This window comes from Nitritalea sp., assembly GCF_054166705.1.
The window spans coordinates 1-230,686 of sequence record NZ_JBSZCV010000004.1 but is presented as its reverse complement, the minus strand read 5'-3'; the positions used below and the strand labels follow the sequence as shown (position 1 = coordinate 230,686).

Sequence of the window (230,686 nt, the reverse complement as noted above, 5' to 3'; positions counted from 1 at the left end):
TAGATGCTGTAACTGGCAAAAGCCGCCGATACCACGTTCACAATACTTTCCAGGGCATCCGTTAAAATGGCCGTGGACTTGGTGATGTAAAAGGCATAGAACTTAAAGATCAGCAAAATAATGCTAACAGCAAAAGACAGACGTATCCAAAGCGTTTTCGATTGAGGCACGGGGCAAGTAGAAGTTTTGGGAGGGTAAAAGTACGGCCAATTTTTCGGAATAGTGCATGGACGTTTATTTTCTTCCTTTCAGAATGGAAAAATCGCCTCCGGAAGCAAAAAGCGGGAGCCACACCGCGCGTGGAGCTCCCGCTTACTTGGGTATGGTTAAGCGTCTGCTTGCGTATCGCTCGTCTCCTCGTCCAGGAGCCCCGAACGTTTCAGCAGGGCGTTAAGCTCTGGACCTCGACCGCGAAATCTTTCGTAGAGCTTCGCCGGATGCGCGCTGCCACCCGCTGCCAAAATATGGCGCTGGAAGGCGCCGGCCACCTCTGCAGAGAAAATACCCTTCTCCTCGAAATACCCGAAGGCATCCGCATCCAGCACCTCTGCCCACTTATAACTATAATAGCCCGCCGCGTAGCCGCCCTGAAAGATATGCGAGAATGCTGTGGACATCAGCGTGCCGGGCGTCTCAGGAAGTAGCGCGGTCTGCTGCATAAGCTCCCGCTCGAAGGCTGCCACATCCCGGATACTGGCCGCATCTCGCTGATGATAGGCCATGTCTAATAAGCCGAAGCTAACCTGCCGAACAGTCTGGTAGCCCTGATGGAAATTCGCCGCCGCACGGATTTTGTCGATTAAGTCGGCCGGAATCGCTTCGCCCGTCTCATAATGGCGCGCGAAAAGATCCAAGCACTCCTTCTCATAACACCAGTTTTCAAGTAACTGCGAAGGAAGTTCCACGAAATCCCAGAACACACTGGTGCCCGAAAGGGAGCCGTAGCGCGTGTCCGCCAGCATACCATGCAGGGCATGGCCGAACTCATGGAAAAGCGTCGTCACTTCCTGAAAGGTGAGCAGGGAGGGCTTGCTCTTCGTCGGCTTGGTGAAGTTGCAGACAATCGAAATATGCGGACGGCTGTCCTGCCCGCCTTCCCGGTACTGCCCCTTGTACACGGTCATCCAAGCGCCATTTCGCTTGCCCGCACGGGGAAAAAAGTCCGCATAAAGCACCGCCATAAAGCGGCCGCTAGCATCGAACACCTCATAGGCCTTCACCTCAGGATGATACACCGGAATAGCCGGCTGCTCCTGAAAACGAAGACCGAACAACTTGCCCGCTGTCTCAAAAACTCCTTCCACGACGCGCTCGAGCGAAAAGTAAGGCTTCAGCAAAGCATCGTCGATGGCGTATTCTTTTTTCTTCAGCTTTTCAGCGAAAAAGGCAAAATCCCACTTCTCCAGCCGGTCGATGCCTGCTGTTGCCTTAGCGAAAGCTTCCAGCGTGGCCATTTCTTCTTTTGCCTTCGGCAAAGCACGCTCCAGTAACTCCTCCAAGAACTGAAGGACAGCATCGGGACTTTGCGCCATGCGCTCCTCTAACACGAAGTCGGCATAGGTGGCATAGCCTAAAAGCTGAGCGCGCTCCTGACGCAGGGCCAAGATCTCCTGAATGAGGGCCTTGTTATCCAGGGCATCGCCCTTCGCTGCTTTCGTATTATAGGCATAAAAAAGCTCCTTCCGCCGCTCCCGATTTTCGGAATAGGTCATAAAGGGCAGGTAGCTGGGCATGGCTAAGGTAATGGCATAGGCCTCGGGGCGGCCTCTCTCCTCGGCAGCCTGCGCGGCGGCCTCCACCATAAAGTCAGGAAGGCCATCCAGCTCATGGGCTTCCAGCCAAAGCACGTACGCATTCGTCTCCTTCAACACGTGCTCGCCGAAGCGGAGGCCTAAGGTGGAAAGGGCCCGGTCGATTTCGCGCAGACGCTCCTTCTGATCGTCGTTTAGGCGCGCACCGTTGCGAACGAAACTTTTATAGGTTTTTTCCAGCAGTGTCTGGCTCTCCTCATCCAGGTCGGCGGGAGGATTTTCATAGACCGCGGCTACCTGCGCGAAAAGTTCAGCATCCAGTAATATATCATTGCTGTAAGCACTCAGCAAGGGAGCGATTTCCTGCGCCAGCGCCTGCAGCTCCTCGTTCGTTTCGGCTGCATTCAGGTTGTGAAAAATCGCTGAAGTACGCTCCAGCCCGCGTCCAGCAGCATCCAAGGCCACGATCGTATGTTGGAAATCAGGCTTTTTAACGGCCTTAATCTGCTCGATTTCAGCTTTGGCAGTACGTATGCCCTCCTGGATTGCTTCCAGAAAATGCTCCGGTCGGATCTGATCGAAGGGCGCCGTTTCATGCGGTGCCGTGAAGGCTTGAAGTAAAGGGTTATGGGTGGAAATTGTCGTCATAGCATCCATTTGGTTCATATGTTGGAGCCGAAAGAGCTCCTGTACAAAGATAGAAATTTCTATCCTCCTTCTAAAAGCCAGAAAAAGCACACAAGGTTCTCCTCTTTAGCAAAGCTTTTTCCGTATACCGTAGGAAAACGGGAGCTCTCTTTGTATCTTTCCGTTAAGCTGCACAGCAGCAAAGACTTAGTGCAAAGCAAAAACAGAGGGAAAAAAAGGAAGTCTTTCCCTACACATGTAACAAAAATCACAAAAATTTTCATCTAGTTTATGGACATTTGTTGCACAATTTGTTACTCAAGAGTCACCCTAGGCGACTCCCCAATCCTTTGCACCTATTAAGATAAAAAATACCGATGAAATCTGGCTTTGCACAAAAACTCAACCGCTACCTCCCCATCACAGAGTGGCTTCCACGCTACAAGCGTGATGATCTCTCCGGAGATCTCAGTGCCGGTCTTACCGTAGGGATCATGCTGATTCCTCAGGGCATGGCCTACGCCATGCTCGCAGGCTTGGAACCCATCCACGGCCTTTATGCCGTTACCGTTCCACTTTTACTGTATGCGATTTTCGGTACCTCCCGGCAGTTAGCCGTCGGTCCGGTGGCGATGGTCTCACTTCTGACCGCAGCAGGTATCGGCGGGCTTAATGCCAGCTCACCAGCGGAATACCTCGGCTATGCCTTGACGCTCGCCTTCTTGGTTGGGCTCATTCAGTTCGGCATGGGTGCCCTTAAGCTGGGATTTGTGGTGAACTTCCTTTCCCACCCCGTCATTAATGGCTTTACCTCAGCAGCGGCTATCATCATTGGCCTCAGCCAAATCAAACACCTCTTCCGCATCCAGCTCCCCAACACGGAGCATGTGCAGGAGATTTTAGTGGCCCTGGTCCAAAACATCGGAGATATCCACTGGATTACTTTTGGAATAGGTGTTTTAGGAATTATCATCATTAAATATGGGAAAAAAATCCATAAGGCCTTTCCTGCACCCCTGGTCGCTGTAGTGGTAGGTATTCTCCTCGTATATGGCTTTAACCTGACCGAGCAGGGCGTACGCATCGTAGGCGATGTCCCTTCTGGCTTGCCCACCCTGTCCCTGCCGTATGTTGATGGCAACACCTGGAGCATGCTTTTTCCGATCGCCCTGACCATCTCCCTGGTAGGTTTTGCGGAGAGCTTTGCCGTAGCGAAAACCATTCAGGCGAAGCATAAGACGTATCGACTGGATGCGAACCAAGAATTAATCGCCTTAGGGATGGCCAACTTCGGTGCCGCTTTCTTTAAAGGGTATCCAGTAACGGGGGGCTTCTCTAGAACAGCGGTAAACAACGATGCTGGCGCGAAAACGACGATGGCCTCCATCATCTCAGCCGTGCTCATCGTGCTGACGCTACTCTTTTTCACTAGCTTATTTTATTACCTGCCCAGCTCCATCCTAGCAGCCGTGGTTTTGGTAGCCGTTTCAGGTCTGGTGGATTTTAAAGAACCACAGCACCTGTGGAAAAAGGATAAAGTAGACTTTTCTATGCTCGTACTCACCTTCGTGGTGACGCTGACCCTAGGGATCGAAGTGGGGATTATCTCCGGCATGGTGCTCTCCTTACTTGTAGTGATTTACCGCGCTACCCGTCCACACATGGCCCAGCTGGGACGCATTCCTGGGACCGCGATTTTCCGAAATATCAAGCGTTTTAAGAACTTAGAAGAGCGTGAAGATCTGCTCATCGTCCGTATCGATGGCCCGATTTACTTTGCGAATGTCACTTACATTCATGATACGATGGAGTCTTGGCTGGCCGCTAAGGGCGGCAAAGTGAAAGCCGTAGTTCTCAACATGGAGTCGGTCACCAGCATCGACAGCACGGGAGCCCATGAGCTCGACGAGTGGATTAAAACCTGGCGCGCTGCTGGCATAGAAGTCAGCATGACCGCCATCAAAGGCCCCGTCCGCGATGTGATGAACCGATGGGGTCTGCTAGATACGATCGGGGTCAACTATATCTTCCTTGATAATGCCAGCGCAGTAGATGCACTCGTTACACATAACCATGCCGATGCCGAAAACTGGAAAGTGTACGCCATGCAGACGAATGAGAATTAAGTTCGGGAGAAATCTTGTTACTGAAAACAGAAGACCGGTTGCCGCCAAGCGCCGGTTTTTTTTTGGCCACTGGCCTAACTTCAGGCTCCCTGCTGTGGTTATAGCTTCATGCATGCATCTCTTTTTTCTTCCGCCGCCGCTTCGAATCTACTTCCCGCCCACGGCCAGATGTACTACCAGCAGGATTTTCTCTCCCCACAGGAGACGCAGCACTATCAAGCCCTATTGGAATCAGAATTGCGTTGGGTGCAGGAGCCCATTATGCTCTTTGGTAAGCCGGTCATGCAGCCTCGCCTAACAGCCTTGCTTGGGGATCCACGTGTGCCGTATGGGTACTCCGGCATTCAGATGGAGGTCCAAAATTGGCCGGAAGGCCTTCTGCCGCTTTTACGTCGGGTGGAGCAAGCTGCCGGAGAAACGTTTACCCATTGCCTTTGCAACTGGTACCGGGATGGGGCAGACAGCATGGGCTGGCATCGGGATAACGAAAAAGTACTTGGCCCACGACCTACCATCGCCTCCCTAAGCTTTGGTGGACAGCGGGATTTTCAGGTGCGGCCGTACCGGCCAAAGGGTAAGGAGCTCCCCGCCGCCCTGATAGGAGAAAAAAAGCGGGTGCTGCCCCTGGTCGCTGGGAGCCTACTCTTGATGCAAGGGGAAATGCAGCAGTTCTGGGAGCATCAGGTGCCTAAAACCAAAAAGCCCGTGCAACCACGAATCAACCTCACCTTCCGGCACCTATACACCCCAAAGCCCTGAGCGCTCGAGCGGGCATTCAGGGCTTTGGGATAAATGAGGCCATGATTTCGGCTAGCAGTAACCTTTTTACTGTGCGATCAACTCCTCGAAATCATCCCGTACGTAGATGACGTTACGGCCCAGCTCGATCCATTTTTTCTTCTCTAGCTGTTTCAGCAGGCGCGAGATCACTTCGCGGGAAGTGCCGAGTTCATTGGCCACCTCTTGATGGGTGATGAGGAGCTCATTGGATTTAAGCTGCTTCATTTTCATCAAAATATACCGCATAAGGCGCTCGTCCATGCGCTTAAAGGCCACCGCATCGAGGGCCACCAGCACCTCTTGGAAGCGCTTTTGGTAGGTGTTGGACACGAAATCTTTCCACTGCTTGTACTGATCTGTCCAGCTCTCGTGTAAGGCCGTCGGAATCCCTAAAATTCGGGTTTCTTCCTCGGCCACGGCTCTAATTTCACTTGGCTTCGAAGCGGAGCAGCAGGTGAGAGAAAGGGCACAGGTCTCTCCAGGCTCCAGATAGTAGAGAAAAAGCTCTCGGCCATCCTCATCCATACGCATAATTTTGATGGCTCCACTCAGGACGATCGGTACCATCTTAACAAATTGGCCGGGCTCCATAATCGATTTGCCAGAGGCAAAGGTGTGCACCTTTCCCTGCTCCAGCATGGCCTGCAGGAGGTTAGGATCTGTAATTGCGGGTACCAGGCGCTTTAACTGCTCTATTTCCATGACGTAAGTTCATTTCTTAGGGTGAAAAAACGGAATTCACGGAGGTAAATTAGTGATTTCTGTCACAAGATAAAACCAAAAAATAAGGGAGACCCATAAAATAAAAAAAGCCGGATTATAAACCCGACTCTTTTCTGTATCCTAAACCAACCTATTAAAAGTCATTAAATTTCTGCTTATTTTTTGGAAGGAACTTAAACCGTCAAACCTCCATCGATTACGTATGCGGCACCTGTTATAAATTTACTGCGCGCAGAGAGCAGAAAGGTAGCCAGTTCCGCCATCTCTTCGTTTGTGCCGTAGCGGCCTAAAGGAATCGCCTGCTCAAAGCTTTTCTTGACTTCCGTGCCCGCTCCCGGGGCGAAGCCTTCTTCTAAGGAGCGCATCATCCGGTTGTCCACAGGGGAGGGGTGCATGCTATTCACGCGAATGCCGTGTGGAGCGCCCTCTAAGGCGGCTACGCGCATAGCCCCGATCGTAGCATGTTTACTGGTGGTGTAGGCGATCGTTTTGGCTGTGCCCTGCAGGCCTGCCACCGAGGAGGTAATTAAAATGGCGCCACCCCCTTGGCGCTCCATGAGCGGAAATGCTGCCCGAATACCTAAAAACACGCCTTTTACATTTACCGCCATCACCTGGTCGAAGATTTCCTCGGGGTAGTCCGCTAAAGGGGCTACGAGCCCTTCTATGCCAGCATTTAAAAACAAGAGGTCGACGCGCTCCATTTTCTCCTCCGCATAGGCCATATACGCTGCGACCTCTTCCGAGCGGCTGACATCCGCTTTGAAGGTAAATACGCGCTCATCCGCTAGGGTCTCTTTTGCCTCCGCTAAGGCTTCCGCACTGATATCCACGAGCAAAACTGCCCGAATGCCCTCCTGTAAAAATTGACGCGCTGTGGCAAGTCCGATACCGCCCGATCCTCCTGTAATGACTGCTGTCTTTTCTTGAAGTTCCATAAATAATGCTGTGGTTTGTGGCTTGTGAAAGTGATTATGCTATTTTTTCTTTGCACAAAGATAACAGAAGCACCTAGGGTTATACCTCGAAAGAATCAGGTAAAAAACTGATCTTCATCAGCTTTTCTGCCCGCAGATAGCGCGACCTTTGTCAGGTAATAAGGCCATAAACGCAAACCCTGAAAGCAACATGAAGAAAATCCTCGTTCCTATCGATTTTTCCCCTTATGCAGCTGCGGCTTTTGAAACCGCCATGCGTATCGCTGCGAAAGGAGAGAGTAGCATCATCGCCGTAAATGTCGTCGGTTCCACCTTAGACTGGGCTTCCATGCGGCCCGAAGCCAAAGAAAAAGAGACGAAAATACTCGATCAGCTCCAAGAAGCGAAAGCCAAATTAGGGGAGTTCCTAGCTCCTTACACCCAGCCTCATGTGCCAATAGATACCCAAGTGCTTGTAGGGATTCCCTATGACCAGGTGTGTAGATTAGCGGCAGCCGAAAATACCGACCTCATCGTCTTAGGGGCTTACGGTCAGGGCTATGCGCCCGAAAAACATATCGGCTCCCACGTGCAGCGCATCCTTCGGGAGGCCCACTGCCCGGTGCTGGCCGTAAAAAAAGCATTGAATGGAAATGCGCTGCGCAAAATGGTTTTTGCAGCCAAGTTCCACACCGATAGCAAGGAGGCCTTTTTGCGGCTTCGCCCGCTCATTCGCCAACTGCGCTGCTCGGTACACTTCTTGTTTATAAATACGCCCGAAGGATTTACGCGCTCAGCAGATGCAGACGCTGCCATGCAGCAGTACGCTCAGGGACTAGAAGACATCGTCATCCACAAGCATATCTATAACGACACTACTGCGGAGGCGGGGATCCTGAATTTCGCCGAGAAGCTGGACGCCGGCTTCATCGCGTTCGCGACGAACGAGCGCAAAAATAGCCGCACCTATCAGATCGGACATACGGAGACCGTGCTCTTTAAAGGAGACTATGCCGTTTTAAGCGTGAAATTCACCTGAAAAGCGTTAGAAGGAACCTCTTGGAAAAACTTTTGACATAAAATTAACCACATCCTAAACAGTGAAAAGGTGGGCCGCCGCGAAGCGCCCACTTTTTTTATGCCGGGATAGCCTGGGTTATTTGGCCTTCAGCTGCTTGATCCGCCTCGGGTTCCACCACAGATAAAAGCCCGAAACCGAAAGTAAAAGCAAGCCCAAGCCCATTAGCGTACTCAAACCCATTTTGGCGTAGCCGTCATCTGCAGCAAATAAAAAGTCTACAATACTTCCATCGTGCAGGCTTTCGATCAAGTCGGAATTACGCTGCTTGACAGAAAGGATCTGCCCGCTATACGCATCGAGCTGCACCTCTTTGAAATGTCGCTTAAACACAATTTTCGCAATGCCTTTCTCCGGTCGGATGTCCACCCGATCTAAAAGCGGGTTGAGCCCTACAGAATCCTGCACATACTGGACACCAATGCGCATCAACTCTTCCACGGGCAGCATCTGCTCCGGGCGCTCCACCTGCGTGCGCTGCGTCGGTGGCAGTAAGGCCAGAGGTTTTTTCCATGCCAAAAGGATGCCCGTCACCGAGACTAAGACCATAAAAAACAACAAAGGCAGACTGAGCCATTTGTGCAGTTTACGATAAAAACGGGTTTGGGCACTGAGTGAACTGGGCATGCGTACTGGCTTAGTGAAATAAAAAAGGTTACTGGCCTGCGAAGACCACTTTAGCTAGCTTCAGGGCCTCCCGAAGGGCCTCAGGATCGATCGAAGGGCTAAAGCCATGGCTTTCAAGTAAGCGGATCAGCGCTTCTGTGGCCACATTGCCGACCAGGCGATCTTCGGCCATGGGGCAACCTCCAAAGCCCTGTAGCGCGCCATCGAAGCGGCGGCAACCGGCCTTCAGGGCTGCATTGATTTTACTGTGCATCTGGTCGGAACGTGTATGCAGGTGTGCCCCGAATTCCACTTGCGGAAAGGCCTCGATGTTCACACGTAAAACCGATTCGATCAGCTCAGGGCTGGCCAGCCCCACGGTATCCGCAAAGGAGATGACCGAAATGTTCATGTCGACAAGCTCCTGACAAAACTCCGCTACCCGCTCCGGCGCATAGGGGTCTCCATAAGGATTGCCGAAACCCATGCTCAGGTACACCACCAGTCTACGGTCCTTTTCCATACAGCGGTTTTGGATTGCCCCTATCGTCAGGAGCGCCTCCGCGATACTTTTTCGTGTATTGCGCTGCTGAAAAGTCTCTGAAAGGGACAGCGGAAAGCCAAGATCATCGATCTCGGGGAACTGAAGGGCATCTTCCGCCCCCCGGGCATTCGCCACAATCGCCAGCAGCCGCGTGCTGCGCTGATGTAAATCCAGCATGCCCAGCACCTCCGCTGTGTCGCGCATCTGCGGAATCGCCTTCGGGCTCACGAAACTGCCGAAATCCAAAGTATGAAAGCCTACCGCCAAAAGCTGATCGAGGTAGGCCGCCTTAATACTGGTGTCGATAAAGTGCGGCAAGCCCTGCATCGCATCCCGCGGACATTCTACTAGTTGAATCATGAAAGAAAGATACGCAGGCAGCTGAATTTTCCCAATAGATTTTATCCCCATCGGAAAATTTAGCCGATAGGTGGTCCGGCCTCCGGCCAAAATCCCGCGCCAAAAGGCCCTTCCTTAGGTTTTTTACAGGGCATTTATGTACCTTTGCCCCCATATAAAAATTTGACTCCAGGACATGATACGCTTTTTCCAAACCGCCGGACCGCTCGTCTATGCGCTCGAAACAGAAACCGCCCTCACCCCCGAAACCCTGGCCAAGCTGGCCTGGCTTTTCGATGGAGCACAAGCGCTCGACCAGCAGCAGCTCCCCGGTCCCTTTATAGGCCCCCGAAAGGAAATGCTCACGCCCTGGTCTACGAATGCAGTGGAAATCTGCCTCAGCATGGGCATAAGTGGTATCAAGCGTATCGAATGCTTCGAAAAGGTGAGTGAAGAGAGTACACTCGATCCCATGCTCCAGCAGCGCTACCCGGAGCTCGACCAGTCTCTCTTCCACATCGCCTTGCAGCCAGAAGCCATCCGCCCCATCGAAGACATTGCGGCCTATAACCAAGCGGAAGGGCTGGCCCTCAGCCAAGAAGAAGTGGACTACCTCGAGCAAGTCAGCGCCAGCATCGGACGCCCACTCACCGACTCAGAAGTTTTTGGCTTTAGCCAGGTCAACTCCGAACACTGCCGCCACAAAATTTTTAACGGCACCTTCCGCATCGATGGACAAGAAAAGGAAAAAACACTCTTTCAACTGATTAAAGCCACCTCTCAAGCACACCCTAACCGCATCGTCTCTGCCTATAAAGATAATGTTGCCTTCGTAAAGGGGCCCGCCGCCGTGCAATTTGCGCCCCTGCGCCAAGACCAAGCCGACTTTTTCGCTGAAACATCCATCGAAACGGTCCTCTCCCTAAAGGCTGAAACCCATAATTTCCCCACCACCGTGGAACCCTTTAATGGGGCCGCTACCGGTTCAGGAGGAGAAATCCGCGACCGGATGGCGGGAGGAACGGCCTCCATTCCCCTGGCAGGCACGGCTGTCTACATGACGGCCTACCCACGCACTGAGGCAGGGCGCTCCTGGGAAGAGCAGCTGCCAGCACGCCCCTGGCGCTACCAAAGCCCACAGGATATCCTGATCAAAGCCTCCAATGGGGCCAGTGATTTCGGGAATAAATTTGGCCAGCCGCTGATTTCCGGCTCGCTCTTGACCTTCGAACATCAGGAAAAGGGACGCTGGCTGGGCTTCGATAAAGTCATCATGCAGGCAGGCGGCGTGGGCTTTACACGTGCCCCTTATAGCTTGAAAAAAACACCCGCCGCCGGGGATAAAATCATCCTCATGGGCGGCGATAATTACCGCATCGGAATGGGTGGGTCGGCCGTTTCCTCCGTGAATACCGGTGCCTTCAGCCATGCCCTCGAGCTAAATGCCATCCAGCGCTCCAATCCCGAGATGCAAAAACGCGTGGCAAACGTCATCCGCGCCATGGCCGAGTCGGAGGAGAACCCCATCATCTCCATCCATGACCACGGCGCCGGCGGGCACCTCAACTGCCTCTCCGAGCTGGTGGAGACCACAGGAGGGAAGATCGCGCTCGAGGCCCTTCCCGTCGGTGATCCAACCCTCTCCGCGAAAGAAATCATCGGAAATGAGTCGCAGGAACGCATGGGCCTGCTGGTGCGTCCCGAAGATACGGACCTTTTGCGCCGCGTGGCGCAAAGAGAACGTGCCCCTTTTTATGAAATCGGGGAAACCACCGGAGACATGCAGTTTACCTTCGAAGATGCTCGCACGGGAGAGAAGCCTGTGGACTGGAGCCTCCACCATATGTTCGGAAGCTCTCCGAAAACAATTCTCGAAGACAGCCGTGCCGAAAATGGTTTTGCGCCCCTGCGCTACGAGACGGAAAAACTGACGGCCTACCTCGAGCAGGTGCTACAACTCGAGGCGGTGGCCTGTAAGGACTGGTTGACCAATAAGGTGGACCGTTCGGTCACCGGTCGCGTGGCCAAGCAGCAGACGACGGGCGAGCTGCAGCTGCCACTAAACAATGTAGCCGTCATGGCCCTGGACTTTCAAGGCACCCAAGGGATCGCCACCTCCATCGGTCATGCCCCTGTGGCGGCATTGGCCTCACCCGAGGCAGGATCGCGCCTGGCCATCGCCGAAGCGCTCACCAATTTACTCTGGAGCCCCATCGAAGAGGGCCTCTCTGGGGTGTCTTTAAGTGCAAACTGGATGTGGCCAGCAAAAAATGCTGGAGAAAATGATCGCCTCTACCGCGCCGTGGAGGCCGTTTCGGATTTTGCGATCGCCCTAGGCATCAACATCCCGACGGGGAAAGATTCCCTTTCCATGACGCAGCAGTACCCGGATGGGCAGACCGTATATGCGCCGGGGACGGTGATCATTAGCGCCATCGGAACATGTACCGACATCCAGCGCGTGATTTCTCCAGATCTAGCCCCCGTGCCCGGATCTTCACTCTATTACATCGATTTTTCAGCAGCCCCGCTGCAACTCGGAGGGAGCGCCCTGGCGCAGGTCTTGAACCAAGTGGGAACAGAGACTCCCGATGTGTGCGATGCCGACTATTTCCGCACCTGCTTCGATGCGCTGCAGCAGCTCATTCAGCAGCAGCTGCTCTATGCTGGTCATGACATCTCTTCCGGTGGATTGGTGACGACGCTACTGGAGATGTGCTTCCCCTCCACACGCGTGGGCTTAGAGGTACAACTGGAAGGTCTCGGCGAAGCAGACCCGATCAAAATGCTTTTTGCCGAGAACCCCGGCGTGGTCATACAGGTGAAAAATGCCGAAAAGGTGCGCGCCCTGCTTGACAGCTACGGCGTCCGCTACGTGTCGCTTGGCAAGGTGACACTGGAAGGGGTGCTGAACATTCCAGCTCAGGGCCTTTCCTTCCCGATTGCCAGTTATCGCCAACAGTGGTTCCGCTCTTCCTACCTGCTGGACAAGCTGCAGTCCGGTGCCGAACATGCCGAGGCACGCTTCCAGAATTACAGCCAGCAACCGCTCTTTTACAGCGGCCTGAGCGCCTGGCAGCAGCGCATGGAACAGGGCCAAACGCTTCCGGCTCGTGGACAAGTGCGGGCAGCGATCATCCGCGAAAAGGGCGTAAACGGTGATCGAGAGATGGCCTATGCCCTGTATGCCGCAGGTTTTGAGGTGAAAGACATCCACATGACGGATCTAATCTCCGGTGCAGAAACCCTGGAGGATGTGCACATGATCGCCTTCGTGGGGGGCTTCTCCAACTCAGATGTTTTGGGCTCCGCCAAAGGCTGGGCAGGGGCCTTTCTCTATAACGAAAAAGCGAAAAAAGCGCTTGATGCCTTCTATGCACGACCCGATACCCTAAGTTTAGGGGTTTGCAACGGTTGCCAGCTGATGGTAGCCCTGGGTCTGCTGTATCCTGAGCTGGAGCAGGTGCCCAAGATGGAGCATAACCGCTCAGGGAAATTTGAGTCAGCCTTCTTAAATGTCACTATTCCGACGAATCAGTCGGTGATGCTAGGCTCCTTGTCGGGTATGCGTCTGGGCGTATGGATAGCCCATGGCGAAGGAAGGTTCCACCTGCCTGAGATAGAAGCCTATCGTGTGGCGATGACCTACAGTTATAGCGCCTACCCGGGGAATCCAAACGGTTCCGATGCAGATGTGGCGGCACTAGTGTCACAAGATGGACGCCACCTGGCGATGATGCCGCATATCGAGCGCTCCCTGAAGCCTTGGAACTGGCCTTACCTCAGCCCCGAGCTAGCAGATGATCCTGTCAGCCCCTGGATGGAGGCCTTCCAAAATGCTTACAAGTGGATCGCAGAAAGGGTCTAAGTCAACACCAAAAAAGGAAGAGATTTGAAAATCTCTTCCTTTTTTTTCAGCTTTCAGCATCTTAATTTTTATTTTTCCTCCTCATTGAACAGAGCCGAGTAAAAGATTTTTCTGCCATTTGCATTTGCATGAAGAGATACCAGCAATAGATCCATCTTGATCCAAAGCTATATGGCAGGGATTTACCACTATGTAAGCTATAACATATTAAATTAAATCGCGTAAAAACAATAAAATCCCTCTCTATAAAGGAAAAGCTCCCGAAGTCATTATAACATCAAGCATTAAAACCAAGATGGATGTCTGTAATTGGATGAACTGCAAACTCTGCCACCGTATCGGGTTGGTCATACTTTTCCTTTTTCAATTCCAACAGCAGCAGGCTTTTTCGCAAACCGCAGCGCCGGCACAGCGTGAAATGAAACCGCGCATCGGTGCTTTTTTCAGCCTGGTAACTAATCTTTACCAAACACCTTTTAGCCCCAGTACAGAAGCAGAGGCCAGCCTGTTACCTCTCCGCGCTATGGGCTTTCCTACAGGCGTAAACTTTTGGTTAAACGATCAGCTTGCATTTTCTATCGAAGTGGTTCCGACCCTAAGCTGGGAAGAAAGACTGCGTGTATCTCAATTTCTCTTTCATCCGGGTATCATCTGGAATCTAGGGAAAAACATGAGCGTGGCCACACGCATGGCCTTCGAAAGTAATGGACAGCTGGGAGTTACACCCGTGATCGGAAAAAAAATTAAAGACTTCGGACACTCGAACCTCTCCCTAGCTATTCCTTTTCCCCTGCGTTTCGGAAACGATCTGCCGAGCAACTGGGCGATCGGGCTGCAAGTGGGATGGGGCTTTTAATGTAAAGCCATACAGAATAAATCAGGGCTCGTCTGCCGTTAGCAAACGGCGGTATCGAATCTAAACCGAAACTTCAGCCTTAATATGTGGGTGGGGATCGTAATTTTCCAAGGTGAAGTCCGCGTAAGAAAATCCAAAGAGGTCCTTCACCTCCGGATTCAGCCGCATCTGCGGCAAAGGACGCGGTGTTCTACTCAGCTGCAGCTTGGCCTGCTCCAGGTGGTTCAGGTACAGGTGTGCATCGCCAAAGGTATGGATAAACTCACCCGGGGCCAGGTCGCAAACTTGCGCCACCATCAGCGTCAGCAGCGCATAGGAAGCGATATTAAAAGGAACACCTAAAAACACATCGGCAGAACGCTGATACAGCTGACAGGAAAGCTTTCCCTCCGCCACATAAAACTGAAACAAGGTATGGCAGGGGGGGAGGGCCATTTTATTTACCTCCGCCACATTCCAGGCGCAGACCAGGTGCCGCCGACTATCGGGATTGCGCTTTAGCCCATCGACGAGCAGCTTGATCTGATCGATTTCACCGCCTTTGCCGTCAGGCCAGTGCCGCCATTGATGCCCATATACCGGGCCCAGCTCCCCATTTTCATCGGCCCATTCATCCCAAATACGTACCCCGTTTTCCTTCAGGTACGCGATATTCGTCTCTCCTTTTAAGAACCAGAGCAGCTCATGAATGATCGAGCGCAGGTGCAGCTTTTTCGTGGTCACCAGTGGGAATCCCTTTTCCAGTTGAAAACGCATCTGATAGCCGAACACGGATAGCGTTCCAGTGCCGGTTCTGTCCTCTTTTTTCACTCCATGCGCTAAAATGTGCGCCATAAGCTCATGATATGCCTGCATACGGTATCGGAATAAATAATGGTTTTGGCCTCTGGCCAAAGGTACAGCATTCTCCCCATTTTCAAAAGCTCCGCCGGAACCCGGCTGCCAAAACCTTTCCCCGATGGCGGCGTTTTCTATAAAAACTACACCTGATGTCTGCCCACTTTTTACGCCCCCAAGCCTACCGCCTCGCCCTGCTGGCCCTTGGGATCAGCCTCCTTTTTGTTGCTCTCCGTCCGACGCCCGTCTTTAACTATGATTTCGAAGGTTTTTTTCCCCGTGGAGACGAAAGCCTGCGCTACTATCAGGACTTTCGCGAGCGCTTTCAAAACGACAACGATTACCTCCTGATCGCTGTCCAAGCGCCCGAAACCGTCTGGGATCGAGACTTTTTGGCTGAGGTAGAAGCGCTCCAAGAAGAACTTCGGGCCCTTCCTGCCGTGGAGGCGGTGCAGTCTGCACTCGATCTGGAAGAGCTCCGGGCGGGAAGCTTCGGGCTGAGCCGCAGAAAATACATTCAGTACGAGGATGAAGAGGCACTTGAAGCCAGCCAAAAGCGCTTGGAGGCCCTGCAGACTACGGGCGCTCAGTTTATAGCCGCAGAGGAAAGGTACCTACTGCTGCTTTTAGAAAACGAACAAGAAATCGCGAAGGAAAGAGGGGATACCCTATTTCAAGCCATCCAAGCCACCCTCAATGCACGGGCGGAGGCCTTTTCCGACATCAAAACTGCAGGGAAGATTAAGGCGCAGGGGGCTTTCGTGTCCCTTCTGCAGGCGGAGTTTGCCTTTTTTCTTGGTATGAGCTTCCTGCTCATCATCTGCTTGCTTGCCCTGCTCTTCCAAACCTGGTGGGGCGTGGTGCTCCCCCTTCTGGTGCTGGCCGTGGGCATCGCCTGGTCCCTGGCCTTTCGGCTGCTCAGCGGGCAGGCCCTTGACGTGCTAGCGGTGATGCAACCTACCCTGCTGCTGGTCATCGGGCTGAGTGCTTGTGTGCATTACTTGAGTTATTACCTGCTGCTGCTTCGACGCGGTTACAGCAAGTGGGAAGCCATCCCAGAAACTTTTCGCCATTTGTTTCTGGCTGTTTTTCTCACCGCCCTAACCACCAGTTTAGGCTTCTTCTCGCTCTATTTAGCCAGCGCCGACAGCATCCGCTACTTTGGGCTTTTCACCGGCGCAGGTGTCCTTTTTATGTTTATAGCGATTAATTTGTTGCTACCCGCTCTCCTGTATCGCTTCGCGCCGGAAGGGCAGGGGGGAAGCATACGGGGGCACCAGCGCTGGGAGAGGGGACTGCGGGGGCTTATGGGCGCGGTTCTCAGGAACCGCAAAACCGTCTTGGCGACCTTTATGTTCCTTGTGGCTGCATCCCTTGCCTTGTTGCCCCGCCTGCAAGTGGACGGCTACCTGCTGGACAATTTGCCGGAAGACCATCCCATCGTTCAAGAATTTCTCTTTTTCGACCGCACCTTCGGCGGTAGTAATCCCCTCGAAATCAGTATTACTGCCGGTAGCGAAGTGAAAAATCTCTGGGACTATCGGGCACTAAAGGCCTTGGATACCTTGGAGCAGTTTATCCAAAAAACCTATGCTACAGGGCCCTTGCTTTCACCACTCAGCTACGCGAAATTCGCCCATATGGCTTCGAATCAGGCCAGCCCTAAGGCCTTTGTCCTCCCCTCCGAGGCACGGTATGCCCGCTATGATGGGCTGATCGAAGGCTTGGTAGAAGCAGACTTTTTACCTCCACTACTAGATCCCTCAGAAACCGAAGCCCGAATCACAGGGCGCATGCAGGACTGGGGTTCCGCTCGGGCGAGTCAACGGGATGCCGAGCTTCGTGCCTTCACCGAAGCCCACATCCCGGAGGAAATCCTCCTCGTTCGCCGCACGGGAACTTCCTACCTGATCGACAAAAGCCATCGCCTGGTCTCCGAGCAGATGGCCAAAGGCCTGGGGCTGGCTTTCCTGCTGGTGGCCGCCGTGGCGGGAATCTTGTTCCGCTCCTGGCGCATGGCCTTCCTAGTCCTGATCCCGAATGTCATCCCCCTACTTTTTATGTGTAGCGTGATGGTGCTTTTAGGCATCGATCTGAAACTTACTACCGCCATTTTATTTGCGGTGGCTTTTGGGATCGCCGTAGACGATAGCATTCACTTTATGAGTAAGTTATACGGGGAGCTCCGAGATGGGAAAAGCATGGCCTATGCCGTGAAACGCACCTTTTTGGAAACAGGAAAAGCCATCAGCCTGAGTACCCTGATCCTATGCAGTGGCTTCGCCCTGCTGCTGTTTAGTGCATTCGGGGTCACCTTTTACACAGGCCTGCTGATTAGCCTTGCCCTTCTTTTTGCTTGGGCCGCAGACCTGCTGCTGCTTCCTGTGCTGCTGGGAAATCGGAGCTATGGGGTGTCGGAGCGCTTGCGCAAAAGAGCACCGATGGGATAATGATCCGAATAATCGACCGCCGAGTAAGTTTTAAAGTCCACCACATCGAAAAAATCTTCCAGGTAAAACAAGTGGTCGATCCGCAGAAAAAAGAGCACGCGGTTATAGGTGAAGCCAAAGCCGCTGCCCGCACTTTCGAAGGCATTTGCCAGGTTTTGACGAAGGTTAAAGTACAGGTAGCTGTACGGTGTATCGTTAAAATCTCCCATCAGCAAAACAGGGTAAGGACTGTCGGCGATATGCCGCTGCAGCTGCTCCAGCTGACTGGCACGGGTCACCTGCCCATTTCGAATCTTTCGCGCCACATCGTAGTAGTTTTCCTTAAAGCCTTCTACATCTTTTAAGGCCTCCGCCTGTATGCTCATGGATTCCAGATGAACATTATAGATGCGAATCGTATCATTTTTCCAGCGGACATCGGCGAAAATGACACCATTGTTGCGTGCATTATCGAAAACGCGCCCTTCATTGATGATGGGAAAACGGCTGATGATGGCCATGCCGATGCTTTGGCGCTCGCGCCGCCCCTGCACAGGCTGATAGGAAATATACATGTCCTGATCCTCCGCCAGCCGGCGAATCATATGCGTAGAGGCCGTCGTTTCATCTTGATAAAATTCTTGGATGCACTTGATATCTGCAGGGTGCTCACTGAGCCAGCGGACGATGCTCTCCCGAAACTCTGCAGGATCTCGCTTTTCCCTGTTGTAACGAAAAAGATGTACATTATAGGAGAGTACCTCTAAGGTTTCTTCTGAGCGTGTTTCCTGGTAGCGATCGGGGCTGGGCCAGCGAAAAGTGGCTTTCAGATAAGGGAAGCTGAGCACCAGAACCAGAAGCGGCACCCAAAACCAGCGGCTGCGGCTAAGGCTCAAGAGTAAAAGTAAAAGCCCATGCCCGATAAGTAGCAGGGGGATGCCCAAACTCAATAGGCCCGCTAAGGGAACGTGGAGGGGGCTGAGGTAAACGCTCAGTAGCACCGCCACGCTGCATATCAAAAGAAGTCCATAAAACCAGCGCGCCATATCGAATCCAAACTGCTTGCAAAACGCAAAACTAGGGAGAAAATTGAGTTTCCAAGGTAAAAAATCAAGTAAATCTCCCTAGTTTTAGCTTTTAGCGATCTGAGGAAATCAGCACCAGCTCCTCCTGAGGAGCCAAAATATAGCGGGCTCCGTCTTCGGTTACTACGGCGATTTCTTCTACAGACATGGTTTTCAGCCCTCCATCGGGCAACTTCCACGCATGAAAGCCATCGAAGGCGAAAAGTTGGCCAGGCTTCAGCGGGCGCATCACCGAAGGACGCGTGCTGGGATCCTCCAGCAGACCACCGCCTAAGCTGGGACCGATATCGTGGGCCACGTAGCCGACCGGATGTCCGGTGCTCCACATGACGGGCTCTGAGCCACGCTCAGCCATCCACTCACGCTGCGCACGATCCACCTCAAAGCCCCTCACGCCAGGAGCCATGGCTGCTAATGCCACTCGATTCCCGCCGATACTAGACTCGAAATAATACTGTACAGAATCAGGAGCGCTGCTTTCACCAGGACGTAGCACATAGGCAAAACGCTGGATATCACTTACCCACATATCCCAAACGCGCACACCAAAGTCAATCTGAATCACATCGCCGGGCTGGATGACCTTGTCGGTGGCATGGCTATGCCCGCGGTCAGCACCAGAGTTGACATTCGGATTTTGTTCTGGATTCCAAGCATCACTGAAGCCATAGGCCTCCATTTTATCCTTTAAAAAGCGGGCGATGTCGGCATCCGTACTTTTTCCGGGCACCACCTGCGCATAGGCCTCGATTTCCCACTGCGCCGTCAGCTCGGAGGCCTTCGCGATAATTTCTACCTCCTCGGGAAGCTTTACGGATAGCCACTCATAAATCAGCTCCTCCGCAGAAACTAACTTCACCGCATCGGGGCCCATCGCAGTACTGATGGCGGCATATTGGCTGCTGGACAGGCCGTCGGCCAAAGCATTTTCCGCTGAAGTATTGATGGCTATCGTGCGGAAGCCACCGCTTCGCAAATAATCCACAGCCTGAGAAAGCGCAGAGGCTCCCCGGTCTACAGGCCGCACTTCATCGTGGATGCCGGACTCCGCCAGGGCCGTAGCTTCCCCTACAGGTGAGAAGGCGATGCTGCTGACCTGCCCATCTTGATAGGCAAAGACTATAGCAAGCTGCCCGCCAGCATTTTCACCCCCCACATGATGAGCGATGGGGTCATTGTTGTTCTCACGGCAGAGAACCAGCCAGGCATCTACGCCGGCCGCCTCCATCGCTGGAGGCAATAGGCTGCGCATGCGCTCCTTTCGGATTTCTGGCCAAGGGCTCGGGCCAGCGAAGGGATTATCGATTTCCTGCTGGGGACTATTGTCTTCTTCAGAAGAACAGGCCAAGACACTTGCCGCGATGGCACAGAGGAAAAAACCCTTCCGAAGAAGGTCGGAAAGAGATCGTGTATAGGGCATTAGCTTTCGTTTTATGCGAATGAAAATAAAGGTAAAGTAAAGCCTTTTTCTGATGTACCACTATTTTTTTCCATAAATGGAAGCGTACGACTGCCTCGACACCTGATTTTCTCCCCAACCCTTACCCAGCCTATTAAAAGGTGGTTCCGAGGCGATCAGAAAAAATGCCTCGAAAGAAGAAAAACCTTTGCTTTATTTTTTTTACATTTGTTATTCTCTTCAGGCCGAACATTTTTAAATCCACTTTGCTGTAACGGATTGAAATTCAGGTCAAAACTGTGTCTACTAGGTCGCTAGGATAGTTAAAATGTCATTTCGCCCTACTTTCCATAAACTAAAGCGTCATCCGATTTATGAGTACCCTATACACCCCCTGTGATATTCCGGAGAAGGAACCGAAGCTTGACTTTTCTTCTTTTATCCTTGCTATGGGCTCATGTTTTTCCACGGTGATGGGAGGATTTTTACAGCAGCGGAAATTCGAGACGCTCATCAATCCCTTCGGAACGCTCTTTAACCCTATTTCTATTCTCCGAAATGCCCACATGGCCCTACACCAAGAACCCTATCGCATGGAGCTGCTGGCACATCGGGATGGGCTACTTGCGCATTATGAGGTACATGGCGACCTGATGGCTTACAGTGAACATGCACTGCAGCGGCTGCTGGCGAAGCGTCAAAACGCCTGCCGCCAAGGGCTTCTCGATGCGACACATGTCTTTTTCACCTTCGGAACCGCTTGGGTGCACGAACACCTGGAATCCGGTGCGCTGGTAGCGAACTGCCACAAGCAGCCCGCGGCTTTTTTTCGGAAACGCCTGCTCAGCGTAGAGGAAATCGTCCATGCCTTTGAACAGTTTTATCTCCGCCTCCAAGAAGAAAACCCGGAGGCTGCACTGCTGCTTACCGTAAGCCCTGTCCGCCATACCCGCGAAGGCCTTCCTGAGAATCAACTGAGCAAATCGGTGCTCCGCCTGGCCTGTCATGAAATCGAGCAGCGCTTCCCACAGGTGAATTATTTCCCTGCCTATGAGTTGATGCTCGATGAACTGCGCGACTACCGCTTCTATAAGGAGGATCTCATTCACCCGAATGCGCTCGCCGAGCAGCTCATCTGGGAGCGCTTTAAAGCCGCATGGATCCATCGCAGCACTTTTGGGCTCATTCATGAGTTCGAACAAATCCAGCGTGAACTGGCCCACCGCCCGCTAAATCCCGAGGGTGCCGCACATCAGCGTTTTGTCAGCAGCCTCCTGCGCAAGCTGGAACGATTCGATAAGGATTTTGATTTTAGTAAAGAAATTGAGCAGCTGCGTAAGCAGGCGATGCAGCAAAGCCGCTAAGCGCAAGCCTTTTTTTGGCCCGCGAGGGCCCCATGCCTAAACCCTTTCCGCCGGTGCAAGAAACTTTATTTACGGACTTTAAAGGCAGCGGAGAGCCAGATCAGTACGTCGACCTGGTGCTGCCCGTACCCATTCCTAATCTGTTCACCTACCTCGTGCCCCGAGAGCTGGGGGCCAGCATAGGCATCGGCTTCCGGGTGGTGGTGCAGTTCGGCCCGAAACGGGTACTCACCGGCATCGTGGCGCGCATCCATGAAAAGGCGCCAGAGACCTATGAGGTGAAGCCACTCCTGGATGTGCTAGACACGGAGCCGGTGGTGCATCCTATCCAGATCCGGTTTTGGTCCTGGATGGCCAGCTATTATGCCTGCTATCTGGGGGAAGTGATGGGAGCCGCCCTGCCCGCTGGGCTCAAATTAAACGCGGAGAGCCGCCTGCAGCTGCGGCCTGAATTTTCGCGCGAGGCCTGTGCCTTTCCGCTGGATCCCCGGGAGGAGCTCCTCATCCAAGCACTCGAGCAAAAAGACTCGCTCACCTATCTGGAGTGCGAGCAGGTACTGGGCAGCAAGCAGATTCATAAGCTCATCAAAAGCCTGATCGCCAAGGAAATCGTGTTGGTGTTCGAACAGCTAAAGGACAGATACACCCCACGAAAGGTGAGTAAGGTGCGGCTGGCGGCGGACTATCTGGAGGCGGGGGCGCTCGAAAAACTTTTCGAGACCTTGAGTAGCAAGCCCAAGCAGGAGGCCGTACTGCTGCGGCTGCTCCAACTCCTACCAGTGCATCAAAATCCTGGTTTAAATGCGCTGGGGGTGGAGAAAAAGCGCTTGCGTGAGGGAGTGGAACTCTCGGAGTCGTCCCTGAACACCTTACTAAAAAATGGAGTCCTAGAGGGTTTCGAAGAAATCGTCAGCCGCTTCCAGGAGCAAGAAGGGACGGAGCAGCGCCCGGAGCTCAGTAAGGCGCAGGCGCAGGCCTTGGCAGAAATCGGGGAGGCCTTTCAGGCCAAAGATACGGTACTGCTGCAGGGGGTGACGGGCAGTGGCAAAACAGAACTGTACCTACACCTGATTTTAGATGCACTGGAGGGTGGAGCCCAGGTCCTGCTGCTACTTCCGGAAATCGCGCTAACCACGCATCTGGTAGAGCGCCTGCGCGGTGCTCTGGGTGCTAAAATGGGGGTCTTCCACTCTAAATTTTCCGAAAATGAGCGGGTAGAGGTCTGGAATGGGCTGCTGCAAGGGCGCTACCAAGTGGTCGTAGGCGTACGCAGCGCGCTCTTCCTGCCCTTTGATAGCCTCGGCCTGGTCATCGTGGATGAAGAGCATGAGTCTTCTTTTAAGCAGTTCGACCCTGCCCCCCGCTTTCAGGCGCGGGATGCGGCACTCATGCTCGCACACATGCACCAAGCCAAAACCCTTTTGGGCTCGGCCACCCCTTCCTTCGAATCGTACTTTCATGCACGCAGAGAAAAATATGGCTATGTGTTTTTAGGAACCCGCTACGGGAATGCACAGCTGCCCCAGGTGGAGCTTAGCGATATCCTGAGGGATAAGAAGCGCAACTTGCTCAAACAGGGCTTCACCGCACGCCTGCGGGAGGCCATCCAACAGCGCCTCGCACGGCAGGAGCAGGTCTTGCTCTTCCAAAACCGCCGGGGCTATGCGCCCTACCTCTTCTGTGATGCCTGTGGCTGGGTGCCCGAATGCGTGCAGTGTGATGTGAACCTGACTTACCACCAAGCGATTGCCAGCCTAAACTGCCACTACTGTGGATTTAAAGATGGCTTGCCCGCACAGTGCCCTGCCTGTGGAAGTACTAAGTTGAGCCCCGTGGGGCTAGGTACAGAGCGCTTGGAAGAAGATGTCAGCCTGCTCTTTCCTGAGGCCCGTGTGGCGCGGATGGACCTGGATACGACGCGCTCTAAGTATGGGTTCCAACAGCTACTGGAGGAGTTTGCTGCAGGGCATATCGATATTCTTGTAGGTACTCAGATGATCACAAAAGGACTGGATTTTGAGCGCGTTACCCTAGTGGGGGTGATGGATGCCGATAGAATACTCAATTTCCCAGATTTTCGCTCCAGCGAACGGGCTTTCGCGCAGCTCTTGCAGGTGGGAGGACGCGCCGGAAGACGAGAAAAAGCCGGAGAGGTCATCATTCAGACGCGGCGCCCAGACCAGCCCCTCTTCCAATGGGTGATCGGATCCGATTACCATGCCCTCTATCTGGAGGATATGGCGGATCGCCAAAAGTACCTCTACCCGCCCTTTGTGAAACTTATCCGTGTTTCTGTGCGCCATAAAGAACAGCCGGTGGCAAAAAAAGGCGCCGAGCACCTCCGCAACCTCCTCCAAGAGGTGCCCGTCCAAAAGGTGGTGCTGGGCCCGGAAAAAGCCCTGGTAGGTAAAGTCCGCAACTACTACATTTTCGAATTGCTTCTCAAGTTGGAACGCCGCCAGGAGGCCAATCAAGAGATGAAGCAAGCCCTACAGCAGCTGGCCGAAGGCATGCAGCAGCAGCGTGAATTCCGTAATCTACGGATCTTAATCGATGTAGATCCCTATTAAGCGTTTACATGTCGGCGCTAAGCGAGGTCATCCGCTTTTTTTTGGGCCGCTAGGCCTTCACGGAGCCACACCGATACCTTGCGAGCTAGGGTCTCCCGGCTGTAAGCCTGCAGGCTTTCGGTAAGTGGACGGATGGCTTGAGGGTGAAAGGTTTGTAAAAATTCCTGAATATCAGCTTGTTGACTATGAAGAAAAACCTTGCCCGCTTTGGCTTTCTGGAGGAGATCGGCACTGTCGCCCTCCGGGTCGCCCAGCGCCAAAACAGGCCTGCCTGTTGCCATGTATTCAAAGAGCTTTCCCGGAATGTTTCCACGCGCATTCGCGCTCTGGGTAAGGATGAGCAAAAGTAAATCTGCTTGCGCATAATACTGAAAAACTTCCGCATGGGATACATAGCCCACCAGTGTCACTGTATCCGCTAGCGCGGGATGTGCGGCCAGAAAATCATGGAGAGCTGCTGAGACTTTGCCTACGAAATACACGTGGAAGCGTGGAGCTTCGGGAACGTGTAAGAGAGCAAGCAGGGCCTCTAAAAAAGGAAAAGGGTTCCGGATCGCGTCGATAATACCGGTGTAGACGATGCGGATAGGCCTTCCAAGTGCCCTTTCAGCGGGGTGGTACAGAGAGGAGGGAAAGTCTCGGGGGTCGAAACCATTGGTGAGCAGGGATACGGGTCGCTCGACAAGCGCCTGTAGCTCCTGCTGAAAGGTCGGGCTGATGGTACAGATTCGGTCTGCCTCGTGGCAAATGGCCCGCTCCAGCCGTGCATGCTTTCGGCGGACAAAGGGCAGCATGGGCAGCTGCTGCAGAAACTCCCACTGCGTCCAGGGATCACGAAAATCAGCCAGCCAATATACCGATGTCTGGGCTTTTATTCGGCGGGCAACCAAGTGCATGCTGTGGGGAGGGCCCGTGCTGATGAGAGCCTGCAGGCCTTCTGATTTCACCAGAGCGGCACCTTTGGCCGAGGCGGCCTCCACCCAGGCAACCCGTGGATCCGGAATAAAGCAGTTGGCACGAATAAAAAGGGCTGCCCGACCCAAGAGGCCAGGCTTTTTTTCTTCTAAAACGGCTGCTGCATCGCCTCCCTTTTGGCCACGTAGGCGGCGCCACACCTGATAGGGCTCCTGGATAGGGACAGGATGCACCTGAAGGTCAGGATGAATTTCAGCCAAAAGCTTGGGGTCCCTAAGGTGAAAGTCCGGATTTTCTGGTGTCAGGACGTGCACCTGCCAACCCATCTCTTGTAAAAAATAGCTCATTTTCAGCCAGCGCTGCACGCCAGAGCCTGCAGAAGGGGGCCAGTAGTAGCTGATGAGTAAAATTCCGGGTTTTTTCATCGAAAATAAGTGCGCCCACGCATGTTTGTGTGGGAATTTTTTATACATTCACTCCCAAAATTACATAAAAAGCCAGGCGGAAAAAACTTTTGTACAGCTGAGGTCGATTTCGCTCTCCATTTACTCTCCCTGAAAAGAATTCGGAGAGTTAACAATCTGAATGCAAGTTCGTTTCGTTAATGCTTTAAACTAGTACGTATGAAAAAAACCTTTTCCTGGTGGACGGCAGGGCTGATGGCCTTATGCGTGGGGATGGGAGCCTGTATGCCTCCCGAAGATGAGACAGATAATCCGGGATTAGCCATTCCGGGCATCAATCAAGAGATTTATCGCTTGATGCAGGAATTTTATTTTTGGGAGGACGAGCTTCCCGTGGTGACAGATTTCGGCCGCATCAACGATAACGACGCCTTTTTACGCAGCCTTCGCTTCGAGCCGCTCGACCGCTGGTCGTACGTCACCACCCGGGAGGCCTTCGAGGCAGCCTTCACCGGCCAAGCCAGTGGGGTACATGGCTTTGGTTTTCAGCTCCAAGAGCAGTCCTCCGGGGACTTCAAAATGTTTCTGGCCTTCGTTTTCGAAAATGGTCCTGCCGGACAAGATGGCTGGCAGCGCGGTTGGGAAGTAACGCACATCAACGGGCGTCCCATCATGAGCTACCGCACTGGGAATGGGTTTGACTTTCAACTGGGCCCAAATGTCATCGGCAGCACGAATACGTTTACCTTTCGCCTGCCAGACGGCACAGAAACCACCCGCACCATTCGGCGAGATGCCTTCCAGACCAACTCGGTGCTTCATCAAGAGGCCTTTCAGTTGGCCGGAAAAAAGGTGGGCTACTGGGTCTACCATTCTTTCCGCGCCACAGCAGGAGAAAATCCCGTCCGTAGCCTAGAAGTGGAAAATAGCTTTCAGTTTTTTAATCAAGAGCAAGTTCAGGAACTTATCATCGACCTGCGCTATAATGGGGGCGGTTCCGTAGCGGTTACCGAGCAGATTCTAAACTACCTTATTCCACAGGCGGCTAATAATCAGGTGATGTACACCATTCAGCATAACCGATTCCAACAAAATGCTCGGAATAGAACCGTCAACTTCCGGAGAACGGGCAATTTACAGCTGCAGCGGGTCATCTTCCTGACCAGCCGAAGCTCAGCCTCGGCCTCGGAGCTGCTCATTAATTGTCTCGAACCCTATATGGAGGTGGTTCTCATCGGAGATAATACCTTCGGTAAGCCCGTGGGCTCCTTTACGTTAAGTAATTTTAGCCGTCCGCTCCAGCAGCGTGGATTGGAGCTCGTGCCGATAACCTTTGCCACGACGAATGCCACAGGGGTGGCCGAATATTTCGATGGCCTGCCCGCAGACTTCTTCGTGGCCGATGATCCGACGCGCAACTGGGGAGATCGTCAGGAGGCACGTTTTCAGGCCGCCCTGCAGCTGATCAGCTCAGGCTCCATTCAGGCCGGAGCCCGAAGCAGCTATCGACCCCCCTTCTGGGAAATGATCGATCATTTTAGCGGGCTAGAACAAGAGTTTTTGCACTTCTAGTGTCCGAAAGATAAAAAAACGCATACCATGATTCTAATATCAGGGAGGCTAGCGCGAGCGGCTTCCCTTTTTTTACGCCTCGTCTAAAAAGCAAGGCAGGAACAGGTGGTTCTCGGCCATGGAAAGGTGGAATAACGGCAGGCATCTAACGCTGCTTGTAGGGAAGCAGCGGAGGGCGATAAGCATAGCGACAGGAATGGGGCTAGGTCAACTTAGCGCTCGTGTGCTCCTGTGACGTTTTTTAGATGCGCTGCATAATCCGGGATCAGAGTATTATGGCCGCTGGCCAAAGCCACATGCCTGGCCGCTGGTAGCGCTTCCAGGAAGTAGGCCAAATTTTCATAGGTCACCATGCGGTCATAGGTGCCCGTGACGAGGGTGACGGAAATCGGCTGCCGCTGAAGGTCTGCTAAGATCTTAGGAATATTGGGCTTTAGCTTGCGGAATACTGACCAGGTAAAATAAACCTGTGCACGCTTCGTGCGCGTCTCCATCTGGGTATCGATAAATTTAACGATGCTTTTATCCAGTAGGCCGATGCGCCGCAACCCATGCATCCACGCGAAAAACCGGCTGGGATTTAGTACCGTGCGCTTAAAAAGTCCTTCGAAAATACCAGGAAAATTACTGATGTTATACCAAAAGCCCGTTCTGATCCCATCAGGTGCTAAAAGCGTTAAGCTCAACACCCGAGTAGGAAGTTCCTGGTAGCTGATGAGACAAAATTTGCCTCCCATGCTGTAGCCGACCAGATGAAAGGCAGTAAATTTTTCCGTTTCCATTAACAGTTGGAGCACGGCTGCCCAGTCTTGGGGAAGGAGCCGCTTGGAGGCTTTACTCCAGCTGCTCAAGCCATGGAAAAAGAGATCTAGGGTGATGTAGCGCTCTTCTTTTTTGCGCAAAGCCAGAAAGGATTGAAAGGCCTGTTGGTTTTGGCCGAAACCGTGTAGCAGGAGGGTGACGGTTCCGCCTGCAGGCCCATAGACACGATAGGCCAGGCGCCCTAGGGAGCTATTTAAAAATTTTACCGGTACATCGGAAAAGGACTGCGCCATGCGATAGAAACTATTTTTTGTAATTTAGTTTCCTTTGCCCGAAGGGCAAAATCTTTTACAAAAAAAAAGCATCTACGCGTATACGTAGATGCCGGCATTTGACGGGGGGCAAGGAGCCGAAAATCAACTCCTACGCCCTCCTGCGCTATTAAGCATGCTCTTTTAAGAAGGAAGTAAACATCCAGTGCTTCAGCTCGATGCTCTTGATAAAGGCGACGAGCATATCTTCTGTGGCCTTATCTCCAAGCTCTGCCACATTTTCAGCGGCATCGTTCATATTTTCGGCGAGCACTTCGAAGTCGCGCAAGACTTCGCGCACCATATCGTGCGGATGTAGGTCTGTCCCCACCTCTTTGATGTCAGCAACTTCCAGATAATCACGCATCAGGCTCAGTGGCGTCATGCCGAATACCCGCACACGCTCTGCTACGAGGTCAATATTTTCCATGGCTTCGTCATAGAGCTCTTCGAATTTTTCGTGTAGCTCGAAGAAGTCTCCACCGGTAACATTCCAGTGGAAGTTACGCAATTTCTGATAGTGCACGTGATAGTTGGCGAGCAACTGATTCAGCGATGCGACGATTTTATCTGTTTCTTCTCGATTATAACCCAATTTTTTAAATACGCGTTTTTCAGCGGTTCCGTTCGTGTTCATGGTTGTGTTCGTTTAGTAGTTGTTATTTGGATTGATTTTAATCCCTTCCACTGCTAGGTCTAACTGATGGGTGTCGAAAGGGGAGTCCAAAAAGCGGGCTCCGAATTCGGCGATCAGAATAGGAGTTTTTAAGCGGGAAGGGTCGCGATGCAGGAGGTCGAGTAGGTCCTGCTCACTGTAAGAGGCGGGCGCTATCTCCTCTGCGTAGCGCTCATGTCGCTTATCGAATAAATCAATAATCGGCACGCCCAACTTGGTAGCCAACTCTGCAAAATGACGCTGAGTAAGCGGAGTTTTGGCCACATCTACCTCATTGATTTTATGCTGATCTAAGGCGGAAGCATATCCGAAAGCTTCTCGGTCCTTCAGATCGCGAGAATGGTATAAAAATTTAATTTCTTGATGACCTAAGTCAAACATGCTGTTTGTGGTTTAGTGAATACACTTTATAAACGGGCTTAGGACTCCTTTTGTTTCGAGGTTAAAGCGTATTCGGGTAATTTAGACTGCTATTTAGTTTCATTAAAAATAATTTTATTACTATATTTGAAACAAACGTATAGCTAAACCAATTTTACGCCTTAAAGTAATTCTGCATGAAATCTTTCTATTTCTTTTCTATTCCGTTTCGACGCCAAGTGTGGGGCATCTGTTGCTTTGCTCTCATAGGCGGATTAGTTGCCTGCCAGGAGTCTGAAGAAGTGTTGCCAGAGCAGGAGCAAGCCGCGCGCTTTACACGCTTACCGAATTTCAGTTGGGAGCGTGGCCATGTGGCCAATCTGACGCTACAGGGGGATCGTTTGTTTTATTCCAATGCCCTCACCCCAGGTTTTTTCTCGGCAGCTGGTACGCAAGAGCAGTTTTCTGCACGTTCTTTTGATATGAATTTTGGACAGGCGCATGGAGAAATTCTGTCGATAGGTGCTTTGGATACCCGAGCGAGTTTACTGGCCATGGCGAATACCGACTATAACAGTCTGGATGTTCTGCGTCTAAATGCCCTCACCATTCCCGATCACCCTGCTAATTATCAATTAAATCCAGGTTGGTTCGGCCTCCCTTCTTTTGGTGTGCAGGGCAATGTGATTCTCTCTAGCTGGGTGGATCCCCTCGGTGGATCGTCGCTGGAGGATCGTGTTTTTTTAGTGCAAGTGGATGCTCAGGCGGCCCGTCTGCCGGTGATAAATCAAGAGGCTCCAGTTATAGAAAAGATTCTGCTGGACTATCGTTTTGAGGATAGACCACTCACCGAGCTCTATTCGGTTTTTGCGATGGAGTCGGGCTGGCTCATTTCTGGGGGAATAGCTGGCCGTCAGAGCAGCTTTGTGCTTTCCGAGGCTGGTGCGGTCACGCCTCTGTTTGAGGACTTACGCCGCTTTGTCGTGCTGGGGACGGATACATTTGTGGATGGAAGCCGCCTGGTGCTCAGTGAGGAAGGTCTTTTCCGTTCTGCCTCCGGCAATGTCATGGACCTGGAACCTGTTTTTGCTTCTTCTACTTTACGGGGTGTTCGCGTGGTGGAGGAGCGCATCGTCGTTTGGACAGGTACAGATGAGCTGTTCGAACTGGAGGGCGAAGGAGATAGCGCCACACTGACACGTATTAATACCGAAGGGTTAGAGGATTTGCAATTTACCGATGTGGCCTTATTCGATGGTTTTGTGCACATCGCCACGCGTAATGGTCTCTTTAAAATCGCCCAAGATGACTTTTGGATGCCTGCTGAGTAAGCCCATAGCGCATCAATACCTAAAGGGGCCGCTTTTTTTCCGAAGAGCGGCCTTTTTTTGGGCTCAAAGTGAGTTGGGGTACCCCGGACAGCACATCGCAGCCGCCTTCAGACGCAGTAGCGCTGTCACTTATTTGGGAAGGGCACGGGCATAAGCACTTGGCGTCTGCCCTGTTTCACGGAGAAAAAGTCGGTTGAAGTTGCTCAAATTACTAAAGCCTGCACGTTCTGCCACTTGGGCGATAGTAAGCCCGGATAGTTCGCGGAGGCAGTTTTGAGCATAAGCAATGCGTACGGAGAGCAGCACCTTGCTGAGGCTTTGGCCGGAGGCCTGACTTACAAAACGACTGAAGGCCGCGTACTGCATACCGACTTCTGCTGCCAATTCACCCAGCTCTATGCCCGTATCGAAGTCCTGTAGCAGCCGTTCGTACACCCGTAACAGCCGGGGTTCTCGTTGAAAGGGGAGCAACCAGCTCCGCTCTTCCTGCAGGAGAGGATTTTGAAGAGGCTCTTGGAGGGCTTGCTGCCAGTCGTAGGCAGCCTGAAAAAATTGGAGTTGCGGAAAGGCTGCCGGTAGGGCTTCCTCCACCCATTCGGGAAGGTGTAGCAGGCGGGCAAAGCGCTCCCGCGCATAGGGGAGGCATCGAGCCCATAGGCTGGCATCTGCTGCCTGCTGTGCCAGGGGCTGGAGGCCGACACCCCACTGTGGGAGACTGAGCAGTGCCTCTTCGCTCACCTCGATGAGGTGAAACCCCTCCGGACTAGGCATGTTCGTTTGCTTTCCTTTTTGTTCGTTTGCTTTCTTTTTTAGGGGGAAATCACTTTCTTTTTCTTTCTTTTCCTTTCCTTTTAGTGGATTTTTGAGAAAAATAGAAAGATTTCGATCACAAACGAACAGGCTATCTTGCTGCAATACATGGAAGTGCCCGCCTACATAGAGCCAGTAGGGGCTGGCAGGACAGAACAAGAAGCGTAGGCCGGCACCGGGAAGGCTGGGAAAAAAAAGGTTGGCCTCCTCTGCTGCTTGCCACCTGTACTGGGCGGGAAAAAAGGGGCGAGAAGGACGGGGGGAAGCGTTCATGTGGGTACGATTTCTGACTGCGAAGATAGTATTTTTAGGACTGAACCGCTATGTCTTTCTTATAAAGCACCATCCCTTTAGTAGGGGAGAGGAAAGGAAGTCATTCAGCTATCCTTTTTTAGCAGAAAAAGAGGGGGCTTTCTGGAGCCCTTCGGGCGAAACAACGTACATTCGGTAGGAATAAAGGGATCAACAGACATGCACATGCAGGAGCAAGAGCAGGAAGCAGAGCGGCTTCGTTTACTTCGTTTAGGCCCTTTCGGACAAGAGCAGCCAGGGCTTCTTTTTCATGGGAAGGCCCATTATATAAAAGGGGAGGCCCTTCCGGGAGGGGATTATGGGGAGGTATTTTTTCAGGCAGGAGGTTTCCGCTGGTTGCGGGAGCGGCTCAAGAATGGCGCTATCTGGCTGGAAGAAGTGCCTGTGGGAGTGCGCATCGGCACTCCTGTGGCTCGTCCTTCTAAGCTCATCGCGGTAGGGCTTAATTATGCTGCCCATGCTGCCGAGGTAAAGATGAAGGCACCGGAAAGGCCGATCCTGTTTATGAAAGCGAGTACGTCTCTATCGGGTCCCTATGATGCGATTCCGATGCCGAGTGCTGCGGAGAAGTTGGATTATGAAGCGGAGCTGGCAGTGGTCATCGGCAGGGAGGGAATCGAAATTCATCCGGATGTGGCGGCGCAACACATCGCAGGATACAGTATTTTAAATGATGTAAGTGAGCGAGCCTGGCAGCTGGAGCATAAGGGACAGTGGGTGAAGGGCAAAAGTTATGATGGTTTTGCACCGATGGGCCCCTTTCTGCTAGAGCCAGCTGCCGAACAGCAAGTGGAGCTTTTTCGGGTGCGTACCTGGGTGAATGATGAGCTGCGCCAGGAGAGCAGTACAGCGCAGATGCTGCTGGATGTGCCGGCGCTAATCGCAGAAATATCTCGCTATATGCGTCTTTTGCCTGGCGACATTATCGCTACGGGAACACCTGCTGGTGTCGGGATGGGCCTACAGCCTCCCTCTTATTTGCGTCCGGGGGACCGCGTTCGTATCCAGCTGAGTGGACTGGGCGAGATGGAGCAAGAGGTGCGCGTGATCCCGCCAGTTGCTTAGGCGAAGCTCCCGCTAATGCATCAGCTCGGGATTTACTGTTGGGAGCTCTTTGGCGCTAGCCAAACGCTTACTCAGGCTATGGAAGCGGTAGAGGAGACCGCAAGCGGTTAAGCTGAGGCCGGTCAAAAGGCCATACCAAACTCCTTTTTCTTCCATGCCGAGAGGGAAGGCGAAGAAGTAACCCAGCGGGAGGCCGATTACCCAGTAGGCGATCAGGGTGACGATGGTAGGGATTTTTACGTCTGCCATACCGCGGAGGGCGCCCAGGCCAACCACCTGCACCCCATCGGAGAGCTGAAACATGCCCGCGATGATCAGTAGGCTGGCGCTCATCTGAATGACCTGTTGATCGTCGATGTAGAGGGCGGGCAGCACTTCTCGCAGCAGAATCAGGCAGACCGCCGAAAAGCTCATAAATGCGGCCGTCATCAGAAAGACGGTGAAGCCCGCATCGCGCAGCCCGGGAATGTCCCGCTGACCCAGTTGATTCCCTACGCGCACCATGGCGGCGGCAGAAAGCCCGGAGGCCATCATGTAGCTGATGGAGGCCAGGTTGATAGCGATCTGATGGCTGGCTAGGGCATTTACCCCGATCCATCCCATCATGATGGCGGCGGTGGAGAAGGCCCCCACTTCGAAGATAAATTGAAAGCCGGTAGGGATGCCGATTTGGAGCATTTTGCTGACCATCGGGAAGCTAAAGCGCTGGAAGCGAAAATTTATGTTATAGGTCTTATAGCGTGGCGACCACCACACATAGTAGGCGATCATCAGCGCCATCAGCACTCTGGAGATCAACGTTGCCCAGCCGGCGCCATTGAGTCCCATTTCAGGCGCTCCCCAGTTGCCATAGATCAGCAACCAGTTGAGGAAAACATTCAGGGCATTACAGGCCAGGGTGATGTACATGGCCTGCTTGGTTTGGGAGAGGCCCTCTGTAAACTGCTTGAAAGTCTGGAACACCATAAAGGGCAGCAGGGAAAAGGTAATGATGGCCAGATAAGGGATGGCCATTTCCACCACAGCTTCCGGTTGGTTTAGGTGGAGCAGGAGGGGGCTGGAGAGCAAAATAAACAGGAGTAGCACGATGCCGGCACCGAAATTTATCACAAAGCCATGGCGAAAGAGGCGTGCGATGCGGTTTTTACGTCCGCGCCCATCTGCCATAGCTACCAGTGGGGTGATGGCCATGGAGATCCCTATGCCGAACATAAGGACGACGAAGAAAATACTGTTCGCCAGGGAGGCGGCGGCGAGCGGTTCTGCTCCTAGTCGGCCTACCATCATGCTGTCGGCTACGCCCACGAGCACCTGTCCTAGCTGGCTAAGCATGACGGGGTAGGCGAGTAAAAAGGTTTTGGAGCTATGCTGCCGAAAATTCTGAATGCCAAGCATAAGTGTACTTAAATAGCGTAGTCACGGGCCACGCGCAGGAGGCCACATACGGAAATAGCGTCTGTAATTTTACATTCTAGGACCATTTGCACGGCCTCGTGTAGGGGCAGGCGACGGACCTGGAGGATTTCGGTTTCTTCTGCCTCGGGAGTGCCATTCTGCAGCCCTTCGGCCACATAGATCAGGCCCACTTCATCCGTGGCGGAGTTAGAGGTATGCACCTCCATGAGCAGGGTCCATTTTTCCGCGCTGAGGCCTGTTTCTTCTTTGAGCTCTCTTTTAGCGGCGGCGAGTGGGGCCTCTTCCAGTGGACCACCTCCCATGGGGATTTCCCAGGAGTAGCCGCCTGTCGTGTAGCGGTACTGCCCGACCAGGTAGGTAAACCCATCGGCATCTATTGGCAGGATGCCGATGGCGCGGTTTTTAAAGCATACCTTGCCGTATTCGGCAGGCTTTCCGGCAGGATTGAGCACCTGATGGTTCTCTACGCGGATCCAGGGGTTCTCAAAAACGGTTGTTTTCTCCTGGCAGATCCAGGGATTTTCTTCTTGTATCGTCGACATAAGGTCAGAGGTTGCACCACTGCGGAAGGGACGCAGGGCTTTCGCCCTGCAAAAGTACATAAAAAAAAGCATGATCGGGAGACCATGCTTCTTCGGGTGTGCGCTAAGCGACTTTATGCAGGTATTGGTAATACCTTGGAATCCTTAAAAGTGGAAAGAATCACCATGGACTGCATGGAATCTACCTCTTTAATTTCGGAAACCTGCTCGAGCATCAACTTCTGATAGGCGGTGATGTCTTTTGCAATAATTTTTAGGATAAAATCACCAGAACCGGTGATGTGGTGGCACTCGATCACCTCTTGGATCGTATTAATCTCCGTCATGAAGGCGTCGATATTCGCTTTATTATGTCCGATGAGGGTAACCAGTACAAAAGTGCTCACGCCAAGGCCGATCTTTTCTGGATCTAACTTTGCATGGTAGCTGCGAATGATACCGGATTGTTCTAATTTCTTGACGCGCTCTAGTGTAGGAGCCGGAGAAAGCCCAATATCTTTCGAAAGCTGCGCATTGGTTATTTTCGCATTGCCCTGTAAAATTTCTAGTATTTTACGGTCGATTTTGTCAAATTTTACTCTTACGCTGTTATCCATAGATGAAAGTATTTACAGAATAATATCTTGTGCAAAGTTAGGTATAATAAATATTATTTTAAAGCAATTGCTGAGAAAAAGGTGTGTAAACACGAAATATTCTTGTTCGTAGCTGTGCTCTAGCAAAAGCATTCGGGGTAAACTAGGCCAATAACCATGCCAATTCAAATATTCTCTTGCTGAACTTCTTTGGTAAACGGAAAAATGAATTCAAAGTTTATTCTTTTTAATAAAATTTCGTGCTTCCTTATGTGCAGGATGCTTTCTTTTGGCGAACTTTTTAACCTGATTGAAATAGGATTTGGCTTCGTTTTTTTTGCCTTCCTGGGTAGCCATTTTACCCAGTGCCAGTAAGCTATACAGGTAATAGCCACTTTCCTGTGCCTCAGACTCCTCTCCGAAGGCCAGTGTGCGCTTGTAATAGGCCTTCGCCTGCGGCAAATCGTTTCTACGCTCGTGGTACTGGGCGATATAAAATGCGGCATAGCGCCCACTGTTTGCCTCATAGCCGGTCTGTTTGGCATCTAGACGTCTTAAGATTTCCTCTGAAACCTCCTTGCACTCGTACCACTTGCCTACTGTGTATAGGTTGCGCGCATGCGACCGGTGGAAAAAGGCATTGTTCGGGTACTTGTCCATCAGATAGTCCGTAATGGCCAAAGATTTAAAGGGGCTACCTTCGGCATTGGCATACAGCATATATAAAAAATATTGCGCTTCCACGCGGGAATAAAAGGCATTATTGGCCACATATTCCAGCAGCTCGATGCCCTTTTCTTTGTTGCCCTTAGGAAAAAAGGCGACCACAGGCTTCAGTAGAGGGTAATTTTCTGGTATCCACACCGAGTAATAGTTGAACAGCGCATCCCCTAGTACCAGCTCAGGACTCATCTCCTCGTCCCCATCTTTACTTAAGTTAAGGTATTTCAGAGCATTTTTCCCGGCCAGCGTAGCCTTCGTCCAGGATCTTCGCTCCGAATACAGGCGCCCCTGAAAGCCATAGGCGGCTGCTAGGAAAAAAGTGGCCTCCTTATTTTCCGCATCCCGTTTGAGCAAGCTTTTGGCCTTGTCGATGACTACGTCCATCTGCCCGATGAAGCGCTCATCGTAGCGCTCGTTATCGAGGTCGGGTAAAATTTTCCACCAGCTGCTTAGCCCTTGTAAAAAGTAGGGAAGCGGATGCTCGGGATATTCGTATTCCAGCACTTTAAAGCCCCTGTCCGCCTCTCGGAAATCAAAATTATACAGGCTATTCACATAGCGCGTGATGCGAAACTGCAGTCCCTTATCTAAAAGCAGGTATTCGCTGCGATTGTCCACGCTGTCTGTAGCGAGAGGGGCAGGTTGCGCGAAAGCAAGGGCTCCCAAAAGGAGCCCCATAAATAAGAAAAAACCAAATCGTTTTTTTATCATAGTGCTTGTTCGATATCCGCTATGATATCGTCCACATGCTCCAAGCCGACCGACAGGCGTATCAGGCCTGGTGTGATCTGGACACGTTCCCGCTCTTCAGGGCTCAACTTACTATGCGTCGTAGAAGCGGGGTGTGTGACGATACTTCTGGCGTCTCCCAGGTTAGCGGTAAAACTGATCATGTTCAGTCGATCGATAAAGGCAGCGGCAGCGGCGGCACCTTCTTTCAGATCTAAAGTTACTATACCCCCTCCGTGGCGCATTTGTTTCACGGCCACGGCATATTGTGGATGACTTTCTAGAAACGGATAATTCACCCGCTTTATTTTGGCATGCCCCTCGAAATGTCGTGCTATTTTTAGCGCATTCTCACAGTGCCGGTCCATACGTACGGCTAAGGTCTCCATGCTCTTGTCCAGTATCCAGGCATTAAAGGGGGAGATGGAGGGGCCCGTGTGCCGGGCAAAGAAGCGCACCTGCTCGATGAGCGCTTTACTTCCTAAAATCAATCCTCCCAGCACGCGCCCCTGTCCATCGATGAACTTAGTGGCGCTATGGGTCACCAAGTGTGCTCCCCATCGCGCCGGCTGCTGCAGGTAAGGGGTAGCGAAACAGTTGTCCACCACCAAGATAAGCCCATGCTCCCGCGCAAAGTTCCCGGCCCATTCTAAGTCGATGAGTTCCAAGCCCGGATTAGAGGGGGTTTCCAAAAAGAGCATTTTAGTATTCGGCTGCAGTAATTTGTCCCACTGCTGGTAATCGGAGATATCTCCATAGGTAGAGGTGATGCCCCAGCGTGGGAAAACGCGTGTCAACAGTTGGTGCGTGGAGCCGAAAAGGGAGCGGGAGGCTAAAATATGGTCTCCCTGGCTGAGCAGGGCCGCGATACTGCCAAACATGGCGGCCATCCCGGAGGCGGTTACCATGCCGTCTTCGGTGCCTTCTGCCAGGCATACTTTTTCCAGCAGGGAGCTGGTATTTGGATTCGCGTAGCGGGAATAAATTTGCCCTTCCTGTTCTTCGGCGAACAGGGCTCTGGCTTGTTCGGCGGAATCAAAGGTAAAGCTAGAGGTAAGGTGAATGGGGCTGGAATGTCCGGCGGCGTTAGAAGGTTGCGCCCCGGCGCGGATCGCCTGTGTTTCGAAATGTGCCATGAATTCAGGGTTCTTTTTTAAGCTATAAAGACCATCGCCCCGTGCACATCTTGCTCATTGACCCGTTTATAGTTCCCGGATAGGGGCAGGATGTGGCACCATGGACACAAGTGGCCGGTTGCCAGAGGGTCATCGAGCCTGTTCTCTCGCCTCTTCTTTATAAAGGTGAATACTTCTTTTGTTACAAAGAAAGCAGGTGGCAGCCAGAAAACAAAATGCCAGCTGCTTTCTCTTTTTGGGCCGCAGCCCAAAAGCCGAGTGGGCTACTCATTAAACTGGGTCATGGTATGGGCGATCCCGATGCTGCCAAAGGCCTCAATCATGGCGATGGCCCGGTCCATATGTTCAGGCAGGGCATCGATTTCAGCCTGGGTCCAGCGTCCAAGCACATAATCCACTTGGCGGCCCTTCGGAAAGTCGTCCCCGATGCCGAACTTCAGACGCGGATAGTCTTGCCCACCGGTTAGGGCTTCGATGTTTTTTAGACCGTTATGTCCTGCTGCGGAGCCTTTGGCGCGCATGCGCAATTTACCGAAAGGCAAAGCAACATCATCGACAACCACCAGCACATGGGATTTTTCGATCTTCAGCTCTGCCATCCAGTGGCTTACCGCTTTCCCACTCAGGTTCATGTAGGTCGTCGGCTTGATGAGGTGAAACTGTCGAGACTTAAAGCTGAAGTGGCTGTAAAAGGCATGGCGGCCTGAACTCCAGCGGACTTGATGCTTGTCTGCTAAACGATCTAAGGTGAGAAAACCCACATTATGGCGGGTCAATTCATATTCGGGGCCGATATTTCCGAGGCCAACGATTAAGTATTTCATGGGCAGTGAGGCTTATGAGGGCGGCCGTAGGAAGCTATCGGCCAGAAACAAGACATCCTGCCACAGCGCAAAGGCTGGGCAGGATGTGGGTATGTCAGATAGAAAAAGCTTACTCAGCTGTTTTCTTACCGCGAAGTGCTCTTGGGATACCGATCGTAGCGATAGAAACGTTCGGGCTCGTTAGGATTTCGAAACCTTCTACACTTAGTTCAGAAACTTTCACAGACTTTCCTAAGTCTAGGTGAGAAATGTCTACGTTGATCTTATCAGGCAGTGCGCTCGCTAAACCTTTTACCTTTAGGGTACGGGCTTTGATTTCGAGTTTACCCCCTTTTTGGATACCTGGAGAGTTTCCTACGATATTAACAGGGATCTCCATCTTAACAGGACGGTCTTCGCTGAATGCTAAGAAATCTGCGTGCAAAAGAACCTCAGATACCGGATGGAACTGTGTGTCTTTTAAAAGCGCTTTGATTTTTTGACCTTCGATGTTTAACTCTACTAAGTGAACATCTGGCGTGTAAACGAGCGGGCGGAAAAGAATCGCAGGTGCATAGAAGTGAATCTGCTCTTCGATACCCGGTCCGTAAACCACAGAAGGAACTTGACCGTCTTCTCTAAGCTCTTTTAAAGTAGCACTGTCGAGATTTGCTCTTTTAAACCCTATAATCTCTAAAGATTTCATAGTAAATTAAGAATAAGTTATAAATAAATTAAATAAAGAGTGCACTGATGGAGGAATTTCCGGTCACGGCATGGATCGCTTTCGCGAAAAGATCGGACACGGATAAAACCCGAATTTTACTCGATTCCTGCGCTAGTGGAATCGTATCGGTGATGACCAATTCCTCTAAAACAGAGTTGTTAATGTTTTCGTAGGCTTTGCCAGAAAGTACCCCATGGGTGGCAATGGCTCGCACTGAGAGGGCTCCTTTTTCCAGGATGATTTGTGCCGCCCGGCACAAAGTACCTGCTGTGTCCACTAAATCATCGATAAGAACCACATCCTTGCCTTCCACATCTCCGATAACCTGCATGGAAGCCACCTCGTTGGCACGCTTTCGATGCTTGTCACAGACAACCATCTCCACCGCGAAATGCTTGGCATAGGCACGCGCACGCGCCACACCCCCCACATCCGGAGCAGCGAAAATCAAGTTGTCCCGATTCAGCCTTTCCAAATAGGGCACAAAGATAGCGGAAGCATTCAGATGATCCAAAGGAATGTCAAAAAATCCTTGGATTTGTCCGGCATGCAAGTCGCAGGTCATGATCCGATCCGCACCCGCTGAGGTCAAAATATTAGCTACAAGCTTGGCAGCGATGGAGACCCGTGGTCGGTCTTTCCGATCTTGGCGCGCATAGCCATAGTAGGGAATCACAGCGCAGACTTTATAGGCTGAGGCGCGCTTAGCCGCATCGATCATCAAGCAAAGCTCGAGCAAGTTGTCCGCACTGGGGTTGGTGGATTGAATAAGAAATACGGTGCAGCCACGAACAGATTCATTAAAGCTAGGTGACATTTCCCCATCACTGAACTTGGAAAGGGTCAAATCTCCTAATTTTTTCCCATAATGCTTGGCGATTTTTTCTGCTAAAGGAAGGCTATTCGAACCGGCAAATAATTTGACCTCGGTCATCATTTTGTAGGTATTAAGGTTGTAAAAGGCATCTGCTTATGGCATACAAAGGTAGCTAAAAAGCCTGCAAAAGGAAATGATTTTTTCGCTTACGCCTAATTATTACGCCAATACCAATTTTTCTTCTTTTAGCCGTACTAAGGCTGCGTAGCGGTCCAGCTCCAGGCAAAAGTCGATATCTCCTTCGATGCCGTGGTTTTGTAGGCGCTTGGCATGGGAGGCTTGCGCCAAAAACCCTTTCAAGTCGCCGTGAACGGCCCCATACAGGGTCTTCATGGCTAGGCTGCTATCACAGGCGGGGCTGTGGGTGGCCGACAGGGCTTCTACGAGCGCACCCGCATACAGCGCATCTTCGAGGTTATAGTTGCCTTTCCAGCCGGCACAAACGATGAGCACGTCTGCTTCTTGTTCGCGCAGGTAGGCGGCAGTACTGCTCAGGTTCATAAAGGCGCCGATGAGCAGCTCCCGCGCCCCTGCGCGAAATTTTTCGATCGCCAGCGTACCGTTGGTGGTAGTCATGCTGAGCTTTTGGCCTGCAAAGGCCCCCTGCTGAAACGCTAGCGGGCTATTTCCCAGGTCAAAGCCGGGAATGATATGGCCATTTCGCTCGCCGGCGGTCAGGTAGCCTTTGGCGCCCAGCGCCCGGCAGTCTTCCTGATCGGCTACAGGAATGATATGGTCTACCCCCTCACAGAGGGCCGCCACCATGGTGCTGCTGGCGCGGAAAATGTCCACCACCACCACGATGCGGCCACTTACCTCATAGAGCTCCCTCAGGGCGGGGGTGAGGCAAATGCTTACATTCTTCATGCGTCTTTTTTATAAAGCGGCAGTTTGGTGACGGTGACGGCCAGTTGCTTTTGGCGAATGCCCACACGTAGTGCAGTGCCGGCTTTGGCATAGGCGGTCTCCACGTAGCCGAGTCCGATCCCCTTCCCCAAGCTAGGCGACTGGCTGCCCGAGGTGACGCGCCCGATGGTTTCGCCCGCCTCATTCAGCAGGGGATAGCCGCCGCGCGGTATGCCTTTTTCTTCTAAAACAAATCCGATCAACTTTTTCGTGACGCCAGCTTCTTTCTGTGCTTGCAGCGCCTCGGAATTCATAAAGGGCTTGGTGAATTTAGTGATCCAGCCTAGGCCAGCCTCAAGTGGGGAGGTACTGTCGTCGATGTCGTTTCCATACAAGCAGTAGCCCATCTCCAGCCGTAGTGTGTCGCGCGCTCCGAGTCCGATCGGCTTGATGCCATGCTCCTCACCGGCTGCGAAAACGGCCTTCCAGAGCGCTTCTGCCTGTTCATTTTTAACATAAAGCTCGAAGCCACCTGCACCCGTGTAGCCAGTAGCGGAGATGATGATATCAGAAATTCCAGCCATGCTGCCAACTGTAAAATGGTAGAACTTGATGGCGCTCAGATCAGTATCGGTAAGTTTTTGGAGGGTGGCGGTGGCCAAAGGTCCCTGGACCGCGAAGAGGGAATAGGCGTCGGAGGCATTTTCTAAGGTGGCCCCCATGGTATTGTGGCGGTTTATCCAAGCCCAATCTTTATCGATATTAGAAGCGTTTACGACGAGCATGTAGCGCTCCTCTTCCATGCGGTAGACGATGAGGTCATCTACGATGCCGCCCGTTTCATTCGGGAAGCAGCTGTACTGTGCCTGTCCGATGCTTAGCGTGGAGGCATCGTTCGAGCATACCTTTTGGATGAGGGCTAGGGCTTCGGGTCCGCTGACGAAAAATTCACCCATGTGGGACACGTCGAATACGCCTACGCCGCGGCGTACGGTATGGTGTTCCTCGAGGTCTGAGCTGTAGCGGACGGGCATGTTAAAGCCCGCGAAGGGCACCATTTTGGCGCCGAGCGCCTGGTGCAAAGCATCTAACGCGACGGTTTTTATCGCTGTTTCCATATTTGGGTCTGTTTAGGTTTTCAGGATTTTTCCGAAAGTTTCTCAAAGAGCCAAAGGTACATAATCGCAAGCAGAAAATGACTTTGCAAGCGGCAGAATTCGCCGCACATAAAAAGGTGCAATTTGCGGGAGACTGCGCATGATGCGCACCATGCCATTAAAGAGGCAGGATTGAAGCCATTAATTTATCGGCTGATATTTGTAAACAAGGGTTAAGCGTTAGTATATTAGACGCTGCATTATCAAACTAACACAAGAAAAAAGATGGGATTGATTCCTTATTTCTTCGAAAGCATTAATCGTAATGCGATCGTGGTAAAACCGAAAAAGCCACTACTGGATTGGGTAAATTCCATTTATCCCGAGAGTCCTATTTCCGGAAAAGAGGAAGCGAATATCTACCTTATCCGCGAGATGGATAGTAACGAAGCGATAGAAAAATGGATAAAGAAAAATTTTGACCAAATTTTTCAAAATGAATTAAATGATTGGTGCACAGACGAAGAGGCTTGGCCACGAAAAAGAAACTTCAGGACTTTTCAAGAGTGGTTTGTATACGAAATACATTCTATGGTCTTAGATCTTGAAGATATCGATATAAGTAAAGAGTAAAAGAGGGTGTCACAAAAAAACGTTTGGCGCAGTGGCGGTCGAAGTTTTACATAAGCAACTATCGAACATCCGCTACTGCGCCAAACACACTTACACCTTGGAATAAGGTTAGTGTATTAAATCGAAAAACTTTCGCCACAGCCGCAGGTGCGGGAGGCGTTGGGGTTGACAAATTGGAACCCTTTGCCGTTTAGGCCATCGGAAAACTCCAGCGTGGTGCCTGCCAGGTAGAGCAGACTTTTTCTGTCCACGATAATTTTCACCCCTTTATCTTCGAAGATGTGATCGGAATCTGCTGTTTTATCATCGAAGTGCAGGTCGTACATGAGGCCCGAACAGCCACCACCCTTCACGGAGACGCGAATGTTTTCGTGCTCGGCGCGATTTTCTTCTCGTTTTAAGGTGAGAATTTGTTCTTTTGCTTTATCTGAAACGATGATCATATTTTTAATTTTGAATTTACACCCATATCTTTCGGCAAAGGTAAAACATCTGCTGAAAGGAAAACATTCCAATATACGAAAAAATTATGATGAGAAAAATAGAACATCTGGGGATCGCTGTGAAGGATCTGGCGGCCTCTCGCGACTTGTTTACACGCCTGCTCGGCACAGAGGCCTACAAAGAGGAGTCTGTGGAGGGCGAGGGGGTGCACACTTCTTTTTTTCAGGTGGGCGAGACCAAGGTGGAGCTGCTGGAAGCCAGCCGTGAAGATAGTCCGATCGCCAAGTTTACGGCCAAAAAAGGGGAGGGGATCCATCACATCGCCTTTGATGTGGCAGACATTCATGCCGAGGTGGCCCGCCTGAAGGCAGAGGGCTTCGAGGTACTGAATGAGACGCCAAAAGAAGGTGCTGATAATAAATGGGTGGTTTTTTTACATCCCCGCTCTACGAATGGGGTGCTGGTGGAGCTCTGTCAGGAGCGTCCTGCTTAAGCTAGCCTCTTTTTTACCAGGGCTTTCAGGTTTACAAGACCTTCAACAGGCTTTCGGATAAAAAAAAGGAGCCCAAGTGGCTCCCAGTAGAGAAGAAGTTGAAGCCGTTATTTGCGGCGTGCCGCCAAAATAAGGCCGATGATAAAGACGGCCCCACTTCCGATGACAGGGGTCCAGTTCGCGCTGCTGACGGCGATGTCTAGTCCGAGGAAGCTAAAACTTTCGGAGTCTTGCATGGCCTGAAAGCCAAAGAAAAGCAGTCCGACGACACCGATAATGAGTAAGAGAAATCCAAAGGTTTTCATGATTGTTTTGTGGTTTTGGTTGGTTTATACCGTTAATCCCGCAACATACATGCCGAAAACCGAAAGAAGTGCCTTTCAGATGGATTTCGTACCTTTGAGGGGTTAAAAACAGAGAATCAGGCATGGAAAAGAGAACAGAAATCGCTGACATAGGCGAATTTGGTTTAATAGAACGTATAAAAGACATGGGCAGCCCGCAGCAGGCCAGTACTTTAGTGGGCATAGGCGATGATGCAGCCGTCCTAGAGGCGGGGGATCATGTGAAGGTAGTGACCACAGACTTACTGCTGGAGGGGGTGCATTTCGACTTGAGTTATGCGCCGCTCCAGCACGTGGGCTTTAAAGCGGTGGCGGTGAATGTGTCCGATGTAGCGGCCATGAACGCGATTCCCAAGCAGGTGACCGTCAGCATCGGGCTAAGCAATCGTTTTTCTGTGGAAGCAGTAGAGCTACTGTATAAAGGCATCTATGCGGCGGCGGCGGAGTACGGGGTCGATGTCATCGGAGGGGATACGACTTCCTCTCGTAGTGGGCTGGTACTGTCGGTAACCGCCATCGGCGAGGCGCAAAAGGAGGCGCTCAGCTACCGGTCGGGGGCTCGGGATAAGGATATCCTCTGCGTCACGGGAGATTTAGGGGGCGCTTTGGTAGGGCTTCAGGTGCTGGAGCGGGAGAAGCAGGTCTTTTTGAGTAACCCGAACATGAAGCCCGAGCTGGAAAAATATACCTATGTGACGGGACGGCAGCTGAAGCCGGATGCCCGTGTCGATATCATCCACGAGCTGCACGAGCTGGGGGTGGTGCCCACTGCTATGATCGACGTATCGGATGGGCTGGCTTCAGAGCTCTTTCATATCGGTAAGGCCTCCGGTCTGGGAGCGCTGCTGTACGAAGACAAGCTCCCGATCTCCAAGCAGACCTATGACACGGCCGTGGAGCTGGGCCTGGACCCCATCACCTGCGTCCTGAATGGGGGTGAGGATTACGAGTTGCTCTTCACGATCAGGCAATCCGACTTTGCCGCCTTGGAAAAGCACCCAGACATCCATTTTATCGGTCATATGAGTCCTGCGGCAGAGGGATTTCACCTGGTGACCAAGGGCGGTGCTGCCGTGTCCTTAAAGGCGCAGGGGTGGAAGCATTTTTGATTGATGAAGGATTTTGCGGATTTCATGGGAGAAACCTCTCCGTCTGTGAAGTCTAGAATATAACTTAATAAAATTAGCCTACCTTTGAATCATACACAATCACAGCAATTCTTTTGGGCGATTGAGTGCTGGATTTGTGATTTTTTGGTGACTTATTCTTAATTTTTCGGGTAGAAAGCCTGCCTTCCTCGGGAGGCAGGTTTTTCTTATTTCGGAGGAGGAAGAATGTTGCCTAACACCCTATGTATGTTGAAAAATAATCGTGTGTTCCTCTGGTTTACCAGCTTTTTCTGCACCCTGCTGCTCGCATCGGGTGGACTGAATGCCGATGCGTACAACGGGCAGATGCAAGCCTCTTCAGGCTCGGTGGAACGATTTTACCGACAGGTATCCTACCTGGAAGGCTTGCCTTCACCGACCATCTACAGTTTGCATGTGACTCCGGCAGGGTTAATGTACGTAGGGACAGAGCTGGGGATTTTTCGATTTAATGGCTTTCGTTTCGAACGTCTTTCAATGCCCGAGGCCCGCCATCAGCCCATCGATACGATTATGGAGGATGAGCGGGGGCGCATTTGGTGTAAAAATTTCGCCAATCAGATCTTTTTCATCGACGGAGATCAGCTGCAGGCGCCGGCTGGGCTTAATGCGTTTTTTCGTGAGCGTGAGGAGCTGGTGGCCATGTTTACACAGGGCCCATACCTCTATTTGGAAACGTTCCAAAACATCTACCGCTACAGTTTGGAAACGGAGGAGATCGAAACACTTCTTCCGGCCGAAAATCCAGGTGTGGTGGGCATGTACGTCACGGAAAATCAGGAGATCCTCTTTCGTGGGGTAGATGGTCATCTCCATCGGGTGGGTCAACCTAAGCCCTTGCGGGAGGCTACATTTCGCAATTTCTCGGATGGCCGTACGCATTTTATTTCACGTGAGGGGCGCACACTCCTGCTGAACCGGGGAAGCCAAAAGAATTTTAAGCTCTTAGAAAGCGATCAGGTGGTACCGCTGGAGGTAGGTGAGGGGGCGCTGTACAAGTATTTTTGGCGCAGCCTGGATGGGGAAGACCTCTGGGTCTGCACGAATCGGGGTGCCTTTCGCCTAAATCCCTCCTCACTGCAGATCGAAGAGACGCTGCTTCCGGAGCTGCGGGTATCGGATATGGTGCGGGATAGGCATGGCAATATCTGGGTAGGGACCTTGGATGAGGGCTTGTTTATGTTTCCGGCGCTTCCGGTACAGGTGACGCGTCCTTTGCCCGAAGGGCAAAAAAAACCTGTCAGCTACACGGCACTGCACCGCCTGCCTTCAGGAAACTTACTGGTCGGTACCAATACGGGGGCTATTATAGAGCTGGATGCCAAAGGAAATTTGCTGCGTGTGCTACTGGAGGATGGGCCACGTGAAATCGAGTTTATCTATTTTGCCGCTGAGCAGCAGCGCATCTTGCATACGAATGGGTATGTGGCGTATGCTGATCCGAGTCGACAGCTGCAGGCTTATTTCGGAAAGGACATGGTGCAGGATGACTTCGGGAACCTGGTGGTGGCGTCCTATGGTTTGGGGGGAGTTTTAGATGCGGGCATGAGCGGTATTCCCAAGCTGCCTTTTCAGCGGCATTATCCTTTTGAAAAGTTTAACCAAGCAGACATACAGGTGATGCAGCTGGCCAGTGGACGAATGCGGCGGGTATTTTATGGCAGCAAGCAGGGGGTCTATGGTTTTTCTAGCACGAATGGGCTGTATTTAATCGATGCCACCGGTGAGCGTCAGCTATTGCGTGGCCCCATGCAAGAGGATCATCCTGCTTTTATCGTAGATGCCATCACGGCTTCTGCAGATGGCGACTGGTGGCTGGCGACGCAGAAAAACGGCCTTTTTCGCCTTTCTTTTTCTGCTGCCGACAGCCCAGCGCTACAGCTACTGGCGGGTTCGGAAAACTTAAATGGGCTGAACCATGTGCAGTGGGATGCTGCCGAGGAATACCTGTATTTCAATGCGGAGTCGAAAATCTACCGCTACCATCTGGCTTCAGGGACCTTCACGCTGCTGCCGATAAGCATGTATTTAAAGGGGATCACGATTCGTCAATTTCTACTTACGGAGGAGGAACTGATTATCGCCACGAATGCAGGGCTGTTTTTTCAACCCTTAGAGGTGGAGCCACCAGAAATGTCGATCTCCCTGGCTGTAACCGGACTTCTCGTGGACGGCCAGCCGCATGCGCTGGATGCGCCGATTCCCTATGGACATCAGCAGGTGCAGGTGCTGTATCAGGTGCTGGATTTCGTTAATTTTAATGAGCGGCAGCTCTTTTATGGCTTTCAGGCGGATACCCTGGAAAATACTGCCGATGCGGGCGCTAGCCTCTTAAATTTAGGAAGGCTCCATGCTGGAGATCGAACGCTGCAGCTGTATGCCCAGAACGATGTGATGCGCTCTGATAGGGTGATCCTTCCGCTAACCGTGGCCTTCCCCTGGTGGCAGCAATGGCCTTATTTGACAGTTGTTTTTATTCTTTTGGTCCTCGGTATCCGCTTCGGCTACCACCAGCTCCGCCGCCGGATCGAGCGCAGGGAGCAGGTAAAGGAGCTGCTCGTTAGCTCCCAGCTTAGTGGCTTGCGTGCACAGTTAAATCCTCATTTCTTTTTTAATGCCTTGAATACCATGCAGGGCTTAATTTATGCGGAAGATCAGACGGCAGCAAGCACCTATTTGGGTAAATTTAGTGCCTTAATGCGGCGCTTTCTGAGTGATAATGACAAGCAGTACAACCTGCTCGAATATGAGCTGGAGACCGTAAGGCTGTTCGTTGATTTAGAGAGCATGCGCATGGTGGATGAGCTGGAGTTTTCTCTTCAGGTGTCCGATAAAATTCAGCCCGAGCACTGCATGATTCCCAGCATGATGCTGCAGCCTTTTATCGAAAATGCCATTCGGTTCGGACTGGTAGAAAAAGAGGGCTTGAAGACCTTATCCGTGGAGGTGCGCCCTTCAGATCGTGGACGTTCCGATGAGCTTACGGTAGAAATCCGGGATAATGGCATTGGCCGGGAGGCCTCCAAAACCCTCTGGAAGCAGCGCAAGTACCGCAGTCCGCATGTGAGCAATGAAGAAATCGAAACCCGTATCGCCTTAATCGGGCAGCTGTATGGACGCTCCATGCAGGTACATATTCAGGATTTAGGCAGCCCGGATGCACCTCTGGGCACTGCTGTTCTCATAACCTTACCCACCTATGCAAAATAAAGAAATTCGCGCGCTTATCGTCGATGATGAGCCGATGGCCCGCATGGCACTCAAGGGGATTTTATCTCGCCATTTTTCGCAGGTGGCCGTCCTGGACGAGGCTAAAAGTCTTCCTGAGGCGGTCAAGCTCATCCATAAGCACAAACCGGATGTGGTCTTCCTGGACATCGAGATGCCCGGCTACTCTGGATTAGAGATTTTAGACTTTTTCCCCGAGCAGCAGGTGGACTTCCGCATCATCTTCGTGACCGCTTACCAGGACTATGCCCTGAAGGCCTTCGAGCTTTCTGCGGTAGACTATCTACTCAAGCCTGTGCAGCAGGAGGCTTTGGAGCGGGCGCTCCAAAAAGTTGTGCCGCAGCTTCAGGCGCGACTCCAAACGCTAAAAGAAAACCTCGCAGAGGACAAGCCGAAAAAAATCACGCTGCAAACAGGAGAGGGGATCTTGTTTATCCCGCTTCGTGATATCATTTACCTGAAAGCAGATGGCTCCTATACCCACTTTCACCTCGACGACGGGAAAAAGATTACCGTCTCCAAGCGCCTACAGGAGTACGAGCGTATCATGGATATGGGCAAGTTTATGCGCATCCACCGCAGTCATATCATCAACTTAGACCAGATAGCCAAAATCACCAAAGAGGATGGAGGGGCTGTGCACATGAGTAATGGAGAGATGCTGTCGATTTCCAATGAGAAAAAACAGCTGCTCATGCATCATTTCGAGCGCCAAAAGCTATAAAAGCCCAGGGCCGCTTCTGGAAAATGAGAAACGGCCCTGGATTTTGGATTAAGCGACTCAAATCTGGCCGAGTCGGCTATTTTTTCTTTCGGTATGAGGGTGCTAGGTCAACTGTTTTCATCCGGATAGGGCACGTATACGAAGCGTGTAAATGCTCCGTCGATTACGAACAGGCAGCAAAATTCTTCCGGATCCTTGTAAAAGCGCTTGAACTCCTCCACATTTTCTTCTCCGATCAGGGTGCGCTGCTGAAATTCCTCTAAAAAAGAGATAAAGTAATGCCACTCCAGCCCTTTTTTATCTCCTTCCACCAAGAGGCTTCCGATCGGCTGCTCTCCTTTCGCGATAGGAAAAATCGGGTAGTCAGAGATTTTACGGGAGCGCACCTGATAGGCGGCCTCCTTCAGAAAGTCTGAAATACGGACAAAATCCTTCGTGATGGTCCCGAGGTACTTGCCATCTAATTCCGGGTCATTCGCGTCTTCGATCATCGCAATTCTAATTTTACTACATTCTCGACATGATAGGTTTGCGGAAACATGTCCACGGCCTGCACGCGGCTTACGCGATACTTAGCATCAAGCAGGGCCAAATCCCGCGCCTGCGTGGCGGGGTTGCAGCTGACATATACGATCGTTTTCGGTGCCAGCTCCAGCAGCACTCGCACCACATCCTCATGCATGCCTGCACGTGGCGGGTCGGTGATGACCACATCCGGAAGGGGATGCCGGGCTAGAAAGTCAGGGGTCAACATATCCTTCATATCTCCCGCGTAAAAGCGGGTGTTCGTGATACCATTTTCGCGCGCATTCAGGTGCGCATCCTCGATGGCAGCCTCTACATACTCGATACCGATGACTTCTTTGGCCTGCCGGGCCACAAAGTTCGCGATCGTCCCCGTTCCTGTATAAAGGTCGTACACGACTTCTTCACCCGTCAGTCCCGCAAAATCCCGTGCCACTTTATATAGCGTATAAGCCTGTTTCGGGTTGGTCTGGTAAAAGGACTTGGGGCCCACCCGGAAGCGCAGCCCCTCCATTTCCTCTTCGATGTAGCTACGCCCTTTATAGGTGTGTACCTCTAGGTCATGAAAGGTCTCGTTTTTCTTTAGGTTGATGATGTAAAGGAGTGAGGTCAAATCAGGAAACTGCTCGGCGAGAAAAGTTAGCGTCTTTTCGATGCCCGCGGGCTCATCAGCGCCAAACTGCACGATCACCATTTCCTCTCCTGTGGTGGTGCTGCGGATGATAAGGTTACGCAGTAGCCCTTCCTGTCCGCGGATGTCGTAAAAGCTCAGGCCTTCGGCAAGGGCAAAGGTGTAGAGGGCATTTCGGATGGCATTTGACTGGCCTCCCTGCAGGTAGCAATGCGAGATGGGAACGATTTTATCGAACATTCCCGGTACATGGAAGCCGAGGGCGCTGCGTTCAAACTCCTCACCGGACTGGATCTCCTCTTTGGTCAACCAGCGGTTGTTCGAAAAGGTAAAGTCGAGTTTATTTCGGTAATAGAAGGTTTCCTCTGAGCCTAAGATAGGTGGAATTTCCGGCAGCTCCACCTTCGCGATGCGCGTCAGCTGATCGATGACCTGCTGCGACTTATACGCCTTTTGTTGCTCATAGCTGATATGCTGCCACTTACAACCGCCGCAGGTGCCGAAATGCGCACAAGTAGGCTCTATCCGCGCAGGGGAAAGTTGATGAAAGTGCACTGGCTCAGCCTCCAGGAAGCTGCTCCGACCCTTGGTGACGCGTACATCGACGATATCCCCGGGTGCTACCTGCTTAACAAAGACCACTTTGCCCTCGTGATAGCCCAGACACTTGCCCTCCGTCGCCACGCGCTCGATGAGGAGCTCAGGAAGAATTTTATGCTTTAATTTTCTCGACATGGGCACAAAATTACATAATTATTCCTACTCCACCTGCGCTTGCCCGTATAAAAGCAGGAGAGTCTGGGCCAGACCCCTACGGGAAAATGAAGGGTTTATCGTCTAATCTTCCTATCTTTACGCAGTTATGCCGAAAGACTTTAAAGAAAAAGTAGTACTCATTACAGGAGGAACTTCGGGCATCGGCTTTGCGCTCGCCGCCAAGTTCGCAGCAGCAGGTGCACACGTGATGATTTCCGGTCGAAATGAGCACAAATTAGAAGATGCACTGGGTCGCTTTGAGGAAATGGGGCTGCCCGTAGCAGGCGTGCTTGCAGATGCTTCTTCGAAGCGGGATAATGCCTACATGGTGGAGTCCTGCGTGGATCGCTTTGGGGGCATAGATGTGCTCATTAACAATGCCGGTATATCCATGCGCGCGCTTTTTAATGATTTAGAGCTCCACGTCTTCGAACAGGTGATGCAGATTAATTTTTGGGGCACGGTCTATGCGACTAAATTTGCCCTACCGCACCTACTGGCACGCAAGGGGATCCTGATCGGAATAAGCTCTATTAATGGCTACCGGGGCACGCCCGCCCGTACGGCTTACACGGCGAGCAAATACGCGATGAATGGCTTTTTCGAGGCCTTACGTACCGAAGTCATGCATGAGGGAGTACATGTCTTGGTGGCCTCACCGGGTTTTACCGCCTCGAATATTCGTCAAAATGCCCTGGCCGCGAATGGTGCTCCGCAGGGAGAATCTCCCCGTGAGGAGGAAAAAATGATGCAGCCAGAAGAGGTAGCCGAAGCCATTTTTCAGGCCGCGCTGAAGCGCAAAAGGGATTTGGTGCTCACCACTGAGGGGAAATTGGCTGTATTTTTAAACAAATGGATTCCCGGTATCATGGACAAAGTCGTGTACCGGCACATGGCGAAAGAAAAAGATGCTCCGTTTACCTGATGCAGGAATTTTTACAGCAGCTGGCTTTACACATTCAGGATTTAAGTAAGCGAAATCCTGCGATCTATCTGCCCCGCCCGCTGGGTCCTGCCTTTATCGATACCTGCCTGCTGGAAGGGGCCATGGGTGCACAGGCTTTGCCCGGATATTTTCAGTTTAGAAGCGGAGAGGAGGAGCTCCCCATTTTGTTGGCCCAGGGGCCTTACAGCACCAGCGAAAATGCACTTTCCGCGCAACTTTTTCAGCTGGCCAAGTGGGCGCATCGACAGGAGGAGGAATCGGGCACGGTGGCACTGGCGCTCGGCTGGCCCTTTGTGCTGGGCACCCTGCTGGATGGTGCCCCGATCGCCGCCCCCCTTTTCGTGCTGCCTGTGCAACTGCTGCTACGCGAAAACACTTGGCGGCTGCAGGCCACAGAGGAAGGGCTCCAGTGGAACTCTGCTTTTCTGGCGGCCTACTTTCAGGGAAGGGAGGAGCTCTATCCTCTGGAGGCTCTTCAGGACTGCCTGGAACAGCTTCTGCGCTGTGAGACAGTGGGGGACTTTTTGGCCCTATTGTATCCCTTCCTGAAAAAACATCTCGCGCTGCATTTCAACCAAGATTTATTTTCCGGTCGGCTACAGGCTATGCCGGAAGCTGCTCTGCCAGAAGAAAGCGGTCAGGGGCGCCTTAAGCTGTATCCCTTTCAGGTATTGGGTGGCTTCGGCAGCCCGGAGGAGGTTTTCTTGCAGGCCTTATCCGCTCCTCACTACCAGGCTTTTACCACGGTGGAGGCGTATGTAGAGGAGAAATTTGCCTCCGACAGGCGAGCCAAGCAGCCGATGCAAGCGGCCATTTACAGCCCGTATCCCTTAGATGCCAGCCAAGAGGAGGTACTACAACGTGTAGCGGCAGGCGATTCCTTTGTCCTGCAAGGACCCCCTGGCTCAGGCAAGTCGCAAGTGATTACAGCCCTGGTCGCCGATGCGCTGGCCCGAGGTAAAAAAGTATTAGTGGTGGCTAAGAAGCAGGTGGCCTTAGAAGTGGTAGAAAAACGCATGGCCACCGTCGGACTGGATGCCTATGCGGCACTGATCCCTCATATGCAGTTCCGTAGCGATTTAGAAACCAAAATTCTGGAGCGTCTCAGTGCGCTGAGCGAGGAAAAACGTGCCGACGATCGGCCTGAAATCATGCTTTTGGAGCGGCGTTTCCAAGAGTGTCGGCAGCACATTCAGCAGCGCTCGGGGCAGCTGGAGCAGCTCTGCCAGGCCCTGTTCGAGACCGACACGGCCGGGGGATGGTCGGCCCGCACGCTCTACGGCCATTTAGCCCCCTACAGCCAAGCCCACCTGGAGCGTCTTCCGGATATGCGCGCCTATGCGTCTCATTTCCCGATGGAGGGTCTGTCAGCACTGCCGGTGTCTTTTGCGCTTTTAGCGCAAATGGAACAGCTGCAGCAGCGGGAGCTACTCTGGGCACTGCGACAGCCTTTTCCGGATACAGCGGACCCACAAGTACAGGTGGAACAACAGCTGGACGTACTGAACGAGCTAGAGCGCATCCTGTTGGAAATCAAGCCTCTGATCGAATCGGAGCGGCAGCTGGGGGCCTTGCTGCTGGCCATGGGCGAAGCAGACTGGTCGGAGCGCGAAAAAATCGCTATGTTCTATGCGCGCTTCGAAGGGGAGCCCTTCTTTCGGGAGCTGCTGGACCAAGACCTCCGCGAAGTGGACATCCCCTGGCTGGTAGAAAAATACGATATTGTCAAGCGGCTGCTGGCGGGGGTGGGGCCGGCATGGTCTGTGCCACTGGAAGAGGTTCCTCTACTGCTCGAACAGTGCCTGGCCTACGAGCAAGGCTGGGATCAAAGCCTTTTCGGTTTCCGCCTGGCTTTTTGGCAGCGAGAAGAGAAACGACGTATCCAAGCATTTATGGCCGCGGAGGGGCTGCCCTTTGAGCGGAGCGCACTGAAAAAGTTCATTACCATGCTGGAAAATCGGCTGAACCTGCGGCATCAGCTGACCTTACTAGGGAGCAAGACTTTTCTGGTACTGCCGGAGGTTCCTTTTCGTTTTGCGTTATTTAGCGCAGCGGTGTCAGGTCGGATTCGGATGCTACAAGCCCTGCAGCAGCTGGCGACGCTGCGTTGTTTTACGGCATTAAAGCCTCTTCTGGGGCTTCCGCCCAAAAAATTTCAGGCCTTCTGGGCGGGCATGGACAAGTTAGAGGAGCTGCGGCCGCGATTAAGCTTGTGGTTTACTGAAAAGCAGATAGCTGCCTGGGCCCGGCGACCGGATCTCAACAGGCTGCGAAGTTTTCGCGAGCAGCTGCGGACACAACATGCCTGGATGTACCGCTTCGATGCTCAGTGCCGTCGTCTGGCGCCCCAACAGGAGGCAGGCATGCGCTATTTTGTGCGGCGTTACCGGGGAGCTGAGGCGGGCAGTCTGGAAGCGGCATTTGCTTTGGCGATCGCCTGGGCATGGCTGCGGATTTTGGAACAAAAATATCCCGAGCTGTCCCAGGTGCGAGCGGGTTACTGGGAGGAGGTACTGCACACGCTGCAAGGGGTGGAGGAGGAGCGCCGCCAGCTGGCGCGCACCATCATAGGCTTAAAAGTGAGGGCCTTAGGCAGGGAAAACCTGCAGTATAATCGCCTGGGCCATTTGGTCAGCTATCGGGATTTAGGTAAGGAACTACGTAAAAAACGCCGGCGTCTTCCCTTGAAGCAAGTGCTGGCACAGCATGGAGAGGCCCTATTTCAGTTGATGCCGGCCTGGTTATGCAGTCCACATGCAGCTATGACCTTATTTCGCTCCCGAGCTGCGGAGGCGCCACCTTTTGACCTGATTGTCTTCGATGAATCGAGCCAAATCCCTACTGCGGAGGCTTTTCCACTTTTGGAACTGGGGCGGCAGTTTGTGGTGGTAGGCGATCGGCAGCAGCTGCGGCCCCATGCACTCTTTCGCAAGCAATACGCGGAGGCGTCGGCCCACACAGAGGAGAGTTGGCTGCACTGGGCTGGCCTGTATGTGCCCGAACATATGCTCTTAGGCCATTATCGGGCGCGGCACGAGGCCTTGATTGCTTTCAGCAACCAGCATTTTTATGGGGGACGACTACGGATTTTGCCCGACAGGGCCACCTTCGGAGCGGAAGAGCCACCCTTTCATTATCAGTTGGTAGAAGGCGTCTATGCCGCGGGGGAGAACGTACTGGAGGCGGAGGCTTTGGTGGCCTATATACTTCGGCAGCCGCCTGTTTGGAAGCAAAAATGCGTGGGGATCGTCGCGCTGAATCAGCTGCAAAGTCAGCTTTTATATCGCCTGCTGTGGGAGGCCTTAGAAGGCCAAATTCCTGCTGGCTGGCAGGTGCGGCATCTGCAGGAGGTACAGGGGGAGGAATATGATTTAGTTTGTATCAGTACCGTATATGCACGCACTGCAAAGGGAAGTTTTCCGAGTAGCTTAGGCTGGATTTCTCTTCCGGGTGCTGCTCAGCGCGTGAATGTTTTGGCCAGCCGTGCGCGGGAGCAACTAGCTCTTTTTACTGGGATAGAGCCACATTTAATCGGCCCTGGTATGCGTGAAAATGAAGGGGTGCGGATGCTTCTTGCCTTCTTAGAACAGGTGAAAAGTTACCGCAAGCGGTCTTGGCCTGCAGGAAAGGGGGGCAAAAGTCTTGACTTTGACCCCTTGCGTGCGCAGCTCTGTAGCCAAGTGCCGGGTGCGCAGGAATTTCCTTATGGTACCTTGGTGGACATCGCCATACGGGATGCAGAAGGGAATTTTACAGGCGAAGTCGTCTTGCGTGATCGTGAGGATTGGCTATTGGGGCCTCGGCTTTTGGGTCCTTTTGTGTACGATGTGGCTTACATCCGGGCACGTGGCTGGGAGGTTCGCTGGTGTCTGAGCCCAAACCTCTATCCACAGGTGCGACTAGAGGAGTAGCGGCCCGAGCGAAGAAGGCATGCTTTTGGTGTTTAGTTTGTTTTGTTTTGGCGTACGCCAAAGCCTTCTACGCCGGTGAGATCTTCTCTGCGCATGTACTGCAGGAGGAGGAGTTGTTTCCCGCCGCTGCTGTTAATTTGAACGCTATCGCTGATACTGAAGGACTTACCAAAGCCTTTTCCAAGGGGTTCGCCCGTTTGGGGATGAAAGAGGGCCAGGTTGTGCAGGTTTTCTTCGATCACTTGTCCAGTGCTATCGAGCAGGAGGTAACGTACGTAGAGATTTCTGTAAGGGTATTCGCTGGTATAGCGCGGGCTAAGCCAAAGGGTACCGGGAAGAATTTCTACTCCCGGGTTATAGCGCAGGGTATCTCCCGCCAGCCAGCGGCCGGCGGGGAGTCCCTGGTGTATTTCGAAATGTCGGTTTTGGCTACAGGCCAGACTTAGCCAGCTGATGCCAAGTGCGAGCAACCCTCTTTTAATCATTGCTGTTTGGGGTGTTCGGATTGTCCTCATTCGGTTTTTGACGTGGGGGAAATTTTCTACGTCCTCTTTTGTTGGCCCCTTCGGGTTTAGCCCCTTCCCGCTGGGAAGCACTTGGATTGCTTTCCTTAGTACTTCCGGAAGCATTCGCCTGATCGGGCCGTTCCCTTTTCGGTTTATTGCGAGATCCCTTGTTTTCTTGTGGTGCGGCGCTCTTCGCTCCCTCGCCAGATTCTAGATTTTGGGGTCGCTGACGTTTTGGGCGTGGCGGTCTGTTTGTGTTTCCTTGTGGTGCGTCCGGACGTTCTGCGGCTTCTTGTGGGTTTCGCTCCGTGTTACGTCCGCGGCGCATTTTGCCTTCGAAGCGCTTGGATTCTCCTGCGGCTGCCTGATCGTCGCCCTTTGCGGCCACGCCGCGGCGTCTGTTCGGTGCAGGGGTATTTTTATCCCCTTCGTTTGGACGTGGAGAGCGGCGATTAGTAGGCCGAGATGCGGGCCGCGGATGGGTAAGCTCCCCAGCAGGCTCCTCGCCCGTTCTGCGCTTTTTCTTTTTCTTCTTTTTGTTTTGGGTAGCGAATTTTTTGTCCAGTAGTTCCAGCTCGCGTGTTGCCTTTTCGATCGAATTCTCCACTTCAGAGGCATCATCGAATTCGAGGTTGAAAGGCTTTTTACCCGCAGCATTTAAGGCTTGGATTTCCTTCACTCGTTCACAAGTGATGCTGTGCCAGTTGTTTTCGCTCTGGTAGGAAAACCACATCAGCTTGCGGAAGATGTCTGTTTTCTGCAGCTTAGCGCTACCCTGTTCGGTAAGCAAGGGCCGGTCTACCTCGGGAATGTCTGCTAAGGCATTCATGTAGGTATCCAGTTCATAGTTGAGGCAGCATTTCAGACGGCCACACTGACCGGAAAGCTTTCCCGGGTTTAAGGAAAGGTTTTGGTAGCGTGCTGCAGAGGTGCTTACACTTTTAAAGTCATGCATCCATGTGGAGCAGCAGAGTTCTCTTCCGCAGACCCCGATGCCGCCTAGCCTGCCGGCCTCTTGGCGCAGGCTAATTTGACGCATTTCTATGCGGATACGAAATTCGGAAGCCAGCACTTTAATCAGCTCACGGAAATCTACACGTTCATCGGCAGAGTAATAGAAGGTAGCCTTCGTATTATCGGCTTGAAACTCGATGTCAGAGAGCTTCATCTGCAGGCCCAGTTCATCGATAATTTGTTTCGTGCGGTAGAGCGTGGGGATTTCACGGTTTTTCGCTTCTTCCCACTTTTCCAGGTCTTTATCGTTTGCCAGGCGGTAGATGCGCGGAATGCTCTCATCGTCGCGAACCTTTCTCTTTTGCATTTGTAGGCGCACCAGTTCGCCCTGTAGGGACACATAGCCGATATGGTGTCCACTTTGGACATCGACGACCACGGGATCACCGGTCGTAAGCGCCAGGTGTGCTACATTTCGAAAATACTCTTTTCTTCCTCCTTTAAACTTGATTTCCACCACATCATAGGTATCCACAGTAGGGATGCCCATATGGGTCAACCAGTCGAAGGCATTCATTTTATTACAATCGCTCGTGCCACAGGTTCCATTATTTTGGCAACCGCCAGTGCCTGTGGTCGTGGAGCAGCTACTACATCCAGCCATACGTATGCTATCCTTTATCTCTATGGGGGTCATTCCCCGTTAAACTAAGGAATCAGCGTGTGATTTATCCGAGCGCCAGCAGGTCTTGCCCGATGTCTTTGCGGTAGTACACGTGGTTCCAACAAATTTTAGCAGCTCCGGCGTAGGAGGCTGCTAATGCCTCTTCGAGGTCTTTTCCTTTTCCCGTGATGGCGAGCACTCTGCCGCCCTGGGTTAGGGTTTCATCGCCCTGTCTTTTCGTACCGGCATGAAACACTTGAACGCCTGGCAGCGCTTCAGCCGCCGAAATTCCTAGGATGCTGTCTCCTTTGGCGTAGCCTTCCGGATAACCTCCCGCCACCATAACTACCGTGGTGCAGGTGTCCGCGGAAACCGTTACTTTCGCCTGATCCAGGGTTCCGGTAGCCATGCCTTTTAGAAACAAGGCAAAGTCACCATCTAGGCGTGGGAGCACCACCTCTGTTTCAGGGTCACCCATGCGCACATTATATTCGATGACGAAGGGCTCACCCTCGACGTTCATCAGTCCGATAAACAAGAATCCTTTGTAGGAAATTCCCGCTGCTTGCAAGCCCTTAAGCGTGGGTTTCACGATCTTTTCCTCCACTTTCGAGAGGAAGTGCTGGTCAGCAAAGGGCACGGGGCTCACGGCGCCCATGCCTCCTGTGTTCAGGCCCGTATCGCCTTCACCGATGCGCTTATAGTCCTTTGCCGCAGGCAAAAGCTGGTAGGCAGTCCCGTCTGTGGCCACAAAAACGGAGAGCTCGATGCCTTTCAAGAAGGCTTCTACCACCACTTTACTGGAGGCCTGTCCGAATTTTTTATCTACCAGCATTTCTTTAAAGGACTGGGCAGCATCTTCATGGCTTTCACAGATAAGTACCCCTTTCCCAGCGGCGAGGCCATCGGCTTTCAGCACGATCGGCAGGGGCTGCTGGCGCAAATAGGCCAAGCCTTCCTCCAGCTCAGCGGCTGTAAAAGTGGCGTAGGCAGCTGTAGGGATATGGTTTTCCTGCATGAAGCGCTTGGAGAAGTCCTTGCTGCCTTCCAGCTGTGCGCCGGCTTGATCAGGTCCTACGATCGGAATGCTGGCGGTGCGCGGGTCCTTTTGGAAGGTGTCCACGATGCCTTTAACGAGAGGATCCTCCGGACCTACTACGATCAACTCGATTTTCTCCTCTACGCAGGCGGTGGCGATGCCCTCGAAATCGTCCACGGCTAGGGGGAGATTCTGCGCAATGGCAGCTGTGCCAGCGTTACCGGGAGCCACGAATAATTTCGTGCAGGAAGGGCTTTGGGCTAATTTCCACGCGAAAGTATGTTCGCGGCCGCCACTTCCTAATACTAATATGTGCATGTTTTTACTGCGGGTTAGTTGGCATGGTCAGAGATAAATTTGATCCGATAGACGCGGATTTCCTCTTCAGCGAAGTCCTCATCCTCCAGTTCTTCTAATGCCAGGCGGATATTATCCGAGCTAGCCGTCATGAAGTAATCGTGGAGGATATCTTCGCGCTCCTCATCCATGATGTTTTCGATATAATAATTGATATTTAGTTTTGTTCCTGAATAGATGATCTGCTCGATTTCTTGTAGGAGCTCTTGCATACTTAGGTTTAAGTTGGAAGCGATATCTTCCAGGTCGATCTTTCTGTCTACCTGTTGGATAATCGAGATCTTGACTTTGGATCTTGTTCCTGAGCTCTTCACCACCACATCGGAGGCGGTTATGATTTCATTCTCTTCTACATATTTTGCGATGAGTTTCAAGAAGGAAGCACCAAATTTAGACACCTTTCCCATGCCGACTCCATTAATCTGAGCCAGCTCTTCCCGAGTAGTGGGGTATACGGTCGCCATTTCCTCGAGGGAAGGGTCCTGAAAGATCACATAAGGAGGGAGTCCTTTAGCCTTCGCTACTTTTTTACGTTCTATTTTTAAAAGTTCGAAAAGCTTCTCATCGTGGGCTTTCCGTTCCATATGATTCTCTTCCTGCCCGTCATTTTCCAGCATGGACTCGAAGTCATGGTCTTTCGACATGATTAAGTCAAAAGGGCTTTCTAGGAAGGCCAGTCCTTTTGGTGTAAGTTTAAGCACACCATAATTTTCGATGTCTTTTTCGAGAAAATTAAAGATGAGTGCCTGCCGATAAATGGTCTTCCAGTGTCGCTCGTCTAATTCTGCACCAACACCGAAAACAGGTAAGGCGTCATGGCCATAAGAGCTCATGTAGTCGTTTTTCACTCCTCGAAGAACATCTACGAGGTGGTCCATTAAAAAACGGTTTTGGGTCAGCTGCACGGTTTGTAGACCCTGTAGCAGCAGTTCCCGCGCCTGAAAAGTTACCTTCGGCTTTTTACAGTTGTCACAGAAGCCACAGTCTTTTTCCATGATTTCCCCGAAATAATGAAGAATGAAGCGCCTGCGGCAAACGGAACTTTCTGCATAGGCGGCCATTTCCTGCAGGAGCAAGCGGGCATTTTCCCTTTCGGTGACGGGTTTATCTTTATTGAATTTTTCAAGCTTGATGATGTCTTCGTAGCGATAGAACATCAGACAGTGTCCTTCCAGGCCATCTCGACCTGCTCTGCCTGTCTCCTGGTAATAACCTTCTAAGGACTTCGGCACATCGTAGTGGATGACATAGCGTACATCCGGCTTGTCGATGCCCATACCGAAGGCGATGGTCGCCACGATGACGTCTACTTCTTCGTTCAGGAAGTCGTCCTGGTTTTTCATGCGCACCTGCTGGTCTAAGCCGGCATGATAGGGAGCTGCTTTAATCCCATTTACCGTTAAAAGCTCAGCGATCTCCTCTACTTTTTTTCGGCTCAAACAGTAGATGATACCCGATTTGCCTTTTTGATTTTTAATGTAGCGGATGATTTGCTTGCGCGTTTCTTCTTTTAACTTCGGCCGAATCTCGTAGTAGAGGTTCGTCCGGTTAAAGGAGGACTTATACAAGTCCGCTTCCTCCATCTGCAAGTTACGCTGAATGTCCTGCTGCACTTTCGGGGTGGCTGTAGCGGTTAGCGCGATGATGGGCAGCTGCTGGCCCAGCTGGGCGATGATACTTTTTATTTTTCTGTACTCAGGGCGAAAGTCATGGCCCCACTCGGAAATACAGTGCGCCTCATCGATGGCCACAAAGCTTAACTTCGCCTGCTGAAGAAAGGTGATATTTTCCTCTTTGGTGAGGCTTTCAGGTGCCACATACAGTAGTTTAGCGTTTCCGGAAAGCACCTCTGCTTTTACCTTATTGACTTCAGATTTATTTAAAGTAGAATTTAGAAAATAGGCGGTAACGCCGATCGAGTTTAGCTGATCCACTTGATTTTTCATCAGCGCGATGAGGGGTGAGATGACAATGGCGGTACCCTCTAGGATGACTGCAGGCAGCTGGTAACAGAGGGACTTGCCCGCCCCAGTAGGCATGATGACAAAGGTGTTTTTCCCCTTCAAGACGCTATCCACGATTGCCTCTTGTGTACCTCTGAACTGGCTAAATCCGAAAATCTTTTTTAGGTTATCCTTTACACGTTGCTCCACTCTTCTCTTCAATTTATGATCTGTGCTTTGCAGGAATCTCTGCGGGTGACAAGCACTTGGCTATACAAAATTAAGCATTAACTTAAGTAAACATGAAATTAAGAAAAAATTTAGAAAGTCTGTTGGCCAGACATTAGTTATTCTACGTATTTTTTGATCCTAGGCAGGATTTTTTTACAGGAAATGGCTGTTGGACCACGCTACAAGGTGGTCCATATATGCTTTTGTGAGTAAGCGCCTGATTTTCAGCGCTTAGTTAGAGTTACTTCAGTTGAGGGTATTCTTTTACAAAAAGGAATCGTTTCTTAACGAAAAGAGGTTGTTATTTGCGAGTTGCCTTTTTTGCCGCAGGCAAAAAAATCTCGTGAAGAAAAGTATCGCCTAAATTCTTTCTGTAGGCGCCATCCTCCTTTTTCTATTTGCTGCTGTAACCTTTCTGCCGTATCTTACGCATGCTTTAGTAAATCATCAATCCTTTCCAATCAGTGTTACTCGGGGAGTTCCCCGCTCTTCTTATGGATCAAAACCCTTTTATCGTCATTATGGCAGGTGGTGTAGGCACCCGATTTTGGCCCTACAGTCGGGTAAAAAAGCCCAAGCAGTTCTTAGATGTACTAGGAACTGGCAAAACCCTGCTCCAAATGACTTATGAGCGTTTTTTACCGCTTACCCGTCCCGACAGGATTTATGTGGTGACCAATAAGAAGTACCAGAAATTTGTTTTTGAGCAACTCCCTGACCTGTCGCAGGAACATGTGCTAGCGGAGCCTTTGCGCCGTAATACGGCGACCTGTGTGGCCTATGCCTGTTATAAAATCCGAAAAATCGACCCTGAGGCGAGGTTAATCGTCACCCCTTCTGATCATTTAATTTTGAAAGAACAGCAGTTTCAAGGGGTCATGCAGGATGCGCTGGCAGCCTGTACCGGTAAAGAGAGTCGCCTGCTGACCATCGGCATTCAGCCAAACCGCCCCGAGACGGGATTCGGATATATCCAATACATTCAAAGGCCCGACACGTCAGTTTTTAAAGTGAAAACATTTACGGAAAAGCCGGATGAACAGCTTGCACAGGCCTTTATCGATAGTGGTGATTTCGTGTGGAATGCAGGCATCTTCGTTTGGACTGTATCGAGCATCATTCGGGCTTTCGAGCAGCATTTGCCGGAAGTGGCAGAGGCTTTTGAGGAGGGGGAGCAGTACCTGGATACAGCAGATGAACCCGCCTTCATCAAACGCGCTTACTCCCTAGTGAAAAACGTTTCCATCGATATCGGTATCCTGGAAAAAGCCACCAATGTGTATACCCTGCTGGCGGATGTGGGCTGGTCCGACCTAGGCTCTTGGATGAGCCTGCATGATGTAAAAGGACGTGATACGGCTAATAACGTGGTGGATGCAAATGCCCTCCTGTTTAACACTAAGAATAGCTACTTGCGCGTAAGCCCCCAAAAGCTTCTGGTGGTCGAAAATTTAGATGGTTACCTTGTGAATGAAACTGAAAATGTCATTCTCATCTGCCGATTAGAAAATGAAAAAAAATTCCGCAAGTTTGTAGCAGCGGCAAGGGAAAAAGGAGAAGATTTTGTGTAAAAGCATTTGGCGTCCTGCCCCGTCTGGTCAGTAATTAATCAGAGAGGGGTGTTTACTAGCAGAAGAAAAAAAAGGCAGTTCTTTTAGAAATGCCTTTTTTTTAGCCTATAGCCGAGTCTCGCACGCGGAGATGAAAGCGGGGTAAAAATTTACTTTTTTTTAAACCCAAATGCATCCAAAGGGTTAAAATACAAGTATATACAATCGTTTCTTGTTTCATCGCTCTATAAAACCGTAATGCCTTATGCCTGTTTCCCATTTTCTTCTTCGCTGTGCCATTATCCTGCTGCTTTTTAGTTCATGTGCTTCTCAGAAAGACTTTATTGCGGAATATGATTTTGATTACTCTGGAAAGTTTAAACGCTATAAAACCTTCGGTTTCGTAGAAAATACCCATCCGGATAGTCTAGTGTTTTACCAAGTTATTCGAAATACGATTACCACTCGCTTAAACTCTCAAGGCTTTCGCTTTAATCCGGATAAGCCAGATATTTTAGTCAATTATAAATTGTTTACTGACCAAGTAAAGTACCGCGGATATGATCAGCCACACTTCGATTGGTGGTTGCAGCGCAGAGGTCTCGAATCGTTAGAAGAACCCGACTACCTCAGCGAAGATACGGAGAAAGGCTTCACGCCTCAGGAAAAGGATGAAAACTATCAGCGCGTCCGCTATGTCGAAAACCCGGGGCTGCTGGTGGTTTTTGTGATCGATAATCGGAGAGGACAGACAGTATGGCAAGGGTACACCGCTGCTGCCTTCGATCAGCGGGATGAAACCTTTACCACAGACCTAACCCGCGCCACGTATCGCGTCATGGATCAGTTCCGACTCATAACACGAAATTAAAGGGGCTCCAGCCTTTACTGTGGCATGCGATACGCATAACCTACACTTTCGCGGTCTTTTGTGTCTACGAGACTCAACAGAAATCGCGTTCCAATAGGAGGCGCCGGCAGTTGCAGCTGGCTTTCTCCTGAGCGAATCGGATAAAAAACGCGTTTCATAGGCTGCATGCCGCTGGCGGGGAAGGTGACATAAAGCCCTTTTAGTTCTTGACCACTAAAAGAAACGAGTAGATCGCTTTGCCGCAAGGCCAGTCCTAAGACCTCCGCATTTGGGAAACCATGACGCCGTGCAGGCACACGTGCGGGCATAGAGAAATGCGAGGTCGCTAGCCGTCGTGCTACCTCGGGATGCTGTCGCATGAGGCTAGAAGCGTTATAGAAGGCATTCCCTTTTAGCTGGGGCAAGGCTTTCCGCGCTGCCACCTGATCCAGGAGCTCCTCTTCTCTATCCCAGGCCCTGTCCCCATTATTTTTAATTTTGTACGCCGCATTTCCGATATAAATATGCGTTTTATCGGCATATGTCTGCCACCACTCTAGCAGCACCTGATGGGAGGCGATCGGGTACCGCAAGCTCCAATACAGCTGAGGAGCCACATAGTCCACCCAGCCTTCTTCTATCCAGTGCACCACATCTGCATAGGTTTCATCGTAGGCGGTGGGGCCTGCCTGCGTGGCGCTGCCTTTAGGGTCTTTATTTTTATTTCGCCATACCCCGAAAGGGCTAACGCCTAGCGCAATGTGCGGGAAGTCAGCGCGAAGCATCCGGTGAGTCTCGGCGATGAAGCGGTTGATATTTTCTCTTCTCCAGTCGCCAAGGCTTTGGCCTGGCCGGCCAAAGCGTTTAAACGTATTTCCATCCGGAAAGTCTTGATTGCCTACTTTATAGGGGTAGAAGTAGTCATCCACATGAAGGGCATCGATCGGATAATGCATACAAATCTCCCGCACAACGCGCTGCAGCTTGGCTTGCACCTCGGGGTTTCCCGGATCGTAATAGTAGCGCTTGTCGTAGGCGATCATCCAGTCGGGATGCTGTAACAGGTCATGGCGTGGGCTCAGCACAGAGATGTCTGCCGTGGTAGTGGCCCGAAAAGGATTGATCCAGGCATGAAACTGCATGCCGCGACGATGCGTTTCAGCGATCATCCAGGCGAGTGGGTCCGCCTGATCCCGTAGGCCTTCCCCTTCTTTTCCGGTTAAGAAGCGGGAGTAAGGGGCCTCTACACTGGGGTAAAAGGCATCCCCCGCCGTGCGAACTTGCACGATCACGGCATTAAAATGCAAGCCAGCATAATAGTCTAGCAGGGCTAGAAAAGCCTCTTTGTTGGCTGCGAAGTCTCTATTCCCGCGGGCAGGCCAGTCGATATTAGCGACGGTAGCGACCCAGACCGCACGCATTTCTTCGGGAAGTGGGAGCGGGGATTTTTCCAGCAGTGGCAGCATATTTCCTGTTGGAAGAGCTTCCACATTACGCTCAGGCAGCGGAACGGTAGCTGGCAGCGGTGGGGATAGGGTATGAGAGGAAGCCTGCGTACTGCTGCGCACGGGCGGCGCTTGAGTGAGCTTTGGCTTACAGCCCAAAAAAAGACCAAAAAGCAGGGCTAAACTTCCCAGCATCGGCCAGAAAAGCGAACGGAAGCGGGGCTCTAAGCGCATAGGAGTACTTTATGGCCGGGCCTGAAAGCGATCAGGCCCCAGTTTTTTACGTAGGCGACGCATAAAGGCGTCTCCGGGATCTTGTTTTTTCGTGATGTAGTCCGGATCTGTTTCTTTCCAAAGCGGACTGTCTTTAAATGCTTCATACTCATGATGTCCGATGACATAGCGGATGTTGTGGCGTCGCTGCAAGTGCTCGATAAGGGCGGCATTCGCTTTTAGCTGGGCGCGGGTTAAGGGCGCATCAGGCCCCCCGATGTTTTCGATGCCGATCGCCATATAATTCAGTCCTATCGTATGCCGTCCGAAGGCCGTATCCGGTAGGAGCCGCCAAATGCTGCCGTCGCGATCTACCAAAAAATGTGCCGAAACATTTAAAGCTGATGCGCTGCTCAGCTCCGGCCGCCCACCTAAAAAAGTGGGGTTAAATACCTCATATGTCGCTTCCAAGGTAGGGACGGCTGTCCAGTGCACGACGATCATTTCAGGGGTGATTTCGGTGCTGCTCACCTCCAGCCCATGACGTTTCTGTAAGTACTGCAGGGACAAGCTGTCGCGCACAGCATCGTATACGATCGGTTTTTCATAGATTCGAAAGGTGGCGCGTGAGGCGCAAGAAAAAGCGAGTACACTGGCCACGAGGAACAAAAGTGGGGTAATGCGGAGGCTTCGCAGGCAATTTTGAGCTCTTTTCGGCATTTTTTTGCTGGTTTTTGCGTGATTATGCTGGAGAAATCGAAATTTTACCTAAATTAAAGCAAGTTTTTGATAAAGCACGCCTAAGTATGCTGTTTTATTTGTTTTTAGAAATGCCTTAGTGGACTACATGTATGCTAAAAGAAGAGCGTCAAAAGTATATTTTAGATCAGGTGCATCTGCATAATCGGGTTTTGCTAACAGACTTATCGGAGCACCTCTCGGTATCCATCGATACGGTTCGCCGTGATGTGAAGGAGTTGGATAAAGAAAAAAAGCTGCGTAAGGTGCATGGGGGGGCTACTTCCATCGGCTTTTTAACGGCCTCCCCGAATGATGCCTCCATCTACCTGCATGGAAAAAAAATCGTGATTGCTGAGAAAGCAGTGCAGCTGATCAGAGAGGGCATGGTGCTGCTGATGAGTGGCGGGACGACGAACTTAGAAGTAGTCAAGCTTTTTCCACGCAAGCTTCAGTTTACGGTCATTACGCCCAGCTTGCACGTCGCGCTGCAGCTGATGGAATTCCCGCTCATCGAAGTGATTTTCCTCGGAGGTAAGTTGATGCACGACGCGAAATTCGCCATAGGTGGTACGGTCATCCATGCGCTGCGTGACATTCGCGCAGATCTTTGTTTTTTAGGTACTGGCTACGTCGATCCTAGGCATGGTCTAACGGAGTTCGACTGGGAGGTCGTGCAGGTGAAGCGTGCGATGCTGCAGTCTGCCCGACAAACCGTTTTGCTGACGGTTTCCGACAAATTATATTCTGTTCAGCGCTATAAAACCTGTGCTTTAGATGAGGTGCATACACTTATTACCGAGCTTTCTCCTCAGGATCCGCTGCTACGTGATTTTCAGGGGCTGGCCTTACAGCTGCTCTAGCAAGCAAGTCTGTAGCTAATACAGGTTTGTAGGCGAACTTTTTAGGGGCGTATCGGGTACTATAAAGGAAATTTATCCCCTACATAATGAATCAGCTCGGAGCGCTCCTGTTCTTAACCGCCTTGGTTTTATTTTCTACTTTTCTGAATTGGTACAGCTTCCAGGCTGTTCGTACCTTAATGGAAGCCTATGCTGCTCCGAAAACCCGGCAGTTTGGAGCAGTGATCTACTGGATCCTATTTTCAGGCGTTACAGTATGGATTTTACTGGCTTTTCTACGCATTTTCTCTGAAGGGGAAATCACCGCCAGCACCCAGTCGATGCTAAACGTATTTCTCACCGTAGTGGTCACCCAAGTGACGCTTTCAGTTTTTTTACTCGGGGAGGATCTTTTTCGCCAAGCCAGTGCGGGGATAGGTGTACTGCAGGGGCAGTCTTTTACTTTGCCGGAACGGCGCAACTGGCTGAGCATCCTGGCCCTCACAGTAGCTGCAGTCCCTTTTTTTAGCTTCGTGTACGGTATCGTGGTGGGCAAATATAACTATAAGGTTCACCGTGAGGTGCTCTATGTGGATGCCTTACCCGAGGTTTTCGAAGGCTTTACCATCACGCAGCTTTCGGATATTCATGCCGGCAGCTTGCGGAATCAGAGGGCCGTGGCCGAGGGGGTGGCGCTGGCGCAAAGGCAACAGTCTGATCTCATAGTGTTTACCGGGGATCTGGTGAATCATAAGGCGGATGAAATCGATCCGCTACTCCCTATTTTCAAGACCTTAGAGGCTCCTTATGGCAAGTTCGCTATTCTCGGAAATCACGATTATGGAGACTATGTGCAGTGGTCAAGTCCCGAGGAGAAGGTGGCTAACCTCGCTTCTCTCAAGCAGAAATTTGCTGAGATGGGCTTCCGCCTCTTGCTTGATGAACATGTTCGTATCCAGCGAGAGGAGGAAGCCTGGTATCTCCTAGGGGTAGAAAACTGGGGGGTAGGTTTTAAGGCGAAAGGCGACCTAGAGGCAGCCCTAGAGGGGGTTCCTGAGGCGGCCTTTAAGGTGCTGCTGTCTCATGACCCGTCCCACTGGACGGAAATCGTAAAAAGTCATCCCGTTCCGATTTCACTCACCCTCTCCGGACACACGCATGGCATGCAGTTCGGTATCGAGACACCCATCGTCCGCTGGTCGCCGGTACAGTACCGCTACCCGCATTGGGCAGGGCTAACCGAAGAGGCGGGGCGCTACCTGTATGTGAACCGTGGTTTCGGCTTCCATGCCTTCTCCGGTAGGGTGGGGATCTGGCCGGAAATCACGGTCATCGAACTACGCCGCCGCGATTCTTGAAGGGCAGTGGCTGGTTTTTCAGATAAAATGAAGTAACTTACTTTTTTACGCCATATGCCACGCTTCAGCTGCCTATTTCTTCTGTTTATTGTTGCCTTTTGCTTTGCCGGAACGGCAAGGGACTTATCGCCGGCGGACTCTTCCTTACGGACTGACCCACCCCGAGTGGGCCTGGTACTCAGTGGTGGGGGCGCGAAAGGCTTCGCCCATATCGAGGTGCTGCGGGAGATGGAGCGAGCAGGCATTCGGCCGGATTTTATCGCTGGGACCTCCATGGGAGCTGTTGTGGGCGGGCTCTATGCGAGCGGCTATTCGGTGGATGAACTGGAAGATATTGTACGCTCAGGGGACTGGGGGCTGATCACTTCGAATCGGGTGCGCTTTAACGAAATCGCTTTCGAGGAGAAAGAATATTATAACCGCTATCTGGTGGAGCTCCCGATCGTGGACTGGAGGTTGCAGCTCCCCACAGGCCTAATCGAAGGGCAAGAGCTTTCTCAGCTACTGCATCGGCTCACCTGGCCAGTAAAAGATGTGGTCGACTTCGATGCGCTGCCAATTCCTTTTCGCGCGGTGGCCACAGATGCGCAGTCGGGGCGTGAGGTGGTCATCCGAAAGGGGTACCTGCATGATGCACTGCGGGCCAGTATCGCCATCCCCACAGCTTTCACAGCTTTTCGGACGGACTCTACGCTACTGGTGGATGGTGGGGTGGTCAATAACTTTCCTGTGGATGTGGTGCGCGAAATGGGGGCAGAACTGGTGATTGGGTCCAATGTGGGCGATGATGACTTTAAAGATCTGGAAGGGCTGGGAAATTTTTCTGAAATTCTTTTACAGCTGTCCATGGCGCGCTCCTATGAAAAGCTGCAGGCGCATATCGGCGAGTGTGATGTCTATGTAAGTCCAGACCTAAGCGGCTTCGGGACAGCGTCTTTTAATCGTTTTGAGGGAATTTTAGAACGCGGGCGCCAGGCGGCAGAAGCGGAGCGGGAGGCATTTGAGGCCCTGGCAGAGCGACTGGGTGTGGAAGGAGAGGAGCTTCCTGAGCGCGGACTTTCCCTAGCTGAGTTACGGATTCGGCAAGTTAATTTTACGGGTAATTCCCTGTTTAATACGACTTTACTGGAAAGCAAGCTGGATCTGCCGCTCTGTAGTCCAGTAGGCTCGAATCAGTTAGAACAAGCGATCGCGCGCGTATATGGCATAAATGCATTCCGTAAGGTCGACTACAGCCTCGATCTGAAAGAAGGGGAAAAAGATCTTTTCGACCTCAATATTCGCGTACTGGAAAAGCCTGATGCACTGCTCTTCGCTGCCATCCACTACGATAATCTTTTCTCGGTAGGGATTTTGCTCAACTTAACCCTACGTGACTACATCGGCAGGTTATCCCGTCTGCATCTGATCACAGATATTTCTGAAAATCCCAGCTTTCGGGCAGATTACTACCGGTATTTTACGGAAAAGAAGCGCTATGCTCTGAATGTACGCTACGATTTCCTCTTTCGACGGCTTCCCGTTTATGAACAGGGTCGGCAGCGGGATATCGTGAACAGCCGAGACCAGCAGCTCCTGATTCAGGCGATATCGACACGCTCTTTAAAGCAAAGTTATTTTTTGGGTGTCGTATATGAGCGTAACCGAAGCGCCTCTCGGTTTAATTTTAATTTTCCGGAGGAAGTACGCTTTCTCCGGCAGGAGTTTTTTGGCCCCCGGGCCGTGTATACCCGGAACTCTTTAAACAATCGTAATTTCCCCACAAGCGGTGCGGAGACTTTTGTGCAGGGGCTGTACAAGTTGAGTAGCCGCTACCGGGTGAACCTCTTTTCTGGAGAGGAGGGCTTTGATTTTCAAACCTTAACAGGTGAGCGCAGGGAAATTCCAAAAGAGGGAATCGCCGACTTCTTACAGGACGTCACCCCGCGGGACTATGCCACAGCATTCTTTGCGTATCAGCGCTATTTTCCGCTCGCCAAAGACCAGCAGCTGGCTCCTGAGCTGGGTTTGGGAATGACGTTAAGCAGTGAGAGCCAAGAAAAGCTCTTTCAAAACTTTCCCATCGGAGGGCTGCAGCGCGTCCTGTTCACGGATACCCGCGCATTTGGATGGAACTATGCGGAACTTTTCGCACCGAACTTTATGAAAGTAGGAGCGGCCTACCAGTATACGGGTTGGCGCAAGCTCTACCTACGTGCGGGCACGAATGTGGTGGGCCTGATGCAGCATGTGCCCCTTTCGAATGCTGCCCAACTTGATTTCGATGGCTTGGCCCTAGGTCGGCGGCTGGATATTGGCTACGGTGCTGACCTTTCCTATGATTCCTTTTTCGGCCCCATTACAGTGGGTCTGGGGGGAAATTCGGGTGATCGGAATCTTCGGTTTTACTTTTCTTTCGGCTACTCCTTTAACTTTAATGATCGCTAGTGGTCCTGGGGCCTGCGCTGTGTGACGAGGGGGGTATTCTTTGTCCTTTGCGCGGCAGCGCAAAGGTAAGGTAGCTTTATTCCCTCATGGCGCTGCATTTTCTTCTACATGTGGGGCCATCAGGTGCAAGATGGCGGCGGCTTTAATCAGCTGGGTGCAGGTAAAATACACCGGATTCACCCGGTCTTTGATTTTTACTTCGACGACGCCTTCCTCCAGTGCTAAAATGATATCTTCCACATCTGCGATGCGGTATGCGCGGATTCCAGCGCCATGGTCGATCTCCAGGCTGAGGTTAGTGATCCGGAAAATGCCAGCCACATCGAGGGTATAGCCGATTCTGCGGTAACGGATACCCTCCGAGGTGTAGGAGCTTAGGGTGGCACGCCGAAGAAACTTGCCATCATCTTCGAAGTAACAATTTTCGCCTTTTTTCAACGCTCGGCTAGCATGTATGGGGGCACTTCCTTTCGTATGCATCTGCCGCATTTCCCCGAGTTCGCGAATCATTTGGCGCAGCCGCTGCCGTATTTCAGGGCTCAGATCCCACACAGTGGCTACCTCCATTAGCAGTGTTTCTTCTTCCTGTGTCAGCTGATGATCCGCCAGCAGGGTTTCTACCCGATTTGAAAGTACCATATCTTTCACTAGACGAAGATGCTGGCTTTCTAGGGGCAGCCAGCGGTAGTCGGCGGCCTGAAAAGGGCTGCGGGCTTTATCCAAGTCGGCTTCCAGAAGCCTGCCGGCAAAGTCTAGGGCGAGGGCCTTTTGGTCTTCTAGTGGGAGGGAAGCAGCGTATTGGTTCCAGGTGTCCTGGCCAGGCTGCGTGTGGGGGTCTTCCAGCAAGTACTTTTTCGCCTGTTTCAGTTTATGACGTTCCCACAACTGGTAGGCGTATTTGGCGATCAGATAAAAGGCGATAAGGCCGAGGAAAACGTAGAAGGGCTCCCAGCGGAAAAGAAAGGCGACCACCCCTAGGAGGAAGAGTTTTCCTGCCGGCGAAGGTATAGGTGGCTTATCTAAGGTCTCGACTCCCTTCGGCAGTTCACGTGCCAAAGAAAGGTACGGTGTGGTATGGTCATTAGGCTCGAAGCTGTCCACCACCTGCGGACCGAGCTGCTGAAAGAGTTGTTGCGAAGCACTGGGGGCAGCAGTAGCGGGAGCGGCGGATTGGGCTGCTCTTCCCCGCTTTCCTTTGCTGTCTAAAAACTGCCGATAGTAGATGCCATGTCGCCCGGCATGTACATAGGGTCTGCCTTGGCTGTTCACGCCTAAGCGGGCACCTTTTACGCCGCCCGAGATGCCGATTCCTGATTTTGAGAAATTTAAGCGTAAGGGGCCTACGCCAACAGATTTTCTAAGAAAAAAGCCCATATTCTCTGATTCTTGCCTTGATTTACGGGCTAAAGATAACGTAAGTCACAGTTTTACCCTTATAAGTGGGAAAGAAATTACGTGGATAAGATGATTTTTTTGGGAAAAGTCCAATTAGGCTTGGCTTGTTAAGCTTAAAAATAACAAAAGCTGTTCATGCGAACAGCTTTTGTTTTAACATCCAGAGGGAAAAAGAAAGATTTTTGGGATTATACCAGGCGGCATGACTATCGAAAAGCAGGCGTCCATTATGCACTAGGGTTACTTTTTGGTCAAGCTCCTGTCGTGCTAGGGTATAATATTTCCAAAGTGTTTTGACGTCTGGAAGCTGCTTTGGCAGCGAGAGTGGACCTCTGATGGCAATGCCGATTTCGGTAGCATCACTTTGGATCAGGATATGTTGTTCTCCCTGCGCAATGCTTAGATTAGCGTCTATGTGCAGCCCTTTCATGTTAGGCCCCTCTCTCTGAAGTGGAAATCTTAAGTTTTCCATTCATTTTCCAGGTAGTGTAGTCGGTGGAGCCTACTTCCCTAGGTACTCCGATACTGAACTCTTCGAAGTCATAGGTGATGATGGCACCTTTTCCTGTTAATTTTTCGTAAAGCCCTATGGCCAAATCCGGCCAAGATTGAATTTTTTCTGTTTGATTTGCCATTTTTATGGTGTTTTGGTTAATGAATACTTAAACCAGCTCTTGGGGGGTATTGTTTGTTTTTTTATCGCAAATGGGAGCTCTCTGCGTACAACCACAGGTTTTGTACTATCTTTCGAGTTGATTTTCTGCTTTTTAAGCCATTCTCGTGAGAGAAGTGAGAAGTCTGGCATTTTTTTGCTAGTTCTGATAAACGAGAATAGAATGAAGCGGCATCTGCCGTTCTCATAATTTTTTCAACATTTTAAAAATTGCTGCTTTTAATACTTAAAATTTTTACATACATTCGGATTGTAGCTTAAATTATGGTAAAAGCAGTTCCTTGGCCTTTATTTTTCCATTGCAGTTATTTGCTTTATTTTGATGGTTAAAGCATCTTTCTAGCTTCGGCTACTGGTTACATGTTCGAAAATTCTTGTTTCATATTTATAAATCAAAAAACCCTACTATGCGTAGAATCTTTACTAGTCTGATGACGCTTCTGCTGATTTTAGGCGTACATCTTGGGCTTTTCGCCCAAGGGGTACAAATCAGCGGTACGGTAACCTCTCAGGAGGATGGAGGCCCCTTGCCGGGGGTAAGTATTTTGGTACGGGGCACCACGGTGGGTGCCGTTACGGACATCGATGGAAGCTACACGATAAATGTTCCAGCAGGATCCAGTTCGCTTGAATTTTCCTTTATAGGCTTCGAAAAGCAAGTGGTTTCCATTCGAAATCGTAGTGTGATTAATGTCGCTTTGCAGTCGGATATTTCTCAGTTGTCGGAAGTAGTAGTTACTGCTTTTGGGATTGAGCAGGACAAAAAGGCGCTGGTATCTGCTACCCAAGAGGTAAAAGGCCGTGAGTTGGCGCTTTCTCGAGAGCCGAACATGGTGGATGCCTTGAATTCCAAGGTGGCAGGTGTGCAGGTCACACGCCAGGGCGGGGCTGCTGGTGCTGGATCTAGTATTATTATTCGGGGGATGTCCTCTATTTCGGGTGAAAATCAGCCGCTGTTTGTCATCGATGGTATCCCGATAAATAACTCTTTTCGTTCGCGCTCTCGTTCTGCTGGGGTGGATGTGCCAAACCGTGCCATCGATATAAATCCGAATGATATTGAATCGATGAACGTATTAAAGGGTCCCGCAGCTACTGCGCTGTACGGTATACAAGCGGCCAGTGGGGTAGTAATCATTACGACCAAAAAAGGTTCAAGATCAGATGGTCGTTCACTTTCTGTAAATATCAGTTCGAATACGGCCGTAGAGGATGTTTTGGTTCCTTTTCCTACTCAAATGCGCTATGCGCAAGGAGATCGCTCCTTATTTGGGACGACTACATTTGGACATTTTGGTCCTCCTTTGACCACATTACGTTATGATGGTTCTCCTAACAACCCCTTAGATCCGAGAGGGTTTATCGTGGATATGAATGATCCTTCGGCGATTCAAAGTGAGCGACTCATCCCTGTTAACAATCAGGATGTTTTTTTTCGCACTGGGTTAACCACAGATAATAACATTAGTATTAGCTCGGGGACCAAGCATAGTTCGTTTTTCTTTTCTTATGGCGACTTCCGCCAGCAGGGGATCATACCGAACAATGACTTCAATCGACAGTCGTTTAAGTTGACCGCAGAGTCTAGCCTTACAGATAAATTCAAAATTACGGCCTCTGCCAACTATGTGTATTCGACGAGTACACGATTTGGTCGAGGAGATAATTTCTCTGATGTCGTTCAAGGTACGCTACGTACGCCTCCAAGCTTTAACAATGCCTTAGGGTTTGTCTTGCCGGATGGCAGACAGCGGGCATTCCGTAGCAACTCACCTGATAACCCTTTTTGGGTAGTAAATAACAATCCCTTTACGGATGAAGTGAATCGTTTGATTTCTTTCGTTCAAGCGGATTATCAAGTGACGCCCTGGTTAAGTATCTTGTATCGTGTAGGTGCTGACGTGTCTTCCGATAAGCGAAATCAGCAGTGGGCCGTAGGTTCCTTCGGTGGAGATGCACTTCCTGGTGGTCGTGTACAAGAGCAGACTTTTAATGACCGAGTGTTGAATTCAGACTTAATCATCACAGCCACTAAAGAGTATGGTGATTTTAATGTAAGTGCAATGGTGGGGAATAACTTTTTCTCCAACTCTTTCCAGTCTCAGTTCTTCGATGGACGTAACCTGGCGATTCCTGGCTTATACAACATTTCCAATGCCCAGACGAATTTAGTTCAGGAGCAGTTCCGCTCCCTAAAAGAGACAGCGGCCGTTTTCTCTCGTGTAGCGGTAGATTATAAGAACTATCTCTTTTTAGAACTTAATGGCCGAAACGAGTGGACGTCTACCCTTCGTCCTCCAAATAACAGTTTCTTTTATGGTTCTATAGGTACCGGATTTGTGTTTACGGAAGCCTTTAACTTGGATGGTGGAATTTTCTCTTTCGGGAAATTACGTGCTTCCTACTCCGAAGCTGGACGAGATGCTCCAGTGTATACCGATCAGACCTTCTTTAACCGTGCTACGGTAGGGGGTGTCTGGGGCGGTGGCCTCGTCTTCCCATTACCTTCTGGTGTGGGAGGCTCTCAGCTCGGTTTGACGGCTGGAAATCCGAATTTGCGCCCTGAGCGCAATAAGTCCATCGAAATAGGAGGTGAGTTTCGTTTCTTCGAAAACCGCTTAGGCTTCGATGTGACCTACTACCGTGAGCGCAATGTGGATCAAATTATCCCTGTTTCCGTGCCGGGAAGTACGGGTTTTGCCAGTCAGTTTATCAATGCAGGGACGATCCAAAACCAAGGTTGGGAAATCGTAGGTAACTTCACACCCATTCAAGGTGAATTTAGATGGGATATCGTAGCAAACTTCTCCCGAAATCGGAATGTGGTCTTGGATCTTCCTGTAGATCGAATAGCACTTCCAGGCTTCGGAAATCTACGACCACTGGTGATGGAAGGTCAGCCGTACGGTGTTTTCTTCGGCACGGGCTTCCGCAGAGATGATGCGGGGAACGTAGTCATCGGTCAAGATGGCTTCCCGATGAGGGAGATGCCTTCTCCTGAAAATCCATCCGGTGACGTGAAAATTGGGGATCCTACCCCAGACTTCTTATTGGGTCTAAGAAATAATTTTGCCTATAAAAACTTTGCCCTTACCTTCTTATGGGATATTCGTGTCGGTGGGGATGTGGCGAATGTGACCACAAACTGGACGCGTGCTCAGGGCATCGACCAGTCTACGATGGACCGCGGTAGCCAGGTGATATTCAGAGGAGTATTAGAGGATGGCAATGTGAATAACATCCCAGTGGTTATCGATGATATTAACTATTATAATAATACACGCGGAAATCGAGATATAGCAGAGCGTTTTATCGAAGATGGTTCTTGGGTTCGTTTACGTGACATCACACTTTCTTATTCTATACCGAATAATATTGTCAATAACCTTAAGATGCGAAATCTAACCGTCGGGGTCTACGGAAGAAATCTCTTGCTTTTCACGGGATATAGAGGTATCGATCCGGAGACAAATCTAGGTGGACCGAATAGCTCACTAGGTGTAGATGCCTTCGGAACTCCAAATACACGAAGTGTAGGGATAAATATCACTGCTGGTTTTTAACTGATTGAATGAATTTAAAATGAAAAGACACTATAAAATAGCGCTTCAGTGGTGTGTAGGCCTATTGGCTGGACTTTCCGTCAGTAGCTGTGACCTTCAAGAAGCGAACATCAACCCTAATGCAGTTACGGATGCCCCAATTAACGTGGTGCTGCCTGCTGCTCAAGCGAATATGACATGGGCGATAGGAGATTTCTCTTCTCAATCCGCAAGTACACTAGTTCAATACATGACCGGATTGCTAAATGTGCAGCAAAATGTCACCTTTTTCGCCTATGTTCCTGCCAACTTTCAGACTTCATGGAACAATCATTATTATCGAAGTTTACAAGGCCTAAAAAAGGTTATCGAGGATGGCGAAGCGGCTGGTGCAAGGCATTACAGCGGTATCGGTAAAATTCAAACTGCCTTGGTCTTAGGTCACTTAGTTGATTTATTCGGAGATGTACCGTTTTCTGAAGCTTTAAATCCTGAGGAGTTTCCTACGCCCCGCTTCGATTCTAGTGAGTTTCTTTACGATGAAATCTTTCGCCTCCTTGATGAAGCGATCGCAGATCTAAATGCTGAATCTACCGTTAGTCCAGCGACAGACGATTTAGTGTATCCTGCCAACAATGCAAATAACTGGCGAGCAAATTCGCGCCCAAACTGGATCAAAGCCGCGCATGCGCTGAAGGCGCGTTATGCGAACCACCTCAGTAAAGTTGATCCTCAAGGTTCTGCGCAAGCTGCACTAGCGGCTATTCAAGCAGGTGCTATCGATTCGAATGCAGCGAATATGAATGCTGTTTTCGGTAACTCTCCAGACGCAGCAGGCCCATGGTTCGGCTTTCTTCAGGGGACATTTGGTCAAAACAATATAGCTGTTTGTAATACCTTCGTAAATAAACTACTCAACCGAGTGGGTGACGGACAAAACGATCCACGCCTTCCCTTCTTTATTCGTGCTAACAGTGCAGGACAATTCGTCGGAGCAGATTATGGTGCTACTTCGCTACCCCCGAATGTTTCAGTGGTAGGAGAATATATGTTCTCCCCCAGCTCACCCACCAACTTTATCACCTTCGCTGAAGTGAAGTTTATAGAGGCAGAGGCACAGCAGCGTTTGGGTAACTTCTCTGCAGCAGCTGAGGCACTTAATGCCGCTATCACGGCTTCTATGCAGCGAGTCACTGGGAGTACCCAGCCTGCCTACCTGGCCGTGTATGGCGCCTCAGCTGCTGACATGGCGGATAATGGCATGGAGCGTATCTTTACAGAAAAACATATCGATATGTTCCTGCAGACGGAATCTTGGGTGGACTGGAGACGAAGCATCCCAGCCGGTGCAGCTCCTACGGTGAGTGGCATCCCTGCCCTCAGCCCTGCTCCTGGGAATTTGACTGATAATGCCTTCCCGAGAAGATACCTGTACCCACCTTCTGAGTTGGATAATAATGCCGCTAATATTCCAGAAACTTCTCTCTTGGCACGTGTATTTTGGGACCGATAACAGATAAAATAATGACTATAAAAGCAGCTATCGCAGGACTCTTTGTCCTTATCGCACTCAGCCTAAGTTCTTGTTTTCAGGAATTTGACGAAGGCTATGAATTCGTGGGCCGTGTGGCCACCATCTCAGTGTTTACGCTGAACCCCACCTCCGCACCTGCTGGAGCCAGCGGAACAGCCACCGTGCGCTACTTCTCCGAGCATGAACTAGTTACCGCTTATAGGCTCGTTCAGTCTGTGGGAGGACAGCGCACCGAAGTGCTCAATGTGCCCGTCCAAAATCATAATGTGGAGGATTCTTATCAGGAAACCCTCAACTTCACTGTACCCAATGTAGCCGCCGGAACCACCGTTACCTACATCGTGCAAGTGGAAACAGCAAATGGACTTGTACGGGAGCGCACGGCCAACTTGACGGTAACGCAGTAAGTTAAGGCTTTTCTCTACACCAAAGAGGAAAGAGCGAAAAGGCTAGTGTCCAGCATAAAGGGCACTAGCCTTCTTTTTTTGGCCCTCAGGCCAAAGGGCAACAAGCCGCACAAGGGCTACCGAACAAGCAGGAAACGGAACAAGGAATAGAACATTTTTCGGAAATCTTTTATCCCTAAGGAGATTCCACGTATTTTTACTGCCCTAGATACTCGATTATGCAAAAAGTAGATGTAATTATCGTCGGAACAGGTCCAGCGGGTGCTTTCGCGGCTTATACGGCTGCGGCTGCCGGAAGAAGTGTGCTGCTTGTGGAAAAAGAGCGCCTGCCTCGCTATAAGACCTGTGGGGGTGGACTCGTGTGGCGAGGCCGAAAACTTCTGCCTTTCGATATCAGCCCAGCCATAGAACGTGAATTTACGCGCGCCCATGTCTATTTTGAGCATTTACCAGACCCCGTATTCGCTACACGTCAGGAGCCCATCGTCACCATGGTCATGCGCGATACCTTCGATCAGCTGATCGTAGAGGAAGCACGCAAGCGGGGGGCCGAGCTGCTCGAAGAGGCTGCAGTTATCGCCGTCCGAGAGACTGCTGAAGGTGTGGAGGTGGAGACGAAAAAAGGAACTTTTTTAGGAAGCTACCTGATCGCTGCTGATGGCATGCTAAGCCCTACCGCCAAGCTGGCTGGGTTTAAGGACGATCGTCAACTCATTCCCGCCATAGAATATGAAGTAGGGGTGTCAGAAGCGGATTTTGCGCGGCTAGCGCAAGAGGTGCGCTTCGATGTGGATGCCATACCAAAGGGCTACGGCTGGTGTTTCCCAAAGAAAAACCACCTCTCTATCGGGGTGGGAACCTTCGAGCGGAGAAAAATTAACCTACGGACCTATTACCAAAGTTACCTGAAGCTCCTCGGTATTTCAGCTACTACCTTCGAGGAGGCGCATGGCTTCCAGGTGCCGATCACCCCACGCTCCCAAGGAATCGCGAAAGGTCGTGTGCTGCTCGTTGGCGATGCGGCCGGGTTTGCCGATTCGCTTACCGCCGAGGGAATTTCCAATGCCCTATACACGGGTAAGTTGGCCGCCGATGCTATTCACGCTGACTTTCACAAGCCCCAAGCCGTGGTGCAGGGCTTCCAAGCTTTATTAGATGCCTCCCTGATCCCCGAACTAGGCACCTCCCATATTCTGGCCCGCATGTTTTATGGGCAAAAAACCATTCGTAATTTTATGTTGGGCACGCGTCTCCAAGAGGTTTGCGATGTGCTCACAGGCGTATTTATGGGCGAGCGTACCTACCCGGTAGACATGAAAAAAAGAGCCTTGCAGCGTATCCGGCAAGCCCTCTTTTAAGTTTTTAGCAGCCTGAGGCCTTGGTAAGTCAAGGCCTTATTTTATTTCATCCACAGTAGCCTTTGGGCCGAGGCCCAAAAGGAAATCCCGAAAGTCTGCGGTATCAAAATTAGCCATGCCCTCCTGATAAAAGGCGATTTTTCCCTCTGGACTTACCACGACCGTCGTCGGAATACTTTGGCTTTGCAAGCTCGGGCTAAGGCCTGCGCCTGCATGCAGGACGGGGAAGTGAAACCCTTTTTGCTCATGAAAGCGAAAGGCTTTTTCGGCTTCCTGATCGACTGAAACCATAAGAAAGAGCAAGTCTTCGGAGGCCACCTTTTCGTAGAGCGCATCGATATGAGGCATTTCTGCGCGGCAGGGAGGACACCAAGTCGCCCAAATGTTAATAAAAAGCGTCTTGCCCTTAAAGTCCGCCAGTTGCACTGTTTCTCCGGCGGCATTCGTGAAGGTTCCCCGAAAGTCAAAATCCTCCAAGGTGCGGTCAGCGAGCGTGACCTTCGGCTTCTTGATGCCCGTAGCCAGCAGCCCGGACTGTACGAAACCCATTATCGGGGTAATCCAGCCAGTGATGTAGAGCAGCCCGAAGACCAAGCCCATGAGGGCATAGTCGCGAAGAATCGTTTTCCAGGTTGTTTTAGGTGTCTTTTTCTCGTGTGAGGCGTCCATGTTCGTTCCTATGTTTCGGATACAAGAATAGGGATTGAAAGTCAATTTGTTAGTAACAATTCATACAAAAAACCTCAATTTTGCACGCGAAGCCCCTCTATTTTCCTTTTCTTTGTGCTTCGAACAGGCAGATGTAGCATGGAAGTAAATCACTTTATTACGATAGCAAAGGAGCTGAATGTCAGCTTGAAACAAGTAAGCGATACCGTCGGGCTACTCGATGAGGGAGCCACTGTGCCCTTTATTTCCCGATACCGGAAAGAGGTGACGGGTAGCTTGGATGAGGTCCAAGTAGCAGGCATCCGCGATCGCGTAGCACAGTTGCGTGAGCTGGAAAAACGCCGTGAAGCGGTTCTCAAGTCCATAAAAGAACAGGGCAAGCTTACCGAAGAACTGGAAAAAAAGATCGCCGCGGCTGAGACCATGGCGGTTTTAGAAGATTTATATTTGCCTTTCAAGCCGAAGCGCAGAACGAAGGCGATGATTGCCCGCGAAAAAGGGCTGGAGCCGCTGGCGCAAAGGCTTTGGGATCAGGAAAATTTCGATCCTGAGGAGGAAGCCCAGCAGTATGTAAACTCGGAACTGGAGGTGGCCGATACGGCTGCCGCGCTGCAGGGTGCCCGCGATATTCTGGCTGAATGGATGAATGAAGACGCTGGTCTGCGTCAGAAAATGCGCAAGCTCTTTTTAGAGGAGGGCAGCTTTACCTGTAAGGTGATCTCGGGTAAGGAAGAAGAGGCTGCGAAGTACAAAGACTATTTTGACTGGACCGAGCCGATCAAGACCGCTCCCTCTCACCGTATCCTCGCCATGCGACGCGGAGAAAAGGAGCTGCTCCTATTGTTAGACACAGCGCCCGAGGAGCTGGATGCCCTCGCGCTGATGGAGCGGCACCTGCTGCATGGCGCCGAAAATCGCGTGCGTGAGCAGTGGCTCTTAGCCATTAAGGACAGCTACAAGCGCCTGCTCAAGCCGTCTATGGAAACAGAGGTGCGCATGCTAACGAAAAAGCGTGCGGATGAAGAGGCGATACGTGTTTTTGCAGAAAATCTGCGCCAACTTTTACTTGGAGCACCGCTAGGTGAAAAGGCGGTGATGGCCCTGGACCCAGGTTTCCGAACAGGCTGTAAGCTGGTCTGTCTCGGTGCGCAAGGACAGCTGCTCCATTACGACACGATTTTTCCACATGAACCGCAGCGTCGGACAGCCGAAGCTGGAGCCAAGGTGCGTGCCCTCGTCCAGCAGTTTGACCTTAAAGCGATTGCGATCGGGAACGGAACGGCGAGCCGGGAAACAGAACAGTTTGTGCGCGGCCTAAAGCTCGGCCCAGAGGTCCTCGTAGTGATGGTAAATGAAAGCGGAGCCTCGATTTATTCTGCTTCAGAAGTGGCTCGAAATGAGTTTCCAGATCTCGATTTAACGGTTCGTGGCGCTGTCTCGATCGGCCGTCGCTTGATGGATCCGCTCGCCGAACTGGTAAAGATCGATGCCAAGTCGATCGGTGTAGGACAGTACCAGCATGATGTAGACCAAAATGCCTTAAAGGCGGCCTTAGATGATACGGTGATGTCGGCAGTAAACGGCGTAGGCGTGGAATTAAATACGGCTTCCAAGGAGCTGCTTACCTATGTGTCGGGTCTTGGACCTTCTTTAGCACAAAATATCATCACGTACCGAAATGAACACGGCCCGTTTACCTCAAGGACAGCACTGAAAAAGGTGCCTCGCTTAGGGGAAAAGGCCTTTGAACAAGCTGCGGGCTTTTTGCGCGTACGCGCGGGCAAGCATCCGCTGGATCGCTCGGCCGTACATCCCGAGCGCTATGGCCTTGTGGAGCAGATGGCACAGGACCTCGGCGTAACTGTAGAGGCACTGATGCAGGATTCGGCCCTACGGGCCAAAATAGACTTGAAGCGCTACGTAACCGCTGATGTGGGGCTGCCGACGCTACAGGATATCTTCGAGGAGCTGGCTAAACCGGGGCGTGATCCGCGAGAAGCTTTCGAGGCCTTTGCGTTTCAAGAGGGGGTACATACGCTGCAAGACCTTCGTGTCGGGATGAAGCTTCCTGGACTGGTGACGAACATTACGAATTTCGGAGCTTTCGTGGACATCGGCGTACACCAAGACGGACTGGTACACTTGAGCCATCTGGCCGATCGCTATATCAGTGATCCGAATGAGGTGGTGACTGTCAACCAACAGGTAGAGGTAACCGTCATGGAGGTAGATGTGTCACGAAAGCGAATCGCGCTGAGCATGAAAAAAGATCCCTTTGCGGCGAAAGCCGCGCCGGGGACGAAAAAATCTGGCCGAAATAAGCAGGAACCTGCGGCAGAAGGCGATTTAGCCAGTAAATTGGCGGCCCTCAAGCAGAAATTTGGGCAGTAACACTGCCATCTTTTGGCGATAGAGTCAGCGGATCAAAGCCTGCAGCTCAGAAATTTTTTTTCTGGGTTGCAGGTATTTTTATGTACGTTTTATCCACCATGATGCACAGATCAAAGTAGAAATTCCTGATGAGCTGCATAAAAATCTTTATTTTCATGTATTTTTGTTTTGAACCATAAACTAGCTGGCATTTTCAGCTGGCCATTGCCTTAGCATGCGTCTTTTCCTGCTTTTTTTATTCGGACTCTCTTTATGTGAGATCCCATCCCTCACGGCGTCCTCCCTAGACTCTTTGATTCTAGAGGTTCGTAGGGTACGTGTGAATAATCCAGAGGCAGCCCTTGCTTTGATAAAGGATTGGAAAGCACAGTCCAGCGCTGCAGTGCTTGCGCAGGTTTATCCACGCCTGCAGAACGAATGTGGTGCTATCTTTTACATTAGCGGGAATTATGTGAAAGCGCAAGCGGCCTACACCGATGCCTACCGTTACCTGCTTCGTCATCCCGAATACCCCGACGAGGGAATTCACTTGGCCAGAGCATTGAATGGGAGAGGCCTTGTCCGGATGATGTTTCATGATTATGAACAGGCAATGCGTTATTTTATGGAGGCCCTTGAAAAGCTTAAACGAACAACGAATCCGGATGTGAGCTTGGAGGCCTCTTTGGTTTTTAATTATGGATTAGCCTTAGCGGAGCGCGAGGAGCTGGACCAGGCCCTCACCTATTTTTTTCAGAGCCTGACACTGCTTGAGCAGATGGATGCACCGGTATACGAGAGAACCCTTCGTTTAAACCGTATCGCAAAAACCTATCTGGACTTGGGACGCCTAGAAGAAGCAGAGCAGGTGCTGGATCAACTGGAGCACCACGGTTCACTTTCTGCATGGGAGTCTGCCTTTTTCGCCTCTACACGTTCGGAACTTGCTGGCGCAAAGGGGGATACCCTTCAGATGTATCGCTTTGCTCTAGAGGCCCAAGAGAAGGCAGACGCCATGGGCGCCCTCTGGGATAAAAGTCGCGCACTGGCACTCATCGCTGCTGCTACTTTTGCATTAGAGCGCTGGGAAGAGGCGGCGAGATGGCAGCAGCAGCTTCTGGTGGTAAAAGACAGCCTGATGACACGGGATAAGATGATGGAAATCACCGATTTTGAGTCGAAAATTGCTAGCATGGAGCGAGAAAGGTTAGCCCAGCAGCTCGCGCTGCTACAAGCCAGCGAGCGGATAAAAACGCTCATCATCGGTCTGGTAGTCGTCCTATTGGCGTTTTTTATTGCCCTGTTTGTGCTCCAGAAGAGAAATTTGCGCCTTAAGGCGCAAAAGGTCGATCAAGTGCAGCGACTCTTACAAGAGTTACAGGAGGCCCATTCCGCCCTTCAGCAGCAAAGTGCACAGCTGGCACAGGTGAATAAAACCAAGGACAAGTTATTTTCCCTGATCTCGCATGATATCCGCAGCCCATTAGGGATTTTAATTTCTTACTTGCGTTTAGAGGAAATGGGCTTTTTAACACAGGAAGAGCAACGTACATCGCGCAATAAAATTTTACAGCAGACCACTGACACGCTAGCCATGGTGGATGCGCTCCTCATCTGGGCAAAGGGGCAGCTGGAAGGGTTTAAAGCACGTCCACAGCAGCTCGCTGTACTTCCCCTTCTCCAGGATGTGCAGCATTTATTTGAAGCCAAATTCGCTGATAAACAGCTCACCCTGCATATTTCCGAACCAATCGCTTCCTTGCGCCTGTTTTGTGACGAACAGCATCTCCGCATCACCTTCCAAAATATCCTTTCAAACGCCATCAAGTTCAGTGAGGTGGGTTCCGTCATCACGGTAGCGCCATTTGATGGCCCAGAGGGCAAGGTAGGCATAAAAGTGCGTAACACGGGACCACAACCCACGCCGGAGCTGCTCCAAGCCTTAAACGAATCTGTCCAGATCGAGGATAGCACCCCCGGGACAGCCGCCGAGAAGGGAACAGGGCTAGGTTTGTACTTGGTCAAACAGCTCCTGCATCAAAACAAGGGGTCCTTCCACCTTGCTAGCTGGGAGCAAGGAGCAGAAGCCTGCCTGCTGCTGCCACTAGCGCCCTCCAGCGCGCAAGAAGCTGCGGGAAGTTTCTATCAAGAGGCCGCTTCAGATAAAGTAAACGGTTAGAACGGTTTATAGCTGCTTGCTTACCGACAACTTGCTATCAGCGGCGGTAGCTTTGTGTATTATTCATTTTTAAATACACATACCATGAAAAACAAAGTGCAATTAATCGGACGCCTCGGCAGTAAAATCGAAATCAAAAAGAGCAGTAACAATGTGAGTTTTGCACGCTTTAGTTTAGCGACGAATACGTACACGCTGCGTGACGGCGAGCGGGTAGAAGATACCCAGTGGCACCAGGTGGTGGCTTTCGGAAAAGCGGCGGAAACCTTGGCTCAGCATACAGACAAAGGGCATGAGCTCGGACTCACCGGGCGCTTGTCCTACTCATCTTACGAAGATAAAGAAGGCATCAAGCGCTACCAAACGGATATCATCCTAGAAGAGTTTATTTTTATGCAGCCGCTGAGTAAGTCTGCCTAATTTCAGCCAGCGCCATCTCCTGCTGGGCAATAAAAAAATGCAAGCTTCTGAAAAGAGGCTTGCATATTCGATAGCTTGGCGGCTTTGTTGTTTTCAAAGGGAGTATTCTGTACCTTTTGGTGGGCTTAAGCATGCTTTTTGTGCGATAGCCTTAGATGAAATTTAGCGAACCAAAATAACAGAAGATGAGTAAACAAGCGACGTACAGTCTATTTGAGGATGTTTGTAAATTTGTGGATGAGGCGGCTTCCTACATGCACGTACACCCTGGACTTTTAGAGCAAATTAAAGCCTGTAATAGTATTTTTCAGTTCAATTTTCCTTTAAAAAAGGCTGATGGATCGTATGAAGTGATGACCGGATATCGGGTGCAGCATTCGCATCATAAGCTACCCGTAAAAGGGGGCATTCGCTACAGCGAAAATGTGGAGCAAGAGGAGGTTAAGGGCCTTGCTGCGCTGATGACCTTTAAATGTGCTCTTGTTAATGTTCCCTTCGGAGGTGGAAAAGGTGGGGTCAAATTAGACCCGACGAAATACACGGCTGAGGAGTTAGAGCGCGTGACGCGACGCTACACCGCAGAGTTGATAAAAAAGAAGTTTATAGGGCCCGCTATCGACGTTCCAGCCCCCGACTATGGAACCAGTGCCAGGGAAATGTCTTGGATCGTAGATACCTACGAGGCCTTTAACCCAGAATTAATTAATGCCAAAGGCTGCGTCACCGGTAAGCCACTCTCTCAGCATGGTATCGACGGCCGAACGGAAGCTACGGGCCTTGGGGTCTTTTTTGGCATACGTGAGGCCTGTTCCGTAGCAGAAGACATGGAAGCGATCGGCCTAGAGCCAGGGCTCAAAGGAAAAAAAGTGATCGTCCAAGGGCTGGGAAATGTAGGCTTCTACTCAGCCAAATACCTCCAAGAAGCCGGTGCTAAAATTATAGGTGTCGCGGAATGGAACGGAGGGATCTACGAGGAAGCGGGACTGGATATTGAGGCCTTAAAGGCGTATCAAACCAAGCATAAGACCTTGGAAGGCTTCGGCCGTGGGACTTTTGTGGCTGAAAGCCAGGAACTGCTTACCTATGCCTGTGACATTCTGATTCCTGCCGCACTCGAAAATCAGATTACAAGTGAAAATGCAGGTGCTGTTCAAGCGAAAATCATCGCGGAGGCTGCCAATGGGCCCGTATCACAGGCGGCAGAAAGTACCCTCCTGGAAAAAGGCATCCTGATTCTTCCCGATATGTACCTAAATGCAGGCGGGGTGACTGTTTCCTACTTCGAATGGCTCAAAAACCTTTCCCGTGTTTCTTTCGGAAAACTGGAGAAACGCTACGATATGGAAAAATACCGCAAGTTAATGGGGACCATCGAAAATGCGACAGGGGAACGTTTTACAGAGGATGAAAAAGAAGCACTGATACGTGGAGCCTCCGAAAGAGACTTGGTGATTTCTGGCCTCGAAGAAACCATGGTAGATGCCTACCATAGCATGAACGAAATGAGAAAGACGAAAAAAATTAAAAGCTTACGGACCGCAGCGTTTATTCTCGCCCTGCAGCGCATCGTAATCTCCTACACAGACTTGGGAATCTTTCCGTAATCCACGTGAGAGATCAGAAAACCATAGCAAGAAGCGAAAAAAACACAGATGTTAACACAAGCACCCTCTTCTGGATCCTAGAGGGTGCTTGTTTAGGCTTAGATTTCTACCTTCTCGGGCATGCGATTATGAGAAAAAAGCATACGATTATGGATTAGTTTGCTGCATTTATATACGCATCCCTAGCTTTAGGCAATACTTTCCTACATTTACAACAGCAAAAGAAAATAACTTAAAACGTAAACCTGTAAAAAGGTACCATTACGCGTGGAATGAGTAGGTCTTATGGCCATTTCCACAGAAGAGCGGGTGATTTTTTTAGATTTAAGCTTACCTAAGGAAAACTCTCATAAGTGGATTCCTTAGGTATTTTTTCCTTTGCAGTTACAAGTCTATTCCTGCCCCAAGGGTGCAAGCGCTCGTAAGAGTTGTCGGGTATTCTTTTCTAAGCTTTCCCAGTCTACAGCCTCGGATTTTCCAATTTCCTCTACCTGTGCCCATAAAGTCTCGGGGATGTGTGCCGCCTGTTGTCGTAGCGCAAGTCCGGCAGCCTGTAGGTGTACCTCCAGTTGCCGCTCATCACGTAAGGACCGTTTGCGGAGCAGTAAATCCTGGCTTTCCATGCGCTTTAACAGCGGGCTTAGCGTGTTGGAGTTTAAATGTAGCACCTCACCCAGCGCTCGCATACCGATTTTTTCATGCTCCCACAGCACCAGCATGACCAAATACTGCGGATAGGTGAGACCTAGTGCCTCCAGATGAGGTTGGTATACACGCGTGATTAAGCGAGATAAGGCATAAAAGGGAAAACAAAGCTGCCGATTTAAGGAAAGTTTCGTGTCCATCACTTACTTGGCTAGATAAGACTCGATTTTTTCTGGTTTGGTCACTGGAGCAAAACGCTTGACAGGACGTCCTTTTTCGTCAATTAAAAATTTCGTAAAGTTCCACTTAATGCTAGAGCCAAAAAGACCTCCCAATTGCTTTTTTAAATACTTGAAAATAGGATGCGCGGCGTCACCATTTACATCTACCTTCGAAAACATAGGAAAAGTAACCCCATAGTTCAACACGCAGCCCGAAGCAATGCTAGCCTCATCGCCAGGTTCTTGATTGCCGAACTGGTTGCAGGGAAATCCTAAAATGACGAAATCTTTATCTTTGTATTTTTTATACAGATTTTCTAAGCCCTCAAATTGCGGGGTAAGGCCACATTTACTGGCCGTATTGACCACTAAAATTTTTTTCCCCTTAAATTCTTCCATCGAAACCTCTTTTCCTTGTAAGGTCGTGGCCGTAAAATCATAAAATCGCGTTGCTGCCATATTTTTTAAAATCGTTTGTATCGTGTAAGCTTCTTGTCTAAGGATAACACCAAGAAAAGAAAAATGGTTTATCGTAGACGATTAAATCGTACACGATTAATCACAAAAACCCATGGTCAGTCCATCTGATTGCATAACGTATCCTCCGCTTCTCCAGAGAAGCTCATCCTCAGAATTTGCATCTGAATTGCTTCCTCCCACACGAAAAGGATCGATACTTTAAAAGGTATTTTTTTTATGTAAACAAGGAACAGTATAGCTAGCAAGTAAATAAAAAAAACAGCTGGTATTTTCCAGCTGTTTGATCCATCACGTTGGTTTAGTGAAAAATTTAATTTGGATTAAAAGGTAAGGAAGACTTATGTACGATGATGCGTAACTTTCCGTCGTCACCCTTTTTAAATACCCAGGTTTTATCCACCATAATTTCATTTCCCTCCTTATCGGTGACATATACATTTCCCATCGTGATAGCCGTCGCTCCGTAAATTTGGATGCCCTCACGAGAGCTTCCTAAATTTTCGAAACGTGCTTTTACAAAAGGGGCTAGGGCAAATCCCTTGTCCTCTGGAAATTTATCGCTTCCGCCTACAAAGTAAGAAAGCGCCCCTTCTTTCGTAGTACGGAAAGTATTCGACCCGTAAGCTAGCGTGGGCTTGAAGAAAACCTTTCCATACTGATAATTATACGCTTCGTCGATTACCTGCTCCGCAAAAGCTCGGTAATCCTCTCCCGCCTCATAGCGGCGACCGATCTCTACAAGGGCGTCACACCAAGCATGCTGAGCAGCGAGCACCTCTTCATAGGTAATGATCGTCGAAGCACCGTCCTCGACATACTGCAATCTTAATTCCTCTACGATGCGCTGAACCTCTTCCTGCTGCTTGGTTAATTCAGAGGAACCTGTCTCAGAAGACTGGCACGAAACCATAAACCCTAAGGCCGCCAGCAGGGCGAACCATTGTTTTTTAATTGTCATAAACGGGTAACTTAAAGCGTTAAATAAAATGAATAGATAGATAATTGTTATGAATTAAATGATCACTCTCGCTTATACTGTAAGGCGTGTAAAAGGTTCTTGTTTTAAGAGAAAAAAATTTAAAAAAAAAACTCCCTATAATTTCTATAGAGAGTTAAATGTAGATGTGTTTTATATAAATAAAAATTATCGCTTTCGGTCACCGGGGGCATAACTTTCGCGTGCATGCTCCAGCACATCCTCGCGGTAATAATGCACAGGCTTGAAGTCGCCCTGCACATAGCGCTCCGCCTGATCCTTAAAGTGAGGAGACTCAGGGTTACCACTTTGGCCTCCGGCCAAAAGGGACTTCGCAACCACCCGCTCTCCAAACTCTACAGCCGCTACAAAACTATTCCCTACATTTCCATACCAGCGTTTCGTGTTCGGATACGGACGGCTACCATAGGCGGCTAAACTGCCCCACTGCGAGGAGTTGAAGGGTACAGGTAGGCTCTCCTCCGCATCACTGAAAGCAGGAGAAATCGAATTGTTTATCCGTTGAAAACGGTTAATCTCTCCCCAAGGGGTCTGCCAGCTACCGAAATCCTCCTCCAACTTCTCAAGGGCTTTTTTAAGTGCCTCTACCTGCATCTCTGCTGGTGCAGCCTCTGCTAAAAACTCGAAGACATAGGCATCCCAGGGACGATCCAGCCTACGGCCTGCAGCTAAAAGCGCCTGCCCATAATGAACAGCCACACTCGTAGCGATCGATTCGGTGCCGGTATGTAAGTTCCAAGCATTCAGGGTGTCTACAGCTGCTCGGCCCAGCGCAAAAAAAGCATCCTCTTCGGTGACTAGCTCTTCAAAGGCTTTCGCTAGGGCGGGAATTAAGGGCTCGAAGGCCAATAAAGCGGGATCATAAGCCACTTGAATGAGGGCATCCAAGTCTAACTTGTCTGTCCGCTCCAGCACACGAACCGCATTAATGCCTCGTGCATTTTCCAGATCCCATGCCACGTAAGGCGGAAAGGCTTTCGGATCGGGACTCTCCTTACCAGCAGCTGTAAAAGGGGTCGAATTGCAGTTTTGGATCCAGGAGGTCGCCGGGTTTTTGATGTAGATAAGCTCTTCTACTTCATGAAGCCCCTGCCAATCCGTGGCGGGATTACTGCCGTCCACCGTATTTCTCCAATCAAAAGAAGGGTCCCGAACAGGAACGAAATTGCCATGGTAATAAGCGATCGTCCCGTCTTTATCCGCATAGACCGTGCTATTCGATGAGTTCGTCCGCAGCTGCATGGTCTCATGAAATTCTGCATGACTGCGCGTTTTCGTTCGGGTAAAGGACTGCGTCAAGGCCTTCTCACGCTCCACCATTAGCGCGATCGCGATCCAGCGCTCACCCTCCGCCCGAATCACAGGGCCATGGTGGCTATGGTAGGTCGTGAAGCTACGATCGGCCATGTTCCCTTCCTCGTCCTTGTAGCGGAGGTGTATCACTTTGGTTTTGAAAGGCTTCCAATCTGCACCATGTCGGTAAAAGAAGCCTGTCGCACGCTCTTCCACTTCCAAGCTAAATAAGTCGATGGCGTCGGCCTTGGCACTGGTGTGCATCCAGCCGTTATACGCATTAAAACCCTGGTAGATAAAGAACTGTCCCCAGGTCACCGCTCCGTAAGCATTTAGGCCTTCCTCGCTGACCATATGCACCTCCGGACGAAAATAAAAGCTCGTGTGGGGATTAATCATCAGCAGCGCATTTCCACTACTCGACTTATCAGGACCGATCGCGAAGCCATTAGATCCCTTCGGCTCCAGCTCAAAGTCCCGCTCCTCATACACCCAGGCCGTATAAAAGCCAGGGTCATAAAACGCTTTTAAAGGATTTACTGGAATGGTTTCGATATCCCCTCCGATGCTGCCCTCACTGAAACTGAGCGCCATCCAAGGCTCAAAACGGGTCAGCAGCATGGGCTCCACTTCCGGATGCGTATGCAGGTAATAGTTGATACCATCCGCCCAAGCGTCCATTAGCTCCCGCAGCCAGCCCGGACTCGCCGCATACTCAGCTCGTAAGACTTCCTCATCGATGTACAGGCGCATGCGTAGGTCAACATACAACTTGCTGATACCCTCCACTTCCGCCATACGGCCTAGGGCATTGATAAAATTCGTTTCTACTCGCTTAAAATCGTCTTCGCACTGGGCATATACCATGCCGAATACTGCGTCAGCATCTGTTTTTCCATACACATGGGGGACGCCATAGTCGTCGCGGTGGATGGTGATGCGTTCCGCAAAGCCCTCCCAACGGGCTTTTTCCTCGGTGCCGCTGGACTGCGCCGGAAGGGCACCACTGAAAAGAAGGTAAATTCCTACGAATAACCCAAACATGGTTCCTGTTCGTATCATGTGTTTGTTTGTTGTGAATATGCGCCGCTGGAAGACCGTCCACCAACCGAATGCATAAAAATGAGCTAAATCTGGGGTAATATAGAATTGCCCAGTGGGAATTCCAAAAGCTACCGCATGGGCGGGTGCTGGACTTTTACGGTCGGTAGCTAGCGCATTTTACAGGCCATTCTGTAGGAAAAAAGCGCTCGAAAGTGTAGTTTGGTTCCTAAATTACCGATTAAACCCTTTTCCTATGGCTTCACAGCACGCCTATGTGCGCTTTTTATCCATCACAGCAGCCCTGGGCGGCTTTTTATTCGGATTTGATACCGCCGTCATCTCCGGTGCCGAACGTGAAATCCAAGGGGTATGGCAACTCGACGACTGGACGCATGGACTCGCCGTAGCCATCGCCCTGTACGGAACCGTGCTCGGAGCGCTCTTTGGCGGCATGCCGGCAGATCTGCTTGGCAGAAAAAAGGCCCTCTTGGCCATCGGCCTACTCTACCTATTTTCAGCCACTGGCTCTACCTTCGCCCCAGAAGTGTATAGCTTTATGTTTTTCCGCTTTCTAGGAGGCTTAGGTGTAGGGGCATCCTCCGTAGTAGCTCCCATGTATATCGCCGAAATTGCTCCCGCCAGGCAGCGGGGGCAACTTGTCGCCCTATATCAGTTTAATATCGTGCTGGGAATTTTAGTAGCCTATTTTTCCAATTACCTCATCGGAACTGCAGCACCTTCCGCCGCCTGGCGCTGGATGCTGGGCGTAGAAATTTTGCCTGCCTTTTTGTACACCCTACTGATGCTGCGCATTCCCGAGAGCCCACGCTGGCTGCTGGCTAAGCGGCAGGATTTCACTCAAGCACGCCTGATCCTCGGTAAAACCGACCCGGAAGGCGTAGACGCGGCACTGACCAAAGCCCAAGAAGAGCTCCTTACCGCTCCTCCTAAAGCGGCCTTTCGAAGTCTTTTCCAACCTGCCTTTCGGCGCTCCACCGTTTTTGCGATGCTGATCGCTTTCTTCAACCAACTTTCAGGCATCAATGCCGTCATTTATTTCGCGCCGCGCATTTTTGAGGCTGCAGGCCTCCCCGCAGAAGACGCACTCTTCTCCACCATCGGAATCGGAGTCGTGAATGTACTAGCTACGCTGGCAGGCTTGTATCTTATCGATCGCCTGGGCAGACGTGTGCTGATGGGAATCGGCTCCGTGGGCTATGTCCTTTCCCTTAGTTTAATGGCTTACAGCTATTTGGGGAGCGGTCTCCCTGAGGGGCTTTTACCCTTTTTTGTCTTTTTCTTTATCGCCTCCCACGCCATCGGGCAGGGGGCCGTTATCTGGGTGTTTATCGGGGAAATGTTTCCGAACGCCCTCCGGGCAAAGGGCCAAGCCTTAGGCTGCGGTATCCACTGGGTGCTGGCGGCCGTCATCACAAATGTCTTCCCCGCCCTGGTGAGCCTCTTCGGGGCGGGCCAACTGTTTCTCTTTTTCGCAGCCATGATGCTGCTTCAAACGCTCTGGGTGTGGAAATTTATGCCCGAAACGAAAGGCAAAAGCCTAGAAGAGGTCCATCGTTCACCTGCTAATTAAAAAAAATGTCTACGAAAATAGTGTGCTACGGAGAAATGCTCTGGGATGATTTCCCGAGCGGCAGGGTTCCAGGTGGAGCCCCCCTAAATATTGCATCTAATTTAGTCCAACTAGGCCTTCAGCCGTTGCTGGTGAGTGCCGTTGGGCAGGATCCCGCGGGAGAGGAGCTACTGGCCCTTTTGCGCCAGCGCCAAATCCCCGAAACCTGGATTCAGCATAATGGCCTGGCCACCTCTCGCGTACAGGTGGACGACAGCCAGCCCGAGGCCGTGCGCTATGAGATTTTATTTCCCGCAGCCTGGGACCGAATCGCCTGGAACGAGGGGCTCCAAAAAGCTGCCGAACAAGCAGAAATCGTGATTTTCGGGAGCCTCAGCTTGCGCCATCCCCAGAGCCTCGCCACACTACATCAGCTCCTAGAGCATACCAAAGCAAAGGTTATCTTTGACCTCAACCTGCGCCCCCCTTTCCTTCATTTTCCTGATGTGGAGGACCTGCTGCACCGTACACATCTGCTAAAAGTGAACGAAGAAGAGCTTCATTTCCTGGCTCGGTACCTATTGGGTAGCACCCAGGAGACGGGCAGTGTAGCCAGACTTTTAGAAGCAGGTCAGACGCTTTGTCAGCACTTCCACCTAGAAGGACTCTGGCTCACCTGCGGAGGAAATGGGGCCTACTGGCTGGCTCCAGACCGTGCGCCGCTGGCGCAAAAGGCCTATCCTGTTTCAGTGAAAGATACCGTGGGTGCAGGGGATGCTTTTCTAAGCGGCATGGTGGCCGGTCTGCTGGCAGGGCAGCCGGAAGCAGAAATTCTCGACTTTGCTGCCCGGCTTGGCGCTTTTGTGGCTAGCCAAAGCGGCGGGGCTCCGCTGCATAATCCCGCCGCCATCGCCGCCCTCAGGCAGGGAGGCCATCGTGGGGATGAGAAGTAGATCTCGCCTAAAATAAAAGAGGAAACCACTGTGATGCTACCTTTATTCGGCGTATTTTGTTTTTTTAAACGTTTAGAAGTGTTTATATGATAGATACAGTAAAAATAGGAATTATCGGTTGCGGCAATTTAGGCAAGGCGATCGCGAGAGGACTCTTGGAACAAAAGGGCTTTCTGCCGGGAAATTTGCAGGTCACGCGCCGGAACACCGAGGCGCTGCAAGACCTGTCGGATATGGGTGTGCGCGTGCACAGCGACAATGTGCAGCTAGCCCAAGAAGTCGATGTGATTCTGTTAGGGGTTAAGCCCTTTAATAGCGATAAAATCATGCGGCAAATCGCGCCAGTTTTAGACCCAGACCGGCAACTCCTCCTGAGCTTAGCCACAGGCATTACCTTAGAAGCGCTGTATGCACATTTACCTGAGCGAATGGCGGTGTATCGGGTGATGCCTAATATCGCGGCCGATATTCAGGAGTCTGTAACCTGCTTTTGTTCGCGCCACCAGGATCCGAAGCAAGATGCCTTAGTGCGTGCTTTGATGAACGGGGTAGGGGAGAGCATCCAAATTGATGAACCGCTCATGGAGGCGGCCACAGTCTTGGGTGCTTGCGGAATCGCCTACGTACTTCGTTTTATGCGGGCCATGATCCAAGGGGGGATACAAATAGGCTTCGATGCCAGGACGGCAGCGAAAATTGTCAACCAAACCGTTAAAGGTGCGGCCGAACTGATGATTCAGCAGGATTTGCACCCCGAGGCAGCCATCGACAAGGTGACCACACCGAAGGGCTGCACCATCGTGGGCTTAAATGAAATGGAGCATCAAGGCTTTAGCTCCGCCCTGGTGCGCGGGGTGCTCGCCTCCTATAAGGACATCGAAAAAAAATAAACGGTCCCGCTTGTTACTTTTTGATAAAGCGAAGAAGGAGCGGAGGGTCCTGAAGACTTGGCTGCAGGTACAGCAGGTAGCTGCCTGCAGCCAAGTTATGGATATCCCAGCGTAATCTTCGCTCTGTGGCGCTTTCCAGCAGAACCTGTGCAGGCGACATGCGCTGGCCATTCATCCCGATGATTTCCCACGCCACCAGTGTATTGAGGTCATAGCCTTCCGATAGTTCTAAAATCAACTGATGCCCAGCAGGATTTGGATATAGGCGTAAGCCTGTCTGAGGAGCTGTCGGCTCTGGTTCGGGCTCCGGGAACGATTCTTCACTGGCTAAAGGCAGCAGCAGCTGCACTACATCCGCATAGATGCGACGTTCTACACGCTGCAGGGTGTACTGGCGGTCTAGCACTGGAAAAGCATGGACAGGAGTCAGGGTGATACGCGCAAAACCCTCATTTTGCTGTTCTATTTTTTCGACAGTAACCTCTAGGTGACCGTAGTGCTTGCCACCCGACGTCAACTGCGGGACTCCGTCGATAAGCTCCCAGACTTCGGGCGCATCTTGATCCGCAGTCCACATTTTAAAGGGATTATATCCCAAAGGAGCGGCACCTGCCTCTTGGCTGATCTTGCGTTCGCCCCGCAGTCCATCTCCTGCCACACCCACATCATAATAGTGAACGCCCCGACTGCTGGGATTTTCGCGAACGAAGCTTCGCTCGAACAGTTCACTGTGCCCACTAAAAACCGCAATCACTCCATGGGCCTCGAAAAGCGGGTGGTACACCTGCATAGGAGTGCCGCCCTGTCCGGAAGAGAGTGCATGGTTCATCGGCAGCCCGTGCTCACCACTGGAAAAGGGCGCATGGTGAAACTGCACGAATAGCAACTGTCCCTCCTTTTCTGCCGCTGCTAGTTGTTCTGCCGCCCACTCCCACTGTGCAGTGCCAGGGTTAAAAGGTTCCAGCCCTTTGCCCCCATGGGCCACAAACTCTTCCTGCGTAAAATTCGCCTGCGTATCTGTACCTGGATTTGTAAAGGCGCGACCTTGTAGGCGGCTTTCTTCCGGATAATTGGTGCGCACGTCTTCCGGTATCCCATTCGAAGAGTCCAGCGTCAGCACGGTAATGGGACCATAGTCGATGCGATAATAGGCGCGAGTTTCGGATTTGTCTTTGGCCTCCGGCAAAGGAAAATAGGCCTCAAATTTCTGTCGGCCCAGCACCGGATTAAAGACCCCTAGTTCATTGAAGCCATAACCATTATTGAGTATTCCACCGAAGTTTTCCCAGTTGCCCATCGCTGGGAATAGGGGCGTCGTAGTGAGCAGCTGGTCGAAGGCACCCGCATTATGGCGGAAAAACTCATCCCAAGCGGGCTGGTAGCCTCCCCCCTGGACCAAGTCACCAGGCATCAGGATAAAGTGCGGCTCCCGGCTGCGCATGATGCGGATATTTTCGCTGTAGCCGACAGTTTCCGTAAGTGGGTAGCGTAAGGTAGGAATATTACCTGGAAGCTGGGCTGTTCCGAAGGTACCTGCCCATTCGGAATTATGTAAGTCGGGACGTTGACTCCCTACCGCTACCGCCCCGACTTCCCATTCCCGGCGAAGGACACGTCCCAGGGGTTCCGTTTCCGCATCTGCTAAGGCCATGAAGGTGATTTTCTTCCAGTTTTCCTTGCTAGGCGGGCTTTGGAAGGAAGCCGAAAAGGAGGCCGCTCCTAAGGATACCTGATAGGTATAGGTTTCGTCGGGTGAAAGCGCGGGGAGCTCTAGGCGGTAGCGGTAATTGCTGTCGCTGAGCAACCAATCCTCTGGGCGCAACCCACCCGGGAGCTGTTGTGATTTTTCAGCAGGCGTATAAGCCAGCTCGGGAACCAAAATGCCCGGAATGCTTTCTTCGAGCAGTAGCTTGCCGCTAGCATCCTCAAGGCGAAGGGTGCTGGAAACGGCAGTTTCGGACCACCAGGTCAGGGTAAAGGAGCCGGATTCCGTGCCATTCAGGTAGGGCAGGACACGAAATGCGCTCGTATGTTGTGCCCGGAGTGCTGCACTTGATCCTAAAAACAGGCTAAAGACAAATAAAAATAGGGGGTGGCGCATGAAAATATGTATTTATTTTGGTTTTTTGGTCCTTACAAAAATAAGTGATTATTTAAAATAAAAAAGCTACCAATACCATTGGTAGCTTTTTTTGCTTTGCGCCTGGGAAGGCGCTTATGAACCATATAAAAACGCTCCATGTCGGAGAATTTTCTTTACAAAAATATAAAAATTTTATTGAACCTCAAGATTTAGGCCCTTAGCCTATCAGAGAGTGTTGTCATTTATTTGAAAAATTATATTAAATGTCCTGTAAAATTATCAATGAATGCGATAGGCTCGTCTGATTCGCTTACTCGTAGACTTTTTCTCCTTTTTTCAACCAGATCCCCCAGCTTTTACTGTAAGTGTGTACTTGCTGGGTAGGCTTTTCTCCTTGTACGAGCTGCTGCTCTTCATTCGCCCAGTGAATGATACCTCCGTATAAATTGTATACCTGCTGAAAACCAGCAGCTTGCAGTTGCTTGCCGATGGTCTGGCTGCGCGCTCCCACCGTGCAATACACCACCACGGGTTTCGATTTGTCTAGGTCTGCTACGCGCTTAAGCGAAAAGTCCTCATAACCCACCCAGCGCGCGTCGGGTAGATGTGAAACCGCATATTCGTGGCGCTCGCGTGTGTCTAAAAGGGTGTAGACCTCTGGTTTTTTGGCTAATGTGTCCACCTGTATCAAGGGAAAATCACTGGCGTAAAGTCCTTTTAAAAGTGTTTTATACGCGAAACTCTGCGCTTGAGAAGTAAATCCTAAAGCCATACAAACAAATAAGAAAAGCGTAAATCGAACGAACCTCATGGAGCTGCTGCCTGAGGGCTTACCCATAAAAATCAGATAGGCGCGCTAAGGCTTTTTTATCATTTACGATAATTTTCTTTCCTTGGAACGTGATCAGTTTATCTTTTTTAAATTCAGATAAGAGCCGAATAACCGTTTCGGTGGCCGTGCCCACTAAGCCGGCGATTTCTTCCCGTGTGAGCACGATGTCGATCTTCTCGCCTTCGCTACCCTCTACGCCATAGGACTCGCTAAGCATCAGTAAGGTAAAGGCGAGACGTTCTCGGATGGACTTTTGGGTCGCATCCGTGAGCTGATTTTCCATTAGGCCCAAATCATTGCAGAGTGCCTTCGTGATTTTTCTATGAAAGCCCGTATCCTCTGCCAGCACTTTTAAAAAGGTGTCTTTAGGTACAAAGCAAATGTTTGCATCCTCCACGATCGTCGCCGAATTCGTGTAGGTCTCTTCCCCTAAAAGACTGGTATAGCCTAAAAAATCACCCTTTTTGGCTAGTCGTGTGATCTGTTCTTTGCCATTCGAGGCCGTTTTAAATACCTTCACCACACCATCACTGATACAAAATACTCCTAAAGGCTTCGTGCCCTCATAATATAAGATCTGCCCCTTTTTATGGGTAATATGATTTTTACTCTCCGAGAGCTGACAGAGCTGCTGTTCCTTTAAATCGGAGAATAGTGAAAATTTTCTGCTCACACAGAGTTCGCAGGGGCTGGATTTGGCTTGTGGCTTCATAATTTTTCAATAATACTGCTGGCAAAATTAAAAGACTAAGTTAAAAAAAATGCTGATATAAATCAGCTTTCTGTAGATGAAAATTGAGGGACATGCTGCATTTGTTTGACCTCCCCGCGTTCTCTGTCAAAGGATAAAAATAAATGCTTATATCCATTCGTAATCCCTAGAAAAGGAGCATGCAACACTGCATTATAGGTACAGAGTTGCTTGAGCGTCGCCTGACTCAGGGTCACCTCCGGGGCCTTGCACTCGATGAGCAGAAAGGGTGCCCCTTCCCGATCACGCACTAAAATATCTGTACGCTTCGCCAATCCGTTAAACTGAAGCCCCTTTTCTACTCCGATTAAGGCCTTCGGATAGGCATGCAGCTGGATGAGGGCTTGAAGCATATGCTGGCGAACCCATTCCTCAGGGGTACAGACCAACCATTTTTTGCGAAGCGCATCCAAAATCAGATACTGTCCCGCTTCTTTGCGATAGGTAATGCCCAGAGCCGGAAAATTTAGCTTCGGAAAAGGATGAAAAGCTGCTTGCATGGCTCAAATATCCTTTCTTTTGGCTCCCGCTACAAGCAGATGCGCATGAATTTAACGAAAAGCCCTTAATTTTCTTCCTCAGCCTGTCACGCTTTTCCCTTTAGAGCGAGGAGATTCATCAGGAAGCAACAAGAATCCTGCGTGAATAGGGAACTTTTTCCCTGTCTTTTCCTATTTTCGTAAAAAAAACTACTATGTACACTGGCTTACAGCACGGACACTCGGGTCTCGCTTACCTCGCGCTTATCGCACTCATCGGGGTTATTTTCTATGCTCTTTATGGAGCCTTAACAGGCAAATCGTTTACCGAAAAAGACCGTAAAATCGCGATGATCGCCTTTATTTTAGCGCACATTCAGCTTCTCATCGGCCTTATTCTCTATTTTGTCAGCCCGAAAGGTTACTCCCTTTTAGCCTCTGGTTCCGCCATGGGAGATGCTGCCGCCCGCTTGACGGCGCTCGAACACCCTGTCATTAACATCATCGCCATCGTGCTGATCTCTGTCGGTTACATTCGTGCGAAAAAACTCTCCGTGGACACGGCACGCTTCCGCTCTATTTATATGTTCTATGCGATCGGACTCGTCCTCATCCTTTCCAGAATTCCCTGGACCAGCTGGTTGGGCTAAGCCTACACCGATACCCCTTTTTAGGCCGAGATTCCCGGAGGAGTCTCGGCATTTTTTTGGCCCAGTGGGCCAAAGAATGCGGCAGCCGATGCCTTATGGTTTCGCCTAAGAAAGTTGTTTAATCCAAATTTTTCACCGTTTAAGGCTGATTTTCTGTACGCTATGTTCGGTTTTGAACGCCAGTAGCATTCTTGGAAAAATTTTCTACTAAAAAAACCTTAGAAACTTTGAACTATCACAAAGTTTCCTGAGTTTTGCATCCGGTATTAAGATTCTGAGGGAATTGGAGACAAGAGAGAAAATCATGAAAGTGGCCACCGAGCAGTTTATGCATTTTGGCATACGGGCGATTACCATGGACGATATCGCGCGGCTATCGGGGGTCTCTAAAAAAACTATTTATCAGGAGTTTGGGGATAAGAACCAACTCGTATACGCTTGTTTCGAGCAGGAGCTCCAGGAGGACACCTGCCTGATGGAAGAAGAGCTTAAAAATCCTACGTTCGATGTCTTACACACTTTAGTTGGGCAGACGCGACATATTCGAAAGCGCTTTAGCACCTTTAACCCGCTGGTGCTGCATGAAATTCAGCGGTATTTCCCTAGCTGCTGGGAGCTATTCGAAAATTTTAAGCAGGAGGTGATTCTTAAGCATATCAAATTCCTGCTGGAGAAAGGAAAGGAGCAGGGCTATTTTCGGCCCGAAATCGACAGTCGCATTTTAGCACACATGCGCTTGGAACAAACCATGGATACCTTTGACCCTATTAAATTTCCTCCTACGCAGTTCGATCAGGTGACCTTACAACTTGAAATCTTCGACCATTTTATACATGGAATCCTCTCTGAAAAGGGGAGGGCGGCCTATCTATCCTTAAAGCAAACCAATTAAATGCTATGAAATCACTACGAAACGGGCTGCTGCTGGCGCTCTTGTTTGTCACCCCGCTTTTTGCGCAGCAGAAGGTGAGCTTGACATTAAAAGATGCAGTGGAATATGCGCTCGAAAATAATGTGGAGGCGAAAAACGCTAAGCTGGAAAATTTAGCAGCCAAGGCGATTATTCGTGAGAATCTCTCCCGGGGTCTACCCCAGGTAAATGCCACCTTTGATTTTACCCACAACCTGGCCATTCCGGTCATCTTCCTTCCCGGAGGGATCGACTTCGGGCTGCCGGGAGATAACGGCGGCGGTAATGGGGGAGGCCAAGATGTACAGGAAGTACGTTTTGGTGTGGATTTTCAGTCTAGTCTTAACCTGAGGGTGGATCAAATGATTTTTGACGGCTCCTACTTTGTGGGGGTAAAAGCGGCGCGTACCCTCAGCCAGCTGACCAAGTTCGATGAGGAGAAGGCACAAAACGATGTCATCGAAAACGTTAAGAAAGCTTATTTCACCGTCATGGTGAACGAGGAGAGAAGAAAGCTATTAGAAGCGAACTTAGGTCGACTCGATGCGCTACTCAAGGAGACAGAAGCCCTTTTTGAGGCAGGGTTCGCAGAAAAATTAGAGGTCTCCCGGGTGAAGGTGCAGCGGAACAATTTAAAAGCAGACCTGGACCGCATCGTGTCTGCTTCGCGGATCTCCAAGCAGCTGTTAAAACTACAATTGGGGCTTCCCCAAAACCTGGATCTGGACCTGTTAGAGACGCTAGAGGAACTGAATCGGCCTGAAGAGCTAGCAGAGCTCTTGGGAAATAACGGTTACCGCCGTGTGGAAATAGATCAGTTGGAGAAAAATCTCGAGCTGGCTGAGCTGGAAAGGAAAAACAACATGGTGCAGTATATCCCTACCTTGAATGGCTTTTTGACGTACCAGAGGGCTGGGGCATCCTTGGACTTTACGAATTTGTATCGTAACGACTGGTTTACGGGTGCTTTCGTCGGTGTGACGATGAACATTCCCATCTTCGATGGCTTTCAGAAGCGCAGCCGTATTCAGCAAAACCGCGTCCAAATCAAACAGCTAGAAAATCAGCGGTATTTCTTGAACGAAAACATCGCGCTGGAGCAGCTGCAGGCGAAGGAAGAGCTTCGCGCCACGCTCGAGATTTTAGAGGTGCAGCGCGAGAATAAGGCCCTGGCCATGGAGGTTTTCGAAATGACGAAAACCAAATACACCGAAGGTGTGGGCGCTAACTTGGAGGTCGTAGAGGCTGATGCCGCCTTAAAAGAAGCGGAAGCCAATTATTACGCAGCACTTTACGATGCCTTGGTGGCGAAAGTAGATTTAGAAAAAGCATTGGGAATTTTATAAGCAATAGGCATTTAATCAAACGATCATATGAAACGTTTTTCACGCATGGGCAGCTTGGTGCTGCTGGCTGTCATCGGATACAGCTGTGGCTCTGAGGATGAGCTAAGCCAAAAAAAAGCGGCCTTGGAGTCCTTAAAAAAGGAATATGCCGCGCTGGCTACAGAAATTGAGTCGCTCGAAAAAGAGGTGGCGACCTTAGACCCGGAGTTTGGGAAGGAAAACCGCAAGACTGTTCTAATCACGACCAAAGAGGTAGAAAAAGGACTGTTCGAGCATTATGTAGAAGTATCGGGTGCGGTGCTTTCGAAAAAGAATGTCAATATTTCCGGAGAGGTATCGGGTCGCGTGCAAGAAATTGTGGCCGTAGAAGGCATGCAAGTGAAAAAAGGCGCCGTCTTAGCCCGCATAGATGCCGAGTCGGTGCAGCGGAATATGGAAGAGCTGGAAACCCAGCTGGACCTGGCCCGCACTGTATTTGAAAAGCAAGAGCGCCTGTGGAAGCAGGAGATCGGTACTGAAATCCAATACTTGGAGGCGAAAAATCGCAAGGAGCAGCTGGAAAAAAATCTAGCCTCTCTACAGACCCAGATGGACCGTACCACCATCCGTGCGCCCTTTAACGGAACGGTAGAAATGGTGAATGTACGCCTCGGAGAGCTCGTGCAGCCGGGCACGCCCATGTTCCAGTTTATTGGCGATAGCGACTTGTTCATCGAAGCTGATCTGAGCGAACGCTACATCGGTTCAGTTAACAGAAACGATGAGGTGGAAGTGCGCTTCCCCTCTCTTGGGGTGTCTGAGACCACAAAGGTGACCGCCGTAGGTGCTGTGATCAATTCGAATAACAGAACCTTTAAGGTGGAAGCGCGCCTACCTAATTTGCCGAAGGCCAAGCCTAACATGATCGCTGTGCTTCGTGTGCGCGATTACCAGGCAGAAGAGGCTGTCATCATACCCAATTACCTGATTTTACAGGATAATAAAGGGGACTATGTTTATGTGGTAGAGTCAGGCCAAAGTAAAAAGCGCTACATCAAGCGCGGCATGGTGTACCAGGAGCGCACCGAAATCCTCGAAGGCCTGCAAGGTGGCGAAACGCTCGTCGATAAGGGCTTTCGTGACGTAGGGGATAATTTTAATGTAAGCATCGCATCGTAAGCCAATCGAAAACGCGAGATGGAAGATAATAAGCAGAAAAAAGAGGTAATTCGGGAGTTTGGCCTGAGTTCCCTCTCGATCGATAACCAAACCTCGGTGGTGATCCTAGCCGTCATCATCACGGCACTCGGGATTTTAGCCTACATGACCATGCCGAAAGAGAGCTTCCCCGAGATCGTCATCCCGACGGTCTATGTGGGGACGGCCTATCCGGGAAACTCTCCCGTGGACATGGAAAACCTGATCACACGCCCGATCGAAAAAGAGTTGAAGTCCATTAATAATGTGAAGGACATCAAGTCCACCTCTGTACAGGATTTCTCCTCCATCGTGGTGGAATTTAACCCAGGCGTAGAAATTTCCCGTGCCATACAGGATGTAAAAGATGCCGTGGACAAGTCGAAAAGCGAATTGCCTAGCGACTTGGATCAGGATCCGGATGTGATCGAGGTGAATACCTCGGATTTTCCGATTATGAATGTCAACCTCTCCGGGGATTTTTCCCCAGAGGAGCTAAAAAAATTCGGTGAATACCTCGAAGATGAAATCGAGAAACTAGCTGAAGTCAGCAAGGCCGAACTGCGCGGCACCATCGAGCGTGAAATCCGCGTGGATGCGGATATCTATAAGATGGAAGCCCTCGGTGTGTCCTTTTCAGACATTTCGGATGCCATTTCACAAGAAAACGTCACCATCTCCGGGGGTAACGTACTGGCAGGAGACTTCCGCCGCTCCCTTCGCATCACAGGGGAATTTAAGCATCCCGACGAGCTAAATGATATTATCGTAAAGACTGAAAATAACAAAATCGTCTACCTAAAAGACGTGGCCGAAGTGCGGGATACCTATAAGGAGCGCGCTTCCTACGCACGAAGTAATACGCTTCCCGTCGTTACGGTTAACGTGGTCAAGCGTAGTGGGGAAAACCTTCTCGATGCTTCCGATAAAATCAAAGATCTGATCGAGCGCGCCCAGCGTGACCGCTTCCCGGAAAATCTTGAAATCAGCATTACGAATGATCAGTCTAAACAGACTCGCTCCCAGGTAAAAGACTTGGAAAATAGCATCATCTTCGGGATCATCCTCGTGGTGCTGGTGCTGATGTTCTTCTTAGGCTTCCGCAATGCTCTCTTCGTGGGGGTGGCCATTCCGCTTTCTATGTTCATTTCCTTCCTGATCCTAAATTCCTTTGGGGTAACGCTGAATTTGATGGTGCTCTTCTCGCTCATTTTAGCGCTAGGGATGCTCGTGGATAATGGGATCGTAGTGGTAGAAAACATTTACCGCCTCATGCAGGAGGGGAAAAGCCCTATCCGTGCCGCAAAAGAGGGAGTGGGAGAAGTTGCCTGGCCGATCATTACCTCCACCGCCACCACGCTCGCGGCTTTCCTACCGCTAGCCTTTTGGGACGATATTATCGGAGAGTTTATGAAGTACTTACCGATCACTCTGATCATTGTACTTTCTTCCTCGCTTTTTGTGGCACTTGTCGTAAATCCCGTGCTCACCTCCCTATTCATGAAGGTGCAAGATGTGGAAGCCAAAAAATCCAAACAGCGCCCGCTCATCGTGGCGGGAACCCTAGCCGTCATCTCCATTATTGCCTATATCGCGGGATGGAATGCTATGGGCAGCATCACGGCAGTAGCTTCCATTTTGACCGTCTTTAATGTGTTCTTCCTGCGCGGTGCCATCCGCTGGTTCCAAAATGTCTTTTTGGTCTACCTGGAAAATATCTACGAGCGTACCTTGATTTTTGCCCTTAGGGGCAAAAACCCCTACCTCTTTTTCTTCGGGATGATCCTACTCCTCTTCCTTTCACTGGCACTGCTGGGCATCCGCTCTCCGAAAGTGCTTTTCTTTCCAGACAATCAGCCCGCCTTGGTGAATGTGTTTATCGAGAAGCCCATCGGAACGGATACCGAAGCCACAAATGCGTTTATGCTCAGTATGGAACAGGAGCTCTTCGATGTGCTCAAGCCGTACGATGAAATTATCGAGTCCATCATCACGCAAGTGGGTGAGGGTACCGGTGACCAGTCAGAAGGGCCTAGTAATGCCGCTACTCCGCATAAGGCGAAAGTGACGATTTCTTTCGTGGAATACCAGTTTCGGCAGGGCCTGAATACGAACCGCGCCATGGAGGACATCCGACGTCTGGTAGAAAAATATCCAGGGATCCTAGCCACAGTGGATAAGCAGCGGAATGGGCCGCCTGTCGGCAAAGCCATTAACCTGGAAGCGAGTGGTGAAGATTTCGAGGAACTTATCCTCTTTACGCAGGGCTTGCGGGAATACCTCTCCAGTGCAAACATCCCCGGCGTAGAGGAGCTTAAAAGTGACCTAGAACTCGGTAGCCCCGAAGTGGTCTTGACCATCGACCGCGATAAAGCACGTCGCTTCGGCCTTTCCACCGTGACGATCGCGAATGAGCTGCGAACGGCACTCTTCGGCCAAGAAGTAAGTAAGTACAAGGAAGGGGAGGACGATTTCCCGATCCAGCTTCGCCTCATGGATGAGTACCGCTACGACCTGACCGCACTCTTGAATAAGAAAATTAATTTCCGCGATAAGCTGGGCAACCAAAAAGTGATTCCTATCTCCGCGGTCGCGGACCTCAGTTATGGCTCTACCTATGGTTCGGTGAAGCGAAAGGACCTGAACAAGGTGATTTCCATCTTCTCGAACGTGACGGATGGCTATAATCCTACGGAGATAAATGAACAGCTGAAGGCGATGGTCGCCAACTATGACATCCCAGAAGGTATTTCGGTGCGTTTTACCGGTGAGCAGGAAGAGCAAGCGAAGTCCTCCGCCTTCCTACTCCGTGCATTGGCCATCGCGATTTCAGTCATCTTCTTTATCATCGTGGCACAGTTTAACTCGGTGACCACACCGTTTATTATCCTGGCCTCCGTGGTGCTCAGTACGATCGGGGTGTTCCTTGGATTGGTAGCCTTCAATATGGATTTCGTGGTGATCATGACCGGTATCGGCATCATTTCCCTGGCAGGGGTGGTGGTAAATAATGCGATCGTGCTGATCGATTACACGAACTTGGTGCGCACACGCAAAAGGGAAGAGCTCGGACTCCAAGAAGATGAATACCTCAGCTATGAGGATCTGCTTGCCAGCATCGTGCAAGGAGGTAAAACCCGTTTACGCCCCGTTCTTTTGACTGCCATCACTACCGTGCTGGGCTTGATCCCACTTGCGATCGGGATGAACATAAATTTCGCCACTTTGCTGACGGAATTTGACGCCCAGTTTTATGTGGGAGGAGATAATGCAGATTTCTGGGGCCCAATGGCTTGGACCGTCATTTTTGGCTTAACCTTTGCTACATTTCTTACGTTAGTCATTGTACCAGTCATGTACTTGCTTGCAGATAAAGCAAATATCTTACTGAGAAGATTGAAATAGATAAATAAAGGTTGGTGGTTTTTAACACTGAAAATCCCTCTGGGCCATGCCTAGGGGGTTTTTTTATGCCTACAAAATCGGTAAACTACTTAGAGAATACCGTGGCTTTCGTATTTTTAGCCTAAATTTGTTGGCATGGAGAAGTTAGTAAAACCCGTTTTCCCCCTGAAATGGTTTGTGCTGTACACCCGCTCGCGCTTTGAGAAAAAAGTGGCAGAGCGCTTAGCGCAAAAAGGAATCGAAACCTTCGTGCCGAGTCGGGTGGAAGTACGCAAATGGAGCGATCGCCTGAAAAAAGTAGAACGCGTCCTTTTTAATGGCTATGTCTTCGTACGCACCCGGGAAAATGAGTTGTTTGACTGCCTTCAGGATCAAGGAGCGGTCTTCTTTTTAAAATTAGAAGGCAGGTATGCTGTCGTGCGCGACAAGGAAATCGAGGCCATTAAACGCCTCCTGGCCACCGGTGTCGCCGTGGAGGTAACGCAGCAGGAATTCTCTCCTGGCATGCAGGTGGAAATCATCGGTGGACAGCTAGAAGGCTTTACCGGAGAGTGCGTGGAACTCGCGAATGGTGAACACCTCATCCTCCGCATCGAAGCCATTCAGCAACAGCTTCTGGTTACCATCGATAAGAAATATTTGAAAAAAATAGAAGCCTGAGCAGAAGGGGATTGGGCAGCGCCCCTATTCCCCTAATATCCCTTTTAAACCAGCATCGATGCCGCCCAGTTTTTCCTTGCAGGCGGCGATCAGCTCGGTAGCCTCTTTCACCTCCTCTGTTAATTTTTCCATGCTGAGCTGCCCGCTCTCTATGTTCTTGACGATGGCCTCTATGCGTAATAGGGCCTGATCATACGAAAAAGACGGCTTGTCCGCAGCCGTATCCTTATTTAACTCACTCATTGTTTTTGCTTAATTGTTGCACACTTGTAACCACGGCTGTCGCCGCAAATTGCCGGCTGTAGACCTGCAGCTGGTCGCCTGGAAAGGGCTGCTGGTTCACCCAGGGCTGCCCATTCAGGTCAGTACGTGTATAGCCGCGCTCTAAAAGACGTAAGGGGTCCAGCCGGACCAAATCTTTTTCCCAGGCCGTTAAGCGCTGTTCTTGCTGCCGCAGCCAGTGGTTTTTAGCCCGGACCAGTCCCTGTTGCAGTTGTTCCAGTCGATTTTCCTCCTGCAAAAGGCGCCGCTCAGCTAGCCGACCCAGCTGCATCCCACGTTTTTCGAGTTTCAGCCCTTCGGCATGCAGGCGCTGGCGTGTAGCCTCCTGCAAGCGGGCCTGTAAGCGCTCCCCACGCACTTTTTCACGCTCCACCCGTAGCTGACTCGCCCTGTACATGGCGATCCGGGCTTGCTCCAAGCGCTCATCGAACTGCTTAAAGCCTTCGAGCAAGAAGGCCGCTACCGCCGTAGGCGTTTTTAGGCGGGTATGGGCCACGAGATCGGCGATTGTTTCGTCTCGCTCATGGCCGATCCCCGTGACGATCGGGACGGGGGCTTGCGCCAAAGCCCTTACCAAGGTCTCATCGTCGAAGCAGTCCAGGTCCGTTTGCGCCCCGCCGCCCCGAATGAGGACGATCAAGTCAGGCTGCTCCGCAATGGCCAGCTGTAAGGCCTGCACGATGCTGCCCGGCGCTTGCTCTCCCTGCATAAGGGCTTCAAAAAAGAGCAGCTCCAAATGAAAATGCTCGCCCTGCTCTCTGAGATGGGTCATGAAATCCCCATAGCCGGCCGCCTGCGCTGAGCTTATGACCGCGACCCGCTGGGGCACAAGCGGCAAGCGCCAGCGCTTATTGAGCAGCAGAAGCCCTTCCTGCTCCAGCTTTCGAAGCAGCGCTTGCCGGCGTTTCGCCCGATTGCCAAGGGTGAAATTTACGTCGATGCCCTTAATGACCAGCGCAAGGCCGAAAACCTCATGGTACTGCACCGAAACCAAGCAGAGAATCTCCATGCCGGGCTTCAAAGGCCCCCCGGTATGTGCGATAAAATCACTCTCGATCTGGCTGAAGGTATAGGACCAGCAGTTGGCCCGCAGCTTCGCCACGATCTTTTGGCCCTCTTTCTCCACCAGGTCGAAGTAGGCATGCCCCACACGGGCGCGCTTCAGCTCCGCAATCTCCGCCTTCACCCAGAGGTTTGGTGGGAGCTGCTCTTCTAAGGTGCTTTTGATCAGGGCGGAAAGTTCGGAAAGGCTTAGCTGCTGCATGCGGTCATCGTTTCTTTAAAGCGGTGCGAATGGCTTCCTTTAATCCCTCACTGGCTTCCATTAAGGGCAGGCGAACATCTGGACCACAGATGCCCATCAAGCTCAGCAGGGCCTTCAGACCGACTGGATTGCTCTCCTGGTACATGAGCGGGTTCAGCTCCAACAGGGAAAACAGGGCCTTTTGCGCTAGCGCCTCCTCCTCATGGCAGAGGGAATAGAAGGCCTCTGGGAGGGCGTTCGCCAAAACAGAAATGACGCCATCTCCTCCGAGAGCACGCAGCGGAAGTGTGAGCATATCATCCCCAGAGATCAAAAGAAAATCTTTAGGGCGGCCCGCAGCGATGCGCATGCACTGCTCTAAATTTCCTGAAGCCTCCTTCATCCCGATAATATTCGGGTGCTGCGCTAAGGTCAGCGTGGTGGCAGCTTCCATGTTAGACATGGTCCGACCTGGAACATTGTAGAGGATAATCGGTACCGGACAAGCGTCCGCCAGTTGCTGATAATGCGCGATGATGCCCGCCTGACTGGGTTTATTGTAGTAAGGGCTGACGGAGAGCACTGCATCCACCCCTGTAAAATCTGTCTCTTTTATTTCGTGTAAGAGGGCCGCGGTATGATTGCCTCCCAGGCCATAAACGATCGGCTTTCTGCCTGCGTTTGCAGCGATCGCATGACGTAGTACCCGTTTCTTTTCCTGCTTGCTGAGGGTAGCGGTTTCGCCTGTGGTGCCCAGGACAACAAGATAATCGGCCTTACCGGCCAGGACATGCTCGATGACAGCCGTGAGCCCATCATAATCCACACGATGTTCCGTGTCGAAAGGAGTAACTAAGGCGACTCCTGTGCCTTTTAGTGCTAACATGCGTTTGCGATTAATTGATAATACTGAAATAAAGCCTCATAGGGCCGTAGTTTTCCCTCTCCTTCCTGACACATCAGGTCGAGGTGGGGCTCTAAATCGCGTCGATGGAGGCCCATGCGGAAGCAAGTGCGCTTACTATACAGTAAAAGTAAGGAGAATTCTTTAGCTTCGGGCTCCGCCCAAATCAGAAGATCCATTTCTGCATCGATGAAGGCCTGAATTTTAGGCTCTGGTAGCGCCATCCAGTCGAAATCCTGCTCGTTATAGCCTTCTAAGTCAGTGGTTTGCTCTTGCCAGTAGAGCACATGGTACTCCTCGGCCTCCGGGATATAGGTTTTAGCAAATGCCCGACACGCTAAAGCGCTTTCCTTACTGCCTGCTAAGATACCTACCCTTCGCGGACGTACAGGGAAAGGAAAGGTTTTCCCGGCTGACGCTCGCGCCGCCTTTTGTAGCTGCCTTTTCAAGAACCATTTTTTCAACCATTCCATCCTGCTATGCGTTTTCTTTCTCGATAAGGGCTAAAAACGCTGCTTCTGTGAGGAGCTTTACTCCTAACTTTTCTGCTTTTTCACGTTTGCTTGGCCCCATATCCTCCCCCGCGATAATAAAATCAAGGGACTTGGAAACCGTTTTGACATAGCTGCCGCCATGCGCTTCCACCACGCGGACGATTTCCTCTCGGCTGAAGTGGTCTAATTTGCCGGAAGCTAAAATTTTCATTCCTTTCAGCGCTGATCCGGGGGCCTCTTGCCCTGCTTTTGGCCGGTAGGCCATCGCCAGCCCCGCCTGCTCCAGCTCCCGGAGGACGCGCACCTGCTCAGTATCCTGGAAGTAGGCCCGAACGCTGCTGGCCACTGTCTCTCCGATGCCATTCACTGCCGCCAGCGCCTCAAGGTCCGCCTGCATCAGGGCTTCTAAGCTGCCGAAATGCTCGGCCAAAAGCTGCGCGGTATTTTCTCCCACATGCCGAATTCCGATCGCGAAAAGGACCTTCTCAAAAGGCATTTGGCGCGATGCTTCGATTCCTTTTACCATGTTAGCCAGTACCCCGGACTGAAAACTGGAGCCCTTAAACCGGGCCACCTGTTTCTCCACGGCTGCGGGGAGCTCCTGATCGAGTGCCCGCAGGACCTGGTGGGTGGTGCTGGCCTGGCGGCAAAGTTTTCGCAAGGTGTCCAGATCGCTGAACCGATGTAGGACGCTGTAAAGGAGTGGGGCCAGGGGGAGGAAATCGGCCACGGCAGGGTAGCTATGCGCCTGGTAGGCTTCCCGAAAGCGGGTGAGCATCCCCAGATTTACGGCCGTCTTTTTGGCTTTTTCACGAATAAAGGCTTCGGCTTCCCGGAAAATCCCTGCACTGTCGGTGTCGGGATGCTCCGCACTAAATTGCTGCCACTGACTGAGAGAAAGGCCCTCTGTGATGCCGTACAGCCCTTTCGCCAGCTGAATGTAGAGGGAGCCATCTTCGGCTTTTGTGTATTGATCCTGCGACATTTCCAAGCCGAGCAGGGCTTCCTGCTGCTCGGGAAGACGGTAAAAATCTGCAAAAGTCTTTAAGAAGCCCTGATCGATGAGCGTCCGCAGTCGCTCGGTTCCCAAAGAATCGATATTCAAGGCGCGCTTGGAGATAAAATGTTCCATGCGGCCTAAAATTTGCGGCGGACAGCCGCTGCTATTTGGGCAGAAATGCTTGGCCTCGCCCTCTTGTCGCTCCAGGGCGCTGCCGCATTCGGGGCAGTGCGCGATGTAGCGGACGGGCTTGGCCCCTGGCTCGCGAAGGGCTTCCACCACGCCCGTAACTTTGGGGATGATTTCGCCCCCTTTTTCCACTTGCACGGTGTCCCCCTCATGGAGGCCAAGCCGCTGAATTTCATTTGCATTATGTAGGGAGGCGCGCTTCACCACTGTTCCCGCCAGTGCCACAGCCTGCAGCTGCGCTACGGGGGTGATGGCGCCGGTGCGGCCCACTTGGTACTGGATACCGAGCAGGCGGGTAGGCATGCTCTCGGCGGCATATTTATAGGCGATGGCCCAGCGTGGGATTTTGGCTGTAAAGCCCAGCTCCTCCCGCTGATTAAAATCATTTAGCTTGAGCACCACTCCATCCGTATCGACAGGTAAGCTATGGCGCTTTTCTTCCCAGTCTTTGATGTAGGCGAAGACCTCCTGGATATCGGCACACAACTTATAGGTAGGGGAAACATGGAAGCCCCAGGCCTCTAGCTGTGCCGTGGCCTCCTCATGCGTATCCAAGCCGAGGTTTTCCCCCAGCAGCTGGTAGCAGTAGCAGTCTAGGCGGCGCTTAGCGACGATGCTGCTGTCCTGCATCTTAAGCGTCCCAGAGGCTGCATTGCGGGGATTGGCCAGCAGCTGCTCGCCGGCCTTTTGACGCTCGGCATTGATCCGATCAAATTCCTTTCGGGGTAAAAACACCTCTCCGCGCACTTCGAAGCGTTCCGGTAAGTTCGGATGCGCGATATGAAGCGGGATGCTGCGAATCGTTTTCACATTTTCTGTCACGACATCTCCCTGCGTACCGTCCCCACGGGTAACGGCCCGAACCAGGCGCCCCTGCTCGTAGATGAGCGAGATGGCCACTCCGTCGAACTTAAGCTCGCAGCAGTAGGCATAGTCGCGATGCCCGAGCCCTTTGGCCACCCGGCCGTCGAAGTCCTGCAACTCACCAGGACTGTAGGTATTGCCCAGAGAAAGCATGCGGTACTGATGGGTCGCTTGCTTAAAGTTCTTGGTAATCGTCCCTCCCACACGCTGCGTGGGGCTATTCGGGTCTGCCAGCTCTGGAAAAGCCTCCTCCAGCTCCTGCAGGCGCTTGAGCAGCAGGTCGAACTCCTGATCGGAGACCGGGGACTCGCTGTTTTGATAGTAGCGCTGGTTGAGCTCCTCGATTTTTTCGGTGAGTGCTTGAATCTTTTCGCGTGCTGCTGCTGCCTCCATAAAATAAAATTCGAACCGTTAGGGGGTCAAAAATACAAGTTTAGCGCTGTTTCCCCAAACACAATCTGTCATCTGAGGGGATTGCATTGGGGGAAAAAGGGATATGTTGTTATATTTGCCGACTAGCTGATGAAGATGGAGAAAAACGTAGGTACAGAAGAGCGGATTTTAGAGGTCGCGTATGCGCATTTTCTGTCACGGGGGTATAAAAACACCACCATGGACGACATTGCGCAGGCACTAGGCATGAGTAAAAAGACGCTTTACAAGCATTTCTCAGGCAAGTTAGAACTGCTGTCCGCAGCTTTTGAGCGGCTAAAAACGCGTCTCTCCTTAAAGGTGGAGGCCTTACTCGAAACGGAAGAGATGCGCTTTACGGGTAAGTTGAAAGCCATGCTGCGCGTGATCGCGGCAGATTTAGCGCCGATAAATCCGGAGCTGCTGGCTGACTTGCGTGAGCATGCACCGGAAGTTTGGGCAGCTCTACAGGATTATGTGCGGCAGTCGGGGTACCTGCGCTTCAGCCGTCTCATCGAAGAGGGCATCCGACAGGGGAGGGTGAAGGAAGACATCAACCAGAGCCTGGTGGTGCTGCTCTATGCTTCGGCCATTCAGAACCTAATAGACCCCAAGTTTCTCTCTCAATTTCCGCGCGAGATGCGGGAGGACCTTGCCATCAGCACGGCCGAGATTTACGATCAGGCCATTTCTATTATTTATCAGGGCATCCTTACAGAAGAAGGACGTCAGGAGCTTCGTGATTAAGCGCCCTTTGGCCCGCGGGCCAAAACCAGGGGCACAGCATACCTTTAGACCTTTTCCACATCATGTCAGAAAAAACATTCAAGCGCTATACGATTACTTCCGCGCTGCCTTATGCGAACGGGCCCTTACATATCGGTCACCTGGCGGGCTGTTACGTGCCTGCCGACACCTATGCGCGCTATCTGCGGCTGCGGGGGCGAGATGTGGCCTTCGTCTGTGGCTCGGATGAGCATGGCGTGGCCATTACGATTAAGGCGCGGAAGGAGGGCATTACGCCGCAGGAGGTGGTGGACCGCTACCATGCGCTGATGCAGGAGAGTTTTCGCGAATTTGGGATTAGCTTCGACCATTACAGCCGCACGTCTGCAGCCATTCATCATGAGACGGCAAGTGACTTTTTTCGGGATCTGTACGAAAAGAATGCCTTTATCGAGCGCAGCACCGAGCAGTATTTCGATCCGGAGGTGGGGCAGTTTTTAGCCGATCGCTATATCGAGGGGACTTGTCCGAAGTGCGGCTACGCCCATGCCTACGGCGATCAATGCGAGAAATGCGGCTCCTCCCTCAGCCCGGAGGAGTTGATCGAGCCCCGGTCTAAGTTGAGCGGATCCACGCCGGTGCTGAAGGAGACCAAGCATTGGTTTTTAGATTTAGCGAACTACACGGAGTTTTTAAAGGAATATATTTTGGGCAGCCATGCCCAAGACTGGAAAAATAATGTGCTCGGGCAGTGCCGCTCCTGGTTAGAGGCGGGCGATGGCCTACAGGCGCGCTCCATGACGCGAGATATGGACTGGGGGATTCCGGTGCCCGTTCCCGGGGCTGAGGGCAAGGTGCTCTATGTGTGGTTCGATGCGCCGATCGGCTATATTTCGGCCACGAAGGAGTGGGCAGCCCTGTCGGGCAAAGACTGGCAGCCGTACTGGAAGGAGGAGGATACGAAGCTGGTGCATTTTATCGGCAAGGACAATATCGTGTTTCACTGCATTATTTTTCCGGCGATTTTAAAGACGCATGGGGAGTATATCTTACCCGATAATGTGCCGGCAAATGAGTTTTTAAATTTAGAGGGGGAGAAGATATCTACTTCCCGCAACTGGGCCGTATGGCTGCATGAGTATTTGGCAGATTTTCCGGGCAAGCAGGACGTGCTGCGCTATGTCTTGACGGCAAATGCGCCGGAGACGAAGGATAATGATTTTACGTGGAAGGATTTTCAGACGCGGAATAATGCGGAGCTGGTGGCGATTTTCGGTAATTTCGTGAACCGGGCGCTGGTGCTGACGGAAAAGTATTTCGAGGGGCGCGTGCCGGAGGCGGGAACTTTCGGCCCTATGGAGGAGGAGCTCCTGACGCAGATGGCGGGTTTCCCCGATAAAATCGCGGCCTCCATCGAGCGTTTTCGTTTTCGGGAGGCGCTGAGCTATGTGATGGATTTTGCCCGTATGGGCAATAAGTATCTGGCAGAGACGGAGCCTTGGAAGGCCATAAAAACCGATCCTGCTCGGACGGCGACGATTTTACATGTGGCGCTGCAAGTGGTGGCTGGATTAAGCGTGGTGGCCAAGCCCTTTTTGCCCTTTACCGCGGCGCGTCTGGAGGAAGCCCTCGGGCTGCAGGCGTCAGGCTGGGAGTCTGCCGGCTCGGGCCACTTGCTGGCGGCGGGAAGCACAGTGCGGCAGCCAGGCTTGTTGTTTGAAAAAATAGAGGATAAGGTGGTAGAGGCGCAGGTGCAGCGCTTGCTGGATGCGAAAAAGGCCAATGCGCTTCAGGAGCAACCCGCCGTTCCAATGAAGGAGATCACGAGTTTCGAGGCTTTTTCGCAGATGGACCTGCGTGTGGTGACGGTGGTAAGTGCCGAAAAAATGCCCAAGTCGAAGAAATTACTCAAGCTACAGGTAGATACAGGTCTTGGAGAACGCACCGTCCTAAGTGGTGTGGCCGAGCATTTTAGTGCCGAGGAGCTGGTGGGACGTCAGGTGGTGATGCTGCTCAATCTGGCGCCGCGTAAGATGATGGGCATCGATTCGGAGGGAATGATCCTGATGGCGGAGGACAAGGATGGTGCGCTGCGGCTTTTGCAACCGCATGAGGCTGTGGCTCCGGGGTCGGTGATTTCGTAGCAAGCGGCTGGCACTCAGGGCCGAGTAGATAGGGAGGAACATTCTGCTTTCGCGCACGTTAAATGGAGGAACTTTAACACGTACAAACATGGAAGAAATAGAAGTAGTTTACACCGCGACAGCCCGGAATACGGGCGGCCGTAAAGGGCATGTCAAAACCGATGATGGTCAGTTGGATTTCGCTGTGGCGATGCCAAAGGAAATCGGAGGAGCTGGCGGGCAGACGAATCCGGAGCAGCTTTTTGCCGCTGGTTATGCGGCCTGTTTTGGGGGTGCTTTAGGCGCTGTGGCGAAGGGTGTTTCCTTATCCGATGCTGAGGTGGCCGTGAAGGCCCACTTAGGTAAAACAGCCGGTGGAGGTTTCGGCTTGGCGGTAGACATCGAGGTAAAAATTCCTCAGGCGGGTTCGCTAGAAGAGGCGCAGAAGCTGGTAGATGCTGCCCATGAGGTATGTCCTTATTCGAAGGCCACACGCGGAAATATCGCTGTAAACGTGAAGGCGATCGCTTGATTGACCCGTTTAAGTATAAAAAGCAAAAGCCCCTAGTCCTTGCTAGGGGCTTTTGCCGTTTGTAGCCCTGCTGTTGATGAAATGATCGTTTGCCTTCGTTTTGATGATCGTTTGCTTTCGTTTGCTTTCTTTTTAGGCAAAAATGCTTTCGTTTGCTTTCTTTTTGAAGATCCAAACTATAGTGTATAAGCCAATCTAAATCCTGCCATAATTGCTCGCAAGTTTACCTGGTCGGGGACTACGTGCGTTGTTGATCCTCCCGGGACAACTCTTTTGTACATGATGTAGTCAAAATCTGCAAAGCGATATGAAAAGGTAATTCCTAAATCAAAACTCTTTGATACCGAAATATTTGTCAATAGACCGCTCTCAAGGTATAGACTGTTTGATCTTTGTCTATCTCTATAATGAATAAAAGTTATTCCTTCCCATTCAACGCTCTCTAAATTGTAAAATGGAAATATTAATTGAGAAAATCTTATTTTTTGAAATGGGCGAAATTCAACTGATTTATCAGGTAAAATAAACCTGTAAGCTATTAAATAAGTTAAGTTTTTTACCTTATAATTTTCATGAAAATTAACTTCTTTAATGTAATAGATATCAATTTAAAAACCAAATTTTACTCTCAGGTTTCTTGGTTCTTGTTTTTATCTAACCTTCTTCCTCTCGGGAAGCAAGCTCTCTTCGCGTCTTTCTCTTCTCGAATTCCTACTTGGCACCTTGTACATGGCATTTGGTGCGTTACAGTGAATGGTTGATAAAGTGTATCCGTTCGACGAAACACCGATAAAAGTCCAACATTGAAGACATAAAAACAATATCCACAAGGGGTATAGGTGGCTCTACCATGCACCAGTGGATCGGATGGTTTTGTTTGACTACCGGAAAGGCAACGATCGGTTTGGTTCCAGCGAAATGGTACCCCGTTTTACGGTTTATGAAGTAAATACTAACAAAGAACCCACTAGTAATTAAGCAGAAATCCTATTTTCCTTCAATTCTAGATATACCACCTAAACACATTGTAAGAGTCCTGCTTAAGTTGAAATCCAAGTCCAAAGAGTGTAAATATTGAATTTAGTAGAAGTTAGTGAAACTAAATTTAAAGATTGTTTAAAATGTTAAATGAAAATAAAAACTTAAATTAATATTATATTAATTTACAGTAAGAAATCCAGTGGGGTTGGTTTTTAGTCCTATAAAAATTTACATTTTATTTAGGGATAATTTCGATAAAAGAACCATTGGAAAATCCAGTATAAACGCCATTTGGTATATTAACCTTAATATCTGATTTATAAATCATAAAAACGGGGTATTGAAAATATAAAATTTCGTTTATCATAAAGTCTACGTTGATCTTATCATTTGACTTAATAATAAATATATAATCTGATATTTCACTAGATTGATTTTTAGTTAGAAACTCCTTGAGTTCATAATAACATGTAGAGCATCCCATTTCAAGTATATGTACTGAAATAGGATCTTCATATTTGTAGGAATAAAAACTGAAATTGGTATTTATTGAAATTAATTTACCTTTACTAATCTCAATATTCCGACGCGAATTGGTGTCACAAGAAATTAAACTATAAAGGCAAATCAAAAATAATAATCTTTTCTTCATTATAACTCTTAATATCAACTCCATAGATTTTGTAACTACTTTCTTCAATTTCAAATTTTAATAAAGTATGATCCAATTTAAAAACTTTGACAGGGACTCCGTTAAAATCAAAAACAAATAAAAACTCACCAGAGTTAGCTTTATCAGGATTCTCCTCCCTTGAATACCCTGAAAATAAACCATAAATGTACTCTTCGCCGAAAATAACATCAATATATGAAAACCTACCCTTTTCATTCTGAATAAAAATTGGATTATTATTTTGCATTCCCTCAGTAAAAATAGGATCATAAAATTTGGGACCCCTTATAGTTCTTGTAAGATTTTTCGTTGTCAAATCATATATCTCAATTTGATCTGTAAGTCTCGATGTAGAAATAAACAAATTTGCAGACTTACCTACATCCATATAACTGAAATAGGCTTGATTTAAAATAAAGGAATTATTACTTGCCGGATGTTTTAATACATTTCCAAAACTTTCGATAATTTCACCTTTTAAATTTATGACACTAAATCTTTGATTTGAATCTAGGTTTTGAGAAATAACCAAAGAATCTTCAAATGGAATGATTCCTTGAAAAAGTTTATTCATTTTAAACTCACTAAGTATTCCAGAATTTAAAGTGAAAACTGAATTTTTCATACCATCATAGATTAAGAATCCATTTTGAAATGAATTTACTTTAATCTTATTAAAATTCATTACTGACATAGCCTCATTTGGGCCAAATCCTTTTTTTAGAAATGACGTAATAAATATACCATCTTTCGTAAATATTTGAATCAAATCCTCTTCTGAATTTGTAGCTACATATAATGTATCATTCGATAAATTAATAGACCTTGGACGAACTAATGTATTATTTAATTCTAATACTTGTCCTTTAATTGGAGTAACTTCAATATCGACGATATTTTTATAGTCATTGTATGATTCAGTAATTTCGAAACGAAATTTCTCCTGTTTTGAATTACAGCATTGAAAAAATATAACTACAAAAAACAGTAATGTGTTTTCAAATAAGTTATTAAATTTCATGTGAAAATTATATAATAGTTATAAACAAAAATTTTAACTTTTTGTGACAACTGGTTTAATAATAATAAATGGCACACTAATTTTCTTTACAATAGATTTTAGTGTGCCTCTTAACCTAAGAAAGTCATTTTATTTAATTACACAGAAAAGCGGGAATATTATTAATAAATACATCCCTGCAAGTGGTCAATTTATTTTAGGTTCAAATATAAAAACCTTTATAAGGCCATACAAGGACCTGAATTTAAATAGTATCTATCCATGTCAATATACTTACCGTCTTTTATGCAATGAGATTCTTCCTCCGGACAGCAAGTAAAACCTGCCTGAGGTTGAGAGTCATTGGTCATAGGCGATATAAATCCAAAACTTACTGTAATTGCAAGCAAAAGTCCCGTTAAAATTTTTAAATGATTTTTCATGATTCAAATTTTGGTTTTAATAAAATATTAAGTTTACATCATTCTTTCCTACTTACAATGTTCTTTTAAATAGCCATGCATGGACCTGAACCTTTCTTGAAATAAGTGTTATCAATGGGAGTAGTTTCTCCACCAATTAAAACGTAACACCTTGATTCCTCTTCTGGGCAACAAGTTCCCGATTCAGTTTGGGCTATCAAGCCAAATCCTTGAATGAACAGTAGAACCAAAGCCAAAACACCAGCGATTTTCGGAAACTTAGAATTTCTTAAATTGTTTTTCATAAAATATTTAGTTTTTAGTGAAATGGTTACATTTAGTTAAATGATTTTATAATATCATACAGTATCTCAATACGCGAATGGTTGTTTGATGATTTAAATGGAGTATAAATGATTTTAACGGATAGCTAAAACATCCAGAGAAGAAATTTCTGTAGCTGATTGACACTTTACGTGCAGAGGGTTTTCAGTTTCAATAGGCGATTTCTGCCGCTGAATTCGATTGACACTCTAGCAGATGCTTCACCCCAAAATGCGATTTTTATCAGGTTTCCGGAGAATTCTGCTCCTTGGGTTCTGATTTCAACGTATATTGATCCTTTTCTTTAATAGTTTTGGTTTCATAGTGGCTCGAAAAGCACTAAGTGGAAAACGATGGCTTAAAACCCGTCATACAAGGATACTCGATACGTGCACTTCAAAAGCCTGTTGAATTAATTCTTGCAAGAACTTAGCTTTATAGACGTCACTCGGACGCTGCTCTGGGAAGAATATCGACAGAGCATCTCCGACTTATATAGGTATTCACAGTTTTCCATCACTTGTATCCGTAATTCGACCTAAGTCAAGCCTTCCCTCAGGATTGAACATGTCTCGATAGAAAAACTTTACATCCACTTAGCGGGAAAAACTATTTCCTGCAGTCTCCGGGAATCAGTTGAACTGGTTCATTATTTTTAATCGCGTACAAGGCATCCACCACAAGGAGCTATTCAAACTCCTGCCTTCCGACAGGGCCAAATAGCAAAAGAAAAGTTAAATCCAATATGTTTTCGTCGAACGGATACTTATATTCGACAAATTGAAAAAACTATTGAGAATCTGAATAATAAGATTAAATATTTTGAAAACAAGTAAATCAATTACTTTACACCATTCTCTAAAAGTTCAACCCTTTCAATATTGGTAGGTTTCATATCTCAACTATTTTTCCAACCCCATTTGCACTGGAGGCTACGCCGCGGCGGACAAGTTATTGAGAATTTTGCCCCCATTCGGGGTCTTCATTCTCAATGAATTCATAGTTTATTGGATTCTTGAAACCAAATCAAATTCCTGACCTCAAGAGGGGTCAAACCTTTCAGTAGCCATGGGTGCAACCCGTGGGAAAAATGGTAACGGCTATCCAATATTAACGACCCTGACAGGGTCGAACTAATTTTGATAGCTTCTTAATTTGGATTAATAAATAAACCCGATACCTTTGAAATTTTACATGAGGGGAAAGTCCCTTTCGGGTCATCAGCCCGGACCTGTTAAGTCCAAAAGCTTTCACCTAAACCAAACTTCATCCTTGCTCGGTATCTGAATTGGCCTTTCTTCCAAAATGAAATTATCAGCTTGCCCGGGACTGTTTAAAATGGCTGCCTTCATAAGATTGGGTTTATTCAATCACCTTTAAATCCTTAAAAAATCCTTCAGTTCCTATATCCACCCAAAGCCCGATTGAACCTGATGAAGTTGATCCCAACATTTCCTGAACGATAAAGGCTGGGGATTTTTGATCATTGAGAAATAACTTGGCTGATTTGTCCTTAAATTCTATTCGGACAGTAATCCACTCGTCCAATCCGATATCTGCATAGGTTTCATATTCCCCTTTGGATTCAGCTCTTAGCCGGTCAAATTTAAAGTCAGGATAAGCATAGTATTGCACGGTATGGTTTCTTCGAAACTGATCGTCAGCTCTTCCATTTGTAGGACGTATATAGATAGACTCATAGGCAGCATTATCCTCATCAATCCTATAGGCAAGTCCGATAAATCCACGTGAAAAGGGAGGAGCAGTCGGTAACAACCGACTCAAAACTTTTACTTCCACGGTGCCATTTTCCAGATTCACACCTTTCAATTTGAGAAAGGTAGGCTCATCTACAGTCTCACCCATTCTTTCGAAATCAAAAGGTAAGGATTCCAAATCCCTTTCCACTCTGAGCACTTCTTCCCCATTTAACCGGACGATTGAGGTCTTCACATGGGAAATTTCAAATTCCTTTCCTTCAAAATGGGTGGTTTGGGCTTGTCCTCCAAAAGTCATGGATAACAAGCCCAAAAGACCCCAAATGGATTTTTTAATTTGTTTCATTCTAACGGTAAATTTGTTCCTTTCAAAATAATTTCTCCTGACTGGTATTGTGGGAGCAAAGTTATGGGATACATACACTGTACACCAATGACCTAGTTTAAGAAAAAATATTGATCTGGTTTAAGATTATCCCTCTCCTTTTGCCAATCGACCTCGGATCCTGCTTAAAAATTCGGGAGTAATGCCAAGGTAAGAAGCAATTTGAATTTGGGGGATTCTATTGATCAGGTGTGGGTAAGTTTGTAAAAATAATTCATAACGCTCTTCTGCGGTCGAACTGAACAATTGCGCGATCCTTTCCTGTTGCTGCATAAAATGATTCTCCAGGAGCACTCGGAAAATCCTGTCGAACTTAGGGGCTTTGACATATAAATCCAAAAGGTCAGTATGGGTAATTCTTAGAACCCTGGTTTCCTCCAATGCCTCTATGTTTAATTTCGAAGGGATTCTTTTATGAAAACTACTCAAATCCAACATCCAGTAATTTTCTGTTGCAAATTGAAGAATATGATATACTCCTTTTTGATCAACCTTGAATAAGCGGAGAGAGCCTTTCACCACAAAATCAAAGTGATCACAGATTTCTCCATGTTGGAGGGAGAACTGTTTTTTGAGGAAAAGATGTGGTTGGAACTTAGAATAGACCAGATCTTTCTCATGCTGGTTCAAAGGAATCATTTTCTCAAAATAATCGAGCAAAGTTTGATATACGTCTGTTTTTTGAAGGTGATTCATCCTTAAAGTTAAAAGAAGCTAGCAGTTTTTCAAATAAAAAAGGGGCTGGATTTTCTAGAAATGATTTACTGAAAACATGCCACCTTCTGAACTGATAAATGAAACTAAGTCCAAATTTTTAATTTTTACCCTGTTCAAACAATTATGTTTATGTCAAAGGTTTATACCATTTCAACGTTTTCAAACTGGGTCAAAATCAAAAGAACAGAGGTACATTTCTTTTTATTTTAAATCCCTCCATTCCTAAAATTAAGAGGGGAGTTCCCCATTTGCTTTTTAAAGAAATTATTAAAGTGGGTTACTTCTGTAAACCCTAAGGCATAAGCGATTTCACTGACGTTCCATTTGCTGTGTTTTAATAGGACTTTAGATTCTTGTAAAATTCTTTCTGAAATAATCTGAGTGGTAGTTTTACCAGTTGATTCCTTCACAGCTCGATTCAGGTGGTTCACATGAATATTGAGGTGCAGAGCAAAATCGGAGGCAGATCTGATTTGAAGTTTTGGATGGTTATCGTCTATTGGAAATTGACGCTCCAATAATTCGGTAAACATAGCAGAAATCCGGTAAGAGGCATTGATAGGTTGCTTGATAGTCAGAAGATTCGGTTCAAGCTTCATCCCAAAGTGAATAAGTTCCAAAATTTGACTACGAATACTGTCGTACTTATACTTATAATCTGACAAAAAATCGGTCTGCATTTTTGAAAATATGGCTTCAACTGCGCCTACTTGTACATCAGTCAATTCAAAAACATGATTTCCTGATGGTTGAAAAATTTCAAAAGCACCAATGTTTCCAAAGTTATGCACAAAATACTGATTGAAAATGCAATATTGACCTGTAAGCGGCTCATGATGTTCCCATTTATATGGGATTAAAGGATTCGAAAATGATAAGAATTGTTTTTTGACCTCAAAAACTTGGTCAGCAAAGAATACAGTTCCATTTCCTTTCAATAGCATAATTTTGTAAAAATCTCTCCTCCTGTAAGGAAGTGATTTTACTTTTCCTAATCCATAAGATTCTAATTCGAACATATTGAAGTGCCCAACATCGTTACGGATATTTTCAGGAAGCCAGCTAAATTTTCTTTTGTAAAACTCTTCTAAAGATTCAGGTGTACTCATGCCCTAATTTCGATTAGAGGGATAGTTCATTAAACTGTCACTAGGATCCTCTTCTGTTGCAAAAGCCTAACTCCCTCGGTCTATGGCCTCTTACGCTAGATCGCCGTGAACTAATTTTTGGGTGACTTTTTAAGGGGATCAATACACTATTGAATATTCTGGACAATACTCATTCCCGTTTCTGGTATATTATCCATCCCCCCCCTAAAAATAGATTTGGTTCTATAATCTGTTAGATTTGTAAGTTCATATTTTTTTTAGAAAAAAACAAATGAATGAGAGGATAAATCATCGATATGAATTTAAATTCGGAGTGTTAATTAAATTTTAAACCAAATTCGTTATTAGTAAATTCACAAACATAATGCTTGTAACATCAAAAATTTTCTAAATCCTTTTTGCATTAAGCCTGAATCCATGTGTAATGATTCAATCACATGTAGGTTCAGCCTTCAACCGTTTTTCTGTTTAATGCCCCGTCGTTTCTGTTTCAAAAAATCCTGACGCTACAGCGGTAAAGCGGACATTTTTAAAACCTAAGTCAAAAGCAATATCTATTGGGCATACCCTACTTAGCGGGTTTTAATAGAAAATCTTATAGCGGGGGTTGCTTCGATCCACTTTGGTAAAAGGTAAAAGCGATTGAGCCCTGATTGACTACTCTGCTTTTCCTTTGAAGAGCTTGAAGAGCAGTAGGCGGCTATCGATCGTCCCGTTATAGAATGGAATTTTTTTACTGGTCCGCAGCCCGATTTTTTTTCCTAAAGCTAAATTCCCCGTGAAAATAGCTCCCGTGTAACCCGTGCAGCGCTGCTTCATAAAATCTCCTAAAGCGGCATAGGTGGCTTCCAACTCTTCCTCTTCACCGAGTCGCTCCCCGTATTCGGGGTTGACCATCAGTACGCCATAGCCCGTCTCTGGCACGGTGGAGGCGCGGAAATCTACTTCTTCAAAGGTGATTAGATGCGCTACTCCTGCTGTCTCGGCATTTTCCTTTGCGAAGGCAATGGCTTGCGGATCATTATCGGAAGCATAGATGGCCACACCCGGATTATCTACGATTTGCTTTTCCAGGCTCTCAAAGATGCGGCGGTAAACGTCAGCATCATAGCCGAGAATATGCATAAAGCTGTAGTTTTCACGGTAAAGTCCCGGGAAGCGATTGCTCGCCAAAAGGGCAGCCTCTATGGCGAGGGTTCCCGAGCCACACATAGGATTCAAAAAGGGGGTGCGGCCATTCCATCCACTGGCCTGAATGCAGGCGGAGGCGAGGGCTTCTAACATCGGCGCCTTGCCGGGGATTTTGCGGTAGCCATGTTTGGCCAGCGTCTCCCCGGAGGTATTGATATACAGCACGGCCTGCTTGTCTTTCCAATACATCTGGAAGACAGCACCATCGAAGGAGGAACCTGAATCTGGGCGGCGGCCACTTTGATCGCGAAAGCGATCCACGATAGCATCTTTCACCCGCACATTCACGAAGAGTGGATTGTCCACACTGGGATTATCCACATGGGACTGCACGGAAAAATACGTGAACGGATCGATGTAATTTTCCCAAGGAATGCTTTTTACGCGACGGTAGATGTCATCGGCGTGGTGCAAGTAAAAGCGCTTGATTTCGAATAACACATGCGAGGCCGAACGCAGGCGGAGGTTCAACTTGATGCAGTCGTTTAAACTGCCCTTCAGTTTATGCGCCGTACGCCCTTCTTCCTCGATGGGGTAGCCGAGGGCCTTCAGCTCCTCCGCGACGGTATAGCCAAAACGATCCTTAAAGGTCACTACGATCTGCCCGATGCTATCAAAATCTATCATGCCACAAAGCTACGTCATTTCCCTCAATAGTCCAGCCTATTCCCTTCCTCTTGCTGTTCCAAGGCCCAATTTAGGCGGAGCTCGATCTACCTAAGCGCCCGCAGGCAGGCTTCTGCATGGGACGATCGGCATATAGGGCAGGGCTCGACTCCGCGTCCAAGTACTACTCCAGCACATCGGGTTCTCCGGGTCCCGGGATGATGACGGTTTCAGCTGAGAGGTAGGGACTGACCATAAAGACACCGAGCACCGTTCCCTCATGCCCTACAGGTCGGATATTCGTTACCGGGTTTTCGGGTGGTGGACTGAAAAGGCCCCCATCGTTAAAGAGTAAAGAGACGAGCTGATTAAAATAGTCGAAAATGGGCCGCTCAAAGCGAAACAGCTCCAGCCGCACCCGATCCTGGGGACGAAAGCGGAAATTCAATTCGAAGCCCCGGTTTAAGAGCTCTGTACCGAAGCTGTCATCAAAGAGTAAAATGTCCGAACGCCTGTTGAGCAGGGTATCGTTACGCACGATGCGGATGCGGTAGTTGTTTTCCTCCTCAAAAGGGATGGCACCGAAGACGCTGATGTAAAAACCCTCACGACGGAAGCCCTGCTGCGGCCGAAAATTGACAGCTAAGCTATCTAAAATGGGAGGCTCTAAGAGAACAGACTCACTCTCATAGCGTTTTTCCTGCCAGTCCACCTGTAGGCGATACCGATGCCCGATGCGGCCGGCTTCTTGATCCAAAGGAAGGAAGGCATTGGCCTCTTCCACATAAAAGAAGGAGATTTCTCTGTTGGCTGTCAAGTCTAAGATACGCACACGGGCATCGCTCAGCTGAGGAGCGGTGTCGGCATCGAAAAAGTCCTGCGAGCTGCTCACACTCACGCGGTTTAGGCGGGCATTATCGGTCCAAAACGCCTCGATCACGGGGATGGTTTCCGAAGGGCGTAAAGGTAATACCACTTCTTCCTGGCAGGAGCTCATACCCGTCAGCAGGGCAAGCCCCAAGCCGATCATAAGCAGGCGTAAACGCTTTTCTAGGGGAGGTCTTGTCAGCATCAGAATTCGAAATTATAGCTTAAAGCAGGTAAGAACGTAAACAAATAGGTCATCACGATGGCAGGGCGGCGCGTCTCGATCTCCTCCGGACTGCCAGCAAAGTTCAGGTCATCGTTGATGATTTCAGTAAATTGATAGGAGAAAGGGTTTCTGCGGCCATAGGCATTGTACATGCTGAAGTTCCAGCTACTCCGCCACTTTCTTCCCCGGTCGGGGACCTTATAGCTCAGCGAGAAATCCAGCCGGTGATAATCAGGGAAGCGATCTTCATTACGCAGGTCTGAAAACAGCGGGACGCGCTGATTGTCTACGATGTAGGCACCTATGGGGAAGGTAACCGCCTGCCCGGTGGTATAGATGAAATTGACATTTCCCGACCAGCGCTCATTAAAGGTGTGGTTCAGCACGAGGGCCAAATCATGCGGCCGATCAAAGCGCGGATTAAAGCGCTGCCCCAAGCTGATGCCGTCGATCACGCGCCAGGTGCGGGAGTAGGTATAGCTGAGCCAGCCATTGGTCTTGCCCACATTTTTGCGCAGCAAGAACTCCACTCCGTAGGCATACCCGTTTCCAGTCAGAATTTCTGTTTCGATGGCGTCGTTAAAAAGCACATTAGCACCCTGCCGTAGATCGATAATATTCCTAAAATCCTTATAAAATCCTTCTACGGATAGCTCCCATTTGTTGTCGGCTAGGTTTTGGAACACTCCAGCGGCGATCTGATCAGCCCGCACGGGTTCGATATAGGGCCCTGCCGGCACCCAGCGGTCGATGGGCAGCCCCGCGGAGCTATTGGCAGCCACTTGCACATACTGAAAATTCCGGTTGTAGGCGATTTTTAAGGAGGTGCTTGGCCCCAAGAGATAGCGCATGCCCACGCGTGGCTCGAAGCCTTGATAGAATTTCATCAAGTCCAGGGCACCGAACTGCAGGGTATCGATCGGTGGCAGCTCCGGGTTCGGTAGGTCATTTTCGTAAAGAAACTGCACCCCGGGGCCCACACGGCCATAGAGGGACCAGCGCAAGCCTCCTTCCACGGAAAAGCGCTCTGTCAACTCTCGGCTCCCTTGCAGGAAAAAGTTCTGCTGGATGCCTAGGTTTGGATTGGTCTCGATCGGTTCGATAATTGCGCCTGGCGCGGGGCGCAAATCTATGGGAGCAAAATTATAGTATTGCGTATGAAAGCCCCAGTCGAGCTGGCTGCGGCTGTCAGGTAGATAGGTCCAGGCAGCGCGCAGGCCGGTTTCTCCCAATCGGTTCGTCCAGTCGAAACCGATGTCCGGGTCCGTAAAGGCGACTTCATAATCGTAGTAAGACTGATAGGCATTTAGCTCAAAAAAGAAATCGCTTCGGATGCTGCGTGTCCACTTGGCGCTGAGCAGCTGATTTTGCCAGCCCAGGCGAAACTGCTCATTAAAACCGAGTAGGTCACGACCGCCATAAGCGGAAACGGTCAGCTTGTCCCTATCTCCTAGACGGAAAGTTAGCTTGCCACTCAGGTCGTAGAAGTACAACTGATTATTACGTACATTCGGGTCGTTTGCGAAACGCAAAAAGACATCGGCATAGGTCCTTCTGGCCGACACGATAAAGCTGCTGTTTTCCCCGAAAAGGGGGCCGTCCACGGTAAGCTTGGAGCTAATGATGCCCAGACCGCCTTCACCTTGAATACGCTCGAAGTTACCTTCTTTCAGGCCAATATCGATCACGGAACTGGCCCTCCCTCCGAAGGTAGCGGGAATATTTCCTTTAAAGAAGTCGATTTGATCTAAGGCATCGGGGTTAAAGACCGAAAAAAAGCCGAAAAAGTGGGAGGGATTGTAGACCGGCGCGCCGTCGAGCTGCAGCAGGTTTTGGTCGGCAGACCCCCCTCGCACAAAGAGCCCCGTCGTCCCCTCGCCGGCATTGGTGACACCGGGCAAGAGCTGCAGGCTACGCAGCACGTCTACCTCACCGAAAAGGGCAGGGATGTTTTTAATGGTACTGATGGGCACTTGGGATCTGCCGATGTCCATGCTGCGGACATTGGTGTCAGGCGCACGTCCGCTGATGACGACTTCTTCCAGTGCCACCTCATCACTCCCGAGTTCGAGGATTAAGTTGGCCGCCTCCTCGCTACTGCTGACGCGCCAGTTCAGGGTTTCGAATCCGATAAAGGAGACCTGTATCGTCACAGGGAGCGTGGATACATCAAGTTGGAAGCGACCCTCAAGATCGGTCACCACACCGGATCCCGTGCGACCGACTACCAGGACATTTGCTCCAGGGAGTGTCTCCTTTGTTTGCGCATCGCGCACTACCCCTTTTAGTTCCACCTTTTCCTGCGCTCGCAGTTCCGCTGACTGACTGAAGAAAAGCACAAACCCCAGCAGCCAAAAACAATTTTTCATACTTTCATAAACGTAATTAAGGAGTGCCCTGTTATTAAGGACATAGGGCTAGTAAATGGGGCTTCTTTAAAATTTAAATGCTATATGTGGACTATTTTAAGTGATTTAAATAGGTATCTTTTACTTTTTAATTGTGTTCCTTCATTTAAAGAGAAAATTGCAAAATTAAATTTTGTGTACTTTCTTGCGCATTTTCTGTTAAGGGCCGTTAAAGCTGTAAAAGATGCAGGGAAATCCTGTTCACTTTCTTATATTCGTGGGTGATTGCCTTGCTTTTCTTTTTGCGCCCCGGCGCAAAATTCCTCCGAGCAGCACCTCTCGTTTCTCAGGACAAGGGAGCAAGGAGCATTAATGCATGAAATTATGATTTGGGCATATCCGGATAAAGGCCTGATATTAGGCATGGTGGTGGTTTTTCTACTGCTTTATAATATTTATTTGTTTCGATTTTACCGCATCAATAAGAAGCTGCGGGTGAAGAAGACGCGCCTGGCGTATAAGTTGGTGCTGCGCTCTCTGTATGTGATCCTTTTTTTAATTGCCTTGGCAGGGCCGAGCATCGGAAGTGCACTGAAGGAGATAAAAGAAGAGGGGCGCGATATTTTTATTGCAGTAGACCTTTCGCGCTCGATGAATGCCACAGACATTGCACCAAGCCGACTGCAGCGAGTCAAATTTGAGTTGAAAAACCTGGTGCGAACCTTTTCAGGTGACCGCCTGGGGCTGATTATCTTTAGCTCGGAGGCATTTCTTCAGTGTCCGCTAACCTTCGACCAGAATGTGTTGCAGCTGCATATCGATGGATTAAATACGGATTTAGTACCGAATCAGGGCACAGACATTGCGGCGCCCCTCTCCATGGCTTTGGATCGCTTTCGGCAGGATGCGGATGTGGTACCAAACACGGCCAAAACCATTATTTTAATTTCGGATGGTGAGGATTGGGGGGAAAACCTGCCGCCCGTCATCGATCAGCTCCGGGAGGCGGGGATTTCCGTTTTCTCTTTAGGGGTGGGGACCGAGGCGGGAAGTACGATTCCAGAAAAGGGGAGTGTGCTGCTGGACCGCAACACCCGACAGCCTGCCCTTACGGTTTTGGATGCGGATAATTTAAAAATGATCGCCAATCAAACGGAAGGGCAGTATTTTGAGTTAAGTGACGTGGTGCAAGAGGTGCCGCTACTCATTCAGGAGGTGCAGCGCCTAGAGGGTGCAGTAATTGGCAGCCGCACGGTGGAAGCTTCGGCCAACAAATACTTCTATTTTCTACTTGCCGGCTTAGCGCTGGCTTTTATTGATATGATTTACCCTGTAAAGACGATCGCCCTATGAGCTATACGAGTGTGGGTCTTTGCCTCACGTTTCTTTTGTTACTGCTGCCCAACTCTCTCAAGCGGATAGGAGAGCAGAATACCTTGATCCAAGAAAGTAAGGAGGCCTTTGCCGAAGGCAATATGGAGCTGGCTGTGGCAAAACAAAAAACGCTTATCGACCTTTTGGAAGGGGATGAGCGGCAGTCGCTGGTGCGTCTCAACTTGGCGCTTAGCTATCAGCGCCTGGAGGAAAAAGAAGAGGCGCTGCGCCTGTTTAATCAGCTGCTTTCCGAGGCTAATGTAGAGGTGGCCAGTATCGCCGCGAATCAGTTGGGCCTGATGCAGGCTGCTGAAAATGAGTTTGAGGAGGCGCTAGGAAGCTTTCGCTATGCTTTGATAAAAAATCACGAGAATGAAACAGCACGTTATAATTATGAGCTGTTAAAGCGCTGGATGGAAGAAAATCCACCTTCAGACGATCAGCAGGACGATGAAAACCAGGAGGAAGATGGCGAGGGTGACGATCAGGACCAAGACCAGCAGGGTGATGGCGATGAGCAAGACCAGGATGAAAAAAGTGGCGAAGGAGAGGAGCAGACCAATGAAGATGAGGGAGGAGATCCGGAGCAGATGGAAGACGAGCGTGGGGAGAAAACGGAGGAAGAGCGCGAGTCCGAAGAGGCCTCTGACCGTGAAAGCGACTTGAGTGATCGCGAAAAGCGGCAGGAGCAGCTAAAAGAACGTTTAGAACAGATGAATTTAACGCCCGAGCAGGCGGCCCAGATTTTGGAGGCCATGAATGCTGCCGAGCAGCGCTTTATTCAGCAGAACAGGAAAAAGCCCACGCAGCGTCCGGACAGCAAGCGACCGGACTGGTAAGCAGAGGCTGTGTTTAGCATGTAAAAATTTTGTTTCACCTATTTATATAAACCCAATGAAAGAAGTATATATCGTCTCCGCCGTACGTACCCCTTTAGGCTCCTTTGGGGGGTCGCTGTCAGGATTTACTGCGGTAGAGCTAGGAAGTTTTGCGATAAAAGGTGCCTTAGAAAAGGCCGGTGTAGCGCCAGAGCATGTGGAAGAGGTGATCATGGGAAATGTGATCTCGGCTAACTTAGGGCAGGCACCAGCGCGTCAGGCGGCTGTGGGGGCAGGTATCGGCTATCAGGTGCCCTGTACGACGGTGAATAAAGTATGTTCTTCCGGCATGAAGGCGGTGATGTTCGCTGCTCAGGCTATTATGACCGGTCAGGCGGATGTAGTGGTCGCCGGTGGGATGGAAAGCATGTCGAATGTGCCTTACTATGTGCCCAAGGCGCGCTTTGGCTATAAGTATGGCAATGCCGAATTCGTAGACGGCTTGGTGAAGGATGGGCTTTTCGAGGCTTACTACAAGTTTCCGATGGGAAACTGTGCCGATAACACCGCCAAAGAAATGAACATCAGCCGCGAGGAGCAGGACACCTACGCGATTCAGTCCTACACCCGTTCGGCTGAAGCTTGGAAATCTGGTGCTTTTAAAGATGAAGTGATTCCTGTGGAGGTGAAAGACCGCAAGGGAAATGTGACCCTCATCGCAGAAGATGAGGAGTTTAAAAATGTCAACTTCGACAAAATCCCAAGCTTACGTCCTGTGTTCACCAAAGACGGCACGGTGACAGCGGCAAACGCCTCTACCATGAACGACGGTGCTTCTGCCTTGGTGCTTGTTTCGAAAGAAAAGGCACAGGAGCTCGGACTTCAGCCGATCGCCAAGATTCGCGGTTTTGCGGATGCAGCACAAGATCCGCTTTGGTTCACCACTGCTCCTGCGCTCGCGATTCCAAAAGCGATAAAGAATGCGGGAATCGAAGAAAACGATGTGGATTTCTACGAAATCAACGAGGCTTTCTCGGCGGTGGCGCTGGCGAACCAGAAGCAGCTAAATTTGGATGCCGATAAGCTTAATGTTTTCGGTGGGGCAGTGTCCCTAGGGCATCCGCTTGGTGCTTCAGGAGCTCGTATCATCAGCACATTATGTTCGGTTTTAGGTCAGAAGTCCGGGAAAATCGGCGTGGCAGGTATCTGTAATGGCGGTGGTGGAGCTTCTGCTATTGTGATCGAAAAGTTATAATTAGGCTGTCACTATCTAGGGCACAATCTATGTTTCCCAGATACGTTATGTTTTCAGCTGGACAAGCTCTTTTTCCTCCATGTGAGGGAGGAGAGCTTTCCTCGTTTTACTGGCCTGCCAGCGGTGCAGGTATTTGCTTGGAATGTTATGCGAAATTTTCTTTCTACATGTTTGAGTAGTCGCTTAGAATCGGTGAGGTTCTGGAGTGCCCTGCAGGTGCTGGCTGCCTTGCTACTTTTGGCCGAAGGCCTAGCGGCCCAAACCCTCCGTACCACCTATTATGATGGGCAGCGGCAGCGCATAAAGGAGCGCTATGAGGCGGTGGACACGATTCCCGTGGGACGCTATGAGCGCTTTTATGAGGATGGCTCCCTGGCGGTACGTGGTCGCTTTCGAGAGGGCTTGCAGGAGGGCCTTTTTGTGGATTACTACCCAGGAACAGGAGATACGGCTCGCACTGTCCACTATGCAGCGGGAAGAAGGGAAGGGGAGACCGTTTCTTACAGTACTGAAGGGATTATCTTACAGCGCAGCACGTATGTGGCGAACAAGTTGGAGGGACCTTCCATCACGTACTTCACTGATGGCAGCCCCCAACATAAGATGGAGTTTAAGGCCGACCGCCCGCATGGCCGGAAGGAGACCTTTCATCCTTCGGGCTACCTCCTGGAGGAAATGGAGTTTAAGGCAGGGGTGATCGAAGGGACCTTACGCCGGTTTTTCCCTGCTGGAGAGCTGCAGTATGAGGCGCGCTATAAGCGGGGGGTGTTGCATGGAGAGGAGCGCTCTTTTTTTGAAAATGGACAGCTGCGCAATACCGTCCGCTATAAAAAGGGCTATCAGCATGGCAAAACGGAGGCTTTCGATGTGGAGGGCCACCGTGTTCGAGCTGGAAAATATAGGAAGGGGGATCCCCATGGGGAGCAGTTGAGCTTCTACCCGGATGGCAGCATCGAGGAGCAGGCGGAGTACAAGCGCGGTATTCCTCGAGGGACGCATCGCGCCTTTTATGCAGATGGCACCGTGCAGCAGGAGGCGGAATACGATAACTTTGGGGACTTGATTCGTTTTCGAGAATATCATGCGAACGGCAAGTTGTCGCGAGAAATTCCCTTTCGTCGCGAGAAGGAGCATGGGCAGGCCCGCTATTACGATGAGCAGGGTCGGCTGACGCGCACGAAAACCTATGTGAACGGACAGGCAGAGGGACCGGAGGAGCTGTACGATGCTACGGGTAAGGTGGTGGAGCGAAAAGTCTTTCGCAAAGGAGTCTTGCTCCGCGAGGAAAAAGAAACTGCGGATGAAAGCGTAGAAAATGTGGAGCAAAGCCGGTAATTTTTCTATTTTTGTAGGCCGATGTCAGGCCATACTTTGAAAAGCAACGCATGAATAACGCAATAAAAGAAACCAATTTTCACTTTCCCGGACAGCGGGATTTTTACCGAGGAAAAGTCCGCGACGTGTACATGTGGGAGAAGGAGCTAGTGATCGTGGCTACGGACCGCATCTCAGCCTTCGATGTGGTGCTGCCACGGCCGATTCCGTATAAGGGGCAGGTGCTGAATCAGATAGCGGCTAAGTTTCTGGCTGCCACGGCAGACGTGGTGCCCAACTGGGTCCTAGCGCATCCCGACCCGAATGTAACGGTGGGTAGACGCTGCGAACCCTTTAAAGTGGAGATGGTGATTCGAGGTTATCTGGCCGGTCATGCAGCCCGCACCTATGCCAGTGGGGGTAGGGAGCTATGTGGGGTGCCTTTGCCCGAAGGGCTAAAAGAAAACGATCGCCTGCCAGAACCGATCATTACCCCCACCACAAAGGCTTCAGAGGGGCATGATGAAGACATCTCGCGGGAGGAAATTTTACGCCAGGGCATCGTCTCAGAGGCAGATTATGTGCAGCTCGAGGCCTATACACGCGCCCTTTTTGCCGCAGGCACGACCATGGCAGCCGAAAAGGGCCTTATCCTGGTAGATACCAAGTATGAATTCGGTAAGGTGGGGGATACGATATATCTGATCGATGAAATCCATACCCCGGACTCTTCCCGTTACTTCTATGCCGACACCTATGCCGAGTATCAAGAGAAAGGCTTGCCGCAGCGCCAGCTCTCCAAGGAATTTGTGCGTCAGTGGTTGATCGAAAAGGGTTTCCAAGGCAAGGAAGGGCAGGCGGTGCCCGAGATGCCAGATGCTTTCGTCGAGCAGATTTCGGCGCGCTATATTGAATTGTATGAGCGCATTACGGGGGAGACCTTCGAAAAGGCTCCTGCGGGTGCCGTCGCTTCACGGATAGAGGCAGCTATCCAGCAGTATGTGGCGGAGCAAAAAAAATAAACAAAACGTCGGTTTTTCAGTCCTAAAGAGGAGAAAAGCCTTAACCAATGAACCTTTATGAGATACGCGATTGAGAAAAAAGAAGATTATGTGGTGTTTACGCCGCAGATAGAAAAGATAGATTCTACCGTAGCGCCTAAGTTGAAGTCAGAGCTCCTGACCCTGCAGGCGGAAGGGTTCCAGCACCTGGTTCTTGATTTATCGCAGGTGAAATATGCCGATTCCAGTGGGCTAAGTGCACTGCTGGTGGGCAACAGAGAGTTTCGCAAGATGGGCGGTGTTTTCATTATTAATGGTGTCCAAGAGCATGTGATGAAATTGATCAAAATATCCATGCTGGATCAGATCTTTATGCTCAGCAAGGACCTGGAAGAGGCGGGCAAGATGATCTTTATTCACATGGTGAATGCCGAGGAAGAGGGGGAGCAGGAGTAGGAGTAAGTGAGCGCGGAGACTTTTGACATTACCATATTAGGAGCGAATTCAGCGGTGCCGGCGCATGGTCGGCATCCTAGCTCCCAGTACGTGCGCATCGGGCAGGACGCTCTGCTGATCGACTGCGGGGAGGGAACGCAGATGCAGCTGAAAAAATTTCGCTGCAAGTTGAATCGTATCGCCTACATTTTCATCAGTCATCTGCATGGGGATCACTTTTATGGATTGATCGGTCTGCTGAGTTCCATGCAGCTGCAGCGTCGCGAGCGGCTGCTAACGCTCATAGGCCCACCTGGTCTGGATGAAATCATCACGGTGCAGCTCAAGCACAGCCAGAGTGCATTGGAATTTCCACTGCGCTTTATAGCGGTGCAGCCTACGGAGAAGGAGCTGCTGGTGGAGGAGCCCGACTACAGGGTCTATGGTTTTCCGCTGCAGCATCGTATTCCCTGCACAGGTTTTCTGATCGAGGAAAAAATACCCTTTCGGAAGCTGAAAAAAGAAGCTTTACTAGCAGACAGACCCCCGGTAGAAGTCATCAAAGCCCTGCGCGAAGGGCGTGAGTGGGTGGACCCGCAGACAGGGGAGGTGCGGTATCCGCTCCACAAATATGCCTATCCGAGTCCTCAGGTGCGAAGTTACGCCTACTGCTCAGATACCAAATATTTTCCTGAGCTTGCCGACATGGTGCGCGGGGTTAGCCTGATGTATCATGAAAGTACCTTTAGCCAGGCAGATGCGCAGCGTGCCCTCGAGACGGGGCATTCGACGACGCGCGACGCGGCTTTTTCAGCACTTCGTGCGGATGCGGCAGAATTGCTATTGGGGCATTTTTCCAGCCGCTATGTGGATTTAGCGCCCCTGCTGGCTGAAGCCCAAACAATTTTCCCTTCCAGCTACTTATCAGAGGAAGGTAAGACATTTATCCCTAAAGTCAGGTAGCGTGAAACCATTAGCGATATTTAAGGAACCGGAGACAGGTGATGCTGAGGCACGGTACCAAAGTAAAAAAACCAATCTTTTCATCCTTTTATGTGGGATTTTCCTCACTAATGCCATTTTGGCGGAGATTATCGGGGTGAAAATCTTTTCTGGAGAATATACCCTGGGCCTGCAGCCTGCCGGCTGGACTATTTTTGGCGACTACGTCTTGGACTTTAACCTCACGGCAGGAGCGGTGATCTGGCCGATCGTATTTATCACCACAGACATAATTAATGAGTATTACGGAAAAAAGGGCGTGCGTAAAATCAGTTTTATTACAGCCTTCTTTATCGCCTACATCTTTTTTGTCATTGTGGCGGTAACCAACCTGCCGCCCGCGCCTTTTTGGCTCGAAGTAAATTCTCCCGACCCCGCCGGGCAGCCATTTGATATCGACTATGCATTTACGGTAATCTTTCGGCAGGGGCTGGGCATTATCATCGGCTCCCTGGTGGCATTTCTACTCGGACAGCTCATTGATGTCTATGTGTTCCAGAAGCTCCGTAAATTCACAGGCTCTAAAATGATCTGGCTGCGTGCTACTGGATCTACGCTCGTCTCCCAGTTTATCGACTCCTTCGTCGTACTGGTGATCGCCTTTTATATTTTTGGCAATTGGTCTTGGGCACAGGTGGCCTCGGTGGGAATCATCAATTATATCTACAAGTTCGGCGTGGCCGTCATGCTCACCCCACTGCTGTACCTGGGACACTATCTTATCGATCGTTACCTCGGTAAGGATGTTGCCGAGCGAATGACGGCGGAAGCCTCAGAGGACACCTCTTTTTTATAGGTTTTAACTGGCCTTACAGCCAGAAGTAGTTCTTTTCTGCTGTTGCTTGTGGTGAGGGCCTAGCGCTGTATGGGTCAGGGCTGTTTTACGGTATCCGAGACTATAGGATACCGTCTGCTAGACAAATAGGTGGTATTTCCATCCTTTGCCCCAGGGGGCAAAAGAAAAAGACCTCGCAAAGCTGCAGAGGTCTTTTTTTATAGCTGTCCACGCTTCCGTTTCGGGATAAAGGCCGAAACAGCTTAGCGAATAACGATCGGAAGCTTCAGCTTTTCCCAGCGCACCACGATACCAGGCGTTTCGATGCTGATGGACAGTTGTTCCTGACTTTCTTCCACAAACTCCGGCGTGGCCACAGTACGGATAACATCGAATTTTTCATCGTATTCGAAGTGTCCATGGGCGAGGTCCCATTCCTCGTTTAAGATGACTGTCCAGTCGCCATTTTCTTTAGGAATGGTAAACAGCGAATACTTGCCTGGTGCCACTTCTTTATCGCCTACCGTTAAGGTTTCGGTAAATTCGATGTAGGTAGCCTCATTAGCACCTGTTCTCCAAACATTATCGTAAGGGACTAACTCGCCCCATACCGTTCTTCCCTTAACAGAAGGAGCACCGTACTGAACGAAAAGTTGCTTGCCACTATCCAGGCTACCTTCTAAGGTGCGAAGCGGGCTGGCGCGCTCGTTTTTAGCCGGCAGTTCCATTTCCATTTCTTCGCTTTCAGCTTCTTGTGAGCCGCTGTCCGCTCCTCCGCAGCTGTAGAGGCCGAATACGGCCAAAACGCTAAGGGTTAGTAAGGTGATACGTGTTTTTTTCATGGTAAATCTTGGTTTACGCGGGTGAAATTACGATAAAACGCATGAAAATAAAGGCTTTTTGTTGTTTAAATTTTGTCTTAGGACCTCAGGGTCGGTTCTGATGTAGGATGTATGAGGAGGAGAGCGGTTAGGAAGTCGGCAACTTCCCTCGTTTCAGTGGTCATTTGGGGGGGTGGATGTGGAGCCTGTGAGTGGAACAAGGCCTTCCTGCGTGCTGCGCTAGTGTAAGGTAAACAGAAATAAATTCGGTCTGCTGCATGCGGACAAAGCAAAAAAACCTGTATTTTAGCTTTTAATGTCGCCACACCCTATTTCCGACGCTTAAGAATCCGAAACATGCGCTATTTCGCTTTTATACTTAGTCTGTTTATTTCCCTCACCCTGGCCGTGGCTTTGATTTTGCCCATAGGGCCTCTCCCTCCGCTGATTCACGTGCTGGACCCTCAAAAAGGATTTTGGGCAAATAGTTTTTCTGAGGATATGGTGCTGGAGGAGGAGCTGCAGCTGCCTGGCCTGGAAGCTCCCGTGCAGGTGTATTACGACGAGGCTTGGGTTCCCCATGTGTATGCCGAAAATGAGCGCGACCTGATGCGTGCCCAGGGCTTTGTGACGGCCCAGCATCGGCTGTGGCAGATGGAATTTCAAACGATGGCGGCAGCGGGCCGGATAGCCGAGTTGGTAGGAGACGTGGCCATCGACCTGGATCGCCAAACGCGACGCAAAGGCCTGCCCTTCGCCGCAGAGAATGGCCTGGAGTTTTTGAAACAAGAAGACCCGGAGACCTATGCCCTGGTAGAGGCTTTTTCGGAAGGTGTAAATGCCTATATGCAGCAGCTGAGCCCTGCGCGCCTGCCGGTGGAATACAAGCTTCTCAACTACCGTCCGGAACCGTGGAGCCCACTGAAGAGCATGTTGCTGCTTAAGTATATGGCAGACATGCTGGTGGGTGATAATGACTTGCAGTTCACGAATTTATTAGGCTACTTAGGCAAAGACCTGGTAGATGCTCTTTATCCAGATTTTCCTAGCATTCAGGATCCTGTTATCGAGGCAGAGAAGGCATGGACTTTTAAAGCCTTGCCTTTGCCGGAGGCGCCAGAAAACTTTCTGCCTGAAGGGGATGCCGGTCTTCATGCTTTACTTCCGAATCCGGAGCCGGGCGTGGGTAGTAACAACTGGGCCGTGTCGGGCGCACTGACAGCAGATGGCCGCCCCATACTTGCTAATGACCCCCATTTGGGCTTGAACTTACCGTCCATCTGGTTTGCCATGCAGCTGAGCTGTCCCTCCTACACGGTTAAAGGGGCTACCCTTCCGGGGGCCTTGGGGATCATTTCGGGCTTCAACAGACAGATCGCCTGGGGGGTGACGAATGCGACCCGAGATGCGCGGGACTGGTACCGAATTACCTTTAAGGATGCCTCTCGCAGTGAATATAAATACAATGGACAGTGGATCCAGAGCACGCTGCGTATCGAAGAAATTAAAGTAAAGGGACAGGCTCCCTTAGTAGATACTGTGGTGTACACCCACCACGGCCCTGTGGTCTACGATGCGGCCTTCCGCGCGGAACGCAAAGATGCGAACTATGCATTAAAATGGACAGCCCACGATCCGAGTAACGAGCAGCGTACCTTTCTGATGCTGAATCGAGCGAAAAATCATGAGGAGTACTTGGAAGCCCTCAGCCACTATACCTCACCCGCCCAAAACTTCGTCTTCGCCTCTGCCAGCGGAGATATCGCTATGAAGGTACAGGGTAAGTTTCCCCTAAAGTGGCCGGAGCAGGGCAAGTATTTGCTGGATGGAAACCTACCCGAGCATGAGTGGCAGGGTTATATTCCGAATGAGCATCACGCGGCCACCAAAAATCCTAAACGGGGCTTCGTGTCTTCTGCCAACCAGCATCCCGTGGCTGATAGCTACCCGTATTATGTTTTCGATTACTCGTATGAGCATTACCGAAATCGCCGCTTAAACGAGCGGCTGGCCTCCATGAACCGGATAACCCTTAAGGACATGAAAGCCCTTCAGTTCGATAATTATATGTTACACGCCGCGGAAGCGGTTCCGGCGCTGCTCCTTCGCTTAGGGGATGTGTCGGCCTTTACGGCCAAAGAGCAGGAAGTCATCGCCAAGCTTGCGGACTGGAACTTTTATACCCACCCGAATCAGGAGGAGCCTAGCTACTTTGACTTCTGGTGGAAGCTGGTAAAAGAAGGGATGTGGGAGCCTCTGCGCCAGCAGCCCGGCCTGCTGCTGCCGAATAATTTTGAAACCACTCGGCGACTGCAGGAAGGGCTAGAGCAGGAGGTGCTCACGCGGTTTCCAGAGCTAGCAGCAGAACCATTAAATGAGTTGATTCGCGATCGCTTTCAGCGTACGGTGGCACACTTGGATAGCCTGAAGCAGGTGGGGGAAAAGATCAACTGGGCCGATTATAAGCGTACCTCGATTTTGCATTTAGTGCCTAATTTCGTCCCCTTTTCGTATCAAAACATCTATACAGGTGGTGGGCGCGGCATCCTGAATGCCACCAGTGAGCGGCATGGAGCCAGCTGGCGCATGGTTGTGGCCATGGGCGAAGAGATCGAAGCGTATGGCATATACCCGGGTGGGCAGTCTGGAAATCCGGGGAGCAAGTTTTACGACAATTGGATCCATCCCTGGTCACTGGGTGAGTACCACCCGATGCCACTCTACCCGATAGAGGAGGCCGAGGCCTTGTTTACCCATTCACTCTTAGTTCCATAAACCATGAAATTCTTTATACTGCTTGTATGTGTTGCCTTGCTTGGGTTTTTTGCCGGTCCTTTTGTGCCGCATTACGTGCTAATGCTGCTGATCGCACTTTTCGCATTTCTGCTGAATAGCGGGGGCTGGGCGGCATTTATGGGTGGCGGTTTGGGTCTAGGGCTCTTGTGGTTCGGGCTTAGCACTTATACGGCCATTGTGACGGAGTCAGCACTTCCCGACCGCATGGCGCAGCTTTTTCAGCTGCCGGATCCGGCCTATTTAGCGCTGCTTACGGCTTTAGTGGGCTTTTTACTCGGTGGGTTTTCCGCCCTGACGGGCAAAACACTTCGTGCTATCTTTTCTCCTAAAGCACGCGTACAGCCTTATCGGTAGGGGCTTTCGGTCTTAGAGGGAGAGGCTTCTCTGCCTTTCGGCGAAAAGCTGTATCTTTAAGCCAAATTTTGAAGAAGTATTCCCATGAATGTGAAACGCTATTTTTTAATGAGCCTAGCAGTCTTCGGCTGTGTACTTGCACTGCAGGCCCAGCAGCTGAATGACCTGCGTAACCTACAAGTAGAGCAGCTTTCTGATCGGCAGCTGGTGCAGCTCATGGAGCGTGCCGCCGAACAGGGCCTATCAGAAAGTCAGGTGCTCGACTTAGCGCGTGCTCAGGGTTTGCCGGAAAGGCAGCGTCAGGCACTCGCGCAGCGCCTGCGTGAGCTCCCGAAGCCGAGAGGGCGTAGAGGCGAGAGTGCTTCTGGCCGCACTGGATATGAACGGGGTACTCTGCGTACAGAAGAGCAACTGCCTGGCGGAGGCCTAAGGGGCGGGCGGGTAGCTGGCAGTAGCTTGGCTGCCGAGGGAGATGCAGACAGCCTATCGCTGGCACAAGTATTCGCCCAGATCGATGGACTTAGTCCTTTACAAAAACAGATTTTCGGGTTTACGCTCTTTGAAGGTGCAGCAGAAGCTTTTGCCCCTAATTACAACTTAGCTACGCCGGGAAATTATGTTTTGGGTCCCGGGGATGCGCTTTTCGTGGATATCTACGGTGCCTCAGAGATCAGTTTTGACTGGCAGATCAATCCAGAGGGAGAGGTGCTGCTGCCCCAGCTAGGTCCCCTGACGTTAGCAGGCCTTACGGTGGAAGAAGCCAAACAGCGGCTTCGAGAGCGCCTTGCGTCCCAGTATGCAGGGCTTCGTGGAAGTCCTGCAGACACTTTTTTGGCCCTTCGAGTCGGTAATACCCGCAGCATCCGAGTCACTTTAGTAGGCGATGTGAAGCGTCCCGGGGCCTATCAGCTACCCGCCTTCGCACAGACGTTTAATGCCCTTTACGCCGCTGGAGGGCCTACCGAAAATGGGTCTTTTCGAACGATCCAACTGTATCGGGGCAATACGCTCTTAGCTACGTTGGACCTGTATGCCTTTATGTTAGGGGGTAGCCATGAGGGCAATCGTCTGCTCCAAGACAATGATGTCATCGTGGTCCCGCCTTACCAGCGTCGTGTCGCTTGGGAAGGAGCCGTGCGCCGCCCAGGGCTTTATGAATTAAGCCCAGATGAGCGACTCGAAGACCTGTTCCGTTTTAGCGGTGGCCCTGCTGCCGGTGCTTTTACCGAGCGCTTACAGGTGCAGCGACTGGAAGGTGGCCAGCAGCGTCTTTTGAGCGTGCGCAAGGATGCATTTTCGAACTTTGCTTTGGCCGACGGGGACCGTATTGCGGTGGCAGAGGCACTAGAGCGTTTTGAAAATCGGGTGCAAGTGACCGGTTCGGTCTTTCGTGCAGGGGCGTATATGTTGGCCGAAGGCATGGGCATTCGTGCGCTTATTCAGGAAGCGGAAGGGCTGCGGGAGGATGCCTTTACTGCGCGTGCGACGCTTTATCGGGTAGGGACAGACATGCAGCAGGAGGCCCTGGAACTAAATTTAGGTGCCATCCTCTCTGGTCAGCAGGAGGATATTCTGCTGCGACGGGAGGATGTGCTTGATGTACGCTCCATTTTTGATTTACAGGAAGAGGTTTTTGTCCAGATAAGTGGTCAGGTGAATAGGCCCGGACCCTTTCCTTTCCGGCGTAACATGACGGTGGGTGAGTTGATTTTGCGTGCTGGTGGTTTGAAGCAGTCAGGCAGCCTCGAGCGCGTGGAAATTGCCCGAAGGGCAAAGGGCCCTGACGGCGCACAGGTGATGGAGCTCATCCCGCTGAATTTACCTCAGGACTGGAGCCTATCCGACGCCGAGGCGCAAGTGCCCCTGATGGCTTTCGACCATGTATTTATTCGGCAGCAGGCTGGTTTTCGTCGGGAGCAGCTGGTTGAAATCCAAGGGGAGGTAGCCTTTCCGGGGACCTATGCGCTGCGGACGCCGAATGAACGCATTTCAGATGTGATCGCACGTGCGGGAGGCTTAACGGACTTCGCCTATGCACCGGGGGCCACGCTGATACGGAGGACAGAATTTTACCAAGAAAAAACGGATTTCGAGCGGAAGGAGCAAATTCTCCGACAGATCGCACGCCGGATGGAGGAGGCTGAGCTGAATGAAGCAGACCAGCTTTACCTGGAGCGTTTGCAAAGGACCCTGGCCGATAAGACTCTCTTAGCGGAGGAGCTTTCCGCGGAACGCTTGCTGCGAAATGCAGCGGCCAAGTTTCGGGAGGAACGGCTGCGCAGTGATCGTATGGCTTTCGGAGAAGAAAATGAAGAAGGAGAGCGAGAGGAAGGGCTTTTCAAGCAGCAAGAGCTGGTAGGAATCGATTTAGCCCAAATCCTCAGCAGCCCCGGTGCTGCCGGCAATCTCCGTTTAGAAGAGGGAGATATCATTCGTGTGCCGAAAGAATTACAGACAGTACGCATTCGCGGAGAGGTTTTATTTCCCACTACGGTACGCTATCGGGAGTTTAGTGGACTGCCCGCTTATATTACCCGTTCGGGAGGCTACTCTGAGCAGGCGCGCAAGCGCAAAGCCTATGTCGTCTATGCGAATGGCGACGTGAAGCGCACCCGAAACTTCTTATTTATACGCTTCCACCCGATTATCGCACCCGGCTCGGAGATTATCGTGCCGAAAAAGCCTGAGCGAGAACGGCTGCCAGCGCAGGCCTGGGTCGGGCTGGCTACGGGCTTGGCTTCCTTAGGCTTGATTATCGCGAATATCGTGCAGTAAGCGGTTAAAGGAGACAAGGCGAAAACATGGCGATTAAGCGCCTTCCGCTTTGTTTTCTTTCGATTGCGTCTTACTTTTACATACCTTTATGTTTTTACTAGAAACTAATAACTTTTATTCAAGATGAAAATTACCAAAATTTGTTGTATCGGCGCAGGATATGTGGGAGGCCCTACCATGGCAGTGATCGCCCAGAAGTGCCCGGATATAACGGTTACTGTGGTGGATATCAACCAGGCGCGGATAGATGCATGGAATGGCGAAGATCTCGATAAGCTTCCTGTTTACGAACCGGGCCTAGATCAAGTGGTCGCCGAAGCACGTGGAAGGAATTTATTTTTTTCAACAGACGTAAACAAGGCCATCGATGAAGCGCAGATGGTCTTTATTTCTGTAAATACACCTACCAAAACATACGGTGAGGGGAAAGGCATGGCGGCGGATCTGAAATGGGTGGAGCTCTGTGCTCGCCAAATCGCGGCTGCTTCGACCTCAGATAAAATTGTGGTGGAGAAATCTACTTTGCCGGTGCGCACCGCACAGGCGGTGAAAGACATTTTGGATAACACGGGCGGTGGTCGTAAGTTTCAAATCTTATCCAATCCCGAATTCTTAGCCGAAGGTACTGCAGTAGAAGATTTATTGGCTCCTGATCGTGTCCTTATAGGAGGAGATCCAGGTCCCGAAGGTCAGGAGGCGATCGAAGCGCTGGTCAGTGTCTATGCGGCTTGGGTGCCAAGGGAGCGGATTTTAACGACCAATATCTGGTCATCGGAGCTTTCCAAGTTGACAGCAAACGCCTTCCTGGCGCAGCGTGTTTCTTCGATAAATGCGATCTCGGAGCTTTGTGAGCAGACGGGCGCAGATGTAACAGAGGTGGCGCGCGCGATCGGCGCTGACAGCCGCATCGGTCCTAAGTTCTTGAAGGCTTCTGTGGGCTTTGGGGGCTCTTGCTTCCAAAAAGATATTTTGAACATGGTGTACATTTCCCGCAGCTATGGGCTCACGGAAGTAGCCGATTACTGGGAGCAGGTCATCAAGATGAACGACCATCAGAAGGCTCGTTTCGCGAAAAATATCATCAAGTCTCTCTATAATACCGTAAACGGAAAGAAAATCACCTTCCTAGGCTGGGCATTTAAAAAGGATACCAACGATACGCGGGAATCTGCCGCCATCTATGTGGCCGATCATTTAATTAATGAACAAGCGCAGATCACCGTTTATGATCCGAAGGTAAGCGAAGAAAAAATCTACGCTGATTTAGAATATCTTAATACGCGCTCTCCGGAGGAAATTCGTCGCCTAGTAAAGGTAGTGCAGGATCCTTACGAAGCCTGTCTGGATGCCCATGCTGTAGCCATTTTGACGGAGTGGGATGAGTTTTTAGGCTATGATTGGCAACGTATTTATGAAACAATGCTGAAGCCTGCCAAGGTCTTTGATGGTAGAAATATTTTACCACATGAGGAGCTGAAAACCATGGGATTCCGTGTGCAGTCCATCGGTAAAGCGGTACAGTAGCTTTCCCTCACCTAAAAGAACGTACGATGAAAGGAATCATTTTAGCGGGCGGGTCGGGCACGCGCCTGCATCCCATCACAAAAGGGACATCAAAGCAGCTTTTGGCTATTTACGATAAGCCGATGGTCTATTATCCGCTGTCCGTGCTGATGCTAGCCGGTATCCAGGATATACTTCTCATCAGCACCCCCGATGACTTGCCGAATTTTAAAAAACTTTTCGGAGATGGGTCCACCTTGGGGATTCGGCTGTCCTATGCCGAGCAGCCGAGTCCGGATGGTTTGGCGCAAGCCTTCCTTATCGGGGCCGACTTCATCGGGGAAGACGATGTATGCCTGGTCTTAGGAGATAATATTTTCTATGGGGATGGCATGTCGCAGCTCCTTAAAAATGCCCGAACCGCCCTTGAAAAAAAGCAGGAAGCCACGGTTTTCGGATACTATGTAAATGATCCCGAGCGCTATGGGGTAGTCGCCTTCGATGCCTCCGGTAAAGCCTATGCGATCGAAGAAAAACCATCGAAACCGAAAAGCAATTATGCGGTCGTCGGGCTCTATTTTTACCCGAATGATGTGGTGCAGGTGGCTAAAACCATTGAGCCTAGCGAACGTGGGGAGTTGGAAATCACTAGTGTCAACCAGCACTACCTGCAGGCAGATCGCCTCAGTGTCCAGATGATGGGCAGGGGGTACGCGTGGCTTGACACAGGTACCCATGAGTCGATGATGGAAGCTTCCAGCTTTATCTATGCCATCGAAAAGCGGCAGGGATTGAAGGTAGCTTGCTTGGAGGAAATCGCATTTGATAAGGGCTGGATCTCTGCTGCAGACCTCGAAAAACAGGCAGAAATGCTAAAAAAGAGCTCTTACGGGCAGTATCTGTTAAAGCGCATCGCACAAGTACATCAAGATGGAGGCGAATAAAAAAATTTGGCTTAGCCCTCCCCACATGGGAGGAAAGGAGCAGGTATACGTACAAGAGGCCTTCGCCGGCAACTGGATCGCGCCAGTGGGCGAAAACCTAAATAAATTCGAGGAAGCAATCGTGGCGGCCACCGACTGTGGACATGCGGCGGCCATTACTTCCGGGACGGCAGGCATCCACTTGGCTCTTCTTCTTTCGGGGGTAGGGCCTGGAGATTATGTTTTGTGCCAGTCGCTGACCTTTTGCGCGAGCGCAAACCCCATCCGCTACCTGGGGGCTATCCCTGTGTTTATCGGCAGTGAGCCCAAGAGCTGGAATATGTGCCCGAAAGCCCTGGAAGAGGCTATCCAAGCTTGTATGAACGGAGAAATTAAGCAGTTCGCCCAAGCAGACTGTCCAGATTATGAACAGCTTACCGCTAAAAAGCCAAAGGCTATCCTTCCCGTGCATCTTTACGGTATGCCCGCGGACATGGAGCAGATTTCAGCAGTGGCCGATAGGTATGCGATTCCGGTGGTGGAGGATGCAGCCGAAGCACTGGGTGCCTCTTATCGGGGGAAGGCCTGTGGGACCTTCGGAGATTTTGGTATTTACTCCTTTAATGGAAATAAGATCATCACTACCTCGGGGGGTGGGGCCATCGTCTCACAAGATGCTGCTAAGATCGCTCATGCAAGGCATTTAGCCACTCAGGCGCGCGATCCAGCACCTCATTATCAGCATACAGAGATTGGCTATAACTATCGTCTTAGTAATGTGAGTGCGGGAATCGGCCGGGGCCAAATGGAGGTGTTAAGCGAGTGGGTCAACAGGAGACGCCGCAACCACACCTTTTATAAGGAGGCGCTAGGGAAATTACCGGGTGTTCAGTTCCTAGAGGAGCAGCCGAATACCTATGCCAACCATTGGTTGACCTGTATGTTAATAGACCCTGCCTTAAGTGGTGGGGTCGATAGAGAAGCTATTCGCTTGCATCTAGAGGCAGAAAATATCGAGTCGCGTCCGATTTGGAAGCCCATGCACCAGCAACCAGTATTTGCATCTTTCCCTTATGTAGGGGATAAAACTGCAGACAGGGTCTTCGACATGGGGCTTTGCTTACCGAGTGGCTCTGCTATGGAAAAAGAAGATCTTGAGCGTGTGGTTCAAGCCATACAGGCCTGTTTCCAAGCTGTTGCTGAGCAGGCAGGGTAAGCTTAATTTTTAAGAAGTGTGCCAAAGAGCTGTTGGAGGAGCTAAATTTAGAGCTCCTCCAGCACTGCTTGCACGAATGGCCACTTACGGGGTACGCTATTCATGATTAAAATATCCTCCCAAAGTGCGCTTTCCTCGTCCAAAAAGCGAAAAAGGCGCTGCATACTATTTTTTCTGTAGAGCTGCTCGAAGACATCCACTCCAGCCTCCTTTTCGGTGAGCATCACGTTCATCAGAACGGCATCGAATAATTTATACCTTCCTGAGCCCGGGTGTTCGAAACTCCCTGCTCCCGTTTCTAATTTTTTAATGATTTTTTGCACATGTTGGAAGTTACGCACAAAGGAAAATCCTGTGCTTGGTTTTACTGTTCCGGCCAGGGTGCCAATGGGAATTACAGGCCCTTTGCCTGCTTTTGGGTGCAAGCGTGCGGTGGTCATGGGGATTTTGTTATGTTCCACCTCCAAAATTTCGTAAGGAGTATCTCCTAAGTAAGTCTTTATATAGTCGCGCAAAGCCGCCTCATAGCGCTCTTTTTCCCATAAAACTGCAGAGAAGAGGGTATATTCCACTAGGGCCACATTTTCTTTTTCCGGTAATAGGTAGCAGAAAGTCAGGCCAGGATCTTTTTGCGGTACGCGCAGGTCCATATAGGTAAAGGTGTGGGGGTTCCAAAGCGGCTTAGGCACGCGAATTTTCCAGCCCAGAAAGTGCTGCCACATAAAAGGCCCTTGCTGTTGGGCAACCTCTTGAAGTGCCTGTGCTTCAAAATACCCTTTAAAGCAGTAGCTTTTAAAGTGATAATCGCCTTGACTAGTTACGACGCGCTGCGCATGGGGTAAAACAGTAAAAATATCTGCCTGCAGGCGCTCAATCTGTTTACTTTTAGCGAGTTCCTCGGCGATAAAGCGGTAAAAGCTTAGCCCCTCGATCGTGTAGTAGCGGTAGGGGGCCAGCTCGAATTGCAGTGTTTGCTGGCGCAAAGGAATCTCCGCATGCGACCAGGAATGATGCAGGGGTAGCTCTTGGAGCCAAGGCGTGTCGGATCTGAGCCAGAAGCTCCAAGTGCGGTCATTCGTGTTTTTTGCCTCCCGATCGATAAGCAGCACACGCTTGTCGCGGAGCAGAGGGGATTTGCTGATTTGCCAAGCTAAAGTTAAGCCCGCTAGTCCTCCGCCGGCAATGATATAATCGTACGTGGTCGATGTGTCCATAGGTGAAATCAAAATCGGCGGTAGCTAAGTCCCCGATTTCGTTTGTGCTGACAACTGAAACCGGGCGCTTGCTGTTTATAAAGGTAAAGAAATTCTTTTAATCTTCTTCTTCGATGCGGTTTCCGCGAAGAAAATCCGCTATGGGCATTCTTTTTTTATTGGGAGCTTGCACTTCTAAGAGCGCCACTGTGCCTTGTCCACAGGTGATATGCCAGAAGGTTTTTTGGTCGGTAAGGGTGCTGCCGGGGCGCGTATGTTTCTTTTCGTTATCGACTACGGCCGTACGGAAAACTTTATAGGTATTCTCTCCCATTTTAAACCAAGCAGTGGGATAAGGGGATAGGCCACGTACCAGATTGTGCACCTCTTCGGCACTCTGAGTCCAGTCGATTGCACAGTTTTCTTTAAATAATTTAGGGGCAGCATGTACGGCTAGACTTTCGTCCTGCGTCTGAGTGCGCACCTCGCCTGTGGCGATGGCCGCGACGGTTTTGGCCACTAGGCCGGCTCCCTTATGCATCAGCCGCTCGTAGAGGGTCCCCACCGTATCTTCAGGATAAATCGGCTCTTTTTCTTGAAGAATTATATTTCCGGTGTCGATTTCATGTTTGAGAAAAAAAGTGCTGACACCTGTTTCTTTTTCTCCTTTGATAATGGCCCAGTTGATGGGCGCCGCACCACGGAAATTCGGCAGTAGGGAGGCGTGCAGGTTTAAGGTTCCTAAGGGGGGCATGCTCCAGACGGCCTCAGGAAGCATGCGGAAAGCTACGACCACCTGCAGATCGGCACCTAAGGAGCGGAGTTGTTCCTGGAATTCAGGGTTTTTCAGATTAGTGGGCTGTAGAATCGGTAGCTTGAGGTGCAGCGCACAGGCTTTTACGGGGGAGGGCAGCACCTTTTTTCCGCGGCCTTGTGGTTTATCAGGCGCTGTGAGGACGCCGACCAGTTCTACATGGGGGCTGGCATGGAGTGCTTCCAGGCTCGCCACGGCGAAATCTGGAGTCCCCATGAAAACTATTTTCAACTTTTTCTGTACCGCTGTGTTCATAAAACAAAAATACAAAGCAGCGATGGAGTATCCGCATGGGAGGGCAAAAATCAAAAAATTAACCCTTTTTTAGGGAGAATAAATGAATTTATGTAATTTCAATATGCCATTTCGGTAGAACTGTGCAAATCAACCTTTATTTTACCAGCAAAATTCATGAAAATCGTATCGTATTCCTTTTTGTTTCTAGCACTACTGGTGGTAAGTGCTTGTGGCCCAAGTGGTAACTCTTTTGCTATCCGTACGGAGGCTTTGGAGCTCAAGGCGGAAGGGCCACTCTTTGAGGGTTCTAATATGGCGCAGGCTACTTGGGAGTTTGATGTGGCAGAAGTATTACGCCAAAACCAAATCGATGGTTCCACCATCACGCGGGCACAGATCAGCGGCATTCAAATCCAGTATACGGGAGAACCCATCGACATGCAAAAGATCGTCCTGGAAGTAACTTCTAAATCGGTCGATATGAGCCGGGTGGCCCTCTATGAGGGAGAGATTTTAGTGAATAGCCCGATGGATTTGGGCCTCGCCCAAAAGCAAGCTAATCTGGCCGATGGTTTCATGAAAGATGGTAGAATTACCTTCGTGGCAGACTTTGATCTCAACCAAGAGGAGTATTGGGAGGATGTCGTGATGGAACTTTACGTAACCTTTGAACTATTAGTCAAGTAAACTATCCTACAATACACCTAAAAAAACCAATTATGAAAAAACTACTCTTTTTATGCAGCTTCTTGCTTATGGCTTTTTATGTGTCGGCGCAAGACGCCGATGCAATCACTGGGGTCTGGGAGCCGAGTAACGGTAAAGTAAGAGTAAAAATCGATCAGATCGAAGATAAGTTTTATGGCCGTATCGTTTGGCTCAAAGAGCCTAATGACCCGAGCACAGGCAAGCCGAAAGTAGACCAGAATAATCCTGATGAGTCCATGCGTAATGTGCCTTTACGGGGCTACCGCATGCTAAAGGATTTCGTGTATAACGGAAAAGGAGAATGGACAGAAGGAACCATCTATGACCCGGAATCTGGGAATACCTACAACTGTGTGATCACGATGAAGGACGATAATACCTTGGATATCCGAGGCTATGTAGGGGTGAAGACCTTCGGTAGAACGGACACCTGGAAACGTTTAAAAATCAAAGGCTAAAGCGATACCTATGAAGAGACATTTAGCCTGCTTGGCCCTGTTCGCAGGGCTTAGTTTTTCTTATGGTGCATTCGCCCAAGGAGAAGAAGAGGAAGAGGACTGGGACCTCTATGGAGAACTAGAGTTTGTGGATGAAAAAGGGGGAAAGGCCTTTGCCAAGCCTACTATCGTCGGGATGTCCCCGCAGCGGTTTTTTATGATCGGCTGGGATGTGCAGACCCCTTATGACATGCGCTTTTCGCAAACCAGATTCCCGGCCTCCGAAAATACCGGCTTCGGCGTGGATGAAAATCCAGATCCGGCACAAACCGCTCGGGCCAACTACACCGGAGGTTTTCGCTTCAATAGTGTCATTCCTGTGATCTCCAAGAGTAACCTAGTTTGGCAGTCGGGGATCAATTTTATGGATGTGCGCTATCAGATTACCGATATCCAGGGCGACACGGGAGGCGGTGAGCGGGGCTTGGCGCAAATTTTAAACGAAGATGGCCTACGTAATCTCAACTGGACCAATACCGTGTTTGTGCCTATTAATGAAAAGTCCTTTTTCGTCTTTCAAGGGCAGCTGGACATGAGCGGTAATTTTGATTTTGGCTTTCAGCCATTTAATACCGTGCGCGTTAGTGCGGCGGCCATTTATGGGAAACGTGTTTCTGATCTCAAGCGCTGGGGTGTCGGCCTTTCGCGTACCTATCGTGTAGGGAATATGAATTATATTCCGGTGGTGATGTACGACTGGACGAGCCCGGACCGCAAGTGGGGGACAGAGATCCTATTCCCTGCTCGTGCCAGTGGTCGCTATAATTTTAGTAAGACTTCCTTACTGCTTTTCGGCTTCGAGCTGGAGGGACAAAGTTACCGAATCGACGAATTCAGCAGAGGAAATAACAGCTTCGAAATTCGTCGAGGTGAGCTGCGTCCACGTCTGGAGTATCAAAAGCAAATCACAGGTCCTTTTTGGTTTAATATGCAGGCAGGCTATCGCTTCGACTGGTCCTTTGATGCGGATGAGCTAGATGGAGGACGTGAGTTCTTTAGAGGTTTCTTCGGAACACAGGAGTTCGGTATGCGGAATAACCTAGGTAATCCGCTCTATTTTAATGTGGGGATAAGTTTTGTAACTTTATAAAAAAACTTAGTTCGAACACACTTATACATCCTGAGGAGGCAAGTCCTACCTTGAAAATCGCTCCGTTCGGGGCGATTTTTTTTATGCCCCTTCCCTGTTCCTTCCTGCTGTGTGGTCTGTCATTTAGGTGCGTAGGGGGAGGAGGTGAATGCGAAAAATGCGAGGGGGATTTATCGCTCCGATAAGGAGCAACTTATTTTTTTACTGATTTAGAACGCTTTTATTGATTTATCTGTTAATTTTGAAATTGCTTATCAAGAAAGACTGAGGGACGGGCCCGATGACGTCTTAGCAACCTCTAGCAAGGTGCTAATTCCCATTTTCTACTAATCCTAACTAGGAGAAAATAGAGATGAGCGGTAGTTGAATCCCAGTATTTTTCTTCCGGTTCTTGATAGGCATTTTGTGATTAGCTATGATGAACAGAACCGAGTTACTCTTAGACGCCCTATCCAAACGTATTTTGATCTTAGATGGAGCCATGGGCACCATGATCCAGCGACACGGCTTGCAGGAGGCTGATTTCCGAACTCCTGATTTACAAGATCATCCGAAGCCATTGAAGGGTAATAATGATTTGCTTTCGCTCAGCCGTCCGGATGTGATCCGCGCCATCCATGAGGCCTATCTGGAGGCAGGCAGCGACCTGATTGAAACCAATACCTTTAGCGGGACCAGCATCGCTCAGGCCGATTATGCCCTGGAGCATTTGGCCTATGCGATTAATAAATCTTCTGCGGAGATAGCTGCTGAGGCAGCGAAGGCCTATACGGCCAAAAATCCCGACAAGCCGCGTTTCGTGGCAGGGGCTCTTGGACCCACGAACCGCACAGCCTCTATTTCTCCTGATGTAAACGACCCTGGTTATCGAGCCATAACCTTTGACCAGTTGGCAGCGGCGTACACCGAGCAGGTAGAAGGGCTTTTGGATGGGGGCGTGGATATTTTGCTTATTGAGACAGTATTTGATACTTTAAATGCGAAGGCGGCACTTTATGCCATCCAAGAGGTCTATGAAAAAAGAGGTTTGCCGCTGGATCCGCGGGAGGGAGGGATTCCGATTATGATGTCAGGCACCATCACGGATGCTTCTGGCCGTACCCTTTCGGGACAGACGACAGAGGCCTTTTTGATTTCGGTTTCCCATGTGCCGCTTTTAAGTATCGGACTGAACTGTGCACTTGGGGCTAGAGAGTTGCGCCCCTACCTAAAAGTCTTGGCTGATAAGGCTCCCTTTTATGTGAGTGCCTACCCGAATGCGGGGCTTCCAAACGCCTTTGGGGCCTATGATCAAGGGCCTGGGGAGATGGCACAACAGGTAGAAGAATTTTTGGCTTCCGGCTGGGTAAATATCTTAGGAGGATGCTGCGGAACGACGCCAGAACATATTGCGGCCATTGCGGCGGCAGCCGCCAAGTACAGCCCAAGACCCTTACAAGAAGAAGACGTGCAGGTATGAGAAGAGGACGAAATTATTTACAACTTTCTGGGCTAGAGCCCTTAGTGTTTACCCCGGAGCTGAATTTTGTGAACATCGGCGAGCGGACGAATGTGACGGGATCTAAGCGTTTCGCACGCTTGATTTTAAATGGACAGTATGATGAAGCGCTGGAAGTGGCGCTGGATCAGGTGCGGGGCGGAGCCCAAATTCTGGATGTCTGCATGGATGAGGGGATGCTTGATGGGGTGGAGGCGATGACGCGCTTTCTACATCTTATCGCCTCAGAGCCGGAGATTAGCCGAATTCCGATCATGATCGATAGCTCACGCTGGGAAATTATCCTGGCTGGCTTAAAATGTGTGCAAGGAAAGGCTATCGTGAACTCTATTTCACTTAAAAATGGGGAGGAAGAGTTTATCCAGCAGGCTAAAACGATAAAAAAGTTTGGCGCCGCAGTGGTGGTGATGGCCTTCGATGAAAAGGGGCAGGCGGATACTTATGCCCGTAGGGTAGAAATCTGTTCACGCAGCTATAAACTGCTGGTGGAAACGGTACGCTTTAATCCGCAAGATATCATTTTCGATCCAAACATCTTTCCCGTGGCTACCGGGATGGAGGAACATCGGAAAAATGCATTGGACTTCTTCCATAGCACGCGCTGGATCAAGCAAAACCTTCCAGGCGCTAAGGTCAGTGGTGGAGTTAGCAATGTGAGCTTTAGTTTCCGAGGAAATAATCCGGTGCGTGAAGCCATGCATGCAGCTTTTCTCTATCATGCCATTCGCCATGGTATGGATATGGGTATCGTGAATCCCTCCATGCTGGAGGTCTATGACGATATTCCGAAAGATCTGTTGGAGAAAGTCGAAGATGTGCTCTTCGATCGGCATGAGGGAGCTACGGAGGCGCTACTGAGTTTTGCCGAAACGGTGAAGGCAGGCGATAAAAAGGAGGTGCAAACGGCCGCTTGGCGCGAATTGCCTGTTGCTAAACGCATCGAGCATGCCCTGGTGAAGGGGATCTTAGATCATATTATCGAGGACACGGAGGCTGCGCGTGTGGAGCTTAAAAACCCGCTGCATGTGATCGAGGGTCCGCTGATGGACGGCATGAATGTGGTGGGAGATCTGTTCGGCGAGGGCAAAATGTTTTTGCCACAGGTGGTGAAATCTGCTCGCGTGATGAAAAGGGCAGTGGCTTATCTGGAGCCCTTTATGCCGCTACCAGATGAGGCGGCTATTCGTTCGGGCAAGTCCTCGGTGAAGAAAATTCTACTCGCCACCGTGAAGGGAGATGTGCATGATATCGGAAAAAATATCGTGGGCGTGGTTTTAGCCTGCAACAGCTACCAAATTATCGATTTAGGGGTGATGGTGGATGCGGAGAAAATCATCGATGAAGCAGTGCGGCAGCAGGTGGATATCATCGGGCTCAGCGGTTTGATCACTCCTTCGCTCGATGAAATGGTCTATGTGGCTACTGAAATGGAACGCCGAAACCTACAGATTCCTTTGTTGATCGGTGGAGCTACTACCTCGCGCATCCATACAGCGGTAAAAATCGATCCGGTCTATAGCGGCACAGTCATTCATGTAACGGACGCTTCGAAATCCGTGCCGATCGCAGGAGATGCGATCCACGAAGAAACACGCGAGGCGTATCATCGAGAAATCAAAGCCACCTACCAGAAACTGCGTGAGGAGCATGAAGCCAAGCAGCAAGTGAAAAAGTTGGTGCGTCTCGAGGAGGCGCGCGCAAATGGTTACCAAGTGGACTGGCAGCAGCATCCGGTCCAGGTACCGAAAAAAGTGGGCATCTTCAGCCCTGAGTTGGACCTTAGCACCTTACGAAATTACATCGACTGGACGCCCTTTTTTCAGACATGGATGCTGAGCGGTCGGTATCCGAAGATCCTCGAGGATCCGGTGGTAGGTGCTGAGGCGCGTAAATTGTACGCTGACGCCACCGCGATGCTGGATCGCTTAATCGCAGAACGCTGGCTGTCAGCTAAAGCGGTGATCGGTATCTTCCCTGTTCGCCGACAGGGAGATTCTGTTCAGGTGCTAGATGCTGCAGGAAAGGAGACAGGGCGTGAATTTCATTTTTTACGCCAGCAAGGCCAAAAAGGAAAAGGAGTTCCCAACCGCTCGCTGGCGGATTATCTGCATCCCGAGGAGATAGACTATTTAGGTGGTTTTGCGGTGACGACCGGACTAGGTATGGAGACTAAGTTGGCCGAATACGAAGCCAATGGAGATGATTACTCCAGCATTTTGTTTAAGGCACTGGCGGATCGACTGGCGGAAGCGGGGGCAGAGTACTTGCATGCGCGCGTGCGTCAGGAGTATTGGGGCTATGCCCCAGAGGAAAACTTGGATAACGAAGCGCTTATCAAGGAGGCTTACGCGGGTATTCGTCCTGCGCCGGGCTATCCTGCCTGCCCGGAGCATTCGGAAAAAGCAGCGCTTTTCTCTTGGTTAGAAGTTCCGGAGCGCACGGGGATTACCCTGACGGACAGCTTCGCGATGCTCCCTACTTCGGCGGTGAGTGGCTTTTATTTTGCCCATCCGGAGGCGCGCTATTTTGGCCTAGGAAAAATCGCGGAGGATCAGGTGGCCGACTATGCCGAGCGGAAGGGGGTCTCTTTGGCCCAGGCGGAGCGCTGGCTGTCGCCGAATTTAGCTTATAGCCCATCTTTACATATAGCAGCAGTTTAAATGAAAATTACAACATACATCGAGGAGGCCAAGAAGCCTTTGTTCTCCTTTGAGATATTACCTCCTTTAAAGGGACAGAGCCTAAAGGATTTACTGGATGGCATCGCACCCCTTATGGAGTTTCAGCCGCCCTTCGTGGACATTACCTATCATCGGGAGGAGTTTATTTATAAGGAGCGGGCTGGTGGGCTCTTGCAAAAGGTAAGCACCCGAAAGCGACCCGGAACGGTGGGGATTTGTGCGGCGCTGATGAGTCGTTACCAGGTGGATGCGGTTCCTCACTTGCTGTGTGGCGGCTTTACGCGGGAGGAAACGGAAAATGCCCTGATCGACCTGAGCTTTATCGGGGTACAAAATGTGCTGGCACTACGTGGAGATGCGCCGAAGGCTACGGGGATCTTTGTACCCGAGGTGGATGGGCATGTCTACACCAAGGATTTGGTGAAGCAAATAACGGCGATGAACCGGGGGCAGTACCTGCATGAAGAAACGGAAACAGGTTTTCAAACGGATTTTTGTGTGGGCGTTTCGGGCTATCCGGAAAAGCATTTTGAGGCGCCGAGCTTGAACTGGGACCTCAAGTATCTGAAAGAAAAAGTAGATGCGGGGGCGGAATATATTGTGACACAGATGTTTTTTGACAATGCCAAGTTCTTTGATTTTCAGCAGCGTGTGCGCGATTTAGGGATTACAGTGCCGATCATTCCGGGGCTGAAGCCGATTACCACCTTAGGCCAAATTCAAGCCTTGCCGCGGACTTTTTTCTTAGATTTTCCCGATGCGCTCATGCTGGAGCTGGAAAAATGCCGCTCGAATGCAGAGGTGCGTGAAGTGGGTATTGAGTGGGCGATCGCCCAAAGTAAGGAGCTGGTCGCTGCGGGTGTGCCTGTTTTACACTACTACACCATGAGTAAGGCAGAGGCTACGCGCAGAATCGCGGCGGAGGTGTTTTAAAGGGTGAGGACTTCTTTCCCTACCGCTTGCTGCTTGCCTTCCCCAAGGAGCTCGTGTGCGGTTTTTCCAGCTGGACAGCGCCTCTAAACGGGATTTATGGGCCTTGGCACCCACGAAAGTGCGACGACGGAAACACGAAAGGGCTGCTTGAGAGAGCAGCCCTTTCGGTTTAAATAAATACTAAGGTGTTACGTCCCCTTTTCTGATGGCATAACCCCTTTTTTCTAGTTGCCTTTTCACAGCTCGCCTACAGCAGCTGCAGCAAAGCATCAATTTTCCGCGTTAGGTCTTCAAGTGCGGCGGCATAGCGCGCATCCCATTCTGCTAATCGCTCGGAGGACTGGAGTTCTACCTCATACTGTATGCCCGGAAGGATCCAGCTGGCATATCCGCTGAAGGGATCGTTACTAGCATAAAGCGAGCGATACCAGTCGCCGAAGTACATGCCTTTTTTATCGATAAAGCTTTTTTCCAGCCCTAAAAGCTGCTTGTTGATCGTTTTAAGTTGCTCCGATTTCAGGCTTCCTGCCGCTAAAGCCTTTTCTAAAGCGCTATCCCAAGCCTGTCCTTTGGCCGTTAAGGCTTCCAAGGCGGTGTTTACCTTAGTAAAGCCTTCGAAATCTTTTTCGAAATTTCTTACCTGACGGTTAGCGGCCTGAAAGTGACCCTCTAGGTCCTGCGCATAGCGGGAGACCTGGTAGGGAATCACCGCTGCATTTGCCAGGCGGAGCGTTAAAATGCCCACGAGGCGCTCCACTGCGGCACCCATCCGAAAGCTCGGGTCCGCGAAGGTCTCGTAAAAGTGCATGTTGTCGTAATTCGTATGATAGAGGGTAGGACCGCTGGCGCCACCGCTGAGGGAGGGGATGCCGGCATGCATGTAGAAGGCGATGTGGTCGGAGCCACCCCCCAGGTTGCCGATGGTCGGCTCCTCTTTTTGACCTGCCCAGACTTCGAAAACGGACTTCGCGGAGTCGGGGAAGGTGACCATTTTCGCTGCCTCGATGATGCCTTGCTTTAAGGTAGGGGAGGAGGCTGCGCCAAAGTTTCTTCCGGACACGGCGGCGTCTAAATTAATGTACGCGACGGCTTTCGCTTGGAGTTCGTCATGCAGCTGTTCCACCCATTCAGTGGAGCCGATTACGCCATGCTCTTCTGCATCCCAGTGGGCGATTAGAATCGAACGCTCGGGCTGGAAACCTTCTCGAGCTAGTTTCTGAAGCGTTTCGCTCAGGTTCAGCAGAAGGGCAGTGCCGGAGTTGGGATCGGTGGAGCCAAAGCTCCAGGCATCGTAGTGGCAACCTAAAATAATCCATTCGTCGGGGTACTGGCTGCCTTTCAGGGTGCCGACCACGTTTGTGGCGCGTACGAAGTCTCGTTTTTGGTCCACCTTAACACGTACTTCCAGCGCGCTACCTCCTTCGATGCGATAGGTAAAGGGGAGCCCCCCTTGCCAAGCGGGAGGAACGGCCTGCCCTTGCATCTGGCTCAGGATTTTTTCGGCAGCCCCATAGCCGATGGGAAGTACTGGAATGCTGTGCAGGAGCCCTTCCGTCTCAGGATCCATTCGCGCGATCTTCTTTTTCCCATCGAGAGGAAGGGCGGGTTCGAAGGGGGTGAGTGCATCTCCTGTCCAGGGCACGGTGAGCAGGGAGCCCCGCTGGATGGCGCTGGCATCGTAAAAAATGCCCTTCGGATAGGTGAGGCCCCGCGTAAAACCAGAATCTTTCGGATCGGTGTAGATGATAAGTCCGGCAGCACCTGCCTCTTCGGCAAATTTGGCTTTAAAGCCCCGGAAATTACCACCATAGCGCGCGATCAGGATTTTGCCTTTTAGGTCTACCCCCATTTTTTTAAGCAATTCGAAATCAGCCTTTACCCCATAGTTGACGTACACCACTTCTCCGCGCACATCCCCACTACCGGAAAATGCATTCCAGCCTTTACCTAAATCGGGATGTGCGAGAAAGGGGTCAGCTTCCCATTCGTTTTCCTGCTGACTGAGGGGCTCCCGATGGGGGCGAATAATTTCAATGAGCGAAGTGCCAGGCTCCTTACTCAGAAAAACATCGTAGGGATAGCGCTTCACCTCCCAACCGGCTGCCTGCATCGTTTCCGCCATATAAGCCTCCACCCGCTTGTTGGCCTCACTACCTGCTGGATGTGGTTCCTTAGTGAGCACCTCCAAGTGTTTTCGGAAGCCACTTTCGTCCACCAAATCCAAAAAGCGTTTTTCAAGGGTCTCCTGTTGTTTTTGTTTATCGGCACTGAATCCGCTTATGTTCTGCGCCTGAACTTGCGGGAGGTGCAGCGCTAGGCAAAGCCCAAGGCCATAGAGGTACTTTTTCTTCATGCTGTCGTTTTCTTTTTTAAAAAGCCTAATATACGAGTTAAAAAGGTGGTGACTATGCCTTTTATGTAAATGATGACGATGGAGCGTGTTTTTGGGCGAAGCCCAGATAAGGGTACGCGCTTCGTTTCTAGCTCGTGCACCTTGTTTAGAAGCTGTTATTTGGTATTTTTTAAATAATAAATATAGTTTGGAATGCTGTTTGATTTATCTTTTACACAACCAATAACAATCAAGATGAAAAATATACAGTATGCAGTCTTATTTGCGGGCTTGTTTGCCTGGCTTATGGTGGCTTGTTCACCGCGCACAGTGGTTACAGGCACTTGGAAATCACCAGAAGCAGACAAGATGTATGAGCGGGTGTTCGTGGCTGCCCTTATGGATGATTTGCGGCTACGTTCGGAAGTAGAGCAGGAGTTTGCTACCCGTTTTGCGAATCGAGATGTGGAGACGGTGAAAAGTTTAAATAGTATCCAACCTGATTTTTTCGATGAAGAAGAATTAAGCCAGGAAAAACTCCTCGCAGTGGTGCGCGAAACGGGTAGTGAAGCGATTATGACCGTCCGTTTATTGGACATTAATGAAGAAGAGCGCTTTGTACCGGGTGGTGTGATGGGCCCTCGTTTCGCACCTATGGGTTTTGGACACTACGGAACTTTTGGAGGCTACTGGAACCATTGGTATGGGAATGCTTGGAACACCGGATACGTGTCTGTAGATAAAACGTATGTATTAGAGACCAACTTATACGACGCGGAGTCGCTTTCTTTGGTGTATTCTGCGCAGTCGGAGACGTTAAATCCTTCGGACATGCAGGAATTTGCGGAAGCGTATGTGGATAAATTAAAGGCTTCTTTGCGTGAAGAAGGGCTGATTCAGTAGGGATGCTGGGGAGCTATTCGATTCGCTTCTCTCCTGTTTGGTAACCCTAATTTCTATAGCCCGCCTGTGTGGTAGGTATGTAGGCAGTAGGCCTTCGGCCAAAGGCAGGGAGGGATTACATCTTCGAATAGGACTTTGGTAGGGAGTAAGCATTCGGAAAGGGGGGGTCAGAAAAAAAGGGTTTGTAAACATCGTTTACAAACCCTTTTTTGGGTATTGGTCGGGGTGACAGGATTTGAACCTGCGACCACTTGCACCCCATGCAAGTACGCTACCGGGCTGCGCCACACCCCGAAAGGAAGAAAAGTTCGTCGGGGTGGCAAGATTCGAACTTGCGACCTCCACATCCCAAATGTGGCGCGATAACCGGGCTACGCTACACCCCGAACTGGCACAAAAGTATAAAGTTGTAGGCGATTCTACAAACTTAAAGCTGTATTAATGGATATTTTTCCTGCAAAGGTGGCTAAGTGATTCAGACTGAACAAGAAAATAGCAAGGCCTCTATCTTTGGGCTAGGCTTATCCATGTAGCGCAGCCCCCTTCCTGCTAGAAATGGGGGCAGTGGGGAGGTATTGAGAACCATTTAAATCCGATAGGATTAGCGATTATACTGTTTTCAGTATGCCAAATTCAAACTATAACTGTATATTTAACGTTTGAAAACTTGTTTTAACTATTATTTAATATTACCAAACCCAAAAAATACCATGATAAATCGTACAAAAACGAGTATCCTTAGCCTTGTGGCGGCAGCCGTATGTATGTTCTCCACGCCTTTTCAAACTCAAGCTCAGGAGCTTACTTATTCTGATCGCTTTTATCTTTCTGTAAGTGGTGGTGTCGCTTTCGGGGTGACGAATGGCGACCAAGGGGGTAACTTCATCGGTGGTGCTGCCCCTGAGAATTTACTTTCCAACAATAGAGGGACCTTAGGGAGTGGTGTTCCGCTGAATTTAAGACTTGGGATGTTTGTGACCGACCAAATTTCCCTAGACTTAGGGGTTCAGTATTTCTCGGGCTTCCGAAATGATGTGCAAATGGTCGATCTGCCTCAGTTGGGCTCTGCCATCAATGCGCAGGCGTATACAGAGCAGCTGCGAATCAATCCGACCGTTACCTTTTATGCTCCCATAACGAAATCCTTAGACGCTTACACGCGTGTGGGGCTGATGATTCCCGTAGCAGGTGCTGCCTTTATCGAAGCGGAAGGGCCTGCAATGTTCATTCAGCCAGATCCTGTTTTGGCGCCCTTAAGTTTCGAGCGTACCGAAGAAATCCGTGGTAATTTTTCATTAGGCTATACAGCAGCGCTGGGACTGGAATACAATGTAAATGATCGATTGGCACTTTTCGTGGAAGCCGAAGCGCTACACTTGAACGTGACCCGAAATACGGGAGAGTTTACCACCTTACAATTCGTAGGACCTGACGGTAATGTCGTACAAGATCTACGTGAAGTTGCGCCTGCCAGCCAGTTGAGAACCAATTATGTAGATGCACTGGGTGTTAATTCTAATAATGCATTAACGAATCCGAATGGTTTCGATCCTCAGCAGCCTTTAGATCTGCCTACCTCCACAAGCTTTTACCATCATATTTCGGCTCAGCTTGGGGTGAAGTTCAGATTTTAAGTAGGATTCATAAAATAAAAATTTTCTTTGCTTGCAATGGTTTGCAAGTAGTCACCCGGCAGTCTCGGAAACGATTGCCGGGTTTTTTTTTGCTATATTTTTAAATCGGCAACATAATTTTATTTAACTTCTTGATTTCGTAATGATAGCTAAATTTTATTGTCGAATTTTTAATTTGATGCAGATTTGCTGACCTTTGTATCGTGCATAACGGAAAAAAATTCCCTTTTCACCTCACCCAAATAGCCTGCTCTCTGCCTCCACAGAGGTATTTTATTTCACCTAAACCAATTTGAAATTATGAGAACAGTGTTGATGACCCTAATGAGCTGCTTGCTAGTAGCTTTCGCTGTACAAGCAGGTACAGCAGTAGAAAAAGTAGAAAAAAACGATGCCGTTCGTGTGCATGTAAGTGCTTCGGCCGGTGAAGATCAGCGGCTTCGTCTCTTGGTAGCTCCTGAAAATCCTTCTCCCTATCGGGTGCGCATCTATGCGCTTGATGGAAAGTTATTATGGAACGAGGTACATACGAACTCTCCGGGAAGGTTGCAGTACTACGATTTAAGTCAGCTTAATGTAAGAGGACTGCGTGTTCGTGTGACACAGGAGAAACAAGAGGTTTACGATGAGAAGCTTTCTTGGACGGAATCTGCACCAGCAGTGCCCAAGGTACTGGCTAAAGTGGATCGTGTGCAGCATGATCGTCTGCGTTTACTTTTCAAAAGCGCTGAAAATGAGACAGTAAAGATCTCCATTTTAGAAGATAATCGAGTGATCTTTTCCGAGAAGCTTCAGGATGCCAGTCAGCTAAAGCGTTACTACGACACCAAAGCGCTTTCGGCTAAAGCTGCCGTCAGTGTGCTGGTAGAAAGTGAAAATGGTTTTCGTCAGCTGTATGCCGTGCGTTAAGCATCTCGAGTAGCAGCCTTGGTGGCCCGCTACCACCCATTTTTTGCCCGTTTCCTTTAGGAGCGGGCTTTTTTATTTTTACTTTTTCGGGAGAAGCCATTTTTTATTTTTGAGCCTACTAGATGCTTGGAAAGGTATTAGGCCTCAGGTTGTAGCGTAAATTCCCCATTTTTTCGAAAAAAATCCGCCTTCCACGTTTTCATGCCGTTCAGCAAGTTCTCGCTTAGGCCTTAGAGGGATTTCTTTAATTTTGAATTTAATCGAAAAAAAAAGGTGCCATCTGCTTGCAGATTGGCTATATGTATGAAAAAGTTATCTTTTATAGTTGTCTTTTTGCTCTTACTTGGAACTGCTTTTGGGCAGCAGTTTAGTATTTCTGGAAAAATTCAGGAGGCGGGCACAGCAGAAGGTGTCCCCTTCGCCAATTTATTTTTATTAAAAACGAGTGACTCCACCCAGCTACAGGGTGCAGTGAGTGATATCGATGGCAATTTTCGATTTAACAATGTCAGTCGTGGGGAGTATCTGATTCGCATCCAGCTCCTAGGCTACATGACACAGGTGCTAGAGGTGGATGTAGAGGAAAATGTCCGTTTAGGAGTGATCCCTTTGGCCGAAGAGGCCACCGATCTATCGGAAGTCGTCGTGCAGGCCCGCAGACCTACGGGAACGGTACGTGGTGACACCACTGCCTTTAATGCGGATGCGTTTAAGACCATGCCAGATGCTTCTGCTCAAACCCTCTTAGAGAAAATGCCCGGCATCGATCGGGATGGAGGCACGCTGCAGGCGCAGGGCGAAACGATCGCCCAGATTTTAGTGGATGGAAAGCCTTTTTTCGGTACAGATGTGGCTGCTGCGCTGCAAAATTTACCCGCTGAGGTGATTCAGAGTATTGAAATTTTCGATCAGCAGAGTGAGCTCTCCCAGATGACGGGCTTCGATGATGGGCAGCGCCTAAAGACTATTAATATTATTACCAAGCCAGATCGCCGGAAGGGGCAGTTTGGTCGTGGAACGGCTGGCTATGGCTCTGATGAGCGCTATCTGTTGGGGGCTAGCGTAAATTTCTTCGATGAAGATCGACGTTTAACGATTACGGGGTTGAGTAATAATATTAATATTCAAAAATATGCCGCTGACCCGAATGCCCAGAATGATGGCAACCCTCAGCAGGGGATTATTACGACGAATCTGCTAGGATTTAATTACTCTGACAGCTGGTCAGAGAAATTAAAAGTTACCGCCAGCTATACCTTTACAGAGACCGAGAATTTCGGCCTGGAGAGCAGGTTTAGAGAGTTCGTGACTGAAGAAGATAACGATCAAACCTACGATGAAAACAGTCGTGACGTACGGATAAGTCGCCGGCATCAGGCCGATATGCGCCTAGAGTACCAGATAAATGAGCGCAATCGTCTCGTGTACATTCCGCGCTTTAGTGCGCGCTTCGAAAATGAGGATTCGGGCTTCGAGGGAATTACACGAGGAAATGCAGGTGCTCTTCTGAACACCGTAGAAAACAGCCGCATCGGCCGTTTTAAGGATCTCACGACCTTTCACCGCATTTTTTACAGCCATAAATTTGCGAAAGAGGGTAGGACCTTATCGGCCCGCTTCCGCTTTCGCAAGTCCCTAAATGAGGATGAGTCGAACCGTGTGGCGGTAAATACCTTCTTTATGGAGAACATGAGTACAGAGGAAATTCTGGATCAGCTCATCACGCGGGAGCGCGTGGGGACAATGTGGAATACACGCCTATCATTTACTGAACCATTAGGCGAGAACAGCCTGCTTGCACTGGAATACGGCTTGGGGAACCGGAAGGATGATTCCGAGCAACTCCTGTTCGATATCATTTCGGACATTGGTCCTGAAGAGGTGCTGCTTGATACGGCCTTAAGTAATGTGTTTTTCAGCAATTATTTCACGCAGCAGTACCAGGCAGGTTATCAGTATAATACAGAGAAGCTTCGCTTTCAAACAGAGCTACAGTTTCAGGATGCGCGTCTAAATAACGATCAAATTTTCCCTTCCCCCGAGCTGATTACGCGACGTTTCCAGAATGTGCTGCCCAGCCTGCGTTTCGAGTACCGTTTTACACCGAAAACCAATGTGCAGTTCGATTATGATACGTATACAAATGAGCCGCAGGTAGAACAGCTGCAGGCAGCGATTAACAATAATAATCCCCTCCAGCTGCGGACAGGAAATCCAGAGCTGGACCAGGCGTTTACGAATCGTATGCGCGTGCGCTTTCGCAGTAATAATCCGGACACGGACCGCAACTGGTTTCTCTTTGCGCAGGCGCGCTTTACCGATGACCTCATCACAAACAGTGTGTTGATCGCCGAGGAGCCGATCGTTTTAGATGGTGGCGTGGTACTGCAGCGGGGCAGCCAGCTGAATCGGCCGGTGAATTTGGATGGCTATCGCGAGTTTCGCTCTTGGTTTAGCTATGGCTTTCCGGTGGATTTTATCAAGTCCAATTTGAGCTTGAATACCGGCTTTAGTGCCATACGCCGTCCTGGCCAGATAAATGACTTGATCGGCTTTAACAACAGCTTGCGCTACAGTGCGGGTTTTTCCTTAAGTAGTAATATCAGTGAGCGAGTAGACTTTAATCTGTGGTCACGTTCTTCTTTTAATCAGGTGGAGAACAACTTAAATCCGCGTTTGAATAATGATTTCTTTCAGCAGCGGACCCGTTTTAATTTTAACTGGATTATCTGGCAGGGCTTCATTTACCGCTTAGATGTAAACCATCAGATCAACAGAGGCTTGGCACCGGGCTTCGATGCGGATTTTGTGTTGGTGAACATGAGCTTGGGGAAAAAGATTTTTAAAAATCAGCGCGGCGAGGTGAGTCTGATGGTGTATGACCTGTTCGGTCAAAATGCCAATGTGCGCCGGAACATCACGGAGACGTTTATCGAGGATGTGCAGTCGAATGTCCTGCAGCAGTATGTGATGCTGACTTTTACGTATAATCTGCGTCGTTTTTCGAAGGGCATGACCGAGGGCGATTTAAAAGAGATGTTCTAGGGCTTTTTTCTGGCTGGCCTAGCGAACATTTCCGGAGAGGCTGACGTTAAAATTACGTTTTAGCCTTATCTGCATGAGTAAAATTTCCTTTTCTGCTGCCGAAATGCCTCGGGAGCAGGACTTCCGCATCAGTGCCCTTTATCCTTCTCCTATTCAAGTGCAGCTCCAAGCCCTCGGTGTGCTCGTGGGAAAGCCCATTCGGCTACTGCGACAGGCTCCTTTTAGGGGTGCCATGGCCTTTCAGGTGGGGAGCTCACGCATCTGTATCCGGGAGGAGGAGGCAGCCACGATCACAGTGGTCCCTCTATGAGGTGAAAAAGGGCTGACCTGGAAACAAATTTCCTTTGGCGCTAGCCAATCCCCTGCCAGCACGGCCTAAGCCTGCATCAGCCCTGAGCTTTCCTGCTTACACGAAACGAAATATACGTCCTAAACATAAACATTGAGTTCCCTATGGCCGCACAGCCTACCCTCACCCGTACCCGTACCTTCGCCCTAATCGGTAATCCGAATGTCGGTAAATCCAGTCTGTTTAATGCGCTCACGGGCCTTTCCCAGAAGGTGGGCAATTACCCCGGCGTGACTGTAGATAAAATGGAGGGCCGCCTGAGCCTCGGAGGGGAAACCCTGCGGCTGCTGGACCTGCCAGGTACTTACACGCTGCTGCCCAAGTCGGAAGATGAGTCGGTGGCCTTTCGGGTGCTGTCTGGGCTGGAAGAGCCAGTGGATGGCGTGCTTGTAGTGCTGGATGCCACCCAGCTGGATCGCGGTCTGCTGCTGGCGACACAGGTGATGGATCTGGGCCTGCCTGTAGGGCTGCTACTGACGATGAAAGATATGGCGGAGCGCCAACAAATTCAGCTGAAGACACACCTTCTCTACCAGCGCTTGGGTGTGCCTGTGCTGCTTTGTGATGCGCGCAAAAAGGAGAGCGTCGCAGGGGTGAAGGAGCTGCTCGCAGGGGAGGAGCTGCGTGCGCATGAGGCGGTGCAGCTGCCGCTGGAATCTATGCTGCCGGCGGATTTTATCGGCGCCGTCCAGCGTAAGTTTGGCCTGGCCAATGCCTATCAGGCGTATTTATGGACGCTTTTTGGGGCGGCAAATCCCCATCTCGATCGGGAGGGCTTCGCTTGGCTGCAAGAGAAGATCGATGCCTACCCACTGGATCCGGAGGCGCTGCAGCGGGAAGAAATGCGTCATCGGGAGTCGCAGGTACAGGAGCTTTTGGCGGGCGTGGTCATAGAGGCGGCACCACAGCAGACGAAGACCAAAGGGGGGCGTTGGGATTTGGATCGGCTGCTGCTGCATCCCCTAGGAGGCTACTTGGTGTTTTTGGTTTTGATGCTACTCGTTTTTCAAGCGATTTTCACCTGGGCAGAGGTGCCTATGGATGCCATCGATGCAGGTATGGCGGGTCTGGCGGCGCTATTAGCGGAGGTCCTCCCTGCCGGTGCACTAACTGATTTAGTAACGGAAGGGCTAGTTCCGGGACTGGCTGGGGTGGTGATCTTTATCCCACAAATCGCACTGCTTTTTGGCTTCTTGGCCTTTTTAGAGGATTCGGGCTACCTCTCGCGGGTGGTGTTTTTGATGGATCGCTGGATGCGACCCTTAGGGCTGCATGGAAAAAGTGTAGTGCCCCTGATTTCGGGCATGGCCTGCGCGATTCCGGGGGTTATGGCAGCACGCAGCATTTCGAATCGCAAGGAGCGGCTGATCACCATGCTTGTCACCCCTTGGATGAGTTGCTCAGCGCGTCTTCCTATTTACATTATTTTAATCGGGCTTATTTTACCGGACACGAGTTTCCTCGGTATTCGTGTGCAGGCCTTGGCCTTGCTGGGGATGTACCTGTTCGGGCTGGTGGCCACCTTGCTGGGGGCATGGGTTTTACACCGCCTCCTGAAAACCACGGAAAAAAGTTATTTACTGACCGAACTACCCCTCTATCGCTGGCCGCGTCCTGTGGCGGTGCTGCAGGCGATGGTGCAGAAATCCCGTGTCTTCGTGTGGCAGGCGGGACGTGTGATTATAAGCATTTCGATTGTGCTTTGGGTGCTGGCCAGCTATGGGCCTTCGGTCAAAATGGAGGCTTTGGAAGCAGAGGAGGCTTTACAGCTAGCGGCGGCGGAGGATGAAGGACAGGAAGAAGAAATCGAAAGGTATTTTGCCTCCCAGCGCCTGGAAAATTCGTATATGGGCATGTTAGGACAGTTTATCGAGCCGGCCATTCGCCCTTTGGGCTATGACTGGAAGATTGGAATCGCACTGTTGACGTCTTTTGCGGCACGCGAAGTATTCGTCGCCACCGTCGCCACGCTCTACAGTGTAGGGGAGGATGCAGAGGATGTGCGCACTATTCGGGAGAAGATGGCGGAGGCCGTACATGCCGACACGGGAGAGAAGGTATATACGGCGGCTACTGGCTGGTCGCTGATGCTATTTTACGCACTTGCGATGCAGTGTATGAGCACGCTGGCCGTGATGCGACGGGAGACGAAAACCTGGAAATGGCCTTTGCTGCAGGCAGTGGTGATGACCGTGCTGGCTTATGGCGTGGCGGCTTTGGCCTATGCGATTTTAGCGTAAAAAAAGTGGGATGAATATACAAGATTATTTGGTTTTTTTGCTCTTTGCAGGGGTTCTGCTGCGATCCGTATGGCGGTTTTGGCCACGGCCAAAGGCTACGCAGCGGGCTGCTGCTTCTGTTTGCGGGGGCAGCTGTGGCTGCGGGTTTAAGGAGGCTAGGGAAGATGCAGCTGGGGTAAAAGGGCTAAGAAAAGGAATGGGCGCTTGAGCACAAACAACGTTTTGGTGAATATAACTGGCCAAGAAGCTGCCTGAAACTTAGATCTCAGGCATTTTTTTTCTATTTTGGGGGGTGATGCAAAAAAGAAAAGGAGCCCGCTCGATCGGGCAAATACCTGCAGAAATCTTGGCTCAACTCAATAGGGGCCAAATCTCCTCGGCGAATCTGGTGGAGTGGCTGGCGGTAGATCAACAGGTACTTTTGGAGCATGTCTTAGCCCAGTTCGGACGCACTGCGTATCTACCTTCTGTGGGGGAGAAGCTGGGTGGAAAGCAGACAGCAAATGCGCTTCAAAAGCAAATTGGGAAGCTTTTATATCAGCTCGCTGCGGCCGCGGGAGATAAGGAATTCGGGAAGCTACTCTCTCATCACCCTTCGGATACGGTACGCTGCTGGGCGGCCTATTTTATCGCAGAGAGACAGCCTTCTACCTTAGACGACACGCTGAAAGCGCTGCGACCTTTGGCGGCTGATGAGCATTTCGGTGTACGTGAGGTAGCTTGGATGGCATTTCGTCCTCTTCTCCTGCCTCGCATTCCAGAAGCGGTGGAAAAGCTGGTGCCCTGGGTGCAGGACGCTGATGAAAATATTCGACGTTTTGCCAGTGAGGCCACACGTCCCAGAGGAGTTTGGTGCGCCCATAGCCCAGTTTTAAAAGCCGAACCTGCGCTTGGGCTTCTACTGTTAGAGCCTCTGCATGCGGATCCCTCCCGCTATGTGCAGCTTAGCGTGGGCAACTGGCTAAACGATGCCGCTAAAACGCAGCCGCACTTTGTGAGGACGCTTTGTGCCGCTTGGTTGGAAAAAAGTCCTGTGCCCGCCACGCGGTTTATTTGTCAGAAGGCCTTACGCTCTGTGGGGCCAGGCTGAGCTTCTGCTTGTCGCTTTCCGGGGTAACTATCCGCTGCTTTTAGGCAATACTTAACTTTTGGGCTGAGCTTGTATGCGAATAAAAGCGAGTTCATCGTCTTCGGTGTAGAACATCCATAATTTTCCTTTACTGAAAAAAAACTGACCAAGGCTAGCGGGTTTACTCGTAAGTTCGGATTCTCCGATTAGCTTCAGCGCTTCATCGAAGACGCTCAGGTAGAGGGTGTTTCCTGTAGATTTAAACGCTCCATACTCTTCTTTTTCATCCGAGAAGATCGTTTTGCCGCTTAGGCGATAATACAATTTGCTTTCGGGATCGTAGCTTAGCTTGCGATACGAAATGCCTTCCTCATAACTGCGCAGCGCATTCCACATGCCCTCGGAATCCGGTTCTACCTCAGCAGGACCCTTGTAGGGATTTTGGCGACCTACATAAGGTCCGTCCCAGCTGAAGAATTCCAAGTTTCCAGATTCAAAATCGTAGCGATAGGCCTCATTGAACCCTGAGTTTTGGATAAAGAGGTATTCGTCGGAGTGGCTGATGACTGCAGAGGCCCCGAAAGCTCCCATCCACTGCCCTTCATAGCCTATTTTTGTAGTCATTTCTTGCATGCGTTCCAGTTCTGAAAATTGGATACGTTCTAAAACTTGACCTTCTTGGTCGGTACGAAGTAAAAAAGGAGCTCCTCCATTAAAAACATCTTGGTACAGGGCGATGTATTCTTCGGGCCTTTTGGGATTTTCAATCAGTTGAAGCAGGATAAACTCACCTTCTTCTCCGTCTTCTGTTTTCGGCATGGGTAGCGGAATATCCATTAATTTTTTGCCCTCAGGGCTAAACTTCGCTTTTTTATCACGCGCCCAAAAGAGCAGGTTGCCGTCCGGACTGCTGCCAAAACGAGAAAAGTAGGCTCCTGTGCCATCGGGCCCTTCTTTTTCGAAAGCCACTTTTTTGAGGAGCTTTCCTTTTTCCAGGTCGATATGTTCGATGGCATGTGCGTTTCGATCAAAATTATACAACATACGCCCGTCTGGGGAGAGGCTGGAGATAAACAGTGTGTTTTGAATAAAAATAAACGCTTCCCCACTATCGATAAAGAGGGTGTCTACCTCCATGCTCAGCTCGGGCACTTGGTCTGCGGTGCTTGCTTTTTCTTTAGGCTCGCTCGTGCAGGCCAGTAAGCAGGCCCAGCTGCAAAGTCCGATGAGCGAATAAAAAAGGGGAGAGGGATGTAAGCGCTTCATAAACAAAAGGGTTAAGGCATAATAATTTAATTTTACAGAAATATTTTAATAAAAGCAAGAGAAAGAGGATAACGCTGCGAGTTAAATTTGCAGAATTCTACACCGAGCTACGGGGGCTTTCCTTTTGGCCTACCGGCCAAAACAAAAGGAGCAGAAAAAGGATGTTCAGCGAGCCTTTTTAGGGGTGATGATGATGGCAGGATTTCGCTGCTGCAGGGCGTGAATAAATGCTTGCTTGTCTTTAGGGGAAATCAAGATCCTGTCCCATGTACCATAGGTGAGGGCGAGTCTATCCAAAGACAGTGCTGGAGCGCTCTGAGGATCACGTGTTTCGGTAATTTCTTTGATGGCCTGTACCTCGATTTTGGTGTTTACCAGCCAGCCGCAGCGCACATGAAGGTTTTCGTTTTCCAACGTGTATCGCGTGTTTACAAAGAGGTGTCCTAGAAAAAAGGCCACAGGAAGAAAAAGCAGCAGGGCAAGCCAGCCGATCCCTTCGCTAAGGAAAAGGGATACTACTATGCCGATAAGGAGTAGCGGGAAGACCAGCAGTCCCCATGCGATTTTGGAGGGAAACACCTGTTTCATAAGCGCTGTTTATATTTTTTCAGGAGAAAAATACATCTTTTTTTCATCAAGAAGGAGTCTGACAGCGATTAAAATTTTTAGGGGAGCGTAGTCGTTAGTGCTCGTTTGAGGAACGAGGTGTCCTCGCCTAGGGAAATTCTTTTTTGCTTTTCATGTAACAATTTTCTTTTTCCGCATCTAAAGGCAAAATAAACGTTAGAAGCCATGAAAAAAATCGTACTATCCGTAATCGCCGGTATCATTTTTCACTTCTCTACATCGGTTAACGCTTTTGGGCAAGCCATACATGTGGAAGTTTCAGGAAATGGACGACCCCTTTTATTTATTCCAGGATTTACTGTTCCAGGAGAAGTTTGGGAGCCAGTAGTTAAAGCCTTGGAAAACACCTATGCATGTCATGTGATTACCCTAGCAGGATTTGGAGGAAAGGAGCCTATAGGATTTCCTTGGCTTCCGCAGGTAAATGAGTCTATAAAGGAATATATCTTATCCAAAGACTTGCAAGGGGCTTCTATCATCGGGCATAGTTTGGGTGGCACCATAGCTACTTGGCTGGCAGCTCAACAGGAGTTAAGCCTTGGTCAACTTATTTTGGTAGATGCCTTGCCAGCAGCGGGTGCATTGATGTTTCCTGATTTTAATCCTGATAACTTAGCCTATGAGAGTCCTTACAATAAACAGCAGTTAGAAATGACTGACCTTGCATTTGAGCAAATGGCGGATTTTATGTCTAAAGGGATGAGCATCCATGAAGATGCTCAAAAGAGAATTAAAAAGTGGATTTTAGAATCAGACCGTAAAACCTATGTTTACGGCTACACGGATTACCTGAAAATGGACATGAGAGAAGGACTGAAAAAAATTTCCATACCTGTGACTATCATTGCGGCGACAAACCCTTATGGTGAAGCTATGGTCAGACAAACACACGCAAATCAGTATGCAAATTTAAAAGACTATAGCCTTGTGATCGCGGAAGATAGTGCACATTTTGTCATGTTAGATAAACCTGATTGGTTTTTGGAGCAAATTCAGCAGATTTTATCAGCAAAGGAATGACAGAAAAAGACTTTAACCAGTTGTATTACACCTATGCACCGAAGGTTCATCGATTATGCTTAGGCTATTCTTCAGGAGATGTAGAGCTTGCGAATGAGTGGCTTCAGGAAACATTTATTAAAGTATGGAAGCACAGCACTTCATTCAGAGGAGATGCTTCCATAGACACATGGATCTATAGAATCGCCACCAACATTTGTTTAGGGGGAATTCGGAAGATTAAAAAGCAGGTGATGGTTCCGGGTGAGCTTTTGACTGAATCCATCCTAGATGAGCCAGTCAATGACGCGGGAGAAACCATCGAAAAATTGTATGCCTGCATAGGTCAATTGAGCGAGCAAAACAAAACGCTTATTTTACTGGAGTTAGAAAATATACCTCAAGAAACCATTGCCGCAAGTGCGGGGTTAGCGCACGGAACTTTGCGCACCCGATTGAGTCGAATCCGAAAATCATTATTAAACTGTATCACAAATGGAATCAGATAAATTACAAGAATTGTGGAATCGGCAAGTTGGAAAAATGCCTACATTTACTCCCGGTGATATCCTGTTAAAAGCTAAAAAGCAGCGAACAGTACAATATATAAGCATTACAGTATTGGTGCTCACGGCGCTGATCCTTAGTGTATATGCATGGTTTTATGCTTTCAAGCAATGGAACAGCTTTAATTTAGGTCTGTTACTAATGATTTCGAGTTTGGTAGTTAGGGTGCTCATCGAAATGCTTTCTTTCTACAGGAAAGAAAGTCGACTTGTAACCATGGACCACAAATCCTATCACGCCTATCTTAAAAAATATTATGGCATTCGGCGGTTTGTCAACTATCTGATCACCCCTGTAAGTGTGATTACTTATATCATCGGGTACAGTTTACTATTGCCCTACTTCAAAGCGTATTTCTCATACGGATTTTATACCTATATTCAGGTTTCAGGTGCTGTTTCCATAGGAGGGATTATTCTATTGATCCTGTATGGTATAATCAAAGAGGAACGCTTGTTGAAGCAGTTACACGCATCAAGTAAAAATAGAAAGTAATGGAAAGTTTCGGATTAATTGGGCGCCAGCCCACCAAAAAAAAGCAGGTAAATGCATGCATTGCCTACAAAAACTTACCCCTAAAACTGTGGATTAATTCTAGTAAATCCAGACTTGCTATGCCTAAAGCCATTCCCATCCTCACCATCCAAGCGTTTAGCCAGCTCCATTTTTCTAAAGAAGAACTTATAGCGCCGGCAAGAGAAATTAGTCAGGAAGATTTCTTAGTTCAAAGACTAGAAGAATCTACTGCCGGACTGAAATTACCCCTACCTCCTCACAGAAAGACGGTTTTCGATTTTATTTTAGTCCAAAAAGGAAGGGCTGAGCGCTCTTTTGGTCTGAGTACCTATACCTTGAAGACCAATCAAATTTTCCTAATGCCATGTAACGCAATCACCTCCACGCGCTTTATCAGCGAGGACATAAAAGGCTACTATTGTCACTTTTCGAAAAAATTTTTAGACGGCATGCTTCCATATTTTGACAAATTATCTGTTTTTGAAAGAACTGTGCCGGTGAAGGCTTCCCCTTCTTTGGACAACTTTAACTCGGACAATTGAATTTAGTTAATATTATTATTAAGGGTGTTAATTGTGGGTGAAGGTTTCATGCGTACTTCATCTTACCTTTTTCGCTACTAAATGAAAAAAATAAACCCTAATCAACTTATTTTCTGTTGATTAGGGTCTTGCAGAGCAGAGAGTGGGGGATTCGAACCCCCGGTACACTATAACGCGTACGACAGTTTAGCAAACTGTTGGTTTAAGCCACTCACCCAACTCTCTATTTCACGGTTCTTAACCGTTTTGCTGATGCAAATATACCGAAATCGCGCGCACTTTTACAAGCTCCCCCTCCTTTTAAAAGCGCTTTTTTTTGGCTTTTTTAGCTCCTATTCTTTAAATAATTGAGCCTCAACTATAAAAAATCGCTAAAATCAAAGCGAATCCAGCGTCCTGGGATCTGGAAAATACCCGCACGGAAGGTTTCACTACTGATTTTGCCGCTGTTATCGGGTAAAAGCTGGATCGCTTCCGTCTGACCTAAAGTGGCGGGACTCCCTAATACCATCCTGTGCTGCTCTCCATCGAAAACATGCTCCCGGTAGCCCCGAAGTAGGACCACAAAAACCTGCGAACTCAAGCCCTGCAAACGGTAGCCAAGCAGCGCCACATCTCCCGTGCGCACATTGATATCCGCGCCAGTAATCAACCCATTTACCTCAAATTCCCCCACCAGCTCGGCCATATGCTCACCCGGCTCAGCAGGAAGCAGGTAGTAGCGTGTGGTCTCCGTCAACCAATTTTTCGTAAAAAGGTGCAGCATGCCGTCACGATAGAAAAATGCCTCACAGTCGAAATCATGGGCATTCGGACGGAAACTGAAATCGGTCTGATCCGGGTAGCGGAAACGAATAGGGGTAGCCTGCACCGAATTGGACTCCAAAAGATCACTTTGCGCTACGCGCCAAATGACTAAGTCCTCCCGAACCCCATTATTATTTCCGAAATCACCAATGTAGAGATGCTCCGCATCCTGCGCTAAACTTTCCCAGTCGGTATTCGGGGCATTCTCTATCCGTACGCGCCGCTGCACAGCCGAGGTTTCCCGGTTTAGCTGATACACGATGTTCTCATTTCCACTGTCATTTACAGTCCAAAAACTATCGCCGAAAAAGGCCAGCCCTGAACTCTCCCGGATTTCTTCTTCCAAGTCCCGCACTATTTCTGGCGTATAACTGCCCGGTAGGTTACCCGGAAGGCGAATCTCCTCCGTCTCAGTGAAAAATGCGGCTGGCGATAGGCGCACCTCCGCCCCTGGATGCTGAGGCGCTATAATTTGAAAATGTACATGCCGAAAGGCTTCCGCCACCAGGTCACGACGCAGGACACCCCCACGGATACTTTCTTCCACCTCTAAGCGCCCCCGCTGCCCATCTTGGGCATACAGTAAATAGTAGTCGGCCTTCCGGCCAAAGGAAACTGGCTCACCTCCTCCCAGCCAGCGCGGTGGCTGCGGTACATGTTGTGCCGCCACGGTAAACAGGGCATGTTGTGCTGTCAACTCAGGCACAAAGCGCACCTCAGGAGACTGTAGTAGGAGCTTGCCCTCCCCCTGAACGGGCAAAAAGGGGCTAAGGTCTGCCTCTGGGCTACGTAGACTAAAGCGGTACTCCCCACGAGGAAGTAAAAGCGAAGGGTTTTGCGCGATCCTGTTAAGGTCTAGCACTAAAACTACGTCCTCACCACCCTCCATGGCTTGTAAGGTAAAAACCACTTCTTCCGAATAAGCATGCGCACCTAGGTCCGTTTGGGCTTCGCCCAAAACCTGTGTATGCGGCTGTAGCGCAAATTCTGTAAAAATTAAACGGCTCTGGCCCTCCGGTATCACGTCCTGCTCCGTCGAGCCACAGGCGATACAAAGCAAAAGCCCAGCGCCAAACAAGAAGAGAAAAGGGGTTGATTTTGGTAAGATTACCATAAAAACAGTTGATTTTTTTAGGAATTTAAGGTTTCTATCAACAATAATGCCGCGCCTGCGTAAAATGTCTCGATTTGTAAACGCTATTTTTAAGAAAGTGCTACAAAGATACGTTAAAAAATAAATAGCAGGAAAAGCGCAATAGTTTAAACACTCATGCGAACAAACCGTTATGCACCCAAAGGGATATAGTTTCCTTTTGGAGTACTTAGTAAACTAAATTATGAAAAATGTTCTGAGAGATTATCGGAAAAAGTCAAATGGCAACGGGCAAGACACATTAGAGAAGAAAGAGCCGAAACTGCTTATTAAAGACGCATTATTCGTAAGAAATAAAGGGAACCTGGTAAAGGTTAAGTTTAAAGACATCCTTTGGATGAAAGGTGATGGGAATTATACGACCTTAGTGACACGCAGCGGTGTTTATTCCCTGCGAAACATTTTGAAAGAGTTCGAAGCACTTTTGCCGGAAAATGATTTTATGCGCATCCATAAAAGTTATATCGTGCGGATAGACGAGATCCAAACCATCAATCCAAGAGAAGTAACGGTAGCAGAAGATGTAGTGCCAGTAGGTCGCACCTATTATCAAAACTTATTAAATGGGATTAATAAGCTAGGCGCTTCTGGGGGTTCTTCCGATTAATCGGAGGAACCCCAGCTTCTTGCGCAAATGACTAAGAGGCCTTTCGGATCAGAAAGACTTGTTTCGCAAAAGCAAGCGTAAATGTGGCCTATTTTTATGCTTTTCCTATAGGGAAAATGAGAAAAAGGCAATCCGTCGCAGGGAATGTGGTTGCGCTACCGAAGAAAACTTCTCTTGTGACATTTTAGGCCTCTTTGGCGTTCCGCCAAAGCAAACTGCTGTCTCCATAACTTAAAAAGCGGAAGTCATTTTCGAGTGCAAAAGCATATACCTTTCGCCAATCTTCTCCAATAAAGGCTGCCACAAGCATAATCAAGGTGCTACCTGGCTGGTGAAAGTTCGTCACCAAGGCATCACATACCCGAAACCGATAACCCGGCATTAGCATGATGGAGGTTTCTCCTGTTAGTTGTTCCAGCTGCTCCACTTCCATAAAGGCATCGATGGCAGCGAAGGACTCCTGTCGGTTGAAACGTACCGCTTCCTCTTCATAGGGGTATAATTTTTCGATTTGAAAGTAGCGCTCCGCAAACTGCCCTTTGAGTAATTTTACCCCCAGCCAATACAGCGACTCCAGACTGCGCATCGAAGTTGTCCCTACAGGAACGACAGGCCCTTCATGCCGCATCAGTTGCTGAACGGTCTTTCGATGCACGACGATCTGCTCGCTGTGCATGGCATGATGCATCACCTGCTGCTCCTTTACAGGCTGGAAGGTGCCGGCGCCCACATGCAGGGTAAGCTCGGCCATGCGCAGCCCTTTGGCCTGTAAGGCCGCTAAAATTTCCGGGGTGAAATGAAGTCCTGCCGTAGGCGCTGCCACCGCCCCCGCGCTGCGTGAAAAAACCGTTTGGTAGCGCTGCCGGTCCGACTCTTCCGCGGCCCGGTTAAGGTAGGGAGGAAGGGGTACCTGTCCCATAGCCTCTACGATGCGCACGAAGGGGAAGGGCTCCGACCAAGTGAAGTAAACATCGCTGTCTTCTTTGCGCCCGCGGCGCGCCTCCACCCGAACGCTCTGCCCCTCGATCTGCAGGTCCATCTGCAAAACCTCTTCCGTCTTCCACTTCCGGGCATTGCCGATCATACAGGACCAGTGGGCCTTTCTCGTCTCCGCCATCGCCACTTCCATGGGGCTATCCGCGGGCAGCGGCTTGAGTAAAAAGAGCTCGATGCGGGCACCTGTAGGGCGAAAAAAAGCCATGCGCGCCGGGATTACCTTCGTATCGTTATAGACCAGAAGCGCCTCTGCCGGGAGCTCCTCCACGATATCGGTAAAACCATGTGCACTGATTTCACCCCTGCGATAGCGCAGGAGCTTGGAGGCTGTACGATCTGCTAATGGGTAGCGGGCGATCCGCTCATCCGGAAGGGGGTAAGTAAAGGTGTCGAGCCGGAGCTGCTCCAGGTTTTTTTGCCACATAAACGTTTAAAGCTGCGCAAATATACGAAAAAGCCCTTGCGAAGCAGAAACAGAAGCCGGAGATTTGCGTTCCACAGACAGACGTTTTCTTTTCATTTTATTCGATTCTATCCACTATGGCACTGCAGTTTCACCTTTACCCGCATGTCTTGCATTTTCATTTCGAGGCCGGAACCTCTCGGGGAGTCCTGCGCGAGCGGCCTACCTGGTGGATTCGTGCCCAGGATGGGGATCGTGTGGGCCTGGGGGAGGCAGCGCCATTGCAGGGCCTTAGCATCGATGCTTTACCTGATTTTCAGCAGCGACTGGAGGGAGTCCTGGAGGCCGTTTCGGCCAAAGGGGACGCAGCACTTTTCCGTGATGCGCGGACAGAGAAAGAGGTCTTCGAGGGGCTGCAGGGACTCTTGGATGCCTGTGTTCCTGCAGAGCTGCCATCCGCACGCTTCGGGGTGGAAACGGCCCTGCTCTCCCTGTGGCAGGGGCAGGAGGGCTGCGTCTTTCGAGGGGAGTTTTATGAAAAGGAGGCGCCCATCCCGATAAATGGCTTGATCTGGATGGGCGATGCTGAGCTGATGCGCCAGCGAATCGATGAAAAGCTGGCCGCGGGCTTTCGCTGTCTGAAAATGAAGATTGGCGCGATCGACTTCGAACAGGAAATTGCGCTTCTGCGCTACATCCGTGAGCGCTATTCTGCGGAGCAACTGGTCCTGCGGGTAGATGCGAATGGAGCCTTTCGCCCAGAGGAGGCCCAAGGTAAATTAGAAAGGCTAGCGGAGTTTTCGCTGCACAGCATCGAGCAGCCGATCGAAGTGGGGCAGTGGGAAGTCCTTCGGGAACTTTGCGCCCAAAGCCCCGTGCCCATCGCACTGGATGAAGAACTAATCGGAGTGCAGGGGCGCGAAGAGCGTGCAGCACTTTTATCCGCGATTCAGCCTCCTTACATCATTTTAAAACCCAGCCTAGTCGGTGGACTCGGGGCTGCTGCGGAATGGATCACGCTGGCCGAGCAGCAGGGGATAGGTTGGTGGATGACCTCAGCTCTGGAAAGTAATATCGGGCTGAATGCCATCGCCCAGTTCACGGCGCGCTATCCTAACTTGCCCTTTCAGGGATTGGGCACGGGGAAACTGTATACGAATAATGTGGAAAGTCCTTTAGAAATCGCAAGTGGAGAGATTCGCTACCGCCAGCATCAGCCCTGGGGCTCATTTCACCTGGCCGATAGGGCCTTCTAAAATCGTAGCGGGTAGGTGCTGGCATGCTTAGGGAGGCTTTAGCGGGAGCTTGCGCAGCCATAAATGAAAAAAGCCTCTGAAAAATCAGAGGCTTTCCTAAATTAATGATGTAATATCGCGTATTAAGCTCTTTTCACATTCACTGCATTAAGACCTTTGCGACCTTCTTTCAAATCGAAAGTCACGGTATCGTCTTCTCTGATCTCATCTACTAAACCAGAGATGTGAACGAAATACTCTTTAGAAGACTCATCGTCAATAATAAAACCGAATCCTTTAGACTCATTGAAAAATTTAACTTTTCCTGTGTTCATGATAGTGTAATTGATAAATTGATATTTCAAAGGTACGGATACTTTCGACAATATCCCCATAATCCATGAAATATTTTTTTGTGATCTTTGTCATGCGAAAGATATCCTTCTTTTTGAATTGCGAATAAAAGCCGTTATTCCATTAAAAATTTGGTTTAACTACTTTTTTCGACGGCTGAAGTGCAGCAACCCGAGCCTGAACGAGGATTCTTCGGCAGGCACCAAGTGAAAAGGAGGCAATTTATTTTTCATCTCTTAGGAGATGTCATTAATCATGATTTTTTTACCGTTAAAATGCACATGCTCGCCGACTTTCCCACCTGCCAGCGCTGCCACGATAGGAGCCTGCTCGGAAACGAAATAAATCACTTGCCCTTCTACTTGCATGCTCCCGATCCCCACGCCGACAAACAGCCGCCCGATATTTGTGGAAACTAGCGCACCTGTTACTACCTGTTGACAAGCTTTCACCTCCAGCTGCGCGAGAGCAGCGGCATGGCCACGGGCATGCTGGTAGCGTTCTTGCAGCAAGCGCTCCGACTGCTGCAGCATCTCCCGCGAGGTTTCATATTTATCGCCCGCAGAGCTCTTCGTTTCCATAGTGGCATCCTGACGCAGCGCTTCGATTTGCTCCTCTAATGCCTGTAACTGTTGGGCGATCTCAGCTTGTGCCGCCGATAAAAGCCGTTCTTTTAGTGTAATGACTGTTTCCAAAATAAAAATAAATTTACGTTTTCTAATTTTGGGTATAAAAAAGGGAAATCCTTAGATTTCCCCGTAAATGTAACTTATTTTTCTGCGACTAACCAAAGAAAATCGCCATAACCTGCTTCTTCCATCTTGTCCCTAGGGATAAAGCGCATCGCTGCTGAATTCATGCAGTAGCGCAGGTTCGTAGGATTCGGGCCATCGTAAAACACATGCCCGACATGGCTGTCTCCGGGTGCACTGCGCACTTCCACACGCACCATCCCATAACTTCTATCGATCGGTTTATGGATCAGGCGCGCATCGATCGGCTTGGTGAAACTTGGCCAACCTGTTCCCGAGTCGAACTTATCACTGCTGCTAAACAGGGGTGCCCCAGAGACGATACACACGTAAATTCCCGCCTCCTTATTGCTGTCGTAGGGATTTGCAAAGGCCCTTTCGGTTTCCTCATGCATGGTCACCCGGTACTGTAGGTCGGTAAGCATGGCTTTGATTTGCTTTTCATCCGGCCGGGGATAGCGCGCCGCCTCGAACTTGCCCCAGTGTTTTTTAATAAAGGCCTCTCTGCCTGAACCTCTTCTGTAGGCATAATACTCATCCGGATTCTTTTTATAATAATCCTGATGGTACGCTTCCGCCGGATAAAATTTGCCCACCTTCTCGATAGGTGTCACGATAGGAGAGTCGAAAATGCCGGAAGCGGCCAGTCGATCACGCGAAGCCTCAGCCACAGCTTGCTGCTTCTTGTCATGGTAAAAGATCGCCGAGCGGTATTGCGGACCGCGGTCCGCAAAAGATCCTCCTGCATCCGTGGGGTCAAACTGCTGCCAAAATACATCCAATAACTCGGCATAAGAGATTACCTCCGGGTCGAAAGTCACCTGTACGGCTTCATAATGCCCCGTCTGCCCACTCGCCACTTGCTCATAACTAGGGTTTTTTTCTTTTCCGCCTGTGTAGCCAGAGACCACCTCTAAGACGCCTTCCAACTCCTGTAAGGGGGCTTCGATGCACCAGAAGCAACCTCCCGCCAGGGTCGCAGTTTCCTGATAACGGCTGTCATAGGTGGGCTTTTCGGGTATGGATTTCTCCTGTGTGGCCGAACTGCCGTTCCCGGAGCAGGCTAGTGTGAGGCCTGCCGTCAGGCTGAGCAGTAGAGACCAAGAATAGTGCAAGCGTTTTTTCATGATAATCCAAATGTATTTTTTAAATAATCCAATGCTTTAGCATACGCATCGGCCGTAGCCTCCGGATCAAATCGCGGATTGGAAGGGTTAGCGAAGCCATGGACAGCATCATAAATGGTGTAGTCCAGCCCCTTATCCGCTTCTTGCATCTTGGCAGCGAAATCCTCGATGACCTCCTGAGATATCGCCGTCTCTGTGGCGAAAAGTCCGAGCACATCATTGTTTAGGGCCCTTAGGGCCTCCACATCGCGAACAGGCATGCCGTAATACATGACCGTGCCTACCGTTTGCTCTGCCGTCAGCAGGGAGGCTTTCAGTGACCAGGCTCCGCCAAAGCACCAGCCCAAGTGGGCGATTTTGGCCCCCGGGCCTGCATAGGCTGCAGCACCGCGTACGATTGCCTGTAGACGCTCTTCCTTCCTGCCGCTCATGAGCACGCGGGCTTCCTGCGGCTGATCTGTCACCTCACCATCGTACATATCTACTGCCAAAACATGGACTTGTCCGCCCAGATCACGGTGCAGCTTCTCGGCCTCTTCCATAATATTCGCATTCAGGCCCCACCATTCCTGGTACACAAAAAGCCAAAGTGCAGAGGGCTTTTCTGCTTCCAGGTAGTACCCTTGGGCCTCGCCCCCTTCCGCTGCAAAACGGATGCGATTCCCCGTGTAGGCAGGTTGAGCTGGCTTCGGGCTGGGGTGCAAAGCCAAAAATTCTGGATCATTAAAGAGGGCGCGCATGTCCCCAGCGATGGGATGACAGAAGGTCATATCTGCATCTAGAGGCTGTGGCATTATCCCGCTGCTCTCAGTGCCAAAGGGCGCTTCTCGCTCCAAGAGCGCAAGGGCTCCCCAGCTGGAAAGTAGGGTGAGCAGTGTTATAAGGTATGTTTTCATGGCTTTTTCTTTAGGAAACTCCATGCCCCCACTAGAGGTTTTGCCGCACATGTAAATTCTGCTTTGCCTTTTACATGAACATCTCACCGACTGGCCTAGAATTTTTGGATGCTGCCGCACCGAACTGTACTTTTATCCTTTAAACATTGCAGCTATGATGAGATATATGTTGACACTCCTGCTCCTTTGGGTCTGGCAGGGCGCTATCGCGCAAAGGGTCCCCAGCCCGGAAGCCCATTTCGGCGCTCCCATCGGGACCGACTACACCTTAGTCACCTACACGGCTACTGAGGCCTACTTTCAGGCCGTGGCCGCCGCCTCCGACCGGGTGACACTCCTGGACATTGGGCCGACGGAGGAGGGCCGACGCATGCCCCTGATGGTGGTGACAAGTCCTAAAAATCAACAGCATATCGCTCGCTACAAAGAAATATCGCAGCTCCTCGGCCGTGCGGAGATGGACGAAGAGACCGCACGTGCGCTGGTGAAAGAAGGTAAACCTGTCGTCTGGATCGATGGGGGCCTGCACTCTACCGAAACGGTCGCCAGCCACCAACTTATCGAAACGCTTTACCAGCTGTCCAGCCGTGAGGATGAGGAGACCCTGCAGCTGCTCGATGAGCTGATCATCCTGCTCGTCCATACGAATCCCGATGGGCAGGAAATCGTCACCGACTGGTACATGATGCCGGAAGACGTCACCAAGCGCAATATGCGTACGCCGTACATGTACCAAAAGTATGTGGGGCATGACAACAACCGCGATTTTTTCATGAATAACATGAAAGAATCAACCAATATATCCCTGCAGCAGTATGTAGAATGGTTGCCACAGATCATTTACAACCACCACCAAACCTCTCCTGCAGGTACGGTAGTGGCGGGGCCTCCGTATCGGGATCCCTTTAACCATGTGTTCGACCCGCTGATTATGACCAGCCTGGATGGGGTCGGAGCGGCCATGATTAACCGCTTAAATGTAGAGGATAAACCAGGTTACACGCGTTTGAGTGGCTCTGTATTTTCCTCTTGGTGGAATGGAGGACTGCGGACCACGCCTTATTTCCATAATATGATCGGCATTTTAACCGAGACCACCGGAGGGCCGACGCCTTCGGAAATTCCCGTGGTCCCGGACCGCCTAATTCCTACCCATGCCACGCCCTATCCCGTAGAGCCGCAGCCTTGGAATTTCCGTCGCTCCATCGACTATTCGGTTTCCATGAATTATGCGGTGCTGGACTATGCGCGGCGAAATGCAGATGCGCTCTTGTTTAATTTTTACAAGATGGGCCGAAATGCCATCGAGCGTGGCCAAAAAGACCACTGGACCAAGTACCCGAAGCGTGCAGCTGCCGTGGAGGAAGCCTACAGGGAAGGGCGCGCTGCCGCGCAAGGTGGCGGCAATACCTTCCGTCGTGGAATCGACAAGGGCTATTTCGAGGCTGTCTTCCAAGATCCAGACTTGCGCGACCCGCGTGCATATATCCTGCCCGCCGACCAGACCGATTTTCCACGGGCTACGGCTTTTATCAATGCGCTCCTTAAAAGTGGGGTGCTGGTACACCGGGCCACGGCGGATTTTCAGGCAGGAGGCAAGCAGTATCCGAAAGGCTCTTTTATCGTGAAGACCGCGCAGGCTTTTCGTCCACACGTACTCGATATGTTTGAGCCCCAGGATCATCCGAATGATTTTCAGTATCCGGGAGGCCCACCTGTTCGGCCCTATGATGCAGCTGGCTGGACCCTTGCCTTCCAAATGGGTGTGGAGTTCGACCGCTTCCTAGAGGGAGTGGAGGGCCCTTTCGAGGCTATCCCGTATGGTGAGCTTCAAAAGCCCCTACCTACCTCTGTGGCTGGAAATGCTTCGGGCTACCTCATCGATGGACGCCAAAATGATGCCTTTAAAGCGGTCAACCAACTGATGGCTAAGGGCATGCGTGTGCAGCGCATTCAGGAGGCCAGTGGGGCCCTTCCCGCAGGTAGCTTCTTCGTCACAGGACGCGGGCAAGATATCGCCGAGGTATCGGGCCAGATGGGGCTACGGGTGCAGACAGGTCGTGCGCCCGCTGCCGCGCAGCCGATTAAAAAGGCCCGCATCGGACTCTTTGATTATTATGGCGGTTCCATGCCAAGTGGCTGGGTGCGCTGGTTGCTGGAACAGTATGCATTTGATTTTGAAGTGGTTTATCCCCAGGATATCGATGCGGGAAATCTTAATAAGCGTTTCGACGTGCTCCTCTTTATCGGTCCAGGGATGCCGGCCGTCGGCCAAAGCACCGGCAGCGGGGCGCAGCTGAATCCTGCCGATATGCCTGCTGAGTACCATAAACTGTTAGGCGCTTTGACCGTGGAGCGTTCTGTTCCTGCCCTGCAGCAGTTTCTGGAAAATGGAGGGAAAGTGCTTACCGTCGGGGCGGCTTCTAGTTTGGCCATGCACCTGGGGCTGCCGGTTGAAGATGCGCTGGTAGAAGTACTGCCAGATGGATCCAAGCGCAATCTCCCAGGGGATAAATATTATATTCCGGGAAGCATTTTACGGGCGCAGCTAGACGAGCGCCATCCTGCCAACTGGGGCATGGGGGCCACTGCTCAGGTGGTGGTGAACCGCAGCCCTGTGTTCCGTTTGACTCCGGAAGCACAGATGCAAGGCATTCAGCCCCTCGCTTGGTTCGGTGAAGAATCGCCTCTGATTAGCGGCTGGGCTTGGGGTGAGGGCTATATCCGAAATGGTGTAGCGGCCTTCCATGCGCCTATCGGCAAAGGTGACTTGGTGGTGTACGGCCCGGAGATTACTTTCCGAGCGCAGGCGCATAATACCTTTAAAATGTTGTTCAATCATCTGTATACGAAGTAGTTCGACTTGTCTGCAGGCGACAGATGGAGATTGAGCTCCTTTGGGCAAAGCCCAAAAACAAAAAAAGAGTGAATCGATGCGATTCACTCTTTTTTTTCGCTCAGAAAGTGGGACACCTTATTTTTAAGGTGAAACGTAAGGATTCACCAGGCATTTTGTGTATATTGAACTAAGTGCAGGGAGTTGCGAAGCATGTAGTAAATAAAAATGAATATGGACTTTACGGAGGAAGATAAGCAAGAGGCATTACAACAAATTCGTCAGGAGTGGAATCAGTTCAGGCCCCCTGCAGAGATCGACGCGTACATCACCAACTTGTTTTATGAGGATAAAGAGGAATTCTTTATTCTTAGGGCCATGATGCATGAGTTCGAACTGCTGGAATGCTATGCTAGAAAGTGCTATTGGTTTAGCTCTGCTAATTCCGACATTAGGGAAAGGGAGGAGGCGCGAGGCGCCTTCTATAACAGTGGAGCATGCGTTCCGAGTTGCATCCCAAAGAGGTTTCGGCAGGAGGGGCCTTTCTTGTCGCGTTAAGGTGGAGACTTAGTGGGGTATTTTGTACTTTTTTAGCGCAAGCTGCCAAAGGGTCAGCGAGCGCATAATGGAAAGGAAAAGCTGCGAAAATGAGCTAGAATAAGGTCATCATCGATTAGTTAAAAAAAAAGCGAATGGCTGCACCTCCCGTGCTCATGCAGGCTCTTTCTTCAGGTACCCGCGTAACTCTGCATCTGTCAGATAGAGGATGCGCACTTTCAGGTCTAGGGGTTCTAGTGGCTCATCCCGCTCATCCCGCTCTACCGCCACCAGTTGATCCACTACCTCCATACCCTTCAATACATGGCCGAAAACGGTGTAGTCACCATCCAGGCGATGCAGGCCATCCTCTGCCTGCACGATATAAAACTGGCAGCGCGCAGAGCGCTTTGCGGGATTACCATCCCGCCCCGCCCCTAAAGCACCGCGAACATGCCCGATCCCCTTGACGATTTCGGGGTCCAAGAGGTTTTCCGGGTCATTAAAGCCCTCGGGCGTGTCAGGACATCCGGCCTGCGCGACAAAATTCGGAATGACGCGGTTAAAACTAAGACTGTCCCAATAGCCGGCGCTGGCAAGGGCAATAAAGCTGGCCTTGTGCTGGGGCGTCTCGTCGTATAAGGTAAGCAAAATAGTGCCGAGTGGCGTGCTGATTTCGGCATAGGCTTCTTTCTTTTTATCTTGAGCTATACCAGAAAAGGGCAGCAGAACGAAACAGAGAAGACCGAAAAGGGGAAAACAGGAATGGCGAGTAAAGAGGCGAGAGGGGATGGGCAGGCGAAAGGTGTTCATGCTGCACAAGTTACTTATTTTCATGAACGAAAAAAAACCTTACAGCTCAAGTATTTTACCGTTTATACGCTTTCTTCCTGTCAAGCTGCCAGCAGATAGGATACCCCATGCAGGCTCCAAGCAGAAAATTAGCAGGAATGAACCGCTTTTTTTCGGGTATAGCGAAAGTTTATAGTATTTTTGCCCAGCTTTTCCTTAGCGGAAAACCGAAGAAACCCAAATATTCCCAGGAGTTATGCGAAATATCAATTTAGTAGAAGTGAAATCAGAACTTGCGGCCGGCACCCGTGGCGCTAGTTTGGGCATCGATGCCTTAAAAATCGCTTCCTTAGATAAGGCTTCGAACTTCTTCACGGAATTCGAGCCCATTCATGTCCCCGATGCCAACAGTTACCTGTGGCGAGGTAATAACTTTCCACATGCTAAATATATCGATGGGGTATATGAAGTGCTTAAAAATGTGTATAACACCATCGAGTCGCTACGCCTAAAAAAGATTTTTCCGATCGTTTTAGCAGGAGATCACTCTACCGCAGCGGGAACCATCATGGGGATCAAGGCGGCCGATCCTGAAAAGCGCCTAGGTGTCATCTGGATCGATGCACATGCGGACTTACATACGCCCTACACGACGCCTTCGGGAAATATGCACGGTATGCCGCTGGCCATGTGCATACAGACGGATAACCTGGAAGCCAAGGTCAATGACCCTTCCCCTGAGACCCTGCTCTACTGGGAAAAAATAAAGAAAATAGGAGGTGAGTCCCCGAAAATAGCAGCGCAAGATATCGTGTTTATCTCCGTGCGCGATACCGAGGAGCCGGAAGATTTACTGATTCACCAGCATGGAATCCGTAATTTTACCACCGAGGAGGTAAGAACGAAAGGGGTGAGCCAAATCGCCTCAGAAGCGCTGGAAACACTCCGCGACTGTGACCAGATTTACATTTCCTTCGATGTGGATAGCCTGGACAGCTCTATTTCGGTGGGGACAGGCACTCCCGTGCCAAATGGCCTGACCGTGGAAGAGGCCATCGCTTTAAATGCCGCCCTAATCCAAGATAAGCGCGTCTGCTGCTGGGAAATCGTGGAAGTAAACCCCACCTTGGACACCGAAAATACAATGGCTGAACATGCATTTGATGTATTAGAGGCCACTACTCAATCCTTAGTTAAGCACTTTTAAACCTGCATAATACGCATGGCAATAGAATTAGAACTGGCAGCCGCTGTCCGCGAGGCACTCCTAGAAACCTTCCAAATCGAGGCGAACCTGGAGCAAGTTTCCCTGGGACCTACCCGAAAAGAATTTGAGGGCGATTACACGTTCGTGGTCTTTCCCTTTTTAAAGCAAAGCAAAAAAAGCCCAGAACAGACGGCCACCCTCCTTGGAGAGTACCTGATGCAGGCCAGCCCGCTGGTTGCCAATTTTAATGTGGTGAAAGGCTTCCTGAACCTTTCCCTTGCACAGGATACCTGGACGACAACTTTCCGCAAGATCGCGTCGGAAGAGCCTAGCCCTTTTCCCGCAAATGGCCAAAAGGTGATGGTAGAGTACAGCTCACCGAATACTAATAAGCCGCTGCATCTCGGGCATCTGCGCAACAATTTCTTGGGCTTCGCTGTAGCGAATATTTTGGAAGCAAACGGCTATACGGTCATCAAGTCTAACTTAGTGAATGACCGCGGGATTCACATTTGTAAGTCCATGGTCGCCTACAAGCGCTTTGCCGAAGGCGCCACCCCAGAAAGCAGTGGGCTGAAAGGAGACCACCTGGCGGGCCATTACTATGTGCGCTTCGATAAGGAGTATAAGGCAGAAGTTCAGCAACTTATTACCTCGGGACTTTCGGAAGTGGAGGCCAAAAAGCAGGCACCGATACTGCTGGAAGCGCAGGAGATGCTGCGTAAATGGGAGGCGGGTGATGCGGAGGTCGTCGCACTCTGGAAGCAGATGAACGACTGGGTGTATGCCGGATTCGAGCAGACCTATGCCACCATGGGCGTGGAGTTCGATCGCTACTATTACGAGTCAGATACCTACCTGCTGGGAAAGGATATCGTCGCTGAGGGCATCGAGAAAGGGGTATTTACCAAGCGTGCAGATGGTTCGGTCTGGGTGGACCTCAGTGAGGAGGGCTTGGATGAGAAATTGGTGCTCCGCGGGGATGGCACCTCAGTGTACATCACGCAGGACATGGGAACCTGTGACTTGAAATACCGCGATTATGGCATCGATAAGTCTGTATATGTGGTAGGAAATGAGCAAGATTACCATTTCGATGTGCTCTTTAAAATCATGCGCAAACTAGGTCGTCCCTATGGCGAAGGGCTCTACCACTTGTCCTATGGCATGGTGGATCTGCCTACCGGCAAAATGAAGTCACGTGAGGGCACTGTCGTGGATGCAGATGACCTGATGCAGGAGATGATCGACACGGCGCGTAAGCATACAGCAGAACTCGGAAAAATAGATGGTTTCGATGCTGAACAGGCAGAGGAACTGTATCGGATGCTGGGATTAGGTGCCTTGAAGTATTTTCTGCTTAAGGTAGATCCGAAAAAGCGGATGCTCTTTAACCCGCAGGAGTCTATTGAATTTCAAGGCAACACAGGGCCGTTTATTCAGTATGCACATGCCCGTATCGCCTCGATTTTGCGCAAAGCCGCGCAATTAGGGCTTTCTTATGAGGCAGCACAGTGGGAAAATCTGGCGGAGGTGCTGGAGCCCGAGCAGCGGTTGATCGGCTTACTAAATGCGTATAAAAAACGACTCAAGCAAGCCGGACAGGAATATTCTCCTGCTATTATCGCGCAGTATTTATTTGACCTGGCGAAGGAATACAACCGTTTTTATTCGGAACTTCCTATCTTCAGTGAAGAAAATCCGCAAGCCCAGGCTTTTCGGGTTGCGCTATCGGCACAAACTGCAAAAACAATTCGTGCGGGGATGCAGTTACTAGGAATAAATGTTCCTGAAAGGATGTAAAATGATGAAGCACTACTGGATTTTATTCTTGAGCCTTTTTGCGGTAGCCTGTCAGTCTGGCGGCGCTTCCGATCAAAACACTGCCGTGGAGCAAGCCTCCCTGATTACAATGAATATGGAAAAAACGATTTACGATTTTACACTAAATGACATCGACGGCAAGTCGGTCAGCCTAGCGGATTATAAGGGTAAAAAGCTGCTATTAGTAAATGTAGCTTCTAAGTGTGGGTACACGCCCCAGTACGAGGACTTACAAAACCTGCATGAGCAATATGGCGATAAGGTTACCATTTTGGCTTTCCCAGCCAATAACTTTGGTGGTCAGGAGCCCGGTACGAATGAAGAAATCAAGCAGTTTTGTGCGACCAACTATGGTGTGGGTTTCCAATTATTCGATAAAATTTCTGTGAAAGGCGCAGACAAGCATCCGCTTTATCGCTGGCTGTCGGATAAAAATATGAACGGCTGGAACAACCAAGAGCCAAGTTGGAACTTTTGTAAATATTTAGTAAATGAGGAAGGTGCTTTAGTGAAATTCTTTCCGTCTTCTGTTAATCCGATGGACGAGGAGATTACGAGCCTGCTCTAATCGATACAGTTCTTGTAAAAAACCTGCTCTTCTTTTCGATTAGCAGGTTTTTTCTTTATTTTCGACGAAACGAACATTAGTGAAAACGGCCTTTACTTCGAAAAAGCAGGCTTGGCTACATGCTTTGCGCTTGCGTACTCTCCCTTTAGCCCTTTCTAGTATTCTTTTGGGCTCTATTTTTGCACATCAGGAGAACCAGTTTCAGGGCATACTCTTTTTATTAGCCGCTCTAACGACGATTTTCCTACAGATATTATCGAATTTAGCGAATGATTATGGTGACACCGTGCATGGTGCCGATAGCGCTTCGCGCAAAGGCCCCGTTCGTGCCGTGCAGTCCGGTATCATTTCCCTTCCTGCGATGAAACGTGCCATGTACCTTTTCGGTGCGCTATCTTTGCTCACAGGACTGAGCCTTATTTATCTTGCACTGCCCGACCTGAAACAGCTCTTGCTCTTCTTATGCTTAGGCTTGTTAGCTATTTATGCAGCCATTACCTATACTTCAGGGAAAAATCCCTATGGCTATATCGGCCTTGGAGACCTTTCGGTCTTCGTGTTTTTTGGATTATTAGGCGTGGGAGGAACCTACTTTCTTTATACGGGAACCGTAAACTGGTCCATTTTATTACCAGCCACCAGCTTGGGTTTTTTTAGTACAGCCGTTTTAAATATTAATAATATTCGCGATATTGAATCCGATGTGCAGGCAGGCAAGCGCTCTATTCCAGTGCGTATCGGCAGGAAAAGGGCGGTTATCTACAACTGGGTGCTGATCGTAGGAGGAAACATGGCCTTACTTTTGTACGTTTTTATTAGTGAACAGTACATGCTACTGGCTGCATGGGGCACATTGCCGGTGATGGTAGCTGTAGGTCGAGGGGTTCAGCGTGAGCAAGAGCCGGAGCTTCTCGATCCGTATTTAAAGAAAATGGCCTTAAGCACGCTCTTTTGGGTGCTGCTGTTAGGGGCTGGTTACCTGGTGGATCGCATGGCGTAAGCCTTTGCCTCCAAGCTGCCAGGAGTTTTATTTGCCGACATAAAATTGAACCAAACACAACGTTATACCACTATGAAAACATTACTTGTTCCTTTTGACTTCTCCGAAACAGCCACTTTTGCCTTGGACTTTGCCATAGAACTGGCAGAAAAGTCGGGTGCTGCCCTACACGTCCTGCATGTGGTGGAAGTTCCTGCTAACTACACCTTAAATACCATGGGGGGTGGCGTAGACCCGAATGCTTCTGAGATGGAGCAAGTATATTTCGTGGAGTTAGTCGAAAAGCGGAAAAAAGACTTGGCCGATTTAAGTGCGAAATACCAAGACAAGTCTTTTGAATTTGTAACGAAACTACAGTTGGGAAGCCCTTTTTCTGGTATTTCGAAGGAAATCGCCGAGGTAGAGGCAGATATGGTCATCATGGGCTCCAGAGGGAGCAGTGGGTTGGAAGAACTGTTAATAGGCTCGAATACCGAAAAGGTGGTACGCTATGCGAAGTGTCCTGTTTTAACGGTAAAAGGCCCCACGCAGCTGGCGAGCCTTAAAAAGATCGTTTATGCTTCTGACTTTTCGGCTAAAAAAGATGAGGTCATCGAGCAGGTAAAAGAGCTTCAGAAAACACTTGGGGCAGAGTTGTACCTAGTTAAGGTGAATACACCGAGTGCTTTTGAAAGCAGCAGAACGTCCTTCGAAAAAATCGAGGCCTTCATCGAGCGGCATGCGATTCAGCATGTAACTGCGGAAATTTACAATAGTCCTTCAGAGGAAGAGGGTATTGTGGACTATGCGCAGGATATTGATGCCGATCTGATCGCTTTAGGCACACATGGCCGTACTGGCTTTTTGCACCTTTTAAGTGGTAGCATCGCAGAAGATGTGGTGAATAGTGCCAAGCGTCCGGTGTGGACGATGAAAATACAAAAGTAATTTCCTAATCATGGCGAAAAAGAAGACGAACGATTGGAAAAAGCGGGAGGGCATGGTGTATAGCACGGACGCCGATTTTTCCTTTCAGGATACATCAGAAGAAGAAGTTGAGGAGCTAAGCCCCGCCCAGCAGCAGTTGCGCATTTGGCTAGACACAAAAAGCCGTGCCGGGAAGGCCGTGACGGTCGTCAAAGGATTTGTAGGCCATGAGCTGGCGCTCAAAATGTTAGCAAAAGAGCTCAAAACCGCTTGCGGAGTAGGAGGGAGTACAAAAGATGGCGAGATCCTGATCCAGGGCGATCACCGCGAAAAGGTGATACAGGTTTTAGTAGCCGCTGGCTATAAGGCTAAAAAGTCGGGAGGTTAAACGGGAGAGATGCTGATTTACCAACTTGGCTTTTACCTTTTCTTATTGCTTTTACTTCCTGTCCTTTTGCCCCTACGGCGACAGGGTCAGGCTTTACGCGAGCGGGTGCTTCGGCTGAAACCTCAGTCGGAGCGGCTTGCCTTACCAGGCAAAGATTGGCGTCGTGTGCTGGTCATCGGGGAGTCCACCGCGGCTGGAGTGGGAGCCAGTAGTGCGGAGACGAGCTTTGCAGCTTGTCTGCATCGTGCGCTGGATGCGGAGTATGCTCTTTTTAATGTAGGTAAAAATGGCCTTCGTGCGGGTGCTCTACCTTCCTTGTATGCCAAGCATGGCTTGAGTGAAGAGCGCTTTACTGCCATTGTGCTTTTAATTGGCGCGAATGATTGCTTCCGGCTCAGCTCTCCGCAGCGCTATTACATTCACTTGATGGAATGCATGCAACAGCTGCGTGCAAATCACCCGGAGGCGCCCATTCTTCTTTTGGATCTGCCGCCGGTGCATCTTTTTCCAGCTTTGGACGGCGTCTTGGCTAAGGTAATGCGTGTGCAGCGCGGACTACTCCGGGCGACTACCCAAAAGCTACTGCGCTTTTTGCCGCAGGTTCAGTTTATCGCCTATCCTGAAAAATTCCCACCAGATTTTTTCGCCAGTGATGGGGTGCACCCTTCAGATGCCGGCTATGCAGCGATGGCTGAAGTCTGTGCTCAGCGCATGAAAGAGATAGTGAATGTGTAAACGGGTAGCCATTTTCATTTGGGCAGGGTCAGAAAATTAGCCAAGAAGATAAAAAAGAAAAGGGTAACACAAGATGCGTACCCTTTTGCCATAAAAATTGAACCACAAACTAAACCTTTATATTCAAGACTCTTGCATCTTTATATAAATGTAACAGCATAAACGAATTCTTCCTTTGGATTGGATTTTGGGCATTGAAAAAAAAGAAAGAAAAAAATAAAAATATTTTTAATGTGCTGAAAATCAATAAACTAAATTTGGCGAAATGTTTCAGTTTTTTAGGGCATCCCTTGCTTTTCGGCTGGCTATATGCTTGGGTGATGGCCCAGGCGACCTTAGGGGAATCGGAAGCGCGGGCGGTCTTTTTAGGGGTTAGCCTAGGCATTGTGCTACCGATTTTCTTGCATAATGGGTATAAGGTGTGGAAGGGGACGTATACTAATTTCGATGTATCGAATCAGCAGCAGCGTCGGGCTTTTTATCCTTTTGTCTTGGGCTTATTTGTGCTGCTTTTTGCGCTTTTTTATGTTTTGGGGCTCAGCCCCAACGTTCTTTTAAATACGGTACTTTTTACAGGGATGTTAGCGGTCTTCGCGGTGGTAAATTTCCGCCTGAAGGCTTCTTTACACATGGGTGCCTGCTGTTATTTCGCATGCGGTATCGCCTCGGTACATCCCTTGACGGGGCTATCATTGTATCTCTTGGGCTTCGGGGTGGCCTGGTCTCGACTAGTTCTAGGTTTGCATAGTAGGCAGGAAGTGCAGGTGGGCATGCTGATAGGAACGGTTTTCGGACTGCTTTCTGCTGCCTTGGTGTAAAAAAGGGGACTTATTCCATGAATTATTCTGCTGTGCGTTTGGTTAAAGATGCAGAAGCGGTTAAATTTGTAACACTATGAACAGCGGATTAGTCTTTTTCTTTTCATCCACCCCCCTAAGCAGCACTGCGCATGCTTCTGTTCATATTCTCCATCATTCCTCCTGAGGAGGAATTATTTTTACATATCGCCCCACGGTGGTTTTTGGCACGTGTGCCCACACCCCGATCTCTTAAAGAAATTCAAGCTTTTACATCCAATTCATATTCTAGATGAACCAAGTTATTCGTATAGCCGTCCAAAAAAGCGGTCGTTTAAGTGAAGATTCGCTCAAGTTAATAAAAGAATGCGGTATCAAGTTTTACAATGGTACCGGAAAACTGAAATCTACGTCCACGAACTTTCCCATAGAGTTTTTATATCTCCGAGATGATGATATCCCCGGCTATGTGGCCGATGGGGTGGCAGACCTGGGGATCGTGGGTCAAAATGAGTTAGTGGAAAAGGACAAAGAGGTGCAGGTAATCAAGCCCCTAGGTTTTTCGAAGTGCCGCCTATCCTTAGCCATACCGAAGGGAGAGAGCTACGAAGGGCTTAATTACTTTCAGGGCAAACGCATCGCTACCTCTTATCCAAAGATTTTAGGTGATTTCCTACGGGAAGCAGGTATTCAGGCAGAAATTCATGAGATTTCGGGCTCAGTGGAAATCGCTCCAAGTATCGGACTAGCAGCAGGAATCTGTGATATCGTCAGTTCCGGTTCTACACTGATGATGAATGGCTTAAAAGAGGTCGCAGAGATTTTCAAGTCGGAAGCAGTGCTGATCGCACATCCGCATTTGTCTGCTGAAAAGCAGGAGACGGTGGAGAAGTTGCTGTTTCGCATGAATGCTGTGCAGACGGGAAAAAACAATAAGTATGTACTGCTGAATGCGCCGAACGAAAATTTAGAAAAAATTACGAGCTTGCTGCCTGGGATGCGCAGTCCCACGATTTTGCCTTTAGCAGAGGCGGGTTGGTCTTCGGTGCATTCGGTGATCAACGAGGAGACCTTTTGGGATAAAATAGAAGACCTGCGTGCTGCGGGCGCTGAGGGCATTTTAGTGGTGCCGATAGAAAAAATGATCGTATAAGTTCTTTAGTCCTTTAGTATGAAAATATTTATTCACCCGGCCCGGAAAGAGTGGGGAAAGCTGCTGGCAAGGCCAGTACAGAAAACAAAAGATATCGAAAAGGTCGTTAAGCCTATTTTTAAGAAGGTAAAACGACAGGGGGATAAGGCACTCATCAAGTTGGCTCTAGAATATGACCACGTGGTTATCGAGGAGCTGCTGGTGCGACCGGAGGAATTTGCTGAGGCACAGGATCAGGTACCTGAGGCGCTGCAGGAGGCCATTCGGACCGCAAAGGCCAATATAGAGGCTTTTCATGCGGCGCAGGTTCAAGCGCCACTGGACTTAGAGGTGATGCCGGGTGTGCACTGTTCGCGTCGATCGGTACCTATTCAGCGCGTAGGGCTTTATGTTCCAGGTGGGACGGCGCCTTTATTTTCTACCGTGCTGATGTTGGCCGTGCCGGCCAAATTAGCCGGTTGCCAGGAGGTGGTTATCTGCACACCTCCCAACAAAGAGGGGAAGGTGCATCCGGCGATTTTATTTACGGCAGCGCTGATCGGTGTAGATAAGGTGGTGAAGGCAGGCGGAGCGCAGGCGGTGGCGGCCATGACCTATGGTACAGAAAGTGTGCCCCAGGTGGATAAAATTTTCGGGCCAGGAAATCAATATGTGACTGCTGCCAAGCAGCTGGCGACCCAAAAAGGGGTGGCTATCGATATGCCTGCAGGCCCATCGGAGGTGCTCGTCTATGCAGATGAAACCGCTGAGCCGGCTTTCGTGGCAGCGGATCTTCTTTCGCAGGCCGAACATGGCATCGACAGTCAAGTGGTACTGGTGGCTTCCTCCGAGAAGGTGACCCAGCGTATTTTAAAAGAGGTGGAGCGTCAGTTGCAAAAGCTCTCGCGTAAGGAAATTGCGCGTTTAGCGCTGGAGAACTCCGTGGCGATCGTGATGCCGAATCCGGATAAGGCGCTGGAGCTCATCAATTACTACGCACCAGAACACCTTATCATCTGTGTTGCACATGAAGAAGAGGCGGTGGCAGGAATCGTGAATGCAGGATCTGTCTTTATCGGGAATTACACGCCGGAATCTGCTGGGGATTATGCCTCAGGAACGAATCATACGCTGCCTACTTATGGCTATGCCCGAAATTATAGCGGCGTATCTCTTGACAGTTTTGTGAAAAAAATCACGTATCAGAAAATCACCGCCGAAGGTATTCAAACGTTAGGGCCTACTGTAGAGATCATGGCAGAACATGAGCTGCTCGAGGCACACCGTAATGCAGTGACCATTCGCTTAAACAGTTTAAAATAAGGAAGTGATGGATATAACAGCACTTTTAAGACCACACATTTCGAAACTGAGCCCCTACAGCTCGGCGCGTGATGAGTATTCCGGAAAAGAAGGGATTTTTCTGGATGCGAATGAGAATCCTTTTGGCGACTGGGTGGATGGGCAGTATCATCGCTACCCCGATCCTTATCAGCAAGCGATTAAAGAGAAGCTCAGTACGCTAAAAAGAATTCCTGCTGAACAAATTTTCCTAGGAAATGGCAGTGATGAGGCCATCGATCTGCTCATACGTGCTTTTTGTGAACCAAATCAGGACGAGGTCTTACTGCTTCCACCGACCTATGGCATGTACGAGGTGAGCGCAGGAATTAATGCCGTGGGCATACGTCGCGTTCCTCTTACAGCAGATTTTCAACCCGATGTGGCGGCGATTCAGGCGGCGATAAGTCCGAAGACCAAGATGCTCTTTCTCTGCTCACCGAATAACCCTTCTGGAAATAAAATGGAGCGTAAATCCTTACGACAACTTATACGTGAGTTTCCTGGTGTCGTGGTGGTGGATGAGGCGTATAGCGATTTTTCGGATGAGCCAAGCTTTATTTCAGAGCTGGCGGATTTCCCCAACTTGGTGGTTATTCAGACCTTTTCGAAAGCCTGGGGGCTGGCAAATTTACGCGTAGGCATGGCTTTTTCCTCGGTAGCACTTATTCGGGTGCTGAACCTGATCAAGCCGCCTTATAATATCAGCGGTCTGACACAGGAAAAAGTGCTCCAAGCCTTAGACCAAGCGGAACTTTTGGAGCGCCGGGTCGCGGACATGCTTGCGGAGCGTGCCTATCTGGAGCGTGCCTTAGAGGCCTCGGACTTCGTCCAAAAGGTGTTTCCGAGTCATGCCAACTTTCTTTTATGTAAACTTCCGCATGCGCGGGACGTGTATGAGGGGCTTTTGAAGCAATTCATTATTGTGCGGGATCGCTCGAAGGTGCTTTTATGTGCCGATTGCTTGCGGATTTCCGTGGGAACCCGAGAAGAAAACGAGGCGTTTTTAGCCGCTTTCGAGCAGGTGGCGAGCGCATTAGCTGCAGAGAAATTATGAAAAAACGAGTCTTATTTATCGATCGCGATGGTACCATCATCCAAGAGCCTCCGATTGACTTCCAAGTGGATAGCTTGGAAAAGCTACAATTTTACCCAGGAGCCATTACCTTCTTACGCAAAATATGCGAGCAGTCGGATTTCGAGCTGGTCATGGTAACTAACCAAGATGGTTTGGGGACGGATTCTTTTCCTGAGAATACTTTTTGGCCGGCGCATACGCGTATGCTGGACACCTTAGCAGGGGAGGGAGTGCACTTTTCGGCTATCCATATCGATAAAAGCTTTGAGCATGAGCAGCTTCCTACCCGCAAGCCGAGGATCGGGATGCTTACTACTTATCAGACAGAGGAGTATGATTTGGCAAATTCTTATGTCATCGGAGACCGCTTAACGGATGTGCAGCTGGCAAAAAATTTGGGGACGCAAGCGATCTTTATCGGTAAAGAGCCCGCCGATGGCGCCGTGCTGAGCACGGAAAGTTGGGAAGAAATTTATCGTTTTCTGGTGTTTCCTGCACGCAGGGCAGTGGTAGAGCGTAAGACTTCAGAAACGGAGATCTACATTGCCTTAAATCTGGACGGACAGGGGCGCTGTTCCATATCCACGGGGCTGCCGTTCTTCGACCACATGTTAGAGCAGCTGGGCAAGCATGGTGGAGCGGATTTAACCATTCAGGTAAAAGGGGATTTGCATATCGACGAACATCATACGATAGAAGATACGGCATTGGCACTGGGAGAGGCCTACCTGAAGGCACTCGGTAATAAAAAAGGGATCTACCGCTATGGGTTTCTTCTACCGATGGACGATGCGCTGGCGCAAGTGGCCATCGATTTTGGGGGTAGACCCTGGATGGTCTGGGACGCCACATTCAAGCGTGAAAAAGTCGGGGACATGCCAACGGAGATGTTTTTTCACTTCTTTAAATCCTTTTCCGATACGGCGAAGTGCAACTTAAATATGCAGGTTTCTGGCGACAATGAGCATCATAAAATTGAAGCGCTGTTTAAGGGATTAGCGCGTGCCATTAAGATGGCTGTTCGCCGGGATGAACAGGCACTCCAGGTGCTGCCTTCTACAAAAGGTGTTTTGTAGTATAGAAATGCTCTCTTAGCACGCTGATAATGAGCTGTCTAAGCAAAGAGAAGTCGTTAACCTGCAGGCACGTAAAACGAAGAGCGCCCCATCTTTATATGGGGCGCTCTTCATTTACAGTTTTTTTAGCGCTTTGTGGGTGTACAGTCCGGTGAAGTGGAGCGTCTACGCGTTAAGGGCGATATTACCTGGTCTCAACCATTCTTCTGCACCGGTCGAACCCAACTATTCGGCAGTTTGAAATTCCAGCTGATTGATGACCGGCTGAGCATACATTTTGAGGTAGCTTTCACGTGCCAAGGTGTCTTGCTGATCAACATTTTTCGTAAAACGCTCGATAAAAAAAGCCCGCTCAGCTTCGCTATACTTTTCTCGAAATTGTTCCGTCCCATGCAGGAGGTCATACGCGATGTACTTAGTAGGCCAAAGCCGATAATTCGTAATAATGGTTTTATCGATTAAAGCAGCCAAAGCATTAAACTGCCTATTGGCCCCTCTTTCTTGTTCGCCGATTCGGGCGATTTCTTCGTTTAGCACAGGGCCTAAGGCGATGTGGATCCGTTTTTTCATGCCGATAATGCCAGAAAGAAGCGAGATAAAATCTTCGTTCTCCCCTTTCACATAGGGCTCGGAGCGGAGCTTAGCCAACAGTTCTGGCATTTTCAAGGCGTCCGTTGGGTCATATTCATAAGACATGGAGACCGGAACGATGTTCAGGCGGGACATGTACTCCATTTCACTCATGCCTTCCGGTGCTGACATGGCGATCATTTTTAACACGCCCTTATGCGTTTCGTCATGCCCATCCTTAGTGCGTCCTTCCCGCTGAGCGATCCAGACCGAGCGGTTTTCGCGCCATAAAGACTGCTGGATAAAGGCAGAAATGACCTTGCTAGATTCTAAAAGCTCGCGTGCTGGCAGCTTACGCTTGACCGTGAAATTACGCGTCAGTCGGGATAGGCTCTTTAAAAAAGGTTTTTTAATTAAGTTATCACCGATAGCCGAAGTCGTCATGGCCTGGCCGCTTTCGAACAAGCATTTATTCAGTAGCGAAGTATCTAGAATGATATCGCGATGATTAGAAATAAATAAATAGGGCGTATTTTTTTCAAGCTGGTCGAATCCCGAACTGCTGAGGCCTTCTGAACTCACTTCTAAAATCCGCGTGAGTGCAGGGTAGATAAAGTTGATCTGAAAATCCCGGATTGAGTAGCAGCGCAAGAGCTGGCTTTTCCACATTTCATCAGGCATTCCTGGGAATGTAAAGTTCATGATGGACTTGAGCATAGGATGATCGACGATTTCTCGTAGGGCATCATTTACTTCGGTATCATAAAAAGGTCTGATCTCTTCAAACGTAGACATTAGGCGTGATTTTAAACCGCAAATTAAGAAAAATAAAAGGCTTCCTACTTACTTAAAGGATGAAACAGCAAAAATCGGGCTTAAAAGCGAGTATTTTTGTTCCTGACACACTTTTCTTTTATCAGTAGCCGCTTTTTTATGGATTGCGTGACAGCCGGAAAAGGATTTTAATTTCGCAGCTAGTCATGCGCGCGGAGAATCAAAATCATTTTTTTACGCACGTTATGTATTCCCGCTGTAAAATCGACGCGTACCAGACGAGAAATCTAGTAGCTCAAAAACAATATGAGCAGTGGAAAATTACCTTCCACTGCTCATATTGCTCCTTATACGCCTGAATTATCCTACCAGATTTTTTGGGCTCTTCGGGATTTATCACCAAAAAGGAATAAGCTGACCATAAACTCATGCGTAGGCTGAGGAAGTAAAAAAGAGCGCGTCATCGGCATCTCATACACATAGCCCAAGCGCAGATTTTCCCAGATGAAACCTACATGGAAGTTATGCGCATAGTCCACGCGATGCCCGGCACCCACCCAAAATCGGTCCGCAAATAAAGTCTTCACATTAAATTCCACATTAGCCGGTAGATCGACTTGATCCCTATACATGAAATTCGTCGCTAGATGTACTTTTTCGCTTAGTCTTTGGCGGAAGCCAGCCTGGACTACGGAAACCGTAGCACGACGCTCGAAAAATACATCTCCACTTTGAATAGCTCCGCGATTGACATGCTGCATGCCATAAGAGACATAGAAATTTTCATGCGTAAGCGCCGCTCCTATGTTGAAATCTAGCACACGCATATTCGCAAAACTATTCAGATATTGCCCGATCACAGCATCACCAGCCTCTTCACTACTTAGACGATTGCCATCCAGCTGTACGAAATTGCTAGTTAATCCAGCGCCGAGTCGCAAATTAAGCGTTTGACTAAGCCGAATGCGCGAAGCATAGCTTAGAATTAGCTCTGTGTCGTTAAAAGGACCATACTGGTCTTGGAAGAGATTGATACCTAAAGCATTTTTGCCCGTCAGGGCTGCATCCGCTCCCGCTCCGTTAAGTTCCGCAAAGTCTATTTCTGCCGAAAGAAAGTAGCCCATAGGTGCGCCATCGAAGCCAGCCCACTGGTTACGCACCATACCTCGTATCGAGCTGCCCTCATAGCCCGTAAGTGCAGGGTTGTAGTAGCTTTGGAAATGGCTAAACTGCGAAATGAATTTTCGAGACTGGCCTTTTGCCGCAGGCGAAACCGCGAGCAGGAAAAAGCCTATTAAGAAAGATAGAAAGTTTTTCATGGTCTTCAAGCGGGAGGACCGAAGCCCTCCCATTTTTTTATTGTTTCAGCAGGGTGATGAATCCTTTTCGTATTTCGCCTGTCTCACCCACACGAATCACATAATAATAAGTGCCCACGGGGAGCGTACGGCCGTCCGAAGTACCGTCCCAGAAATGATTCGGGTCGCGTGATAGGAACAACCTGCGGCCAGAATTATCGAATACCTGAACTTGCACATCTTCGTAGAAACGCAGATCGCGAACACCCCAGGTATCATTTATGCCATCGCCATTCGGAGTAAAGGCAGTAAAGATCTCCATATCTGCTAAAGCAATCCGGCTGCGCTCGATCGTAAAATCTTCCGTAAGGGTGTTACCATCGCGATCCAGCACTTGGATGCGTACTTCAAAGCTGTTTTGGCCCGGGAAGGGCTCTGCACTATTCCAGAATAACTGTTGGTCTTGAAGGGCAAAGAGCCTGTTGTCAAGCGCACCTTCCACTAAGCTCAGGGCATGCACGTCATCACTCGGGTCATCCACAATGAGACTGCCTACCAGCTCTAGCGAGCTTCCAGCCGGGAAGCTGGTAGATGACAAGCTGAGACCACGAGGGGCAGGCTTCGCCAAAATACGTACTTCTTGCATAGCCTCTAGTGCATAGGCATTGAAAAGCCCACGAGGTAGCTTCAGCGTTCCCATCAGGAAGGTGCTGCCCGATTGGAAGGGGTCGATGGCTTGTACCTCCCAGAGAACGGGTACAGGAAGTAAGCTGCCATTTCCAAAGGTGGCTACGACCTGCGAAGGGAGCTGGCTCGCATCAAAGGTAACGCCCCAGTCCAGCTGTACAGGCTCCAATTCCATCAGCGTGAGCACGGCACGTGCACGTACATAATCGGGAACTCCATCCCCATTGCTATCGAGGAAATCAAGGGCATTCATAGGGTCCGTTCCTTGAAGGTCTTCGACAAAGTCTGGTACTAGGTCACCATCGCTATCCAGATAATCCGCCGGATCCAATGGATCTGTTCCTTGGATGATTTCGATGATGTCGGGCACCTCGTCCCCATCGGTATCACGGAAGGCTATTAGCTCTGCCACGAATGCTGCCAGCTCTTCTTCGGTGATGGTCGGACTACCGACGATCAGCAAGTAGGTATTCAAAATGGCTACTTGATCCGCTTGGAGGATGTGGTCTAAGGCGGCATAATCGGCCTGCGTGGGGGCTTCGCCCGCGCCAGCGATGAAGTTACGGACCTTCTCGATCGGATCCAGTTCCGGCACTACCACTTCCTCTGCCTCGCGGATTTCGAAGTCCGCAGGCGTAAAGGCGATGGCATAGTTAGGTCCTGCACTCAAGCTACCTTGGCTGATTAGATAGCGTCCAGGTGCCTCACCCGGTGCTCTTTCTAAAGTTCCGCTTAGGATGGCCTCCGTGTCGGGTGCGACAAAGCCTTCAGCAAAGAATGTGAATACAGGATCTCCCTCTCCTTCAAACTTAAACTGCCCTTCTTCCACGATAATGCTCAGCGTAGCAGGAGCGACACGGAAGCTGATCGGCAAGGTGCGTAGCAATTGCTCGCCCTGGAAAATCTGTACCTCGGCGAGCGCTTGACCAGCGCCGATAAGGACAAGTTCTTCGCGGTTTTCTGGATGGACAGTGGTGACGCCCTCATCTAAAGAGAGAAGCAGGAAGCGCTGCCCTTCTTCCAGCCTGGGCGCGATGCGCAAAGGCGGATTTCCAAAGACCTGCTCTTCGATCGTCAGTGTACAGTCCTCAGCGGCTTGCACCTGAACAGGAGCAGAGAAAACCTCGCAGTTGTCATCCGCAAAACGTACGCGGTAGCTGGCATTTTCTTCAAAAGTGAAGGAGAAAGTCGCCTCCGTCGCATCGGGGATGTCTTGCCAGTTATTGTCTGCATCTAAACGCTGCCACTGCAAGCGTGCAGTAGACTCAGGCACGCTTAATTCCACTGTTTCTCCGACACAGAAGCTGCTGCCCTCGCTGCTGATTTCCCCTGGGATCAGGGTACACTCCAAGAGGAAGCGCGCTTTTACCGGCAAGTGATCGGATGTGCTGCTCGCATAGTCGGGCACCAGATCGAAAGGAGCGACCACGCGCTCAGACTGTACGATCCAAGCTTGGTCGAGTTCATTGGAGATCATGATATGGTCGATCACATTTTCTCTGGCGATGAAAGAGCGTAGCCCTGCTTGACTTAAAGAAAGCGTTACCGGCGTGTAGTTTTCTTCATCCTCGATAAAGCGGATAAAAGAGGTTTCGGAGGTATTGACAGTCGGCGCGTTTTGATCGGCGACGGTCTCGTCTAAGTCATCGTTATAATCTCCAAGGATGAGTAGGGGTACGTCTGGATAATAGGTATCCAAAGAGTCCTTCAATACCCCGACATCGTATTTGCGCATCGCATAGCGCGGCGTGCCGGCACTTTCTCCACCCCCATTTGAGCGCGCATGGATGTTGACCAAGTTGATCCGCTTGTTCACGCCATTGATTTTGGTTTCTACTTCGAAAAGGAAGGGAAGTCTTCCGGAAGCCCAGAATCTGTTCGGGTTAGAGGGGTAGCCGACCAGGTCGCTTTCCTGAACACCCTCTAGGAGGACGCGGGTCGCGACGGAGTCCACGGTGCTGGTTTTGTAGAGGAAGGTAAGCTTTTGCGCGTCAGCGAAATCACCTACCTGCGATACTGCCGGAGAGATAAATCCACGATAGTCGGGAAGCGCCTCTACGAGCTGGTTAAAGCGCTCGATGGAGGTGATTTCCTGGAAGGCATAGACATCGGCATCGAGGTCTTCGAGGATTTTTTTCACATTCTCTAGCTGGCGCTGGGTGTTAGCAGGCCCTTGGCCGGAGGCCTCCGAACCGAACCACTCGATATTCCAGGTAACCACATCGAAGGAGTCCTTACGCTTGACGGTGGCTCCGGTCAGGAATCCGGCACGCTCTTCGATGTCTCCAGATCGGAACTGGATGACACTGCTGAAGGCCCCGGCGAAAGCGGGCGCGAAACGCACGTCTATGTTCTTGGTGGTGCGTGCTTGTTCCGGACTCAGGATGAGCACTGGGCTGAAGTTATTTTCCCCTTGCAGGCTAAACTCAAAGCCCGGCGCAGCGCTGATGTGCAGCGGCTCGATGGCATTACTTAGGGTAACCGGGAAGCTGTAGCGCTTCGGTGCCACGGTACCTTCCGGCGTGATGCCAAAATGGGTGTAGTCGACATTACCGATGCCTACATTTAGGAATGGGGCTGGAGGCGTATCGGAGTTGACAAGGCTAAAGTCATCCAATGTCCAGCGTGCGGCTCCCTCTTCAGGTGAAGAGCGGTAGCGGAAGGCTAGGTGCACAGGGGCCTCTTTAAAGTTAGAGAGGTCGATTTCCTGGGAGAAGGTCCAGAAGTTTTCTGTAGCGAAGCGATCATCGAGTGCGACCCAAGTGGCCGTCTGAGGGTCTCCGCTATAATCCTGTGCGATGAAGAGCTCCAGTCGTGGTCCAGCGAAGGCCACACGCGTCCAGAAGGATAAGAGCGGGAAGTTGAACTCGCTGAGATCGAAGGCGGGGCTGATGAGCCACTGCTCGTTGGTCTGCTGGGTGCCGTTGGCGAAGCCATTGGCCTGCAGGCCAAAGGGTGCGTTCGCGGTGGCATTATTTCCTGCTCTTCCGAACTGAGTGCACTCCCAGAGCTGCTGCCCGGTGATGGCGATGGCGGTCCATCCGTCCGGGAGTCCTTCTTGGCAGGAGGTGTTAAAGTCCTCAAAGATTTGGAAAGGATCGAAGCGCTGTCCGGAGACGGTCAGAGATACCGGTGGAATGCCGCTGGTGCTGTGCTGGATGGAAGAGGCCAGGTTAAGGGCTTGGGAGCTGCTGAGCTGCACGAAGACGGTAACTGGTCCTGCGGCAAAACTCGCTTCAGGAATGCTGAGCGGGGCTTGGAAGTTGCTGCCCTCTAAAGAGAAGCGGAGTGCTTCAGGTCCGGAGATTTCTACGGGGCCTGCTAAGTCTCGAGCGCTCAAGGTATAGCTGAGCACAGGGCCATCCTCTCGAATGGAGGTCCTGGGGAAGCTGAGGGCTTCGGGATCGGTGCTGATAAAAGGAATACCTGCCTCACCACTAGCCCGCACGATACCTGTAAAGGTGATGGGTTGATCGCCAGGGAAGAAATTGGTGAGTCGGAAGGTTCCGCCCGCTGCTACGGTTCCGCCATTGGCGGAGGTGTTATCTAGCGCGACAACGCGGAATTCTACTGCGCCTGTGAGCCCTTGAAGGGCAGACAGGTCCACTTCGATGTTCCCGAAGGCATTGACACTAGTGAAGGTGGCTAGATTTTGGGTAAAGTTATCTCCACTGTAGCGAAGGGCCATGTTGGTGGGTCCTGTGTTGGAAGAGCGGTAGCCGAAGCGCAGGCTGCTTAGATCTACGCGCTGCCCGGGAAGGGCAGTAAACCCAAAGCGGAAGAAACGTTCCTCACCGGCATTCCAGCCATTACTGCTGATGGAGTTGGCCGCAACAGCTGTACCCAGTCCGGCGCCACGTGTAAGGGGCTGTCCAGAGATGCCGCTGACGAGCACGAGGGCCTCATTGCTCGCCTGCCCACCCGGCTGTCCAGCCAGATCGTACTGAAGAAGTGCGACGGGATCCCCGGCAGGTTCGGGTAAAACGTCTGTTTCCGATAAGATTCCTGTGATGCGCAGCGGTTCAAAGGTGTCAGCGCTCAAGCGTGTATTCGCAATACGTAGTGTGCCCGTTTGCGTGATCGAATTTCCACTGGCAGCGGTTTGGCCCACAGCGGCAACACGAAAGCGCACCTCGCCGCTAAGAGCACCTAAAGCGCTTAAATCAATTTCGGAAACGATAAAATCGTTTGTGGTCTGCGTAATTTCGGCAAGAGGGTTAGAATAACCATCCACACTGCTTTGAACGACCAAATTCCCCGGGCCTGCCGCACTACTTCGCGTGGTAAGTAACAGCTTTTCGCCCGTAAAGGTCAGGCCCTCGGGAACACGAAAGCCAAAGGTGAAAAAGCGCTCCTCTTCTGTATTAAAGCCGTTCGCATTTATAGAATTATTGGCTGCAGTGGCAGAAATGCTTTCGCTGCGTTCTAAATCAAAAACAATGATAGAGGCAGGCAAAGCAGCTCCTGGGGTGAAGGCTTGATTGCCGGGCTGTCCTGTTAGATCCCAAAAAATGCTTGCTGCATTATTTTCCTCCGGATCAGGGAGAACATCTCCAGGTGTTCCGGGCTCCTCTGGCATCGGTTCACCTGTTTCCGGTTCGCTTGGCTCTTCTGGGCTAGCGCCATCCTCTTGACCTATGAGTAGGCCGGTAAGTTGTAGGCCATTTACCTCGGAGGCATTGGCAAAGCGTAAAGATCCTGCAGTACCGATCGTATTTCCATTCGCCGAAGTGGTGCTGATGGGCATGAACCGCAGCGTGACGCTGCCACGAACTGGAGCCAATGCACTTAAGTCTAAGCGTTGTGTAGCTGCTGTAGCTGCTTGTGTCCAGGTGGCTACTGGCGTAGCAAAGCCATCTGCTGAGCTAAAGACGGCCATATCTCGAGGCCCTGTAGCGGATGCTTGCCCTTCGAAGGTTAGGGTGCCAAATTGTAAGGCTTGTCCATCCACCACGTCGAAAGTAAGAGAAAGAAAATTTCCTTCCGTGACTGCCCACCTGTTAGAGTTAAAGGCATTGTTGGCGCTGGCGGCTGCTAGCCCTGGCCCCCTGCTGAGGGTGACGTTTTCGATGCCAGCAGCACCGATACCAGTCAGGGGCCCTTCAGTAGTGCCCGAAAGCCCTGAGAAATCAATTCGGAGAACCTCTTGATCTCCTTCCGCTGCGCTGCCTGAAAAAATGGTCAGCAGGGAAAAGAGCAAAAATCCACCGATTAAAGCATACGGTAAAACGTGTTTCATGAACGTTCGTGTAGATTGAAAATAAATTTAGCCCCTAAAGCTACTTACAAACGGAAATGCAAATAATATTTTGTGTGTTAAGGATTTGTTAAGATGTTTTCCGGTTAAATTTAGTTTAAATGATAATTATAGGGAAAAAGTCGAGAAAAATAGAAAAAAATGTCGTTTGTAAGCCTTTATAAACCTTTGGTAACCAAATAAAATTTTAACTCTTCTGAACTGGCGGCCGATAAAAAATTGCCCGGTAGGGCCAAAAAAAGCACCCCAAGAGGTGCTCATGTTAACAAAATGCTCCTTTTTCAAGACTTCCAAAATTCCGCATGCATACGCACGATATGCGCGATCGAAACGCCCTGAGGACAAACCACCTCGCAGGCACCTGTCATGGAGCAGGCTCCGAAGCCTTCCGCGTCCATCTGCGCCACCATGGCCTGGACGCGCCTAGCCGCTTCGGGCTCGCCTTGTGGTAGAAGTGCTAAATGACTAATTTTAGCCCCTGTGAAAAGGGCGGCGCTCGCATTTTTGCAAGTAGCTACACAAGCGCCACAGCCGATACAGGCCGCTGCCTCAAAGGCCGTCTCTGCTTGTTCCAGCGGAATTCGGGTACTGTTGGCTTCAGGAGCCTGACCCGTTTGTACACTGATATAGCCCCCCTTCATGATGATGCGGTCTAAGGCGCGACGGTCCACGCAGAGGTCCTTCTTCACGGGAAAGGCCTTTGCCCGGAAGGGCTCCAGCACCAGGGTGTCACCGGACTTAAAGCTGCGTAAATGCGTCTGACAGGTCGTAGCCCCCTTTTCAGGACTATGTACGTCCCCATTTATGACGAATCCGCACTGTCCACAGATACCTTCTCGACAGTCCGAGTCGAAAGCCACGGGCGCCTTACCTGCAGCCATCAGCTGTTCGTTCAGCACATCGAGCATTTCTGGAACGGACATGGCTGGGTTCAGGTCCTCTAAGGGATAAGTTTCGAAAGTACCTTTTGCATGGGCATGTGGCTGCCGCCAAATTTTTAGGGTTAATTTCATCTTACTGGTAACTTCTTTCTTGTGGTTGCATAAACTCGAAATGGAGTGCTTCCTTGTGCAGTCGGAAGCCCTCAGGGCTGTATTCCCAGGCAGACACATACTGGAATTCCGCATCATTCCGGGCAGCCTCGCCCTGTTCGGTCTGGTATTCTACACGGAAGTGTGCCCCGCAGGATTCTTCACGCTGAAGAGCATCCGTAAAAATCAGTTGGGCAAGCTCCAAATAATCTTCTACTCGCAAGGCCTTTTCAAGCTCCATGTGCATGCCTGCATCGGTTTCGGGAAGAAAAAGGTCCTGATAAAACTGTTTTTGGAGGGCTTTTACCTCGCGTAGGCCTTCTCGCAGCTGTCCTGCTTCACGTAAGAGGCCACATTTCTGTGTGAGCAGGGCCCCTAACGCACGGTGAAACTGGTCGGCCGTACGCGTTCCTTTAATCTGCTGCAGGCGCTCGAGCCTTGCGCGTGCTTCCTGCAGCAAGTCCTGCTCTACGGTAAGTTTTCGGGATCCGAGGGCTGTCTGGCCAGCCAAATAGTGCATCAGGGTGTGGGGCAAAATAAAATATCCGTCCACACAGGCTTGCAAGAGGGAGTTGGCGCCAAGCCGGTTGGCACCGTGGTCGGCAAAGTTGGCCTCACCGAGTACGAAAAGGCCGGGCAGGTTGCTTTGGAGCTCATAATCCACCCAGAGGCCTCCCATCGAAAAGTGGGCAGAAGGAGAAATGAGCATAGGTTCCTTATAGGCATCCGTGCCGGTGATTTTTTTGTACATGGAAAAGAGATTGCCGTAGCGCTTTTCGATGGTCGCTTGCCCCTCGCGGTGTATGGCTTCCTTGAAATCTAGGTATACGGCATTGCGGAGTGGACCGACACCCTTACCAGCGTCGATGACTTCTTTCGCAGCACGGGAGGAGATATCTCGGGGGGCCAAGTTACCATAGGCAGGGTACTTGCGCTCGAGGTAATAGTCGCGTTCTGCTTCAGGGATGTCGGCGGGAGCGCGGGTGTCGCCAGGTTTTTGGGGCACCCATATCCTGCCATCATTCCGTAGGGACTCAGACATGAGCGTCAGTTTGGACTGATAGGGACCGAGCTGCGGTAAGGAGGTGGGGTGAAACTGGGTCCAGCTGGGCGCTGCAAAGTACGCTCCGCGTCGGTGTGCCCGCCAGATGGCTGAACCGTTACAGAGCATGGCTAGGGTAGAAAGATAGTAGATTTTGCCATAGCCTCCTGTGGCTAGAACCACTGCATCCGCCGTATGGGCTGTGATGGCGCCTGTTTCTAAGTTGCGCGCGATAATCCCTTTCGCTTGACCTGCCTCCACGATCAGGTCCAGCATCTCATGGCAGGTGTGCAGCGTAAGTGGGCCCATAGCGTGCATGCGCATCAGCGCTTGATAGGCCCCTTGAAGTAGTTGCTGCCCGGTTTGACCGCGCGCATAAAAGGTGCGGCTGACCTGCACGCCACCGAAAGAGCGATTCGCTAAGTAGCCGCTGTATTCGCGCGCGAAAGGGACTCCCTGCGCTACAGCCTGGTCGATGAGAGCCATGGAGCATTCGGCCATGCGAAAAACGGAAGCCTCACGCGAGCGAAAGTCACCGCCTTTTAAGGTGTCTTGAAACATGCGCCAGACGCTGTCGCCATCATTTTTATACCCCTTGGCTGCGTTAATGCCCCCTTGGGCTGCGACGCTATGGGCGCGGCGGGGACTTTCATGGTAGGTAAAAACTTCACAAGAAAAGCCTAGCTCAGCCAAGCTGGCCGCTGCGGCACTTCCTGCCAAACCCGTGCCCACGACGATGACACGGTATTTTCTTCTGTTGGCAGGGTTAATCAGGCGGGCCTGCGCCTTAAACTTCTGCCATTTTTGGTCTAGGGGGCCTTCTGGAATCTTCGGGTCTAACATGGTTTAGAACAGGTTCACAACTAAAGTACAAAAACTTCATCTCATTCCATAGGAGAAAAATAGGGATAAAAAAAAATGGCGTCGAGTGACGCCATTTTTCATCAAGTTCAAACTATACTAATCAACAAATTTTTTCTTAATAATAAATGTTCTTCACGTTTCCATTGCTATCCTTGATTTCGAAATAGAAATCGGTAGCCTTCGCTTGGTTCGCGGTTACTACACGCTTCTGGAAACGGCCCGCGCGGGTTACGAATTCTGAGTCGAATTCACGTCCTTCGAAATCTTTAACCGTCACTTTTAGCGGCTCCTCATTTTCTACTACCATGTCGAGTACTAAGGCAAATGGAGTTTCTAACACAGCCTTAGCAGACAGAAAAGAAAAATTATTCATAGGACGCTTTCCGAGTTCCACACGTTCTACGATTTCCTGATTGGCAGAACGAATTTTCACTAAATATTCCCCATCAGGTAGATTTTGTAAGTTTAAAGGAAGTTTTGTTACCTCGTTAACTTGCATACGTGTGCTGAAAACGCGCTGTCCATCTAGATTCTCTACCCGGATGGCTACATCACCGAGACCCTCAGCCAAGTAAACCTGTACTTTTTTATCGACTGGTCTAACCTTAGCCATTTCTTCCAATCTCTCTTTGGCTTCTACGGTTGCTCCGAACCCTAAAGCGATAAACATTCCAAGTGCAACGATAGTACGTCTCATAATCCTGTAAACTTTGTTTTTGTTTTGTCTCTGCAAATATATTACGGAGTATTCAGAATTATGTTCAAGTAAAATTAAAAATATGTTAAAAATATTTTACAAATGCCCCTTTTGGAGAAGAATCTACTTTGGTATTATTTACGGGTTGAATTGTTTTATATGGTAAAAGTATACTCCCTCGATAGGAAATACATTCAGGCTTTCTTTTTTACAAATCTGTACTTGCCGAAAAAAACTTTCATTTAGGGAAAAAAAAGCGCTGTCCCTTGTTTTAGGCGGCGCTATGTGGAGAAAAAAGGTGAATATCGGGGACAATTGGGCTTCCGCCCAAGGGTCAAGTGAAAGCCAGACGGGCTATAGAAGCTGAATCGGTACCTCTCGAAACGCTGCCAGCGCGGCATCTTCCGGGTCTAGTTCAGTTATTAACGTGTCGATATCTTGGATGGGGCAGGTTTGGAAGCGCTGAACGCTATTTAATTTGGCAGAAACCGTGAGCACCATCGTTTTTTTAGCCCTTTCGATCATCGCCTTTTTCACCTGTACCACCTCGTAATCGTATTCTGTAAGCCCTTCTTTAACACTTAGGTAACCTGTCCCTAGAAAGCACAAGTCCACACGCAGCTGTTGAAGTGCTAAAATCGTATCTGCGCCGACACTTATTTGCGCATCCTTGCTCAGTACACCTCCTAAAAAAATAATTTTTATCGTAGGGTGCTGGATGAGCTGTGTTGCCAAAGGAAGACTTGGCGTAAATACGGTCAACTTAATATTCGGAGGGAAGTGCTTGACCACTTCGATATTTGTGGTACCCCCACCCATTAATATAACCATATCATCACGCAGCAGGCGAACGGCTTTTTTGGCGATGTCACTCTTCTTCTGTTGAAGAAAATTATCCTTGGCGACATAATTATAGATATTATAGTCTAAGGAAACAGCTCCTCCATGTACTTTTTTTACCAACTGTGCTTCATCGAGCTCTTTTACATCTCTTCGGATAGTATCCACAGACACCTGGAGGCTATCTGCCAGGTCCGCCAGCAAGATACGGTGATGTACGCGCACCTCTTGCAAAATATAGGCATGTCTTTCTTCTTTTAGCATGTTCTAAGGTAGTACAATTCGGAAAAACGTGCAACACAAAGTAGCGATTTGCCATTTATGGCAAAAAATGGAAATTAAATCGGCACAAACTTGCAGGTATTTGCAGTATTTTGTATGTTTATCCGGTGTTCAATAGCGAAGTGAGTGAAAATGTTTCTAGAAACTGCAACCCAAACCGCTACGGTACCGAGTCAATGCAATTTTAAACCCAATTCTATATGAACAAACCTCTAATCAGTTTGCTACTGCTGTGTCTGTTCTGCTGGCAATCTGCCATCGCTCAGTCACGCGTCGTCAGCGGGGTAGTCACCTCGACTGCGGATGGAGAACCCCTCCCGGGTGTCTCTGTCGTGCTCAAAGGAACCTCTACCGGTACGGTCACCGGCATAGATGGTGATTTTACAATTTCTGTATCAGGAGATCGTCCTGTGCTCGTTTTCTCTTTTTTAGGATTTAAACGCTTTGAGCAAGCTGTGGGCAACCAAAGCACACTGACTATCGGGCTAGAGGAAGAATTGGCCACGCTTTCGGAAGCTGTCGTCACTGCCTTCGGTGTAAAGCAAGAACGGAAAGCACTTGGCTTTCCCATCCAAGAAGTGGGCAATAGAGAACTGATGGAGACCAATCAGCCCAACGCACTGAATGCCCTGAGAGGGCGAGTGGCGGGGGTGAACATCACCTCCTCCTCTGGAGCACCCGGTGCCGGAACGAATATCATTATTCGGGGTATTAACTCCTTAGATCCAGGAGCGAATAATCAGCCCCTTTTCGTTATCGATGGAATCCCTGTATCGAATGAAACGAACATTACCGGCGGCAGGGGAGGGGACACCTTCACCAATACCAACCGTATCGCTGACATTAATCCGGATGACATCGAAACGATTTCCATCTTGAAGGGGCCTTCAGCAGCTGTTTTGTATGGTTTGCGTGCCGCAAATGGTGCTGTTATCATCACCACCAAGTCAGGAAAAGCAGGCAAAACTGTTTTTAACTTCAGAACCAGCTATTCTGTCGATGAAGTCGGACGTCGCCCACCTATGCAGGATCGCTACCTGCGTGGTACTCAAGGGGTCTACAACCCGAACGATTATCGCGCTGATGGACCTCCTGCTGGTCCGAATGACATTATGCGCAATCAGTGGGATCAAATTTTTAATACTGGGAATACTGCTCAACAAGGGCTAACGTTTTCAGGGGGAAATGACCGAGCCACCTTCTTCGGCTCTGTTTCTCGTCTTGATCAAACAGGGGTAGTGCCGAACTCTAACTTTGACCGGACCACGGTCAAAATAAGCGGCACCTTACAAGCCAATGAACGCCTAAAATTAGATGGTTCTGCTTCATACATAAATTCTAATGGTAAAAATCCCCGTATGGGAGTAGGTGGCGCCGGAGTGATTTCGTATGCTTCCCGGTATGCACCTGATGTGGATATGCGGGACTTTATCACATCTGATGGCTTACCTATACGCTATACCACGCAGCTAGATAACCCCTTCTTTTTTGCAGAAAATGCCTACCAGGAAGAAAAGGTGGATCGCTTTATTGGAAATCTCGGAGCCAATTATGCCCTCACGGACTGGTTGACGCTTGACTACCGCGTCGGAATCGATCAGTATACGGACAATCGCTTTATCCTCACAGCGCCACGCACACTTATCGGCGCAGGTGCCAATGGTAGCATTTCGGAGCGTGTCCTGCAGTATCAGGAAATAAATAGCAACTTTCTACTTACCGCTGAGCGGCAGCTTTCCGATAATATCGGCGCCGTATTTACAGTAGGAAATCAAATCACCACCATTAATACACGTGATTTTACCAGTACAGGAACCAATTTTGTAATCGCTGATTTTATTTCGATTAATAATCTTAGTCAGTACAATACCCGCTCTTTTCCGACAAGCAGAAGTATTATTGGGGTGTTTGCTGATGCGCGATTCGATTATAAGCAAACCCTGTTTTTAAACATTACAGGACGAAATGACTGGTCGTCTACTTTGCCAAGGGCAAACCGATCCTTTTTCTACCCTTCCATCAGTACGAGCTATATCTTTACAGAGACGCTCAAGCTAAACTCCCAGCGGGTGCTGAGCTACGGTAAAGTTAGGGCTTCCTTCGCGGAGGTCGGAAAAGATGCGAATCCCTTTCTAATAGGTAATTATTATAGTACGATGGCTCCTTTCCGAGGGGTCGTAGGCGTGTTCCGAAATAACACCATCGGAAGTGAGGAGTTACGGCCGGAAAGAACACGCGGACTGGAGTTTGGTATCGACATGGGACTTTTTAACAATCGCTTGAAATTAGATGTCAACTATGCCATCCAAACCTCTATTGATCAGATCGTTCCTATTCCTGTGAGCCGCGCCACAGGATTTACAAACTTCGTGATTAACGCGGGCAGTATACGAAATAACATTTGGGAAGTAGTCGCTGATGCCACGATTCTTCAGAAAGGGAGCTTCACTTGGAACTCTGTGCTTAACTGGTCGCGTTTACGCGGGCGCGTACTTTCTCTACCTGACGGTTTAGAGGAAATCACCTTCCAGCCGGCCACTCCATGGGTAAAGCAGCGTATTGTGCCCGGTGGAAGACCGGGTGACTTCTTCGGCTGGCCACTATCTCGCGTGGATGCCCCGGGTACGGATGCGAATGGCCGCCTCATTATTATCAATGGATATCCAGATGTGAATAATGGCCGCCCACTGGCAGAAGATAGCTTTATCGGGAATGCCTTCCCCGACTGGGAAGGAGGCTGGACCAATGTAATGCGGTACAAGAATCTCGAGTTTAGCTTCCTCTTTACCTTCCGTAAGGGGGGGTATGTGTTTGATATCAACAGACGCCTACGGTATGGCCAAGCAGGGGGAGAAGCTCCTACAGGAGCGGAAACCAACCTCCGTAATCGCTTAGTGGTCTTTGATGGCGTGGTAAATTCCGGAACAGCCGAAAATCCCGTCTGGGTGGAGAATACACAGCCCGTGCCGATCGGTGTTAACGAACTCTATGGACAGGCATTCCGCTACCGGTTGGCCTCCGAGTTTAACGGTTTCCAAGAGGCCTCTTGGTTGCGCTTACAAAATGTCAGCCTAGCCTACGATATGCCAGCCTCTTTAATCAGTAGACTACCCTTTACTGCTATTCGCGCTTCTGTTACCGGAAATAACCTGTGGATGACCACCCCTTTTATCGGTTTCGATCCTGAGCAAAGCGCCTATGGTGCGGGTTCGAATGTTTTCGGTTTTGTGGGAACAAATGTCCCCATGACTCGCAGTGTGTTTTTTGGTCTTAACTTAACTTTCTGATGCAGCGAACAATGAAAAAATATATCGCCCTCGCCGCGCTTCTTGTGATGGGCGCTTGCGACAACTTACTCGACGTGAATGTGGATCCAGGAAGAATTTCTCCTGACCAAGTCACCGTTCAAACGCTATTCCCTGCCGGTATTCGTTTTACGGCAGCCAGTATGTTCGGCGCTGCAGAGCGCGGCACTATGTACCCTCAGTATTTGGGAGGGCAGCAAATCAGCCAGTTTATTCCCTATGGTTTTGACCAGATCTGGCGCCCGCTCTACACCGATGCTGTTCCTTCTCTTCAAGAAATTATCAGCAGGGGAGAGGAACAAGGGGCCTTTAACTACAGTGGGGCTGCCAAAGTGATGCTAGCGCTTACGATTATGACTGCTACGGATATTTTCGGTGATGTGCCGTATACACAAGCCAACCAAGGGACTTCAAATTTGTATCCTTGTTATGACTCGATGCAAGAAATGTATGAGATTCACCTTCCTACCTTAATAAATAGTGCGATCGAGGATCTAGAGCGTCCACTACCAGATGCACCTGGACTACGTACCCTTCAGGGAGACCTCATCTATGGAGGGGACCTCTCCAAGTGGCGTAAAGCAGCTTACGCAGTGCGTGCCCGATATAATTTGCATATCGCCGTAAAAAATCCTGCGGCTCTCAGTGCGGCAGTTGCCGATGCAGAGCAGGCCTTTAGCTCGAATGCGGATGATTTTCAGTTGATCTACGAGGAAAATGTCCAAAACCCTTGGTTTATTTTCTTAGGGAATGCGGTCAATAAGGTGCAGCGCCCCGGATCATTCATCACGAACCTGATGAATGGAACGGCTTACTATGCTGATGTGGTGGATCCACGAATCACCCGATACATGGATAACAGAGGAGCAGATAATTTCCGTGGTGTAGGTCCAGGATTCTTAGTAGACGATGAACCAGGTGTTAACGTAGACTTGACGCAGACGACTTGGCATTCCCGAAACGTGGCGCCTCTCCAGATGATGACCTATCCTGAGATGCAGTTTATCAAGGCTGAAGCCTTACTCAGCACAAATCCTGCCGCCGCTTATGAAGCCTACCTGACCGGCATCACCGCCAGTATGGAAAAAGTGGGCGTTAGTACAGCCGAAATTCTGTCTTACACCCAGGATCCACAGGTAGCGGTAGGAGCTGCCAATCTAACGCTCGCAGACGTCATGCTGCAGAAGTACATAGCGCTTTACCTAAACATCGAAACCTGGACAGACATGCGCCGCTATCAGTACGATCCCAACGTCTATGTGGGTCTGGAAAAGCCATCAGGTATCCGAAACCAATTGCCCGGCCAGGGCTGGATTCAGCGCAGTAACATTCCTGATGATGAGCCAGGAACGAATACCTGCCTCCCAGAGATTCCAAATCAAGGGGTAAAATTATGGTTGTTTGACAATTAAACGCTCGGCACTCTCATGAAAAAATTTCTTAAAAATACCGTTTTGGCCCTTTCACTGGCCTCCCTCAGCTTGGTCGCATGTGATATCGACCCTACACAGCCCCTACGCGACATTATTAGTGAAGACCTCGGCTACCTTCCTGTAGTCGCAGGCTGGTCGCTACGTACACCGGCAGCGGCAGAATTGCGCCCCGGCGCTAATGCTACCCTCGATCTACGCTTCTGGTCAGAGGGAGAAATCGACCGCATCCGTCTCTTCGTTACCGTAAATGGTAGCGAGACGATGGTGGAAGAAAAGGCCTACAGTCCCGCCTATTCTGAAATTACACGCACGGATTCGCTTCTGTTTTCTTACACTGTACCCCAGACGGCTGCCGTGGGTACACCTATCGTCTTCCGCTCCGAGGTGATCAATCGTGACCTACCTGATTTTCCAGTCGGGAGAACGCTCACCTTTACCCTTCAGCAGTAAATGCAGGATAAAAGTAGAAGAGCTTGGTTGAAAAAAGCGGCCTGGTCCGGACTTGGACTTTCGGGCCTGGCCGCTTCTTGCAGCCCTGCTGAAGAACAAAGGAAAGCAGCGGAAGGCTTTTATTTCGCGCATTTGACCGATATGCATGTCCGTCGTAAGCGCCGAGGCCATGAGGGCTACGCGGCCTGCGTGGCACATATCAATGCCCTGCAGCAGGCACCTGAGTTGGTGCTGATGGGCGGAGATATGGCCTTTGATGGAAATTACACCCCGAAAGAGGAGTTTATCGACCAGCTACAGCTGGTAAAAGGCATTTCGGATCAGTTGCAGATGCCCTACCATCCCTGTATCGGTAATCATGACTCCCTAGGCCTAAATCCGCGGCGCAAAGTCGAAGTAAATGATCCAGACATCGGAAAGGGACTGTTTTTAGATACTTTCGGGCTGGAAAATAGCTATTACAGCTTCGATCATAAGGGCTGGCACTTCGTGGTGCTGGATGCGCTTTTAGAAGTGGAGGCGGAGCATGGTCCGAGTCAAACGCATGCCTTCGGAGAACAGCAGCTGGACTGGCTGCGCTTCGACTTGGGCCGAAACCCTAGGCCCACGGTCATCGCCACCCATATCGGGCCTTTCTGTAATATCGGGCAGTATCTAGCCGACCCGAATCTCCCCGCTATGAACCATATGGTGGTGCAGGATGGTCTGGCCTTTCGGCAAATATGCGAACGCCATCAGGTGAAAGCCGTCCTTCAAGGGCATAGCCACATCCCCGAAGAATACCGCTTTAATGGGATTTGGTACATCACCTCACCAGCAGTCTCGGCCTCCTGGTGGAGTGGCAGCTGGAAAGGATACGGCACCGGCTATACGCTGCTGCATGCCCGGGAATCAGGTGAACTTAGCTGGGAGACACGCTACTACGACTGGGAAGCCCAGCTGGAGCCAGAAGATAGCCTGGAACGGGAACGAACAAAAGAGCGTGCAGCCTTCGAACAGGAACAAGAACGCTTAAAACAAGAAGAAATTCATGCGCAAAAATAAATGGAACCTCTGGCTTCTCGGTGTGGTGGCCTTATTGGGAAGCTGTGCACGTCCAGGAACCCAACAGACAGAACGGGAAAGCCCCATGCGGGAGTTTCGAGCTTTCTGGGTAGCTACCGTCGTCAACATCGACTGGCCCAGCGCCGGGGGCATCCCTTGGGAGCAACAAAAAGACGAATTTCGTGCTCTCTTAGCCTATTACAAAAACCTGAACATGAATGCGGCCATCGTCCAAATCCGAACCGCTGGCGATGCCTTTTATCCCACTGAGTTAGCCCCTTGGTCTGCCTACCTGACCGGCAAGCAAGGACAAGCACCTGCAAGTGAGGAGGATCCACTTCTCTGGATGATCAAAGAAACACATCGGCATGGAATGGAGTTTCATGCTTGGCTAAATCCCTATCGGGCCACCTTCGATGATCGCTTGGAGCTTCTCGCTCCCGAACACGATGTCTTGCGTTATCCTGAGTGGATGATCGCTTATGGCGGAAAATACTATTATGACCCGGGACTGCCTGAAGTACAGGAACACCTGCTGAAAATTATCCGCGAGGTGGTGCTCAAGTATCCGATCGATGCCATTCACTTCGACGATTACTTCTACCCCTACAAGGTGGAAGGGGAAACCTTCGGAGATGCGGATAGCTATGCGCGTTTGGCCCGAGAGGGCCAAAGTCTGGACGACTGGAGAAGAGAAAATGTGAATAAGCTCATCGCCTCCCTCCATGCTACCATTAAAGAGCTGAAGCCCTACGTACAGTTCGGTATAAGCCCTTTCGGGGTGTGGCGGAATCAAGATCGAGACCCTAAAGGCTCAGCCACGCAGGCAGGGCAGACCAACTACGATGATCTCTATGCCGACGCGCTCGCCTGGATGGAAGCCGGCACGGTGGATTATATGTTGCCCCAGCTCTACTGGAGCATGGACTACTCCCTGGCTTCTCACCGTGTGCTTTTAGACTGGTGGGCGGATTATGCGGATAAGTGTTTAATCTATATCGGAAATGGTGCCTATAAAATCCGGAATAATGCGGATTTAGCTTGGGAGGACCCGCAGGAAATACCCAGGCAGCTGGCCCTTGCGCGTCAAGATCCACGGATTAGTGGCAATGCGTTTTTCTCTGCTAAGTCATTTCCTGCGCAGCCAGATGTAGCAGAAATCCTGCGAGAGAGCCTTTATAATGCCCCCGCTTTGGTACCGGTTTTACCGAGCGCGCCGGCACCGGCTAAAATTCCGGCTATGCAAGTAAGTCAAACGGGAGGGGAAATGCAGATAGATTTTGCAGCTCCGCTGCCGGAGGAAATCAACAGGGTGGTGTTCTTCCAGCCGAAAGGACATGGCCAGCAGCTCGCGGCGGTACACTACTTGGATTTTCAAGAGGGCAGAAGAAGCGGCCAGTGTGCAGAAAGTCCGAAGAAAGGCCAAAAGTGGGCCTTTATGGATGCCTATGGCCAAATTATTTATCCTTAAAAGAAAAATTAGATGCAAGATATGTTGGTTCCACTCCTACTGCTACCCGATGTAGGAGCGCAGAGACGGAAATTAGAAGGGGAGGGGCTGGTCTTTCGTCGCGCCATCGCACCGGAAAAACAGGTACTTGTGGCTTGGGTGCAGGCACATTTCAGCCACTTCTGGGCTTCCGAGGTGGAGGTGGCTTTTAGTCGGCAGCCGGTAGCACTGTGGCTAGCTCAGGAAGGGCAGCGGCTGCTGGGCTTTGCCTGCTACGACTGCACGGCCAAAGCCTTTTTCGGGCCCACAGGGGTCCTGGAGGAAGCTCGGGGGCGCGGTATAGGCAAGGTTTTGTTAGTGCAAGCACTGGAAAGCCTACGGGAGCAGGGCTATGTATATGGCATTATCGGGGGAGTAGGACCTGCGGAATACTACGCCAAGACGGTCGATGCAAGGATCATTTCCGGCTCTGAAAGGCGTAATGTGTACGACAACTTGCTGCGCGGATGAAGGAGGAAATGCTACCTACACGCACACGCGGCCTGAAAAGCCCCTGGCTCTGGGTGCCTTCGCTCTATCTGACGGAGGGGATTCCCTATGTGATTATCATTAGCGTGTCGGTGATCATGTATAAGCAGCTGGGAGTCAGTAATGCCGACATCGGGCTATACACCAGCTTCTTGTATTTACCCTGGGTGATAAAACCCATTTGGAGTCCTTTTGTGGACCTAAATGGCACGAAGCGGCAGTGGTTTTTAGCCATGCAGGCCCTGATCGCTGCGACTTTTCTGCTGATTGGCCTGACCTTACCTCTGCAGGGCTTTTTTGTGCTTTCCTTAGCCCTGTTTTGGGTGGCGGCCTTCGCTTCTGCTACGAACGATATCGCCTCAGATGGGTTTTATTTGATCGGGCTGGCGCAAAAGGACCAAGCCTTTTTCCTCGGGATCCGCAGCACCTTCTATCGCTTGGCCATGATCACTGGGCAGGGACTTGTGGTGATTTTAGCGGGCTACCTGGAGAGTACGTTGATGGATAATCAGAAAGCTTGGTCGCTTACGCTGGTGCTAGTAGCAGGTTTGATGCTGCTGCTTACCCTGGTGAATGCCCTTACCGTGCCGAAAGAAAAAGAGAAAGTGAAGCCTACAGGTCCCGACGCAGGCTTTCTAGAGGTTTTTCGATATTTCTTTCGCAAAGAACACATCGGAATGGCGCTTGCCTTTATGCTACTGTATCGCCTAGGCGAGTCGCAGCTGGTGAAAATGGCCAGCCCTTTTCTCTTGGACGCACGTGAGCTGGGCGGACTCGGTCTAAGTACCAGTGAAGTGGGAATGATTTACGGCACCTTTGGGGTTATCGCACTTACTTTGGGTGGAATCTTAGGGGGTATCGCTATATCGGCCCACGGCTTACGGCGCTGGATGCTTCCGATGATTATCGCGCTAAATGGCCCGAACGTCTTTTATGTGCTTTTGGCCTACGGCCAGCCGGAAGGGGTGTTCTGGCCCGCCTTTGTCGTCATCATCGAGCAGTTTGGCTATGGCTTTGGGTTCGCCGCCTATATGATGTATTTGATCTATATAGCTGAGGGTCCCTTTAAAACAGCACACTACGCCATCGCCACAGGCTTTATGGCTTTAGGTATGATGCTGCCCGGTATGCTTTCCGGCTTCATTCAGGAGGCCCTCGGTTATGGAGGCTTCTTTCAGTGGGTCGTTCTGGCTGCCCTCCCGGGGATCTGGGTGGCAAAACGCGTCTTTTATCCCCGGGATTTTGGTAAAAAAACAACAGATGAACATGTATAATCCCTCGCAACTTACCCTTGAGGAAAAAATCGCGCAGGCCTTTTCTCCAGCGGCCTTTATCCATGAATCCGATCAGCATGTTCGCGAGATCGAGCGGCTGATTGTCGAGCAAAAAGTAGGTGGGCTCACATTCTTTCATAGTAAGCGCAGTGCCGCGGCGAATTACGATCGCAAAACGGAGTTTGTGAAGCTGGAAAGCACACTTTCCCGCTTGCAAGAGCTAATTCAGCACTATCAGTCCATAGCCAAAACGCCGCTCCTCATTAATATGGATGCCGAGTGGGGACTGGCCATGCGCGTGGAGGATACGCCAGCCTATCCCTTTGCGATTTCGCTGGGAGCTGTTCAGCAAAACGCCGAGCAAGCGGTCTTTCAGATCGGTAGGCAGATGGCCCAAGATCTTAAAGGAGTGGGAATCCATCTGAATTTAGCCCCTGTGGCTGATATCAACGATAACCCGCTGAATCCGGTCATCGGCTATCGCTCCTTCGGGGCAGAGAAACATCGGGTGAGTAAGTTGGCTCTCGCCTTTTACAAAGGCATGCGCTCCGAGGGGGTGGAAGGCTGTTACAAGCATTTTCCCGGTCATGGGAATACGGCTGTGGATTCGCATTTGGGGTTACCCATTTTACTGCAGCAGGCGCAAGAATTATGGACAAACGAGCTGATCCCTTTTCAGGAAGGCATCGATGCAGGCATCGGCATGATCATGATTGGGCATCTAGCTGTGCCCGCCTTGACGGGGGGTAGCACGATTCCTGCCACTGTTTCGCGTGAAATCATCACCGGACTGCTCCGGGAGCGGATGGGCTTTTCTGGGGTCGTTATCTCAGATGCACTGAATATGCATGCTGTGGCTTCTCTATACCCCGAGAAAGGGCGATTGGAGCGGGAAGCCTATGCGGCCGGTACGGATATATTATGTTATTCCGAACATGTGGAAGCGGGCATAGCTGCCATCGCAAGGGATGTGGCTAGCAGTCACATCGAGGACTCCTTCGATCGGGTATGGGCGCTAAAACGTGCTTTAGGGCTTTTTCAGGAGCATAAAGCACACTTCTTGGATCCTACTGATGCCTACAGTTTAAACCGGGGGCTGGCGCCCAAAATTCTAACGCGTGTATTCGAAAAGGAAGAGCAAAAGACGCTAAAAAGTGCACGCGATCGCCGTACTTTATTAAAAGTCAATCTATTTGGAGACCCCGACCCTGTGTTTTTCCAAAAAATCGCCTCCTCCTTTCCCGGTGAGGTGCTAGCGGTGCGAACGGTTGAGGAGGTGGAACAGCTGAAAGAAAAGGCGCTTAGCTACGACACCTTGCTCATCGCCTGCTACCCACCTTCTATGCGTCCCTCCCTAGACTTCGGAATGGATGAGGCAGTATTAGAGGCACTCCTGCCGCTGGTAGCGAGCAAGCCCTGTATCTTGTATTTCTTCGGTACACCCTTTGCGCTTAAGCGCTTACGTTTCCTTCCCCTTATCCAAAATGTCCTGCTGGCCTATCAGCCGGAGGCGCCTTTTCAAGAGTCAGCAGCTGCGGTTCTACTTGGACACGAAAAAGCAGAGGGGAGGCTCCCGCTTCCTTTAGAGGATTTAATTCCACTACCGATACGGAATTAACACCTGGCATCTAAATGCAGCCCGTATACGTACATGGAAGCATGAGGAAAAGTGCTTCCATGTTTTTTTTCTGCCTACTTTTGGTCCTCGGACCAAAACTTTTCGCCCAAGAGGGGCGGGATGTATCGGAGCCAAGAATTCGCCCGGGGCAGGCGGATCAAGCGCAAACCGCTGTAGAAACTGGTGCTGAACGCGCATACGCACTGTCCGTCTTGCCGCTACTGTATTTCACCCCGGAAACTTCGCTGGCATTCGGGGCAGGTGCTGTGGTGAATTTTAGGACTGCGCAGGAGGACACCTACGAAAGCCAGGTGTTGGTAGGAGGAGCTTACACGCTACTGGATCAGGTGCTCAGCTACGTTTCATGGCGAATTTTCTCTCCTGAAAATAGGCATCTGTTTGCAGGAGAGGTGGGCTGGTACCGCTATGTATATTTTTTTTATGGGATCGGAAATGAGGTGCAAGATGCCGACCGAGAGCTTTTCGATGCGACGTTTCCGAGGCTACGGCTTGATTATGCTTACGCTCTGCGCCCTAATTTCTACCTGGGACTGCGTTACTGGTATGATGACTGGGGTGGCTTGCGTTTTGACCCGGAGGGGCAGCTGATACAGGGCGGGCTCCCTGGAACGGAGGGCGGGCGCATCAGCGGTTTAGGACCTCTATTAAGTTTTGAAAGCCGCGATAGCCAGCTGTATCCCACGAAAGGGCTTTTTGTGGAGACCGCATGGCAGCGCTACGGCCGCGGATTAGGTGCTCAGTTCGGCTATTCGCGATTTTTCTTGGATGCTCGGAAGGTGTGGTCCTTATCGGACAAAGGGATTTTCGTGGGTCAAGTGTATCAGGAATCTACCGCAGGTGATGTGCCCTTCTTCGCCCTGCCCATGCTTGGGGGAAATCAACTTTTACGGGGTTATTTTGAGGGGAAATACCGCGGCCCGCATGTTTCAGCCCTTCAGGGAGAATATCGGCAGTGGTTAAGAGGGCGCTGGGGGCTTGTGGGTTTTGCTGGTTTAGGTGCTGTATACGGGCAGGAGGCGGCATGGAGTGGACTTTCTGACCTGCGTTTTGCTTATGGAACTGGCTTGCGCTTTCGCTTAAGCCAAAAAGAAAAGCTAAATCTTCGGCTGGATATAGCGCATGCACCAGGTGATGGCTTTCAGTTTTATCTGACTTTTGGAGAAGCTTTTTAAGGTTTCGCCCCCTTTTTTCAAGGGGATTAGACGCTTATCTTATAAGGCATTGAGTATGAATTAATTTAATAGGCGGCATTTTTTTCCATTGGCCGTACTGTTAGTTTCAACTGTCTGGAGTTGTTTTTTACATACATAATTATGCTGTTTAGGATTTAATCGGTTTCAGCTTTTGACTTTTTTCAGGTTCTACGAAATCCAGAAGTTACCCCTTTATCGTACATGCAAATGTTTTTCGACTTAGTTTTTCTATACAGAAACCATTCTGTGGGAGCAGCTAGGGCAAAAGGCAGGAGGTTCCTGAAAATCCTTAAACGAGTAGGGGTCAAACAAAATCTTTTCATTATGCAGTTCGAAGAACTAAACAACAATGAGCTAGCCGAAGTAAACGGTGGCATTTTAGGAGGTCTTCTTGGTGGACTTCTAGGTGGTAACAATTTCGGACAGAGTGCTTCTTCTGGAGCTCTTTTAGGTGGTCTTAACTTGACTATCCTTTCCGAAAACGTAGACAGTTCTGGTAACAGAAGTACCTTCGGAATTTCTTTAGGTTTAGACAATCTAGGAAGATTTGATTCTTTAAGAAACTCATTCTAATTGATTTTCTTCTGAATCTAATTGGGATTGAAAGATGATTCTATTTTTATTTTTCAATCCCAATCGATTTTTATGGTGCTTTTTTCTATTGGGTGCAATCCATAATAAGCTGTGCTGTCGTAAATCTATCTGAACGTTCTGGAGTATCCTGAAAATCCATAAAGAGTAAGGAAAAAACTAACCAAAAACATTATGAAATTCGAGGAATTAAAAAACGAAGAATTAGTTGAAGTAAACGGCGGTCTTTTAGGTGGTCTATTAGGTGGTCTACTTGGTGGAAACAACTTCGGACAGAACGCTAGCGGAGGTTCTTTGCTAGGTGGTTTAGGACTAACTATCCTTTCTGAAGAAGTTTCGGCTTCTGGCAACCGTTCTACATTTGGTATTGATCTTGGCCTAAGCAATTTAGGTGCATTTGAAAGCCTAAGAAACAGAGGTTAATCCCTTTTTTCAATAAACTGGAGGGATTCTTCTCTCCAGTTTTTTTTGATTTATGGATAAGAACAAAATTTTCCCGCCCGAAATTCTTCAGAATACCTCAAACTTTTTATTTCGAAAGTATGATGGGTATTCTATTATTCTTTACCAACTTATCCTTTTTCTATTGTTAGGCGCAGTAGTAGCTATTTTTTTTATTCAAGTTGATGTCTCCGTTCAGGGGGTAGGTATGCTTAAAACCTCCGAAAATAAGAACGCCATTCGCTCTCTTGTACCAGGTACGATCGATTCGGTATTTGTTGCTGAAAACATGCATGTTAAAAAGGGAGATAAAATTTTTACCGTGCGTGCTAATGTGATCGAAGAACAGACGGATAATAGCCGTCAACTTCTGCGGGAGTATACCAACCAGCAGCGTGATCTAGAAAAGTTAATTCGCTTAACTGCTAATTTCGATTGGGAAAAAGTTCCCGTTTTGGCTAGTCCAGATTACCAGCAGGAAGCTAATTTTTTCTTTGCCAAATTAAAAGAGTTGAAAAATCAATTCGAAATCACAAAAAGAGATTACAAACGTAATGAGGGGCTGCATCGCGCGGGAGCGATATCGGATGCTGAATTTGATCAGGCTTCTCTCTATTATGAAAATGCAAAAAATTCACTTTTAACTGCCTACTCGCAGCAAGCGGCCATTTGGCAAAGTAACTTGAATCAAGTTCGTATTCTTGTTCAGGACCTAGGTTCTCGTTCGAAACAGTTAAAAGAAGAGCGTGATTTTTATACGATCACTGCGCCGGTGGATGGTTTTGTTCAGGACATACGGCAGTTGTTTCCTGGCGCCAATGTAGCCGCAGGAGAATCTTTAGGAGAAATTTCGCCTGAAGGCGCCTTACTAGCGGAAGTATTAGTGAGTCCAAAAGATATCGGATTTCTGCGGAAGGATTCTAAGGTCAAAATGCAGGTAGACGCCTTCAACTATAATGAGTGGGGGTTTTTAGAGGGTACACTGGTTGAAATTAGCAATGACGTTTTTGTGGAGGCAGATGGTCAGCCTTACTTCCGTGTGCGCTGTACGTTAGATAGAGACTTCATGGAATTGAAAAACGGCTATCAGGGAAACTTGATGAAAGGAATGACCGTACAGGCACGCTTTAGTTTTGCGAGGCGGCGTGTAGCGAATCTGCTTTTTGACAAAGTGGATGATTGGATAAACCCAAATTTAGTAACCAACCGATAGCCTATGTTGAAGTTCGACTATTTCAAAAAGAAGCGCTTTAAAAAGGCAAAAGTAAAACAGCACGATATGACAGACTGCGGCGCAGCTTGTCTTTCGTCGATTGCGAATTTTTTTGATGCAGATATTCCCATCGCGCGTATCCGGCAGTTAGCTTCCACCGATCAGAAAGGTACTAATTTATTGGGGATGATCGAGGCAGCCAAAGTCATTGGTTTCGATGCGAAAGCAGTACGCTTGAAAGAGGAGCAATTATCCCTTTTGCCTACGCCTTCTGTGGCCCATGTAATCGTAAAAGGTGTGCTGCATCATTATGTAGTGGTTTTAGAGGTTACGGATAAGCAGGTTACTGTGATGGATCCCGCTATCGGTGATTTAGTAGTCTTACCTAGAGAAGAGTTTTTAAAGGTTTGGACCAAAATCATTCTTTTGGTCGAGCCCAATAGTTCTTTTGAAAAAACAAAGCAGACATATTCGATTCCGGAGCGCTTCTGGTTCTTGCTCTCCCCGTATAAGTTTATTCTTACGCAAGTCTTGGTGGGCTCCGTTTTCGCGGTAGTCTTAGGTCTTGGCACCTCCCTATACATCCAAAAGATCATAGATAATGTATTACCGAACGGTAATATGAATCTCTTGAACCTAATGGGTGTCATCATTATTTCCATCATTCTGTTTTCTGCTGTAATCAATCATTTTAAGGGAATTTTAGTGCTCCAGACGGGACAAAGAATCGATGCGCGTTTAATTTTAGGGTACTATAAGCATCTGTTGAAGCTTCCGCAAAGCTTTTTCGATACCATGCGAACGGGTGAAATCATTTCTCGTATAAACGATGCCGTGAAAATCAGGACCTTTATTAATGACGTGATCGTAGGTTTTGTGGTCAATGTGTTTGTCCTTGTTTTTTCCTTTACCCTAATGTTTATTTTTTACTGGAAGCTGGCGCTGATGATGCTTTTCGTCATCCCAATGTACCTTGTCATTTATGCTTATTCTAATAAGATTAATAAAAAGACACAGCGCGAGCTCATGGAGGCTTCCGCTGACCTAGAAGCTCAGCTTGTGGAATCCATAAATGCTGTAAGCACGATAAAGCGTTTTGGTATGGAGACTTATACCAACATAAAGACGGAGTCGCGATTTGTCAATATGCTAAAAGCCGTTTATGATTCTGGTCGCAATGGTATTTGGATAGGAAATCTCAGTGGTTCTGTTACCTCCCTGTTTACGATTGTCCTGCTGTGGATAGGTACTTCTTTTGTGTTACGTAATGAATTGACCCCGGGGGAGTTACTCTCCTTTTATGCCATCATGGGCTATTTTACGGGACCTGTAGCCAGCTTCATTGGCATGAATAAATCCATTCAGGATTCATTGATTGCAGCAGATCGTCTTTTTGAAATTATGGATGTGCATACCGATGAGGAAGAAAGTCTTATGCCGATGTCTAAAGAGAAGCTAGGTCCTATTACGTTTAAAGAAGTAAAGTTCCGTTATGGCTCTCGAGCCACGGTTTTTGAAAATTTAAATTTGGTTATCCCCCATGGTGAGGTAACAGCGATTGTGGGACAGTCAGGCTCTGGGAAATCCACCTTGTTATCCTTGCTGCAGAAATTATACCCACTTAATGGCGGTAAAATTTTTATCGGGGAGCATGATATCTCCTATGTTAAAGCAGATTCACTTAAGGAGTTGGTGGGTGTTGTGCCTCAAAATATTCATCTGTTCGCTGGTAATGTTTTAGAAAATATCGCGATAGGGGATTTCACCCCTGATATGGATCGTGTAATTCGCATTTCCAAGCAATTAGGAATACTCGACTTTATCGAAGAGCTTCCTCAGGGCTTCCAAACGTACATCGGTGAAAATGGAGTAAGTCTTTCAGGTGGTCAGCGTCAGCGCTTGGCGATTGCTCGTGCGCTGTATAAGAATCCAGAGATTTTAATTTTTGATGAGGCTACATCAGCCTTAGACAGTACATCAGAAGAATACATCCTAAATACCCTATACACATTAAAAGAAGAACGAAAAACAGTCATTTTGATTGCACACCGCCTCAGTACGGTTGTCGGGGCGAATAAGATAGTAGTCATGGATAAGGGGAAAGTGGTGGAAGAAGGTAACCACTTTGATTTAATTGAAAAGGAAGGAGCTTATGCCGGCATGTGGAAAAAGCAGCTGCCAGAGTCCGCCACTATAAATTTTTCTTAGCAAACCAGCAATGTATATTATATGAAACACTTCAACTCAAGCCTTAGGTATAGCCTCTTCTTTTTGATGGGGCTTTTCCTGTGGAGTAGCCTTGCAGAAGCCCAAGTGAATCGGCGCTTCGCGACGACTATCTCAAATCAAAGTAATGTTACCAATTCACAAAATGCTATTGATGGGAATTTAAACACTTTTGCAAGACTTACGTCGAGGACTAATCTTATAGGGCCAGGGCCTAACGGATCAATAACTTTACAGTTCGACCAGGAAATTCCAGCAAATCAAACTTCCTTTATCCGTCTGAATTTTAATGATGATATATTAAGGTCATTGTTAGGTGGTGGTTTGGGTGGATTGGTGGCCGACATTGGAGGTACCCTTTTGTTAGGCAATCATACGGTTTCTGTTGCTGCCTTAAATAACAACACACTTGTAAATGGAGGAACAACTTCCGATCCACAAAGCTTAAGCAACGATCGTTTTCGGGTATTGGTAGATCAAGAGGGAAGGGTGTTTCTTGCCATTACCCCAACTGGCGCCTATAACCGTATTCGTGTAACATCATCAACTTTCGCTGTTGTAGGTCTAGGTACAAGCAACTCTGTGGATGTCTTTGGTGCCTTTACCTTGGAGGGGCAAGAGGAGTGTCCAGATCCTGTGTTTACCGGATTTAATACATCTGGGTTGACATTAGATGCTTTAAATCTGAATCCTCCAGTAGTTAATCCAGAAAATGCGATCGATGGTAATCCGAACACCTTCTCTAGTTTATCTTTTGGAGTTCTTGGTGTAGCAGGGGTGATCGAACAGTTTGTGGTTTTGGGTGCACCTTCTCGTTCTGATGCGACCTTTAATGTGCGATTGCGCTTGACGCAAAGCTTGCTTACGGCGGGAGTATTGAATAATGTAAACATTGTAACCACGCGGAATGGTCAAGTGGTCACCAATCAGCCTTTGAATAGTCTACTTAATGTAGATTTACTCGGCCTATTGCAACCTGGACAGTTCTTTGACTTTCCCGTTACGCCAGGTCAACCAGTAGATAGGGTTTCGGTACGGTACAGTTCTCTCCTCAACCTTACCGTGGCACAATCCCTGGATTTTGCGGGAGTATTCCCTGGCATCGTGCCTCCAGTGGTAGACGCTGATGCAGCTAATGTAGAAATATGTGAGGGTGAGCCGGCTATTTTGACAGCTACAGCTCCGCAAGGAACAGTATTACGCTGGTACAATGTAGCAGAAGGGGGTACTCCTTTAGCTGAGACTGCCTTTAATGAACCGTTTACAACTCCGATATTAACTGAGAATACCACGTTTTTTGTGGCAGCCTTTGATCCTATATGTAATGTAGAGTCTCTGCGCGTGCCGATTGAAGTTACAGTTAACCCCGCCCCAAGGGCAGATGATATAGTGGTGGTCGGAAATGAAATGGAGATTTGTCCAACGGACGCACTTGTGTTAACGCCGTCACTCTCCCCTTCCAGTATGATCGATCCGGCTGTTGCTACATTCCGCTGGTATCTAGACGAGAATAAAAATCAGGAGGTACGCGATGGGGACGTCATAAATGGGGCTAGTTTCTCCATAGACCCTAACGGAGTACTTACTGTAATCAACCTTGGCCTTAATTCTGGTATACCTGCACTTTTTGTAAGTGTAACAAACGAATTCATGTGCGAGAATCCAGCGGGTGATCTCTTCCAAGTACCCATACTTTTTAGAGATGACTGTGATGATTCGATGCTGATGATTCTTAAAGAGTCCGCTCCAACAGTTATCGCTGGAGAAAATTTAACGTATACGCTTACTGTTCGAAATACCGGTTTGGCGCCTTCCTTAAATACAGTAGTGAGGGATGTTTTACCTGCAGGACTAATCTTCCAAGAAGCTTCGGATGGCGGAGTTCTCCAAAATGGAGAAGTAATATGGAATTTAGGTGAATTAGCTCCAGCAGCCGAGCGCGTGCTGACCCTTAGCGTTAGGGTTCCTGCTAATGTACCAATGGGCACTGTTTTAACAAACATAGCCAATGTTGATAGTGATAACGAACCTAATGGACCTGTCAACAGTGATCCAAATGAGGTAACGGTAGAAACCGGGGCAAACCTAGCCATCATGAAGCAGTCTACGACAGCGCGAGCGGTGGCAGGTGAGAACTTGGCTTATACGATTACGGTGACGAATAATGGTCCAAGTGATGCCCAGGATGTAGTGGTTACGGATCCGATTCCGGTAGGAACCAGCTTCGTAAGTGCGGACATGGGTGGTATGCTTGAGAATGGTATCGTAACTTGGAATATTGGAGTTATTCCAGCGGGCGAGACAGTGACCTTAAGTCTAGTGGTCTTGGTGGATGCGAAT

185 protein-coding genes, 3 tRNA genes and 2 riboswitches (1 of these 190 cut by a window edge) are annotated in these 230,686 nt (G+C 49.9%); of the genes, 104 read left to right on the top strand and 84 right to left on the bottom strand.

Annotated features, from left to right (window positions below; genetic code table 11):
* Both ACXIT9_RS01935 and ACXIT9_RS01930 read right to left on the bottom strand, forming a co-directional pair.
* Positions 1 to 170, bottom strand: partial view of a cation diffusion facilitator family transporter gene (locus tag ACXIT9_RS01935; protein ID WP_458054558.1) — the beginning only. Its footprint begins 844 nt before the window's first position; 170 of the gene's 1,014 nt are visible here — the first part of the coding sequence; its start codon is at positions 168 to 170; the stop codon falls past the left edge of the window.
* A 156-nt stretch (positions 171 to 326) separates the two neighbouring features.
* The gene (locus ACXIT9_RS01930) at positions 327 to 2,399 is read right to left on the bottom strand and encodes a M3 family metallopeptidase (protein ID WP_458054557.1); all 2,073 of its coding nucleotides are present in this window, start codon (positions 2,397 to 2,399) and stop codon (positions 327 to 329) included.
* Positions 2,400 to 2,755: 356 nt separating this feature from the next.
* Here ACXIT9_RS01930 and ACXIT9_RS01925 point away from each other — a divergent pair, with 356 nt between their 5' ends.
* Complete coding sequence (locus tag ACXIT9_RS01925; RefSeq protein WP_458054556.1) at positions 2,756 to 4,504, top strand: SulP family inorganic anion transporter; 1,749 nt, start codon at positions 2,756 to 2,758, stop codon at positions 4,502 to 4,504.
* Between the two features lie 108 nt (positions 4,505 to 4,612).
* Complete coding sequence (locus ACXIT9_RS01920; RefSeq protein WP_458054555.1) at positions 4,613 to 5,263, top strand: alpha-ketoglutarate-dependent dioxygenase AlkB family protein; 651 nt, start codon at positions 4,613 to 4,615, stop codon at positions 5,261 to 5,263.
* Between the two features lie 66 nt (positions 5,264 to 5,329).
* On the opposite strand, the gene ACXIT9_RS01915 is transcribed toward ACXIT9_RS01920, so the two are convergent.
* Both ACXIT9_RS01915 and ACXIT9_RS01910 read right to left on the bottom strand, forming a co-directional pair.
* Positions 5,330 to 5,986 (bottom strand): Crp/Fnr family transcriptional regulator, encoded by a 657-nt coding sequence (locus ACXIT9_RS01915; protein ID WP_458054554.1) that lies wholly within the window; start codon positions 5,984 to 5,986, stop codon positions 5,330 to 5,332.
* Positions 5,987 to 6,180: 194 nt separating this feature from the next.
* On the bottom strand, positions 6,181 to 6,945 hold the full coding sequence (locus tag ACXIT9_RS01910; protein WP_458054553.1) for an SDR family NAD(P)-dependent oxidoreductase: 765 nt from the start codon (positions 6,943 to 6,945) through the stop codon (positions 6,181 to 6,183).
* 190 nt (positions 6,946 to 7,135) lie between these two features.
* On the opposite strand from ACXIT9_RS01910, the gene ACXIT9_RS01905 reads away from it, so the two are divergent.
* Complete coding sequence (locus ACXIT9_RS01905; RefSeq protein ID WP_458054552.1) at positions 7,136 to 7,963, top strand: universal stress protein; 828 nt, start codon at positions 7,136 to 7,138, stop codon at positions 7,961 to 7,963.
* 117 nt (positions 7,964 to 8,080) lie between these two features.
* Here the strand turns inward: ACXIT9_RS01905 and ACXIT9_RS01900 are convergent, their stop codons facing one another.
* Entirely contained in the window at positions 8,081 to 8,629 is a 549-nt protein-coding gene (locus tag ACXIT9_RS01900) for a PepSY domain-containing protein (RefSeq protein WP_458054551.1), read from the bottom strand.
* 28 nt (positions 8,630 to 8,657) lie between these two features.
* Positions 8,658 to 9,512, bottom strand: a complete 855-nt coding sequence (locus ACXIT9_RS01895; protein ID WP_458054550.1) for a hydroxymethylglutaryl-CoA lyase — start codon at positions 9,510 to 9,512, stop codon at positions 8,658 to 8,660.
* Between the two features lie 175 nt (positions 9,513 to 9,687).
* Between ACXIT9_RS01895 and purL the strand changes: the two genes are divergently transcribed.
* The gene (gene purL / locus ACXIT9_RS01890; RefSeq protein WP_458054549.1) at positions 9,688 to 13,359 is read left to right on the top strand and encodes a phosphoribosylformylglycinamidine synthase; all 3,672 of its coding nucleotides are present in this window, start codon (positions 9,688 to 9,690) and stop codon (positions 13,357 to 13,359) included.
* Positions 13,360 to 13,654: 295 nt separating this feature from the next.
* Positions 13,655 to 14,215: a hypothetical protein gene (locus tag ACXIT9_RS01885; RefSeq protein ID WP_458054548.1), complete on the top strand. Its 561-nt coding sequence runs from the start codon at positions 13,655 to 13,657 to the stop codon at positions 14,213 to 14,215.
* A 60-nt stretch (positions 14,216 to 14,275) separates the two neighbouring features.
* Here the strand turns inward: ACXIT9_RS01885 and ACXIT9_RS01880 are convergent, their stop codons facing one another.
* A complete protein-coding gene (locus ACXIT9_RS01880; RefSeq protein ID WP_458054547.1) occupies positions 14,276 to 15,070 on the bottom strand; it encodes a thymidylate synthase in 795 nt (264 codons plus the stop codon).
* 134 nt (positions 15,071 to 15,204) lie between these two features.
* On the opposite strand from ACXIT9_RS01880, the gene ACXIT9_RS01875 reads away from it, so the two are divergent.
* Positions 15,205 to 17,502, top strand: a complete 2,298-nt coding sequence (locus ACXIT9_RS01875) for an efflux RND transporter permease subunit (protein WP_458054546.1) — start codon at positions 15,205 to 15,207, stop codon at positions 17,500 to 17,502.
* Here ACXIT9_RS01875 and ACXIT9_RS01870 read toward each other — a convergent pair.
* Together ACXIT9_RS01870 and ACXIT9_RS01865 are read right to left on the bottom strand one after the other, a co-directional pair.
* Positions 17,457 to 18,527, bottom strand: coding sequence for an endonuclease/exonuclease/phosphatase family protein (locus ACXIT9_RS01870; protein ID WP_458054545.1), 1,071 nt, complete (start codon positions 18,525 to 18,527; stop codon positions 17,457 to 17,459). The genes ACXIT9_RS01875 and ACXIT9_RS01870 overlap by 46 nt on opposite strands.
* Before the next feature lie 91 nt (positions 18,528 to 18,618).
* A complete protein-coding gene (locus ACXIT9_RS01865; RefSeq protein WP_458054544.1) occupies positions 18,619 to 19,986 on the bottom strand; it encodes a M24 family metallopeptidase in 1,368 nt (455 codons plus the stop codon).
* Between the two features lie 353 nt (positions 19,987 to 20,339).
* On the opposite strand from ACXIT9_RS01865, the gene ACXIT9_RS01860 reads away from it, so the two are divergent.
* Together ACXIT9_RS01860 and priA are read left to right on the top strand one after the other, a co-directional pair.
* On the top strand, positions 20,340 to 21,329 hold the full coding sequence (locus ACXIT9_RS01860) for a GSCFA domain-containing protein (RefSeq protein ID WP_458054543.1): 990 nt from the start codon (positions 20,340 to 20,342) through the stop codon (positions 21,327 to 21,329).
* Positions 21,330 to 21,382: 53 nt separating this feature from the next.
* Positions 21,383 to 23,899, top strand: coding sequence for a replication restart helicase PriA (gene priA / locus ACXIT9_RS01855; RefSeq protein WP_458054542.1), 2,517 nt, complete (start codon positions 21,383 to 21,385; stop codon positions 23,897 to 23,899).
* A 17-nt stretch (positions 23,900 to 23,916) separates the two neighbouring features.
* On the opposite strand, the gene ACXIT9_RS01850 is transcribed toward priA, so the two are convergent.
* Positions 23,917 to 25,239, bottom strand: a complete 1,323-nt coding sequence (locus ACXIT9_RS01850) for a glycosyltransferase (RefSeq protein ID WP_458054541.1) — start codon at positions 25,237 to 25,239, stop codon at positions 23,917 to 23,919.
* Between the two features lie 198 nt (positions 25,240 to 25,437).
* Here ACXIT9_RS01850 and ACXIT9_RS01845 point away from each other — a divergent pair, with 198 nt between their 5' ends.
* Complete coding sequence (locus ACXIT9_RS01845; protein ID WP_458054540.1) at positions 25,438 to 26,790, top strand: S41 family peptidase; 1,353 nt, start codon at positions 25,438 to 25,440, stop codon at positions 26,788 to 26,790.
* 212 nt (positions 26,791 to 27,002) lie between these two features.
* Here ACXIT9_RS01845 and ACXIT9_RS01840 read toward each other — a convergent pair whose 3' ends face one another.
* The 3 genes from ACXIT9_RS01840 to ACXIT9_RS01830 form a co-directional block, all read right to left on the bottom strand.
* Positions 27,003 to 27,845, bottom strand: a complete 843-nt coding sequence (locus ACXIT9_RS01840; RefSeq protein WP_458054539.1) for an alpha/beta fold hydrolase — start codon at positions 27,843 to 27,845, stop codon at positions 27,003 to 27,005.
* Positions 27,846 to 27,993: 148 nt separating this feature from the next.
* Positions 27,994 to 28,500, bottom strand: a complete 507-nt coding sequence (locus ACXIT9_RS01835; protein ID WP_458054538.1) for a Dps family protein — start codon at positions 28,498 to 28,500, stop codon at positions 27,994 to 27,996.
* Between the two features lie 12 nt (positions 28,501 to 28,512).
* Entirely contained in the window at positions 28,513 to 28,920 is a 408-nt protein-coding gene (locus ACXIT9_RS01830) for an arsenate reductase family protein (protein ID WP_458054537.1), read from the bottom strand.
* Positions 28,921 to 29,096: 176 nt separating this feature from the next.
* On the opposite strand from ACXIT9_RS01830, the gene ACXIT9_RS01825 reads away from it, so the two are divergent.
* Positions 29,097 to 30,230, top strand: a complete 1,134-nt coding sequence (locus tag ACXIT9_RS01825) for a hypothetical protein (protein WP_458054536.1) — start codon at positions 29,097 to 29,099, stop codon at positions 30,228 to 30,230.
* Between the two features lie 129 nt (positions 30,231 to 30,359).
* Here the strand turns inward: ACXIT9_RS01825 and ACXIT9_RS01820 are convergent, their stop codons facing one another.
* Complete coding sequence (locus ACXIT9_RS01820; RefSeq protein WP_458054535.1) at positions 30,360 to 31,313, bottom strand: helix-turn-helix domain-containing protein; 954 nt, start codon at positions 31,311 to 31,313, stop codon at positions 30,360 to 30,362.
* Positions 31,314 to 31,511: 198 nt separating this feature from the next.
* Here ACXIT9_RS01820 and ACXIT9_RS01815 point away from each other — a divergent pair, with 198 nt between their 5' ends.
* On the top strand, positions 31,512 to 32,417 hold the full coding sequence (locus ACXIT9_RS01815; protein WP_458054534.1) for a fumarylacetoacetate hydrolase family protein: 906 nt from the start codon (positions 31,512 to 31,514) through the stop codon (positions 32,415 to 32,417).
* Between the two features lie 12 nt (positions 32,418 to 32,429).
* On the opposite strand, the gene ACXIT9_RS01810 is transcribed toward ACXIT9_RS01815, so the two are convergent.
* The 10 genes from ACXIT9_RS01810 to gcvT all read right to left on the bottom strand — a co-directional run bounded on the left by ACXIT9_RS01810 (position 32,430) and on the right by gcvT (position 41,909).
* A complete protein-coding gene (locus ACXIT9_RS01810; protein WP_458054533.1) occupies positions 32,430 to 33,812 on the bottom strand; it encodes an MATE family efflux transporter in 1,383 nt (460 codons plus the stop codon).
* An 8-nt stretch (positions 33,813 to 33,820) separates the two neighbouring features.
* Positions 33,821 to 34,375 carry an NUDIX domain-containing protein gene (locus ACXIT9_RS01805; protein ID WP_458054532.1) on the bottom strand — a complete coding sequence of 185 codons (555 nt, stop codon included), beginning with the start codon at positions 34,373 to 34,375 and terminating at the stop codon, positions 33,821 to 33,823.
* A gap of 113 nt (positions 34,376 to 34,488) precedes the next feature.
* Entirely contained in the window at positions 34,489 to 34,971 is a 483-nt protein-coding gene (locus ACXIT9_RS01800) for an Lrp/AsnC family transcriptional regulator (RefSeq protein WP_009054580.1), read from the bottom strand.
* A gap of 210 nt (positions 34,972 to 35,181) precedes the next feature.
* A complete protein-coding gene (locus tag ACXIT9_RS01795; protein ID WP_458054531.1) occupies positions 35,182 to 36,384 on the bottom strand; it encodes a tol-pal system protein YbgF in 1,203 nt (400 codons plus the stop codon).
* Complete coding sequence (locus tag ACXIT9_RS01790) at positions 36,381 to 37,538, bottom strand: trans-sulfuration enzyme family protein (RefSeq protein WP_458054530.1); 1,158 nt, start codon at positions 37,536 to 37,538, stop codon at positions 36,381 to 36,383. The genes ACXIT9_RS01795 and ACXIT9_RS01790 overlap by 4 nt, the downstream gene beginning before the upstream one ends.
* Before the next feature lie 63 nt (positions 37,539 to 37,601).
* Positions 37,602 to 37,704, bottom strand: a riboswitch (SAM riboswitch).
* Between the two features lie 97 nt (positions 37,705 to 37,801).
* Entirely contained in the window at positions 37,802 to 38,362 is a 561-nt protein-coding gene (pth, locus tag ACXIT9_RS01785; protein ID WP_458054529.1) for an aminoacyl-tRNA hydrolase, read from the bottom strand.
* A gap of 109 nt (positions 38,363 to 38,471) precedes the next feature.
* A complete protein-coding gene (locus tag ACXIT9_RS01780) occupies positions 38,472 to 39,047 on the bottom strand; it encodes a 50S ribosomal protein L25/general stress protein Ctc (RefSeq protein WP_458054528.1) in 576 nt (191 codons plus the stop codon).
* Positions 39,048 to 39,075: 28 nt separating this feature from the next.
* On the bottom strand, positions 39,076 to 40,002 hold the full coding sequence (locus ACXIT9_RS01775; RefSeq protein ID WP_458054593.1) for a ribose-phosphate pyrophosphokinase: 927 nt from the start codon (positions 40,000 to 40,002) through the stop codon (positions 39,076 to 39,078).
* 102 nt (positions 40,003 to 40,104) lie between these two features.
* Entirely contained in the window at positions 40,105 to 40,812 is a 708-nt protein-coding gene (locus tag ACXIT9_RS01770; protein WP_458054527.1) for a 2-phosphosulfolactate phosphatase, read from the bottom strand.
* A complete protein-coding gene (gene gcvT / locus ACXIT9_RS01765; protein WP_458054526.1) occupies positions 40,809 to 41,909 on the bottom strand; it encodes a glycine cleavage system aminomethyltransferase GcvT in 1,101 nt (366 codons plus the stop codon). Before gcvT ends, ACXIT9_RS01770 begins: the two co-directional genes overlap by 4 nt.
* Positions 41,910 to 42,173: 264 nt before the next feature.
* Here gcvT and ACXIT9_RS01760 point away from each other — a divergent pair, with 264 nt between their 5' ends.
* Positions 42,174 to 42,521 (top strand): hypothetical protein, encoded by a 348-nt coding sequence (locus tag ACXIT9_RS01760; RefSeq protein WP_458054525.1) that lies wholly within the window; start codon positions 42,174 to 42,176, stop codon positions 42,519 to 42,521.
* A gap of 116 nt (positions 42,522 to 42,637) precedes the next feature.
* On the opposite strand, the gene ACXIT9_RS01755 is transcribed toward ACXIT9_RS01760, so the two are convergent.
* Positions 42,638 to 42,964: a HesB/IscA family protein gene (locus tag ACXIT9_RS01755; RefSeq protein WP_458054524.1), complete on the bottom strand. Its 327-nt coding sequence runs from the start codon at positions 42,962 to 42,964 to the stop codon at positions 42,638 to 42,640.
* An 89-nt stretch (positions 42,965 to 43,053) separates the two neighbouring features.
* Between ACXIT9_RS01755 and mce the strand changes: the two genes are divergently transcribed.
* Entirely contained in the window at positions 43,054 to 43,458 is a 405-nt protein-coding gene (gene mce / locus ACXIT9_RS01750; protein ID WP_458054592.1) for a methylmalonyl-CoA epimerase, read from the top strand.
* A gap of 107 nt (positions 43,459 to 43,565) precedes the next feature.
* Here the strand turns inward: mce and ACXIT9_RS01745 are convergent, their stop codons facing one another.
* Positions 43,566 to 43,763 carry a hypothetical protein gene (locus tag ACXIT9_RS01745; RefSeq protein ID WP_458054523.1) on the bottom strand — a complete coding sequence of 66 codons (198 nt, stop codon included), beginning with the start codon at positions 43,761 to 43,763 and terminating at the stop codon, positions 43,566 to 43,568.
* A 122-nt stretch (positions 43,764 to 43,885) separates the two neighbouring features.
* Here ACXIT9_RS01745 and thiL point away from each other — a divergent pair, with 122 nt between their 5' ends.
* The 3 genes from thiL to ACXIT9_RS01730 all read left to right on the top strand — a co-directional run bounded on the left by thiL (position 43,886) and on the right by ACXIT9_RS01730 (position 48,902).
* Entirely contained in the window at positions 43,886 to 44,911 is a 1,026-nt protein-coding gene (gene thiL, locus ACXIT9_RS01740; RefSeq protein WP_458054522.1) for a thiamine-phosphate kinase, read from the top strand.
* A gap of 246 nt (positions 44,912 to 45,157) precedes the next feature.
* Positions 45,158 to 48,160, top strand: a complete 3,003-nt coding sequence (locus ACXIT9_RS01735) for a histidine kinase (protein ID WP_458054521.1) — start codon at positions 45,158 to 45,160, stop codon at positions 48,158 to 48,160.
* Complete coding sequence (locus tag ACXIT9_RS01730) at positions 48,150 to 48,902, top strand: LytR/AlgR family response regulator transcription factor (protein ID WP_458054520.1); 753 nt, start codon at positions 48,150 to 48,152, stop codon at positions 48,900 to 48,902. The genes ACXIT9_RS01735 and ACXIT9_RS01730 overlap by 11 nt, the downstream gene beginning before the upstream one ends.
* Positions 48,903 to 49,009: 107 nt before the next feature.
* Here the strand turns inward: ACXIT9_RS01730 and ACXIT9_RS01725 are convergent, their stop codons facing one another.
* On the bottom strand, positions 49,010 to 49,393 hold the full coding sequence (locus tag ACXIT9_RS01725; protein WP_458054519.1) for a hypothetical protein: 384 nt from the start codon (positions 49,391 to 49,393) through the stop codon (positions 49,010 to 49,012).
* Positions 49,390 to 50,793, bottom strand: a complete 1,404-nt coding sequence (gene rlmD / locus ACXIT9_RS01720; protein ID WP_458054518.1) for a 23S rRNA (uracil(1939)-C(5))-methyltransferase RlmD — start codon at positions 50,791 to 50,793, stop codon at positions 49,390 to 49,392. Before rlmD ends, ACXIT9_RS01725 begins: the two co-directional genes overlap by 4 nt.
* A gap of 127 nt (positions 50,794 to 50,920) precedes the next feature.
* On the opposite strand from rlmD, the gene ACXIT9_RS01715 reads away from it, so the two are divergent.
* Both ACXIT9_RS01715 and ACXIT9_RS01710 read left to right on the top strand, forming a co-directional pair.
* Positions 50,921 to 51,739, top strand: a complete 819-nt coding sequence (locus tag ACXIT9_RS01715) for an SDR family oxidoreductase (RefSeq protein ID WP_458054517.1) — start codon at positions 50,921 to 50,923, stop codon at positions 51,737 to 51,739.
* Positions 51,739 to 55,671: an AAA domain-containing protein gene (locus ACXIT9_RS01710; RefSeq protein ID WP_458054516.1), complete on the top strand. Its 3,933-nt coding sequence runs from the start codon at positions 51,739 to 51,741 to the stop codon at positions 55,669 to 55,671. Before ACXIT9_RS01715 ends, ACXIT9_RS01710 begins: the two co-directional genes overlap by 1 nt.
* 32 nt (positions 55,672 to 55,703) lie before the next feature.
* Here the strand turns inward: ACXIT9_RS01710 and ACXIT9_RS01705 are convergent, their stop codons facing one another.
* The 4 genes from ACXIT9_RS01705 to recQ form a co-directional block, all read right to left on the bottom strand.
* Positions 55,704 to 56,156: a gliding motility lipoprotein GldH gene (locus tag ACXIT9_RS01705; RefSeq protein ID WP_458054515.1), complete on the bottom strand. Its 453-nt coding sequence runs from the start codon at positions 56,154 to 56,156 to the stop codon at positions 55,704 to 55,706.
* Positions 56,149 to 57,708: a regulatory iron-sulfur-containing complex subunit RicT gene (gene ricT / locus ACXIT9_RS01700; RefSeq protein WP_458054591.1), complete on the bottom strand. Its 1,560-nt coding sequence runs from the start codon at positions 57,706 to 57,708 to the stop codon at positions 56,149 to 56,151. The genes ACXIT9_RS01705 and ricT overlap by 8 nt, the downstream gene beginning before the upstream one ends.
* Before the next feature lie 151 nt (positions 57,709 to 57,859).
* Positions 57,860 to 59,152, bottom strand: a complete 1,293-nt coding sequence (purD, locus tag ACXIT9_RS01695; protein ID WP_458054514.1) for a phosphoribosylamine--glycine ligase — start codon at positions 59,150 to 59,152, stop codon at positions 57,860 to 57,862.
* Positions 59,153 to 59,166: 14 nt separating this feature from the next.
* Positions 59,167 to 61,344 carry a DNA helicase RecQ gene (recQ, locus tag ACXIT9_RS01690; protein WP_458054513.1) on the bottom strand — a complete coding sequence of 726 codons (2,178 nt, stop codon included), beginning with the start codon at positions 61,342 to 61,344 and terminating at the stop codon, positions 59,167 to 59,169.
* Between the two features lie 515 nt (positions 61,345 to 61,859).
* Here recQ and ACXIT9_RS01685 point away from each other — a divergent pair.
* Positions 61,860 to 62,936 (top strand): mannose-1-phosphate guanylyltransferase, encoded by a 1,077-nt coding sequence (locus ACXIT9_RS01685; protein ID WP_458054512.1) that lies wholly within the window; start codon positions 61,860 to 61,862, stop codon positions 62,934 to 62,936.
* 244 nt (positions 62,937 to 63,180) lie between these two features.
* On the top strand, positions 63,181 to 63,786 hold the full coding sequence (locus ACXIT9_RS01680; RefSeq protein ID WP_458054511.1) for a DUF4136 domain-containing protein: 606 nt from the start codon (positions 63,181 to 63,183) through the stop codon (positions 63,784 to 63,786).
* Positions 63,787 to 63,800: 14 nt separating this feature from the next.
* Here ACXIT9_RS01680 and ACXIT9_RS01675 read toward each other — a convergent pair whose 3' ends face one another.
* A complete protein-coding gene (locus tag ACXIT9_RS01675) occupies positions 63,801 to 65,444 on the bottom strand; it encodes a glycoside hydrolase family 10 protein (RefSeq protein ID WP_458054510.1) in 1,644 nt (547 codons plus the stop codon).
* Positions 65,445 to 65,453: 9 nt separating this feature from the next.
* Entirely contained in the window at positions 65,454 to 66,143 is a 690-nt protein-coding gene (locus ACXIT9_RS01670) for an N-acetylmuramoyl-L-alanine amidase (protein WP_458054509.1), read from the bottom strand.
* A gap of 131 nt (positions 66,144 to 66,274) precedes the next feature.
* On the opposite strand from ACXIT9_RS01670, the gene ACXIT9_RS01665 reads away from it, so the two are divergent.
* The 3 genes from ACXIT9_RS01665 (at position 66,275) to ACXIT9_RS01655 (ending at position 70,788) form a co-directional block, all read left to right on the top strand.
* Positions 66,275 to 67,024: a DeoR/GlpR family DNA-binding transcription regulator gene (locus tag ACXIT9_RS01665; RefSeq protein WP_458054508.1), complete on the top strand. Its 750-nt coding sequence runs from the start codon at positions 66,275 to 66,277 to the stop codon at positions 67,022 to 67,024.
* A gap of 86 nt (positions 67,025 to 67,110) precedes the next feature.
* Positions 67,111 to 68,361, top strand: a complete 1,251-nt coding sequence (locus tag ACXIT9_RS01660) for a metallophosphoesterase (protein ID WP_458054507.1) — start codon at positions 67,111 to 67,113, stop codon at positions 68,359 to 68,361.
* A 54-nt stretch (positions 68,362 to 68,415) separates the two neighbouring features.
* Positions 68,416 to 70,788, top strand: coding sequence for a patatin-like phospholipase family protein (locus ACXIT9_RS01655; RefSeq protein ID WP_458054506.1), 2,373 nt, complete (start codon positions 68,416 to 68,418; stop codon positions 70,786 to 70,788).
* An 84-nt stretch (positions 70,789 to 70,872) separates the two neighbouring features.
* On the opposite strand, the gene ACXIT9_RS01650 is transcribed toward ACXIT9_RS01655, so the two are convergent.
* The 3 genes from ACXIT9_RS01650 to ACXIT9_RS01640 form a co-directional block, all read right to left on the bottom strand.
* Positions 70,873 to 72,162 (bottom strand): DUF4236 domain-containing protein, encoded by a 1,290-nt coding sequence (locus ACXIT9_RS01650; RefSeq protein WP_458054505.1) that lies wholly within the window; start codon positions 72,160 to 72,162, stop codon positions 70,873 to 70,875.
* A gap of 154 nt (positions 72,163 to 72,316) precedes the next feature.
* Positions 72,317 to 72,655: a hypothetical protein gene (locus ACXIT9_RS01645; protein ID WP_458054504.1), complete on the bottom strand. Its 339-nt coding sequence runs from the start codon at positions 72,653 to 72,655 to the stop codon at positions 72,317 to 72,319.
* Entirely contained in the window at positions 72,615 to 72,818 is a 204-nt protein-coding gene (locus tag ACXIT9_RS01640; protein WP_458054503.1) for a hypothetical protein, read from the bottom strand. The genes ACXIT9_RS01645 and ACXIT9_RS01640 overlap by 41 nt, the downstream gene beginning before the upstream one ends.
* Positions 72,819 to 73,263: 445 nt before the next feature.
* Between ACXIT9_RS01640 and ACXIT9_RS01635 the strand changes: the two genes are divergently transcribed.
* The 4 genes from ACXIT9_RS01635 to ACXIT9_RS01620 all read left to right on the top strand — a co-directional run bounded on the left by ACXIT9_RS01635 (position 73,264) and on the right by ACXIT9_RS01620 (position 79,697).
* Positions 73,264 to 76,419, top strand: coding sequence for a SusC/RagA family TonB-linked outer membrane protein (locus tag ACXIT9_RS01635; protein ID WP_458054502.1), 3,156 nt, complete (start codon positions 73,264 to 73,266; stop codon positions 76,417 to 76,419).
* 19 nt (positions 76,420 to 76,438) lie between these two features.
* The gene (locus ACXIT9_RS01630; protein ID WP_458054501.1) at positions 76,439 to 77,911 is read left to right on the top strand and encodes a SusD/RagB family nutrient-binding outer membrane lipoprotein; all 1,473 of its coding nucleotides are present in this window, start codon (positions 76,439 to 76,441) and stop codon (positions 77,909 to 77,911) included.
* Between the two features lie 11 nt (positions 77,912 to 77,922).
* Positions 77,923 to 78,339: a hypothetical protein gene (locus ACXIT9_RS01625; protein WP_458054500.1), complete on the top strand. Its 417-nt coding sequence runs from the start codon at positions 77,923 to 77,925 to the stop codon at positions 78,337 to 78,339.
* A 218-nt stretch (positions 78,340 to 78,557) separates the two neighbouring features.
* The gene (locus ACXIT9_RS01620; protein WP_458054499.1) at positions 78,558 to 79,697 is read left to right on the top strand and encodes a geranylgeranyl reductase family protein; all 1,140 of its coding nucleotides are present in this window, start codon (positions 78,558 to 78,560) and stop codon (positions 79,695 to 79,697) included.
* Between the two features lie 36 nt (positions 79,698 to 79,733).
* Here ACXIT9_RS01620 and ACXIT9_RS01615 read toward each other — a convergent pair whose 3' ends face one another.
* The gene (locus tag ACXIT9_RS01615; RefSeq protein ID WP_458054498.1) at positions 79,734 to 80,366 is read right to left on the bottom strand and encodes a TlpA family protein disulfide reductase; all 633 of its coding nucleotides are present in this window, start codon (positions 80,364 to 80,366) and stop codon (positions 79,734 to 79,736) included.
* Positions 80,367 to 80,504: 138 nt separating this feature from the next.
* Here ACXIT9_RS01615 and ACXIT9_RS01610 point away from each other — a divergent pair, with 138 nt between their 5' ends.
* The 4 genes from ACXIT9_RS01610 to ACXIT9_RS01595 all read left to right on the top strand — a co-directional run bounded on the left by ACXIT9_RS01610 (position 80,505) and on the right by ACXIT9_RS01595 (position 86,939).
* Positions 80,505 to 82,757, top strand: coding sequence for a Tex family protein (locus ACXIT9_RS01610; RefSeq protein ID WP_458054497.1), 2,253 nt, complete (start codon positions 80,505 to 80,507; stop codon positions 82,755 to 82,757).
* A gap of 292 nt (positions 82,758 to 83,049) precedes the next feature.
* Positions 83,050 to 84,915 (top strand): tetratricopeptide repeat-containing sensor histidine kinase, encoded by a 1,866-nt coding sequence (locus ACXIT9_RS01605; RefSeq protein WP_458054496.1) that lies wholly within the window; start codon positions 83,050 to 83,052, stop codon positions 84,913 to 84,915.
* Between the two features lie 84 nt (positions 84,916 to 84,999).
* On the top strand, positions 85,000 to 85,335 hold the full coding sequence (locus ACXIT9_RS01600; RefSeq protein ID WP_458054495.1) for a single-stranded DNA-binding protein: 336 nt from the start codon (positions 85,000 to 85,002) through the stop codon (positions 85,333 to 85,335).
* A gap of 185 nt (positions 85,336 to 85,520) precedes the next feature.
* Positions 85,521 to 86,939, top strand: a complete 1,419-nt coding sequence (locus tag ACXIT9_RS01595; RefSeq protein WP_458054494.1) for a Glu/Leu/Phe/Val family dehydrogenase — start codon at positions 85,521 to 85,523, stop codon at positions 86,937 to 86,939.
* Between the two features lie 392 nt (positions 86,940 to 87,331).
* Here the strand turns inward: ACXIT9_RS01595 and ACXIT9_RS01590 are convergent, their stop codons facing one another.
* The 4 genes from ACXIT9_RS01590 to ACXIT9_RS01575 all read right to left on the bottom strand — a co-directional run bounded on the left by ACXIT9_RS01590 (position 87,332) and on the right by ACXIT9_RS01575 (position 91,637).
* Positions 87,332 to 87,784 carry a MarR family winged helix-turn-helix transcriptional regulator gene (locus tag ACXIT9_RS01590; RefSeq protein ID WP_458054493.1) on the bottom strand — a complete coding sequence of 151 codons (453 nt, stop codon included), beginning with the start codon at positions 87,782 to 87,784 and terminating at the stop codon, positions 87,332 to 87,334.
* A 3-nt stretch (positions 87,785 to 87,787) separates the two neighbouring features.
* Positions 87,788 to 88,264, bottom strand: coding sequence for a glutathione peroxidase (locus ACXIT9_RS01585; protein WP_458054492.1), 477 nt, complete (start codon positions 88,262 to 88,264; stop codon positions 87,788 to 87,790).
* A 331-nt stretch (positions 88,265 to 88,595) separates the two neighbouring features.
* Positions 88,596 to 89,243 (bottom strand): hypothetical protein, encoded by a 648-nt coding sequence (locus ACXIT9_RS01580; protein WP_458054491.1) that lies wholly within the window; start codon positions 89,241 to 89,243, stop codon positions 88,596 to 88,598.
* Positions 89,244 to 89,429: 186 nt separating this feature from the next.
* Positions 89,430 to 91,637 (bottom strand): penicillin acylase family protein, encoded by a 2,208-nt coding sequence (locus ACXIT9_RS01575; RefSeq protein ID WP_458054490.1) that lies wholly within the window; start codon positions 91,635 to 91,637, stop codon positions 89,430 to 89,432.
* A gap of 235 nt (positions 91,638 to 91,872) precedes the next feature.
* Here ACXIT9_RS01575 and ACXIT9_RS01570 point away from each other — a divergent pair, with 235 nt between their 5' ends.
* From ACXIT9_RS01570 to proC, 3 genes are all read left to right on the top strand, one after another.
* A complete protein-coding gene (locus ACXIT9_RS01570; protein ID WP_458054489.1) occupies positions 91,873 to 93,210 on the top strand; it encodes a sugar porter family MFS transporter in 1,338 nt (445 codons plus the stop codon).
* A 5-nt stretch (positions 93,211 to 93,215) separates the two neighbouring features.
* Positions 93,216 to 94,142 carry a PfkB family carbohydrate kinase gene (locus tag ACXIT9_RS01565; RefSeq protein WP_458054488.1) on the top strand — a complete coding sequence of 309 codons (927 nt, stop codon included), beginning with the start codon at positions 93,216 to 93,218 and terminating at the stop codon, positions 94,140 to 94,142.
* Between the two features lie 86 nt (positions 94,143 to 94,228).
* The gene (gene proC, locus ACXIT9_RS01560; RefSeq protein ID WP_458054487.1) at positions 94,229 to 95,032 is read left to right on the top strand and encodes a pyrroline-5-carboxylate reductase; all 804 of its coding nucleotides are present in this window, start codon (positions 94,229 to 94,231) and stop codon (positions 95,030 to 95,032) included.
* 13 nt (positions 95,033 to 95,045) lie between these two features.
* On the opposite strand, the gene ACXIT9_RS01555 is transcribed toward proC, so the two are convergent.
* From ACXIT9_RS01555 to ACXIT9_RS01540, 4 genes are all read right to left on the bottom strand, one after another.
* On the bottom strand, positions 95,046 to 97,133 hold the full coding sequence (locus tag ACXIT9_RS01555; RefSeq protein ID WP_458054486.1) for a metallophosphoesterase: 2,088 nt from the start codon (positions 97,131 to 97,133) through the stop codon (positions 95,046 to 95,048).
* 292 nt (positions 97,134 to 97,425) lie between these two features.
* Entirely contained in the window at positions 97,426 to 97,887 is a 462-nt protein-coding gene (locus ACXIT9_RS01550; protein ID WP_458054485.1) for a rhodanese-like domain-containing protein, read from the bottom strand.
* Between the two features lie 58 nt (positions 97,888 to 97,945).
* Positions 97,946 to 98,659, bottom strand: coding sequence for a Crp/Fnr family transcriptional regulator (locus ACXIT9_RS01545; protein ID WP_458054484.1), 714 nt, complete (start codon positions 98,657 to 98,659; stop codon positions 97,946 to 97,948).
* Positions 98,660 to 98,721: 62 nt separating this feature from the next.
* Positions 98,722 to 99,198: a type I restriction enzyme HsdR N-terminal domain-containing protein gene (locus tag ACXIT9_RS01540; RefSeq protein ID WP_458054483.1), complete on the bottom strand. Its 477-nt coding sequence runs from the start codon at positions 99,196 to 99,198 to the stop codon at positions 98,722 to 98,724.
* 194 nt (positions 99,199 to 99,392) lie between these two features.
* Between ACXIT9_RS01540 and ACXIT9_RS01535 the strand changes: the two genes are divergently transcribed.
* From ACXIT9_RS01535 to ACXIT9_RS01510, 6 genes are all read left to right on the top strand, one after another.
* The gene (locus ACXIT9_RS01535; protein ID WP_458054482.1) at positions 99,393 to 99,827 is read left to right on the top strand and encodes a hypothetical protein; all 435 of its coding nucleotides are present in this window, start codon (positions 99,393 to 99,395) and stop codon (positions 99,825 to 99,827) included.
* A gap of 304 nt (positions 99,828 to 100,131) precedes the next feature.
* Positions 100,132 to 100,719, top strand: coding sequence for a TetR/AcrR family transcriptional regulator (locus ACXIT9_RS01530; RefSeq protein WP_458054481.1), 588 nt, complete (start codon positions 100,132 to 100,134; stop codon positions 100,717 to 100,719).
* Positions 100,720 to 100,724: 5 nt separating this feature from the next.
* The gene (locus ACXIT9_RS01525; RefSeq protein WP_458054480.1) at positions 100,725 to 102,083 is read left to right on the top strand and encodes a TolC family protein; all 1,359 of its coding nucleotides are present in this window, start codon (positions 100,725 to 100,727) and stop codon (positions 102,081 to 102,083) included.
* Positions 102,084 to 102,110: 27 nt separating this feature from the next.
* Positions 102,111 to 103,241 (top strand): efflux RND transporter periplasmic adaptor subunit, encoded by a 1,131-nt coding sequence (locus ACXIT9_RS01520; RefSeq protein ID WP_458054479.1) that lies wholly within the window; start codon positions 102,111 to 102,113, stop codon positions 103,239 to 103,241.
* A gap of 18 nt (positions 103,242 to 103,259) precedes the next feature.
* Positions 103,260 to 106,664 carry an efflux RND transporter permease subunit gene (locus tag ACXIT9_RS01515; RefSeq protein ID WP_458054478.1) on the top strand — a complete coding sequence of 1,135 codons (3,405 nt, stop codon included), beginning with the start codon at positions 103,260 to 103,262 and terminating at the stop codon, positions 106,662 to 106,664.
* A gap of 135 nt (positions 106,665 to 106,799) precedes the next feature.
* Positions 106,800 to 107,324: a UpxY family transcription antiterminator gene (locus ACXIT9_RS01510; protein ID WP_458054477.1), complete on the top strand. Its 525-nt coding sequence runs from the start codon at positions 106,800 to 106,802 to the stop codon at positions 107,322 to 107,324.
* 24 nt (positions 107,325 to 107,348) lie between these two features.
* On the opposite strand, the gene xseB is transcribed toward ACXIT9_RS01510, so the two are convergent.
* Genes xseB through ligA form a run of 5 tightly spaced genes read right to left on the bottom strand, consistent with a single transcriptional unit; the run spans position 107,349 to position 112,693 of the window.
* Positions 107,349 to 107,567: an exodeoxyribonuclease VII small subunit gene (xseB, locus tag ACXIT9_RS01505; RefSeq protein ID WP_458054476.1), complete on the bottom strand. Its 219-nt coding sequence runs from the start codon at positions 107,565 to 107,567 to the stop codon at positions 107,349 to 107,351.
* Positions 107,560 to 108,870: an exodeoxyribonuclease VII large subunit gene (gene xseA / locus ACXIT9_RS01500; RefSeq protein WP_458054475.1), complete on the bottom strand. Its 1,311-nt coding sequence runs from the start codon at positions 108,868 to 108,870 to the stop codon at positions 107,560 to 107,562. Before xseA ends, xseB begins: the two co-directional genes overlap by 8 nt.
* A 4-nt stretch (positions 108,871 to 108,874) precedes the next feature.
* Entirely contained in the window at positions 108,875 to 109,735 is an 861-nt protein-coding gene (dapA, locus tag ACXIT9_RS01495; RefSeq protein ID WP_458054474.1) for a 4-hydroxy-tetrahydrodipicolinate synthase, read from the bottom strand.
* Positions 109,729 to 110,226: a DUF6913 domain-containing protein gene (locus tag ACXIT9_RS01490; protein WP_458054473.1), complete on the bottom strand. Its 498-nt coding sequence runs from the start codon at positions 110,224 to 110,226 to the stop codon at positions 109,729 to 109,731. The genes dapA and ACXIT9_RS01490 overlap by 7 nt, the downstream gene beginning before the upstream one ends.
* 4 nt (positions 110,227 to 110,230) lie before the next feature.
* On the bottom strand, positions 110,231 to 112,693 hold the full coding sequence (gene ligA, locus ACXIT9_RS01485) for an NAD-dependent DNA ligase LigA (protein WP_458054472.1): 2,463 nt from the start codon (positions 112,691 to 112,693) through the stop codon (positions 110,231 to 110,233).
* 129 nt (positions 112,694 to 112,822) lie between these two features.
* Between ligA and ACXIT9_RS01480 the strand changes: the two genes are divergently transcribed.
* The 3 genes from ACXIT9_RS01480 to ACXIT9_RS01470 all read left to right on the top strand — a co-directional run bounded on the left by ACXIT9_RS01480 (position 112,823) and on the right by ACXIT9_RS01470 (position 116,092).
* Positions 112,823 to 113,458 carry a TetR/AcrR family transcriptional regulator gene (locus ACXIT9_RS01480; RefSeq protein WP_458054471.1) on the top strand — a complete coding sequence of 212 codons (636 nt, stop codon included), beginning with the start codon at positions 112,823 to 112,825 and terminating at the stop codon, positions 113,456 to 113,458.
* A gap of 62 nt (positions 113,459 to 113,520) precedes the next feature.
* Positions 113,521 to 115,581 carry a methionine--tRNA ligase gene (gene metG, locus ACXIT9_RS01475; protein WP_458054470.1) on the top strand — a complete coding sequence of 687 codons (2,061 nt, stop codon included), beginning with the start codon at positions 113,521 to 113,523 and terminating at the stop codon, positions 115,579 to 115,581.
* 88 nt (positions 115,582 to 115,669) lie between these two features.
* The gene (locus tag ACXIT9_RS01470; RefSeq protein WP_458054469.1) at positions 115,670 to 116,092 is read left to right on the top strand and encodes an organic hydroperoxide resistance protein; all 423 of its coding nucleotides are present in this window, start codon (positions 115,670 to 115,672) and stop codon (positions 116,090 to 116,092) included.
* Positions 116,093 to 117,687: 1,595 nt separating this feature from the next.
* Here the strand turns inward: ACXIT9_RS01470 and ACXIT9_RS01465 are convergent.
* The 9 genes from ACXIT9_RS01465 to ACXIT9_RS01425 form a co-directional block, all read right to left on the bottom strand.
* On the bottom strand, positions 117,688 to 118,767 hold the full coding sequence (locus ACXIT9_RS01465; RefSeq protein WP_458054468.1) for a BF3164 family lipoprotein: 1,080 nt from the start codon (positions 118,765 to 118,767) through the stop codon (positions 117,688 to 117,690).
* A 218-nt stretch (positions 118,768 to 118,985) separates the two neighbouring features.
* Entirely contained in the window at positions 118,986 to 119,189 is a 204-nt protein-coding gene (locus ACXIT9_RS01460) for a hypothetical protein (protein WP_458054467.1), read from the bottom strand.
* Positions 119,190 to 119,254: 65 nt separating this feature from the next.
* Positions 119,255 to 119,473, bottom strand: coding sequence for a hypothetical protein (locus ACXIT9_RS01455; RefSeq protein WP_458054466.1), 219 nt, complete (start codon positions 119,471 to 119,473; stop codon positions 119,255 to 119,257).
* A gap of 1,381 nt (positions 119,474 to 120,854) precedes the next feature.
* Positions 120,855 to 121,556, bottom strand: a complete 702-nt coding sequence (locus ACXIT9_RS01450; protein WP_458054465.1) for a hypothetical protein — start codon at positions 121,554 to 121,556, stop codon at positions 120,855 to 120,857.
* Positions 121,557 to 121,682: 126 nt separating this feature from the next.
* On the bottom strand, positions 121,683 to 122,291 hold the full coding sequence (locus ACXIT9_RS01445) for a Crp/Fnr family transcriptional regulator (RefSeq protein WP_458054464.1): 609 nt from the start codon (positions 122,289 to 122,291) through the stop codon (positions 121,683 to 121,685).
* Between the two features lie 227 nt (positions 122,292 to 122,518).
* Positions 122,519 to 123,421 carry a helix-turn-helix domain-containing protein gene (locus ACXIT9_RS01440; RefSeq protein ID WP_458054463.1) on the bottom strand — a complete coding sequence of 301 codons (903 nt, stop codon included), beginning with the start codon at positions 123,419 to 123,421 and terminating at the stop codon, positions 122,519 to 122,521.
* Between the two features lie 657 nt (positions 123,422 to 124,078).
* Positions 124,079 to 125,239: a THUMP domain-containing class I SAM-dependent RNA methyltransferase gene (locus tag ACXIT9_RS01435; RefSeq protein ID WP_458054462.1), complete on the bottom strand. Its 1,161-nt coding sequence runs from the start codon at positions 125,237 to 125,239 to the stop codon at positions 124,079 to 124,081.
* A 163-nt stretch (positions 125,240 to 125,402) separates the two neighbouring features.
* On the bottom strand, positions 125,403 to 126,290 hold the full coding sequence (locus ACXIT9_RS01430; RefSeq protein ID WP_458054461.1) for a DUF4249 family protein: 888 nt from the start codon (positions 126,288 to 126,290) through the stop codon (positions 125,403 to 125,405).
* Entirely contained in the window at positions 126,290 to 128,680 is a 2,391-nt protein-coding gene (locus ACXIT9_RS01425; RefSeq protein WP_458054460.1) for a TonB-dependent receptor, read from the bottom strand. The genes ACXIT9_RS01430 and ACXIT9_RS01425 overlap by 1 nt, the downstream gene beginning before the upstream one ends.
* 363 nt (positions 128,681 to 129,043) lie before the next feature.
* On the opposite strand from ACXIT9_RS01425, the gene ACXIT9_RS01420 reads away from it, so the two are divergent.
* The 8 genes from ACXIT9_RS01420 (at position 129,044) to ACXIT9_RS01385 (ending at position 136,654) form a co-directional block, all read left to right on the top strand.
* Positions 129,044 to 130,012, top strand: a complete 969-nt coding sequence (locus ACXIT9_RS01420) for a vWA domain-containing protein (RefSeq protein WP_458054459.1) — start codon at positions 129,044 to 129,046, stop codon at positions 130,010 to 130,012.
* Positions 130,009 to 130,872 (top strand): hypothetical protein, encoded by an 864-nt coding sequence (locus ACXIT9_RS01415; RefSeq protein WP_458054458.1) that lies wholly within the window; start codon positions 130,009 to 130,011, stop codon positions 130,870 to 130,872. The genes ACXIT9_RS01420 and ACXIT9_RS01415 overlap by 4 nt, the downstream gene beginning before the upstream one ends.
* 55 nt (positions 130,873 to 130,927) lie before the next feature.
* Positions 130,928 to 132,106, top strand: a complete 1,179-nt coding sequence (locus ACXIT9_RS01410) for an acetyl-CoA C-acyltransferase (protein ID WP_458054457.1) — start codon at positions 130,928 to 130,930, stop codon at positions 132,104 to 132,106.
* Positions 132,107 to 132,277: 171 nt separating this feature from the next.
* Complete coding sequence (locus tag ACXIT9_RS01405; protein ID WP_458054456.1) at positions 132,278 to 133,441, top strand: toxin-antitoxin system YwqK family antitoxin; 1,164 nt, start codon at positions 132,278 to 132,280, stop codon at positions 133,439 to 133,441.
* 50 nt (positions 133,442 to 133,491) lie between these two features.
* Positions 133,492 to 134,442, top strand: a complete 951-nt coding sequence (locus ACXIT9_RS01400; protein WP_458054455.1) for a phosphoribosylaminoimidazolesuccinocarboxamide synthase — start codon at positions 133,492 to 133,494, stop codon at positions 134,440 to 134,442.
* A 57-nt stretch (positions 134,443 to 134,499) separates the two neighbouring features.
* A complete protein-coding gene (locus ACXIT9_RS01395; RefSeq protein WP_458054454.1) occupies positions 134,500 to 134,877 on the top strand; it encodes an STAS domain-containing protein in 378 nt (125 codons plus the stop codon).
* Positions 134,878 to 134,883: 6 nt separating this feature from the next.
* Entirely contained in the window at positions 134,884 to 135,819 is a 936-nt protein-coding gene (locus ACXIT9_RS01390; RefSeq protein ID WP_458054453.1) for a ribonuclease Z, read from the top strand.
* 1 nt (position 135,820) lies between these two features.
* Positions 135,821 to 136,654 carry a queuosine precursor transporter gene (locus ACXIT9_RS01385; protein WP_458054452.1) on the top strand — a complete coding sequence of 278 codons (834 nt, stop codon included), beginning with the start codon at positions 135,821 to 135,823 and terminating at the stop codon, positions 136,652 to 136,654.
* Between the two features lie 242 nt (positions 136,655 to 136,896).
* Here the strand turns inward: ACXIT9_RS01385 and ACXIT9_RS01380 are convergent, their stop codons facing one another.
* On the bottom strand, positions 136,897 to 137,475 hold the full coding sequence (locus ACXIT9_RS01380) for a DUF2911 domain-containing protein (protein WP_458054451.1): 579 nt from the start codon (positions 137,473 to 137,475) through the stop codon (positions 136,897 to 136,899).
* Between the two features lie 336 nt (positions 137,476 to 137,811).
* On the opposite strand from ACXIT9_RS01380, the gene ACXIT9_RS01375 reads away from it, so the two are divergent.
* The 6 genes from ACXIT9_RS01375 to ACXIT9_RS01350 all read left to right on the top strand — a co-directional run bounded on the left by ACXIT9_RS01375 (position 137,812) and on the right by ACXIT9_RS01350 (position 147,021).
* On the top strand, positions 137,812 to 140,229 hold the full coding sequence (locus ACXIT9_RS01375) for a penicillin acylase family protein (protein ID WP_458054450.1): 2,418 nt from the start codon (positions 137,812 to 137,814) through the stop codon (positions 140,227 to 140,229).
* Positions 140,230 to 140,232: 3 nt separating this feature from the next.
* Positions 140,233 to 140,604 (top strand): hypothetical protein, encoded by a 372-nt coding sequence (locus ACXIT9_RS01370; protein ID WP_458054449.1) that lies wholly within the window; start codon positions 140,233 to 140,235, stop codon positions 140,602 to 140,604.
* 108 nt (positions 140,605 to 140,712) lie between these two features.
* Positions 140,713 to 143,379 (top strand): SLBB domain-containing protein, encoded by a 2,667-nt coding sequence (locus tag ACXIT9_RS01365; protein ID WP_458054448.1) that lies wholly within the window; start codon positions 140,713 to 140,715, stop codon positions 143,377 to 143,379.
* A gap of 123 nt (positions 143,380 to 143,502) precedes the next feature.
* The gene (locus ACXIT9_RS01360; RefSeq protein ID WP_458054447.1) at positions 143,503 to 144,903 is read left to right on the top strand and encodes a UDP-glucose 6-dehydrogenase; all 1,401 of its coding nucleotides are present in this window, start codon (positions 143,503 to 143,505) and stop codon (positions 144,901 to 144,903) included.
* A 26-nt stretch (positions 144,904 to 144,929) separates the two neighbouring features.
* Positions 144,930 to 145,826, top strand: a complete 897-nt coding sequence (gene rfbA / locus ACXIT9_RS01355) for a glucose-1-phosphate thymidylyltransferase RfbA (RefSeq protein WP_458054446.1) — start codon at positions 144,930 to 144,932, stop codon at positions 145,824 to 145,826.
* 25 nt (positions 145,827 to 145,851) lie between these two features.
* Positions 145,852 to 147,021 (top strand): DegT/DnrJ/EryC1/StrS family aminotransferase, encoded by a 1,170-nt coding sequence (locus ACXIT9_RS01350; protein WP_458054445.1) that lies wholly within the window; start codon positions 145,852 to 145,854, stop codon positions 147,019 to 147,021.
* Positions 147,022 to 147,068: 47 nt separating this feature from the next.
* On the opposite strand, the gene ACXIT9_RS01345 is transcribed toward ACXIT9_RS01350, so the two are convergent.
* A complete protein-coding gene (locus ACXIT9_RS01345) occupies positions 147,069 to 148,235 on the bottom strand; it encodes a lycopene cyclase family protein (RefSeq protein WP_458054444.1) in 1,167 nt (388 codons plus the stop codon).
* Between the two features lie 97 nt (positions 148,236 to 148,332).
* On the bottom strand, positions 148,333 to 149,283 hold the full coding sequence (gene fmt, locus ACXIT9_RS01340) for a methionyl-tRNA formyltransferase (RefSeq protein ID WP_458054443.1): 951 nt from the start codon (positions 149,281 to 149,283) through the stop codon (positions 148,333 to 148,335).
* 156 nt (positions 149,284 to 149,439) lie between these two features.
* On the opposite strand from fmt, the gene ACXIT9_RS01335 reads away from it, so the two are divergent.
* The 6 genes from ACXIT9_RS01335 (at position 149,440) to metF (ending at position 156,672) form a co-directional block, all read left to right on the top strand.
* Positions 149,440 to 149,952, top strand: coding sequence for a hypothetical protein (locus ACXIT9_RS01335; RefSeq protein ID WP_458054442.1), 513 nt, complete (start codon positions 149,440 to 149,442; stop codon positions 149,950 to 149,952).
* Between the two features lie 32 nt (positions 149,953 to 149,984).
* Positions 149,985 to 150,431 carry a DUF2147 domain-containing protein gene (locus tag ACXIT9_RS01330; RefSeq protein ID WP_458054441.1) on the top strand — a complete coding sequence of 149 codons (447 nt, stop codon included), beginning with the start codon at positions 149,985 to 149,987 and terminating at the stop codon, positions 150,429 to 150,431.
* Between the two features lie 10 nt (positions 150,432 to 150,441).
* The gene (locus ACXIT9_RS01325) at positions 150,442 to 151,560 is read left to right on the top strand and encodes a DUF6268 family outer membrane beta-barrel protein (RefSeq protein WP_458054440.1); all 1,119 of its coding nucleotides are present in this window, start codon (positions 150,442 to 150,444) and stop codon (positions 151,558 to 151,560) included.
* Positions 151,561 to 151,808: 248 nt separating this feature from the next.
* A riboswitch (SAM riboswitch) is annotated at positions 151,809 to 151,919 on the top strand.
* Between the two features lie 56 nt (positions 151,920 to 151,975).
* Positions 151,976 to 153,019, top strand: a complete 1,044-nt coding sequence (locus tag ACXIT9_RS01320) for a homocysteine S-methyltransferase family protein (RefSeq protein WP_458054439.1) — start codon at positions 151,976 to 151,978, stop codon at positions 153,017 to 153,019.
* A complete protein-coding gene (gene metH, locus ACXIT9_RS01315) occupies positions 153,016 to 155,718 on the top strand; it encodes a methionine synthase (protein ID WP_458054438.1) in 2,703 nt (900 codons plus the stop codon). Before ACXIT9_RS01320 ends, metH begins: the two co-directional genes overlap by 4 nt.
* Positions 155,719 to 156,672, top strand: a complete 954-nt coding sequence (gene metF, locus ACXIT9_RS01310; RefSeq protein WP_458054437.1) for a methylenetetrahydrofolate reductase [NAD(P)H] — start codon at positions 155,719 to 155,721, stop codon at positions 156,670 to 156,672.
* Between the two features lie 247 nt (positions 156,673 to 156,919).
* Here metF and ACXIT9_RS01305 read toward each other — a convergent pair whose 3' ends face one another.
* The gene (locus ACXIT9_RS01305) at positions 156,920 to 159,025 is read right to left on the bottom strand and encodes a M28 family peptidase (RefSeq protein WP_458054436.1); all 2,106 of its coding nucleotides are present in this window, start codon (positions 159,023 to 159,025) and stop codon (positions 156,920 to 156,922) included.
* Between the two features lie 234 nt (positions 159,026 to 159,259).
* Here ACXIT9_RS01305 and ACXIT9_RS01300 point away from each other — a divergent pair, with 234 nt between their 5' ends.
* On the top strand, positions 159,260 to 159,907 hold the full coding sequence (locus tag ACXIT9_RS01300) for a hypothetical protein (protein ID WP_458054435.1): 648 nt from the start codon (positions 159,260 to 159,262) through the stop codon (positions 159,905 to 159,907).
* A 217-nt stretch (positions 159,908 to 160,124) separates the two neighbouring features.
* On the opposite strand, the gene ACXIT9_RS01295 is transcribed toward ACXIT9_RS01300, so the two are convergent.
* Both ACXIT9_RS01295 and ACXIT9_RS01290 read right to left on the bottom strand, forming a co-directional pair.
* Positions 160,125 to 160,201 (bottom strand) — tRNA-Pro (locus tag ACXIT9_RS01295).
* Positions 160,202 to 160,218: 17 nt separating this feature from the next.
* Positions 160,219 to 160,293: transfer RNA gene (locus ACXIT9_RS01290), tRNA-Pro, on the bottom strand.
* 324 nt (positions 160,294 to 160,617) lie between these two features.
* On the opposite strand from ACXIT9_RS01290, the gene ACXIT9_RS01285 reads away from it, so the two are divergent.
* From ACXIT9_RS01285 to ACXIT9_RS01260, 6 genes are all read left to right on the top strand, one after another.
* Complete coding sequence (locus ACXIT9_RS01285) at positions 160,618 to 161,541, top strand: outer membrane beta-barrel protein (protein ID WP_458054434.1); 924 nt, start codon at positions 160,618 to 160,620, stop codon at positions 161,539 to 161,541.
* 300 nt (positions 161,542 to 161,841) lie between these two features.
* Complete coding sequence (locus ACXIT9_RS01280) at positions 161,842 to 162,450, top strand: hypothetical protein (RefSeq protein WP_458054433.1); 609 nt, start codon at positions 161,842 to 161,844, stop codon at positions 162,448 to 162,450.
* Between the two features lie 303 nt (positions 162,451 to 162,753).
* Positions 162,754 to 165,495, top strand: a complete 2,742-nt coding sequence (locus tag ACXIT9_RS01275; RefSeq protein WP_458054432.1) for an outer membrane beta-barrel protein — start codon at positions 162,754 to 162,756, stop codon at positions 165,493 to 165,495.
* 73 nt (positions 165,496 to 165,568) lie between these two features.
* Complete coding sequence (locus ACXIT9_RS01270; protein WP_458054431.1) at positions 165,569 to 165,805, top strand: FeoA family protein; 237 nt, start codon at positions 165,569 to 165,571, stop codon at positions 165,803 to 165,805.
* Positions 165,806 to 165,948: 143 nt separating this feature from the next.
* A complete protein-coding gene (gene feoB / locus ACXIT9_RS01265; RefSeq protein ID WP_458054430.1) occupies positions 165,949 to 168,084 on the top strand; it encodes a ferrous iron transport protein B in 2,136 nt (711 codons plus the stop codon).
* A gap of 295 nt (positions 168,085 to 168,379) precedes the next feature.
* Complete coding sequence (locus tag ACXIT9_RS01260; protein WP_458054429.1) at positions 168,380 to 169,174, top strand: hypothetical protein; 795 nt, start codon at positions 168,380 to 168,382, stop codon at positions 169,172 to 169,174.
* Positions 169,175 to 169,225: 51 nt separating this feature from the next.
* Here the strand turns inward: ACXIT9_RS01260 and ACXIT9_RS01255 are convergent, their stop codons facing one another.
* On the bottom strand, positions 169,226 to 170,419 hold the full coding sequence (locus ACXIT9_RS01255) for a DUF4221 family protein (RefSeq protein WP_458054428.1): 1,194 nt from the start codon (positions 170,417 to 170,419) through the stop codon (positions 169,226 to 169,228).
* A gap of 165 nt (positions 170,420 to 170,584) precedes the next feature.
* Positions 170,585 to 171,007, bottom strand: a complete 423-nt coding sequence (locus tag ACXIT9_RS01250) for a PH domain-containing protein (RefSeq protein ID WP_458054427.1) — start codon at positions 171,005 to 171,007, stop codon at positions 170,585 to 170,587.
* A gap of 204 nt (positions 171,008 to 171,211) precedes the next feature.
* On the opposite strand from ACXIT9_RS01250, the gene ACXIT9_RS01245 reads away from it, so the two are divergent.
* Genes ACXIT9_RS01245 through ACXIT9_RS01230 form a run of 4 tightly spaced genes read left to right on the top strand, consistent with a single transcriptional unit; the run spans position 171,212 to position 173,670 of the window.
* Positions 171,212 to 172,066: an alpha/beta fold hydrolase gene (locus ACXIT9_RS01245; protein WP_458054426.1), complete on the top strand. Its 855-nt coding sequence runs from the start codon at positions 171,212 to 171,214 to the stop codon at positions 172,064 to 172,066.
* A complete protein-coding gene (locus ACXIT9_RS01240; protein ID WP_458054425.1) occupies positions 172,063 to 172,554 on the top strand; it encodes an RNA polymerase sigma factor in 492 nt (163 codons plus the stop codon). Before ACXIT9_RS01245 ends, ACXIT9_RS01240 begins: the two co-directional genes overlap by 4 nt.
* The gene (locus tag ACXIT9_RS01235) at positions 172,541 to 173,107 is read left to right on the top strand and encodes a hypothetical protein (RefSeq protein ID WP_458054424.1); all 567 of its coding nucleotides are present in this window, start codon (positions 172,541 to 172,543) and stop codon (positions 173,105 to 173,107) included. The genes ACXIT9_RS01240 and ACXIT9_RS01235 overlap by 14 nt, the downstream gene beginning before the upstream one ends.
* Positions 173,107 to 173,670, top strand: coding sequence for a hypothetical protein (locus ACXIT9_RS01230; protein WP_458054423.1), 564 nt, complete (start codon positions 173,107 to 173,109; stop codon positions 173,668 to 173,670). The genes ACXIT9_RS01235 and ACXIT9_RS01230 overlap by 1 nt, the downstream gene beginning before the upstream one ends.
* Positions 173,671 to 173,806: 136 nt before the next feature.
* Here the strand turns inward: ACXIT9_RS01230 and ACXIT9_RS01225 are convergent.
* Together ACXIT9_RS01225 and ACXIT9_RS01220 are read right to left on the bottom strand one after the other, a co-directional pair.
* A tRNA-Ser gene (locus ACXIT9_RS01225) sits at positions 173,807 to 173,895 on the bottom strand.
* 133 nt (positions 173,896 to 174,028) lie between these two features.
* Positions 174,029 to 175,591, bottom strand: coding sequence for a hypothetical protein (locus ACXIT9_RS01220; protein ID WP_458054422.1), 1,563 nt, complete (start codon positions 175,589 to 175,591; stop codon positions 174,029 to 174,031).
* A 223-nt stretch (positions 175,592 to 175,814) separates the two neighbouring features.
* Here ACXIT9_RS01220 and ACXIT9_RS01215 point away from each other — a divergent pair, with 223 nt between their 5' ends.
* Positions 175,815 to 176,237, top strand: coding sequence for a LytR/AlgR family response regulator transcription factor (locus tag ACXIT9_RS01215; RefSeq protein WP_458054421.1), 423 nt, complete (start codon positions 175,815 to 175,817; stop codon positions 176,235 to 176,237).
* A gap of 184 nt (positions 176,238 to 176,421) precedes the next feature.
* Here the strand turns inward: ACXIT9_RS01215 and ACXIT9_RS01210 are convergent, their stop codons facing one another.
* The gene (locus ACXIT9_RS01210) at positions 176,422 to 177,657 is read right to left on the bottom strand and encodes an S-adenosylmethionine:tRNA ribosyltransferase-isomerase (RefSeq protein WP_458054420.1); all 1,236 of its coding nucleotides are present in this window, start codon (positions 177,655 to 177,657) and stop codon (positions 176,422 to 176,424) included.
* 116 nt (positions 177,658 to 177,773) lie between these two features.
* Between ACXIT9_RS01210 and ACXIT9_RS01205 the strand changes: the two genes are divergently transcribed.
* On the top strand, positions 177,774 to 178,892 hold the full coding sequence (locus ACXIT9_RS01205) for an o-succinylbenzoate synthase (RefSeq protein WP_458054419.1): 1,119 nt from the start codon (positions 177,774 to 177,776) through the stop codon (positions 178,890 to 178,892).
* Between the two features lie 122 nt (positions 178,893 to 179,014).
* Here the strand turns inward: ACXIT9_RS01205 and ACXIT9_RS01200 are convergent, their stop codons facing one another.
* The 4 genes from ACXIT9_RS01200 to ACXIT9_RS01185 all read right to left on the bottom strand — a co-directional run bounded on the left by ACXIT9_RS01200 (position 179,015) and on the right by ACXIT9_RS01185 (position 182,000).
* A complete protein-coding gene (locus ACXIT9_RS01200; RefSeq protein ID WP_009053385.1) occupies positions 179,015 to 179,206 on the bottom strand; it encodes a cold-shock protein in 192 nt (63 codons plus the stop codon).
* Positions 179,207 to 179,461: 255 nt separating this feature from the next.
* Positions 179,462 to 179,920, bottom strand: coding sequence for a hypothetical protein (locus ACXIT9_RS01195; RefSeq protein WP_458054418.1), 459 nt, complete (start codon positions 179,918 to 179,920; stop codon positions 179,462 to 179,464).
* A gap of 74 nt (positions 179,921 to 179,994) precedes the next feature.
* Complete coding sequence (gene msrA / locus ACXIT9_RS01190; protein WP_458054417.1) at positions 179,995 to 181,104, bottom strand: peptide-methionine (S)-S-oxide reductase MsrA; 1,110 nt, start codon at positions 181,102 to 181,104, stop codon at positions 179,995 to 179,997.
* Positions 181,101 to 182,000 (bottom strand): dienelactone hydrolase family protein, encoded by a 900-nt coding sequence (locus ACXIT9_RS01185; protein ID WP_458054416.1) that lies wholly within the window; start codon positions 181,998 to 182,000, stop codon positions 181,101 to 181,103. The genes msrA and ACXIT9_RS01185 overlap by 4 nt, the downstream gene beginning before the upstream one ends.
* Positions 182,001 to 182,154: 154 nt before the next feature.
* Here ACXIT9_RS01185 and ACXIT9_RS01180 point away from each other — a divergent pair, with 154 nt between their 5' ends.
* Both ACXIT9_RS01180 and ACXIT9_RS01175 read left to right on the top strand, forming a co-directional pair.
* The gene (locus ACXIT9_RS01180) at positions 182,155 to 184,857 is read left to right on the top strand and encodes a M14 family metallopeptidase (RefSeq protein WP_458054415.1); all 2,703 of its coding nucleotides are present in this window, start codon (positions 182,155 to 182,157) and stop codon (positions 184,855 to 184,857) included.
* 213 nt (positions 184,858 to 185,070) lie between these two features.
* Entirely contained in the window at positions 185,071 to 185,394 is a 324-nt protein-coding gene (locus tag ACXIT9_RS01175) for a hypothetical protein (protein ID WP_458054414.1), read from the top strand.
* 153 nt (positions 185,395 to 185,547) lie between these two features.
* Here ACXIT9_RS01175 and ACXIT9_RS01170 read toward each other — a convergent pair whose 3' ends face one another.
* Positions 185,548 to 186,186 (bottom strand): peptidylprolyl isomerase, encoded by a 639-nt coding sequence (locus ACXIT9_RS01170; RefSeq protein WP_458054413.1) that lies wholly within the window; start codon positions 186,184 to 186,186, stop codon positions 185,548 to 185,550.
* Positions 186,187 to 186,421: 235 nt separating this feature from the next.
* Between ACXIT9_RS01170 and ACXIT9_RS01165 the strand changes: the two genes are divergently transcribed.
* From ACXIT9_RS01165 to hisB, 12 genes are all read left to right on the top strand, one after another.
* The gene (locus ACXIT9_RS01165) at positions 186,422 to 187,372 is read left to right on the top strand and encodes an arginase (protein WP_458054412.1); all 951 of its coding nucleotides are present in this window, start codon (positions 186,422 to 186,424) and stop codon (positions 187,370 to 187,372) included.
* Between the two features lie 15 nt (positions 187,373 to 187,387).
* Positions 187,388 to 189,175 carry an arginine--tRNA ligase gene (gene argS, locus ACXIT9_RS01160; RefSeq protein ID WP_458054411.1) on the top strand — a complete coding sequence of 596 codons (1,788 nt, stop codon included), beginning with the start codon at positions 187,388 to 187,390 and terminating at the stop codon, positions 189,173 to 189,175.
* Between the two features lie 4 nt (positions 189,176 to 189,179).
* Positions 189,180 to 189,764, top strand: coding sequence for a glutathione peroxidase (locus ACXIT9_RS01155; protein WP_458054590.1), 585 nt, complete (start codon positions 189,180 to 189,182; stop codon positions 189,762 to 189,764).
* Positions 189,765 to 189,843: 79 nt separating this feature from the next.
* Positions 189,844 to 190,764 (top strand): 1,4-dihydroxy-2-naphthoate polyprenyltransferase, encoded by a 921-nt coding sequence (locus tag ACXIT9_RS01150; protein WP_458054410.1) that lies wholly within the window; start codon positions 189,844 to 189,846, stop codon positions 190,762 to 190,764.
* Between the two features lie 72 nt (positions 190,765 to 190,836).
* The gene (locus ACXIT9_RS01145; protein WP_458054409.1) at positions 190,837 to 191,691 is read left to right on the top strand and encodes a universal stress protein; all 855 of its coding nucleotides are present in this window, start codon (positions 190,837 to 190,839) and stop codon (positions 191,689 to 191,691) included.
* A 10-nt stretch (positions 191,692 to 191,701) separates the two neighbouring features.
* On the top strand, positions 191,702 to 192,058 hold the full coding sequence (locus ACXIT9_RS01140) for a translation initiation factor (protein ID WP_458054408.1): 357 nt from the start codon (positions 191,702 to 191,704) through the stop codon (positions 192,056 to 192,058).
* Between the two features lie 9 nt (positions 192,059 to 192,067).
* Positions 192,068 to 192,793: an SGNH/GDSL hydrolase family protein gene (locus ACXIT9_RS01135; RefSeq protein ID WP_458054407.1), complete on the top strand. Its 726-nt coding sequence runs from the start codon at positions 192,068 to 192,070 to the stop codon at positions 192,791 to 192,793.
* A gap of 257 nt (positions 192,794 to 193,050) precedes the next feature.
* On the top strand, positions 193,051 to 193,611 hold the full coding sequence (locus ACXIT9_RS01130) for a hypothetical protein (RefSeq protein ID WP_458054406.1): 561 nt from the start codon (positions 193,051 to 193,053) through the stop codon (positions 193,609 to 193,611).
* Between the two features lie 271 nt (positions 193,612 to 193,882).
* On the top strand, positions 193,883 to 194,743 hold the full coding sequence (gene hisG, locus ACXIT9_RS01125) for an ATP phosphoribosyltransferase (protein WP_458054405.1): 861 nt from the start codon (positions 193,883 to 193,885) through the stop codon (positions 194,741 to 194,743).
* Positions 194,744 to 194,761: 18 nt separating this feature from the next.
* Positions 194,762 to 196,045 (top strand): histidinol dehydrogenase, encoded by a 1,284-nt coding sequence (hisD, locus tag ACXIT9_RS01120; RefSeq protein ID WP_458054404.1) that lies wholly within the window; start codon positions 194,762 to 194,764, stop codon positions 196,043 to 196,045.
* Between the two features lie 7 nt (positions 196,046 to 196,052).
* Complete coding sequence (gene hisC, locus ACXIT9_RS01115; RefSeq protein WP_458054403.1) at positions 196,053 to 197,120, top strand: histidinol-phosphate transaminase; 1,068 nt, start codon at positions 196,053 to 196,055, stop codon at positions 197,118 to 197,120.
* A complete protein-coding gene (gene hisB, locus ACXIT9_RS01110; RefSeq protein ID WP_458054402.1) occupies positions 197,117 to 198,217 on the top strand; it encodes a bifunctional histidinol-phosphatase/imidazoleglycerol-phosphate dehydratase HisB in 1,101 nt (366 codons plus the stop codon). The genes hisC and hisB overlap by 4 nt, the downstream gene beginning before the upstream one ends.
* A 225-nt stretch (positions 198,218 to 198,442) precedes the next feature.
* Here hisB and ACXIT9_RS01105 read toward each other — a convergent pair whose 3' ends face one another.
* The 7 genes from ACXIT9_RS01105 to ACXIT9_RS01075 form a co-directional block, all read right to left on the bottom strand.
* Complete coding sequence (locus tag ACXIT9_RS01105; protein ID WP_458054401.1) at positions 198,443 to 199,582, bottom strand: 1-acyl-sn-glycerol-3-phosphate acyltransferase; 1,140 nt, start codon at positions 199,580 to 199,582, stop codon at positions 198,443 to 198,445.
* Positions 199,583 to 199,926: 344 nt separating this feature from the next.
* The gene (locus ACXIT9_RS01100) at positions 199,927 to 200,880 is read right to left on the bottom strand and encodes a PorP/SprF family type IX secretion system membrane protein (RefSeq protein WP_458054400.1); all 954 of its coding nucleotides are present in this window, start codon (positions 200,878 to 200,880) and stop codon (positions 199,927 to 199,929) included.
* 37 nt (positions 200,881 to 200,917) lie between these two features.
* Positions 200,918 to 206,785, bottom strand: coding sequence for a T9SS type B sorting domain-containing protein (locus ACXIT9_RS01095; RefSeq protein ID WP_458054399.1), 5,868 nt, complete (start codon positions 206,783 to 206,785; stop codon positions 200,918 to 200,920).
* A 299-nt stretch (positions 206,786 to 207,084) separates the two neighbouring features.
* Positions 207,085 to 207,816, bottom strand: coding sequence for a succinate dehydrogenase/fumarate reductase iron-sulfur subunit (locus ACXIT9_RS01090; RefSeq protein ID WP_458054398.1), 732 nt, complete (start codon positions 207,814 to 207,816; stop codon positions 207,085 to 207,087).
* Between the two features lies 1 nt (position 207,817).
* The gene (locus ACXIT9_RS01085) at positions 207,818 to 209,719 is read right to left on the bottom strand and encodes a fumarate reductase/succinate dehydrogenase flavoprotein subunit (protein ID WP_458054397.1); all 1,902 of its coding nucleotides are present in this window, start codon (positions 209,717 to 209,719) and stop codon (positions 207,818 to 207,820) included.
* Positions 209,720 to 209,855: 136 nt separating this feature from the next.
* A complete protein-coding gene (locus ACXIT9_RS01080; protein WP_458054396.1) occupies positions 209,856 to 210,437 on the bottom strand; it encodes a T9SS type A sorting domain-containing protein in 582 nt (193 codons plus the stop codon).
* 354 nt (positions 210,438 to 210,791) lie between these two features.
* Complete coding sequence (locus tag ACXIT9_RS01075) at positions 210,792 to 211,541, bottom strand: DeoR/GlpR family DNA-binding transcription regulator (RefSeq protein WP_458054395.1); 750 nt, start codon at positions 211,539 to 211,541, stop codon at positions 210,792 to 210,794.
* 218 nt (positions 211,542 to 211,759) lie between these two features.
* Between ACXIT9_RS01075 and ACXIT9_RS01070 the strand changes: the two genes are divergently transcribed.
* From ACXIT9_RS01070 to ACXIT9_RS01020, 11 genes are all read left to right on the top strand, one after another.
* Entirely contained in the window at positions 211,760 to 214,846 is a 3,087-nt protein-coding gene (locus tag ACXIT9_RS01070) for a SusC/RagA family TonB-linked outer membrane protein (protein ID WP_458054394.1), read from the top strand.
* A complete protein-coding gene (locus tag ACXIT9_RS01065) occupies positions 214,846 to 216,276 on the top strand; it encodes a SusD/RagB family nutrient-binding outer membrane lipoprotein (protein ID WP_458054393.1) in 1,431 nt (476 codons plus the stop codon). The genes ACXIT9_RS01070 and ACXIT9_RS01065 overlap by 1 nt, the downstream gene beginning before the upstream one ends.
* Before the next feature lie 15 nt (positions 216,277 to 216,291).
* Complete coding sequence (locus ACXIT9_RS01060; protein WP_458054392.1) at positions 216,292 to 216,747, top strand: hypothetical protein; 456 nt, start codon at positions 216,292 to 216,294, stop codon at positions 216,745 to 216,747.
* Positions 216,748 to 217,791, top strand: a complete 1,044-nt coding sequence (locus tag ACXIT9_RS01055; RefSeq protein WP_458054391.1) for a metallophosphoesterase family protein — start codon at positions 216,748 to 216,750, stop codon at positions 217,789 to 217,791. It begins immediately after the preceding gene.
* Complete coding sequence (locus ACXIT9_RS01050) at positions 217,778 to 219,262, top strand: glycoside hydrolase family 10 protein (RefSeq protein ID WP_458054390.1); 1,485 nt, start codon at positions 217,778 to 217,780, stop codon at positions 219,260 to 219,262. The genes ACXIT9_RS01055 and ACXIT9_RS01050 overlap by 14 nt, the downstream gene beginning before the upstream one ends.
* 21 nt (positions 219,263 to 219,283) lie before the next feature.
* Positions 219,284 to 219,751: a GNAT family N-acetyltransferase gene (locus tag ACXIT9_RS01045; protein WP_458054389.1), complete on the top strand. Its 468-nt coding sequence runs from the start codon at positions 219,284 to 219,286 to the stop codon at positions 219,749 to 219,751.
* Positions 219,748 to 221,043, top strand: a complete 1,296-nt coding sequence (locus ACXIT9_RS01040; protein WP_458054388.1) for an MFS transporter — start codon at positions 219,748 to 219,750, stop codon at positions 221,041 to 221,043. The genes ACXIT9_RS01045 and ACXIT9_RS01040 overlap by 4 nt, the downstream gene beginning before the upstream one ends.
* Complete coding sequence (locus tag ACXIT9_RS01035; protein ID WP_458054387.1) at positions 221,036 to 222,661, top strand: glycoside hydrolase family 3 protein; 1,626 nt, start codon at positions 221,036 to 221,038, stop codon at positions 222,659 to 222,661. Before ACXIT9_RS01040 ends, ACXIT9_RS01035 begins: the two co-directional genes overlap by 8 nt.
* Positions 222,662 to 222,702: 41 nt before the next feature.
* On the top strand, positions 222,703 to 223,854 hold the full coding sequence (locus ACXIT9_RS01030) for a BamA/TamA family outer membrane protein (RefSeq protein WP_458054386.1): 1,152 nt from the start codon (positions 222,703 to 222,705) through the stop codon (positions 223,852 to 223,854).
* Positions 223,855 to 224,199: 345 nt separating this feature from the next.
* The gene (locus ACXIT9_RS01025; protein ID WP_458054385.1) at positions 224,200 to 224,448 is read left to right on the top strand and encodes a bacteriocin; all 249 of its coding nucleotides are present in this window, start codon (positions 224,200 to 224,202) and stop codon (positions 224,446 to 224,448) included.
* 192 nt (positions 224,449 to 224,640) lie between these two features.
* Positions 224,641 to 224,889, top strand: coding sequence for a hypothetical protein (locus ACXIT9_RS01020; RefSeq protein ID WP_458054384.1), 249 nt, complete (start codon positions 224,641 to 224,643; stop codon positions 224,887 to 224,889).
* Positions 224,890 to 225,055: 166 nt separating this feature from the next.
* On the opposite strand, the gene ACXIT9_RS01015 is transcribed toward ACXIT9_RS01020, so the two are convergent.
* Entirely contained in the window at positions 225,056 to 225,202 is a 147-nt protein-coding gene (locus ACXIT9_RS01015) for a hypothetical protein (RefSeq protein ID WP_458054596.1), read from the bottom strand.
* Here ACXIT9_RS01015 and ACXIT9_RS01010 point away from each other — a divergent pair.
* From ACXIT9_RS01010 to ACXIT9_RS01000, 3 genes are all read left to right on the top strand, one after another.
* A complete protein-coding gene (locus ACXIT9_RS01010) occupies positions 225,146 to 226,120 on the top strand; it encodes an HlyD family secretion protein (RefSeq protein ID WP_458054589.1) in 975 nt (324 codons plus the stop codon). The two genes, ACXIT9_RS01015 and ACXIT9_RS01010, sit on opposite strands and share 57 nt — an antisense overlap.
* Before the next feature lie 3 nt (positions 226,121 to 226,123).
* Positions 226,124 to 228,328 (top strand): peptidase domain-containing ABC transporter, encoded by a 2,205-nt coding sequence (locus ACXIT9_RS01005; RefSeq protein ID WP_458054383.1) that lies wholly within the window; start codon positions 226,124 to 226,126, stop codon positions 228,326 to 228,328.
* A 600-nt stretch (positions 228,329 to 228,928) separates the two neighbouring features.
* A partial coding sequence (locus ACXIT9_RS01000) for an Ig-like domain-containing protein (protein WP_458054382.1) occupies positions 228,929 to 230,686 on the top strand: 1,758 nt, incomplete at its 3' end.

Bases quoted from the DNA above. Each gene is read 5' to 3' on its own strand.
- ACXIT9_RS01930 (WP_458054557.1), bottom strand. From the start codon at position 2,399: ATGACGACAATTTCCACCCATAACCCTTTACTTCAAGCCTTCACGGCA.
- ACXIT9_RS01925 (WP_458054556.1), top strand. From the start codon at position 2,756: ATGAAATCTGGCTTTGCACAAAAACTCAACCGCTACCTCCCCATCACA.
- ACXIT9_RS01920 (WP_458054555.1), top strand. From the start codon at position 4,613: ATGCATGCATCTCTTTTTTCTTCCGCCGCCGCTTCGAATCTACTTCCC.
- ACXIT9_RS01915 (WP_458054554.1), bottom strand. From the start codon at position 5,986: ATGGAAATAGAGCAGTTAAAGCGCCTGGTACCCGCAATTACAGATCCT.
- ACXIT9_RS01910 (WP_458054553.1), bottom strand. From the start codon at position 6,945: ATGGAACTTCAAGAAAAGACAGCAGTCATTACAGGAGGATCGGGCGGT.
- ACXIT9_RS01905 (WP_458054552.1), top strand. From the start codon at position 7,136: ATGAAGAAAATCCTCGTTCCTATCGATTTTTCCCCTTATGCAGCTGCG.
- ACXIT9_RS01900 (WP_458054551.1), bottom strand. From the start codon at position 8,629: ATGCCCAGTTCACTCAGTGCCCAAACCCGTTTTTATCGTAAACTGCAC.
- ACXIT9_RS01895 (WP_458054550.1), bottom strand. From the start codon at position 9,512: ATGATTCAACTAGTAGAATGTCCGCGGGATGCGATGCAGGGCTTGCCG.
- purL (WP_458054549.1), top strand. From the start codon at position 9,688: ATGATACGCTTTTTCCAAACCGCCGGACCGCTCGTCTATGCGCTCGAA.
- ACXIT9_RS01885 (WP_458054548.1), top strand. From the start codon at position 13,655: ATGGATGTCTGTAATTGGATGAACTGCAAACTCTGCCACCGTATCGGG.
- ACXIT9_RS01880 (WP_458054547.1), bottom strand. From the start codon at position 15,070: ATGCAGGCATATCATGAGCTTATGGCGCACATTTTAGCGCATGGAGTG.
- ACXIT9_RS01875 (WP_458054546.1), top strand. From the start codon at position 15,205: ATGTCTGCCCACTTTTTACGCCCCCAAGCCTACCGCCTCGCCCTGCTG.
- ACXIT9_RS01870 (WP_458054545.1), bottom strand. From the start codon at position 18,527: ATGGCGCGCTGGTTTTATGGACTTCTTTTGATATGCAGCGTGGCGGTG.
- ACXIT9_RS01865 (WP_458054544.1), bottom strand. From the start codon at position 19,986: ATGCCCTATACACGATCTCTTTCCGACCTTCTTCGGAAGGGTTTTTTC.
- ACXIT9_RS01860 (WP_458054543.1), top strand. From the start codon at position 20,340: ATGAGTACCCTATACACCCCCTGTGATATTCCGGAGAAGGAACCGAAG.
- ACXIT9_RS01850 (WP_458054541.1), bottom strand. From the start codon at position 25,239: ATGAAAAAACCCGGAATTTTACTCATCAGCTACTACTGGCCCCCTTCT.
- ACXIT9_RS01845 (WP_458054540.1), top strand. From the start codon at position 25,438: ATGAAAAAAACCTTTTCCTGGTGGACGGCAGGGCTGATGGCCTTATGC.
- ACXIT9_RS01840 (WP_458054539.1), bottom strand. From the start codon at position 27,845: ATGGCGCAGTCCTTTTCCGATGTACCGGTAAAATTTTTAAATAGCTCC.
- ACXIT9_RS01835 (WP_458054538.1), bottom strand. From the start codon at position 28,500: ATGAACACGAACGGAACCGCTGAAAAACGCGTATTTAAAAAATTGGGT.
- ACXIT9_RS01830 (WP_458054537.1), bottom strand. From the start codon at position 28,920: ATGTTTGACTTAGGTCATCAAGAAATTAAATTTTTATACCATTCTCGC.
- ACXIT9_RS01825 (WP_458054536.1), top strand. From the start codon at position 29,097: ATGAAATCTTTCTATTTCTTTTCTATTCCGTTTCGACGCCAAGTGTGG.
- ACXIT9_RS01820 (WP_458054535.1), bottom strand. From the start codon at position 31,313: ATGAACGCTTCCCCCCGTCCTTCTCGCCCCTTTTTTCCCGCCCAGTAC.
- ACXIT9_RS01815 (WP_458054534.1), top strand. From the start codon at position 31,512: ATGCACATGCAGGAGCAAGAGCAGGAAGCAGAGCGGCTTCGTTTACTT.
- ACXIT9_RS01810 (WP_458054533.1), bottom strand. From the start codon at position 33,812: ATGCTTGGCATTCAGAATTTTCGGCAGCATAGCTCCAAAACCTTTTTA.
- ACXIT9_RS01805 (WP_458054532.1), bottom strand. From the start codon at position 34,375: ATGTCGACGATACAAGAAGAAAATCCCTGGATCTGCCAGGAGAAAACA.
- ACXIT9_RS01800 (WP_009054580.1), bottom strand. From the start codon at position 34,971: ATGGATAACAGCGTAAGAGTAAAATTTGACAAAATCGACCGTAAAATA.
- ACXIT9_RS01795 (WP_458054531.1), bottom strand. From the start codon at position 36,384: ATGATAAAAAAACGATTTGGTTTTTTCTTATTTATGGGGCTCCTTTTG.
- ACXIT9_RS01790 (WP_458054530.1), bottom strand. From the start codon at position 37,538: ATGGCACATTTCGAAACACAGGCGATCCGCGCCGGGGCGCAACCTTCT.
- pth (WP_458054529.1), bottom strand. From the start codon at position 38,362: ATGAAATACTTAATCGTTGGCCTCGGAAATATCGGCCCCGAATATGAA.
- ACXIT9_RS01780 (WP_458054528.1), bottom strand. From the start codon at position 39,047: ATGAAATCTTTAGAGATTATAGGGTTTAAAAGAGCAAATCTCGACAGT.
- ACXIT9_RS01775 (WP_458054593.1), bottom strand. From the start codon at position 40,002: ATGACCGAGGTCAAATTATTTGCCGGTTCGAATAGCCTTCCTTTAGCA.
- ACXIT9_RS01770 (WP_458054527.1), bottom strand. From the start codon at position 40,812: ATGAAGAATGTAAGCATTTGCCTCACCCCCGCCCTGAGGGAGCTCTAT.
- gcvT (WP_458054526.1), bottom strand. From the start codon at position 41,909: ATGGAAACAGCGATAAAAACCGTCGCGTTAGATGCTTTGCACCAGGCG.
- ACXIT9_RS01760 (WP_458054525.1), top strand. From the start codon at position 42,174: ATGGGATTGATTCCTTATTTCTTCGAAAGCATTAATCGTAATGCGATC.
- ACXIT9_RS01755 (WP_458054524.1), bottom strand. From the start codon at position 42,964: ATGATCATCGTTTCAGATAAAGCAAAAGAACAAATTCTCACCTTAAAA.
- mce (WP_458054592.1), top strand. From the start codon at position 43,054: ATGAGAAAAATAGAACATCTGGGGATCGCTGTGAAGGATCTGGCGGCC.
- ACXIT9_RS01745 (WP_458054523.1), bottom strand. From the start codon at position 43,763: ATGAAAACCTTTGGATTTCTCTTACTCATTATCGGTGTCGTCGGACTG.
- thiL (WP_458054522.1), top strand. From the start codon at position 43,886: ATGGAAAAGAGAACAGAAATCGCTGACATAGGCGAATTTGGTTTAATA.
- ACXIT9_RS01735 (WP_458054521.1), top strand. From the start codon at position 45,158: ATGTTGAAAAATAATCGTGTGTTCCTCTGGTTTACCAGCTTTTTCTGC.
- ACXIT9_RS01730 (WP_458054520.1), top strand. From the start codon at position 48,150: ATGCAAAATAAAGAAATTCGCGCGCTTATCGTCGATGATGAGCCGATG.
- ACXIT9_RS01725 (WP_458054519.1), bottom strand. From the start codon at position 49,393: ATGATCGAAGACGCGAATGACCCGGAATTAGATGGCAAGTACCTCGGG.
- rlmD (WP_458054518.1), bottom strand. From the start codon at position 50,793: ATGTCGAGAAAATTAAAGCATAAAATTCTTCCTGAGCTCCTCATCGAG.
- ACXIT9_RS01715 (WP_458054517.1), top strand. From the start codon at position 50,921: ATGCCGAAAGACTTTAAAGAAAAAGTAGTACTCATTACAGGAGGAACT.
- ACXIT9_RS01710 (WP_458054516.1), top strand. From the start codon at position 51,739: ATGCAGGAATTTTTACAGCAGCTGGCTTTACACATTCAGGATTTAAGT.
- ACXIT9_RS01705 (WP_458054515.1), bottom strand. From the start codon at position 56,156: ATGATTAAAAGAGGGTTGCTCGCACTTGGCATCAGCTGGCTAAGTCTG.
- ricT (WP_458054591.1), bottom strand. From the start codon at position 57,708: ATGAATGCCTTCGACTGGTTGACCCATATGGGCATCCCTACTGTGGAT.
- purD (WP_458054514.1), bottom strand. From the start codon at position 59,152: ATGCACATATTAGTATTAGGAAGTGGCGGCCGCGAACATACTTTCGCG.
- ACXIT9_RS01685 (WP_458054512.1), top strand. From the start codon at position 61,860: ATGGATCAAAACCCTTTTATCGTCATTATGGCAGGTGGTGTAGGCACC.
- ACXIT9_RS01680 (WP_458054511.1), top strand. From the start codon at position 63,181: ATGCCTGTTTCCCATTTTCTTCTTCGCTGTGCCATTATCCTGCTGCTT.
- ACXIT9_RS01675 (WP_458054510.1), bottom strand. From the start codon at position 65,444: ATGCGCTTAGAGCCCCGCTTCCGTTCGCTTTTCTGGCCGATGCTGGGA.
- ACXIT9_RS01670 (WP_458054509.1), bottom strand. From the start codon at position 66,143: ATGCCGAAAAGAGCTCAAAATTGCCTGCGAAGCCTCCGCATTACCCCA.
- ACXIT9_RS01665 (WP_458054508.1), top strand. From the start codon at position 66,275: ATGCTAAAAGAAGAGCGTCAAAAGTATATTTTAGATCAGGTGCATCTG.
- ACXIT9_RS01660 (WP_458054507.1), top strand. From the start codon at position 67,111: ATGAATCAGCTCGGAGCGCTCCTGTTCTTAACCGCCTTGGTTTTATTT.
- ACXIT9_RS01655 (WP_458054506.1), top strand. From the start codon at position 68,416: ATGCCACGCTTCAGCTGCCTATTTCTTCTGTTTATTGTTGCCTTTTGC.
- ACXIT9_RS01650 (WP_458054505.1), bottom strand. From the start codon at position 72,162: ATGGGCTTTTTTCTTAGAAAATCTGTTGGCGTAGGCCCCTTACGCTTA.
- ACXIT9_RS01645 (WP_458054504.1), bottom strand. From the start codon at position 72,655: ATGGAAAACTTAAGATTTCCACTTCAGAGAGAGGGGCCTAACATGAAA.
- ACXIT9_RS01640 (WP_458054503.1), bottom strand. From the start codon at position 72,818: ATGGCAAATCAAACAGAAAAAATTCAATCTTGGCCGGATTTGGCCATA.
- ACXIT9_RS01635 (WP_458054502.1), top strand. From the start codon at position 73,264: ATGCGTAGAATCTTTACTAGTCTGATGACGCTTCTGCTGATTTTAGGC.
- ACXIT9_RS01630 (WP_458054501.1), top strand. From the start codon at position 76,439: ATGAAAAGACACTATAAAATAGCGCTTCAGTGGTGTGTAGGCCTATTG.
- ACXIT9_RS01625 (WP_458054500.1), top strand. From the start codon at position 77,923: ATGACTATAAAAGCAGCTATCGCAGGACTCTTTGTCCTTATCGCACTC.
- ACXIT9_RS01620 (WP_458054499.1), top strand. From the start codon at position 78,558: ATGCAAAAAGTAGATGTAATTATCGTCGGAACAGGTCCAGCGGGTGCT.
- ACXIT9_RS01615 (WP_458054498.1), bottom strand. From the start codon at position 80,366: ATGGACGCCTCACACGAGAAAAAGACACCTAAAACAACCTGGAAAACG.
- ACXIT9_RS01610 (WP_458054497.1), top strand. From the start codon at position 80,505: ATGGAAGTAAATCACTTTATTACGATAGCAAAGGAGCTGAATGTCAGC.
- ACXIT9_RS01600 (WP_458054495.1), top strand. From the start codon at position 85,000: ATGAAAAACAAAGTGCAATTAATCGGACGCCTCGGCAGTAAAATCGAA.
- ACXIT9_RS01595 (WP_458054494.1), top strand. From the start codon at position 85,521: ATGAGTAAACAAGCGACGTACAGTCTATTTGAGGATGTTTGTAAATTT.
- ACXIT9_RS01590 (WP_458054493.1), bottom strand. From the start codon at position 87,784: ATGGACACGAAACTTTCCTTAAATCGGCAGCTTTGTTTTCCCTTTTAT.
- ACXIT9_RS01585 (WP_458054492.1), bottom strand. From the start codon at position 88,264: ATGGCAGCAACGCGATTTTATGATTTTACGGCCACGACCTTACAAGGA.
- ACXIT9_RS01580 (WP_458054491.1), bottom strand. From the start codon at position 89,243: ATGACAATTAAAAAACAATGGTTCGCCCTGCTGGCGGCCTTAGGGTTT.
- ACXIT9_RS01575 (WP_458054490.1), bottom strand. From the start codon at position 91,637: ATGATACGAACAGGAACCATGTTTGGGTTATTCGTAGGAATTTACCTT.
- ACXIT9_RS01570 (WP_458054489.1), top strand. From the start codon at position 91,873: ATGGCTTCACAGCACGCCTATGTGCGCTTTTTATCCATCACAGCAGCC.
- ACXIT9_RS01565 (WP_458054488.1), top strand. From the start codon at position 93,216: ATGTCTACGAAAATAGTGTGCTACGGAGAAATGCTCTGGGATGATTTC.
- proC (WP_458054487.1), top strand. From the start codon at position 94,229: ATGATAGATACAGTAAAAATAGGAATTATCGGTTGCGGCAATTTAGGC.
- ACXIT9_RS01555 (WP_458054486.1), bottom strand. From the start codon at position 97,133: ATGCGCCACCCCCTATTTTTATTTGTCTTTAGCCTGTTTTTAGGATCA.
- ACXIT9_RS01550 (WP_458054485.1), bottom strand. From the start codon at position 97,887: ATGGCTTTAGGATTTACTTCTCAAGCGCAGAGTTTCGCGTATAAAACA.
- ACXIT9_RS01545 (WP_458054484.1), bottom strand. From the start codon at position 98,659: ATGAAGCCACAAGCCAAATCCAGCCCCTGCGAACTCTGTGTGAGCAGA.
- ACXIT9_RS01540 (WP_458054483.1), bottom strand. From the start codon at position 99,198: ATGCAAGCAGCTTTTCATCCTTTTCCGAAGCTAAATTTTCCGGCTCTG.
- ACXIT9_RS01535 (WP_458054482.1), top strand. From the start codon at position 99,393: ATGTACACTGGCTTACAGCACGGACACTCGGGTCTCGCTTACCTCGCG.
- ACXIT9_RS01530 (WP_458054481.1), top strand. From the start codon at position 100,132: ATGAAAGTGGCCACCGAGCAGTTTATGCATTTTGGCATACGGGCGATT.
- ACXIT9_RS01525 (WP_458054480.1), top strand. From the start codon at position 100,725: ATGAAATCACTACGAAACGGGCTGCTGCTGGCGCTCTTGTTTGTCACC.
- ACXIT9_RS01520 (WP_458054479.1), top strand. From the start codon at position 102,111: ATGAAACGTTTTTCACGCATGGGCAGCTTGGTGCTGCTGGCTGTCATC.
- ACXIT9_RS01515 (WP_458054478.1), top strand. From the start codon at position 103,260: ATGGAAGATAATAAGCAGAAAAAAGAGGTAATTCGGGAGTTTGGCCTG.
- ACXIT9_RS01510 (WP_458054477.1), top strand. From the start codon at position 106,800: ATGGAGAAGTTAGTAAAACCCGTTTTCCCCCTGAAATGGTTTGTGCTG.
- xseB (WP_458054476.1), bottom strand. From the start codon at position 107,567: ATGAGTGAGTTAAATAAGGATACGGCTGCGGACAAGCCGTCTTTTTCG.
- xseA (WP_458054475.1), bottom strand. From the start codon at position 108,870: ATGCAGCAGCTAAGCCTTTCCGAACTTTCCGCCCTGATCAAAAGCACC.
- dapA (WP_458054474.1), bottom strand. From the start codon at position 109,735: ATGTTAGCACTAAAAGGCACAGGAGTCGCCTTAGTTACTCCTTTCGAC.
- ACXIT9_RS01490 (WP_458054473.1), bottom strand. From the start codon at position 110,226: ATGGAATGGTTGAAAAAATGGTTCTTGAAAAGGCAGCTACAAAAGGCG.
- ligA (WP_458054472.1), bottom strand. From the start codon at position 112,693: ATGGAGGCAGCAGCAGCACGCGAAAAGATTCAAGCACTCACCGAAAAA.
- ACXIT9_RS01480 (WP_458054471.1), top strand. From the start codon at position 112,823: ATGAAGATGGAGAAAAACGTAGGTACAGAAGAGCGGATTTTAGAGGTC.
- metG (WP_458054470.1), top strand. From the start codon at position 113,521: ATGTCAGAAAAAACATTCAAGCGCTATACGATTACTTCCGCGCTGCCT.
- ACXIT9_RS01470 (WP_458054469.1), top strand. From the start codon at position 115,670: ATGGAAGAAATAGAAGTAGTTTACACCGCGACAGCCCGGAATACGGGC.
- ACXIT9_RS01465 (WP_458054468.1), bottom strand. From the start codon at position 118,767: ATGAAATTTAATAACTTATTTGAAAACACATTACTGTTTTTTGTAGTT.
- ACXIT9_RS01460 (WP_458054467.1), bottom strand. From the start codon at position 119,189: ATGAAAAATCATTTAAAAATTTTAACGGGACTTTTGCTTGCAATTACA.
- ACXIT9_RS01455 (WP_458054466.1), bottom strand. From the start codon at position 119,473: ATGAAAAACAATTTAAGAAATTCTAAGTTTCCGAAAATCGCTGGTGTT.
- ACXIT9_RS01450 (WP_458054465.1), bottom strand. From the start codon at position 121,556: ATGAAACAAATTAAAAAATCCATTTGGGGTCTTTTGGGCTTGTTATCC.
- ACXIT9_RS01445 (WP_458054464.1), bottom strand. From the start codon at position 122,291: ATGAATCACCTTCAAAAAACAGACGTATATCAAACTTTGCTCGATTAT.
- ACXIT9_RS01440 (WP_458054463.1), bottom strand. From the start codon at position 123,421: ATGAGTACACCTGAATCTTTAGAAGAGTTTTACAAAAGAAAATTTAGC.
- ACXIT9_RS01435 (WP_458054462.1), bottom strand. From the start codon at position 125,239: ATGATAGATTTTGATAGCATCGGGCAGATCGTAGTGACCTTTAAGGAT.
- ACXIT9_RS01430 (WP_458054461.1), bottom strand. From the start codon at position 126,290: ATGCTGACAAGACCTCCCCTAGAAAAGCGTTTACGCCTGCTTATGATC.
- ACXIT9_RS01425 (WP_458054460.1), bottom strand. From the start codon at position 128,680: ATGAAAAATTGTTTTTGGCTGCTGGGGTTTGTGCTTTTCTTCAGTCAG.
- ACXIT9_RS01420 (WP_458054459.1), top strand. From the start codon at position 129,044: ATGATTTGGGCATATCCGGATAAAGGCCTGATATTAGGCATGGTGGTG.
- ACXIT9_RS01415 (WP_458054458.1), top strand. From the start codon at position 130,009: ATGAGCTATACGAGTGTGGGTCTTTGCCTCACGTTTCTTTTGTTACTG.
- ACXIT9_RS01410 (WP_458054457.1), top strand. From the start codon at position 130,928: ATGAAAGAAGTATATATCGTCTCCGCCGTACGTACCCCTTTAGGCTCC.
- ACXIT9_RS01400 (WP_458054455.1), top strand. From the start codon at position 133,492: ATGAATAACGCAATAAAAGAAACCAATTTTCACTTTCCCGGACAGCGG.
- ACXIT9_RS01395 (WP_458054454.1), top strand. From the start codon at position 134,500: ATGAGATACGCGATTGAGAAAAAAGAAGATTATGTGGTGTTTACGCCG.
- ACXIT9_RS01380 (WP_458054451.1), bottom strand. From the start codon at position 137,475: ATGAAAAAAACACGTATCACCTTACTAACCCTTAGCGTTTTGGCCGTA.
- ACXIT9_RS01375 (WP_458054450.1), top strand. From the start codon at position 137,812: ATGCGCTATTTCGCTTTTATACTTAGTCTGTTTATTTCCCTCACCCTG.
- ACXIT9_RS01370 (WP_458054449.1), top strand. From the start codon at position 140,233: ATGAAATTCTTTATACTGCTTGTATGTGTTGCCTTGCTTGGGTTTTTT.
- ACXIT9_RS01365 (WP_458054448.1), top strand. From the start codon at position 140,713: ATGAGCCTAGCAGTCTTCGGCTGTGTACTTGCACTGCAGGCCCAGCAG.
- ACXIT9_RS01360 (WP_458054447.1), top strand. From the start codon at position 143,503: ATGAAAATTACCAAAATTTGTTGTATCGGCGCAGGATATGTGGGAGGC.
- rfbA (WP_458054446.1), top strand. From the start codon at position 144,930: ATGAAAGGAATCATTTTAGCGGGCGGGTCGGGCACGCGCCTGCATCCC.
- ACXIT9_RS01350 (WP_458054445.1), top strand. From the start codon at position 145,852: ATGGGAGGAAAGGAGCAGGTATACGTACAAGAGGCCTTCGCCGGCAAC.
- ACXIT9_RS01345 (WP_458054444.1), bottom strand. From the start codon at position 148,235: ATGGACACATCGACCACGTACGATTATATCATTGCCGGCGGAGGACTA.
- fmt (WP_458054443.1), bottom strand. From the start codon at position 149,283: ATGAACACAGCGGTACAGAAAAAGTTGAAAATAGTTTTCATGGGGACT.
- ACXIT9_RS01335 (WP_458054442.1), top strand. From the start codon at position 149,440: ATGAAAATCGTATCGTATTCCTTTTTGTTTCTAGCACTACTGGTGGTA.
- ACXIT9_RS01330 (WP_458054441.1), top strand. From the start codon at position 149,985: ATGAAAAAACTACTCTTTTTATGCAGCTTCTTGCTTATGGCTTTTTAT.
- ACXIT9_RS01325 (WP_458054440.1), top strand. From the start codon at position 150,442: ATGAAGAGACATTTAGCCTGCTTGGCCCTGTTCGCAGGGCTTAGTTTT.
- ACXIT9_RS01320 (WP_458054439.1), top strand. From the start codon at position 151,976: ATGATGAACAGAACCGAGTTACTCTTAGACGCCCTATCCAAACGTATT.
- metH (WP_458054438.1), top strand. From the start codon at position 153,016: ATGAGAAGAGGACGAAATTATTTACAACTTTCTGGGCTAGAGCCCTTA.
- metF (WP_458054437.1), top strand. From the start codon at position 155,719: ATGAAAATTACAACATACATCGAGGAGGCCAAGAAGCCTTTGTTCTCC.
- ACXIT9_RS01305 (WP_458054436.1), bottom strand. From the start codon at position 159,025: ATGAAGAAAAAGTACCTCTATGGCCTTGGGCTTTGCCTAGCGCTGCAC.
- ACXIT9_RS01300 (WP_458054435.1), top strand. From the start codon at position 159,260: ATGAAAAATATACAGTATGCAGTCTTATTTGCGGGCTTGTTTGCCTGG.
- ACXIT9_RS01285 (WP_458054434.1), top strand. From the start codon at position 160,618: ATGATAAATCGTACAAAAACGAGTATCCTTAGCCTTGTGGCGGCAGCC.
- ACXIT9_RS01280 (WP_458054433.1), top strand. From the start codon at position 161,842: ATGAGAACAGTGTTGATGACCCTAATGAGCTGCTTGCTAGTAGCTTTC.
- ACXIT9_RS01275 (WP_458054432.1), top strand. From the start codon at position 162,754: ATGAAAAAGTTATCTTTTATAGTTGTCTTTTTGCTCTTACTTGGAACT.
- ACXIT9_RS01270 (WP_458054431.1), top strand. From the start codon at position 165,569: ATGAGTAAAATTTCCTTTTCTGCTGCCGAAATGCCTCGGGAGCAGGAC.
- feoB (WP_458054430.1), top strand. From the start codon at position 165,949: ATGGCCGCACAGCCTACCCTCACCCGTACCCGTACCTTCGCCCTAATC.
- ACXIT9_RS01260 (WP_458054429.1), top strand. From the start codon at position 168,380: ATGCAAAAAAGAAAAGGAGCCCGCTCGATCGGGCAAATACCTGCAGAA.
- ACXIT9_RS01255 (WP_458054428.1), bottom strand. From the start codon at position 170,419: ATGAAGCGCTTACATCCCTCTCCCCTTTTTTATTCGCTCATCGGACTT.
- ACXIT9_RS01250 (WP_458054427.1), bottom strand. From the start codon at position 171,007: ATGAAACAGGTGTTTCCCTCCAAAATCGCATGGGGACTGCTGGTCTTC.
- ACXIT9_RS01245 (WP_458054426.1), top strand. From the start codon at position 171,212: ATGAAAAAAATCGTACTATCCGTAATCGCCGGTATCATTTTTCACTTC.
- ACXIT9_RS01240 (WP_458054425.1), top strand. From the start codon at position 172,063: ATGACAGAAAAAGACTTTAACCAGTTGTATTACACCTATGCACCGAAG.
- ACXIT9_RS01235 (WP_458054424.1), top strand. From the start codon at position 172,541: ATGGAATCAGATAAATTACAAGAATTGTGGAATCGGCAAGTTGGAAAA.
- ACXIT9_RS01230 (WP_458054423.1), top strand. From the start codon at position 173,107: ATGGAAAGTTTCGGATTAATTGGGCGCCAGCCCACCAAAAAAAAGCAG.
- ACXIT9_RS01220 (WP_458054422.1), bottom strand. From the start codon at position 175,591: ATGGTAATCTTACCAAAATCAACCCCTTTTCTCTTCTTGTTTGGCGCT.
- ACXIT9_RS01215 (WP_458054421.1), top strand. From the start codon at position 175,815: ATGAAAAATGTTCTGAGAGATTATCGGAAAAAGTCAAATGGCAACGGG.
- ACXIT9_RS01210 (WP_458054420.1), bottom strand. From the start codon at position 177,657: ATGTGGCAAAAAAACCTGGAGCAGCTCCGGCTCGACACCTTTACTTAC.
- ACXIT9_RS01205 (WP_458054419.1), top strand. From the start codon at position 177,774: ATGGCACTGCAGTTTCACCTTTACCCGCATGTCTTGCATTTTCATTTC.
- ACXIT9_RS01200 (WP_009053385.1), bottom strand. From the start codon at position 179,206: ATGAACACAGGAAAAGTTAAATTTTTCAATGAGTCTAAAGGATTCGGT.
- msrA (WP_458054417.1), bottom strand. From the start codon at position 181,104: ATGAAAAAACGCTTGCACTATTCTTGGTCTCTACTGCTCAGCCTGACG.
- ACXIT9_RS01185 (WP_458054416.1), bottom strand. From the start codon at position 182,000: ATGAAAACATACCTTATAACACTGCTCACCCTACTTTCCAGCTGGGGA.
- ACXIT9_RS01180 (WP_458054415.1), top strand. From the start codon at position 182,155: ATGATGAGATATATGTTGACACTCCTGCTCCTTTGGGTCTGGCAGGGC.
- ACXIT9_RS01175 (WP_458054414.1), top strand. From the start codon at position 185,071: ATGGACTTTACGGAGGAAGATAAGCAAGAGGCATTACAACAAATTCGT.
- ACXIT9_RS01170 (WP_458054413.1), bottom strand. From the start codon at position 186,186: ATGAACACCTTTCGCCTGCCCATCCCCTCTCGCCTCTTTACTCGCCAT.
- ACXIT9_RS01165 (WP_458054412.1), top strand. From the start codon at position 186,422: ATGCGAAATATCAATTTAGTAGAAGTGAAATCAGAACTTGCGGCCGGC.
- argS (WP_458054411.1), top strand. From the start codon at position 187,388: ATGGCAATAGAATTAGAACTGGCAGCCGCTGTCCGCGAGGCACTCCTA.
- ACXIT9_RS01155 (WP_458054590.1), top strand. From the start codon at position 189,180: ATGAAGCACTACTGGATTTTATTCTTGAGCCTTTTTGCGGTAGCCTGT.
- ACXIT9_RS01145 (WP_458054409.1), top strand. From the start codon at position 190,837: ATGAAAACATTACTTGTTCCTTTTGACTTCTCCGAAACAGCCACTTTT.
- ACXIT9_RS01140 (WP_458054408.1), top strand. From the start codon at position 191,702: ATGGCGAAAAAGAAGACGAACGATTGGAAAAAGCGGGAGGGCATGGTG.
- ACXIT9_RS01135 (WP_458054407.1), top strand. From the start codon at position 192,068: ATGCTGATTTACCAACTTGGCTTTTACCTTTTCTTATTGCTTTTACTT.
- hisG (WP_458054405.1), top strand. From the start codon at position 193,883: ATGAACCAAGTTATTCGTATAGCCGTCCAAAAAAGCGGTCGTTTAAGT.
- hisD (WP_458054404.1), top strand. From the start codon at position 194,762: ATGAAAATATTTATTCACCCGGCCCGGAAAGAGTGGGGAAAGCTGCTG.
- hisC (WP_458054403.1), top strand. From the start codon at position 196,053: ATGGATATAACAGCACTTTTAAGACCACACATTTCGAAACTGAGCCCC.
- hisB (WP_458054402.1), top strand. From the start codon at position 197,117: ATGAAAAAACGAGTCTTATTTATCGATCGCGATGGTACCATCATCCAA.
- ACXIT9_RS01105 (WP_458054401.1), bottom strand. From the start codon at position 199,582: ATGTCTACGTTTGAAGAGATCAGACCTTTTTATGATACCGAAGTAAAT.
- ACXIT9_RS01100 (WP_458054400.1), bottom strand. From the start codon at position 200,880: ATGAAAAACTTTCTATCTTTCTTAATAGGCTTTTTCCTGCTCGCGGTT.
- ACXIT9_RS01095 (WP_458054399.1), bottom strand. From the start codon at position 206,785: ATGAAACACGTTTTACCGTATGCTTTAATCGGTGGATTTTTGCTCTTT.
- ACXIT9_RS01090 (WP_458054398.1), bottom strand. From the start codon at position 207,816: ATGAAATTAACCCTAAAAATTTGGCGGCAGCCACATGCCCATGCAAAA.
- ACXIT9_RS01085 (WP_458054397.1), bottom strand. From the start codon at position 209,719: ATGTTAGACCCGAAGATTCCAGAAGGCCCCCTAGACCAAAAATGGCAG.
- ACXIT9_RS01080 (WP_458054396.1), bottom strand. From the start codon at position 210,437: ATGAGACGTACTATCGTTGCACTTGGAATGTTTATCGCTTTAGGGTTC.
- ACXIT9_RS01075 (WP_458054395.1), bottom strand. From the start codon at position 211,541: ATGCTAAAAGAAGAAAGACATGCCTATATTTTGCAAGAGGTGCGCGTA.
- ACXIT9_RS01070 (WP_458054394.1), top strand. From the start codon at position 211,760: ATGAACAAACCTCTAATCAGTTTGCTACTGCTGTGTCTGTTCTGCTGG.
- ACXIT9_RS01065 (WP_458054393.1), top strand. From the start codon at position 214,846: ATGCAGCGAACAATGAAAAAATATATCGCCCTCGCCGCGCTTCTTGTG.
- ACXIT9_RS01060 (WP_458054392.1), top strand. From the start codon at position 216,292: ATGAAAAAATTTCTTAAAAATACCGTTTTGGCCCTTTCACTGGCCTCC.
- ACXIT9_RS01055 (WP_458054391.1), top strand. From the start codon at position 216,748: ATGCAGGATAAAAGTAGAAGAGCTTGGTTGAAAAAAGCGGCCTGGTCC.
- ACXIT9_RS01050 (WP_458054390.1), top strand. From the start codon at position 217,778: ATGCGCAAAAATAAATGGAACCTCTGGCTTCTCGGTGTGGTGGCCTTA.
- ACXIT9_RS01045 (WP_458054389.1), top strand. From the start codon at position 219,284: ATGTTGGTTCCACTCCTACTGCTACCCGATGTAGGAGCGCAGAGACGG.
- ACXIT9_RS01040 (WP_458054388.1), top strand. From the start codon at position 219,748: ATGAAGGAGGAAATGCTACCTACACGCACACGCGGCCTGAAAAGCCCC.
- ACXIT9_RS01035 (WP_458054387.1), top strand. From the start codon at position 221,036: ATGTATAATCCCTCGCAACTTACCCTTGAGGAAAAAATCGCGCAGGCC.
- ACXIT9_RS01030 (WP_458054386.1), top strand. From the start codon at position 222,703: ATGAGGAAAAGTGCTTCCATGTTTTTTTTCTGCCTACTTTTGGTCCTC.
- ACXIT9_RS01025 (WP_458054385.1), top strand. From the start codon at position 224,200: ATGCAGTTCGAAGAACTAAACAACAATGAGCTAGCCGAAGTAAACGGT.
- ACXIT9_RS01020 (WP_458054384.1), top strand. From the start codon at position 224,641: ATGAAATTCGAGGAATTAAAAAACGAAGAATTAGTTGAAGTAAACGGC.
- ACXIT9_RS01015 (WP_458054596.1), bottom strand. From the start codon at position 225,202: ATGCATGTTTTCAGCAACAAATACCGAATCGATCGTACCTGGTACAAG.
- ACXIT9_RS01005 (WP_458054383.1), top strand. From the start codon at position 226,124: ATGTTGAAGTTCGACTATTTCAAAAAGAAGCGCTTTAAAAAGGCAAAA.